This is a genomic window from Sphingomonas oryzagri (assembly GCF_029906645.1).
Classification (GTDB): domain Bacteria; phylum Pseudomonadota; class Alphaproteobacteria; order Sphingomonadales; family Sphingomonadaceae; genus Solisphingomonas; species Solisphingomonas oryzagri.
Window position 1 is genome coordinate 2,468,630 of the sequence record NZ_JARYGZ010000001.1, and the last position, 222,913, is coordinate 2,691,542.

At 67.5% G+C, this 222,913-nt stretch carries 221 protein-coding genes, 3 tRNA genes and 2 pseudogenes (2 of these 226 cut by a window edge); 74 read left to right on the forward strand and 152 right to left on the reverse strand.

Features of this window, described 5'->3' with window-relative positions; all coding sequences use genetic code 11:
* On the forward strand, positions 1-298 hold the 3' portion of the coding sequence (locus tag QGN17_RS11880) for a hypothetical protein (RefSeq protein ID WP_281044695.1). 65 nt of this gene lie to the left of the window's left edge; only the last 298 of its 363 coding nucleotides appear in the window; its start codon lies beyond the left edge, outside the window; the stop codon is at positions 296-298.
* On the opposite strand, the gene tatC is transcribed toward QGN17_RS11880, so the two are convergent.
* From tatC to QGN17_RS11925, 9 genes are all read right to left on the reverse strand, one after another.
* On the reverse strand, positions 295-1,059 hold the full coding sequence (tatC, locus tag QGN17_RS11885; RefSeq protein ID WP_281044696.1) for a twin-arginine translocase subunit TatC: 765 nt from the start codon (positions 1,057-1,059) through the stop codon (positions 295-297). The genes QGN17_RS11880 and tatC overlap by 4 nt on opposite strands.
* Positions 1,060-1,063: 4 nt before the next feature.
* Positions 1,064-1,447, reverse strand: coding sequence for a Sec-independent protein translocase protein TatB (gene tatB / locus QGN17_RS11890; RefSeq protein ID WP_281044697.1), 384 nt, complete (start codon positions 1,445-1,447; stop codon positions 1,064-1,066).
* Between the two features lie 26 nt (positions 1,448-1,473).
* Positions 1,474-1,734 carry a Sec-independent protein translocase subunit TatA gene (locus tag QGN17_RS11895; protein WP_281044698.1) on the reverse strand — a complete coding sequence of 87 codons (261 nt, stop codon included), beginning with the start codon at positions 1,732-1,734 and terminating at the stop codon, positions 1,474-1,476.
* Positions 1,735-1,761: 27 nt separating this feature from the next.
* The gene (gene scpB, locus QGN17_RS11900; protein WP_281044699.1) at positions 1,762-2,334 is read right to left on the reverse strand and encodes an SMC-Scp complex subunit ScpB; all 573 of its coding nucleotides are present in this window, start codon (positions 2,332-2,334) and stop codon (positions 1,762-1,764) included.
* Positions 2,331-3,059, reverse strand: a complete 729-nt coding sequence (locus QGN17_RS11905; RefSeq protein ID WP_281044700.1) for a segregation and condensation protein A — start codon at positions 3,057-3,059, stop codon at positions 2,331-2,333. Before QGN17_RS11905 ends, scpB begins: the two co-directional genes overlap by 4 nt.
* Before the next feature lie 22 nt (positions 3,060-3,081).
* Positions 3,082-4,089 carry a beta-N-acetylhexosaminidase gene (gene nagZ, locus QGN17_RS11910; protein ID WP_281044701.1) on the reverse strand — a complete coding sequence of 336 codons (1,008 nt, stop codon included), beginning with the start codon at positions 4,087-4,089 and terminating at the stop codon, positions 3,082-3,084.
* An 18-nt stretch (positions 4,090-4,107) separates the two neighbouring features.
* A complete protein-coding gene (locus QGN17_RS11915; RefSeq protein WP_281044702.1) occupies positions 4,108-4,878 on the reverse strand; it encodes an SPOR domain-containing protein in 771 nt (256 codons plus the stop codon).
* Positions 4,879-4,883: 5 nt separating this feature from the next.
* Positions 4,884-6,608: an arginine--tRNA ligase gene (gene argS, locus QGN17_RS11920; RefSeq protein ID WP_281044703.1), complete on the reverse strand. Its 1,725-nt coding sequence runs from the start codon at positions 6,606-6,608 to the stop codon at positions 4,884-4,886.
* A gap of 84 nt (positions 6,609-6,692) precedes the next feature.
* Positions 6,693-7,634 (reverse strand): homocysteine S-methyltransferase family protein, encoded by a 942-nt coding sequence (locus QGN17_RS11925; RefSeq protein WP_281044704.1) that lies wholly within the window; start codon positions 7,632-7,634, stop codon positions 6,693-6,695.
* 194 nt (positions 7,635-7,828) lie between these two features.
* Here QGN17_RS11925 and QGN17_RS11930 point away from each other — a divergent pair, with 194 nt between their 5' ends.
* Positions 7,829-8,659, forward strand: coding sequence for a hypothetical protein (locus tag QGN17_RS11930; RefSeq protein WP_281044705.1), 831 nt, complete (start codon positions 7,829-7,831; stop codon positions 8,657-8,659).
* A 64-nt stretch (positions 8,660-8,723) separates the two neighbouring features.
* Here QGN17_RS11930 and QGN17_RS11935 read toward each other — a convergent pair whose 3' ends face one another.
* Entirely contained in the window at positions 8,724-9,890 is a 1,167-nt protein-coding gene (locus QGN17_RS11935) for a deoxyguanosinetriphosphate triphosphohydrolase (protein ID WP_281044706.1), read from the reverse strand.
* Positions 9,887-12,046, reverse strand: coding sequence for an SPOR domain-containing protein (locus QGN17_RS11940; protein WP_281044707.1), 2,160 nt, complete (start codon positions 12,044-12,046; stop codon positions 9,887-9,889). The genes QGN17_RS11935 and QGN17_RS11940 overlap by 4 nt, the downstream gene beginning before the upstream one ends.
* A 183-nt stretch (positions 12,047-12,229) precedes the next feature.
* Between QGN17_RS11940 and QGN17_RS11945 the strand changes: the two genes are divergently transcribed.
* Positions 12,230-12,949, forward strand: a complete 720-nt coding sequence (locus QGN17_RS11945; RefSeq protein ID WP_281044708.1) for a hypothetical protein — start codon at positions 12,230-12,232, stop codon at positions 12,947-12,949.
* Here QGN17_RS11945 and QGN17_RS11950 read toward each other — a convergent pair.
* The 21 genes from QGN17_RS11950 to QGN17_RS12050 all read right to left on the reverse strand — a co-directional run bounded on the left by QGN17_RS11950 (position 12,883) and on the right by QGN17_RS12050 (position 35,648).
* A complete protein-coding gene (locus QGN17_RS11950) occupies positions 12,883-14,100 on the reverse strand; it encodes a GGDEF domain-containing protein (protein WP_281044709.1) in 1,218 nt (405 codons plus the stop codon). The genes QGN17_RS11945 and QGN17_RS11950 overlap by 67 nt on opposite strands.
* 225 nt (positions 14,101-14,325) lie before the next feature.
* The gene (gene ftsZ / locus QGN17_RS11955) at positions 14,326-15,795 is read right to left on the reverse strand and encodes a cell division protein FtsZ (RefSeq protein ID WP_281044710.1); all 1,470 of its coding nucleotides are present in this window, start codon (positions 15,793-15,795) and stop codon (positions 14,326-14,328) included.
* Between the two features lie 119 nt (positions 15,796-15,914).
* Positions 15,915-17,177, reverse strand: coding sequence for a cell division protein FtsA (gene ftsA, locus QGN17_RS11960; RefSeq protein ID WP_281044711.1), 1,263 nt, complete (start codon positions 17,175-17,177; stop codon positions 15,915-15,917).
* Positions 17,178-17,181: 4 nt separating this feature from the next.
* On the reverse strand, positions 17,182-18,132 hold the full coding sequence (locus QGN17_RS11965; RefSeq protein WP_281044712.1) for a cell division protein FtsQ/DivIB: 951 nt from the start codon (positions 18,130-18,132) through the stop codon (positions 17,182-17,184).
* Complete coding sequence (locus QGN17_RS11970) at positions 18,129-19,094, reverse strand: D-alanine--D-alanine ligase (RefSeq protein ID WP_281044713.1); 966 nt, start codon at positions 19,092-19,094, stop codon at positions 18,129-18,131. Before QGN17_RS11970 ends, QGN17_RS11965 begins: the two co-directional genes overlap by 4 nt.
* Entirely contained in the window at positions 19,091-19,585 is a 495-nt protein-coding gene (locus QGN17_RS11975) for a DUF4262 domain-containing protein (RefSeq protein WP_281044714.1), read from the reverse strand. The genes QGN17_RS11970 and QGN17_RS11975 overlap by 4 nt, the downstream gene beginning before the upstream one ends.
* Positions 19,582-20,484 carry a UDP-N-acetylmuramate dehydrogenase gene (gene murB, locus QGN17_RS11980; protein ID WP_281044715.1) on the reverse strand — a complete coding sequence of 301 codons (903 nt, stop codon included), beginning with the start codon at positions 20,482-20,484 and terminating at the stop codon, positions 19,582-19,584. The genes QGN17_RS11975 and murB overlap by 4 nt, the downstream gene beginning before the upstream one ends.
* Positions 20,481-20,684, reverse strand: a complete 204-nt coding sequence (locus QGN17_RS11985; RefSeq protein ID WP_281044716.1) for a hypothetical protein — start codon at positions 20,682-20,684, stop codon at positions 20,481-20,483. The genes murB and QGN17_RS11985 overlap by 4 nt, the downstream gene beginning before the upstream one ends.
* Positions 20,685-20,802: 118 nt before the next feature.
* The gene (gene murC / locus QGN17_RS11990) at positions 20,803-22,230 is read right to left on the reverse strand and encodes a UDP-N-acetylmuramate--L-alanine ligase (RefSeq protein WP_281044717.1); all 1,428 of its coding nucleotides are present in this window, start codon (positions 22,228-22,230) and stop codon (positions 20,803-20,805) included.
* A 52-nt stretch (positions 22,231-22,282) separates the two neighbouring features.
* Positions 22,283-23,416, reverse strand: coding sequence for an undecaprenyldiphospho-muramoylpentapeptide beta-N-acetylglucosaminyltransferase (gene murG / locus QGN17_RS11995; RefSeq protein ID WP_281044718.1), 1,134 nt, complete (start codon positions 23,414-23,416; stop codon positions 22,283-22,285).
* Positions 23,413-24,624, reverse strand: a complete 1,212-nt coding sequence (locus QGN17_RS12000; protein WP_281044719.1) for a peptidoglycan glycosyltransferase FtsW — start codon at positions 24,622-24,624, stop codon at positions 23,413-23,415. The genes murG and QGN17_RS12000 overlap by 4 nt, the downstream gene beginning before the upstream one ends.
* Positions 24,621-25,985: a UDP-N-acetylmuramoyl-L-alanine--D-glutamate ligase gene (gene murD, locus QGN17_RS12005; protein WP_281044720.1), complete on the reverse strand. Its 1,365-nt coding sequence runs from the start codon at positions 25,983-25,985 to the stop codon at positions 24,621-24,623. The genes QGN17_RS12000 and murD overlap by 4 nt, the downstream gene beginning before the upstream one ends.
* A complete protein-coding gene (mraY, locus tag QGN17_RS12010) occupies positions 25,982-27,055 on the reverse strand; it encodes a phospho-N-acetylmuramoyl-pentapeptide-transferase (RefSeq protein ID WP_281044721.1) in 1,074 nt (357 codons plus the stop codon). Before mraY ends, murD begins: the two co-directional genes overlap by 4 nt.
* A complete protein-coding gene (locus QGN17_RS12015; protein WP_281044722.1) occupies positions 27,055-28,428 on the reverse strand; it encodes a UDP-N-acetylmuramoyl-tripeptide--D-alanyl-D-alanine ligase in 1,374 nt (457 codons plus the stop codon). Before QGN17_RS12015 ends, mraY begins: the two co-directional genes overlap by 1 nt.
* Before the next feature lie 127 nt (positions 28,429-28,555).
* Positions 28,556-30,001, reverse strand: coding sequence for a UDP-N-acetylmuramoyl-L-alanyl-D-glutamate--2,6-diaminopimelate ligase (locus QGN17_RS12020; RefSeq protein ID WP_281044723.1), 1,446 nt, complete (start codon positions 29,999-30,001; stop codon positions 28,556-28,558).
* A 10-nt stretch (positions 30,002-30,011) separates the two neighbouring features.
* Positions 30,012-31,682 carry a peptidoglycan D,D-transpeptidase FtsI family protein gene (locus QGN17_RS12025; protein WP_281045210.1) on the reverse strand — a complete coding sequence of 557 codons (1,671 nt, stop codon included), beginning with the start codon at positions 31,680-31,682 and terminating at the stop codon, positions 30,012-30,014.
* A gap of 83 nt (positions 31,683-31,765) precedes the next feature.
* Complete coding sequence (locus QGN17_RS12030; RefSeq protein ID WP_281044724.1) at positions 31,766-32,299, reverse strand: hypothetical protein; 534 nt, start codon at positions 32,297-32,299, stop codon at positions 31,766-31,768.
* The gene (gene rsmH, locus QGN17_RS12035) at positions 32,296-33,267 is read right to left on the reverse strand and encodes a 16S rRNA (cytosine(1402)-N(4))-methyltransferase RsmH (RefSeq protein ID WP_281044725.1); all 972 of its coding nucleotides are present in this window, start codon (positions 33,265-33,267) and stop codon (positions 32,296-32,298) included. The genes QGN17_RS12030 and rsmH overlap by 4 nt, the downstream gene beginning before the upstream one ends.
* Complete coding sequence (locus tag QGN17_RS12040) at positions 33,264-33,770, reverse strand: division/cell wall cluster transcriptional repressor MraZ (protein WP_281044726.1); 507 nt, start codon at positions 33,768-33,770, stop codon at positions 33,264-33,266. The genes rsmH and QGN17_RS12040 overlap by 4 nt, the downstream gene beginning before the upstream one ends.
* A gap of 487 nt (positions 33,771-34,257) precedes the next feature.
* Positions 34,258-34,668 (reverse strand): hypothetical protein, encoded by a 411-nt coding sequence (locus QGN17_RS12045; RefSeq protein WP_281044727.1) that lies wholly within the window; start codon positions 34,666-34,668, stop codon positions 34,258-34,260.
* Positions 34,650-35,648 carry a cysteine synthase A gene (locus QGN17_RS12050; RefSeq protein WP_281044728.1) on the reverse strand — a complete coding sequence of 333 codons (999 nt, stop codon included), beginning with the start codon at positions 35,646-35,648 and terminating at the stop codon, positions 34,650-34,652. Before QGN17_RS12050 ends, QGN17_RS12045 begins: the two co-directional genes overlap by 19 nt.
* 158 nt (positions 35,649-35,806) lie before the next feature.
* Here QGN17_RS12050 and QGN17_RS12055 point away from each other — a divergent pair, with 158 nt between their 5' ends.
* Both QGN17_RS12055 and purL read left to right on the forward strand, forming a co-directional pair.
* Complete coding sequence (locus tag QGN17_RS12055) at positions 35,807-36,217, forward strand: hypothetical protein (protein WP_281044729.1); 411 nt, start codon at positions 35,807-35,809, stop codon at positions 36,215-36,217.
* A 91-nt stretch (positions 36,218-36,308) separates the two neighbouring features.
* Positions 36,309-38,537, forward strand: a complete 2,229-nt coding sequence (gene purL, locus QGN17_RS12060; protein ID WP_281044730.1) for a phosphoribosylformylglycinamidine synthase subunit PurL — start codon at positions 36,309-36,311, stop codon at positions 38,535-38,537.
* A 664-nt stretch (positions 38,538-39,201) separates the two neighbouring features.
* Here the strand turns inward: purL and QGN17_RS12065 are convergent.
* The gene (locus QGN17_RS12065; protein ID WP_281044731.1) at positions 39,202-40,209 is read right to left on the reverse strand and encodes a hemerythrin domain-containing protein; all 1,008 of its coding nucleotides are present in this window, start codon (positions 40,207-40,209) and stop codon (positions 39,202-39,204) included.
* A 125-nt stretch (positions 40,210-40,334) separates the two neighbouring features.
* Here QGN17_RS12065 and QGN17_RS12070 point away from each other — a divergent pair, with 125 nt between their 5' ends.
* The 3 genes from QGN17_RS12070 (at position 40,335) to bfr (ending at position 42,388) form a co-directional block, all read left to right on the forward strand.
* The gene (locus QGN17_RS12070) at positions 40,335-41,573 is read left to right on the forward strand and encodes a DUF418 domain-containing protein (protein ID WP_281044732.1); all 1,239 of its coding nucleotides are present in this window, start codon (positions 40,335-40,337) and stop codon (positions 41,571-41,573) included.
* Positions 41,574-41,633: 60 nt separating this feature from the next.
* The gene (locus QGN17_RS12075; RefSeq protein ID WP_022688425.1) at positions 41,634-41,807 is read left to right on the forward strand and encodes a (2Fe-2S)-binding protein; all 174 of its coding nucleotides are present in this window, start codon (positions 41,634-41,636) and stop codon (positions 41,805-41,807) included.
* A gap of 80 nt (positions 41,808-41,887) precedes the next feature.
* Positions 41,888-42,388, forward strand: a complete 501-nt coding sequence (gene bfr / locus QGN17_RS12080) for a bacterioferritin (RefSeq protein WP_281044733.1) — start codon at positions 41,888-41,890, stop codon at positions 42,386-42,388.
* A 178-nt stretch (positions 42,389-42,566) separates the two neighbouring features.
* Here the strand turns inward: bfr and QGN17_RS12085 are convergent, their stop codons facing one another.
* The 9 genes from QGN17_RS12085 to QGN17_RS12125 form a co-directional block, all read right to left on the reverse strand.
* Positions 42,567-43,001 (reverse strand): Hpt domain-containing protein, encoded by a 435-nt coding sequence (locus QGN17_RS12085; RefSeq protein WP_390902695.1) that lies wholly within the window; start codon positions 42,999-43,001, stop codon positions 42,567-42,569.
* A 72-nt stretch (positions 43,002-43,073) separates the two neighbouring features.
* On the reverse strand, positions 43,074-43,307 hold the full coding sequence (locus QGN17_RS12090; RefSeq protein ID WP_281044735.1) for a sulfurtransferase TusA family protein: 234 nt from the start codon (positions 43,305-43,307) through the stop codon (positions 43,074-43,076).
* The gene (gene der, locus QGN17_RS12095; protein WP_281044736.1) at positions 43,304-44,680 is read right to left on the reverse strand and encodes a ribosome biogenesis GTPase Der; all 1,377 of its coding nucleotides are present in this window, start codon (positions 44,678-44,680) and stop codon (positions 43,304-43,306) included. The genes QGN17_RS12090 and der overlap by 4 nt, the downstream gene beginning before the upstream one ends.
* Positions 44,681-44,755: 75 nt before the next feature.
* The gene (locus tag QGN17_RS12100) at positions 44,756-46,153 is read right to left on the reverse strand and encodes an outer membrane protein assembly factor BamB family protein (RefSeq protein WP_281044737.1); all 1,398 of its coding nucleotides are present in this window, start codon (positions 46,151-46,153) and stop codon (positions 44,756-44,758) included.
* A gap of 53 nt (positions 46,154-46,206) precedes the next feature.
* Positions 46,207-46,905: a tetratricopeptide repeat protein gene (locus QGN17_RS12105; RefSeq protein ID WP_281044738.1), complete on the reverse strand. Its 699-nt coding sequence runs from the start codon at positions 46,903-46,905 to the stop codon at positions 46,207-46,209.
* A 75-nt stretch (positions 46,906-46,980) separates the two neighbouring features.
* Complete coding sequence (gene panB / locus QGN17_RS12110) at positions 46,981-47,838, reverse strand: 3-methyl-2-oxobutanoate hydroxymethyltransferase (protein ID WP_281044739.1); 858 nt, start codon at positions 47,836-47,838, stop codon at positions 46,981-46,983.
* A gap of 11 nt (positions 47,839-47,849) precedes the next feature.
* Positions 47,850-48,467: a hypothetical protein gene (locus tag QGN17_RS12115; RefSeq protein ID WP_281044740.1), complete on the reverse strand. Its 618-nt coding sequence runs from the start codon at positions 48,465-48,467 to the stop codon at positions 47,850-47,852.
* Positions 48,467-48,814, reverse strand: coding sequence for an ArsC family reductase (locus QGN17_RS12120; protein ID WP_281044741.1), 348 nt, complete (start codon positions 48,812-48,814; stop codon positions 48,467-48,469). Before QGN17_RS12120 ends, QGN17_RS12115 begins: the two co-directional genes overlap by 1 nt.
* Entirely contained in the window at positions 48,811-49,746 is a 936-nt protein-coding gene (locus QGN17_RS12125) for a cobalamin-binding protein (RefSeq protein ID WP_281044742.1), read from the reverse strand. The genes QGN17_RS12120 and QGN17_RS12125 overlap by 4 nt, the downstream gene beginning before the upstream one ends.
* Positions 49,747-49,870: 124 nt before the next feature.
* Between QGN17_RS12125 and QGN17_RS12130 the strand changes: the two genes are divergently transcribed.
* On the forward strand, positions 49,871-50,701 hold the full coding sequence (locus tag QGN17_RS12130) for an alpha/beta fold hydrolase (protein ID WP_281044743.1): 831 nt from the start codon (positions 49,871-49,873) through the stop codon (positions 50,699-50,701).
* Between the two features lie 42 nt (positions 50,702-50,743).
* On the opposite strand, the pseudogene QGN17_RS12135 reads toward QGN17_RS12130, so the two are convergent.
* Positions 50,744-50,923: pseudogene (locus tag QGN17_RS12135) on the reverse strand (hypothetical protein); the annotation flags it as partial.
* Positions 50,924-51,042: 119 nt separating this feature from the next.
* Between QGN17_RS12135 and QGN17_RS12140 the strand changes: the two are divergent.
* Together QGN17_RS12140 and QGN17_RS12145 are read left to right on the forward strand one after the other, a co-directional pair.
* Positions 51,043-51,918 (forward strand): nickel/cobalt efflux transporter, encoded by an 876-nt coding sequence (locus QGN17_RS12140; protein ID WP_281044744.1) that lies wholly within the window; start codon positions 51,043-51,045, stop codon positions 51,916-51,918.
* Positions 51,919-51,936: 18 nt separating this feature from the next.
* Positions 51,937-52,203: a metal-sensing transcriptional repressor gene (locus QGN17_RS12145; RefSeq protein WP_281044745.1), complete on the forward strand. Its 267-nt coding sequence runs from the start codon at positions 51,937-51,939 to the stop codon at positions 52,201-52,203.
* 178 nt (positions 52,204-52,381) lie between these two features.
* Here QGN17_RS12145 and QGN17_RS12150 read toward each other — a convergent pair whose 3' ends face one another.
* The 11 genes from QGN17_RS12150 to QGN17_RS12200 form a co-directional block, all read right to left on the reverse strand.
* Positions 52,382-55,663, reverse strand: coding sequence for a type I restriction endonuclease subunit R (locus tag QGN17_RS12150; protein WP_281044746.1), 3,282 nt, complete (start codon positions 55,661-55,663; stop codon positions 52,382-52,384).
* On the reverse strand, positions 55,660-56,082 hold the full coding sequence (locus tag QGN17_RS12155) for a hypothetical protein (RefSeq protein WP_281044747.1): 423 nt from the start codon (positions 56,080-56,082) through the stop codon (positions 55,660-55,662). The genes QGN17_RS12150 and QGN17_RS12155 overlap by 4 nt, the downstream gene beginning before the upstream one ends.
* On the reverse strand, positions 56,079-57,455 hold the full coding sequence (locus QGN17_RS12160) for a restriction endonuclease subunit S (protein ID WP_281044748.1): 1,377 nt from the start codon (positions 57,453-57,455) through the stop codon (positions 56,079-56,081). Before QGN17_RS12160 ends, QGN17_RS12155 begins: the two co-directional genes overlap by 4 nt.
* Positions 57,455-59,029, reverse strand: coding sequence for a class I SAM-dependent DNA methyltransferase (locus QGN17_RS12165; protein WP_281044749.1), 1,575 nt, complete (start codon positions 59,027-59,029; stop codon positions 57,455-57,457). The genes QGN17_RS12160 and QGN17_RS12165 overlap by 1 nt, the downstream gene beginning before the upstream one ends.
* 136 nt (positions 59,030-59,165) lie before the next feature.
* Positions 59,166-59,792: an ankyrin repeat domain-containing protein gene (locus QGN17_RS12170; protein WP_281044750.1), complete on the reverse strand. Its 627-nt coding sequence runs from the start codon at positions 59,790-59,792 to the stop codon at positions 59,166-59,168.
* A gap of 54 nt (positions 59,793-59,846) precedes the next feature.
* Complete coding sequence (locus QGN17_RS12175; RefSeq protein ID WP_281044751.1) at positions 59,847-60,947, reverse strand: tyrosine-type recombinase/integrase; 1,101 nt, start codon at positions 60,945-60,947, stop codon at positions 59,847-59,849.
* Positions 60,948-60,949: 2 nt separating this feature from the next.
* Positions 60,950-61,429 (reverse strand): helix-turn-helix domain-containing protein, encoded by a 480-nt coding sequence (locus QGN17_RS12180; RefSeq protein WP_281044752.1) that lies wholly within the window; start codon positions 61,427-61,429, stop codon positions 60,950-60,952.
* 9 nt (positions 61,430-61,438) lie between these two features.
* The gene (locus QGN17_RS12185) at positions 61,439-61,621 is read right to left on the reverse strand and encodes a helix-turn-helix domain-containing protein (protein WP_281044753.1); all 183 of its coding nucleotides are present in this window, start codon (positions 61,619-61,621) and stop codon (positions 61,439-61,441) included.
* A 100-nt stretch (positions 61,622-61,721) separates the two neighbouring features.
* Positions 61,722-62,435 (reverse strand): hypothetical protein, encoded by a 714-nt coding sequence (locus tag QGN17_RS12190; RefSeq protein WP_281044755.1) that lies wholly within the window; start codon positions 62,433-62,435, stop codon positions 61,722-61,724.
* A 40-nt stretch (positions 62,436-62,475) separates the two neighbouring features.
* Positions 62,476-63,696 carry a tyrosine-type recombinase/integrase gene (locus tag QGN17_RS12195; protein ID WP_281044756.1) on the reverse strand — a complete coding sequence of 407 codons (1,221 nt, stop codon included), beginning with the start codon at positions 63,694-63,696 and terminating at the stop codon, positions 62,476-62,478.
* A gap of 163 nt (positions 63,697-63,859) precedes the next feature.
* Positions 63,860-63,946: transfer RNA gene (locus QGN17_RS12200), tRNA-Leu, on the reverse strand.
* 144 nt (positions 63,947-64,090) lie between these two features.
* On the opposite strand from QGN17_RS12200, the gene QGN17_RS12205 reads away from it, so the two are divergent.
* The 8 genes from QGN17_RS12205 (at position 64,091) to QGN17_RS12240 (ending at position 76,106) form a co-directional block, all read left to right on the forward strand.
* Positions 64,091-65,026: a complex I NDUFA9 subunit family protein gene (locus QGN17_RS12205; RefSeq protein ID WP_281044758.1), complete on the forward strand. Its 936-nt coding sequence runs from the start codon at positions 64,091-64,093 to the stop codon at positions 65,024-65,026.
* A 111-nt stretch (positions 65,027-65,137) separates the two neighbouring features.
* Positions 65,138-65,947, forward strand: coding sequence for an undecaprenyl-diphosphate phosphatase (locus QGN17_RS12210; RefSeq protein ID WP_281044759.1), 810 nt, complete (start codon positions 65,138-65,140; stop codon positions 65,945-65,947).
* Between the two features lie 157 nt (positions 65,948-66,104).
* Positions 66,105-67,565, forward strand: a complete 1,461-nt coding sequence (locus QGN17_RS12215) for an NAD(P)-dependent oxidoreductase (protein WP_281044760.1) — start codon at positions 66,105-66,107, stop codon at positions 67,563-67,565.
* Positions 67,565-72,121: a glutamate synthase large subunit gene (gene gltB, locus QGN17_RS12220; protein WP_390902663.1), complete on the forward strand. Its 4,557-nt coding sequence runs from the start codon at positions 67,565-67,567 to the stop codon at positions 72,119-72,121. Before QGN17_RS12215 ends, gltB begins: the two co-directional genes overlap by 1 nt.
* 7 nt (positions 72,122-72,128) lie before the next feature.
* Entirely contained in the window at positions 72,129-72,797 is a 669-nt protein-coding gene (locus tag QGN17_RS12225; RefSeq protein ID WP_281044761.1) for a fumarylacetoacetate hydrolase family protein, read from the forward strand.
* Between the two features lie 87 nt (positions 72,798-72,884).
* Positions 72,885-73,934 carry an NAD(P)-dependent alcohol dehydrogenase gene (locus tag QGN17_RS12230; protein WP_281044762.1) on the forward strand — a complete coding sequence of 350 codons (1,050 nt, stop codon included), beginning with the start codon at positions 72,885-72,887 and terminating at the stop codon, positions 73,932-73,934.
* A gap of 76 nt (positions 73,935-74,010) precedes the next feature.
* The gene (locus QGN17_RS12235; protein ID WP_022690749.1) at positions 74,011-74,682 is read left to right on the forward strand and encodes a glutathione S-transferase family protein; all 672 of its coding nucleotides are present in this window, start codon (positions 74,011-74,013) and stop codon (positions 74,680-74,682) included.
* Entirely contained in the window at positions 74,679-76,106 is a 1,428-nt protein-coding gene (locus QGN17_RS12240) for a peptide MFS transporter (protein WP_281044764.1), read from the forward strand. The genes QGN17_RS12235 and QGN17_RS12240 overlap by 4 nt, the downstream gene beginning before the upstream one ends.
* On the opposite strand, the gene QGN17_RS12245 is transcribed toward QGN17_RS12240, so the two are convergent.
* Positions 76,088-76,540: a winged helix-turn-helix transcriptional regulator gene (locus tag QGN17_RS12245; RefSeq protein ID WP_281044765.1), complete on the reverse strand. Its 453-nt coding sequence runs from the start codon at positions 76,538-76,540 to the stop codon at positions 76,088-76,090. The two genes, QGN17_RS12240 and QGN17_RS12245, sit on opposite strands and share 19 nt — an antisense overlap.
* 70 nt (positions 76,541-76,610) lie before the next feature.
* Between QGN17_RS12245 and QGN17_RS12250 the strand changes: the two genes are divergently transcribed.
* Positions 76,611-77,411 carry an SDR family NAD(P)-dependent oxidoreductase gene (locus QGN17_RS12250; protein ID WP_281044766.1) on the forward strand — a complete coding sequence of 267 codons (801 nt, stop codon included), beginning with the start codon at positions 76,611-76,613 and terminating at the stop codon, positions 77,409-77,411.
* Between the two features lie 139 nt (positions 77,412-77,550).
* On the opposite strand, the gene ubiG is transcribed toward QGN17_RS12250, so the two are convergent.
* The gene (gene ubiG, locus QGN17_RS12255) at positions 77,551-78,303 is read right to left on the reverse strand and encodes a bifunctional 2-polyprenyl-6-hydroxyphenol methylase/3-demethylubiquinol 3-O-methyltransferase UbiG (RefSeq protein ID WP_281044767.1); all 753 of its coding nucleotides are present in this window, start codon (positions 78,301-78,303) and stop codon (positions 77,551-77,553) included.
* A 69-nt stretch (positions 78,304-78,372) separates the two neighbouring features.
* Between ubiG and QGN17_RS12260 the strand changes: the two genes are divergently transcribed.
* The 3 genes from QGN17_RS12260 to QGN17_RS12270 are packed head-to-tail and all read left to right on the forward strand — an operon-like array spanning position 78,373 to position 81,802.
* Positions 78,373-79,629, forward strand: coding sequence for an aspartate kinase (locus tag QGN17_RS12260; protein ID WP_281044768.1), 1,257 nt, complete (start codon positions 78,373-78,375; stop codon positions 79,627-79,629).
* A gap of 46 nt (positions 79,630-79,675) precedes the next feature.
* Entirely contained in the window at positions 79,676-80,728 is a 1,053-nt protein-coding gene (locus tag QGN17_RS12265; protein WP_281044770.1) for an acyltransferase family protein, read from the forward strand.
* 27 nt (positions 80,729-80,755) lie between these two features.
* Positions 80,756-81,802: an NAD(P)H-dependent flavin oxidoreductase gene (locus QGN17_RS12270; RefSeq protein WP_281044771.1), complete on the forward strand. Its 1,047-nt coding sequence runs from the start codon at positions 80,756-80,758 to the stop codon at positions 81,800-81,802.
* A gap of 116 nt (positions 81,803-81,918) precedes the next feature.
* On the opposite strand, the gene QGN17_RS12275 is transcribed toward QGN17_RS12270, so the two are convergent.
* From QGN17_RS12275 to QGN17_RS12295, 5 genes are all read right to left on the reverse strand, one after another.
* On the reverse strand, positions 81,919-82,578 hold the full coding sequence (locus tag QGN17_RS12275) for a L,D-transpeptidase family protein (protein ID WP_281044772.1): 660 nt from the start codon (positions 82,576-82,578) through the stop codon (positions 81,919-81,921).
* A 168-nt stretch (positions 82,579-82,746) separates the two neighbouring features.
* Positions 82,747-83,535: a 3'(2'),5'-bisphosphate nucleotidase CysQ gene (locus QGN17_RS12280; protein ID WP_281044773.1), complete on the reverse strand. Its 789-nt coding sequence runs from the start codon at positions 83,533-83,535 to the stop codon at positions 82,747-82,749.
* Positions 83,528-84,874 carry a TldD/PmbA family protein gene (locus QGN17_RS12285; RefSeq protein WP_281044774.1) on the reverse strand — a complete coding sequence of 449 codons (1,347 nt, stop codon included), beginning with the start codon at positions 84,872-84,874 and terminating at the stop codon, positions 83,528-83,530. Before QGN17_RS12285 ends, QGN17_RS12280 begins: the two co-directional genes overlap by 8 nt.
* A 32-nt stretch (positions 84,875-84,906) precedes the next feature.
* Positions 84,907-85,830, reverse strand: a complete 924-nt coding sequence (ubiA, locus tag QGN17_RS12290; protein ID WP_281044775.1) for a 4-hydroxybenzoate octaprenyltransferase — start codon at positions 85,828-85,830, stop codon at positions 84,907-84,909.
* A gap of 39 nt (positions 85,831-85,869) precedes the next feature.
* Positions 85,870-86,544, reverse strand: coding sequence for a L,D-transpeptidase family protein (locus QGN17_RS12295; RefSeq protein WP_281044776.1), 675 nt, complete (start codon positions 86,542-86,544; stop codon positions 85,870-85,872).
* 95 nt (positions 86,545-86,639) lie between these two features.
* Here QGN17_RS12295 and QGN17_RS12300 point away from each other — a divergent pair, with 95 nt between their 5' ends.
* The 3 genes from QGN17_RS12300 to QGN17_RS12310 all read left to right on the forward strand — a co-directional run bounded on the left by QGN17_RS12300 (position 86,640) and on the right by QGN17_RS12310 (position 90,560).
* Positions 86,640-87,374 (forward strand): 16S rRNA (uracil(1498)-N(3))-methyltransferase, encoded by a 735-nt coding sequence (locus tag QGN17_RS12300; protein WP_281044777.1) that lies wholly within the window; start codon positions 86,640-86,642, stop codon positions 87,372-87,374.
* A gap of 42 nt (positions 87,375-87,416) precedes the next feature.
* Positions 87,417-88,790 carry a glutamate--cysteine ligase gene (locus QGN17_RS12305; protein WP_281044778.1) on the forward strand — a complete coding sequence of 458 codons (1,374 nt, stop codon included), beginning with the start codon at positions 87,417-87,419 and terminating at the stop codon, positions 88,788-88,790.
* A 228-nt stretch (positions 88,791-89,018) separates the two neighbouring features.
* A complete protein-coding gene (locus QGN17_RS12310; protein ID WP_281044779.1) occupies positions 89,019-90,560 on the forward strand; it encodes a hypothetical protein in 1,542 nt (513 codons plus the stop codon).
* 7 nt (positions 90,561-90,567) lie between these two features.
* Here the strand turns inward: QGN17_RS12310 and QGN17_RS12315 are convergent, their stop codons facing one another.
* Both QGN17_RS12315 and QGN17_RS12320 read right to left on the reverse strand, forming a co-directional pair.
* Entirely contained in the window at positions 90,568-91,890 is a 1,323-nt protein-coding gene (locus QGN17_RS12315; protein WP_281044780.1) for a methyltransferase family protein, read from the reverse strand.
* A 77-nt stretch (positions 91,891-91,967) separates the two neighbouring features.
* Positions 91,968-92,546, reverse strand: coding sequence for a CHAP domain-containing protein (locus tag QGN17_RS12320; protein ID WP_281044781.1), 579 nt, complete (start codon positions 92,544-92,546; stop codon positions 91,968-91,970).
* Positions 92,547-92,771: 225 nt separating this feature from the next.
* Here QGN17_RS12320 and QGN17_RS12325 point away from each other — a divergent pair, with 225 nt between their 5' ends.
* The gene (locus QGN17_RS12325) at positions 92,772-94,091 is read left to right on the forward strand and encodes a lipopolysaccharide biosynthesis protein (protein ID WP_281044782.1); all 1,320 of its coding nucleotides are present in this window, start codon (positions 92,772-92,774) and stop codon (positions 94,089-94,091) included.
* A gap of 36 nt (positions 94,092-94,127) precedes the next feature.
* On the forward strand, positions 94,128-94,541 hold the full coding sequence (locus QGN17_RS12330) for a hypothetical protein (protein ID WP_281044784.1): 414 nt from the start codon (positions 94,128-94,130) through the stop codon (positions 94,539-94,541).
* A gap of 178 nt (positions 94,542-94,719) precedes the next feature.
* Here QGN17_RS12330 and QGN17_RS12335 read toward each other — a convergent pair.
* A tRNA-Gly gene (locus tag QGN17_RS12335) sits at positions 94,720-94,793 on the reverse strand.
* 182 nt (positions 94,794-94,975) lie between these two features.
* Between QGN17_RS12335 and QGN17_RS12340 the strand changes: the two genes are divergently transcribed.
* Positions 94,976-97,303 carry an EAL domain-containing protein gene (locus tag QGN17_RS12340; protein WP_281044785.1) on the forward strand — a complete coding sequence of 776 codons (2,328 nt, stop codon included), beginning with the start codon at positions 94,976-94,978 and terminating at the stop codon, positions 97,301-97,303.
* A 256-nt stretch (positions 97,304-97,559) separates the two neighbouring features.
* On the opposite strand, the gene QGN17_RS12345 is transcribed toward QGN17_RS12340, so the two are convergent.
* From QGN17_RS12345 to QGN17_RS12355, 3 genes are all read right to left on the reverse strand, one after another.
* On the reverse strand, positions 97,560-97,799 hold the full coding sequence (locus QGN17_RS12345) for a hypothetical protein (RefSeq protein ID WP_281044786.1): 240 nt from the start codon (positions 97,797-97,799) through the stop codon (positions 97,560-97,562).
* A 109-nt stretch (positions 97,800-97,908) separates the two neighbouring features.
* The gene (locus QGN17_RS12350; RefSeq protein WP_281044787.1) at positions 97,909-98,961 is read right to left on the reverse strand and encodes a glycosyltransferase family 4 protein; all 1,053 of its coding nucleotides are present in this window, start codon (positions 98,959-98,961) and stop codon (positions 97,909-97,911) included.
* On the reverse strand, positions 98,958-99,893 hold the full coding sequence (locus QGN17_RS12355) for a UDP-2,3-diacylglucosamine diphosphatase (protein ID WP_281044788.1): 936 nt from the start codon (positions 99,891-99,893) through the stop codon (positions 98,958-98,960). The genes QGN17_RS12350 and QGN17_RS12355 overlap by 4 nt, the downstream gene beginning before the upstream one ends.
* Positions 99,894-100,137: 244 nt before the next feature.
* Here QGN17_RS12355 and QGN17_RS12360 point away from each other — a divergent pair, with 244 nt between their 5' ends.
* Together QGN17_RS12360 and QGN17_RS12365 are read left to right on the forward strand one after the other, a co-directional pair.
* Positions 100,138-100,836, forward strand: coding sequence for a class I SAM-dependent methyltransferase (locus tag QGN17_RS12360; RefSeq protein WP_281044790.1), 699 nt, complete (start codon positions 100,138-100,140; stop codon positions 100,834-100,836).
* The gene (locus QGN17_RS12365) at positions 100,833-101,441 is read left to right on the forward strand and encodes a hypothetical protein (protein ID WP_281044791.1); all 609 of its coding nucleotides are present in this window, start codon (positions 100,833-100,835) and stop codon (positions 101,439-101,441) included. Before QGN17_RS12360 ends, QGN17_RS12365 begins: the two co-directional genes overlap by 4 nt.
* A gap of 62 nt (positions 101,442-101,503) precedes the next feature.
* On the opposite strand, the gene QGN17_RS12370 is transcribed toward QGN17_RS12365, so the two are convergent.
* Positions 101,504-103,186 (reverse strand): aminotransferase class III-fold pyridoxal phosphate-dependent enzyme, encoded by a 1,683-nt coding sequence (locus QGN17_RS12370; RefSeq protein WP_281044792.1) that lies wholly within the window; start codon positions 103,184-103,186, stop codon positions 101,504-101,506.
* A 35-nt stretch (positions 103,187-103,221) separates the two neighbouring features.
* On the opposite strand from QGN17_RS12370, the gene asd reads away from it, so the two are divergent.
* Positions 103,222-104,085 (forward strand): archaetidylserine decarboxylase, encoded by an 864-nt coding sequence (gene asd / locus QGN17_RS12375; protein ID WP_281044793.1) that lies wholly within the window; start codon positions 103,222-103,224, stop codon positions 104,083-104,085.
* A gap of 129 nt (positions 104,086-104,214) precedes the next feature.
* On the opposite strand, the gene QGN17_RS12380 is transcribed toward asd, so the two are convergent.
* The 9 genes from QGN17_RS12380 to QGN17_RS12420 all read right to left on the reverse strand — a co-directional run bounded on the left by QGN17_RS12380 (position 104,215) and on the right by QGN17_RS12420 (position 119,623).
* Complete coding sequence (locus tag QGN17_RS12380) at positions 104,215-107,097, reverse strand: response regulator (RefSeq protein ID WP_281044794.1); 2,883 nt, start codon at positions 107,095-107,097, stop codon at positions 104,215-104,217.
* Positions 107,094-107,549 (reverse strand): response regulator, encoded by a 456-nt coding sequence (locus QGN17_RS12385; RefSeq protein WP_281044795.1) that lies wholly within the window; start codon positions 107,547-107,549, stop codon positions 107,094-107,096. Before QGN17_RS12385 ends, QGN17_RS12380 begins: the two co-directional genes overlap by 4 nt.
* A 12-nt stretch (positions 107,550-107,561) precedes the next feature.
* Positions 107,562-109,778, reverse strand: a complete 2,217-nt coding sequence (locus QGN17_RS12390) for an ATP-binding protein (RefSeq protein WP_281044796.1) — start codon at positions 109,776-109,778, stop codon at positions 107,562-107,564.
* A gap of 111 nt (positions 109,779-109,889) precedes the next feature.
* Positions 109,890-111,137 (reverse strand): Xaa-Pro dipeptidase, encoded by a 1,248-nt coding sequence (locus QGN17_RS12395; protein WP_281044797.1) that lies wholly within the window; start codon positions 111,135-111,137, stop codon positions 109,890-109,892.
* 29 nt (positions 111,138-111,166) lie between these two features.
* Positions 111,167-113,767: a TonB-dependent receptor gene (locus tag QGN17_RS12400; protein WP_281044798.1), complete on the reverse strand. Its 2,601-nt coding sequence runs from the start codon at positions 113,765-113,767 to the stop codon at positions 111,167-111,169.
* 107 nt (positions 113,768-113,874) lie between these two features.
* Positions 113,875-115,800: a sulfotransferase gene (locus QGN17_RS12405; protein ID WP_390902696.1), complete on the reverse strand. Its 1,926-nt coding sequence runs from the start codon at positions 115,798-115,800 to the stop codon at positions 113,875-113,877.
* 216 nt (positions 115,801-116,016) lie between these two features.
* Positions 116,017-117,651: a tetratricopeptide repeat-containing sulfotransferase family protein gene (locus tag QGN17_RS12410; protein ID WP_281044799.1), complete on the reverse strand. Its 1,635-nt coding sequence runs from the start codon at positions 117,649-117,651 to the stop codon at positions 116,017-116,019.
* Entirely contained in the window at positions 117,648-118,271 is a 624-nt protein-coding gene (locus tag QGN17_RS12415; RefSeq protein WP_281044800.1) for a TetR/AcrR family transcriptional regulator, read from the reverse strand. The genes QGN17_RS12410 and QGN17_RS12415 overlap by 4 nt, the downstream gene beginning before the upstream one ends.
* Positions 118,235-119,623: a M20/M25/M40 family metallo-hydrolase gene (locus tag QGN17_RS12420; protein WP_281044801.1), complete on the reverse strand. Its 1,389-nt coding sequence runs from the start codon at positions 119,621-119,623 to the stop codon at positions 118,235-118,237. Before QGN17_RS12420 ends, QGN17_RS12415 begins: the two co-directional genes overlap by 37 nt.
* Before the next feature lie 102 nt (positions 119,624-119,725).
* Between QGN17_RS12420 and QGN17_RS12425 the strand changes: the two genes are divergently transcribed.
* Genes QGN17_RS12425 through QGN17_RS12435 form a run of 3 tightly spaced genes read left to right on the forward strand, consistent with a single transcriptional unit; the run spans position 119,726 to position 122,253 of the window.
* The gene (locus QGN17_RS12425) at positions 119,726-120,214 is read left to right on the forward strand and encodes a PDZ domain-containing protein (RefSeq protein WP_281044802.1); all 489 of its coding nucleotides are present in this window, start codon (positions 119,726-119,728) and stop codon (positions 120,212-120,214) included.
* The gene (locus QGN17_RS12430) at positions 120,189-120,875 is read left to right on the forward strand and encodes a winged helix-turn-helix domain-containing protein (protein ID WP_281044803.1); all 687 of its coding nucleotides are present in this window, start codon (positions 120,189-120,191) and stop codon (positions 120,873-120,875) included. The genes QGN17_RS12425 and QGN17_RS12430 overlap by 26 nt, the downstream gene beginning before the upstream one ends.
* A gap of 10 nt (positions 120,876-120,885) precedes the next feature.
* Positions 120,886-122,253 carry a sensor histidine kinase gene (locus tag QGN17_RS12435; protein WP_281044804.1) on the forward strand — a complete coding sequence of 456 codons (1,368 nt, stop codon included), beginning with the start codon at positions 120,886-120,888 and terminating at the stop codon, positions 122,251-122,253.
* Between the two features lie 759 nt (positions 122,254-123,012).
* Here the strand turns inward: QGN17_RS12435 and QGN17_RS12440 are convergent.
* The 7 genes from QGN17_RS12440 to QGN17_RS12470 all read right to left on the reverse strand — a co-directional run bounded on the left by QGN17_RS12440 (position 123,013) and on the right by QGN17_RS12470 (position 132,218).
* Positions 123,013-126,351, reverse strand: a complete 3,339-nt coding sequence (locus QGN17_RS12440; RefSeq protein ID WP_281044805.1) for a glycosyltransferase — start codon at positions 126,349-126,351, stop codon at positions 123,013-123,015.
* 276 nt (positions 126,352-126,627) lie between these two features.
* Positions 126,628-127,356 (reverse strand): 3'(2'),5'-bisphosphate nucleotidase CysQ, encoded by a 729-nt coding sequence (locus QGN17_RS12445; RefSeq protein ID WP_281044806.1) that lies wholly within the window; start codon positions 127,354-127,356, stop codon positions 126,628-126,630.
* 67 nt (positions 127,357-127,423) lie between these two features.
* Positions 127,424-127,903 (reverse strand): SH3 domain-containing protein, encoded by a 480-nt coding sequence (locus tag QGN17_RS12450; protein ID WP_281044807.1) that lies wholly within the window; start codon positions 127,901-127,903, stop codon positions 127,424-127,426.
* A 73-nt stretch (positions 127,904-127,976) separates the two neighbouring features.
* Complete coding sequence (locus tag QGN17_RS12455; RefSeq protein WP_281044808.1) at positions 127,977-128,672, reverse strand: glutamine amidotransferase; 696 nt, start codon at positions 128,670-128,672, stop codon at positions 127,977-127,979.
* A complete protein-coding gene (locus QGN17_RS12460) occupies positions 128,673-130,076 on the reverse strand; it encodes a nitronate monooxygenase (RefSeq protein ID WP_281044809.1) in 1,404 nt (467 codons plus the stop codon).
* Between the two features lie 61 nt (positions 130,077-130,137).
* Positions 130,138-131,283 carry a glycosyltransferase gene (locus QGN17_RS12465; protein WP_281044810.1) on the reverse strand — a complete coding sequence of 382 codons (1,146 nt, stop codon included), beginning with the start codon at positions 131,281-131,283 and terminating at the stop codon, positions 130,138-130,140.
* Between the two features lie 53 nt (positions 131,284-131,336).
* Complete coding sequence (locus tag QGN17_RS12470; RefSeq protein WP_281044811.1) at positions 131,337-132,218, reverse strand: alpha/beta fold hydrolase; 882 nt, start codon at positions 132,216-132,218, stop codon at positions 131,337-131,339.
* A 38-nt stretch (positions 132,219-132,256) separates the two neighbouring features.
* Between QGN17_RS12470 and QGN17_RS12475 the strand changes: the two genes are divergently transcribed.
* From QGN17_RS12475 to QGN17_RS12515, 9 genes are all read left to right on the forward strand, one after another.
* Positions 132,257-133,621: a protein adenylyltransferase SelO family protein gene (locus QGN17_RS12475; protein WP_281044812.1), complete on the forward strand. Its 1,365-nt coding sequence runs from the start codon at positions 132,257-132,259 to the stop codon at positions 133,619-133,621.
* A 54-nt stretch (positions 133,622-133,675) separates the two neighbouring features.
* Positions 133,676-135,079, forward strand: coding sequence for a succinylglutamate-semialdehyde dehydrogenase (gene astD / locus QGN17_RS12480; RefSeq protein WP_281044813.1), 1,404 nt, complete (start codon positions 133,676-133,678; stop codon positions 135,077-135,079).
* A gap of 149 nt (positions 135,080-135,228) precedes the next feature.
* Positions 135,229-136,146 (forward strand): MBL fold metallo-hydrolase, encoded by a 918-nt coding sequence (locus QGN17_RS12485; protein ID WP_281044814.1) that lies wholly within the window; start codon positions 135,229-135,231, stop codon positions 136,144-136,146.
* Between the two features lie 45 nt (positions 136,147-136,191).
* Positions 136,192-136,980, forward strand: a complete 789-nt coding sequence (gene cobA, locus QGN17_RS12490) for a uroporphyrinogen-III C-methyltransferase (RefSeq protein ID WP_281044815.1) — start codon at positions 136,192-136,194, stop codon at positions 136,978-136,980.
* On the forward strand, positions 136,977-137,273 hold the full coding sequence (locus QGN17_RS12495) for a DUF2849 domain-containing protein (protein ID WP_281044816.1): 297 nt from the start codon (positions 136,977-136,979) through the stop codon (positions 137,271-137,273). Before cobA ends, QGN17_RS12495 begins: the two co-directional genes overlap by 4 nt.
* A gap of 1 nt (position 137,274) precedes the next feature.
* Positions 137,275-138,903 (forward strand): nitrite/sulfite reductase, encoded by a 1,629-nt coding sequence (locus QGN17_RS12500; RefSeq protein WP_281044817.1) that lies wholly within the window; start codon positions 137,275-137,277, stop codon positions 138,901-138,903.
* Positions 138,896-139,321, forward strand: a complete 426-nt coding sequence (locus QGN17_RS12505) for a DUF934 domain-containing protein (RefSeq protein ID WP_281044818.1) — start codon at positions 138,896-138,898, stop codon at positions 139,319-139,321. The genes QGN17_RS12500 and QGN17_RS12505 overlap by 8 nt, the downstream gene beginning before the upstream one ends.
* The gene (locus tag QGN17_RS12510) at positions 139,314-140,090 is read left to right on the forward strand and encodes a phosphoadenylyl-sulfate reductase (RefSeq protein ID WP_281044819.1); all 777 of its coding nucleotides are present in this window, start codon (positions 139,314-139,316) and stop codon (positions 140,088-140,090) included. Before QGN17_RS12505 ends, QGN17_RS12510 begins: the two co-directional genes overlap by 8 nt.
* Before the next feature lie 87 nt (positions 140,091-140,177).
* A complete protein-coding gene (locus tag QGN17_RS12515; RefSeq protein WP_281044820.1) occupies positions 140,178-140,543 on the forward strand; it encodes a hypothetical protein in 366 nt (121 codons plus the stop codon).
* A gap of 10 nt (positions 140,544-140,553) precedes the next feature.
* Here QGN17_RS12515 and QGN17_RS12520 read toward each other — a convergent pair whose 3' ends face one another.
* Entirely contained in the window at positions 140,554-142,074 is a 1,521-nt protein-coding gene (locus QGN17_RS12520; protein WP_281044821.1) for a replicative DNA helicase, read from the reverse strand.
* Positions 142,075-142,196: 122 nt separating this feature from the next.
* Between QGN17_RS12520 and QGN17_RS12525 the strand changes: the two genes are divergently transcribed.
* Together QGN17_RS12525 and QGN17_RS12530 are read left to right on the forward strand one after the other, a co-directional pair.
* The gene (locus QGN17_RS12525; protein ID WP_281044822.1) at positions 142,197-142,682 is read left to right on the forward strand and encodes a UPF0262 family protein; all 486 of its coding nucleotides are present in this window, start codon (positions 142,197-142,199) and stop codon (positions 142,680-142,682) included.
* Positions 142,683-142,702: 20 nt separating this feature from the next.
* The gene (locus tag QGN17_RS12530; RefSeq protein WP_281045213.1) at positions 142,703-143,155 is read left to right on the forward strand and encodes a cytidine deaminase; all 453 of its coding nucleotides are present in this window, start codon (positions 142,703-142,705) and stop codon (positions 143,153-143,155) included.
* Positions 143,156-143,183: 28 nt separating this feature from the next.
* Here the strand turns inward: QGN17_RS12530 and ilvD are convergent, their stop codons facing one another.
* The 3 genes from ilvD to QGN17_RS12545 form a co-directional block, all read right to left on the reverse strand.
* Positions 143,184-145,037: a dihydroxy-acid dehydratase gene (ilvD, locus tag QGN17_RS12535; protein WP_281044823.1), complete on the reverse strand. Its 1,854-nt coding sequence runs from the start codon at positions 145,035-145,037 to the stop codon at positions 143,184-143,186.
* Between the two features lie 85 nt (positions 145,038-145,122).
* A complete protein-coding gene (locus QGN17_RS12540; protein WP_281044824.1) occupies positions 145,123-145,416 on the reverse strand; it encodes a putative quinol monooxygenase in 294 nt (97 codons plus the stop codon).
* Positions 145,416-146,183: an enoyl-CoA hydratase gene (locus tag QGN17_RS12545; protein WP_281044825.1), complete on the reverse strand. Its 768-nt coding sequence runs from the start codon at positions 146,181-146,183 to the stop codon at positions 145,416-145,418. The genes QGN17_RS12540 and QGN17_RS12545 overlap by 1 nt, the downstream gene beginning before the upstream one ends.
* Positions 146,184-146,322: 139 nt before the next feature.
* Between QGN17_RS12545 and leuC the strand changes: the two genes are divergently transcribed.
* Both leuC and leuD read left to right on the forward strand, forming a co-directional pair.
* Positions 146,323-147,774: a 3-isopropylmalate dehydratase large subunit gene (gene leuC, locus QGN17_RS12550; RefSeq protein ID WP_281044826.1), complete on the forward strand. Its 1,452-nt coding sequence runs from the start codon at positions 146,323-146,325 to the stop codon at positions 147,772-147,774.
* Positions 147,774-148,373: a 3-isopropylmalate dehydratase small subunit gene (gene leuD, locus QGN17_RS12555; protein ID WP_281044827.1), complete on the forward strand. Its 600-nt coding sequence runs from the start codon at positions 147,774-147,776 to the stop codon at positions 148,371-148,373. Before leuC ends, leuD begins: the two co-directional genes overlap by 1 nt.
* Before the next feature lie 34 nt (positions 148,374-148,407).
* Here the strand turns inward: leuD and QGN17_RS12560 are convergent, their stop codons facing one another.
* The 5 genes from QGN17_RS12560 to pip all read right to left on the reverse strand — a co-directional run bounded on the left by QGN17_RS12560 (position 148,408) and on the right by pip (position 152,864).
* Positions 148,408-149,304 carry an ROK family protein gene (locus QGN17_RS12560; protein ID WP_281044828.1) on the reverse strand — a complete coding sequence of 299 codons (897 nt, stop codon included), beginning with the start codon at positions 149,302-149,304 and terminating at the stop codon, positions 148,408-148,410.
* Entirely contained in the window at positions 149,301-150,329 is a 1,029-nt protein-coding gene (locus QGN17_RS12565) for a LacI family DNA-binding transcriptional regulator (protein ID WP_281044829.1), read from the reverse strand. The genes QGN17_RS12560 and QGN17_RS12565 overlap by 4 nt, the downstream gene beginning before the upstream one ends.
* Positions 150,330-150,364: 35 nt before the next feature.
* Complete coding sequence (locus QGN17_RS12570; protein WP_281044830.1) at positions 150,365-151,402, reverse strand: Gfo/Idh/MocA family oxidoreductase; 1,038 nt, start codon at positions 151,400-151,402, stop codon at positions 150,365-150,367.
* A 31-nt stretch (positions 151,403-151,433) separates the two neighbouring features.
* On the reverse strand, positions 151,434-151,814 hold the full coding sequence (locus QGN17_RS12575; protein ID WP_281044831.1) for a hypothetical protein: 381 nt from the start codon (positions 151,812-151,814) through the stop codon (positions 151,434-151,436).
* A gap of 87 nt (positions 151,815-151,901) precedes the next feature.
* Positions 151,902-152,864, reverse strand: a complete 963-nt coding sequence (gene pip / locus QGN17_RS12580) for a prolyl aminopeptidase (protein ID WP_281044832.1) — start codon at positions 152,862-152,864, stop codon at positions 151,902-151,904.
* Between the two features lie 102 nt (positions 152,865-152,966).
* On the opposite strand from pip, the gene QGN17_RS12585 reads away from it, so the two are divergent.
* Positions 152,967-153,593 (forward strand): glutathione S-transferase family protein, encoded by a 627-nt coding sequence (locus QGN17_RS12585; protein WP_281044833.1) that lies wholly within the window; start codon positions 152,967-152,969, stop codon positions 153,591-153,593.
* A gap of 65 nt (positions 153,594-153,658) precedes the next feature.
* On the opposite strand, the gene QGN17_RS12590 is transcribed toward QGN17_RS12585, so the two are convergent.
* Complete coding sequence (locus QGN17_RS12590) at positions 153,659-154,390, reverse strand: Bax inhibitor-1/YccA family protein (protein ID WP_281044834.1); 732 nt, start codon at positions 154,388-154,390, stop codon at positions 153,659-153,661.
* A gap of 113 nt (positions 154,391-154,503) precedes the next feature.
* Between QGN17_RS12590 and thpR the strand changes: the two genes are divergently transcribed.
* On the forward strand, positions 154,504-155,043 hold the full coding sequence (gene thpR, locus QGN17_RS12595) for an RNA 2',3'-cyclic phosphodiesterase (RefSeq protein WP_313790158.1): 540 nt from the start codon (positions 154,504-154,506) through the stop codon (positions 155,041-155,043).
* Between the two features lie 102 nt (positions 155,044-155,145).
* Here thpR and QGN17_RS12600 read toward each other — a convergent pair whose 3' ends face one another.
* The 23 genes and pseudogenes from QGN17_RS12600 to QGN17_RS12710 all read right to left on the reverse strand — a co-directional run bounded on the left by QGN17_RS12600 (position 155,146) and on the right by QGN17_RS12710 (position 173,019).
* Positions 155,146-156,240, reverse strand: a complete 1,095-nt coding sequence (locus tag QGN17_RS12600) for an OmpA family protein (protein WP_281044835.1) — start codon at positions 156,238-156,240, stop codon at positions 155,146-155,148.
* Between the two features lie 197 nt (positions 156,241-156,437).
* Complete coding sequence (locus QGN17_RS12605) at positions 156,438-156,938, reverse strand: DUF2793 domain-containing protein (protein ID WP_281044836.1); 501 nt, start codon at positions 156,936-156,938, stop codon at positions 156,438-156,440.
* Between the two features lies 1 nt (position 156,939).
* The gene (locus QGN17_RS12610) at positions 156,940-159,135 is read right to left on the reverse strand and encodes a phage tail protein (RefSeq protein WP_281044837.1); all 2,196 of its coding nucleotides are present in this window, start codon (positions 159,133-159,135) and stop codon (positions 156,940-156,942) included.
* A gap of 10 nt (positions 159,136-159,145) precedes the next feature.
* A complete protein-coding gene (locus QGN17_RS12615) occupies positions 159,146-159,535 on the reverse strand; it encodes a peptidoglycan endopeptidase (RefSeq protein ID WP_281044838.1) in 390 nt (129 codons plus the stop codon).
* Positions 159,535-160,350 (reverse strand): DUF2163 domain-containing protein, encoded by an 816-nt coding sequence (locus tag QGN17_RS12620; protein ID WP_281044839.1) that lies wholly within the window; start codon positions 160,348-160,350, stop codon positions 159,535-159,537. Before QGN17_RS12620 ends, QGN17_RS12615 begins: the two co-directional genes overlap by 1 nt.
* Positions 160,347-162,656, reverse strand: a complete 2,310-nt coding sequence (locus QGN17_RS12625; protein WP_281044840.1) for a DUF2460 domain-containing protein — start codon at positions 162,654-162,656, stop codon at positions 160,347-160,349. Before QGN17_RS12625 ends, QGN17_RS12620 begins: the two co-directional genes overlap by 4 nt.
* A 1-nt stretch (position 162,657) precedes the next feature.
* The gene (locus QGN17_RS12630; RefSeq protein ID WP_281044841.1) at positions 162,658-163,242 is read right to left on the reverse strand and encodes a tail tape measure protein; all 585 of its coding nucleotides are present in this window, start codon (positions 163,240-163,242) and stop codon (positions 162,658-162,660) included.
* On the reverse strand, positions 163,235-163,426 hold the full coding sequence (locus QGN17_RS12635) for a phage tail assembly chaperone (RefSeq protein ID WP_281044842.1): 192 nt from the start codon (positions 163,424-163,426) through the stop codon (positions 163,235-163,237). Before QGN17_RS12635 ends, QGN17_RS12630 begins: the two co-directional genes overlap by 8 nt.
* A gap of 107 nt (positions 163,427-163,533) precedes the next feature.
* Positions 163,534-163,848: a gene transfer agent family protein gene (locus QGN17_RS12640; protein WP_281044843.1), complete on the reverse strand. Its 315-nt coding sequence runs from the start codon at positions 163,846-163,848 to the stop codon at positions 163,534-163,536.
* Positions 163,845-164,252, reverse strand: coding sequence for a phage tail protein (locus QGN17_RS12645; protein ID WP_281044844.1), 408 nt, complete (start codon positions 164,250-164,252; stop codon positions 163,845-163,847). Before QGN17_RS12645 ends, QGN17_RS12640 begins: the two co-directional genes overlap by 4 nt.
* Positions 164,253-164,364: 112 nt before the next feature.
* Positions 164,365-164,763 (reverse strand): DUF3168 domain-containing protein, encoded by a 399-nt coding sequence (locus tag QGN17_RS12650; protein ID WP_281044845.1) that lies wholly within the window; start codon positions 164,761-164,763, stop codon positions 164,365-164,367.
* Positions 164,760-164,963 (reverse strand): hypothetical protein, encoded by a 204-nt coding sequence (locus QGN17_RS12655; protein WP_281044846.1) that lies wholly within the window; start codon positions 164,961-164,963, stop codon positions 164,760-164,762. The genes QGN17_RS12650 and QGN17_RS12655 overlap by 4 nt, the downstream gene beginning before the upstream one ends.
* On the reverse strand, positions 164,960-165,286 hold the full coding sequence (locus QGN17_RS12660) for a phage head completion protein (RefSeq protein ID WP_281044847.1): 327 nt from the start codon (positions 165,284-165,286) through the stop codon (positions 164,960-164,962). The genes QGN17_RS12655 and QGN17_RS12660 overlap by 4 nt, the downstream gene beginning before the upstream one ends.
* The gene (locus QGN17_RS12665; RefSeq protein WP_281044848.1) at positions 165,283-165,807 is read right to left on the reverse strand and encodes a head-tail connector protein; all 525 of its coding nucleotides are present in this window, start codon (positions 165,805-165,807) and stop codon (positions 165,283-165,285) included. The genes QGN17_RS12660 and QGN17_RS12665 overlap by 4 nt, the downstream gene beginning before the upstream one ends.
* A complete protein-coding gene (locus QGN17_RS12670; protein WP_281044849.1) occupies positions 165,807-166,067 on the reverse strand; it encodes a phage fiber-tail adaptor protein in 261 nt (86 codons plus the stop codon). Before QGN17_RS12670 ends, QGN17_RS12665 begins: the two co-directional genes overlap by 1 nt.
* Before the next feature lie 85 nt (positions 166,068-166,152).
* A pseudogene (locus QGN17_RS12675) lies at positions 166,153-167,121 on the reverse strand (phage major capsid protein); the annotation flags it as partial.
* Complete coding sequence (locus tag QGN17_RS12680) at positions 167,058-167,288, reverse strand: hypothetical protein (RefSeq protein ID WP_281044850.1); 231 nt, start codon at positions 167,286-167,288, stop codon at positions 167,058-167,060. The gene QGN17_RS12680 and the pseudogene QGN17_RS12675, both read right to left, overlap by 64 nt.
* The gene (locus tag QGN17_RS12685; RefSeq protein ID WP_281044851.1) at positions 167,281-167,694 is read right to left on the reverse strand and encodes an HK97 family phage prohead protease; all 414 of its coding nucleotides are present in this window, start codon (positions 167,692-167,694) and stop codon (positions 167,281-167,283) included. The genes QGN17_RS12680 and QGN17_RS12685 overlap by 8 nt, the downstream gene beginning before the upstream one ends.
* Positions 167,691-168,011: a DUF6127 family protein gene (locus tag QGN17_RS12690; protein ID WP_281044852.1), complete on the reverse strand. Its 321-nt coding sequence runs from the start codon at positions 168,009-168,011 to the stop codon at positions 167,691-167,693. Before QGN17_RS12690 ends, QGN17_RS12685 begins: the two co-directional genes overlap by 4 nt.
* On the reverse strand, positions 168,008-169,132 hold the full coding sequence (locus QGN17_RS12695) for a phage portal protein (protein ID WP_281044853.1): 1,125 nt from the start codon (positions 169,130-169,132) through the stop codon (positions 168,008-168,010). Before QGN17_RS12695 ends, QGN17_RS12690 begins: the two co-directional genes overlap by 4 nt.
* A 152-nt stretch (positions 169,133-169,284) precedes the next feature.
* A complete protein-coding gene (locus QGN17_RS12700) occupies positions 169,285-170,601 on the reverse strand; it encodes a DNA-packaging protein (protein ID WP_281044854.1) in 1,317 nt (438 codons plus the stop codon).
* On the reverse strand, positions 170,591-171,022 hold the full coding sequence (locus QGN17_RS12705; RefSeq protein ID WP_281044855.1) for a hypothetical protein: 432 nt from the start codon (positions 171,020-171,022) through the stop codon (positions 170,591-170,593). Before QGN17_RS12705 ends, QGN17_RS12700 begins: the two co-directional genes overlap by 11 nt.
* Positions 171,023-171,153: 131 nt before the next feature.
* Complete coding sequence (locus QGN17_RS12710) at positions 171,154-173,019, reverse strand: ABC-F family ATP-binding cassette domain-containing protein (RefSeq protein WP_281044856.1); 1,866 nt, start codon at positions 173,017-173,019, stop codon at positions 171,154-171,156.
* Between the two features lie 82 nt (positions 173,020-173,101).
* Here QGN17_RS12710 and QGN17_RS12715 point away from each other — a divergent pair, with 82 nt between their 5' ends.
* On the forward strand, positions 173,102-174,232 hold the full coding sequence (locus QGN17_RS12715) for an alpha/beta fold hydrolase (protein ID WP_281044857.1): 1,131 nt from the start codon (positions 173,102-173,104) through the stop codon (positions 174,230-174,232).
* 138 nt (positions 174,233-174,370) lie between these two features.
* Here the strand turns inward: QGN17_RS12715 and QGN17_RS12720 are convergent, their stop codons facing one another.
* The 3 genes from QGN17_RS12720 to QGN17_RS12730 form a co-directional block, all read right to left on the reverse strand.
* Entirely contained in the window at positions 174,371-174,790 is a 420-nt protein-coding gene (locus QGN17_RS12720; protein ID WP_281044858.1) for a DUF2501 domain-containing protein, read from the reverse strand.
* Between the two features lie 69 nt (positions 174,791-174,859).
* Complete coding sequence (locus tag QGN17_RS12725; protein WP_281044859.1) at positions 174,860-175,351, reverse strand: SRPBCC family protein; 492 nt, start codon at positions 175,349-175,351, stop codon at positions 174,860-174,862.
* 2 nt (positions 175,352-175,353) lie between these two features.
* A complete protein-coding gene (locus QGN17_RS12730) occupies positions 175,354-175,686 on the reverse strand; it encodes an ArsR/SmtB family transcription factor (protein ID WP_281044860.1) in 333 nt (110 codons plus the stop codon).
* Between the two features lie 180 nt (positions 175,687-175,866).
* Between QGN17_RS12730 and QGN17_RS12735 the strand changes: the two genes are divergently transcribed.
* Positions 175,867-176,670, forward strand: a complete 804-nt coding sequence (locus tag QGN17_RS12735) for a ferredoxin--NADP reductase (protein ID WP_022689286.1) — start codon at positions 175,867-175,869, stop codon at positions 176,668-176,670.
* A gap of 98 nt (positions 176,671-176,768) precedes the next feature.
* Here the strand turns inward: QGN17_RS12735 and QGN17_RS12740 are convergent, their stop codons facing one another.
* Entirely contained in the window at positions 176,769-178,226 is a 1,458-nt protein-coding gene (locus tag QGN17_RS12740; RefSeq protein ID WP_390902665.1) for an AMP nucleosidase, read from the reverse strand.
* A gap of 280 nt (positions 178,227-178,506) precedes the next feature.
* Between QGN17_RS12740 and QGN17_RS12745 the strand changes: the two genes are divergently transcribed.
* The gene (locus QGN17_RS12745; RefSeq protein ID WP_281044861.1) at positions 178,507-178,866 is read left to right on the forward strand and encodes a hypothetical protein; all 360 of its coding nucleotides are present in this window, start codon (positions 178,507-178,509) and stop codon (positions 178,864-178,866) included.
* Positions 178,867-179,008: 142 nt separating this feature from the next.
* Here the strand turns inward: QGN17_RS12745 and QGN17_RS12750 are convergent, their stop codons facing one another.
* Positions 179,009-179,395, reverse strand: coding sequence for a DUF6456 domain-containing protein (locus QGN17_RS12750; protein WP_281045216.1), 387 nt, complete (start codon positions 179,393-179,395; stop codon positions 179,009-179,011).
* Between the two features lie 405 nt (positions 179,396-179,800).
* On the opposite strand from QGN17_RS12750, the gene QGN17_RS12755 reads away from it, so the two are divergent.
* The 3 genes from QGN17_RS12755 (at position 179,801) to QGN17_RS12765 (ending at position 181,507) form a co-directional block, all read left to right on the forward strand.
* Entirely contained in the window at positions 179,801-180,367 is a 567-nt protein-coding gene (locus QGN17_RS12755; protein WP_281044862.1) for a helix-turn-helix domain-containing protein, read from the forward strand.
* A 45-nt stretch (positions 180,368-180,412) separates the two neighbouring features.
* Positions 180,413-180,487 (forward strand) — tRNA-Val (locus tag QGN17_RS12760).
* Between the two features lie 180 nt (positions 180,488-180,667).
* Positions 180,668-181,507 (forward strand): hypothetical protein, encoded by an 840-nt coding sequence (locus tag QGN17_RS12765; protein ID WP_281044863.1) that lies wholly within the window; start codon positions 180,668-180,670, stop codon positions 181,505-181,507.
* A gap of 153 nt (positions 181,508-181,660) precedes the next feature.
* Here the strand turns inward: QGN17_RS12765 and QGN17_RS12770 are convergent, their stop codons facing one another.
* From QGN17_RS12770 to QGN17_RS12865, 20 genes are all read right to left on the reverse strand, one after another.
* Positions 181,661-182,566 carry a MarR family transcriptional regulator gene (locus QGN17_RS12770; protein ID WP_281044864.1) on the reverse strand — a complete coding sequence of 302 codons (906 nt, stop codon included), beginning with the start codon at positions 182,564-182,566 and terminating at the stop codon, positions 181,661-181,663.
* A gap of 110 nt (positions 182,567-182,676) precedes the next feature.
* Complete coding sequence (locus tag QGN17_RS12775) at positions 182,677-183,075, reverse strand: flagellar export chaperone FliS (RefSeq protein ID WP_281044865.1); 399 nt, start codon at positions 183,073-183,075, stop codon at positions 182,677-182,679.
* A 43-nt stretch (positions 183,076-183,118) separates the two neighbouring features.
* Positions 183,119-184,849 (reverse strand): flagellar filament capping protein FliD, encoded by a 1,731-nt coding sequence (gene fliD / locus QGN17_RS12780; RefSeq protein WP_281044866.1) that lies wholly within the window; start codon positions 184,847-184,849, stop codon positions 183,119-183,121.
* A 77-nt stretch (positions 184,850-184,926) separates the two neighbouring features.
* Positions 184,927-185,319 (reverse strand): hypothetical protein, encoded by a 393-nt coding sequence (locus QGN17_RS12785; protein WP_281044867.1) that lies wholly within the window; start codon positions 185,317-185,319, stop codon positions 184,927-184,929.
* Positions 185,320-185,379: 60 nt separating this feature from the next.
* The gene (locus QGN17_RS12790) at positions 185,380-186,516 is read right to left on the reverse strand and encodes an EscU/YscU/HrcU family type III secretion system export apparatus switch protein (protein WP_281044868.1); all 1,137 of its coding nucleotides are present in this window, start codon (positions 186,514-186,516) and stop codon (positions 185,380-185,382) included.
* Position 186,517: 1 nt separating this feature from the next.
* Entirely contained in the window at positions 186,518-187,306 is a 789-nt protein-coding gene (gene fliR / locus QGN17_RS12795; RefSeq protein WP_281044869.1) for a flagellar biosynthetic protein FliR, read from the reverse strand.
* Between the two features lie 4 nt (positions 187,307-187,310).
* Positions 187,311-187,592, reverse strand: a complete 282-nt coding sequence (gene fliQ / locus QGN17_RS12800; RefSeq protein WP_022689473.1) for a flagellar biosynthesis protein FliQ — start codon at positions 187,590-187,592, stop codon at positions 187,311-187,313.
* 6 nt (positions 187,593-187,598) lie between these two features.
* Entirely contained in the window at positions 187,599-188,351 is a 753-nt protein-coding gene (gene fliP / locus QGN17_RS12805; RefSeq protein WP_281045217.1) for a flagellar type III secretion system pore protein FliP, read from the reverse strand.
* 145 nt (positions 188,352-188,496) lie between these two features.
* Positions 188,497-188,793, reverse strand: coding sequence for a FliO/MopB family protein (locus QGN17_RS12810; RefSeq protein ID WP_022689475.1), 297 nt, complete (start codon positions 188,791-188,793; stop codon positions 188,497-188,499).
* Positions 188,790-189,107, reverse strand: a complete 318-nt coding sequence (gene fliN, locus QGN17_RS12815) for a flagellar motor switch protein FliN (protein WP_281044870.1) — start codon at positions 189,105-189,107, stop codon at positions 188,790-188,792. Before fliN ends, QGN17_RS12810 begins: the two co-directional genes overlap by 4 nt.
* On the reverse strand, positions 189,100-190,071 hold the full coding sequence (locus QGN17_RS12820) for a flagellar motor switch protein FliM (protein WP_281044871.1): 972 nt from the start codon (positions 190,069-190,071) through the stop codon (positions 189,100-189,102). The genes fliN and QGN17_RS12820 overlap by 8 nt, the downstream gene beginning before the upstream one ends.
* Positions 190,072-190,100: 29 nt before the next feature.
* Complete coding sequence (locus tag QGN17_RS12825; RefSeq protein WP_281044872.1) at positions 190,101-190,676, reverse strand: flagellar basal body-associated FliL family protein; 576 nt, start codon at positions 190,674-190,676, stop codon at positions 190,101-190,103.
* A 15-nt stretch (positions 190,677-190,691) separates the two neighbouring features.
* On the reverse strand, positions 190,692-191,990 hold the full coding sequence (locus QGN17_RS12830; RefSeq protein WP_281044873.1) for a flagellar hook-length control protein FliK: 1,299 nt from the start codon (positions 191,988-191,990) through the stop codon (positions 190,692-190,694).
* A 2-nt stretch (positions 191,991-191,992) separates the two neighbouring features.
* Positions 191,993-192,418: a hypothetical protein gene (locus tag QGN17_RS12835; RefSeq protein WP_281044874.1), complete on the reverse strand. Its 426-nt coding sequence runs from the start codon at positions 192,416-192,418 to the stop codon at positions 191,993-191,995.
* Entirely contained in the window at positions 192,415-193,743 is a 1,329-nt protein-coding gene (locus QGN17_RS12840; RefSeq protein ID WP_281044875.1) for a FliI/YscN family ATPase, read from the reverse strand. The genes QGN17_RS12835 and QGN17_RS12840 overlap by 4 nt, the downstream gene beginning before the upstream one ends.
* Positions 193,740-194,411 carry a FliH/SctL family protein gene (locus QGN17_RS12845; RefSeq protein WP_281044876.1) on the reverse strand — a complete coding sequence of 224 codons (672 nt, stop codon included), beginning with the start codon at positions 194,409-194,411 and terminating at the stop codon, positions 193,740-193,742. Before QGN17_RS12845 ends, QGN17_RS12840 begins: the two co-directional genes overlap by 4 nt.
* Entirely contained in the window at positions 194,404-195,435 is a 1,032-nt protein-coding gene (fliG, locus tag QGN17_RS12850; protein WP_281044877.1) for a flagellar motor switch protein FliG, read from the reverse strand. Before fliG ends, QGN17_RS12845 begins: the two co-directional genes overlap by 8 nt.
* Positions 195,428-197,212, reverse strand: a complete 1,785-nt coding sequence (gene fliF, locus QGN17_RS12855) for a flagellar basal-body MS-ring/collar protein FliF (RefSeq protein ID WP_281044878.1) — start codon at positions 197,210-197,212, stop codon at positions 195,428-195,430. The genes fliG and fliF overlap by 8 nt, the downstream gene beginning before the upstream one ends.
* 1 nt (position 197,213) lies before the next feature.
* A complete protein-coding gene (gene fliE / locus QGN17_RS12860) occupies positions 197,214-197,597 on the reverse strand; it encodes a flagellar hook-basal body complex protein FliE (RefSeq protein ID WP_281044879.1) in 384 nt (127 codons plus the stop codon).
* A gap of 14 nt (positions 197,598-197,611) precedes the next feature.
* A complete protein-coding gene (locus QGN17_RS12865; RefSeq protein ID WP_281044880.1) occupies positions 197,612-198,874 on the reverse strand; it encodes a sigma-54 interaction domain-containing protein in 1,263 nt (420 codons plus the stop codon).
* Positions 198,875-199,172: 298 nt separating this feature from the next.
* Between QGN17_RS12865 and QGN17_RS12870 the strand changes: the two genes are divergently transcribed.
* Together QGN17_RS12870 and QGN17_RS12875 are read left to right on the forward strand one after the other, a co-directional pair.
* Complete coding sequence (locus QGN17_RS12870; protein WP_281044881.1) at positions 199,173-200,216, forward strand: flagellin N-terminal helical domain-containing protein; 1,044 nt, start codon at positions 199,173-199,175, stop codon at positions 200,214-200,216.
* A gap of 107 nt (positions 200,217-200,323) precedes the next feature.
* The gene (locus QGN17_RS12875) at positions 200,324-201,127 is read left to right on the forward strand and encodes a hypothetical protein (RefSeq protein WP_281044882.1); all 804 of its coding nucleotides are present in this window, start codon (positions 200,324-200,326) and stop codon (positions 201,125-201,127) included.
* On the opposite strand, the gene QGN17_RS12880 is transcribed toward QGN17_RS12875, so the two are convergent.
* The 9 genes from QGN17_RS12880 to QGN17_RS12920 all read right to left on the reverse strand — a co-directional run bounded on the left by QGN17_RS12880 (position 201,106) and on the right by QGN17_RS12920 (position 207,867).
* Positions 201,106-201,609, reverse strand: coding sequence for an Mpo1 family 2-hydroxy fatty acid dioxygenase (locus QGN17_RS12880; protein WP_281044883.1), 504 nt, complete (start codon positions 201,607-201,609; stop codon positions 201,106-201,108). The two genes, QGN17_RS12875 and QGN17_RS12880, sit on opposite strands and share 22 nt — an antisense overlap.
* A 99-nt stretch (positions 201,610-201,708) precedes the next feature.
* Positions 201,709-202,413, reverse strand: coding sequence for a sigma-70 family RNA polymerase sigma factor (locus tag QGN17_RS12885; protein WP_281045218.1), 705 nt, complete (start codon positions 202,411-202,413; stop codon positions 201,709-201,711).
* Positions 202,414-202,418: 5 nt separating this feature from the next.
* Positions 202,419-204,542, reverse strand: a complete 2,124-nt coding sequence (gene flhA / locus QGN17_RS12890; protein ID WP_281044884.1) for a flagellar biosynthesis protein FlhA — start codon at positions 204,540-204,542, stop codon at positions 202,419-202,421.
* A 6-nt stretch (positions 204,543-204,548) separates the two neighbouring features.
* Positions 204,549-205,427: a transglycosylase SLT domain-containing protein gene (locus QGN17_RS12895; RefSeq protein WP_281044885.1), complete on the reverse strand. Its 879-nt coding sequence runs from the start codon at positions 205,425-205,427 to the stop codon at positions 204,549-204,551.
* A gap of 10 nt (positions 205,428-205,437) precedes the next feature.
* Positions 205,438-205,761, reverse strand: a complete 324-nt coding sequence (locus QGN17_RS12900; protein WP_281044886.1) for a hypothetical protein — start codon at positions 205,759-205,761, stop codon at positions 205,438-205,440.
* Positions 205,758-206,036 carry a flagellar biosynthesis anti-sigma factor FlgM gene (gene flgM / locus QGN17_RS12905; protein ID WP_022689494.1) on the reverse strand — a complete coding sequence of 93 codons (279 nt, stop codon included), beginning with the start codon at positions 206,034-206,036 and terminating at the stop codon, positions 205,758-205,760. Before flgM ends, QGN17_RS12900 begins: the two co-directional genes overlap by 4 nt.
* Before the next feature lie 12 nt (positions 206,037-206,048).
* Positions 206,049-206,606 (reverse strand): flagellar basal body P-ring formation chaperone FlgA, encoded by a 558-nt coding sequence (gene flgA / locus QGN17_RS12910; RefSeq protein ID WP_281044887.1) that lies wholly within the window; start codon positions 206,604-206,606, stop codon positions 206,049-206,051.
* An 83-nt stretch (positions 206,607-206,689) separates the two neighbouring features.
* Entirely contained in the window at positions 206,690-207,187 is a 498-nt protein-coding gene (locus QGN17_RS12915; protein ID WP_281044888.1) for an OmpA family protein, read from the reverse strand.
* Positions 207,187-207,867, reverse strand: a complete 681-nt coding sequence (locus QGN17_RS12920; protein WP_281044889.1) for a motility protein A — start codon at positions 207,865-207,867, stop codon at positions 207,187-207,189. The genes QGN17_RS12915 and QGN17_RS12920 overlap by 1 nt, the downstream gene beginning before the upstream one ends.
* A 235-nt stretch (positions 207,868-208,102) precedes the next feature.
* Here QGN17_RS12920 and flgB point away from each other — a divergent pair, with 235 nt between their 5' ends.
* From flgB to QGN17_RS13000, 16 genes are all read left to right on the forward strand, one after another.
* Positions 208,103-208,465 (forward strand): flagellar basal body rod protein FlgB, encoded by a 363-nt coding sequence (gene flgB, locus QGN17_RS12925; RefSeq protein WP_281044890.1) that lies wholly within the window; start codon positions 208,103-208,105, stop codon positions 208,463-208,465.
* Positions 208,465-208,869, forward strand: a complete 405-nt coding sequence (flgC, locus tag QGN17_RS12930) for a flagellar basal body rod protein FlgC (RefSeq protein ID WP_281044891.1) — start codon at positions 208,465-208,467, stop codon at positions 208,867-208,869. Before flgB ends, flgC begins: the two co-directional genes overlap by 1 nt.
* A complete protein-coding gene (locus QGN17_RS12935) occupies positions 208,866-209,555 on the forward strand; it encodes a flagellar hook assembly protein FlgD (RefSeq protein WP_281044892.1) in 690 nt (229 codons plus the stop codon). The genes flgC and QGN17_RS12935 overlap by 4 nt, the downstream gene beginning before the upstream one ends.
* Before the next feature lie 27 nt (positions 209,556-209,582).
* Positions 209,583-210,869 (forward strand): flagellar hook protein FlgE, encoded by a 1,287-nt coding sequence (locus QGN17_RS12940; RefSeq protein ID WP_281044893.1) that lies wholly within the window; start codon positions 209,583-209,585, stop codon positions 210,867-210,869.
* A 27-nt stretch (positions 210,870-210,896) separates the two neighbouring features.
* Positions 210,897-211,646, forward strand: coding sequence for a flagellar basal body rod protein FlgF (locus QGN17_RS12945; RefSeq protein ID WP_281044894.1), 750 nt, complete (start codon positions 210,897-210,899; stop codon positions 211,644-211,646).
* Between the two features lie 75 nt (positions 211,647-211,721).
* Positions 211,722-212,510 (forward strand): flagellar basal-body rod protein FlgG, encoded by a 789-nt coding sequence (flgG, locus tag QGN17_RS12950; protein ID WP_281044895.1) that lies wholly within the window; start codon positions 211,722-211,724, stop codon positions 212,508-212,510.
* A 20-nt stretch (positions 212,511-212,530) separates the two neighbouring features.
* Positions 212,531-213,217, forward strand: a complete 687-nt coding sequence (locus tag QGN17_RS12955) for a flagellar basal body L-ring protein FlgH (protein ID WP_281045219.1) — start codon at positions 212,531-212,533, stop codon at positions 213,215-213,217.
* Between the two features lie 11 nt (positions 213,218-213,228).
* Positions 213,229-214,323 (forward strand): flagellar basal body P-ring protein FlgI, encoded by a 1,095-nt coding sequence (locus QGN17_RS12960; RefSeq protein WP_281044896.1) that lies wholly within the window; start codon positions 213,229-213,231, stop codon positions 214,321-214,323.
* Entirely contained in the window at positions 214,320-214,703 is a 384-nt protein-coding gene (locus QGN17_RS12965; protein WP_281044897.1) for a rod-binding protein, read from the forward strand. The genes QGN17_RS12960 and QGN17_RS12965 overlap by 4 nt, the downstream gene beginning before the upstream one ends.
* Positions 214,700-216,043 carry a flagellar hook-associated protein FlgK gene (gene flgK, locus QGN17_RS12970; protein WP_281044898.1) on the forward strand — a complete coding sequence of 448 codons (1,344 nt, stop codon included), beginning with the start codon at positions 214,700-214,702 and terminating at the stop codon, positions 216,041-216,043. The genes QGN17_RS12965 and flgK overlap by 4 nt, the downstream gene beginning before the upstream one ends.
* Before the next feature lie 12 nt (positions 216,044-216,055).
* Positions 216,056-216,916 carry a flagellin gene (locus tag QGN17_RS12975; protein ID WP_281044899.1) on the forward strand — a complete coding sequence of 287 codons (861 nt, stop codon included), beginning with the start codon at positions 216,056-216,058 and terminating at the stop codon, positions 216,914-216,916.
* A 266-nt stretch (positions 216,917-217,182) separates the two neighbouring features.
* Positions 217,183-218,046 carry a flagellar motor stator protein MotA gene (gene motA / locus QGN17_RS12980; protein ID WP_281044900.1) on the forward strand — a complete coding sequence of 288 codons (864 nt, stop codon included), beginning with the start codon at positions 217,183-217,185 and terminating at the stop codon, positions 218,044-218,046.
* A 3-nt stretch (positions 218,047-218,049) separates the two neighbouring features.
* Positions 218,050-219,042, forward strand: a complete 993-nt coding sequence (locus QGN17_RS12985; RefSeq protein WP_281044901.1) for a flagellar motor protein MotB — start codon at positions 218,050-218,052, stop codon at positions 219,040-219,042.
* Between the two features lie 64 nt (positions 219,043-219,106).
* The gene (locus QGN17_RS12990; RefSeq protein ID WP_281044902.1) at positions 219,107-219,670 is read left to right on the forward strand and encodes a hemerythrin domain-containing protein; all 564 of its coding nucleotides are present in this window, start codon (positions 219,107-219,109) and stop codon (positions 219,668-219,670) included.
* Positions 219,671-219,710: 40 nt separating this feature from the next.
* On the forward strand, positions 219,711-220,559 hold the full coding sequence (locus QGN17_RS12995) for a D-amino-acid transaminase (protein ID WP_281044903.1): 849 nt from the start codon (positions 219,711-219,713) through the stop codon (positions 220,557-220,559).
* A 59-nt stretch (positions 220,560-220,618) separates the two neighbouring features.
* Positions 220,619-222,334, forward strand: a complete 1,716-nt coding sequence (locus QGN17_RS13000; protein WP_281044904.1) for a thiamine pyrophosphate-dependent enzyme — start codon at positions 220,619-220,621, stop codon at positions 222,332-222,334.
* Here QGN17_RS13000 and QGN17_RS13005 read toward each other — a convergent pair.
* On the reverse strand, positions 222,331-222,913 hold the final stretch of the coding sequence (locus QGN17_RS13005) for a TCR/Tet family MFS transporter (protein WP_281044905.1). It continues 656 nt past the right edge of the window; the window shows 583 of its 1,239 coding nt (coding positions 657-1,239); the start codon falls outside the window, past its right edge; it ends in the stop codon at positions 222,331-222,333. The genes QGN17_RS13000 and QGN17_RS13005 overlap by 4 nt on opposite strands.

Consider the following 222,913-nt stretch of genomic DNA (forward strand, 5'->3'; position numbering starts at 1 on the left):
CTTTTGGCTCACCACATATGTGATTGCCGGGCGTGACGGCGGCGAGCGGCGCATGACATCGCGCGAGCGGCTGGACGGGAAGGCCGTGCCGATCGAGGGGGACACCGTTGAGGCGGACAGCGTCGCCATGTCCATGCCCGCGCCGGGCGTGCTGGTAATGGGCTTGGGCAAGGACGGCCGGCCCGGATCGGTCCGCACCTACACCGTCGCGCCGGACGGCCGTTCGATGACGGAGAGCGCTGTGAACGTCGGCGACGACGGCAAGCCGTTCGTCCGCACCTTCCGCTGGGTGCGCTAGGCGGTCGCCTCGCGGGCGCGCTTACGCTCGGTGAACCAGATCAGGATCAGCGCCAACTCGAACAGCAGGCAGAGCGGCACCGCAAGCAAGAGCATCGAGATGGCATCCGGCGGGCTCAGCACCGCGGCCACGCCGAAGGAGGCGACGTAGCAATAGCGGCGCCCCTTGCTCAGCTGCAGCCGGGTCACGATGCCCGCCGTCTCCAGCAGCATCAGCAGCACCGGCAGCAGGAAGGCCACGCCGAAGCCGAACAGGAACTTGGTGACGAAGCTCAGATAATTGCCGATCGCGGGCAGCGCCTCCTGCTGCACGCCACCGACGTTGCCGTTGTAGCCGAGCAGGAAATGCAGCGCCAAGGGCATGGCGAGATAATAGGCCATCGCCGCCCCGCCCAGGAACAACACGGGCGTCAGCAGCAGGAAAGGCCTGAGCGCGCGCTTTTCCTTGGCGTAGAGGCCGGGCGCGACGAAACGCCAGATCTGGTTCGCCACGATCGGGAAGCTCAGCATCAGCGCCGAGAAGAAGGCCACCTTCATCTGCGCGAAGAAGGCCTCAAACACGTCGGTGTAGATCAGCTTGCCCTGCCCGGCATGGAGCAATGGCTGCACCAGGAAGGCGAAGATCGGCTTCGCGAAATAGAGGCAGACCAGAAAGCAGGCGCCCAGTGCCAGGAAGCTCCAGATCAGCCGTCTGCGCAGTTCGATCAGGTGATCGAGCAGCGGCGCGCGCGTATCGTCGAGTTCGTCGTCCCCCGCAGCCATCGGATCAGGCCTCGGGCGGCTGGCGGACAGGAGCAGCCGGCTCCAGCGGGGGCTCGACCGGGTGCGGCGCTTCACCGGCCTCCGCCGCCACAGCCGGCCTTGCGGCCGGAGCCGGCAAGGCTTCGGCCGGCGCAGTGGTGCCGGAGATCAGATCGGCATGCTCGCGCATGATCCGCTCGTTCTCCGCCTTCCACTTCTGCTCCATCTCGGCAAGTTCGGCTTCGCGGATCATCTCGTCCATCGCAGAGCGGAAATGGCGCGCCATCGCGCGCCCCTTGCCGACCCATTGGCCCACGACGCGCATGACGCGCGGCAGATCCTTCGGCCCGATGAAGACGATCGCGACCAGCGCGAAGATCAACAGGTGAGTCGGCGCAAAATCGAACATCGATTACCCCCGGCAGGCCCGCCCGTTCAGGGCTGGCTGGGCCGGTCGTCGCGCATCGGCTGCAGATCGTGGTCCTTGTTCGGCTCGATCGGCGGCTGCTGCTGAAGCTGGGCCGCGGGCTTGGCCGGCGCGGGGCGATGATCGTCGTCCTCGTCGGCCATGCCCTTCTTGAAGCTCTTCAGCCCCTTGGCGACATCGCCCATCATCGACGGGAATCGACCGCCGCCAAACAGCACGATCGCGATGATCCCGAGGATGATCCAGTGGATTGGTGATCCGAAACCCATGATGCCTACTCCGAATATCGGGCCTATCTAGTCTTCATCGCCGCCGGTTTCCACCTCGACGTGCATCAGCATGTCATCGACCGGATCGAGCAGGCCGGCGGCGCGCAGATCGTCGATGCCGGGCAGGTCCCGCCGGCTCTGCAAACCGAAGTGCGTGAGAAAGCCCGGCGTCGTGGCGTAGATGAGCGGACGCCCCGGCACTTCGCGCCGGCCGGCGGGGCGCACCCAGCCCGCCTCCATCAGCACGTCGAGCGTGCCTTTGCTGATCTGCACACCGCGGATCGCTTCGATCTCGGCGCGGCTGACCGGCTCGTGATAGGCGATGATGGCAAGCGTCTCGATCGCCGCGCGGCTGAGCTTGCGCGGTTCCTCGCGGGTCCGGCGCAAGATGTGCGCGAGGTCCGGCGCGGTCTGGAAATGCCAGCGCCCCCCGCGCTCGACCGGGTGAATGCCACGATCCGCATAGCTTTCCACCAGCGCGGCAAGACCGGCGGCAACGTCCACGCCCTCGCCCGCCGCCGCCTCGATCTCGGCCCTGGTGAGCGGATTATCGGCGGCGAACAGCACCGCCTCCACCGCGCGTTCGTGGTGAGAGATCACGCCGCCCGCACCCAGAGCGTGTCGAAGGCGCCCTCCTGCCGCAGTTCCAGCCGGCCCTGCTTGGCGAGTTCCAGCATCGCGAGAAAGCTGGACGCGCGCGATGATCGCGCCAGTTGAGGATCGAGCGTGGCGGGCAGGAAGCGCTCCAGCGCCGTCCAGTCCATCGCAGCCCCAAGCATCGCCTCGACCCGCTGCAGCGCCGCCTCCAGCGACATCACCGGGCGGCGCGAGACGACATGCATCACCGGCTTGTTACGCGCGGTGATGGCGCCATAGGCCGCGATCAGGTCGAACAGTTCGGCCTGCCAAGCGGCCTTGCGAATCACCTTGAGGCCTTCCGGGGCGCCGCGCTCGAAGACATCGCGGCCGATCCGGTCGCGCCCCATCAGCCGCGCCCCCGCCTCGCGCATCGCGTCGAGCCGCTGCAGACGCAGTTGCAGGCGCAGCGCCAGTTCTTCAGGGGACGGCTCGACCTCAGGATCGCGCGGCAGCAGCAGCCCGGATTTGAGATAGGCCAGCCAGGCCGCCATCACGAGATAGTCGGCCGCCAGCTCCAGCTTGAGCTGCTTGGCGCTCTCGATGAACTCCAGATACTGCTCGACCAAGGCGAGGATCGACAGCTCACGCAGATCCACCTTCTGCTGGCGGGCGAGCGCGAGCAACAGGTCGAGCGGGCCTTCCCAACCGTCGATGTCGATCGTGAGAGTGTCGTCGCCCGCGTCCATTGGGCGTCAAGCTAGCAAAGCGTCAGGCGAGCGCCAGCAACGAATCGCGCTTGGCGGCCAGTTCCTCGAAACTCTCGTCCGACGCCTGTGTCGCGATCGTCGCCATCGCGCGCTGCAGGCGATCATAGCTCGCTTCGGGGATCGGCCCGAGCGCGCCCGCCACCGCCTCCATCTCGGCCATCTCGCCCGAACAGTGGAGCGCGATGTCCGTGCCCGCCGCCACCGCGCCCGCCGCCCGCGCGCCGAAATCGCCGGACAGAGCGTGCATGCCGAGATCGTCGGACATCAGCAGCCCGTCGAAGCCGATCCGGCTGCGGATGATCTCCTGCACGATGATCGGAGACTGGCTGGCCGGCCGCTCGGCATCCCAGGCGGCATAGACAAGGTGGGCGGTCATCCCCATCGGCGCGTCGTTGAGCTGGCGGAAAGGCTGGATGTCCTCGGCCAATTCGTCGTCGGTCGCCTCGATCACCGGCAGCGCCTTGTGCGTATCGAGATGGGTGCGGCCGTGGCCGGGCATGTGCTTCACCACGCCGACCACCCCACCTTCGCGCAGGCCGTCGATCACCAATCGTCCGAGCGAAGCGACCTGCTTCGGCTCGGTGCCGAGCGCCCGATCACCGATCACCGCATCCGCATCGGGGCGGCGAACGTCGAGCAAGGGCAGGCAATCCACGTTGACGCCCACCTCGCGCAGCATCACCGCGATCGCCTTGGCGTTGACCCGCGCCGCCTCCATCGCGGAGACCGGCGCCTTGTCCCACAACCGGGCAAAGGCCTCGCCCGCCGGCAGCTTGGGCCATTCGGGCGGCGCCATGCGCTGCACCCGGCCGCCTTCCTGGTCGATCAGGATCGGCACGTCATCGCGCCCGATCAGGCTGCGCAGTTCGTCCGTCAGAGCCTTCATCTGCGCGCGGTCGCCGCAGTTGCGCCTGAACAGGATGAAGCCAGCGGGATCGGCCGAGCGGAAGAAGCTCCGCTCGGCATCGGTCAGCGCGAGGCCGGAAAGGCCGAAGAAAGCGGGGATCATATGGTCAGGCGCTAGGCCTCACCGCACGACGGTGCAAGCCTCGCCCGCCACCTTCAGCTTCGAGCAGACCGACGAAGCCTCTCCACCCGCCGCAGCGCGCAGGCGGTAATAGGTCTTGCCGTTGACGTCCGCCTTCACCACCGAATGCTGGAGCGCGCCCAGATAGCCGTAACGACCCGACAACGATTTCCACGCCGCATTGGCTGCCGCCTCGCTGGGCAGCGCGCCGAGCTGGATCGTGCCGCCGGCGACGGGGGCTTCCGCCACCTTGGCGGGCGCGGGCGTCGGAGCCGCCGGCTTGGGCGCCGGGGCCGGAGCGGCCTTGACCGGAGCCGGGATCGTCTTGGCGGTCTCGACCGGCTTGGCCGGGGCAGGCGCCGGAGCGGCGGGTTGCGGGGCCGGCGTGCCCTTGGCGATCGGCGCCTCGGGAACCTTGGAGAGATCGATCTTGGCGTTGGGATCGGCGCCCTCGCTCGCGGCATAGGCGCTGTCGCCCTGGCCCTTGACCTGCATGCCGCCTTCTTCGGCGGGCTTGGTCTTGTACGGGCCGGGCTGCGCAGCGATCGTCGGCGGGCCACCATCGGCGGTCTGGACCGGGCCGGAGACGCGCTGCTTGAGCCAGTAGACGCCGCCGACGACGCAACCGAGGATCGCGAGGGCCGCGATCAGGCCCGCGATCAGGCGACCGGCGGAGACGCCCTCCTCAGCCGTCTCGTCCTCGACCGGCTCCAGCCAGGGTAGCCGATCTTCCTCGGCATTACCCCCCATGCTCCGCCCCGAATCCGACATTTCGCCTACATCTCCTCGGCCGCGGCGACCCCCATGATCGACAGGCCATTTCTTAATATCTGCCCGATCCCTTCGGCGAGGGAAAGCCTCGCCTGTGTCGTATCGGGATCATCCTGCACCAAAAAGCGACGATCGGGCCGGTCGTTGCCCCGATTCCACAGCGCGTGGAAAGCTGCCGCCAGATCATAGAGATAGAAAGCGATGCGGTGCGGCTCGCGCGTGCCCGCCGCCTGCTCGACGATGCGCGGGAACTGAGCGGCAAGCTTCACCAGCCCCCATTCCTCGTCGTCCAGCCGCGAAAGATCGGCGCCGGCTGCCTCCAGCCCCATCTCGCCCTTCGCCTTGCGCTGCACCGAGCGGACGCGGGCGTGGGCGTACTGGACGTAGAAGACCGGATTGTCCTTCGACGCCTCCACCACCTTGGCGAAATCGAAATCCATCTGCGCGTCAGCCTTGCGGGTGAGCATGGTGAAGCGCACCACGTCGCGGCCCACCTCGTTCACCACGTCGGCCAGCGTCACGAACTGGCCCGAGCGCTTGGACATCTTCACCGGCTCGCCGTTGCGCAGCAGCTTGACCATCTGCACCAGCTTCACGTCGAAGCGCTTGCCGCCGGTGAGCGCCTGCACCGCCGCCTGGATGCGCTTGACGGTGCCGGCATGGTCGGCACCCCAGATGTCGATCAGTTCGTCCGCCTCGGCCGCCTTCTGCGCGTGGTAGGCGAGATCGGTGCCGAAATAGGTGAGTCCACCATCGGACTTGCGCACCGGGCGATCCTGATCGTCTCCGAACTCGGTGGCGCGGAACAGGGTCATCTCGGTCGGCTCCCAATCGTCGGGAAGCTCGCCCTTGGGAGGCTCCAGCACGCCCTGATAGAGCAGGCCCTTGGCGGTCAGATCGGCGAAGGCGGCATCCACCTTGCCGGCCTTCTGCACGCCGGCTTCCGACGCGAAGATGTCGTGATGGATGCCGAGCAGGGCGAGGTCCGCCCGGATCATGTCCATCATCGCGGCGACCGCCTTCTCGCGGAACAGGTCGAGCCACTCGCTCTCCGGCGCCGTCGCATACTGCGTGCCGAACTCGGCGGCGAGTGCGGCGCCGACCGGCTTCAGGTAATCCCCCGGATAGAAACCCTCGGGGATCTCGCCGATATCCTCGCCCAGCGCTTCCCGATACCGCAAATGTGCCGAGCGGCCGAGCGTCTGCACCTGCGCGCCGGCGTCGTTGACGTAATATTCGCGCGTCACCGGATGGCCGACGAAGGCGAGCAGGCTGGCGAGCGCATCGCCCACCACCGCACCCCGGCAATGGCCCATGTGCATCGGTCCGGTCGGGTTGGCGGACACATACTCGACGTTGACGCGGTGGCCGTTGCCGGCGGTCGAGCGGCCGTAATCGCCGCCGCTGCCAAGGATTTCGGCCAGCTCGCCGCGCCACACGTCGGGCGCGAGGCGCATGTTGATGAAGCCGGGGCCGGCGATCTCGACGGCGGTGACGCCCGCTACCTGCTCCAGCTTCGGCGCGATCGCCTGTGCCAGCGCGCGCGGATTGGAGCCGGCCGGCTTGGCCAGCACCATCGCGGCGTTGGTGGAGAGATCGCCATGGCTCGGATCGCGCGGCGGTTCGATCGACACGGCGCGTCGCGACAGCCCGGTGGGGATGGTCCCTTCCGTCTCAAGCTGATCGAGAATGCGGCCGATCTCCTCGGCGAAGCGGATGTAGAGCGTCACGGGCGGTCTTTTCTGGTGATGGTCAAGGCCCGCGCCCTTAGCGCGGGGGGGCCGGGGGAGCAAATGCCCGTAGAAGGGAGACGCCTATCGTGGCGCCCGGCGCACATTCCCCGCGATCTGATCGAGGTGGTTGGCCCATGTACCGCAGCAACCGCCGAAGATGTCGATATGGGGATAGCGTTCCGCCAGCGCGCCGATGCGCTGACCGAGATCGACGGGGTCGCCCTCCTCCAGATGTCCGATCGAACATAGTTCGATCTTGTCCTTCGCGCTCGCATTCGGCCTCAGGCTGCGCACGCGCCCGATCCAGTCGCCCGGCTCCAGCGCCGGCTCGAACTCGATCGGGTGCGAGCAGTTGATGCCATAATAGTCCGGTCTCGCTTCGCCCGCCTGCGCATCGACAGCCTCGATCGCATCCCTCAGGCCAGGCCCGGACTTGAGTCGGTGATTGCCGTCGAGCATGAAGGAAACGCCAAGCGGCACCCCGATCCGCGCCGCCGCCCGCGCAACACCCAGCGCCTCGGCTATCGTGTTGAACGTCGCCGCCCAGACGAAATCCACGCCGACACCCGCCAGCACATCGAGCTGGAAGCTGTGATACTCCTCGGCCTCGTCGGCCGTGATCGTCCGGTTGAGCGAATAGGCATCGCCGCGCGGGCCGACCTGCCCGCCGATTAGGATGCCGGGCACCTGCCCCTCATAAGGCCGCGCGACATCTCGAAGGAAGTCGATCGATCGTTCGAGCGCATCGGCGAGTCCATCGCGGGAGTAACCAAGCCTCTCGCCCCAATCCGGGCTGCCCCGATAATCGAGGCCGGAGAGCATCGCGATGAAACCATGCTCGGCGGCCACGTCGAGCACCCGGCCGTACATGGCCTTCAGATCGGACATCGCTGCCGGGTTATCCAGCAGCGGGTACATGGCAAATTCGGGAAGATCATACCCGTGCCGATACTGGATCTCGGTCTCCTGGCCGCCTTCGGTCAGATAGAAGACGCCTTCGCGTTGCGGCGCAAACCCTGCCATGGCCTTCCCGCTTTCATCAGCCCGGTACAATATCATCCGGGTCATCCGGCTGCACCTGATCAGAGGTATTACACGGCCTATACCGGTCAGCGCCTTACCCAGGCCGGGCAACAGCGCCGAATTCTGGTGCCCGCATTGACGCAGCAGGCTTAAACCATAGCATGTTTCCGATCTCTTTTTCGGGAGTGCATGTCGTGGCGTTCGTCTCAACCGGAAAATCGATTCTCATCGGCAGCTTTCTCGTGGCTTTACTGCCGCTCGAGGCCAGCATCGCCGCACAATCGGCGGACGATGCGCCCGCGTCGGAATCCTTCGCCGCGGTGCGGACCTACAGCATCGCGCTGCTCGGGCGCTATCGCGATACCGGCGTGCCGCGCTGGGAAAGCCCGCTCTGCGTCGTCCAGTACGGGCTGGATCCGGCCGGCCAGAAGCGCTTCGTCGATCGGCTGGCGCAGGTCGGCAAGCCGCTGCACGTCGCCGTCGATCGCGGCAAGTGCAAGCCCAACGTCACCATCGTCTACAGTTCCAGCCCGGCCGCCGACGCAGCCGATATCGCCACCCGCAAGGCGGACTATATCCGCGATCACAGACCCGACGGCATCGATCGCTTCCGCGCGGCAACGGATGCGATCGACTGGATCGCGCTCGCGTTGCCGACTACGGCGGAAGGCTATCGCGTCGTGGAAGCCGGCTCCGGCCGCCTGCCCAATTCGCATATCGAGCGGCCGACACGATCGGTGGCGGTGGAGACCTTCATCATCGTCGATGCCGCCAAGGCCCGGTCGATGGCACCCGCCCAGCTGTTCGACTGCCTGACCATGATCACGCTGAGCAGCCCCAGGATTGGTGGAATTCCGGACAATTCCGTGCTGCAGCTCGCGAACGAGCCGCCCGCCAAGGCGCCGCCCGAAATGACGCCGGAGGATCGCGCCTACCTGACCGCGCTCGGATCGATCGCCAAGCAGCCCGATCTATCGCACCAGCGCGAAGCGATCGAGACAAGGATGGCCGGCATATTGGGCTAAGGGCCTGTCTGGAAATGCGCGGAAGCGCGCATTTAGAGGTCGCGCCAGCCCGCTCCGGCGCCGATCAGAACCCCTCCGGCATCTCCACCGGGCCGACCAGCTCGGTGTGCCGCGCGATGGCGTAGCGGTCGGTCATGCCGGCGATGAAGTCGGCGATGTGGCGGGTGCGGGCCGGCTCCTCCTCCGGCAGGCTCGCGCGCCAGTTGGGCGGCAGCCGCTCGGGATCGGCAATGTACGCCGCGATCAGGCGGGTGAGCAGCCCCCGCGCGACCTCCGCCACCTCCAGCTGCGAAGGGCTGTGGTAGAGCGTCGCGTACATGTATTTCTTGAGCGCACGCTCGTCGGCCGCCATCGCGGGCGAGAAGCCGACGAGCTGGCGCCCCGCCCGGCGCACCTCGTCCACCGACGCGACGCCGCTTTCCGCGATGCGGCGGCGGCTCTCCTCGATCACGTCGTTGACCATCGCCCCGATCTGGTCGCGCACCAGTTCGCGGCGCAGGCGATCGGGCCGCGCGCAATCGGGGTGCCGCGCCGTCACAGCCCGCCAGCGCTCGCCCACGAAGGGCACGGCGCACAGCTCATCGAGATCGAGCAGTCCGGCGCGCAGACCGTCGTCGATGTCGTGATTGTCGTACGCGATGTCGTCGGCGATGGCGGCGATCTGCGCCTCCAGCGACGGCCAACTGCCGAGATCGAGCGGGAAATCGGCATCGGCCTCCTGCATCGCCCATGTCGGATGGCGGACCGGGCCGTTATGCTTGGCCAGCCCCTCCAGCATGTCCCAGGTGAGGTTCAGGCCGTCCCACCCCGGATAGGGGCTTTCGAGCTTGGTCAGGATGCGCAGCGTGTGGGCGTTGTGATCGAAGCCGCCTGCCGCCATCGTCGCCGCCTTCAGCGCATCCTCGCCGGCATGGCCGAACGGCGGGTGGCCGATGTCGTGGGCGAGGCACAGCGCCTCGGTGAGATCCTCGTTCAGCCCGAGCGACCGCGCGATCGTGCGGCCGATCTGCGCGACTTCGAGGCTGTGCGTCAGTCGGACGCGGAAGTGGTCGCCGTCGGGTGCGACGAAAACCTGCGTCTTGTGGCGCAGCCGGCGGAAGGCGATGGCGTGGACGATCCGGTCGCGATCGCGCTGGAAGGCATCGCGGGGTCCACGCGTCTCGCCGCCCGGCTCCGGATGACGCCGGCCCCGGTTGGTGGCGGGATCGGCGGCGTAGGGCGCCAGCGTCATTGTCCGGTATCGACCTTGTCGACCTTCTGGCCCTTGCTGCTCTTGAAGGTGAAGCCGGACAGGCCCTTCGCCGCCATCTTGTTGACGAAGGCCTGCGCCTCCTCCTCCGTCTTGAAGGGGCCGACCAGCAGGCGATTGGTGGCACGCAGCGGCGTGGTGGAGGGCGTGTGGCCCTTCATCAGTTCCGGCGCCTTCTTCTTCACGCCGGCCCAGGCCTTGTCCATGTCGTCCTTGTTGGCGCCGCCCGCAACCTGGACGTAGATCCGTTCCGGATTGCCCTTTTCAGACTTGGCCGACTTCGCGGATTTCGACGACTTGCCATCGTCGGCATCGTCGCCCGATTTCGACTTCGCGCCCTTCTTCGTCTTGCTGCCGCTGTCGTCGTCCTTCGACGCGAGCTTGGTGCAAGTCGTCGACGGCTTCTTCTTCGCGCCGGCCTTGCCGCGGCTCTTCGTTTTGGTGGTGGGGGCGCAGTCCTCCGCATCGGCGTCGTCCTGCTTCGCCTTGCTGCTGCTCGCCGATTTGGTTTTGGAAGCGCCGTCATCGGCCGAGGCCACCGCCTTGCAGGTGGTCGCGGCCTTCTTCCTCGCAGCCGTCTTGCCGTGGATGCGGCTCTTCGCGGTGGGAACCGGCACGCAATCGTCGTTGTCGTCAGAGGCGTCGGCGATCCTGGCCTTGTCCTTCGCCGGCACCTTGCCGCGCGCCTTGGTATCGTCGTCGTCCGCGCCCGCGGTCTTCGAGGGCTTCTTCGTGTCGGCGTCGGCGACCTCTGTCTTGCCGTGTACGACCGGGGTGCCGACCGTCTTGACCGGCGCCGGCGCGGTGCGCGCGGGCCTGGCGGGAGCCTTGGCGACGGCATCGTGCGGCAGGTCGTAATGCCCCTGCGCCGCAGGCGTCGGCAGGTCGGCGGCGGCCGGCATCGGCGGACCCGCGACCGTCGCCTTGGCAGCCTCGGCCTGCGCCAGCTGTACCGGCTGGGGCGTCGGCACCGGTGCCGGTGCGGCCGTGGCGGCCGGTGCCGGCCGCGAGGCGGCGGGCGACGCGCTGGCCGTCGTCGCCGCGGCATCCGTCTTGGCCGGCGTCAGCGCGATCCCGGCGAGCGGTGCCCGCACATAGCGCGGCTGACCGAGCGCGAAAATCTGGTCACGATCGTTGATCGACACGCCTTCCGGCCGCTTCGTCACGCGCGACGACGACGGTGTCGCGGCGGCGACCTGCGTCGGCCTGGGCGCGAGCGTGGTGGCCGGCGCGGTCGGCACGGGCGTCGGCTTCGGCTGCTCCGCCTTCGTCGTCGCGGGCGGCGCGAGGTCGCTGCGCGGCGCCGGCGCATAGGTGGCCGGCGCACTCATGCTCGCCACCTGCGTGGGGGTGTAGGGTGTGGACGATGCCGGCATCTCGCCGAAATGCACCGCGCGCGCCTTGTCGGCCGGCGACAGGGTGGCGAGCCGTACGAGGAAGGGCTGCAGCATCGCCGCCTGCTGCGGCAGCATGATGCGGGTGATGTCGTTGGCGCCCTTGGCGTCGCCGTCCATCGCCAGCACGAAGGTCTGCGCGCGCCATCCAGCGATGTCGCGCTTGCGGATCAGCGGATCGAGCGTCGCGATCGCCGCCGCCTTCTGCCCCGATATACCCTGCGACAGAGCGAGCCGGCGCCGGGCGGTATCGTCTTCCGGATGCGCGGCGAGCACGGTGCGGTAATCCGCCTGCGCGCGCGCCTGATCGCCCGTCAGGTCATAAGCGAGGCCACGATCCTCCGCGAGATCGGCATCGGGCACGCCCAGCCGGCTGGCCTGCGCGAACAGGCGCAGCGCATCCTGCGGCTTTTCCAGCTGGACCAGCGCGGAGCCGAGCCCCGCCTTCACCCGCCCATCGTTCGGCGCGATCTCCTGCGCCTTGCCGAAGAAGCCGACCGCCGCATTGGGATCGCCGAGGAGCACCGCATTGTGGCCGGCGGCGGTGAGCGCGGCGAGGTTGTTCGGCTCGGTCGCCAGCGTGCGCAGCGCCTGGGCGAGCAGTTCGGCCGGATCGTCGCTCTGCGGCAGATGCTGGACGACCGCGCCGTCCGGATATTGCGCCAGCGCCGGAGTGGCGGCGGAGAGCAGCAGGATCGGTATCAGCAGCCGGCGGAAAGCGCCGGGCTTGGGCAGGTTCGGCATGGTGCACGGCTTTGGGGGAGGATGGGCGTGCGCGCAAGGGGTGTTGCCCTGCCCCACGCCGGACGGCGGGCCACTCGCGCCGATCGGATGGTAACCCTTCGTTTACCATATTGCGTAACGATGCTTACCAGACAGCCAAGGTGAGACAGGGTCATGAAGGGGAACGGGTACCACAGGCGCAGCATGACGCTGGCAACGGCGTTGCTGCTGGTCTCGTGCACGCATCGCAAGCCGGTCGCGGTGGAAACGCCGCCCGCCGTGGTGCCGGTGCCCAGGCCGGTGCTGGCCGCCAACCTTGCCGCCGTGGTGCCGCCGGCGATGGACGCCGCCGGACGCTACCGCACGATCAACTACGGCATCGATCCGATCCAGACCGAATGGCACGTCCGCGCCGCGCTCAACGTCGCGGCGCTGAGTTGCAGGAGCACGGCCGACAGCGCGCTGATCAACGCCTACAACGCGATGCTGACCAGCCAGAAGGCGGTTCTGGCGGTGGCGAACAAGACGGTCGAAGGCAAATTCCGCGCGGCCGGCGGCGACTGGCAGTCTGCCCACGACGCCTACATGACGCGGCTCTACAATTTCTTCTCGCAGCCCGCCGCCAAGGCGGACTTCTGCGCGGCAGCCGATCGCATCGCTCCGCAGGCGGCGGCACCGAGCGGCGGCTTCCAGGCCTTTGCGGCGCAGGCGCTGCCGGATCTGGAGGCGCCCTTCATCGAAACCTACCGGCAGGTCGATGCCTACAAGCTGGCGCTCGCCCGGTGGGAGGCGGGAGCGAAGACGCAGCTCGCCGCCGCGACGCCGACGTCCGTGGCGGGGCCGGCGCCGAAGCTCGGCTATGCCGACATGCGCGTGCTGCTCGCCTGGCAACCGGCGGACGGCGTGCGGGTCGCGGCCCGCTGAGCGGGCGCCTGATCGACAGCTTCGAACAGCTTGAGCGCGACGCGGTTGCGCCCGCCATGCTTGGCCTCATAGAGCGCGGCATCGGCGCGGCCGATCGCATCGTGCACCGAATAATCCGACACGACGGCCCCCGATACGCCAAAGCTCGCCGTGATGCGCGCATCGATGCCGGCCGCCCTGCCACCCTCGGCCTCCAGCGTGGCGCGGAGCGCTTCGGCGATGCGCAGGCTCTGCGCGGGTGACTGGCCGGGCAGGAACAGCAGGAATTCCTCTCCCCCGAACCGCGCGGCGATCCCTCCTTCGGGCAGACGTCCCCGGATGATCGCACCCAGCGCGCCGATCACGGCATCGCCCGCCATATGGCCGAAGCGGTCGTTCACCGCCTTGAAGCTGTCGATGTCGCAGGTGACGATACTTGTCGGCCGGTCCCGCCAGTCCGGCCGATCGATGATCGCTTCCTCGAAGCCACGGCGATTGAGCAGGCCGGACAGCGGATCGGTCATCGCCATCGTCCGGTACCGGGCAAGCACCGAGAGCGCGACGGCCGCCAGTCCGGCCATGGCGAAGATCACCCCGCACACCGATCCCAGCGCCTGCATCAGATAGGCGTAGCGCGAGGTCTGGAACGCCTCGACCTGCCCCGGCGCGGTGAAGAGCGAGCTGGCGCCGCGCACCACACTTTCGAACGTCACCATCCACGATGCACCCAGCAGCCAGCGATCGAACCGCCTGAGCCCTTTCCATCGCACGGCGAGCAGCGGCATCCCCAGCAGCAGCACGCAGCCGGCATCCGAGGCGAGCAGTTCGGCGTGGAGATCGTCGAAGCCGATGACGGCGATCATGCACAGGGCGATCGACGTGGCGCAGATGGCCAGCCGCCACCACAGCCAGCGGCGACCGACGCCGAAATGCTCCGCCGCCGCCTGCCCGAAGCACAGGAAGGAGATGGCGAACAGGATGTCGGTGACCCACGCGACCGCCGAATCCGAAAGCCCCATCGGCATCACCGGCAGGCCGAAGCCGCCCGCATTGCACAGGAAGGCGATGCCGAAGAACAAGGCGGAACGTTCGCCCCAGCGCGCGGCGATGAGAAAAGTGATGCCGAAGGTGATGTGCATCAACGGCAACTCGAATGCGAAACTGCCGTTCATGCTCGCCTGCGCCTACGCCTCCGTCCACCTGCCGTCGCGGGTTCGACAAAAGTTTTAGGGGGCTGTCCGTAAAGATTTGGCGAACGACGCCGTTCTTCTATGGTCGCGCGGTCGATCGGCGGCTCCAAGTCCTGCGAAACGCCCAACAGAAAGGGCGCCGGACCCTTTCGGATCCGACGCCCCGTCTCCCCCTTCGGAACGCTCAATTCCTGGCGGAACGCTCGATTACTGGTTGTTCTGGCGGTTCAGGAAGCCCGGCAGGTCCAGCGTGTCACGACGCTGGGTGGTGGGCTGCTCCTCCTCGACCTGCGCCTTCTGCGCGCCGCGCGCGATCGAGCTCATCCGCTCGAACAGCGTGCCGCCGCTCTCCTTGGCGCTGGATGTCGCGCGGCTGGTGCGCGGCGCGGGGGCCGGCTCCTCGGCCTGCGAACCGGTGTTCAGGAAACGACGGCCCGGCTCGGGCGCGGCCTCCTGCGGCAGCGGATTCGACGTCACCGGCGGGGTAAAGATGGTGTCGGCGCCGAGGACCAACTCGTCACTGTCGTCCTCCGAAGGGGCCGGCTCGGCGGCCTCTTCGGCGGCCGGAACCGCCGGGGCGGGCGTCGCCGCCTGCGGGGCCACCGGAGCCGCGGCGACCGGCGCGGGCGCCGGGGCCGCCGGCGCCTCGACGCGCGGCTTGCTCGCCGCCGGGAAGCTGAACACCTTGGCCGGCTCCGCCTGGGTGCCGACCTCGTTCTCGATGCCGGTGGCGACCACCGACACGCGGATCTTGCCTTCCAGCCCGTCGTTGAAGGCCGAACCCCAGATGATGTTCGCGTCCGGATCGACCAGCTCGCGGATGTGGTTGGCGGCCTCGTCGACCTCCATCAGGCGCATGTCCTCGCCGCCGGTGATCGAGACGATCACGCCCTTGGCGCCCTTCATGCTCACGCCGTCGAGCAGCGGGTTGGCGATCGCCTTCTCGGCCGCCTCGATCGCGCGATTGTCGCCCGATGCCTCGCCGGTGCCCATCATCGCCTTGCCCATCTCGCCCATCACCGAGCGGACGTCGGCGAAATCGAGGTTGATCAGGCCGGGCATGACCATCAGGTCGGTGATCCCGCGCACACCCTGCTGGAGCACCTCGTCCGCCATCTTGAACGCTTCCTTGAAGGTCGTGTTCGGATTGGCGATCAGGAACAGGTTCTGGTTGGGGATGACGATCAGCGTATCGACGTGCTTCTGCAGCTCCTCGATGCCGCTGTCGGCCGAGCGCATGCGGCGCGCGCCCTCGAAGCTGAACGGCTTGGTGACGACGCCGACGGTCAGGATGCCGCGATCGCGCGCCGCCTTGGCGATGACCGGCGCCGCGCCGGTGCCGGTGCCGCCGCCCATGCCGGCCGCGATGAAGCACATGTGCGCGCCGTCGAGCGCCTTCTCGACCTGCTCGAGCGTTTCCTCAGCCGCCGCGCGACCAATCTCCGGACGCGAGCCGGCGCCGAGGCCCTGCGTGATGCGCAGGCCCAGCTGGATGCGGCGCTCCGCCGGCGAGTGGTTCAGCGCCTGCGCGTCGGTATTGGCGACGAGGAAATCGACGCCCTGCACCTCGGCCGCGATCATGTTGGCGATGGCGTTGCCGCCCGCGCCGCCGACGCCGATCACGCTGATGCGGGGGCGAAGCTCGTCCACCTCAGGCCGCACGAATTCGATGCTCATCCCTCAACTCCTTGTGGCCCCCGGCATGACTGACACTGCCCGTAGGGTGATTCTGCCAAATACGGGACTCGGACGCACGTCTAAAAACCGCTTTTCCACAGGTTTTTGCGGCCAGCCGGTCAATATCCGCTCTTGAATGCGGCGATCAGCCGGTGGACGAAGCCCTGGGGCGACGCGCGAGGCCCATCGGGGCGCCCCGGATCGTGCCCGCGCAGATCGATCGGGTTGGACGCCGCATAGAGCGCGAGGCCCGTCAGCGTCGCGAATGCCGGCCCGCCATGCGCCTCCGGCAGCGCCAGCAGACCGCGCGGGCGGCCGATGCGGACGGCGCGGCCGAGTACGCCCTGGATATAGTCGGCGATGCCCTTCAGCTCGGCGCCACCGCCGGTCAGCACCACCTGTCGCCCGACCGGGCCGGCGAAGCCCAGTTCCTTGAGCGCGGCGGCGATGTCGCCCGACAGGATGTCGAGGCGTTGCCTGATCACGGAGATCAGCTGCGCGCGCGTGATGCGCTGCGGCTCGGTGCCCTCCTCCTGCCCGGCCATCGGCGCGACGTCGATCATGTCGTGATTGTCGCGCGGAGACGTGGTTGCGGAGCCGTAGAAGCACTTGATCCGCTCGGCCTGGGATCGGCGCGTGCCGAAGGCGGAGGCGATGTCGTCGGTGATGTCCTGCCCGCCATAGGGGATGGCAGCGAGGCCGACGAGCATCCCGCCCGCGAACAGCGAGACGTTGGTGACGCCCGCGCCCAGCTCGACCAGCGCGACGCCCAGTTCCCGCTCCTCGTCGGACAGGCAGGCGAGACCCGTCGCGATCGGTGCCGCGACAATCGCCTTCACCGCGAGGTGGGCCGACCGGATCGACAGATCGAGGTTGCGCACCGGCGACGAATCCGCCGCGACGACATGGATGTCGACGCCGAGCTTGTCGGCATGGAGGCCGAGCGGCTTCTTCACGCCGCGCACGTCGTCCAGCGTGTAGAGCGTCGGCTGCGCGTGGAGGACCATGCGCCCTTCCGGGTCGATCGAGTTGCGCCCGGCGTCCAGCAGGTCGTCGATGTCGCTCTGCTCGATGCGGTGGCCGCCGAGTTCCACCTCGACCGAGGCGACGCGGCTGACGAGGCCGCCCGCCGAGAAGCCCGCCCACACCTCCTCGATGTTGACGCCCGCGATGCGCTCGGCCTGCTCCACTGCCTCGCGGATCGCGACCTCGGTGCGCTCCATGTCGGCGATGTAGCCGCGGCGCACGCCCCGGCTCTCGCGCTGGCCGGTGCCCAGCACGTTCAACTCGCCGCTCTCGGTCTTCTCCGCGATCAGCGCGCAGACCTTGGACGAACCGATGTCCAGCGCGGTGATCAGCTTGTCGGAACGCCCCTGCGCCATCGCGTCAGACGGCGTCCTGCCCGGCCGGGGTCGGCGGGGTGGCGGGATTGGCGGCGGGATCGGAAATCTCGTGGCCCGGTTCGGCCGAGACGCGCACGACGAACTTGCCGGGGATGCGCATGTCGAAATGGACGAAGCCCTTGCCGAGCAGGGCGGCCGCCTGGTCCATGCGATCGAACTTGGCGTAGGCGTCGCGCGCCTGCTGATCGCCCTCGGGCAGCGCCAGCGTCTCGCCGGTGTTGAAGCGGATATCCCAGCGGCGATCGCCCACCCAGGTCGCGCCGACGAACATCGCTTTCAGGCGCGGCGCGGCGTTGAGCAGGTCGGTCAGCTCGGATGCCTGCATATTGGCATCCGGCCCGACGACGATCGGCAGATCGGGCATCGCCTGCGGATCGACCGGCTGGAGGATCACGCCGGTCTTGTCGATCAGGTTGAGCTTGCCCTGATACTGCCAGATCGCGGCCGGCTCGCGCTCGACGATATCGACCAGCAAGGTGTCGGGCAGCCGGCGCGAGACGCGCGCATCCTGCACCCAGCCGAACTGCATCAATTTGTCGCGGATCTCACCGAGATCGACCAGCGGCATGGCGGTCGATTTCTGGTCGAGCGCCACCGAATAGACCGGCAGGCGATCCATGTGATGGATGCCCTGGATCTCGACGCGCTTCACCTGGAAGCCCATCAGGCCGACCAGCTCGCCGATCTGGGTGCCGACCATCTGCGGCACCTTGAGCACCAGCAGGCCGACGATCAGCAGCACCACCATGATCGCCGCGAACAGCCGGCGGCCAAGCTTGCGCAGCGCATCGGGCTGCATCGGGATCGTCGCGAGCGCCTTGCCGGTCGCCTTGCGGGCACGCGCGTTCGCCGCCTGCGCGCCGCGCCGCGCGACGGTCGGCCCGCGCTGATAGCGCGGCTGGGTGCCACGGCGGATGCGCGCGCGCTCGGTCATTCGTCTTCGTCCCCCCGGCGTGCCGCCGCTTCCTTGAGCGCTTCCTCGACGAGCCGCTGCACCAGCGCCTCGTAGCTCATGCCGACATGCTTGGCCTGCTCGGGCACGAGGCTCAAGGGGGTCATGCCCGGCTGGGTGTTGACCTCCAGTAGATACAGCCCCTCGACGCCCTTTTCGTCGTCCCAGCGGAAGTCCGATCGCGAGCAGCCCTTGCAGCCGAGCAGCCGGTGCGCTTCCTCCGCCATCGCCAGGCACGCGGCGGCGACATCCTCGGGGATCTCGGCCGGGCAGACATGGGTGGTGATGCCGTCGGTATATTTGTGCTCGTAATCGTAGAAGCCGCTGTCGATCTTCAGTTCGGTGACGGCCAGCGCTTTGCCGTCCGCCCCGCCGATCACGGCGGTGGTCAGCTCGCGGCCGCGGATGAAGGGCTCGGCGAGCAGGCGGTCGAAATGCTTCCACGGCCCCTCGGCATCGCGCGCGATCGGGTTGCCGTAATTGCTCTCGTCGCTGACGATCGCGACGCCGACCGAGCTGCCCTCATTGACGGGCTTCAGCACATAGGGGCGCGGCAGCGGATCGCCGGCGTAGAGCGTCTCGCTCTCTACGACCTTACCCTGCGGCATACGGATGCCGTGGGGGACGAGCGCCTGCTTGGTCAGCTCCTTGTCGATAGCGATCACCGAGGTGGTGAGGCCCGAGTGGGTGTAGGGCAGGCCCATGATGTCGAGCAGGCCCTGGATCGACCCGTCCTCGCCCGGCGTGCCGTGCAGCGCGTTGAACACCACGTCGGGCGCGGCGAGGCTGAGCTTGGTGGCGATGTCGCGCTCCATGTCGATCGCGACGACGCGGTGGCCGAGAGCATCAAGCGCGGCAGCGACGCCCCGGCCCGAGGTGAGCGAAACCTCGCGCTCGGCCGACCAGCCGCCCATGAGGACGGCGACGTGGAGGGGGCGGGTCATGACAGGCCGGTTTCCGTGGCTAGAGGGGGTTGCGACCAGCGCACTATCTCGGAGCAGCCGTCGTCCCAAGGGAACAGGCCATCCTGAGCGCCGGGCCAGACGATCTGGAACGCCGCGTCCATTTCCTCGCCTGCCACATGGCGGCGAAACCACATAGCGGAATTGAAATATTCGCGGGTGATGTTGGCGCGAGGAATCTCAAGCGCCATGCAAACATGCCCCGCGAGCAAGCCGGGAATCTCCAGCCCGTCCTCAAGCCGAAGGCCCTCGCGGCATTTCCGCATAGTCTCGTTGATGATGAACTTCATCATGTCCATCGGCAGTCCGAAAACGATAATTTCCGGCTGATCGATCGTCTCCGGAAAACCGACCGAATATGCGAAGGCTGGCGTGTCCTCATTGGCATCGAAGATGTAGTTGATGTGGCAACCATGCTCGCGCACGTTCGCAATGATTTCGCGCTCGAAATCGGCGGGTTCGGTGCGCGTCACTTCGCCACACCCACGCGCTGAATCTCCCAATCCAGTTCGATGCCGCTCTGCGCCTTCACCCGCGCGCGTACCTCCTCGCCCAGCGCCTCGATGTCTGCCGAGGTGGCGGCGCCGAGGTTGAGCAGGAAGTTGGTATGCTTTTCCGAAACCTGCGCGTCGCCGATCGTGAGGCCCCGGCAGCCCGCCGCATCGACCAGCTGCCAAGCCTTGTGGCCGTCCGGATTCTTGAAGGTCGAGCCGCCGGTCTTGGAACGGAGCGGCTGCGAGGCCTCACGCTCGGCGGCGATGCGGTCCATCTCCGCCCCGATCGCGGCCGGTTCGCCGGGATGACCCCGGAAGGTCGCCGAGACGACGATCGCGCCTTCGGGCAGCTCGGAATGGCGATAGGTGTAGCCGAGATCGGCATTGGCCAGCGTCCGCCGCTCGCCCGACCGCAGCACCACCTCGCACTCGATCAGGATATCCTTCACTTCGCGGCCATAGGCGCCGCCGTTCATTCGCACGAAGCCGCCGACCGCACCGGGGATCGAGCGCAGGAACTCGATGCCGGCAATGCCCGCATCGCGCGCGGTCGAGGAGACGAGGATACCGCTCGCGCCGCCGCCGCAGCGGATCGTGGTCTCGTCCAGCCGTTCGACCTTCGCGAAGGCCTTGCCCAGCCGCACCACCACGCCCGGCACGCCGCCGTCGCGCACGATCAGGTTGGAGCCGAGGCCGAGGCCCATCACCGGCGTCGCCGGATCGAGGCGCGCCAGAAAATCGCTCAGATCGTCGATGTCCGCCGGCTCGAACAGCCACTCGGCCGCCCCGCCCGCCTTGAACCAGACGAGCGGCGCCAGCGGCGCCTGCTCGGTCAGGCGCCCGCGCACGGTCGGCAGAGCGAGCGCCGCCGCGCTCATGCCTTGGGGCTCCACAAGGCGATCCAGCTTTCCCACGCCTTCACGCCGGACATGCCGGCATCGTGCGCCGCCTTCTGGAAGGCGATGCCGTCCTGCCCGGCCTTCATCGCCGTCTGCATCAGGTCGAGCTGGCGCTGCTGGAAGCGCAGCACCTCTTCCTGAAAGGCGATGAAGCCCATGAAGGGGTGGCGTTCGCTCACCGCGCCCTCACCACGAATGCACCGTTCGCACTGAGCCTGTCGAAGTGCGTGCCCCAAGCGGTTGCGCTTGCAGCACGTCCTTCGACTTCGCTCAGGACGAACGGGGCGAGCGCGTTGGTCACTCGGCCGGCTCCGTCACCTTGGCGCGCTCCGCCTCGATGGCAGTCGCAAGCCCGGCGGCCCACTTCGTGATGTCGCCCGCGCCGAGACAGATCACCATGTCCTTGGGCTTGAGCACGCCCGCCAGCTCCTTCGCCAGCGCGTCGGCGCCGGCGATCTCGTTGGCCGAGCGGTGGCCGCGCATCCTGAGGCCCGCGACCAAAGCGGCGGCGTCGACACCCTCGATCGGCTGCTCGCCCGCCGCATAGACGGGGGCGACATACACCATGTCGGCATCGTTGAAGGCGCCCTGGAACTCCTCCATCAGATCGCGCAGGCGGGTGAAGCGGTGCGGCTGTGCCACGGCGACGACACGGCCCTCCGCCCCTTCCCGCGCGGCGGAAAGCACCGCGCGGATCTCGACCGGGTGGTGGCCGTAATCGTCGATGATCGTCGCACCGCCCGTCTCGCCGACCTTGGTGAAGCGCCGCTTGACGCCGCCGAACTTGGCGAAGCCCGTGCGGATCACCTCGTCCTTCACGCCCAGCTCCAGCGCCACGCCGATCGCGGCGAGCGCGTTGGAGACATTGTGGCGGCCGGGCATCGGCAGCTCGATTCCCTCGATCGATCGGCTGGTGCCGTCGCGGTGGCGGATGATCGTCTCGAAGCGGTTGCCGCCGGGGATCGGGGTGACGTTGACGCCGCGCACGTCGGCCTGCGCGCTGAACCCGTAGGTGACGACGCGGCGATCGCGCACGCGCGGGATGATCTTCTGCACCTCGGGATGATCGAGGCAGAGCAAAGCCGCGCCGTAGAAGGGCACGTTCTCGACGAACTCGACGAAGGCGTCCTTCACCGCATCGAACGAGCCATAATGGTCGAGATGCTCGGGATCGATGTTGGTGACGATGGCGTAGGTGCCGTCGAGGCGCAGGAAGCTGCCGTCGCTCTCGTCGGCCTCCACCACCATCCAGTCGCTGGCACCAAGGCGGGCGTTGGAGCCGTAGCTGTTGATGATACCGCCGTTGATCACGGTCGGGTCCACCCCACCGGCATCGAGCAGCGCCGCGACCATCGAGGTGGTGGTGGTCTTGCCGTGGGTGCCCGCCACCGCGACGGTGGACTTCAGGCGCATCAGTTCGGCCAGCATCTCGGCGCGGCGGACGACGGGGATGCGCTCTTCCAGCGCGCGCTCGACCTCGGGGTTGCCGCGCTTGATCGCGGTGGAGGTGACGACCACCGCCGCGTCGCCGAGATTGGCGGCGTCATGCCCGATCATCACCTTGATGCCGCGCTTGCGCAGGCCCTCGATCACATAGCCTTCGACCACGTCCGAACCCTGCACGGTGTAGCCGAGATTGTGCATCACCTCGGCGATGCCCGACATGCCGATGCCGCCGATGCCGATGAAATGGATGGTGCCGATGTCGGTGGCGACCCCTTTCATCGGACGCCTCCGATGAAAGGGGTAGCCTGTCCTGAGCTTGTCGAAGGGCCCTTCACGCGAGTGCTTCCTTGAATGTTGCGGCCGGCCCGACGGGGGCCGGGGTGGGGCCGGCGAGGCTCTCGACCAGATCGGCGAGCGCCTGCGTGGCATGGGGGTAGCCCGCATCGCGGGCGCGGGCGGCAGCGGTGGCGAGAGCGCCGGGCTCCATGGCCATCTTCTGCATCTGCTTGGCGAGCTGCTGCGGAGTGAACTTCGATTGCGGGATCGAGGTGGCGCCGCCGGTCGCCGCCATCTCGCGGGCGTTGGCGGTCTGGTGGTCGTCCATCGCGCTCGGCAACGGCACGAGGATGGCGGGGCGACCGGCGGCGGTCAGCTCGGCGATGGTGGACGCGCCGGAACGGCCGACGAACAGGTGGCTCCAGCCCAGCCGCTCGGGCAGATCGCCGAGATAGGTGGCGAGGTCGGCCGGGATGTCGAGCTCGGCGTAGCGGGCACGGACCTTGTCGATATCCTCCGGACGGCACTGCTGCGTCACCTGCAACCGCTGGCGCAGCGCGATCGGCAGCAGGCCCAACGCATCCGGCACCACGGTCGAGAGGACCGAAGCCCCCTGCGATCCGCCGGTGACGAGCAGGCGGAAGACGCCCTCCTCGGTGAGCGGGGGATAGGGCTGGTCGCGCAGCGCGAGGATCTCGGCGCGGACGGGGTTGCCGACGATCACCGGCTCGACGCTCTTCGGCACGCGATCGACCTGGTGATAGGCGGTCGCCAGCACCTTCACCCAGCGCGCGAGCAGGCGGTTGACGCGACCGAGCACGGCATTCTGTTCGTGCAGCGCCGTCGGCACCTTCTCGCCCAGCGCGGCCAGCAAAGTGGGAAGCGCCGGATAGCCGCCGAACCCGACCACCACCGACGGCTCGAACTGCCGGATCAGCGCCTTGGCCGCCTTGCGCCCCGCCATGATGCCCCGCGAGGCCGTGATCCAGCTGAACAGGCCGCCGCCCAGCCGCCCGGCCGGCAGCACATGCACGTCGACGCCCTTGAAGATGCCCGGGATGCGCGCGCCGCGATCGTCCGTCACCAGCACGACCCTGTGGCCGCGCTTCATCAGTTCCTCGGCCAGCGCGTGGGCCGGGATCATGTGGCCGCCGGTGCCGCCGGCGGCGAGAAGGAAGGTGCGCTTCACCGGGCCTTGTTCCAGGTCACGACATAGGGGGACCGGGTGAGATACGGGTTCCGGCGCGTAAAGGCCAGCAGCAAGCCGAAGCCCATCGAAAGCGCGATCATCGACGATCCGCCGTAGGAGATGAACGGCAGGGTCATGCCCTTTGACGGCGCCAGCTGCACGTTCACCGCCATGTTGATGATCGCCTGCGCGCCGAATTGCGTGGCGAGGCCGGCGGCGGCGAGCAGGATGAACTGGTCCTCCTCGTCGAGCAATTTCACGAACACGCGCACCATGATCGCGGCGTAGAGCGCGGCGATGGCGATGCAGGCGATCAGGCCGAATTCCTCACCGATCACCGAGAAGATATAGTCGGTATGCGGCTCGGGCAGCTTGAACTTCATCGTCCCCGCCCCCGGCCCGGTGCCGAAGAAGCCGCCGTGCAGCAGCGTGCGGCGAGCCGAATCCACCTGATAGGTGTCGCCGGTCTGGAACAGGAAGTTGTCGATGCGCAGATGCGCGACCGGGTAGAAGAGATACGCCAGCACCACCACCGCCACGCCCGATCCGGCGAGGATGGCGAGGCCCTTCATCGGCGCGCCGGAGAGGGTCAGCAGCGCCGTCCACAGCAGCAGGAACATCACCGTCTGGCCGAAGTCCGGCTGCTTCATCAGGCAGGCGGCGATCAGGCCGGTCACGACGAGGCTGATCGGCACCACGGGCAGCGAGCGGTCATGCTGCTTGAGCGAGAACAGCCACGCCATCGCCACCACGTAGAGCGGCTTCAGGAATTCGGAGGGCTGCAGCTGCGCCGCGCCCGTGCCGATCCAGCGCCGTGCGCCGTTGACCTGGTGGCCGAGCACCGGGGTCAGCACCAGCAGCAGGACGAACACCGCCGCACCCACGAGGCAAAGCCGCCGTGCCATCGGTTTCGGGAACATCGAGGTCACGAACATCACCGGGATGCCGATCCCCAGCCACATCACCTGCTTGTAGAAATAATAAAGCGGCGGGAACTGCACCGCACCGTCCGAATAGCGCACGCCTGCGGCCGGCGAGGCGGCGGCGACGGCGATCAGGCCGATACCGATCAGCACCGTCACCAGCGCGAGCAGGACGAGATCGATCTCCCAGAACCAGCGGCCGAGCGCCGAGCGGTCCGCGCGGCCGAGCCGCGGCGGCTTGCCCCGGCGGAAGCGTCCACGGCGCGGAACGGCGTCCATCTTCATGCCTCGCTCCCCAGCATAGACACCGCCGCGCGGAAGGCATCGCCGCGCGCCTCGTAATCCCGGAACTGGTCGTAGGAGGCGCAGGCGGGCGAGAGCAGCACCACCTCGCCCGGCCGCGCGATCTGGGCGGCCTGCTTCACCGCAGCGTTCAGCGTGCCGACGTTGCGCGCATGGATGCCGGATTCGAGCAGGATGCGCTCGAACAGCTCCGCCGCCTCGCCGATCGTCCAGGCGGAGACGACATGGCCATAGAAGGGCTTGCAGGCATCGAGATCGTCGGTCTTGCGCTTGCCGCCGAGGATCCAGTGGATGCGCGGATAGGCGCCGAGCGCTGGCGCGGTGGAGGTGGCGTTGGTCGCCTTGCTGTCGTTGACGTACAGCACGCCGTCGATCTCGGCCACGCGCTGCATCCGGTGCGGGAGACCGGGGTAGGTGAGCAGAGCCTCGTCGATCTTGTCACGAGAGATACCAAGAAGTTCGGTCGCAGCCAGCGCGACCACCGCATTTTGAGCGTTGTGAGGCCCAGCCAAAGAGGGGCCAACCTTGGGTGCGCCGATCGCTTGCGAGACGGCGAGCACCTCGCCTCCTTCGTAGGTAGGGTCGAACTTCCTCTTGGGCTCGCGATCTGCCGAGAGTCGGGCAGCAATCTTAAGCGAGGGGTCGTCATCGATGGCAATTACGGCGGCACCGGAATGCTGCATCGCGAACAGCCGCTCTTTGGATGCCGCATAGGCCTCGAACCCGTCATAGCGATCGAGATGGTCCGGCGTGATGTTGGTCAGCACCGCGACGTCGGCGTCGAGGGTGAAGGTCAGGTCGATCTGGAAGCTCGACAGCTCCAGTACGTAGACGCCGCCTGCCGGCAGCGGCTCCTGCCCGAGGATCGGCAGGCCGATATTGCCGCCGAGCGTCGTCGGCACGCCCGCCGTCTGAAGGATATGGTGGATCAGCGCGGTAGTGGTCGACTTGCCGTTGGTGCCGGTGATCGCGACGACCTTGTGCTCCGGCAGCGACGCGCGCGCCTGCGCGAACAGCTCGATATCGCCGATGACCGGCACGCCCGCCGCCTTGGCGCGAGCCGCGATCGGGTGCGTGTTGAGCGGCACGCCCGGCGAGACGACGATGCCGTCATAGCCGGCGAGATCGATGACCAAGGGGTCGGCGAGTCCCAAGGTAACACTGTCGAGGGATCGGGAGAGGGCTTGCACCTCATCCACGAGCGCCTCCCGCTTCGCCTCATCCAAATCCCACGCGGTCACACTCGCGCCACTTGCGATAAGCGCGCGCGCAGTCGCCAGCCCCGAGCGCGCGAGGCCCAGCACCGCGTAGCGTTTCCCGGCAAAGACGGGGGAGACGATCACCGGAGCTTCAGCGTGGCGAGGCCCGCCAGCGCGAGGATGAAGGCGACGATCCAGAAGCGGATCACCACGGTCGGCTCGGACCAGCCGATCTGTTCGAAATGATGGTGGATCGGCGCCATCTTGAACACGCGCTTGCCGGTGCGCTTGTAGAAGAACACCTGGATGATGACGGAGAGCGCCTCCACCACGAACAGCCCGCCGACGATGCCCAGCACGATCTCGTGATGGCAGGCCACCGCGATGGTGCCGATCGCGCCGCCCAGCGCGAGGCTGCCGGTGTCACCCATGAAGACGGCGGCCGGCGGCGCGTTGAACCACAGGAAGGCGAGGCCCGCCCCGATGATCGCCGCGCAGATGATCGGCAGGTCGGCCGCGCCCGGCACGTGCGGGATACCGAGATAGGTCGCGAACTTCACGTTGCCGACGAGGTAGGAGATCACGAAGAAGGCGAGGCAGGCGATGATCACCGGCATGGTGGCGAGGCCGTCCAGCCCGTCCGTCAGGTTCACCGCATTGCCGAACGCCACGATCGTGAAGGCGGCAAAAGCGATATACCCCCAGCCCAGATCGATCACCGGCCCGTTGTAGAAGGGCACGTAGAGATGCGTGTTGCCGCCCAGGCTGACGAGGATCCAGCTGGCGATGCCGGCGATCATGAACTCGAACAGCAGGCGCACCTTGCCGGAGACACCGGCCGTGGAGCGCTTCTTCACCTTGTCGTAATCGTCGAGGAAGCCGATCGCGCCGAAGCCCAAAGTCACGAACAGCACCGCCCAGGTGTAGCGGTTGGCGAGGTCCATCCACAGCAGCATCGAGACGACGAGGCTGGTCATGATCATCAGCCCGCCCATGGTCGGCGTGCCGCGCTTGGCGAGGTGGCTCTGCGGGCCGTCGGCGCGGATCGGCTGGCCCTTGCCCTGCCGCACGCGTAGCCAGCCGATGAAGCGCGGCCCGATGATCAGGCCGAGGAACAGGGCCGTCAGCGCGGCGGCGCCGGCGCGGAAGGTGATGTAGCGGATCAGGTTGAGGGCGTGGGGGAAGCCCAGATGATCGGCGATCAGATACAGCATTAGGCAAACTCTCCCGCCAGCGCCGAGACGACGCGGGCGAGCCCGATGGCGTTGGACCCTTTGACGAGCACCGCGTCGCCGGGGCGGAGCATCTGCTCCAGCTTCAGGCGGGCGGTCGCGGCGTCGGGCACATGCTCGACGTGGACGCGGCCCGCAAGCGATTCGGCGAGTGGCGTCATGCCCTCGCCGACGAGGATGACCGGATCGGCGCCCGCCGCGATCAGCGGATCGGCGAGCGCCGCGTGATAGGCGGCCGATCCCTCGCCCAGTTCGCGCATTTCGCCCAGCAGAGCGATGCGGCGGCTGGCCTTCTCCTGCCCCAGCTCGCGGATCGTCGCGGCCATCGAGGCGGGGTTGGCGTTGTAGCTCTCGTCGATGATCAAAGCCTCGCCGTCGTGGAGGCGGACGGCGCGACGCGCGCCGCGTCCGGGAAGCCCCGCCATCTCGGCGAGCGCGAGGCCGGCCGCCGCGAGATCGCCACCCGCCGCTTCCACAGCCGCCAGCACGGCCAGCGCGTTGGACACCCAATGCTCACCGGGCAGGCCGATGGTGAAGGTCAGCTGGCCGGTCGGCAGCGTGGCGTTGACCAGCGTGCCGGCGATGCCGCGCACCGCCTCGTTGGCGCGCACGTCCGCGCCCTTGCCGCGCCCGAAGCTGAGAATATTCGCGGCATAGGGCTCGGCGGCGGCGCGCAGGCGCTCGTAATGCGGGCTGTCGAAGGGCACGATCGCGGTGCCGCCCGGCTCGAGGCCGCGGAAGATCTCGCCCTTGGCATCGGCGATCGCTTCCTCGCCGGAGAAGAAGGCGGAGTGAGCAGGCGCGATGGCGGTGACGAGCGCGACGTGGGGGCGGACGAGCCTGGTCAGCGCGTCCAACTCGCCGGCATGGTTCATGCCCATCTCGAACACGCCGAACTTGGTGTCGGCGGGCATCCGTGAGAGGCTGAGCGGCACGCCGACATGGTTGTTGTAGCTCTTGACCGATCGGTGCGCGCGGCCCGGCACTGCGCGATCGAGCGCGGCGTAGAGCGCCTCCTTGGTGCCCGTCTTGCCGACCGATCCGGTGACGCCGATGATCCTGGCGTCCGTGCGAGCGCGCGAGGCGGCGCCGAGCGCGTTCAGCGCGGCAGTCGTATCGGCGACGCGGACGTGCGGGCCTTCGACGGGATCGGAGACGAGCACGCCGGCCGCACCCTGCTTGTAGGCTTGGCTGACGAACTTGTGGCCGTCGGTGCTCTCGCCCTTGAGCGCGACGAACAGATCGCCGGGACCGACCTCGCGCGAATCATAGGCGACGCCCGAGACAGGAAAGTCGGTCGAGGCTTCGCCGCCGGTGGCCGACGCGATGGCGGCGGATGTCCAGAGCGCCTTCATGCGCCCGCTCCTGAGGCCCGTCCTTCGACTTCGCTCAGGACGAACGGGGCGCGTGGGGCATACGCGGATCCCCCCGTTCGTCCTGAGCCTGTCGAAGGACGGGCTGCAGGCGAGGCGGCACACACACTCACGCCGCCACCTCGCGCGCTACGGAAACATCGTCGAACGGCAGCACCAGATCGCCGACGATCTGTCCGGTCTCGTGGCCCTTGCCGGCGACCAGCACGACATCGCCCTCGCCCGCCTCCGCCACGGCGGCGGCGATGGCGGAGCGGCGGTCGCCCACCTCGCGCGCACCGGGTGCTGCGGCCATGATCGCGGAGCGGATCGTCGCCGGATCCTCGGTGCGGGGATTGTCGTCGGTGACGATCGCGACGTCCGCCATGCGCGCGGCGATCGCACCCATCTCCGGCCGCTTGCCAGTGTCACGGTCGCCGCCCGCGCCGAACACGACGATCAGTCGCTCCTTCGCATGAGGTTTCAGCGCCTCGATCGCCGCCTGCAGCCCGTCCGGCGTGTGCGCGTAATCGACGTAGACCGGCGCGCCCTTGGCGGTGATGACGGCGCGCTCCAGCCGCCCGCGCACCGGCTGGAGGCGCGACAGGCCACCCAGCACGTCGGAGAGCGCACCGCCCGTCGCCAGCGCGAAGCCGGCCGCGACCAGCGCGTTGGCCGCCTGATAGGCGCCGATCAGCGGCAGGTTGACCTTGTGAATCTTGCCCTCGGCCTCGATCATCAAGGTCTGGCCGAGCTGGGTCGGCGTGCGCTCGACGAGCTTCAGCGTCTCGCCCTTGGCGCCGACGGTGAGCAAGTTGAGCCCCCGCTCCCGCGCGATGTCCATCACCCGCGCCGAGACGGGATCGTCCGCCCAGATCACCGCGCTGCCGTCGCGATCGACCACCTCGGAGAACAGCCGCAGCTTGGCCTCCAGATAGGCCTCCATCGTGCCGTGATAATCAAGATGGTCGCGGCTGAGGTTGGTGAAGCCTACCACCTTCACCGGCAGCCCCTCGGTACGGAATTGAGCGAGGCCGTGGCTGGAGGCCTCGAAGGCGGCGTGGGTCACGCCCTCGCGGCGCAGGCCCGCCATGTTGGAGAGGAAGGTGACGATATCGGGCGTGGTCAGGCCGGTCGACACCGCCTGCGCCTTGCCCTCGCCGTCGGTCGTGGTGACGCCGAGCGTGCCGATCGAGGCGGCAGAGAAACCCTGCATCCGCCACAGCTGGCGGGTTAGCTCGACCGTCGAGGTCTTGCCGTTGGTGCCGGTGACGGCAATGGTCGTCTCGGGAAACGGCGCGAAGAAGCGCGCCGCGATCCGGGCGAAGGCGCGACGCGGCTCGGCATCGGCGATGTGGACGACGCCCGCCGGCACGCTCGCCTCGGGCCGCGCGACCACCGCGACCGCGCCCGCCTCGACCGCGCCCGCGATATAATCCTCGCCGTTGCGCGCTAGGCCCCGGAAGGCACCGAACACCGTGCCGGGCGCGACCTTGCGATGATCGATCGCGCAGCCGGTCACCGTCGCATCCGCCTTGTCGCCCGCCACTTCGCCGATCAGCGCACCGAGTTTCATGAGCCTTCGATCAATCCTTGTCGTGGGCGGCCGCGGCCGCACCGGTCAATGCTTTCGCCTTGTCGGCATCGGGACGCCAGATCAGCGGCAGCAGGTCGCTCTCATCGACGTCGTGGCGTTCGTCGGGGATGATGCCCAGCAGCGGGCCGATGCGCGAGATCATCCGGCCCATCGCCGGGCCGACCACCCAGGCCGCCGTGGTGAAGCCGTAGGTGTCGGCGGTCGCGTGCGGGCCGTCGAGCGTCATCATCACCATATAATGGGGGTCGTCCATCGGGAAGACGCCGGCGAAGGTCGAGACGTTGAGCTTCTTGTTGTAGCCGCCGTCCATCGCCTTCTCGGCGGTGCCGGTCTTGCCGCCCAGCCGGAAGCCCGGAACATCGGCCTTCTTGCCGGTGCCGCCCGCCGCCGGCATCACGACGAGGCGCAGCAGCTGGCGCATCCGCGCGCTGGTCGCCTCCGAGATCACGCGCCGGCCGGGGTTGAGCGGATGCTCCGGCCCCACCTTGTAGAGCGTCGCCGGACGATAGATGCCGCCGTTGGTCAGCGCGCAATAGGCGATGGCGAGGTTGAGCGGCGTCACCGCGATGCCGTGCCCGTAGGCGACCGTCATCGTCGTGGTGCGGCCCCAGTAGCGCGGCCAGAGCGGCTTGACCTTGCCGGTAAGCTCGATCTCGGGCGGGCGATCGAAGCCCAGCTTGTCGAACATCGCCGTCTCGCGCTGCTGGCCGAGTTCGTCGGCGATACGGGCGGTGACGATGTTGGACGACTTTACGAACATCTCGGGGATATCGAGCCAGCGGCCCGCCGGCTCGTCATCGTGGATCTTGTAGCGTCCGATCTGCAGCGGCGCGGTCGCGTCATACTTCTTCGCCATCGAGGTGATGGTGCCGCTCTCGATCGCGTTGGCGAGCGTGATCGCCTTGAACGTCGAACCCAGCTCGTAGACCGACTGGGTCATGTTGTTCTTCAGATTGCCGATGTCGGTGGCGCCCGGATCGTTCGGGTTGAAGTTGGGCAGCGACACCATCGCCAGCACCTCGCCGGTGCGCACGTCCATCACGATGCCGGACGCGGCGGCGGCGGTGAACTTGTCCTTGGCGGCACCCAGCTCGTCCTCCAGCGCCGCCTGAACGCGCGCGTCGATCGACAGCTGGACGGGCGTGCCGCGCTTGTTCGGATCGAGCAGGCGGTTGTTCAGCACCTTCTCCATGCCGAACACGCCGCGCCCGTCGATATTGGTCCAGCCGAGCACGTGGGCGGCCAGCGTGGTCTGCGGGTAGAGCCGCTCCGGCTCCTGCGCCAGCGCGATGGCCGGCTCGCCGATCGCATTCGCCTGCGCCACCAGTTCGGGCGTGGCGCGACGGCGGAGATAGATGAAGTTCTTCTTGGACCGCAGCATCGCGAAATAGTCCGCGACGCTGCGCTCGGGCATCAGCCGGTTCAGCTTCTGCGCGACCTCCATCGGGTCGTTGACCAGCTTGTTCGGGTGCAGGCCGATCGACCAGGCCATGATCGTGCGGGCAAGCGGCACGCCGTTGCGATCGACGATGTCGCCGCGCGCCGGCAGCAGGCCGTCACCGGCCGGAGTCGGCGCCGATCCGGTGAGGAAGATCGACGAGAAGATCAGCTTGAGCGCGATCACGCCGACCACGCCCAGGAACACCAGCATCACCACCATCAGGCGAAAATGCACAAGCGCCAGCGATTGCTGGCGCTTGTCGGCAAGCCGGACCCGATCGGGGCGCGTTATGGTGGCCGTCGTCACGGCCGGCGGGACTTCCCGCCCCGGTCGAGATAGGCGACCACCTGGTCGCTCGGGATCGTCAGGCTGGCACGCTGCAGGACGGGCCGCTGCGCCGGCGCATCGAGATCGAGCGACACCGAATGAACCAGCCGGGTCGCCGGCGCATCCACCACCTTGCGATAGGCCACAGCCGCCACCGCCGGCGCAGCCTGGAGGCCCGATGCGTCGGGGGCAGCGTCCGCATTCGGGGCGGGCGCGGTGGTGGACAGGGAGGCGAGCTGCATCTCACCCGCCAGATACTGGCGCGCCTTGGGCGCGGTCAACGAGAGGACGTCTGCGTTCCACCGCTCCAGCTGCACCAGTCGGCTCCGCGTATTGAGTTCGGTGGTGAGCGCGCGGATATCCTGCTGCCCGGTGAGCAGGGCATGTTCGGTGTCCGCCACCTTCGCCCGCTCGGCCGCGACCTGCAGCGAGACGAGATAGCAGCCCAGCGCCGCAGCGCCGGCGACGGCCGACCAGCTGACGGTCTTGAAACGGGTGGCGATCGTCATCGACGGGATCCTTGGGCAGGTGGAGCGGCCTCACGGGGCCAGGCGGAAGCGGCGGTGCGGGTGGCGGCGCGGAGCGTCGCCGAGCGCGAACGGGGGTTGCGGCGGGTCTCGGCCTCGCCCGCACGGATGCCACGCGACACGGACTCGAAACTCTGCGGGCGGGCGGCGCCGGCCTGCGGGCGATGGCGCGAACCGGCCGGCGCGGGCTTGCCGCGCGCCGTCAGGAAGCGCTTCACCATGCGATCCTCGAGACTGTGGAAGCTCACCACGGCAAGGCGGCCGCCATCCTTCAGCAGCGCCTCGGCGGCGGCGAGGCCCTCGTCCAGCTCGTCCAGCTCGCGGTTCAGGTGGATCCGGATCGCCTGGAAGGTCCGCGTCGCGGGATCCTTGGGCATACCCGGATGATGGCCGACCGCGCGGCGCACCACCTCGGCCAGCTCGCCAGTGCGGGCGAGCGGACGCGCGGCGACGATGGCGCGGGCGATACGGCGGGCGCGCGGCTCCTCGCCATAATGATGGAGCACGTCGGCGATCACCGATTCGTCGGCGGTGTTGACGAAGTCGGCGGCGCTCTCGCCCTCCTGGCTCATCCGCATGTCGAGCGGGCCGTCGCCCTGGAAGGAGAAGCCGCGCTCGGCCTGATCGAGCTGCATCGAGGAGACGCCGATATCGAGCGTCACGCCGTCGACCTGACCGACGCCGCGCTCGGCCAGGGCCTCGCCCATGCGCGAGAAACGCTCCGCTACCAGTACCAGCCGGCCACCGCTCTCAGCCTCCAGCACACGGCCGGCGGCGATGGCATCGGGATCGCGATCGAAGGCGTAGACCCTCGCGGCACCCGCCGCGAGAATCGCGCGGGTATAGCCGCCGGCGCCGAACGTACCGTCTACATGCGTCTCGCCGGGCTGCACGGCCAGCGCCGCCAGAACCTCGTCGAGCAGGACCGGGATGTGAGGCGCTTCACTCACAGCACGATCCCCCGCTCTTTCAGCAGGAAGGCGAGCGGCTTGCGCACGCGCGACGTCTCGGGGAGGCGCTCCATCGCGATGCGGGGGTTCCAGATCTGGAAGGTCAGGCCGGCGCCGACGAAGAAGGCGAGATCCTCGATCTGACCGAACTCGCGCAGCATGGGGGAGAGGACCATGCGGCCGGCACCGTCGAAGGTGACACGCTCGAGGCCGCCATGCGCGTCCATCGCCAGCTCTTCCAGCTTATCCATGCGTTCGGCGGCGGGAAGCTCCGCGACGCTGGCGGCGAGCTGGATATCGATCTCGGCGGAGGCGACGGCATCGAGCGCCCACAGGCAGTCGCCGCTCTTGTGCTCGCCGATCTTGAGGGCGTTCTCGGGATCGAGGGCGTTGGCGAGGGCGCGCTTTTCGATGAGCGTCCGGAAGCTGGCCGGCACCGACACCCGTCCCTTCGCGTCCACCGCGTTCAGCGCATGGCCTTGAAAGATGTGGCCGATGTCCAACCCGAAAGCCCCGTTTGGCGACACGTCCCTCTGTCGCCGTTCCGCAATCCTGAGACCCTCGCTCCCCGCGGGCCCCCTTGCGGACGGTCACGGACCTAACATGGGTGCCGTTGGGGTTTCAATACCACTGTATGGGGTAAACATGGGTCGGCTGTGTATTTCTTGGGTAGAGTTTGGTCGAAGCGGGAAGTCGATACCGCGCGAATAGGCCACATTTCCCGATTTGTTCTTGGGGATCGCCTGTGGATAACTATGTGTGCGGATGTGGACGCATTCGCCCGGCCGGGGCGGCGGCGGGACCGGTGGAGGCACACTGATGGGGTCGCGAAGGCGCGACTCAGCGGCGTGATCCTCCCCCGCCATGGGGAGGTGGCACGCGGAGCGTGACGGAAGGGGAAGATGGAGGGACGATAGCGGCGACATCACCGCCCGCCTCCTCCGACGGCCAACGGCCGCCACCTCCCCCTGGCGGGGAAGGATCCAGCGCTCAGTGCCCCGCGGGCGCCGCGCTGTTGGACTGGTTGGACAGCACCGGCGCCGGCGGGCTGAGCGTCAGCATCGGCGGATTGCCGGTCATCTGCGGCGGCGGCATCGTCGGGGCGGGCTTCGGCGTATTGGCGCCGGGCGCGACGCCCAGTTCGGCAAGCGGCTCCTTGGGCGGCTCGGGCGGCGCCTGAACGTTGGCGACCACCGCCCCGTTGGCGAGCTTGATCGAATGGTCGTCCTGGCCGAGAAAACTGAAGATCGAGGCAGCGAGCAGGGTCAGCAGGAACACCGCGGCAAGGCCGGTGAGGCCCACGCGCACGCGCTGCATCACCACGTCACGATGTTCGCGCGGCTGATCCTGCGTTTCGACCATACCGCCTTGTAGCGGAGCCGTCACCGAGGCTCCAGCCATGGCGGCACGGCAAGCCCCTTGGCGCGCAGCCACTCCGGATTGGACAGCGTGGACAGATAGCGCATCCCCGAATCGCACAGCATCGTGACGATCGTCCTGCCCGGCCCCATCTGCTTCGCCAGCGCGACAGCGCCCGCCACGTTGATGCCGGACGACAGCCCGACATGCAGCCCCTGAGTCGCGAGCAGCTGGTGGACCCAGTGCAGCCCGTCCTCATCCGAAATGCGGAACTGCGCGTCGATCGGCGCGCCGTCGAGATTGGCGGTGATGCGGCTCTGGCCGATGCCCTCGGCCACCGAATTGCCCTCCGCCGCCAGCTCGCCGCACTGGTAATAGCTGTAGAGCGAGGCGCCATGGGGATCGGTGAGCGCGATCGTCACGGTCTCGTCATGCTCCTTGAGGCCGAGGCCGGTGCCGGCCAGCGTGCCGCCGGTGCCGCACGCGCAGGTGAAGCCGTCGATCCGCCCGCCGGTCTGCGCCCATATCTCCTGCGCGGTGGTGCGGATGTGCGCCATGCGGTTGGCGGTGTTGTCGAACTGGTTGGACCAGAAGCCGCCCTCCGTCTCCTCCGCGATCCGGCGCGAGGTGTGGACGTAGTGGGCGGGGTTCGAATAGGCGGTCGGGGGCACCTCGACCAGCTCGGCGCCCAGCGCGCGCAGCGTGTCCTTCTTCTCCTGGCTCTGCGTCTCGGGAATGACGATGATCGTCTTGTAGCCCTTCGCGTTGGCGACCAGTGCCAGGCCGATGCCGGTATTGCCGGCCGTGCCCTCGACGATCGTGCCGCCGGGTTTCAGCAGGCCCCGCTCCTCGGCATCTTCCACGATATAGAGCGCGGCGCGGTCCTTCACCGATCCGCCGGGGTTCATGAACTCGCACTTGGCGAGAATCTCGCAGCCGGTGGCGTCCGAGGGGGCGGAGAGCCGCACGAGCGGGGTGTTGCCGATGAGCGCGAGCGCGTCGGGCGCGATGCTGGATGTCATGGCCATGGACATAGGCGGCGGCGCAACGAGCCGCAACGCAGCTTTGCTTTGTGTCGCGCAATGCCAATCCCGCAACATGTTGTAACATTAAAAATGCCGCATCGCCGCATATCCGGTCTTGACGTTAACAATTCGGATGCGCGATCAGCGAGCTCGCTATGCGAACCCCCTCCTCCCGTATGCGCGCCTTCACGGCGCTGGCCATCATGCCGCTGCTCTCGCTCGCGGCCTGCAACTCCAAGCCGACCGCGATCCACCCGGATGACGGCGACGACATGAAGACCGCGGTGGCCAACGCCGCGCCGGTCGAGCTGCCGCCGTCGATCAGCGCGACCAAGACCTTCCGCTGCAAGGACAACAGCGTGATCACGCTGGACTTCTACTCGGACGGCAAGAGCGTCGGCGTGCATCCGAAGCCGGATACCCGCGCGACCGTCGCCAAGGCGGACGCCGCCGGCCAGCCGATGAAGACCGCCGACGGCGCCTACACCGTGTCGGGCACGGCGACTGCGGCCTCGGTCGACGTCACCATGCCGGGCAAGGACAAGCAGGCCTGCGACAGCGAGTAATCGCGGCAGCGAACCGAATCACGAGGCCGGCGGGGCACCCCGCCGGCCTTTTTCTTTTGCCCCCCCTCCCCTCTCGCGCTAGGGCGCGCGCATGAGCCAGATCACCGCCGAGATCGTCGCCCAGCACGGGCTTTCCGAGGATGAATACAGCCGCGTCCTGCACGCGCTGGGCCGGGAGCCGAACCTCACGGAACTCGGCATCTTCTCGGTGATGTGGTCGGAGCATTGCTCGTACAAATCCAGCCGCATCCATCTGAAGAAGCTGCCCACCACCGGCCCGCAGGTGATCTGCGGCCCCGGCGAGAATGCCGGCGTGGTCGACATCGGCGACGGGCAGGCCGCCATCTTCAAGATGGAGAGCCACAACCACCCGAGCTACATCGAGCCGTATCAGGGCGCCGCGACCGGCGTCGGCGGCATCCTGCGCGACGTCTTCACGATGGGCGCGCGGCCGATCGCCAACATGAACGCGCTGCGCTTCGGCCGGCCGGACCATCCCAAGATGCGCCACCTGATCGCGGGCGTCGTCCACGGCATCGGCGGCTACGGCAATTGCGTAGGCGTCCCCACCGTCGGCGGCGAGGTCAATTTCCACAAGGCCTATGACGGCAACATCCTCGTCAACGCGATGACGGTGGGCATCGCCGATACCGACAAGATCTTCTATTCGGCGGCGTCCGGCATCGGCAATCCGATCGTCTATGTCGGCTCCAAGACCGGCCGCGACGGCATCCACGGCGCCACGATGGCGTCGGCCGACTTCGACGAGAAGAGCGAGGAGAAGCGCCCGACCGTGCAGGTGGGCGATCCCTTCACCGAGAAGCTGCTGATCGAGGCGTGCCTGGAGCTGATGGCTTCCGACGCGATCGTCGCCATTCAGGACATGGGGGCTGCCGGCCTCACTTCCTCCTCGGTCGAGATGGCCAGCAAGGGCGGCGTCGGCATCGAACTCGACATGAACGCCGTGCCCCAGCGCGAAGAGGGCATGACCCCCTACGAGATGATGCTGAGCGAGAGCCAGGAGCGGATGCTCATGGTGCTGAAGCCCGGCCGCGAGGATTTCGCCGAGGCCATCTTCCGCAAGTGGGAGCTGGATTTCGCGGTGATCGGCCACGTCACCGATACCGGCCACATGATCCTCAAGTGGAATGGCGAGACGGTGTGCGACATCCCGCTCGCCCCGCTCGCCGACGAGGCGCCGCTCTACGACCGGCCGTCGGTCTCCAAGGAGGAATACAAAGCGTGGGCGGGCGTGAAGCCGCTCGGCGACATTCCCGAGTCGACCGACATCGCCGCCGATCTGCTCAAGCTGATGGCCTCGCCGGACCTCGCCTCGCGCCGCTGGATCTGGGAGCAGTATGACCACATGGTCGGCGCCGACACGGTGCAGCGCCCCGGCGGCGACGCGGCGGTGGTGCGCGTCCACGGGACGGACAAGGGCATCGCGATCAGCACCGACTGCACGCCGCGTTATTGCTATGCGGACCCTTATGAGGGCGGCAAGCAGGCGATCGCCGAATGCTACCGCAATTTGTCGGCGGTGGGCGCGACGCCGCTGGCGGTGACCAACTGCCTCAACTTCGCCAACCCGCAGCGCCCCGAGATCATGGCGCAGCTGACCGGCTGCCTCGAAGGCATGGGCGACGCCTGCCGCGCGCTCGACTTCCCGATCGTGAGCGGCAACGTCAGCCTCTACAACGAGAGCAAGGCGACGGGCGGGGGGAGCGCCATCCTGCCGACGCCGGCGATCGGCGGGATCGGGCTGCTGGCGGATTGGTCGAAGAGCGCGACGATCGGCTCAGCCAACGATGGCGACGATCTTTGGCTGATCGGAGATTGGCCTACCCACCTTGGCCAGTCGCTGTGGCTGCGCGAGATTCATGGCTCCGAGGCAGGCTCCCCGCCGCCAGTCGATTTGGCGCTCGAGCGTAAGCACGGTGAAGCAATCCGGAAAGCGATCGACGCCGGTCTTGTTACGGCCGTGCATGACGTATCGGATGGCGGCCTCATGGTGGCCCTCGCGGAGATGGCCTTGGCATCCGATAAGGGGCTAAAATTGGACCGTGACCTGCCACTTTCGCCCGCTGCGATGTTTGGTGAAGATCAGGGCCGGTACGTCGTGGCGACCAACAATTCTGAAGCTCTGCTCAGTTTGCTGGCTGAGAACGATTTACCCCATCATGTCATCGGCGTGGTCAACAGCGATGAGCCGCAACTGATTCAGTGGGAAGGCCGGCACGCAATTACTATCCCGTGGCTCCGCCGCGCGCACGAGGGCTTCTTCCCGACGCTGATGGGCGCCGACGCCGCGCTGGCGTGAGCCGCGTAAGCCCCTCCCTGAAAGGGAGGGGTTGGGGTGGGTCACTTTCCGTATCACGGATGCGCCCGCCTCGGGCGAACCCACCCCCGCCCCCTTCCTTTCAGGGAGGGGGAGAAGAGCGCCGGACGCACCTCGACTCCGAAATCAGGACAGGGGGAAATCACGGCCGGCGCGTCCGCGCCAACGGCACCCGGTGCTGGACGGCTTGGGTAAGCGAGTGCGGGTATGGAAAGCCGCGTCCAGGCTTCGATGGATCGACTGGGCCTTCCGTCGCTGGCACGATGGCATGGCCGTCAGAACGCCGATCCCTTGGTTTACTCATGTGCGAAGCATCGACTTGAACCGGATGACTTCGCGCCGGCCGCCGGGTCGATGCGCGAACGCCCCGCCCCGGTTCCCGCCCCTCGACCCCGGTGCGCAACGGGTTCGAAAGACGCGGCGACTTATATCCTTATTGGTTCGTTTTGTCAAGCGCGAACTCTTCCTCCCTGCGCGAAGCGTGGGGAGGGGGACCATTTGCGCAGCAAATGGTGGAGGGAAAAGCCGGGCGCCTGATACGTCAGGACTTATCGGCTATCGCCGACCCCCTCCACCGCCTTCGGCGTTCAACAGAGACACGTGTCTCTGTTGAACCCTCCCCAAGCAAGCTTGGGGAGGATTTGCCTCACGCCAGCTTGAACCCCTCGCGGTTGGCCGCCGCGGTCAGCGCCTTGTTCTTCGCCTCGTCCAGGCCGGCGTGGATCTTGGGGAAGATCTTGTCCTCCTCCTCGCGGATATGGGCGTTCAGGTCGGCGCGGAAATCGGCGATCTTCTGGGCGAATTCCGGCGCCGCCTTGTCCATGGTGTCGAGCTCGTAGAGATACTGCTTGTGGTATCCCTGCTCGTGGTTGAGCGCATCGGCATCGGCCTTGTCTCCCCATTCCCGCAGCGCCGGGTAGATCACATTCTCTTCGGTGAAGGCGTGCTTGCCGAGCGCGTGCTTGAGCTGGGTGAGCAGCAGGGTGCGCTTGGCGGGCTGCTCGGGCGTCGATCTGGCCAGCTTGTCGAGGATTGCCAGCGCCGCCTTGTGCTCGGCCTTCAAGGCCTCCAGCCAGTCGCCGGCCATCACGCTCGGCGCCTGCACCGCCGCCTTGCGGCCGAGATTGGCGGCGATGCCGACCGCGAGGCCCGCCGCCGCGACGCCCAGAACGGTGCCGGTGCCGACCTTGGACTTGGATGCGGAGGACTTGGACGCGGGCTTGCGCGCCGTCGCCGCCTTGCCGGTCGCGCCCTTGCGCGGGGCGGGCTTGCTCGCGGGCGTCACCGCCTTGCGCAGGCGGGCCGGCGCGGCGCGCACCCTCGCGACGATGCCCTTCGCCGTATCGGGCACATGCGCCGCCTCGATCGCATGATCGGCGGCCGCCTTGATCGCGTGCGCGGTCTCGCTCGCGGCGTGCGCCACGCTCTTCTCGGCGGCAGTGACGCGGGCGGAGACCTTCTCCAGCGTCGTTTTCGGCGCGGCCGGCCTGCGGACGGCGCGTTTCGGCGCGGTCTTGGGGGCCGCCGTCTTGCTCGCGGACTTGACGGACGCCTTGCGGGCACGGGCCGGCGCCTTGCTGCCGTTTGCCTTGATCGGGGTGCCGTTGGCCTTGGCGCCAGTGGCCTTGCTGGGGGTATCGGTGGCGGTTGCCATGGAAAACTCCTTGGAAACGGGGCGGATGATGTTGGCCGACTCAACCGATCGGGCGCCCCTCCTGTTCCCCCGCCCGCTTGACGGCCCCGCTTGACGGCATCGCATGGGCAGGACAGGTCCGGATCGTGACCGACCGCCACGGCAGCATCGACGGCCTCAGGGGCCTTGCCGTGATGGGCATCCTGCTGATGAACATCGCCGGCTTCGCGCTTCCCACCGGCGCCTATTTCAACCCGATGGCCGGCGGCGGCACGGCGCCCGCCGATCTCGCCATCTGGGCGATCAACTTCGTGGCTGTAGACGGGAAGATGCGCGCCCTCTTCTCGATCCTGTTCGGCGCCTCGACGATGATCGTGGTCGAGCGCGCGGAGGCCGCCGGGCTGAGCGGCGCGCGCCTGCATCTGGCGCGGATGGCGACGTTGCTGCTGTTCGGGGCGGCGCACCTCGCTTTGGTCTGGTCGGGCGACATCCTGCTCCATTATGCGCTGGTCGGGATCATCGCGCTGCCGTTCACGCTGCTGAAGCCGAGCCAATTGGTGCGCCTCGCGATCCTGCTGCTGGTCACGCAGCTGGCGATCCAGCTGATCTTCTTCTCGGGCTTCCTGGTGCTGCGCGACGCCGCGATGGCGCCGGGTGCGAGCCAGGCGCAGATCGCAGCGTGGCAGGATTTCGCCAACGGTGTGGGCGTGAGCGACGCCCGCCACCTCTCCGCCGAGATCGCGCGGATGCGGGGATCGTGGGGCGGCATCGCCGCCCATCGCATTGCCGAGCAGTTTCCGTTCATCCCCGTCCTGCTCTGCTTCGACGGGCCGGAGACGCTGGCCTTCATGCTGATCGGCATGGCCGGGCTCAAATCGGGCTTCCTCACGGCCAAATGGGAGCGGCGGCGATATCTCCGCTGGTCGGCGATCGGCTTCGCGATCGGCCTGCCGCCGGTAATCGCCCTGTGCTGGCTCTGCATCCATTCGGGCTTCGAGACGCTGACCACCTTCGCCGCCGCGACGCTGTGCGGCGTGCCGTTCCGCCCGATCCTCGCGCTGTCTCTCGCGGCGCTGGCGCTGGCCTGGCTGACGGTGCGCGATCGCCCCCGCCTGCGCGCGGTCGGGCGGATGGCGTTCAGCAACTATCTCGGCACCAGCCTGCTGATGACGTTCCTTTTCTATGGCTGGGGCGTCGGCTTGTTCGCGCGGATCGAGCGGGTGTGGCTCTATCCGATCGTGTTCGCCGTGTGGGGGCTGATGCTGCTGTGGAGCCCGTGGTGGCTCGCCCGCTTCCGCTACGGGCCGCTCGAATGGGCGTGGCGATCGCTGGCGCGCGGAGGGATGCAGCCGATGCGCCGAACCGAGGCGGCCGCCTCAATCTGATATTGAGATTGGCTTGCAATATCCTTATACCCTGATCCGACTCCACGGGAGAGGGCACGAATGGTCGTCTGCGTCTGCAATGCTCTGCGGGAACGCGAAGTGCGCGAGGCGGCCCGTTCGGGCTGCCGGGATCCGTTGTCGGCCTACGCCTCGCTCGGCTGCCGCCCGCGCTGCGGCCAGTGCGTGCCCTATGCCCGCCAGCTGATCGCCTCTGAGCAGGCGGACGCCGCCTGAGAATGACTTGCGCGAGTCGTTCGCGCTGGGTTTCCAGTCCCGCGAAGAGTAATGGGGCCTTCTGAACCAAGGAGGCTCCGATGAAGGGTGACGCGAAAGTCATCGAACTCTTGAACCTGGCGCTCAAGAACGAGCTGACCGCGATCAACCAATATTGGTTGCACTATCGGATGCTCGACAATTGGGGCGTGCAGAAGCTCGCCGATTACGAGCGTCACGAATCCATCGACGAGATGAAGCATGCCGACTGGCTGGCGGAGCGCATCCTCTTCCTCGGCGGCCTGCCCAACTTCCAGCTGCTCGGCCGCCTGCGCATCGGCGAGAGCGTCGAGGAGATCCTGAAGGGCGACATGGCGCTCGAGGACGAGGCGATCCCGACGCTGCGCGAGGGCATGGCCCATGCCGAGAGCGTGCAGGATTATGTCAGCCGCGATCTGTTCGGCCGCATCCTCCACAGCGAGGAGGAGCATGTCGACTTCCTCGACAAGCAGTTCGATCTGATCAGGCTGATGGGCATCCAGAACTACATCCAGCTGAACTCGAAGGCAGCCGGCGAGGGCGAGAGCAGCGCGGGAGCGTGAGGTCGTTGAGCCCCTCCCTGAAAGGGAGGGGTTTGGGTGGGTTCTGTTCAGCACACCGACGCGCCCGCCTCAGGCGAACCCACCCCCGCCCCCTCCCTTTCAGGGAGGGGAGTGAGAAAACAAAAAGGCCGGCTCCCTTTCGGGGCCGGCCTTTTTCGTTGCCTGGATCTTCCGCCTGTCAGCGCTGGGCCATGCCGAAGCTGCCCGCCGGCTTGCGACCGAAACCGCCCGGCCCCGGACGACGCTCGACGATCGGGTTCACCTCGCGGTCGAACAGGCGGAGCGTCGCGTCGAACAGCGGGCGCAGCTCGACCACCTTCTCGATCAGCTCGTCCGGCGTCTCGCGGGCTTCCACGCAGCGACGCGCGGTCATCTCGATCACCTCGGCCAGCTCGGCGAGCGGCACCGCGCCGAACTGGCGCGATTCGCCCTTCAGCGTGTGCGCCGGCAGCACCAAAGCGGCGGCCGAACGGTCGCGGATCGCCTGTTCGATCTGATCGACGGACTTGACCCCGTCTTCGCGGAAATAGCCGAGAATGCGCACGAAACCGGAGCCCAGTTCCGTACGGACGCGTGCGAACACGCCCCAATCGACCAGTTCGGCGGCTCCCATAGCCACGGCGGCGACCCCTTTCACCCGCAACACTAACGATCGGGCTATGCACCCCATCGGGTAAAAGGAAGGTTACCGCGTCCTAGCGGATAGTCGAAGTCCGGGGCCGATCGGCGTGTTTTCGGGGGTGACGGACCATCCCCGCTCCTCCCCCACCGCGCCGATTTCGCGCGGCGCGACCGGATCGTCGGCCACGGCGAGTATATCGGGCGCCTCCGGCCCGCCCTCGCGAATCGCTCGGGCAACGCGGATGGCGGGCCAGGGGCAGCGCAACCCGCGAAGGTCGAGCAGCAGCGGCTCGCTCACTCGCCCTTCTTGTCCCCGAAAGGATTCTTCGGCGCGCGCAGCGTCAGGCGTACCGGCACCGCGCCGAAGCCCAGTTCCTTGCGGATGCCGTTGATCAGGTAGCGCTGGTAGCTCATCGGCAGCTCGTCCACGCGCGTGCCGAACAGCACGAAGCCGGGCGGCCGCGTCTTGGCCTGGGTGATGAAGCGCAGCTTGATCCGCTTGCCGCCGGGCGCGGGCGGCGGGTTCTTCTCGATCGCCTTCTCGAACCAGCGGTTGAGTTGGCCGGTGGAGACGCGCTTGCTCCACGCATCGCGCGTCTCGAACGCGGCGCCGAGAAGCTGGTCCAGCCCCTTGCCGGTGGCGGCGGAGACGGCGATCAGCGGCACGCCCTTCACCTGCGCCAGCCCCTCCTCCAGCGCGGCCTTCACGCCGTTGAACAGGGCGGACTGGCCTTCCGCCACATCCCATTTGTTCAGCGCGATGACGAGGGCGCGGCCTTCCTGCAGCACATGGTCGGCGATGCGCAGGTCCTGCGCCTCCAGCCCGCGCGTGGCATCGAGCAGCAGCACGACCACCTCGGCGAAATCCACCGCGCGCATCGTGTCGGAGGCGGAGAGCTTCTCCAGCTTGTCCTCCACCTTGGCCTTCTTGCGGAGGCCGGCGGTGTCGATCAGGCGGACCTCGCGGAACCGGCCCTCGGGCGACGGCCACATCCAGTCGACCGCGATCGAATCGCGGGTGATGCCGGCTTCCGGCCCGGTGATCATCCGCTCTTCCTGCAGGAACTGGTTGACCAGGGTGGACTTGCCCGCGTTGGGGCGGCCGACGATGGCGAGCTTCAGGATGCGGTCGGGATCGTCCTCATCCTCTTCCTCCTCCTCGAAATCCTGGCGGTCGATATAGGGGAGCAAAGCGGTGAACAGGTCGCCCATGCCCTCGCCATGTTCGGCGGACAGCGCGATCGGATCGCCGAGGCCCAGCGCGAAGCTCTCCATGATGCCCGGCTCGGCGGCCTTGCCCTCCGCCTTGTTGCAGGCGAGCACGATCGGCGTGTCGGAGCCGCGCAGCCATTGCGCCACCGTCTCGTCGAGCGGGGTCACGCCGGCGCGCGCGTCGATCATGAAGATGGCGGCGTCGGCCTGCGCGACGGCGGCTTCCGTCTGCGCGCGCATCCGGCCCGGCAGGCTCTGCGGGTCGTCGCTCTCGAAGCCGGCGGTGTCGACGATGCGGAAGGGCACGCCGAGCAGATCGGCATCGCCCTCGCGCCGGTCGCGGGTCACGCCGGGGCGATCGTCCACCAGCGCGATGCGCTTGCCGACGAGGCGGTTGAACAGGGTCGATTTGCCGACATTGGGTCGGCCGACGATGGCGACGGTGGGCAGCTTGGCCATGCGGCTCCTTTAGGGCCGATCATGGCCGGAATCATAGCCCTCTCCCGCAACATGCGGGAGAGGGCCTCGCGTATCTTACCGCCAGGCCGACAGGCGGCCGTCGCTCGACAGCAGGTACATCGTGTTGTTCGCCACCACCGGCGGCAGCGTGAACGGGGCCTTGGCGGCCTTCTCGACGCCGATCGGCTTGCCGTCGGTCGCCGAGACGTAGCCGAGGCCACCCAGCGAATTGGTCAGCGCCAGGCGGCCGTTGACCAGCACCGGGCCGCTCCAGAAGATCATGCCGGTCTTCTTCTTTTCCTTCTTCCAGCGCTGCAGCTGGGTGGTCCAGCGGATCTTGCCCGTAGTCCGCTCGATGCAATAGAGCTTGGCGTCGTCGGCGACCACGAACAGCCAGTCACCGGCAAGCGCGGGCGTCGAGATGCCGCCGATATTCACTTCCCACAGCCGCTGGCCGGTGACGAGATCGAGCGCGATCATGCGGCCGCCCGCGCCCACCGCATAGACGCGGCTTTCATCGACGACGGGGCTGGCATCGATGTCGGTGACGTCGCCCACGGTGGTGGACATCGAGGTGCGGGTCAGCGCGTCCTGCCACACGACGCGGCCGTTCTCGTAACGATAGGCGTCGAGATCGCCCGAGGAGAAGCCGGCGATCACCGTGGCGCGCGCGATCGCGGGCGCGCCGGTGCCGAACACGCCCGCCGTTTCCAGCGGGCCGGAGGCAGTCCACTGGGTGCTGCCGTCCGTCTCGTTCAGCGCGAAGATCTGGTTGTCGGCGCTCATCACGTAGACCGAGCCGTTGGCGATCGAGGGCGAGCCGCGCAGCGGGCCACCCGGCGTCACCTGCCAGCCGAGCTTGCCGGTCGCCGCGTCGATCTGCGCCACTTCGCCGAGACCGCTGGTCGCGTAGAGCTTGCCGCCCTCGTAGCTGACGCCGCCGCCGAAGAGGGAGCGGCTGTAATGCTTCTCCTCCTTCATGCCGATGAAGCCCATCACGCCCGCCTGCTTCAACTTGGGGCCGGGCTTGGCCTTGAGCTGGGTTGCCCACAGCTCGCGGCCGGACTGGGCGTCATACGCGTGAACGCGGGCCTGCGCGTCGATGACGAAGAGGTGGCCATCGGCGATCACCGGCGTCGCGGCGAGCCGCTCGTCCTTGCCCGCCTTGCCGAGATTGACGTCCCACACGCGGGTGGGCGTGGCGCCGAGCGCGAGGTTGCCCATCGCCTTCTGCGCGTTGCCGCCGGGCTGCGTCCAGTTCGCGTTGACCTCCGCCGGGGGCAGCGCCACCGGGGTCGCGGCAATCGAGGCGTCGGTGCCCGCGCTGCTTTCCTGCGTCAGCACCGGGATGCGTTCGCCGAGCACCGCCGTCTTGGGGCCTTTGTCGCCATGGCCCTTGAAGACGCTGCAGCCCGTCAGCAGCATCGCCGCCGCGAGCGTGCCCGCGATCGATACCCGACGCCCATAATTCATGCCGTTCCGCCCCATCATACGATTCATCAATCCCGTCCGATCGCCCGTTTCCATCACGAGGCCGGCATGTCCTGAGGCTGAACGGCCTCGTAGCCGAGATCCGCCGCGAGCTGCCCCACGCGCATACGCAGCGAGGCCGGCACGCTCTTGTCCTTGGTCATCGCCACGAACAGTTCGCCCGCCTTCTTCGGCTGGTTGAGCTTCATCCAGGCGAGGCCGGTCATCTCCCCGGCGCTGCCGAACCACGGATTGCCGGTCTGCGCGAGCGGCTTCAGCCGGTCGATGACCTGCTGCGGCGGCAGCGTGTCGAACTGGATCGTGGTGGCGCGCACCAGCGCGACATCGCGCAGCGGCTGCGGCACCGAACCATCCTGCGACAGCTTCAGGAAGGCGTCGGCGCCCTCCTTGTCCTTGCGCTCGCGCACCAGCAGGTCCGCCTGGAGCATACGGGAAAGCGGCGCATAGCCCTCCGCCCCGCTGCCGGCGATCGTCGCGAGCTGCTTCTTCGCATCATCGTCCTTGCCGCCGGAGATCGACGCCATCGCGGCCATGAACGCGTCGCCACGCTCCGCGGCGACCGACGCCTGGTGGGCGCGCCACCAGAGCGTGCCACCGAAGGCGGCGAGCGCCAGCAGCACGATCACGCCGACGATCACGCCATAGCGGCGGGCCAGTTTCGCCGTCTGCTCGCGGCGGACTTCCTCGTCCACTTCGCGGATGAAGGCTTCGTTGTTCACGGGCGTGAGTGCCAATCAAATTCTCCAGCAGGGCGTGCGCGCCCTCAAAATTCGGCGGACCTTAGCGATGAGTCGGGCCGAACGGAACAGCTACTTGGGGGCGTATGTCTCGGCCGCGGTGGGAAAGGCGCGCGAGCGCACCTCGGCGGCATAGCTCTCGGCCGCGGACGCGATGCGGCCGGCGAGATCGTCATAGCGCTTCACGAAACGCGCGGTGCGCTCGAACATGCCCAGCATGTCGTCGATCACCAGCACCTGCCCGTCACATTCCACCGACGCGCCGATGCCGATCGTCGGACAGGTGACCTCCCTGGTGATCTTCGCCGCAATCGGCTCGACCACGCCCTCGATCACCAGCAGGAAGGCACCGGCATCCGAGATCGCCTTCGCGTCGCGAAGGATCTTGGCCTCCTCCTCCGCGCTGCGGCCGCGCGCGCCGTATCCGCCGAGCGCGTTAACCGCCTGCGGGGTGAGGCCGACATGGCCGCATACCGGAATGCCGCGCTGGGCGAGGAAGGCGACGGTCGGCGCCATCGCCTCGCCGCCCTCCAGCTTGACGCCGGCCGCGCCCGTTTCCGCCATGATCCGCGAGGCCGAGGCGAAGGCCTGTTCGGGGCTCTGCTCGTAGCTGCCGAACGGCATGTCGATGATGACGACCGAATGATAGGAGCCGCGCACCACCGCCGCGCCATGCGCGCACATCATGTCGAGCGTGACCTGCAGCGTGGAAGGCAGGCCGTAGATCACCTGCCCCAGACTGTCGCCGACCAGCAGCACGTCGCAATGCGGATCGAGCAGCTGCGCCATGCGCGCGGTGTAGGCGGTGAGCATGACGATCGGCTGGCCGCCCTTGCGCTGGCCGATGGCCGGCACGGTGAGCCGCTTCATCGGCGCCGGCGTCGGGTGCGCGCGGCTCGTCGAGGTGTCGAGCGTGAAGGTGGTGGACATGGGCGGGAGGCCTAGCCTGCGGGCGGCGGGAAGTCGAGGATGGCGGCGGTATAGTCCTCCACCACCAGACTGAACGGCGTGCCGTCGGGCGTCGCCAGCACCGCGCGATGCTCCAGCACGTGGTGTGGGATGGCGAGCGGCGTGGTCCCGTGTGGCGGACCGGGCAGGCGGCTCATCTCCCACCCCGCCGGCAGCGGCGACCAGAGCAGGGTCGCGGCGAGCGTGTGGCGGGAGAAATGCAGCGCCTGCACCGCGCGCCCGAAGGCGACGTCGCTCGTCTCCAGCGCCCTGTTCATGTCGGGGGTGAGCCGGGCGGGCACGTACCAATTGTCCGCTTCCGACAGCACATGATCCCCGCACCGCAGGCGGACGCTGCGATAGGCGACCGGCGTCGCCGCATCGACGCGCAGCGCGGCGCGCACCTCCGCCGTCGCGGGCTTGTCCTGCCCCCGCACGCGCTCGGCCACCACCTTGGCGCCCGGATCGGCGAGCCGGTGATCGGCGCACCAGCGATCGAGCGTCAGCGTCGCGCTGTCGTGGCTGAGCAGATCGGCGTTGAGCGTCTGGACCAGCGCCAGCGCCTCGACCCGCGCGATCGGCGTGTCCGGCCAGGGGAGCGCGACGGGCATCAGGCGAAGGCCGCCTCGTAGCGTTCCGGCTTGAAGCCGACCAGCGTATGCCCGCCGAGATCGAGCACCGGCCGCTTGATCATCGAGGGCTGGGCCAGCATCAGCTCGATCGCCTTTTCGGCGTCGATCCCCTCGCGGTCGGCGTCCGGCAGCTTGCGGAAGGTGGTGCCGGCGCGGTTGAGCACCGTCTCCCAGCCATGCTCGGCCACCCACGTGTCGAGTTCCGGCCGGCCGATGCCGGAGGCCTTGTAGTCGTGGAAATCATAGGCGACGCCATGATCGTCCAGCCACGTCCGCGCCTTCTTCATCGTGTCGCAATTCTTGATGCCGTAGATGGTGACGCTCACGCGAAGCTCTCCTGTTTCACCCGGACCCAGCCGGTGCCCTCGTGCCCGAAATCGACGCCGGGATGGAAGATTTCGGCCAGCATCTCGGTCGATTCGACGAGGCGGGGGCCGGGCCGGTTGAAGAAATATTGCCCGTCGATGGCATAGACCCGCCCCTCGCGCACCGCGCGCAGCCCCTGCCAACGCGGATCGGTGGCGAGCGTGGGCAGTTCGGCGAGCGTCTGCGGGATGCGGAAGCCGCAGGGCATCAGCACGATCAGGTCCGGATCGGCGGCGATCATGTCGTCCCACTCCAGCCACGGCGAATGTTGCCCCGGCACCGCGAGCAGATTCTCACCACCGGCGGCCGCGACTAGCTCGGGCACCCAGTTGCCGGCGACCATCAGCGGATCGAGCCACTCGATCGCCGCCACACGCGGCTTGGCGAGACCGGCGACGCGCGCCGACACCGCCGCGATCCGCGCCTTGAGATCGGCGACCACCGCCTCCGCCTGCGCTTCCGCTCCCAGCGCCTTGCCGACCCGCGCGAAATCGCCCCACACGTCGCCCATGTCATCCGGCGCGAGGCTGACGAGATCGGGCGCGGTGCCGGTCCAGTCGGACAGCGCCTCGTCGAGATCGGACGGGGTGACCGCGCAGACCGCGCAGTGCGTCTGGGTCAGCACCACGTCTGGCCGGAGCGCGCGAAGCAGCGGCGCATTGACCTCGTAGACCGACAGGCCGGACGCGACGATCTGCTGCACGCGCCGCTCGATCTCGATCGAGACGAGGCCCTTCTCCAGCTTGGTCGCGGTGACCGGCGGCAGCGCGGAGACGGCCGGCGGCCAGTCACATTCGTGGCTGCGCCCGACGATCGCGTCCCCGAAGCCGATCGCGCAGGCGATCTCGGTGGCGCTGGGCAGGAGCGAGACGATGCGGGGCCGTTCGGTCATGCCCCGCGCTCTATCCCCGAAGCGGGAGCGGGTGCACGGAGAATCTGCCCGCCGCCCCTTTGACATCGTGGGACAGTCATCGTTCGCGTGATATGTTCCGGCTTCGCAACGAGGGAGTCGCACGATGGGCACGATCACCACGCAGGACGGCACGACCATCTTCTACAAGGATTGGGGGCCGAAGGACGCGCAGCCGCTCGTCTTCCACCACGGCTGGCCGCTGAGCGCGGACGACTGGGACGCGCAGATGATGTTCTTCCTCGGCGAAGGCTATCGCGTGATCGCGCACGACCGGCGCGGCCACGGCCGATCGAGCCAGACCGACACCGGCAACGAGATGGACACCTACGCCGCCGACGTCATCGAGCTGGCACGCGCGCTGGACCTGAAGAATGCCGTCCATATCGGCCATTCGACCGGCGGCGGCGAAGTCGCGCATTATGTCGCGCGGGCCGAGCCGGGCCGTGTCGCCAAGGCGGTGCTGATCGGCGCGGTGCCGCCGATCATGCTCAAGACCGATGCCAATCCGGGCGGGCTCCCGATCGAGGTCTTCGACGGTCTGCGCGCCGCCCTGCTCGCCAATCGCGCGCAATTCTTCCTCGATCTGCCGACCGGCCCCTTCTACGGCTTCAACCGCGAGGGTGCGGAGATCAGCGAAGGCGTGATCCGCAACTGGTGGCGGCAGGGCATGATGGGCGGCGCCAAGGCGCATTACGACTGCATCAAGGCGTTCAGCGAGACCGATTTCACCGAGGATCTGAAAGCGATCGAGGTGCCGGTGCTGGTGATGCACGGCATCGACGACCAGATCGTGCCTTATGCCGATGCCGGCCCGCTTTCCGCCAAGCTGCTGAAGAACGGCACGCTGAAGAGCTACGAAGGCTATCCGCACGGCATGGCGACCACCCATGCCGACGTGATCAACGCCGACCTGCTGGCGTTCATCCGCAGCTGATCGATGGTGCGAGGGGGCGGTGCGTAACCGCCCCCTCGCCCGTCACCCCTTGCAGCGGCGCGCGCTCTGCAGGCCGCGCAGGAAGCCGCGCCGCGCGAGACCGGCATCGACCGCGTCGTTGAGCCGGCGCTGGGCGGGCGCCGCACCCGAAATCTCGCGTACCAGCCCGCGGAACGGGATGATCGCGTTGACGATCGACTTTCCGCCCGCCTCGGCGAGCTTTCGGTCAACGCCGCCTTGCCATCATCGTGGTCGAGCGCGTTTCCGCCGAAAGTGCCACGTGGCGACATATCCCCTCTAGGGGGATAGGAATGTGATCGAATCGATGCTAGCCATGGCTGATGACTTCACTTACCGATCTCCTGCAGCAGAGCGCTGCGCACGCCTGGCTCTTCATCCCGAGCGCCATCCTTCTCGGTGCGCTGCACGGTCTTGAACCCGGCCACTCCAAGACCATGATGGCGGCGTTCATCGTCGCCGTCCGGGGGACGGTGAAGCAGGCGATCCTGCTCGGCCTTGCCGCGACGGTCTCCCATACGGCCGTCGTCTGGATCGTGGCGCTGGGCGGCGTCTATCTCTTCCAGGGATTAAGCCCGGCGAGCGTAGAACCTTATCTGCAATTCGCCTCCGGCCTGCTGATCGTCGGCGTGGCGCTCTGGATGATCTGGCAGACCCGGCGCGAACAGCTCCATGCGCACGATCACGATCACGATCATGACCACGGGCATCACCACGACCACGATCATCCGCATGACCATGACCATGATCACGATCATCAACCCCACCGGCACGACGAGCGGGAGACGCTCGATCACGTCCTCGACGTGACTGACGGCGGCTACCAGGATGCCCATGAGCGCCAGCACGCCGAAGACATCCGCCGCCGCTTCGCCGGCCGCGAGGTAACGACGGGGCAGATCGTGGTGTTCGGCCTGACCGGCGGGCTCATCCCCTGCCCCGGCGCGATCACCGTGCTGCTGCTCTGCCTCCAGCTCAAGCGCATCGCGCTCGGCTCGGTGCTGGTGCTGTGCTTCAGCATCGGCCTCGCCCTCACCATGGTCGCCTCGGGCGTCATCGCCGCGATGAGCGTGAAATATGCGGAAAGGACGTTCTCGGGCTTCGGCTCACTCGTGCGCAAGGCGCCCTATGCCAGTGGCCTCGTCATCCTGTGCGTCGGTCTCTATGTCGCGTTTACGGGCTGGCATACCCTCCCGTGAGGAAAGGACCCCCGCCCGATGAGCCACGCCGCCAACCCCGAGATGCTGAACCGGCTGCGGCGTGCCCATGGGCACCTCGCGAAGATCATCGACATGCTGGCCGAAGGGCGCGAGGGGCTGCTGATCGCCCAGCAGATGCAGGCGGTCGTCTCCGCTCTCGAAAAGACGAAAACGCTGCTCGTCACCGATCATATCGAGCATCATCTCGAGGATCTGATCGGCCCGCTGCCCAGCGAGACACGCGCCGAACTCGCCAAGCTCGGCGAATTCGCCAAATACCTCTGAACGAGAAACGGGATATTCCAAGATCGTCTAGGGACAGCAAAGCCCTAGCGTAAATGGTGCCAGAAGAGGCATCCAATCACCCGCATAATATGTTGATATTATTAGATTATTTATCTTGCGCAAATAAAAAGGCCCCCAGAAAAGCCCCCAATCAAGTTTCCTGGCCCAAATTTTTCAGCTATGCCCAGTCACGAGCAAGCGCCTCGGCCTGCTGAAGCACGCCTAGAACCGCCTCATCTTGCAGGTCGGGCGGATACCCATATTTCCGCAGCAAACGCTTCACTAGCCTCCGTATGTTAGCGCGCGCCGAAGTCCTCTGAGTCCAATCAATGGTGACATTGCTCTTCACCGTCACAACCAACTCATGCGCGATGAGACGCAAAGCCGGTTCGCCCATGGCTTCGCGCGCGCTCTCATTTTCCGCGAGCGCGTCATAGAAGGCGACTTCCTCATCGTTCAGGCCGCTTTCCTCGCCGCGTTGCCGGGCTTCGCGGATTTCCTTTGCGAGCCGAATCAACTCATCCAGCACTTCGGCAGTCGTAAGCGCGTTCGCGTGATAGCGGGCGATGGCCGACTCAAGCCGTTCGGTGAATGCGCGTGACTGGGTGACGTTCGCCTTGCTGCGCGCCTTCACTTCCCCCTTGATAAGTTTGCGCAGCGCTTCGATCGCCAAATTCTTTTGCGGGTTGTCGCGCACTTCGGCGAGGAAGGCGTCGGACAGGATCGAGATGTCAGGGGACTCGATGCCGGCGGCGCGCATGATGTCGATGATGTCGGTAGAGACAACGGCGCGACTGACGATTTGCTGGATCGCCATCTCGCGATCGGCGGCGCTGCGCTTGCCCGATGTCGCCGTACTTTTGGCCAAGGCCGCTCGGATCGCCTGAAAGAAGCCCACCTCATCGCGGATCACGGCTGCGCCCTCGCTGGCCGATGCGAGGGCGAACGCTTTGGAGAGCGCAATGACGGCATCGGGATATCGCCGATGCGCCGCCTTCTTAGCCTCGTCCGTTGTCGCCTCAGCGGCGTCGGCTTGGTGTAGCTCCAATATCCAGTTCATCGAACCGGCCATGATTGCCAGCCGCTTGCCGGAAGTTGCTTCCGATGAGAGCACCGGTCGATAATCAAAGCCACCCGGCTGATCCGGCCGGAACATCGATCGCACAACCTCATACTTCTCCTGCATCACGCGCACGGCTTGCGCTTCGTCGATGCCGGTCTGTTCGCGGTCGCCGCCGGAATATTGCCCCAGCGCAGATTTCAGATTCTGTGCGATGCCGATGTAATCGACCACCAGCCCGGCCGGCTTGTCGCGAAACACGCGATTGACGCGGGCGATGGCCTGCATCAGCCCATGCCCCTTCATCGGTTTGTCGATATACATCGTGTGCATCGATGGGGCATCAAAACCCGTCAGCCACATATCGCGCACAATCACCAGCTTGAGCGAATCGGCTGCGTCTTTCGCCCGCTTCGCAATCAGTTCGCGTCGCGCCTTTGGTCGCTTGCCGATATGCTTCTGCCAAGCCGCCGGATCGGAGGCCGCCCCAGTCATTACGACTTTGACCGCGCCGGATTCGTCATCGTCGCTATGCCATTCGGGGCGCAGTTTCACGATCGCATCATAAAGCGCTACGCAGATGCGGCGGCTCATGCAAACGATCATAGCCTTTCCGTCCAGCGCCTCGATCCTTGCCCCGAAGTGGCGCACCAGATCGTCGGCGACCATCTCCAGCCGCTTGTCGGAACCGACAACGGCTTCGACGCTCGCCCATCGACGCTTCAGTCGTTCCTGTTCGCTGTCCGCTTCCTCTTCCGTAAGGTCGGCAACTTCGGCATCGATCTTGGGCTTTTCGTCTTCGTCCAGTTCGATGCGCGCTAGGCGGCTTTCATAGTAGATCGGCACCGTCGCGCCGTCCTCAACCGCGCGAGCGATGTCATACACGTCGATATAGTCGCCGAAGACGGCACGCGTATTCACGTCCTGCGCTTCAACGGGCGTGCCGGTAAAGCCGATGAACGAAGCGTTCGGCAGCGCATCGCGCATATATTTGGCGAAGCCGTAGGAGACATCGCCCTCCTTCGACACCTTGGCGCGCAAACCATACTGGCTGCGGTGCGCTTCGTCGGCGATCACGATGACGTTGCGGCGGATCGTCAAAGCGTCGATTTCGCCGCCACCTTCCGGCGCGAACTTCTGCAATGTGGTGAAGATCACGCCGCCGGATTGCCGATCGAGCAGGCGACGCAGATCGGCGCGGTCGGCGGCTTGCTGCGGAGTCTGGCGCAACAGGTCGCGCGCCATGCCGAATGTCGCAAAAAGCTGATCGTCCAGATCGTTGCGATCGGTCAGCACCACCAGCGTTGGGTTCGCCATCACGGGATGCTTGACGATCAGCCCGGCATAGAAGGCCATCAACAGGCTCTTGCCCGATCCCTGCGTGTGCCAGATCACGCCAATGCGCTTGTCGCCCGGCGGATGATTTTCAGCGACTGGCAGGCCATAGCCACGCGGATTTTCGCGAACCGATCCCCCTTGCGGTGCCGTCATCGGGAAAGCGCCCGGTCGCGGTTTCGGTGCAAACTTGCCGACTTCGACGCCCGGCAATGCGCGCACCGTCGCTTCGACAGCGCGCAGCGCAGCGTGGAATTGATGATAGCCGGCCATGATCTTGATCGTCGTCTCGCCGGTATCGGCGAACAACGTGAAGTCGCGGATCACCGTCAGGAAGCGCGCTGGATCGAATACGCCTTTCAGCACCGTTTGCAGCTCTGGCGATCCCTTGGGTTCGATATCCTCGCCGTCGATCGTGCGCCAGGGCATGAAGCGCTCGCGGTCGGCGGTCAGCGATCCGACGCGGGCAGCCAGGCCGTCGGAAATCACCAGCGCCGCATTGGTGCGGAACAACGACGGGATTTGCTCGCGGTACGTTTGGAGCTGATTGAATGCGCCATCGAGCGTGGCGTTTTCATCCCCCGGATTTTTCAGCTCGATCACACCCAGAGGCAGGCCGTTGACGAACAGCACCACATCCGGCCGGCGGTTCGCCTTGTTCTCAATCACCGTGAACTGATTGACCGCCAGCCAATCGTTCGCGAGCGGGTCTTCCATATCGATAAGCAGCGCCTGTTCGCCGCCGATGCTGCCATCCGACCGCCGCACCTCGATCGGCACACCCTCGACCAGATAGCGGTGCAGCCGCCGGTTCTCCTCGATCGGCGATGGCGATTCTGCCTGAAGCACTTTGGCGATCACGCTCGCACGTTCATCGGCGGCGAGCGCCGGATTCAGCCGTTCAATAGCAGCGGCCAGTCGGTCGGCCAGCACCACATCGCTATAGCTTGCACGCTCCGGCTCAGAGCCATCGGGGCCGATCAGAAAGCCGTTCGCGGTGGCCCAGCCGCATTCCGCCAGCCATTCGAGTGCTGCTTCCTCGACATGGCTTTCAGCGAATTTCATCCGGCCAGCTCAGCCTTTGTTACGGTCAGAAGGCGATCGGTAATCTGGCCCAGCTCTGCGATGCTCTTCGGCGCGAAGCACACCAGGTCAGCGTTCCCAAGTTGATCCATATGCTGAAGCGCGCTGTGCCGGCCGTAGGACGTTCCGCCATTGGACGCAGGCTTTGTGTGGAGCTGTGCGGCTGGCGAAGGCTTGGGTTTGAGCGCGGCGATCAGCGTCGCGCCAGCCGCCCGCTCAGAGCACCACAAATTCGGCGGCCGGCCATCGTTCTTCTCAAGCATCACCTCAACTTCGGCCCCGTCGCCAGCCGTCACGATGTAGCGGGCGGCTTTGCTGGCTTGATGTCCGCGCGGATGCTCGCGAGCGACAGACTCGAACAATGCGATGGCTGCTTGCTTCAGAATGACGCGATCGATCATGCGGCGGCCGCCACCATAATTTCGGCTTCGCGAATGTGAATGTTGCCGGACATCAGCTTAGGCAGAAGAAGGTCGCGTGTAATAGCTAGCGTTTCGCTCTCTCGCTTATTCTCCTCCACCCTTTGAATCAAGGGGCGACAACTCTCCGAAAATTGAGTCATTACAGCACTGGATGGAAGGGAAATCTCAGTGGCACCGACCAGTTCGGGACGAACTGCTGGATAGGCTCCGCCATCAGCTAAATGGGTCAGACGCTCGATATTGCTCGCCGATGTCGCCGCACACCACGTTGCCTCCCGAAACGCTATTTGTTTCGGCCGCAATACCGCAAAGCCAGTGCTACCCGTTAAGCCATCTGCGCCGACATAGGCAAACGAACCATTGCCGGGACGAACGGTGCCGACAATCGTGTCCCCGGATTTAAGCACCCGCCTCGCCCGACTGGGAGCTTCTTCCCATGTCAGATTGGTTGCTGGCTCGATTGTGCCCCATTTGGTGTTTGATAAATCAACGTAATCAATTGCTTCTGGATGATGCTTGGCTCCCCAGACTTCCGAGTTGAGGTCGGCGATATCTATCAGCGTACCCGACGACCAACCTTCCGGCAGTTCGTTCTCGTCAAACTTGCTAGGAAATAGCGCCCAGATTTCGGACGACAGATACGGAGTGCGCCCTTCGATCTTCGAGAGAGTGGGACCGAAATCAACAAACCAGTCTTTGAAGATCGCCCGCGCCATCGCCTCCAGCGTCTCATTCATCCGCCGGTTCAACTCGATCTTATCGTCAAGCGGCTGAAGCACGCTCACAATTCGATCCTGTTCGGCCCGCGACGGCGCGCACAGATGAAACGCCTTCACTTCAGGGAAATAGATCGTCGGATGAACACTGCCTACGGCGAACATGCGCAGCGCCCGCGTTTCGGAAAGCAGCGCGTATTTCAGAAAATCAGGGTTCAACGCATCGCCGCAAACCCAATTCACGAAATCCTGACTCGTGGCCATCGGGCGACCCATCTTGACGACATAGCCAACAGATGCGGTGCGCGAGAGGCATATCGTGCCGGCCGGGCAAATTCGCGCCGATGAGTTGGCAATTCCAAGATCATTCGTGCGTTCGGCGGTATCGAAAATCTCGCGTCCGTGATTGCCGGTAGCGTCGCGCGTGCCGATCCAAGGCACGTCTCCACCCCAATATTCCGGAACCTTCCTGCTAGGCGTGTGCCCGCTCTCCAGTCGCGCGAGGTCGGTCAACTTCTGCCACGACCAACCGTTCGCCGCGTCGCGCAGCGGCTTTCCCACCGAAATGCAGCGATCACCCGGAATGATTGCAGCGGTGGCGTTTCGTCCTCCCGTCTGCGTGTCAGCGCGTGCCATCAGGACAGCACCAGAGCAAGCTGCCGGCGTATCAGGTCGGAAAGGCGATCCGCCTCCAGAAACTGCGCATCGAGTTGCTTTGTCAGCACCCCTAGTCGCTCTTCGATAGGCAAGTCATCCTCTTCGGATGCAGCCGCGCCGACATAACGGCCGGGAGTAAGGACATGGGCTTGCGATCGCACTTCATCCAGCGTCGCCGATTTGCAGACGCCCGGTACATCAGCATAGCCCGACGCTCCCGCTTCTCCCCGCCATGCGTGGTAGGTATCGGCGATTGTCGCGATGTCTGTGTCGGTCAGCTCGCGTCGCACGCGATCGACCATGACGCCCATCTTTCGGGCATCGATGAAAAGAACTTCGCCGCGCCGATCGCGCCAGCCGCCACCCGGATTCTTATTCCGCGCTAGAAACCACAGGCAAACCGGAATCTGCGTGGAATAGAAGAGCTGCCCCGGAAGTGCGATCATGCAATCGACCACATCCGCTTCGATCATCGCACGGCGGATCGCATCTTCACCGCTCTGCCCGGATGACATCGATCCATTGGCGAGCACCACTCCCGCAACGCCATTGGGTGCAAGATGCGCGTGTATGTGCTGAAGCCAGGCATAGTTGGCGTTGCCAACCGGCGGTGCGCCGAAGGTCCAGCGCGCATCTTCCCTTAAGGCGTCGCCGCCCCAGTCCGACACATTGAACGGGGGATTGGCGAGGATGTAATCGAAACGAAGGTCCTTCAGCTCATCGCGAATGAAGCTGCCTTCGTTGTTCCACCGTATGTCAGAATCGATCCCGCGCACGGCGAGATTCATCTTAGCCAGCCGCCAAGTCGTATAGTTGCTTTCCTGCCCATAGATGGCGATGTCGCCCACCCGGCCACCGTGGCTTTCGACGAACTTTTCCGACTGCACGAACATGCCGCCTGATCCGCAACAAGGATCATAGACGCGGCCCTTGTACGGCTCGATCATCTCGACCAGCACACGCACCACGGATTGCGCGGTGTAGAATTCACCTCCGCGCTTGCCTTCCGCCCCGGCGAAGCCGCCCAGGAAATACTCATAGACGCGGCCCAGCAGATCGCGCGCCTTCCCGTCTGGCTCGCCAACCGCGATGCCCGAAATCAGGTCGATCAGCTCACCCAGCATCACCTTGTCGAGCGCCGGGCGATTGTAATCCTTTGGCAGCACGCCCTTTAGATTGGCGTTGGCGTCTTCGATCGCCTGCATCGCGTCATCGACCAGCTTCCCGATCGTCGGCTGCCGCGCGCTCGCTTGAAGGAAGGACCAACGCGCTTCGGCTGGCACCCAGAAGATATTGTCGGCCAGATATTCATCCGGGTCTTCAGCGGCGAGCGCGTCTTCCTCCAGCAGCTCCGCATGGCGAGCCTCGAACGCGACCGAGATGTGCCGCAGAAAGATCAGGCCCAGCGCGACATGCTTGTAATCGGACGGCTCCAGATTCTTACGGAGCTTATCGGCGGCCAGGAAAAGCTGCGCCTCGAAACCCAGTGTCGCGCCGTTGGACGCCTTCTTCTGTGCCGGCGCAGAATCCTTGCGCGGCCGTCCCCGTGGCATATTTGAACGCTCCCCCGATACTCGCCAGCTGGCTGCAGCGCTTTTTAGTGCTGATCCACAAGATTTGGCAACGCGTTGGCGCGATTGCCCATCAAGAAGCATGCAAAGCGGTCAGCTCGCTTGCCGACATCAAAAATTAAGGTTGCTCGTGGAGTATCCACCGATCAACACACCACTCCACTGGCTTCGCGTCGCTGCCGCCGAGCCGCCGCGCGATTTCCGCGCCGGTCAGCGCGCCGTGCTGCCGCAGGATCGCCAGCAGCACCGGGCGGGGCCGCCCCTTCGCCACCGCCTCGCGATCGAGAAAGCGGAGATAGGCATTCGGATCGGCGCGCTCTTCGGCGGTGGGATCGCCGAGCGATGGCCCCGGAATCTGCTCCCACGCCTCGAACCAATAGTCGAAATCGGCCGTGTCGTAGACGCTTTCCCATCGCTCGCCGCACCCGCGATTGGGATCGACGCCGCGCTCCAGTAGCAGGCGAAGCATGTCCGCATCCTGCGCGAAGATAGGGCCGATCAAGATACTCGTCCCCTCGTCACAAAGCGCGGCCGGGTCGGCACCGAGATCGATCAGCGCCGTGACGATTTCGCACCGACGCTCGCGATTCTCTCCGCTCATCACGCGCGCCATCGCTTCCCCGAGAAACGATTCGCCGCACCGGCCGCACGCGTTCAGGTCAGCGCCCGACGCCACGGCGCGACGAAGCGCGGCGATGTCGGCACGCTCGGCGGCGTCTAGCAGATCGTCGCAGTCGCCCGGCACGATGCCCTCCCGCAGCGGTCTTAACGCCTACGCCTCCCGGTCGCAAAGCGACTGTCAGGCGGGCTGGCGCTCCAATAGCCGTGCAAGAACTGCCCGGACCTTGGGATCGTCGAGCGGGTCGGTCATATCGCCCGCCTCGCCCAGCCCCCGGATCAGTTCCGCCTGCCGGTGGTCGGGCACGGTGCCGTAGCTCGTCAGCGTGGTCAGCACATGGGCATGACCAAGATTCTGCGACCATGCCTTGAACTCTTCCGGCGTCCGGCACGCGCGTTCGCCGAACTGCGCCAGCATGTCGCGGAAGCTGTGCGGGTTGAAATAGGGCAGGCCGGCGGCAGCGAATGCCTCGCGGAAGATGGTTCGGATCGGAGCGGCGGTGCTCCAGCCCCGGCGCGACAGCCCAGCGGCAACGAAGCCGCCCTCGTCGCCCAGCCCGATTTCGGTCGCAGGAAAGAGGGGATCGTCAGCGCTCCAAAATTGGTCGCACTCCAGATAGCCAATCCAGTCCGCGACGATCGCCAGCGCATCGCCGCCGACCGGGAAGAACCAGGTCGTGAAGGTCTTGGCGAACTTGGTGCGAACCTCGCGCCCATCCTGTGTCACCCGCCCCTGCACCAGATCGACATGCTTGAGGCGGAACGACGCCAGCGCGCCATCGCGCGCGCCGGTCAGCAGCGCGAAGGCGATCAGCGCGCGGTTCCGTTTCTCGATCGCCGAGCCGTTGGGAAGGCTGGCGAGCACATGATGCACCTGCGCTGGCGTCGGCACCGCCTTGGGCCGCTTGGCCCGCGCGATGGCCGTCTCTTTCTCAGACAGGTTGAAATAGTCGGCATCGGCATAATGGAGCTGCGATTTGTAGCCGGGCTGGCCGGCGAGCCAGACAAAGAACTCGCGGAGCGCGCGGAGCGTACCGTCGATGGTCGATTTGCTCAGCGGCTTTCCCGTCCGATCGTTCCTCTGCTCGCCCAGCTTGCGCTTGAACGCCACCGCCTGTTCGCGATGGAACCGCTTGAAATCGCGATGGCCGATAGCGTCCTCGAAGCGGCTGATCGCCTTCGCGGCGGCGTCCACCGATGCGATGCCGCATCGCCGCGCCTCCCGCAGATACTGGAAATACTCCCGCTTGATGCGCGTGTTTGCGGCACTGTGTTTCGCCATGCCTAGGCCTCCTTCGCCAAGTCACAATTCAGGGAGGCCGATCCGCACCCCCTTAGTCGTGGCGATGCCTCCGCCATGTGGACCGCGATTCCCGGCATGACGGCGGCCACGCCGCTCAGCCGAGCGCGGCGGTGCATGATCGTCCCGCACGTATCGCACAGCGCCTTGAGATTGCCGCTGGCCGCGTTGATCGGCACGTAATCCACCATCGCCAGCGCCGGCCGGCGCGGCTCACGGCAGCGGAAGCAATACATCGTGCCGGGCAGGCAGGTCCGTTTCCGATGCCCACGCTGGCGTTCAAGAAACGCACGGAGCACCTTGCCGTCGAACAGCATCGGGCGGCGGCGATCGATCGGCGCCAGTCCCTTGGTCAGCCAGGCACGCACGCTGTTCTTGTGAACGCCAAGCGTGCGCGCGACATCCTCGACGCTATAGCTGTGGTGCAGCTTGATCCGGCGTGGATTGATCCGCTTGGCGGCCACCGGCCATGCTCACTTCGCGGCGGTGGCGGGCAGGCTCTCGATCAGCGCGTGGATCGATGCCGTCTTGACCAGCGTGCGCCGGCCGAGCTTCACCGTTTCCAGACGGCCCTCGGCGATCAGCGCATAGATCGAGGTGCGGCCCAGGCTGAGCGCCTTGGCGGCGCCATTGATAGAGGTGACGACAGGTTCCATGATTTTGCTCCCTATGCGCTGGCACATTCCAGCGGACACGGCAGAGCATCGGATTGGATCAGCTTTCGGTCGATCGCAAAGGATCGGAAACGGTCGAGAACTATTCCGTATCTTGGAGTTTGCGCCAGAGTTGACGCGCTCTTTCGTTTATGGCGGTGTCGCCCACATCGATATTTCGAGCCGCGATCCAGTCCTTCATCGCCCTTGCGACATCGGCCTGCGTCTTAGGCTTTAAATCGCCAACATAGAGCAACGTCGCCATCGCAGCCCACATCTCTTCCCAATGCCCAGCTCTGGGCTTCCCGCCTGGGTTTTGCTTTGTAGGCGGCTGTGGTTCGTCGGCGGCGCGCAGCGTTGGTGAAAATTTCCGCGGGGCAGGCTGAGTAAAGGTAAAGCGATGAATCTCCAATTGCCTCCGAAGCCGGATCAACATCTCATCAAACAAGGTTTCCGCAGCCCGAAGAACGCTGTCCGTCCGCTGTATTCTATGACGATTGCCGGTAGCCATGCCTGCGATGCCATCGACCTTCCCCTTTAGGAAAACGGCGTATGTTTCAAAGGCTCCATATATCATCGCGAATGCTTCGACATTTTGCGCAACCGCCGACACTTTATCGATCATGCCATCAATGAGCTTTCCGGAAATCTCCTCCATGGCAGATATTGCGACCTTAACGGTACTTCCTGATTGAAGCAGGTGGCGGGCAGCGTGGGAGGCATATATCGCCTTCAATCGTTGATCGAAGCTAGCCCGACTCAAATCGCTGAGATGATCGATGATAAGGCGGACTTGGGCGCGCGCGTTCTGATCCATTCGCTAACGATTGCTGGCGCACGCGAATGTGTCCAGCCGTTCACGATAGAAATTTGGCGAAGGGAATAACGGCTCCACCATCACGAAGCGTATCAACGTGATCACTCCACCACTGCGCCATCGCGACACGCTCATTCCAATGGGCACCGCGATGATAGGCAGCGCGCACCTGATCATTGTCCTTGTGCGCAAGCGCCCGTTCGATCGCGTCGGGCGACCATTTGCCGGATTCGTTCAGCAACGTGCTGGCCATGGCGCGAAAGCCGTGTGCCGTCATTTCGTCGGCCGCGAAACCCATACGGCGGAGCGCCGCCGTGGCCGTATTCTCCGACATCGACTTCGTTGGCTTTCCCAGCGCGGGGAAAACATAGCGGCCGTTTCCAGTCAGTCCCTGTAATTGCTTCAAGATGGCAATCGACTGGCGGGACAGCGGCACGACATGCTCACGGCGCTTCTTCATGCGGGCGGCGGGGATACGCCAGATCGCCGCCTCGAAATCCACTTCCACCCATTCCGCCTGCCGCAGTTCACCCGGCCGGACGAACACATGGGGCGACAATGCCAAAGCGAAGCGCGTGATGGGCTGGCCGCTGTAATCGTCGATAGCCCGTAGCAATTCACCAGCGCGTTTGGGATCGATGATGGCCGCAAGATGCGTCGGGCGCGGCGCCGCGACGGCGCCTAGCAACAGCGCCGCCGGATCGGCCTTCGCTCGCGCCGTCGCCACCGCATAGCGGAACACCCGGCTCGCAAACGCGCGGGTCCGTTTCGCCGTCTCCAGATTGCCCTTGGCTTCTTGTCGCTTGAGCACGGCCAACAGTTCGTGCGGCTCCACCTGATCGACCGGCCGGTGGCCAAGCGCGGGCATCAGCCAGTCCCGCGACCAACGGAGCTTGTTGATGGTGGCAGGCGAGCGCCCCTCCCGCTCCGCCTTTTCGATATATTCGAGCGCGACATCGCCAAAGGTTGTTCCCGCCGCAACCTTGGCGGCGATCCTCTCGCGACGCTTGGCAGCCGCAGGATCGATTCCACCGCTCGCCGCTTCTCGGGCGAGGTCGCGCGCTTTGCGAGCATCGCCAAGCGACACGTCGGGATAGCGTCCGATCGCCAGCTTCCGCTCCATTCCGTGCATCCGATACTTAAGCCGCCAGAGCTTGCCGCCCGATGGCGTCACCAGCAGGTAAAGGCCGGCGCTGTCCGCCAGCTTGTATTCCTTCTCGCGGGGCTTCGCGCTCCGCACCGCCACGTCCGTCAACGCCATCGCGGGGGCCTTTCATGCCCGAATGAGAAAGGCCCCCAAAAAGGCCCCCACATCGAACCCGCTGCGGGCGAACAGAGGCGAACGCCTGCGGTCAATGCAGGCTTAAATATGGCGTATTTTCGGGGTTTTGTCCACTGTTGGCGGCTGCCCGCGAACAGGGAAATGGTGCCCAGAAGAGGACTCGAACCTCCACGACCTTGCGATCGCCAGCACCTGAAGCTGGTGCGTCTACCAATTCCGCCATCTGGGCACGGGGTAGGCGGCGGCCTCTAGCGGCGGGTGCGGAGGGTTGTCAACGCCCCTCACCCACTCTTTTTTGCGAAGCCTTGTTTTCGCAGGCGCGGGAAGGCAATGCGGCTCGCAGAACGGTTCGCGCAAGAATGAGGGTAATACGATGACTCGGCTGGTGACGGTGTTCGGCGGCGGCGGGTTCCTGGGGCGCTATGTCGCGCAGGCGCTGCTGCAGCGCGGCGCGCGGGTGCGGATCGTCGAGCGCGATCCCAAACGCGCCTTCTTCGTGAAGCCGCTCGGCGGCCTCGGCCAGACGCAGTTCATCGCCGCCGAAGTGACCAAGCGCCAGACGGTCGATCGCGCGGTGCAGGGCAGCGACGTGGTGATCAACCTCGTCGGCCTGCTCGCGGGCAACCTGCAGGGTGTGCATGTCGACGGCGCGCGCAACATCGCGGAGGCCGCCAAGGCGGCAGGCGCCGGCGCGCTCGTCCATGTCTCGGCGATCGGCGCGGATGCCGGCTCGGCGGTGCCCTATGCCCGCACCAAGGGCGAAGGCGAGGCAGCCGTGCGCGAGGCCTTCGCCGGTGCCACGATCATCCGCCCCTCGATCATCTTCGGGTCGGAGGATCATTTCATCAACCGCTTCGCGGGCATGATCCAGTCCGCGCCGGCGGTGCCGATCATGAGCGCGGGCACGAAGTTCCAGCCGGTGTTCGTGGCGGACGTCGCCAAGGCGATCGCGACCGCCGCACTGGGCGACGAAACCTTTGCCGGGCGCACGTTCGAGCTGGGCGGGCCGGAGGTGCTGACCATGGGCGAGCTGATCCGCCGCACCGCCACGATGATCGGCGCGACGCCGACCTTCCTCGAACTGCCGGATTCGCTCTCCGGGCTGATCGCGAGCTTCGGCTTTCTGCCGGGCGCGCCGATCACCAAGGATCAGTGGCGGATGCTGAAGCATGACAATGTCACGACGCCGGGTGCAGAGGGTCTCGCCTCGCTCGGCGTGACGCCGACCCCGCTGGGCGCGGTCGCGCCGTCGTGGCTGGTACGCTACCGCCGGCAGGGCCGTTTCGGCGCCGAGCGCAAGGCGGGCTGATCAACCTTTCCCCTCCCCCACCAGGGGGAGGGGGGGGGCACCGCCCACATTGGCAAGAATTAACCTAGCCGCCCCTTCCCTTGTGCGCCGCGATAGGGAAGACAGGCGCGCATGATGATCCTGCAGCCCATCGTCCTCGGCATCGTCGAGGGCCTCACCGAATTCCTGCCCGTCTCCTCGACCGGCCACCTGATCCTCGCGGGCGCGCTGCTCGGCTATGACGACACCGCCTGGGCGACGTTCGACATCGTCATCCAGCTCGGCGCGATCCTGGCGATCGTGGTGCTCTACTGGCGGACTTTCTGGGCGGTGCTGATGGGCCTGATGGCCAGGCGGCCCGAATCGATCCGCTTCGTGCGCAACATCCTGCTCGCCTTCCTGCCCGCCGCCGTGATCGGTCTCGCGCTCCACAAGAAAATCGAGGCGCTGCTGTCCAAGCCCAAGCTGGTCTGCGTGGCGCTGATCGTCGGCGGCATCGCCATCCTGATCATCGAGCGGCTGGCCAAGCGGCAGACCATATCCGGCGTGGCGGACGTGCCGGCCAAGACCACGCTCGGCATCGGCATCGTCCAGTGCCTCGCGATGATCCCCGGCATCAGCCGATCGGGCGCGACGATCATGGGCGCGTTGTCGCTGGGCGTCGAGCGGCGCACGGCGGCCGAGTTCAGCTTCTTCCTCGCCATCCCGACGATGCTGGGCGCGACCGTGGTCGAGCTCGCCAAGAAACCCGTGCCGTTGGCACCGGGCGTCGTCCATGTCGGCGCAGGCGAGATCGCGATCGGCTTCGTCGTCTCCTTCCTAGTCGCGTTGGTGGTGGTGAAGGCGTTCGTCGGCATCGTGACCAAGCATGGCTTCGGCCCCTTCGCCTGGTATCGCATCGTCGCCGGCGCCGGCGCGCTGGCGTGGCTGATGATGAAATAGGGCCGTATCGGCCATAATGTTTTTGCGAATGGATTGCACGTTTTATTTTTGATCAAAAATCGCGCGGTTAAATGTCAGCATAACTGACGTATCGCCGAATCCTTTCGTGACTCACCTCTGAATCTATGCTTTCGCGTCCTCCCAAGTGGAGGGCACGATGGCTGCTGAGAATCCGATGTTGAAGTTCGTGGGGACGGGGCAGGCCTATCCCGAAAAGCGCGCGCCCGAAGTGCGTGCCGAGGACTTCGCCGAGATCACCAAGGCGTATCTCGCCGCCAAGGCCGAGGAGCAGGCCGGGCGTTGCTCGCAATGCGGCGTGCCGTACTGCTCGACCCACTGCCCGCTCCACAACCATATTCCGGACTGGCTGCGGCTCACCGCCGAGGGGCGCCTGCGCGAAGCCTATGAGCTGTCCGCCGCCACCTCGACCATGCCCGAGATCTGCGGCCGCATCTGCCCGCAGGATCGGCTGTGCGAAGGCAATTGCGTCATCGAATTTTCCGGCCACGGCGCCGTCACCATCGGTTCGATCGAGAAGTTCATTACCGACACCGCCTGGAAGGAAGGCTGGGTCGAACCGATCACGCCTGTGCGCGATCGCTCCGGCCAGTCGGTCGGCATCATCGGCGCGGGGCCGGCGGGGCTGACGGCGGCCGAATATCTGCGCGGCCATGGCTATGAGGTGCATGTCTACGACCGGCACGACCGCGCCGGCGGCCTGCTCGTCTACGGCATCCCCGGCTTCAAGCTGGAGAAGGAAGTCGTCACCCGCCGCTTCGAACGGCTGCGCGACAGCGGCATCCGCTTCCACCTGAGCTTCGAGGTCGGCAAGGACGCCACCCTGGCCGATCTCCGCAAGAAGCATGATGCGCTGCTCATCGCCACCGGCGTCTACAAGGCGCGCGCGATCAAGGCGCCGGGCGTCGGCGCGGGCGGCGTGGTGAAGGCGCTCGACTATCTGATCGCCTCCAATCGCGTCGGCTTCGGCGATGCGGTGCCCGACTTCGAGACCGGAGCGCTCAACGCCAAGGGCAAGAATGTCGTCGTGGTCGGCGGCGGCGACACCGCGATGGATTGCGTGCGCACCGCGATCCGCCAGGGCGCGAAGTCGGTGAAGTGCCTCTACCGCCGCGACCGCGCCAACATGCCCGGCTCGCAGCGCGAGGTGGCGAACGCCGAGGAGGAAGGCGTCGAATTCGTCTGGCTCTCCGCGCCGGATGCCTTCGACGGCGATGCCAAGGTCAGCGGCGTGCGTGCGTCCCGGATGCGGCTCGGTGCCCCGGATGCCTCGGGCCGCCGCGCGCCGGAGGCCGATCCGGGTACCGAATTCCGCCTCGACGCCGATCTCGTCATCCAGGCGCTCGGCTTCGATCCCGAGGACCTGCCGCAGATGTTCGGCGCGCCCGAGCTTTCGGTCACCCGCTGGGGCACGCTGCGCGTCGACCACAAGACGATGCAGACCTCGCTGCCGGGCGTCTTCGCGGCGGGCGACATCGTGCGCGGCGCCAGCCTCGTCGTCTGGGGCGTCCGCGACGGCCGCGATGTGTCCGAGCGGATGCACGCCTGGCTCAAGGACAAAGCGAAGGCCGCGAAACCGGCCGAGACGGTGGCGGCGTGATGGACAACAATTTCGAACAGCGGAGCGAGGCGATGGCCCACTTCCCCACTTCCGAGCATGAGCGCCTCGCCGAGCACGGCATGTACCGCCCCGAATTCGAGGGCGATGCCTGCGGGGTCGGCCTCGTCGCCGCGACCGACGGCCAGCCCTCGCGCCGCGTCGTCTCGGCCGCGATCGATGCGCTGAAGGCGGTGTGGCACCGTGGCGCGGTCGATGCCGACGGCAAGACCGGCGACGGCGCCGGCATCAACGTCGAGCTGCCCGTCCACTTCTTCGACGACGCCATCGAGAATGGCGGCCACAAGCCCGGCCAAGGCCGCCTCGCCGTCGGCATGATCTTCCTGCCGCGCACCGATCTGGGCGCGCAGGAGGCCTGCCGCACAATCGTCGAGAGCGAGATCATCGATTTCGGCTACACGATCTATGGCTGGCGTCAGGTGCCGGTCGACGTCTCGGTGATCGGCGAGAAGGCGCTACAGACGCGCCCCGAGATCGAGCAGATCATGATCCAGGGCCCTGCCCCGGATTCCATGGACGCCGCCGAGTTCGAGAAGAACCTCTACCTCATCCGCCGGCGTATCGAGCGCAAGGTGATCGAGGCGCAGATCAACGGCTTCTACGTCTGTTCGCTGTCGTGCCGGTCGATCATCTACAAGGGGCTGTTCCTCGCGGAAGAGCTGTCGGTCTTCTATCCGGACCTGATGGACGAGCGCTTCGTCAGCCGCTTCGCCATCTTCCACCAGCGTTATTCGACCAACACCTTCCCCCAATGGTGGCTGGCCCAGCCGTTCCGCACGCTGGCGCATAACGGCGAGATCAACACGATCCGCGGCAACAAGAACTGGATGAAGAGCCACGAGATCAAGATGGCGGCGATCGCCTTCGGAGAGCATTCCGAAGACATCAAGCCGCTGATCCCGGCCGGCGCTTCGGACACCGCCGCGCTCGATGCCGTGTACGAGGCGATCGTGCGCGCCGGCCGCGACGCGCCCACCGCCAAGCTGATGCTGGTGCCCGAGGCGTGGCAGAACAGCACCGACATGAAGCCCGAGCATCGGGACATGTACGCTTATTACGCCTCGGTGATGGAGCCGTGGGACGGCCCTGCCGCGCTGGCCATGACGGACGGGCGCTGGGTGGTGGCCGGTGTCGACCGCAACGCGCTGCGCCCGCTCCGCACGACGCTCACCGCCGACAACCTGCTGATCGTCGGTTCGGAGACGGGCATGGTCGTCGTCCCCGAGAGCACGATCGTCGCCAAGGGCCGGATCGGGCCGGGCATGATGCTCGCCGTCGATCTCGACGAGGGCAAGCTGTTCGGCGACATCGAGCTGAAGGACCGGCTCGCCGCCGAGCATCCCTTCGGCGACTATGTGAAGGGCTTCCGCAAGCTCACCGACCTCGACGTGCCGGAGGGCGATCATGTCGCGCGTTTCGACCGGGCCGAGCTGATCCGTCGCCAGGTCGCCGCCGGGCAGACGCTGGAGGACATGGAGCTGATCCTCGCGCCTGCCGTCGAGGACGCCAAGGAGGCGATCGGCTCGATGGGCGACGACACGCCGCTTGCCGTCATCTCGGACAAGCCGCGCGTCATCAGCCAGTTCTTCCGCCAGAACTTCAGCCAGGTGACCAATCCGCCGATCGATAGTCTGCGTGAAACGCGGGTGATGAGCCTGTCGACGCGCTTCGGCAATCTCGGCAACATCCTCGATACCGGCCCCGTCCAGTCGAGCGTGCTGGTCCTCCCCTCGCCGGTCCTCTCCTCGACCGACTGGGCGACGCTCAAGGCCCATTTCGGTGCCTCGGCGGCGGAAATCGATTGCACCTTCGATCCGGAAGCGGGGGCCGACGGCCTGCGCAACGCCATCGCCGAGATCCGCCGCAAGGCCGAGCAGGCGGTGCGCGAGGGCCGCTCGGAGCTGTTCCTCACCGACGAGCATGTCGGGCCGGACAAGTGCGCCATCCAGATGGTGCTCGCCGCCGCCGCCGTTCACACGCACCTCGTCCGCCGGGGCCTGCGCTCCTACGCGTCGATCAACGTGCGCTCGGCCGAGTGCCTCGACACCCATTATTTCGCGGTGCTGATCGGTGTCGGCGCGACGACGGTGAACGCCTATCTGGCCGAAGCCTCGATCGCGGACCGCCAGTCGCGCGGCCTGTTCGGCGAGCGCAACCTCGACGAGTGCATCACGCGCTACCGCAAGGCGATCGACGACGGCCTGCTCAAGATCATGGCGAAGATGGGGATCGCGGTGATCTCCTCCTATCGCGGCGGCTACAATTTCGAGGCGGTCGGCCTCAGCCGCGCGCTCTGCAACGATCTCTTCCCCGGCATGCCCGCGAAGATTTCGGGCGAGGGTTATGCCTCGCTCAAGGTCAACGCGGTCGAGCGGCACGAAAAGGCGTTCGACGCGGCGGTGGCGACGTTGCCGATCGGCGGCTTCTACCGCCAGCGCGCCGGCGGCGAAACGCATGCCTATTCGGCGACGTTGATGCACCTGCTGCAGACGTCCTGCTCGACCGACAGCTATTCGACCTACCTGCAATTCTCGCGCGGGGTGCGCGATCTGCCGCCGGTCTATCTGCGCGATCTGCTGGAGTTCAACTGGGCGCGCGAGGCGATCAGCATCGACGAGGTCGAGGCGATCACCGAGATCCGCAAGCGCTTCGTGACGCCGGGCATGTCGCTCGGCGCGCTCTCCCCGGAGGCGCACGAGACGCTGGCGATCGCGATGAACCGGATCGGCGCCAAGGCCGTCTCCGGCGAGGGCGGCGAGGACAAGTCGCGCTACGTCCCTTATGAGAATGGCGACAACGCCAACTCCGTGATCAAGCAGGTGGCGTCGGGCCGCTTCGGCGTGACGGCGGAGTATCTGGGTTCCGCCGAGGAGCTGGAGATCAAGGTCGCGCAGGGCGCCAAGCCCGGCGAGGGCGGCCAGCTGCCCGGCTTCAAGGTGACCGAATTCATCGCCAAGCTGCGGCACTCGACGCCGGGCGTGACGTTGATCTCGCCGCCACCGCATCACGACATCTATTCGATCGAGGATCTGGCGCAGCTCATCTACGACCTCAAGCAGATCAACCCGCGCGCCCGCGTGTGCGTGAAGCTGGTGTCGTCCGCCGGCATCGGCACGATCGCGGCGGGCGTCGCCAAGGCGCATGCCGACGCGATCCTGATCGCAGGGCATGTCGGTGGCACGGGCGCCTCGCCGCAGACGTCGGTGAAGTATGCCGGCACGCCGTGGGAGATGGGCCTCACCGAAGCCAATCAGGTGCTGACCCTCAACGGCCTGCGCCACAAGGTGAAGCTGCGCACCGACGGCGGCCTCAAGACGGGGCGCGACATCGTGATCGCCGCGATCCTCGGCGCCGAGGAATTCGGCATCGGCACGCTGTCGCTCGTCGCAATGGGCTGCATCATGGTGCGCCAGTGCCATTCGAACACCTGCCCGGTCGGCGTCTGCACGCAGGACGCCAAGCTGCGCGAGAAGTTCGTCGGCACGCCCGAGAAGGTCATCAACCTGATGACGTTCATCGCCGAGGAGGTGCGCGAGATCCTCGCCCGGCTGGGCGTGCGCTCGCTCGACGAGATCATCGGCCGCACCGAGCTGCTCCGCCAGGTCAGCCGCGGCGCCGAGCATCTCGACGACCTCGATCTCAATCCGATCCTCGCCAAGGTGGACGCGCCGGATCACCTGCGCCGCTACAATGTCGAGGGCAATCGCAACGAGGTGCCCGACAGCCTCGACGCGCAGATGATCCGCGATGCGGCCCCCGTCTTCGCGCGGCGGGAGAAGATGCAGCTGACCTATTCGGTGCGCAACACGCACCGCGCGGTCGGCACGCGCTTCTCCGCCGAGATCACCGCCAAGTACGGGATGAGCACGCTCGCCGACGGGCACGTCCATGTCCGCCTGCGTGGGAGCGCCGGCCAGTCGCTCGGCGCCTTCCTGTGCAAGGGCGTGACGCTGGAGGTGTTCGGCGACGCCAACGACTATGTCGGCAAGGGGCTTTCGGGCGGCATCATCGCGGTGCGCCCGACCGTCTCCTCGCCGCTGGAGAGCCGCCGCAACGCGATCATCGGCAACACCGTGCTCTACGGCGCGACCTCCGGCTCGCTGTTCGCGGCGGGACAGGCGGGCGAGCGCTTCGCGGTGCGCAATTCGGGCGCCAACGTCGTGATCGAGGGCTGCGGCGCCAACGGCTGCGAATATATGACCGGCGGCACGGCGGTGATCCTCGGTAATGTCGGCGAGAATTTCGGCGCCGGCATGACGGGCGGCATGGCCTTCATCCTCGACGAGGACGGCCGGTTCGAAGCCCATGCCAACCCGGAAAGCATCCTCTGGCAGCGCTTCGCCTCGGCCCATTGGGAAGGCGTCTGCAAGGCGCTGGTCGAGGAACATGCGCAGCGCACCGACAGCAAGTGGGCGCACACCGTGCTGGCCGACTGGGGTCACTGGCGTGCACGCATCTGGCAGGTCTGCCCGAAGGAGATGGTGACACGGCTGGCGCATCCGCTATCGGACGAGGAGACGGCGGTCGCGGCGGAGTAAGCGTAAGATGGATGTGCCAACCCTCACCCAGCCCAGCATCGAAATTGTCGGGGAGGCGGCACGTTTTCCGGTCCGGCGCATCTTCTGCGTCGGTCGGAACTATGCCGAACATGCGCGCGAGATGGGGCATGATCCGGATGCGGAGCCGCCTTTCTTCTTCACCAAGCCGGCCGATGCGGCGGTGGCGGGCGGCGTGCTGCCCTTCCCGTCGCGCACCGAGGATCTGCATCACGAGGTCGAGCTGGTGGTGGCGCTCGGCAAGGGCGGCGCGAACGTGGACAAGGCCGATGCGCTGGGCCTCGTCTTCGGCAGCGCGGTCGGCCTCGATCTCACCCGCCGGGACATGCAGGCGGTGGCGAAGAAGCTGGCGCGGCCGTGGGACATGGCCAAGGGCTTCGATGCCTCCGCCCCCTTGGCCCCGCTCACGCGCGGGCTGCCGGCGCCCGACGCCGCGATCACGCTGACGATCGACGGCGACCTGCGCCAGCAGGGCCGGCTGACCGACCTGATCTGGCCGATCGACGCGCTGATCGCGGAGCTTTCCACCTATGTGGCGCTGGAGGCGGGCGACCTGATCTTCACCGGCACGCCGTCCGGCGTCGGCCCGATCCATCGCGGCGAGACCGTGATCGGCACGATCGAGGGCCTCCCGTCGATCGAAGTGCGGTTCGAGTAGGATCGGGCAAGGATATGGCAGGATCGCGCTTCGCGCTCCTGCCGCCGGTCCCCAGATGGTGCGGGCAATCAGCACCAAGGGGTTCCCATGCAGACCATCGGCTACGCGGCGCAGTCCGCCACCTCCCCGCTCGGCGGCTTCTCCTTCGAGCGGCGCAAACCCAACCCCAACGACGTCGCGATCGACATCCTCTATTGCGGCGTCTGCCACTCGGATCTCCACCAGGCGCATGACGACTGGGGCGGCAGCATCTACCCGATGGTGCCGGGCCACGAGATCGTCGGCCGCGTCTCGGCGGTGGGCGGCGATGTCGAGCGCTTCGCGGTGGGCGATCTGGTCGCCGTCGGCTGCATCGTCGACAGCTGCCAGCATTGCGACCAGTGCCACGCCGGCGAGGAGCAGCTCTGCCGCGAGGGCGTGACGGTCACCTATAACGGCCGCGAGCGCGCATCCGGCAACCCGACCTATGGCGGCTATTCCCAGCATATCGTCGTACGCCAGGAATTCGTGCTGAGCGTGCCGGAAAACCTCGACGTCGCGCGCGTCGCGCCGTTGCTCTGCGCGGGCATCACCACCTATTCGCCGCTGCGCCACTGGGGCATCGGCCCCGGCAGCCGGGTCGGCGTGATCGGACTCGGTGGTCTCGGCCACATGGCGGTGAAGTTCGCGGTGGCACTCGGCGCGCACGTCACGGTGATGAGCCGCACACCGGACAAGGAGGAGGATGCGCTGGCGCTGGGTGCCGAAGCGCTGCTCGTCTCCACCGACGACGCGCAGATGGCCGAAGCCGCCAACGCCTTCGACCTGATCATCGACACGGTACCGGTGAAGCACGACATCAAGCCCTACATGCCGCTGCTCGATATCGAGGGTACGCTGGTGATCGTCGGCCAGATCGGCGACATGGGCGACTTCAACAGCCTGCCGCTGCTCATGGGCCGCCGCAAGATTTCGGGATCGCCGATCGGCGGGATCGCGGAAACCCAGGAGATGCTCGATTTCGCCGGCCGCATGAACGTGCTGCCCGATTGCGAGACGGTCGCCATGCCGGACATCAACGCCGCGTGGGATCGTCTGGCGAAAGGCGACGTCCGCTACCGCTTCGTCATCGACATGGCGACGCTGACGGCGGAGTGATCACGGGAATCCTCCCCCGCAAGGGGGAGGATTGTTACTTCCCCCGCCGCGCCCGCGCCCCTAAGCAGGGGCGATCATGTGGCAGCTCCTCCAATTCCCGTTGTGCCCCTTTTCCCGCAAGGTCCGGCTGATGCTGGGCGAGAAGGGGGTGGGCTACGAGCTGGTCCGCGAATCGCCGTGGCTGCATCGCGACGAGTTCATCGACCTGAATCCCGCCGGCACCACGCCGGTGATGGTGCAGGGGCAGCTGCGCCTGCGCGACAGCTGGGCGATCTGCGAATATTTCGAGGAGACGATCGACCGCGCGCCGATGATCCCCGGCGATGCCTCGGCCCGCGCCGAGATCCGCCGGCTGGTCGCCTGGTTCGACGAGAAATTCTACCGCGAGGTGGTCGGCCCGCTGATGGAGGAGAGGATGCTGAAGCGCCTCGTCCACCGCGCCTCGCCCGACGCCAAGATCCTGCGCGAGGCGATGAAGAACGCCAACGGCCACCTCGACTATATCGACTGGCTGATCGACCATCGCCGCTGGCTGGGCGGCCCGGTGCTGAGCCTCGCCGACCTTGCCGCCGCCGCGCACCTTTCGGTCGCCGACTATCTCGGCGGCATCGACTGGCGCGGGCACGAGCAGACCAAGCAATGGTATGCCGGCCTGAAGAGCCGACCCTCCTTCCGCCCGATGCTGTCGGAGCGGATGGAGGTGATCACCCCGCCGCCGCATTACGACAAGGTCGATTTCTGGGAATGAGCACGCAGCCCGCCGAAACCCCTACCCTCGATTACCGGTCGGATCGCGCATTCCTCGGCCATCCACGGGGCCTCGGCTACCTCTCCTTCGCGGAAGCGTGGGAGCGCTTCTCCTACTACGGCATGGCCGCCCTGCTCGCGCTCTACGGCTCCAAGCAGCTGTTCCAGCCCGGCCATATCGAGACGATCTGGGGCTTCGCGCCGTTCCGTGAGCTGCTCGAAAGCCTCTACGGCCCGCTCACCCCGCTGACGCTCGGCGGCGCGATCGCGGCGCTCTACGGCAGCCTCGTCTACCTGACGCCGATCGCGGGCGGGTACATCGCCGATCGCTTCATCGGCCGCACGCGCGCGGTGACAACCGGCGCGATCCTGATGGCGGCGGGCCATTTCTTCATGACCTTCGACCAGACCTTCGTGGTGGCGATGGCCTGCCTGCTGATCGGCGTCGGCTTCTTCAAGGGCAATATCGCAGCCCAGGTGGGCGACCTCTACGCGCCCGGCGACCTGCGCCGCGCCGACGCCTTCCAGATCTACATGCTCGGTATCCAGATCGCGGTGATCGCGGCGCCGATCGTGTGCGGCTGGCTGGGGCAGAAGGTGGCGTGGCATTTCGGCTTCGGCGCGGCCGGGGTCGGAATGCTGATCGGCCTGATCGTCTATCTCTCCGGCCGCCGCTGGCTCCCCGCCGAGCCGGCCGCGAAGCAGGGCGGCATCGTCGAGCCGCGGCCGAAGCTGGTGAAGGGCGAGGGCATCCGCATCGTGGTGCTGGCGCTGCTGGTGCCGGTGCTGGCCTTCACCGCCGTCGGCAACCAGCAGCTCTTCGCCGCCTACGAGCTGTGGGGCGACGCGCATTACCAACTCCGCTTCTTCGGCTGGGAGATGCCGGCGACCTTCCTGATCTCGTTCGACGCGATCATCTCGACCATCACCATGGCCGGATCGGTGGTGTTCTGGCGCTGGTGGGGCACGCGCCACACCGAGCCGGACGAGATCACCAAGCTGACCATCGGGTCGATCATCGCGATGCTGGCGCCGCTGGTGCTGGCGCTGGCCTCGCTGCACGAGGCGGCGACCGGCGAGAAGGTGAGCCTCGCCTGGGGCCTCGCCTTCCACATCCTGAACGACGTCGGCTTCGCCAACATCTTCCCGGTCGGCCTCGCCCTCTATTCGCGCGCCAGCCCGAAGGCGATCGGATCGACGATGCTGGCGGTCTACTACCTCAACCTGTTCCTGGCGGGGCTGATCGTCGCCAAGCTGGCGACCCTGCTCGGCACGCTGAGCGGCTTCCAGTTCTGGGGCCTGCACGCGCTGCTGATGGCGGGCGCGAGCGTCGTCCTGCTGATCGTGCGCGGCGTCGCCGGCCGGCTGCTCGCGCCGACCGTCGATCCGGAAGCGGAGGCCGGAATTCAGTCGGTCGGCGCCTGATTGGGCATCACCAGGCGCATCGGGAACGTCCCCAGCGGCCGCCCGGTCGCGCGATCGACCACCTGCGCGTCGATCGGCGCACCGGTTTCGGCATCGGCCAGATGGCTGATCGCACCCTCGCCATGATATTTGCGCCCCCACGCGGCGATGGCGGCGAGGATGGGCAGGAAGTCGCGCCCCTTCTCGGTCAGCACATATTCGTCGCGTGGCGGCCGTTCCGAATAGCGCCGCTTTTCCAATAGCCCGTCCTCGGTGAGCGCGGCCAGCCGGCGCGTCAGGATGTTGGGCGCGATGCCGAGCGACGTGCGGAACTGATCGAAGCGCGTCGCACCATAGCCCGCATCGCGCAGGATCATCATGCTCCACGCATCGCCCACCCGGAGCAGCCCGCGCGCCACGGTGCAGGGTCCGTCGAAATATTTCTCATAGTCCATTGCATTGTGATAGCGACATTCATATCAAAATGCAAGTCACCCGGTGAGTCGGGTGTTTTGGAGACATGACATGAGCATTGCCAAGGGCACCGCCCTCATCACCGGAGCGTCCACCGGCCTCGGCGCCGTCTATGCGGACCGCCTCGCCCGGCGCGGCCACGGCCTCGTCCTCGTCGCCCGCGACGCCGCGCGCATGGAAGCACTGGCCGAGCGGCTGCGAGCCGAGACCGGCGTCGCGATCGAGATCGTTCCCGCAGACCTCACCGCCGAGGCGGACGTCGCCAGGATCGAGGCGCGCCTTGCCGCCGGCGACATCGGCATCCTGATCAACAATGCCGGCATGTCGCTGGACGGCAGCGTTCTGGAGAACGGCCCGGCGGAGATCACCCGCATTGTCACGCTCAACATCGCGACGCCCACCCGCCTCGCCGCCGCCGCCGCCAAGGCGTTCGTGGCGCAGGGCGAGGGCGCGATCGTCAACATCGCGTCGGTGCTGGCGCTGGCGCCCGAGATGTTCGACGGCATCTACAGCGGCACCAAGGCGCACCTGCTCAACCTCAGCCAGGCGATGAGCGCGCAGCTTTCGAACAAGGGCGTCTACACGCAGGCGGTGCTGCCCGGCGCGACCCGCACGGAGATCTGGGAGCGGTCCGGCAAGGACGTCGATTCCTTCCCCGAAGGCTTCGTGATGGAGGCGGGCGATCTGGTCGATGCGGCGCTGCTCGGCTTCGATCGCCGCGAGACGGTGACGATCCCGCCGCTCCCCGACATGGGCCAGTTCGACGCCATGCAGCAGGCGCGCGCCGCGATGGGACCGAACCTGTCGAAGAGCCGGGTGGCGGAGCGCTATCGGGAAGCGGTCGCGGCGTAGTCCTAATCCTCCCCCGCCAGGGGGAGGGGGACCATGCGAAGCATGGTGGAGGGGGCGGGCGGCGATGTCGCCTCGGATGCCCCGCCGTCCTCCCCCTCCGTCGCCTTCGGCGCCACCTCCCCCTGGCGGGGGAGGATTTTTAGGCGCGCACCACCCCCATCAGATAATCCATCCGGACGTCGTTCGAGAGGACGAAGCCCTTCATCGGATCGAGCGACAATCCGCGCGTCTCGATCACCTTCAGCCCGGCCTGCTGGAGCAACGCCTCCAGCTCGCCGGGCTGCAGGAATTTCTGCCAGTCGTGCGTGCCCTTGGGGATCTGCCCGGTCCCCTCGCCCACCGTAATCAGCGCCAGCCGCGAGAGCGCGGTGCGGTTCGGCGTCGAGAGCAGCATCAGCCCGCCGGGCGCCAGCGCCTTCGCCAGCCCCGCGACGAACGCCGCCGGATCGGTGACGTGCTCGACCACTTCCATCGAGCAGACCAGATCGAAGGTCTCGTCCTCTCCGAGCTTCTCGACGCTGCCGTGGCGATAGTCGATCGCCAGCCCCTGCCCCTCGGCATGGAGCGCGGCCGCCGCGATATTCTCGGGCGCCGCATCCAGCCCCGTCGCGGTCGCCCCCATGCGCGCCAGCGGCTCGGTCAGCAGCCCCGCGCCGCAGCCGACATCGAGCGCGCGCCTGCCCGCCAGCGGCCGCCGCTCGGTGCGCCCGGTGCCGAAATGCTGATCCACCATTTCGCGCACGAAACCCAGCCGCACCGGGTTCAGCTTGTGGAGCATGGCGGACGATCCCTTGGGATCCCACCATTCGGCGGCGAGCTTGCCGAAATGCGCTGCTTCCTGCGGATCAATCGTGCCCCCCGCGGGAGCGGGAATGATGGTTGCGTCGGTCATGCCTTGCCCCTAACAGGGCGCCTCTTTCTTTCCCACAGGCAATTCCTGCCGCAACAATCGAGCAGTCTTATGGCCCGTATCGTGATGAAGTTCGGTGGCACGTCGATGGCGGGCATCGAGCGTATTCGCAACGTGGCGCGGCAGGTGAAACGCGAGTGGGCCAAGGGCGAGCAGGTCGCGGTGGTGGTCTCCGCCATGTCGGGCGAGACCGATCGCCTCGTCAATTTCTGCCGCGAGGCCTCGCCGCTCTACGACACCAAGGAATATGATGTCGTCGTCGCGGCGGGCGAGCAGGTGACCAGCGGCCTGCTGGCGATCGCGCTGCAGGCGATCGGGGTTCCGGCGCGCAGCTGGCTCGGCTGGCAGCTGCCGATCCGCACCAGCGACGCGCACGCTTCGGCCCGCATATCGACGATCGACACGGAAGCACTCAACGCCAGCCTCGCCAACGGCGAGGTCGCGGTGATCCCCGGCTTCCAGGGGCAGACCGAGGACGGCCGCGTCACCACGCTCGGCCGCGGCGGTTCGGACACGAGCGCCGTGGCGGTGGCGGCGGCGATGAAGGCCGATCGCTGCGACATCTATACCGACGTCGACGGCGTCTACACGACCGACCCGCGCATCGTGCCCCGCGCGCGCAAGATCCCCAAGATCACCTACGAGGAAATGCTGGAGCTGGCGTCGGTCGGCGCCAAGGTGCTCCAGACCCGCTCGGTGGGCCTCGCCATGAAGGAGAAGGTGCGCGTGCAGGTGCTCTCCTCCTTCGGAGACCCTGACGCCGAGCCCACCCCCGGCACCTTCGTGGTGGGGGAAGACGAAATCGGAGAAGGCCAAGTGGAACAGCAGCTCATCACCGGCATCGCCTATGATCGCAACGAGGCGAAGATCACGCTCGTCGCGGTGCCCGATCGCCCCGGCGCGGTGGCCTCGATCTTCAACCCGCTGGCCGAGGCGAGCATCAACGTCGACATGATCGTGCAGAACGTCGCGCACGGCACCGGCTCCACCGACGTCACCTTCACCGTACCCGGCGCCGAACTGGCCCGCTCGCTCGACGTGCTCGAAAAGGCGCGCGAGACGATCGGCTACGAGAAGCTGGTCCCCGATACGGAGGTCTGCAAGATCTCGGTGGTGGGCGTGGGGATGCGCAGCCACGCGGGCGTCGCGGCGACGATGTTCGAGGCGCTGGCGGCGCGCGGCATCAACATCCAGGCGATCACCACGTCCGAGATCAAGGTCTCGGTGCTGATCCACCAGGACTATACCGAACTCGCGGTGCGCGTGCTGCATACGGCCTACGGGCTGGATGCGGAGGATGCGGCGTAAGGGGAACGCGTGCCGAAAGCGGCAGGACATAGCGCGGGGTGAGAAGGTGGAGGCTCGCCGTTTCCTGGCCCTCGATGGACTTCGTGGGGTAGCGGCGCTTTCCATCCTTCTGTTCCATCGGCGGTGGTGGGTCGCCGGCGGTCACTTTCTCGATCATGCCTGGCTGGCGGTCGATTTCTTTTTCCTGCTGAGCGGCTTCGTTCTCGATCATGCGTATGCGCAACGGCTGCGCGCGGACATGCACCGTGGCCGGTTCCTGCTGCTTCGACTGATCCGGCTGTATCCGATGACATTCGCGGGCGCGGCGATCGGCGTCCTGCTCCCGCTGATCCGCGCGGTCCACAATTCTGTTTTCGATTTTCGCCTTCCTCTCGTGGCGCTGATCAACGCGATGGCCTTGCCGGCGCCGGCCGCGATCTCCGCCGAGCCGTTCGCGATCAACCAGCCGGTCTGGTCCCTGTTTTTCGAGCTGGTCGCGAGCGGCGCGTTCGCAATCGTACTGGCCCGTCTTTCCACCCGCGCGCTCGCCGTGGCCGCCGCCATTGCCGGCGCGATCACGATCATCGTCGTTGCCCATTTTTCGACGCTGGCGGTCGGCAACCACAGGAACGACCTGCCATGGGGACTGGCGAGGGTCGCCACGCCGTTCATCATCGGTATGCTGCTCCACCGATTGCGCGAAGCGGTTCGATGGCTCGCCATCCCGTTCTGGGCGGCGGCGGCGCTTCTCGTTGCGAGCTTCCTGCCCGTATCCGGCGCATGGTGGGATGGCGCCTACAGCTGCATCATGGTCCTGATCGCCTATCCTCTCCTGCTGCTCGGCACGCAGGCGCGGGAACCCGATCCGCAGTGGCTGGGCGTGATCCGCACGGGCGCCTTTCTCTCCTATCCCGTCTATGCGCTCCATTTCCCCATTCTCGCGCTGATCGATCCGATCCAGCGCAGGCTTCCCATGCCGGGGCCGCTCTGGCTGGCGCTGGCCGCCACGATCGTCGTCCTGATCGCGGCGCCTCTCGCGCGCTGGTACGACGCACCGTTCAGGCGGTATCTCCGCACATGGCTCGCCGGAAGATCGGCGATGCAGGACGGCATTGGGTAAGCGAGCATCTTCATCTATGAGGCCGCGATGACCATGACGCACGCCACCGCCGCCTCGATCGGCCACGATCGCCTCGCCCGCCTGATGAAGCGCGGGACAGACTTCCTCGGGAGCGAGGTGGCCATCATGGCCGGCGCGATGTCGTGGGTGAGCGAACGCAACCTGGTTTCGGCCATGTCGAACGCCGGCGGCTTCGGCGTGATCGCCTGCGGGGCGATGTCGCCCGAACTGCTCGATGCCGAGATCGCGGCGACCAAGGCGCTCACCAGCAAGCCGTTCGGCGTCAACCTGATCACCATGCACCCGCAGCTCAACGACCTGATCGACGTCTGCGCGAAGCACGGTGTCGGCCATGTCGTGCTGGCGGGCGGCCTGCCGCCGGGCGGCGCGATCGAGCGGATCAAGGCCTCCGGTGCCAAGGTGATCTGCTTCCCGCCGACGCTCGCCTTCGCCAAGAAGCTGATCCGCTCGGGCGTCGATGCGCTGGTGATCGAGGGGATGGAGGCCGGCGGCCATATCGGCCCGGTCTCGACCAGCGTGCTGGCGCAGGAGATCCTGCCGGCCGTCGCGGCCGAGCTGCCGGTGTTCGTCGCCGGCGGGATCGGGCGTGGCGAAGCGATGGCCGGCTATCTGGAGATGGGCGCGGCCGGCGTACAGCTCGGCACGCGCTTCGTCTGCGCGACCGAATGCATCGCGCACCCGAACTTCAAGAAGGCGTTCATCCGTGCCTCGGCCCGCGACGCGACCGCCTCGGTACAGATCGATCCGCGCCTGCCGGTGATCCCCGTCCGCGCGCTCAAGAACGCGGCCGGCGAGCTGTTCACCGCCAAGCAGCGCGAAGTCGCCCAGGCGCTCGACGAGGGCAAGGTCGAGATGATGGAGGCGCAGCTGCAGATCGAGCATTACTGGGCTGGCGCGCTGCGCCGCGCGGTGATCGACGGCGATGTCGAGCATGGCTCGGTGATGGCCGGTCAGTCTGTGGGCATGGTGACCAAGGAGGAGCCGCTGGCGGATATCCTCAAGAGCCTAGTCGACGAGGGCGCCCACGCGCTGGAGCGCCGCTCGGGCGGCTGAGCAACACAGCCCGGAAATCCGTTCGTGTCGAGCGCAGTCGAGACACGCGCCGTAATCGATACGCCCGCCTCACGTCGCTCGACTCGCTCGGGACGAACGATCGTCTCAAGAACGGTTCAAGGCGCGTTGCTCGCCACCACGGCGGGCGCCTGTTCGCCATCGTCCAGCGTCGGGGCGTTCGGATCGGCGGGCGTCGTGTCCGGCACGACCGGCAGCGCGTCGGCCATCGTCGTGCCACCTTCGGTGATCGCCACCTCGCCGCCCAATGCCGTCTCGTCATAGAGCGCCTTGGCGAAGGCATCGGGCAGGTGCACGCAGCCGTGCGAGCTGCGATAGCCTGGCACGCCGCCGGCATGGAGCGCCACGCCGTCCCAGGTCAGCCGCTGCATGTAAGGCATCGGCGCGGAATTGTAGAGGTTGGAGCGATGCTTCACCTCCTTCTGCAGGATCGGATAGGTGCCGAGCGGCGTGTCGTAGCCGTCCCGCCCGGTCGATACGGTGGTGATGCCGATCAGCGTATCGCCGCGATAGACGAAGGCGACCTGGCGCATCAGATCGACCACCATCTGCACCTTGCCGTCGCCGCCCAGCTCCGGATGCCAGAGATACTGCCCGGCCTTCAGCGCATCGGCATCGGCGACGGTGAGTTCGGTCGCGCTGCCGTCGGTCACAGGATCGATGACGACCTGCGAGGGTTGCGCGATCGCTACGGTGGGCGCGGCGATCGCCAGCAGGGATGAGGCCACAAATAGCAGGGCCGAAGACGAGCGGATCATGAATCCCTTTCCTCCCGACACGACTCCGCCCACGCCGCCGATCACGCGATCAGCGGAGCAATGGATCGGAAATCCTTGATGGAAGGGATAACGACAAACGCGACGATTGGTGCCGCTGAAGCGCCACAATTGTCACGGTTGCGCTTGACGAAAGCCGAAACGGCCGGATCAGCGCGCGCCGACGCGCTCCGCAATGGCGGCGTAAGCGGCGAGGCGCCGGATGGCCGCTTCGTGAATGCCCGGCGGCGTCACCAGCACGCCGAACGCCTCGGCGCTGGCCGTGTTGAAGGCCATCGGCACGCCGAGCGCGTCGGTGACGCTCGCACCCGCCTCGGCCGCGATCAGCACGGCGGCGGCGATATCCCACTCATGACCCCAGCGGAGCGTCGCCACCAGGTCGGCGTCGCCCGCCGCGACCATCGCGATGCGCAGCGCGATCGAATTGGGCTTGGACACGGCGACGAGATCGGCGTCGCGACGCGGCAACTGGTCGGCCGGCACGCGCGCGCCAGTGATCGTATCGCGCGGTGCGACGCGAATGGCCGCGCCGTTGCGCCACGCCCCCTCGCCCGCCTGCGCCGTCCACACCTCGCCCCGTGCCGGGGCATCGAGCACGCCGAGGATCGGGCGCCCGTCCTCGACCAGCGCGACCGAGACCGCCCAGCCGGTCCGCCCGCGCAGATAGTCGCGCGTGCCGTCGATCGGATCGACCACCCACACGCGCCGCGCGCCCAGCCGCGCCTTGTCGTCGGCGGTCTCCTCGGAGAGCCAGCCGGCTTCGGGGTCGATGGCCGCCAGTCGCCCCTTCAGGAAATGATCGACCGCGAGATCGATCTCGCAGACCGGCTCGCCGCCCGCTTTCTCCCAGCGCCGGAAGCCGTCCTTCGCCTTGCCGAGCGCCAGCGCGCCCGCCTCTGCGGCGACCGCCGCGACCGCCTCCAGGCGCGGATCAGGCACCGGCGACCGTCATCCCGTCGATGCGGATGGTGGGAACATCGGTGGCGCGCTCGAAGACCAGATCGCTCGCCGGGGTGAGCGCGCGGAACATGTCGCGCAAGGTGCCGGCGATGGTGATCTCGGCAACGGACGCGCCGATTTCCCCGTCCTCGATCAGAAAACCAGCGGCGCCGCGCGAATAATCGCCGGTCACCGGGTTCACGCCCTGCCCGATCAGCTCTGTGACGTAGAGGCCGCGCTTCACGTCCTTCATCAGCTCGGCCGGCGAGAGCGCGCCCGCTTCCATATAGAAGTTGGAGGTGCCCACCCCAGGCGGCCCGCCGATGCCGCGCTGGGCGTTGCCGGTGGGTTGCAGACCAAGCTGGCGGGCGGACGCGCTGTCGAGCAGCCAGCCAGTCAGCACGCCGTCCGCAACCAGTTCGCGCCGCGCGGTCGGCAGCCCCTCGCCGTCGAACGGCTTGGAGCCGAGACCGCGCACGCGATGCGGGTCGTCGACGATGGTGATGCCCTTGCCGAACACCTCGGTCTCCAGCGCGTCGAGCAGGAAGCTCGTCTTGCGGGCGATCGAGGAGCCGGTGATCGCGCCCGCCAGATGGCCGAGCAGGCTCGATCCCACGCGCGGATCGAAGAGGATCGGCATCGCGCCCGACGAGAGCTTTGCCGGGTTGAGCCGCGCGACGGTGCGTTCGCCGGCACGGCGGCCGATCGCCTCGGCGGCTTCGAGATCCTCAAGGTGGCGGGCCGATCGGTGCGCGTAATCGCGCTGCATGTTGGCGCCCTCGCCGGCGATCACGCTGGCCGAGCAGCCGTGGCCGCTGGTCGCGTAGCCGCCCGCGAAGCCGTGGCTGGTCGCGAGCGCGATGATCGTGCGGCCGTGGCTGGCCGACGCGCCCTCGCTGTTGGTGACGCCCGCGACGGCGCGCGAGGCGTTCTCCGCCTCCAGCGCGCGCGCCCTCAGCGCCTCGGGGGAGACGGTGGCGCCGTCATCGCCATCGACCGACGGGGCATCGCCGCGCAGCAGCCGATCCTCCGGCGCGAGGCCGGCATAGGCATCCTCCGGCGCCTCCTTGGCCATCGCGACGGCGCGGTCCACCAGCGTAGCGAGCGCGTCCTTCGACAGATCCGACGAGGAGACGCTGGCCGATCGGCGGCCGACGAAGAGCCTGAGGCCGATCGTCTCGCCCTCCGATCGCTCGACATCCTCCAGCGCGCCGAGCCGCACCGAGACCGAGGTCGACTCGTTGCAGACATAGAGCGTGTCGGCGGCATCGGCCCCGGCCCGCTTCGCGAGCGCGACGAGATCGTGGACGCGGGTCTGGGCTTCGGCGACGGTCAGCATGGATCGCACTTAGGAAGCCCGCCCACCGCCGTCTAGCCCGCGCTGCCCACCGCGAGCGCCGCCATCGCCATCAGCAGGCCTGCAGTGCGGTTGGACCGGAAGCGGTGAAGTGCGCCGTGCGGCTCGGCCGGATCGAGGGTCCACACCTGCCAGCCGAGGTGCAGCGCCATCGGCAGCAGCGCCAGCACCGCAAGCGGATCGGGCCGCCGGAGCCAGTAGGCGACGCCCCACAGCAGCAGCGCGCCGACATAGCAGGCGGCTACGCCGGGCCGCACATGCCGCCCCATCGCGCGCGCCGAGGACTTCACGCCGGCCAGCACGTCATCCTCGATATCCTGCAGCGCGTAGATCGTATCGTAGCCGACCACCCACAGGATCGATCCGGCATAAAGCAGCAACCCGGCCGGTGCGACATGCCCCGCTACCGCCGCCCAGCCGACCAGCGCCGCCCACGAGAAAACGATGCCCAGCCACGCCTGCGGCCACCAGGTGATCCGCTTCATGAAAGGATAGCAGGCGACGGGCGCGAGGCTCGCCATGCTGATCCAGCGCGCCGGCCAGTTGAGCGCGACCAGCACCGCGAAGCCGATCAGGCAGAGCGCGATCAGGAACGCCCAGGCGCCCTTGAGGCTCACCCGCCCGCTCGCCAGCGGACGATCCCGCGTGCGCGCCACGCGGGCATCGAGGTCGCGATCGACGATGTCGTTATAGACGCAGCCCGCCCCGCGCATCGCGACCGCGCCGATGCCGAACAAAGCGATCAGCCGCACCGCATCGAGGCCCGGCGCACCCGCCAGCAGGATCGCCCAGCAGCCCGGCCAGAACAGCAGCCAGCCGCCGATCGGCCGGTCGAAGCGGGCGAGCAAAGCATAAGGCCGCGCGCTGGCGGGCAGCAGCCGCAGCAGGCCGCGTGTCTCGGTATCGGGAACCGCCGTGTCGGAAGGGATCGCCGTCATGCCCCGCCCCTACCGCGAACGGCGGCGCGTGACTACGGCTCAGCCGGCGGCCTTGATCGCCTCGCCCACGTCGAGCGTCTCGCCCTTCGTCACGATCACCGTGTCGCCCAGCTTCGCCTGCCCGAAGGCGAGCTTCGCGAACTCCACCGGAACCGCGACGCAGCCGTGGGTCGCGCCATCGCGGCGCATGTGCGATCCGTGGATGGTGACCCCATCGTTGGTCAGCCGCATCATATAGGGCATCGGCGCGTCGTAGAGGTTGGAGACGTGCGTCGCATCCTTCTGCGAGATGGCGAACACGCCGAGCGGGGTCGGGTGGTCGTCCGCCCCGTACATGATCGCCGCAGCCCCTATCTCGTAACCGTCGCGAAACACCGACATCACGCCCGCCGCCAGATCGACGGTGATGACGATGCGGCCGGTCTTGGGCGCGCCGTCCTCGTTCCACACATAGTCGCCGATCTTCATCGGCTCGGGCACGTCGAGCACGCGCTTCACGGCATAGCCGGCGTCGGCCCTGATCGGCGACTGCGCGGCGACCTTCACCGGCTTAGCCACGGGCTTCGGCGCAGAATGCACCGCCGCCGGCTGCGCATCGGCCACGCCACCGCCGATGTCCGCGATGCGCACGACGGCGGGCGCCAGCGCGGCGACACCGACCGCGATCGCCAGCCCGACCTTGTGGCGCATGATGAAGGAGGTAAGGCGCTGCATGAGGCCGGTCTATGCCATGGCGGGATTAACGGAAAGCGAGCGCCCCCGCGCATCGCCCCATCGCGGGACGACACAGGACGCGCTAAGGACGGGCCATGACCGCCACCCCCGCCTGGCCGCCCGAAAGCGCCCCGCGCCTGTTCGTCGACCACCCCCTCTCCGAAGGCGCCGAGGTCGTGCTCGATTCCACGCAGGCCAATTACCTGCTCAACGTGATGCGGCTGAAGGCGGGCGAAGCGGTGCGCTGCTTCGACGACCAAACGGGGGAGTGGGCGGCCGAACTCTGCTCGGCCGGCAAACGCGACGCGCGGCTGCGCATGGTGACGCACATGACGCCACGCGAGCCGGTGCCGGACCTCTGGCTGGTCGCCGCCCCGATCAAACGCCAGCGGATCGACTGGATGGCCGAGAAGGCCTGCGAGCTCGGTGTCGATCGCCTCGTGCCGGTGCTGACGCGGCGCGCGGTGGTGGACAAGCTCAACCTCGATCGCCTGCGCGCGCACACGATCGAGGCGGCCGAACAATGCGGCCGCACCGCGCTCCCCGCGCTCGAAGAACCGGCGAAGCTGGACAAGGTGCTCAGGGACTGGCCCGCCGACCGCACGCTCTATTTCGCCGACGAGACCGGCGGCGAGCCGTTCCGCCCCACCCCTGGCCCCGCCGCGATCCTCATCGGCCCCGAAGGCGGCTTCGATCCCGCCGAACGCGAGGCGATCCGCGCGCTCCCCCAGGCGCGCGGCATCTCGCTCGGCCCCCGCATCCTGCGCGCCGAGACGGCGGCGCTGGCGGCGGCGGCGGTGTGGATGAGCCACGCCGGGGACTGGCGCTGATTCCCGCTTTCCATACCGATCGGTAACCGCTAGGGCGCGGCGATGTCGACCCGCACCGCCTCCACCGCCGCCGATCCGGTCATCGAATCGCGCGACGATCTGCTCGCCGTCTTCCAGAAGGGCGAGAAGCCCAAGGAAAACTGGCGCATCGGCACCGAGCACGAGAAGTTCGTGTTCTGGAAGGATACGAAGCGCGCGCCCTCCTACGAGGAGCCGGGCGGCATCCACGCGCTGATGATCGGCCTCACCAAGTTCGGCTGGACGCCGATCATCGAGGGCGAGAACGTGATCGGCCTCACCGGCAAGGACGGCGGCATCAGTCTCGAACCCGCCGGCCAGTTCGAGCTGTCAGGCGCCCCGCTCGACAACCTGCACGAGACCTGCGCCGAGACCGGCCGCCATCTCGCCCAGGTGAAGGAGATCGGCGACAAGCTCGGCATCGGTTTCCTCGGCCTCGGTTTCTGGCCGGACAAGACGCGCGCCGAGCTGCCGATCATGCCCAAGGGCCGCTACAAGATCATGCTGGACCATATGCCGCGCGTCGGCACGCTGGGCCTCGACATGATGCTGCGCACCTGCACCATCCAGACCAACCTGGACTATTCCAGCGAGGCGGACATGGTGAAGAAGTTCCGCGTCTCGCTGGCCCTCCAGCCGCTCGCGACGGCGCTGTTCGCCAACTCGCCGTTCAAGGAAGGCAAGCCCAACGGCTACCTCTCCTACCGCTCGCACATCTGGACCGACACCGATCCGAAGCGCACGGGAATGCTGCCCTTCGTGTTCGAGGACGGCTTCGGCTACGAGCGCTATGCCGACTACATGCTTGATGTGCCGATGTATTTCGCCTTCCGCGAGGGCGGCTATGTCGATGCGGCGGGGCTTTCCTTCCGCGATTTCCTGAGGGGTGAACTGTCCGTCCTGCCCGGCGAAAAGCCGACCAAGGCCGACTGGAACGACCACCTCTCCACCGCCTTCCCCGAGGTGCGGCTGAAGTCCTTCCTCGAGATGCGCGGTGCCGACGGCGGCCCGTGGAACAAGATCTGCGCGCTGCCCGCCTTCTGGGTCGGCCTGCTCTACGACGATCAGGCGCTCGATGCGGCGTGGGATCTGGTGAAGCACTGGACGGTCGAGGACCATCACCGCATCCGCGAGCAGGTGCCGACGCTGGCGCTCGACACCAAGGGTCCGCGCGGCCGGTCTTTCCGCGAACTCGGCAAGCTGGTGCTGGAGATCGCGCACAAGGGCCTTGCCGCCCGCCAGCGCTTCAACGCGTCCGGCGACGATGAAACCGGCTTCCTTCAACCGCTCCACGAGATCGTGGCGAGCGGCAAGGTGCCGGCGCAGGACCTGCTCGATCGCTACAACGGCGCGTGGGGCGGCGATATTTCGCGGGTGTATGACGAGATGGCGTACTGACGCGCCGTCCTCACATTCGCTGACACGGGCACGCACCCAATGCCGCATCCGGCAATTCGCACCCGGCAGCGAAAAGTCCGCTCATGATTGTCGATCGAAGAGGTTTCGGTCGGTTCTGATTTCATCTTTACGACCGCCATTATCCGTATAGCGCACCTTAATCTTACCATTTGGCAATGAAGGTTATTGCCGATTGCCGCGCCCCACATCGCCCGGCACAGGGTCGACATGCACGCGCGCACGTCCGACAAACCATCGAAACATCGGGAAATCGGGCAAAGCTGGGCGCTGGTCGCCATAGCCGCCGCCGCTGGTCTGGCCTGGGTGATCCGATACGCCCTGAGATATGGGCTAGACATCGCGAACCCGCCGGCCTGGGCGCAGTGGTTCGATCAGGGATGGTACGTCACTTCGGCACGGGCCTTGTCCCACGCTGACCTGTCGGCGTCGCAGCACTGGTATCCGCTCGCTTATCCGATCGTGGCGGCCCCGTTCGCCCGGATCCTGCCGAACGAACCCTTCTTCCTTCCCAACCTCGCGCTCTTCATCGCCACCGCGCTGATTTTCGTGAAGGTGATGCGCAGGCTGGGCATGAACGCCCTCACCGCGACCATCCTGCTGCTGCTTGGCGACATGGCGATCCGCAAGATCGCCGGCCTTTGGACCGTTCCCTGGACGACGAGTCTCTCCGCTCCCCTGATCTGGGGCCTGATCGAACAGGTTCTGTCGATCGTCGACACTCCGCCGGACCGCGCCCCACCGACAATGCGGACCATGCTGCTGCTGGGCGCCACGGCGGCGGCGCTGCCTATCGCCAGACCTACGGATGGCCTGCTGGCGGTGCTGGCCGTCACCTTCGCCGCGATCATGCTGCTTCGCCAGCACAGGCTGAGGATCGGCGGCCTCGGCTGGGTCTGCGCAGGCGGCCTCGCCCTGTGCATACCTTATGGGCTGCTCTACCTCGCAATCTACGGCCCTCATCTGACCGACTATATGCGCGACGCGGCGCAGCAGGGTTTCGCGTTCAGTGACCTGCCCTGGAAAACCTACGTGATCGTGGTCTCGGCCGCACCCTGGTTTCCCGACAGCCCCTCGCTGGTGGAGGCCATGCCGTGGATCCTTCCGGGGTGCGCCGGACTGGCGATCACCCTGATCCATGGGAAACCTCAGGCGCGCACTGCACTGTCTCTGATCGCGCTGCTCGCCATTCCCTATTGCGCGACGTTCATCGCCTATACCGATCTTCAGCCGCCGGGCCTCTGGTCGTTCGGCAATGCACATTATTTCAAGTGGCTGTTTCCGCTTTTCGCGGTGGGATGCTGGCTGTGGCTTCGGGAGTTCCGATCCTGGCGCGGCGCCGGGCGCGCCATCGTGATGTTTGCCCTCTTCCTGCTGCCGACATGCCTGCGGCCGATCCCCACGCCGGTCGCCGACAATGTTCCCGCGCGAATGCTGATGTTCAGGGGCGCGACCAATCGCCCTTGGCAGAGCGCCTATTTCTCACCCGCGACGATCACTGACGACCAAGGCAGCATGGCCAACGTCAACCGGTTCCACCAGGTGCCCGACGATCATGGCGAGCGCGCGATCGCGGTCTGGCGCCTGTTCGCGGGCCGCGCCGTGCGCAACGATCCGAACGAGGCGGCCGCCTATCGAAACGACGAACTGCCCTATGCCCGTTACGCGACGCGCCTGTCCTTCGGCGTGCCGTGCTGGGGACGATTCCGTCCCGAATGTCGCCTGCCGGGGCCGTCCACCGCCGCCCATTGAGCGGCGGTTACTCCGCCGGCGCCACCACCGCCGCGCCGGCCGGCGCCTTGGCCAGCCGCGCAACCTTCACGAACCACCTGGTGATCGCGCCATGCTCGGCCATCCAGCCGGCGTAGGCGGCATAGGCCGGGTCCTCGCGCAGCAGGTGGCGCTCCTCCGTCCGCGCTCGCCAGTAATAGACGCCGCTGATCAGGCCGAGGATAACCGTGTTGCGCGCCGCGTCGCCCCACCAGCCGGTGGTCGTCAGCATCGGCAGCGAGGCCATCCACCAATAGAGGTTCTTGGACAGATAGGCCGGGTGCTTGGTGAACCGGTACGGCCCGTTGGTCAGCACCCCGCGATAGGTGAGGTTGGAAAAGCGGATGCCGAACGCCACCGTCGCCCAGGCGTAGCAGCCGGTCAGCCCCATCAGCGCGAAAGCCCAGAGCGGCAGCAGCAGCGGATGATCGGAGAAGGCGGCCTCCCAGCCCAGTTGCCCCTGCCCGTAATCGAGCGGCCCGCCGCCGTTCATCAGGATGAAGGGCGGGTAGCAGATCAAGGCCGCCACCCAGCCCTGCATGAATGGATTGCCCGAACGGATATGCGCGTCGAGCGGCCGGAAGGTCAGGATGTAGCCAACCGTGCCGATGCTGACGTCCACCAGGAACATCAGCGCCACCGTCGCCTCGGCGAGCTTCATGGGATCTTCCCACATCTGTTCGGGATAGATGTGGACGGCCGCGCTCCAGTTGCCGGGCAGCGTCGAGAACATGAAGGCGGTGAAGAAGCCCTTGATCGCCCAGCTGCGCGCATGTTCGGCAAGCCTGGGCTTCAGCGCGGGATCGAAATCGCGCCCGAAGGTCATCAGCCAGTGGCCGAACGCCCAGGCGCCGTCCTGCCGGTCGATCAGCCGGCGATCGAGCCAGATCACATAGGGGATGGAGAACACCGCCAGCGGAACCAGCACGCCGGACAGCACCTGCATCGCATAGAGATAGCCGCCGTCCCAATACCAGCGGCCCAGCGCATAGAAGCAGGCGATCAGCCCCCAGGTCGCCCACAGGCCGGCGAGCTTGACGAGACCGGTGTCGAAAGCGTCGCGCCAGCTTCGCGGCTCACCCGTCCAGTCGATGCCGGTTGTGGGATTGCGATGGACGCGATCGACCAGCAGCGACCAGCCGATCATCGGCAGCGCGCACGCGGCAAGTCCGGCGAGCGGCACCCACGGCGCGTCGAAATGCCAGACACGAACGGCAAGATAGAAGAGGGCGAGGCCGGCAAGCCCCACGATGCCGACGGCCGACGACACCGCCGATCGCGGGCATTTCGGTGAGGCGTTGCTGTCGTCCATGGCGATCACTGTCCCTGTTCAGGACAGGCTGCCTAGCCGATCAGCCGTAAGCAAGCGGTGAAGAAGAAAAGAGAAAGTCAGCCAACCAGAGCGGCGAGCGGCGACTTGGCGCGCGCGGCCTTGGCGTCGGCGGCGGCCTTGACGATCGCATCGGCGGACGAACCGGCATCGGCGGTGACCGAAGCCCCCTTCGCGGCCTTGCCGTTGTAGATGAAGCCGTAGACCGGGTAGCTGCTGGTGCCGAGGCCGCCGAGGCTCTTGAACCAGACGCGCACCTTGCTCCAGTCATTCTTGGCCGACACGTCCATCACCTCGACGTCGTTCTCGACCTTGCCGGGGGTCGACCAGTTGGCGTGGGTCACCTTGATGACGCGATCCGAGACGACCTGGCTGACGGTGGCGACATGGCCCGAGCGCATCGAACCGATCGACTTGAAGACGAGCACCGCGCCCTCCTTCGGGGTTTCGCCACGGCTATACTTGCCGACCGCCTGGTTCCACCACGAGGCGGCGGCGCCGAAGAGCTGGATGCCGGAGAACATTCGGGCGAACGGGGCGCACTGCCAGAAGGAACCCGCCGCATCCGCGGGCGACGCGACGACCGAAGCCATCGCCAGCGCCACGGAACACAGCGCGATCTTGGTGCGTTTGAACATGCTTACAGGCCCCGAATCCCTTTTGCCGATCCGGGTCTACCGGCCATCTTCTGTTAAGGAAGTTTACGGCCGTGCGGTTCACGACGGGCCGATGCGGCGCTGCGGCGAACCGTTAACGCCCCCGTTCGTCGCACGACCAACCGACGCCGAACCTTGCCAGCGGGTTAAAAAGCGCCGACAGGATCGCCACATATTCCGGCGCGTGGGCGAGACCGACAGCGAATCATGAAGCACTGGTTCAAGGATGGCGTGTTCCGCGCGGTGCTGCGCAACGCCGGCTATCTGGGATCGACCAAGCTGCTCGGCGCCGGCCTCGGCCTGATCGCGCTGATCGCCGCCGGCCACGCACTCGATCCGGTGACGTTCGGCATCTTGATGCTGGTCCATGCCTATGCGCTGGGCGCGGGTGCGATCACCAAGTTTCAGAGCTGGCAGCTGATCGTGCGCTATGGCGCCCCCGCTTTGACGCGCGGCGACACGGCGACCGCGAAGGATGCGATCCGCCTGGCCTTCGGGCTGGATCTTTCGAGCGGGCTGGTGGGCATGGCGGCAGCGATGGTCGCCCTCCCCTTCCTGGCGCCCGATTTCGGTATAGACCGCGACCATCTCGCCCTCGCCATGCTCTATTGCACGCTCGTCCCCACCATGTCGGCGGCGACGCCGACCGGCGTGATGCGCCTGCTCGACCGGTTCGACATCCTCGCCAAGCAGCAGATGGCGACGCCGCTGCTGCGCGCCGGCGGCGCCGCGCTGGCCTGGGCGGGCGGGTTCGGCTTTCCCGGCTTCGTGGTGGCCTGGTACGTGGCGGACATCTGCGGCGATCTGATCCTGTGGTGGCTGACCGTCGGCGAGCTGCGCCGGCGCGACATGCTCGACGGGCTGCGCCCCGGCCTGCTCGGCACCGCGCGCCGTCTGCCGGATGCGTGGAGCTTCGTGTGGACGACCAACATCTCCACTTCGCTCTCGGCCTGCTGGGGCCCGATCAGCAATCTGATCGTCGGCGGCATCCTCGGCCCCGTCGCCGCCGGCCTCTACAAGATCGCCACCACCCTGCTCGATTCCGCCGGCAAGCCCGCCGACCTGCTGACCAAGGGCTTCTATCCCGAGATCATGCGGCTCGATCCGTCGAGCAAGCATCCGTGGAAGCTGGCGCTGCGCACCGGCGCGATCGCGGGCGGGATCGGGCTGCTCGTCGTCCTGCTGATCTTCTTCGGCGGCAAGCCTTTCGTCGGGCTGTTCGGCAAGAAGTACCTCGCCGCCTACGGCCTGCTCAGCCTGATGATGTTCGCGCTGATGATCTCGATGGCGACATTCCCGCTGCAGTCGCTGCTCTACATGGTCGGACGCCAGCGCGCGGCGCTGGCGGCGGAAATCGCGGCGACGGCGCTTTATCTGGGCGCGCTGGCCGCCGCCTGCCACCTGTTCGGCCTGAACGGTGCGGGCGGCGCCTACGTGCTCGGCAATGCGGCGCTGGCGCTGTTCATGCTGCTCCCGGTATGGAGCAGCTATCATGGCCGCGCGCGCTACGCGCCGGCGCCTGCCTGACATCAAACTGTAACGATGGGGCACGAGGAGCGACGGATGACCAGGATCGTGATCGCCACCGGCTGCGCCGCCCTCGCCCTCCTCGGCACGTTGCCTGCGACGGCGCGGCACAATGATGCACCCCATAGTGCGAAGCAGTGCATCAGCCGGCACGGCATCCGCGACGAAACGGCGGAGACCGACAGCCTGCTGATCCTTCATGTTGGCGGCAGCAAGGCGTATCGCAATTACCTCCCCGCCCCGTGCGACGGGCTGGGCCATGTCAACAACGTGTCGAAGCTGCGCTTCAAGTCGGCCGACCCGGACAGGCTCTGCCAGGGCGACACGCTCGAACTGCTCGATCATGACGGCGCGTTCGGGGTCGGCGGCGATCCGGTGACGACGCGCTGCACGCTCGGCCGCTTCGAGGCGATCAGCGAGATGTCGCTCAGCGAGAATTTGCGTCGCTGAACGACGCTTTTACCATCTTCGGCTCGATGGCAGCGCGATAACACCGACAATATCGCGCGATCTAGGTTAATCGATCAGCGGCGCGACTGCGGTTATCGAGGCGTTCCCAAAGATTTTTATCACTAAATATTTGAAGATGTCGCCGAATAGCATCGGCGAATACGCAAATATCGGGAAGTGGAGCGGGTAGCGGGGATCGAACCCGCATCACAAGCTTGGAAGGCTAGTGCTCTACCATTGAGCTATACCCGCGCTGCTGCCCCCATGCCTTGTCATGCCGGGCGGGTCAATCATCCTCTTCACATCGCGCACCGCCATGGCGAGACCGCTGGGGCACGGTCCGCCATCTTCGACCAAAGGCTAAATTTTGCCCGCGAAGGGCCGGCGTTTGCCATTTGATAAGGTGATTGTGTGAGGTTGACGCCTGAAAAACCATGCGTCTGCCTCTGCCTCTGGGCCGATCTCCGGGCCATCGCCTGAATCTGCGGATTCTGGCAGCGGCGATCTGTATCGCCTTGCTGTGCGGCGTCATCAACATATTGGGACCGCTGGAATTATTCGCCAGCATCACCCGCGCCAAGCTGCGCAGCCACCCGCCAAGCGGGCAGGTCGCGATTGTCGCGATCGACGATCAGAGCATCAATGCCTACGGCGCGAGTCCCTGGCCGCGCCAGCGTTACGCCGAACTGATTCGGCGCCTCGATGCCGCCGGTGCTCGGCGGATCGGGATCGACACGCTCGCCTGGGGTGACGACAGCCCGGCGGGCGACGCGAAGTTCGAGGAAGCGCTCGGCAAGGCGAAGGGCAAGGTCGTGCTCCCCGTGCGGATCAGCACCGACAATATGACGGGCCGAAATGGCGTGGAGCTTCCTCCCGCGCGGTTGATGCGCCTCGCGGACATCGCCTGCACCAACCTGATCCTGCACTGGGACGGGATGGTGTATGATTCGCCCTATTCGGTCGACATGGCCGGACATGCCGTGCCTTCGATGGCAAGCGCGGTAGCCGGCCGCACCGGTGCTGCAGGCCAGGGCTTCCCGATCGATTATGGCGTCGATCTGCATGCGCTGCCGACGGTCAGCGCCGCCGACATTCTCAATGATCGCTGGAACGCTGCCCGCTTCGCCGGAAAGGATGTGCTGATCGGTGAGACGGTCAACACGCTACGCTACGGGGCGCCGGGCTTTGGCCAGCTGCCGATGGTCTACGTCCATGCCGCGGCGATCGAGAGCCTGCGCGAAGGGCCGCCGGTCGATGCCGGATGGTTCCTGCCCGTCTTGCTCGCCGCGGCCTTGGCGGCCATCTATCTGTTCGTCCGCCAGCGCATCATCGCGCGCGTGGTGCTTGGCACAGCCATCCTGCTGTTCCTCGTCGGCCCGCTCGGCGCCGACCGCGCCCAGATCTACTTCCAGATCATGCCGGCTCTGGCGTTGCTCGCCGCGGCGTCCCTGACGCGTCTGTGGTTCAACATCCGCCAGTCGTTGCGCGACAAGGGCCTCGTCAACGCCGTATCCGGCCAGCCCAACCTGAACGCGCTGCGCGAAAGCGCACCTCGCCTCGTGCCGACGGTGGTCGTCGCGCGGATCCTCAACTATGCCGAGGTCACCACCTCGCTGCCCGCCGATTGCGAGAAGGAACTCGCCGAGCAGATCGTCAACCGCCTGACCGTCGGCGCCGGCGGCGACACCATCTATCAGGCGGACGACGGCCTGTTCATCTGGCTGGCCGACACTGCGAACGACGAGCTGGTCGGCGAACAGTTGATGGCGCTGCACGGCCTCTTCCGCAGCCCCGTCGTGGTGGCGGGACGCCTGATCGACCTGTCCGTCACCTTCGGTCTCGATACCGACACGAGCCGGTCGCTGGTGCAGCGCGTATCGAGCGCGGTGGTCGCCGCCGATCGCGCCGCGGCCGAGGGCCGCCGCTGGATGACCTACGATCCGGCCGAGCTCGAGGATGCCGAATGGAAGATGTCGCTGCTCGCCCGGCTCGACCAGGCGGTGGAGCGCGACGAGATCTGGGTCGCCTACCAGCCCAAGATCGAGATGGCGAGCGGTCGCATCATCGGCGCCGAGGCGCTGGCGCGGTGGAGCCATCCCGAAAAGGGCGAGGTGCCGCCGAGCCAGTTCATCCCCGCCGCCGAACGCTCGGGCCGCATCGAGAATCTAACCGCGCACATCCTCGATAGCGCGGTGGGCGCGACCGCCTCGATCCACCGTGCCGGCCACACGGATTTCAGCATCGCGGTGAACCTGTCGGCCCGGCTGCTGGACTCGCCCGCTTTGCTCGCAATGGTCTCCAGCACGCTCGCCCGTCACAAGCTGGCGCCACATCACCTGATCCTCGAGATCACCGAGACCACCGCGATGGCCAGCCAGGACGGTATCGTCGAAACGCTGGAGGCCCTGAGCGCTTCAGGCGTGCGGCTGTCGATCGACGATTACGGCACGGGCTTCTCGACCCTCGACTATCTGAAGCGGATCCCCGCCGACGAGATCAAGATCGACCGCAGCTTCGTGTCGATGCTGGAGAAGTCGCAGAGCGACCGAATCATGGTGCACTCCACCATCCAGCTCGCCCACTCGCTTGGTCGCAAAACCGTGGCCGAAGGTGTCGAGAATGGCGTGGTTCTGAACGAACTGCGGCTGATGCAGTGCGACTACGTTCAGGGTTACTACACTGGAAAGCCAATGAAATTGCCTGCGCTGATGGAACAGTTACCGCAGCGGGAAAGCGAAAAGGAACCTGTGACCATCGTCTAATGGTTACCAGCTTGTTAACCACAGCCGGTAATGATAAAACGCCCGTGATCGGACGGTTTTTGCCGATCGCCGTACAACGGGGGTTTTATGACCAAGGCTTCGCAGACGAAGTTCGACATCTGGGAATGGCTCTACGGCAAGCCCGTGCTGGCCTAAGCTCGTCGAGCATGGAGATACAAAAGCCCCGCTTCGGCGGGGCTTTTTCTTTTGGGGCACGGAAGAAGAGCGGAGACCGCAGCCTCTTTGCCGGCCGGATTCAGTGCCGGTTGGAGTCCACCGCGCCGAAAACCGCCACGCCGATCAGGAAGGTCATGCCGACCGCCACGATGGCGAGCAGCGGAGAGCCCAAAGTCACCGCGACTCCACGACCGATCAGCATCAGGACGGCAAGCACCACGATCGCCGGCGCGATCTGCCGGACATGACCTCTTCCCGCCGCCCCGGCACGAGCAGCCGGACGACGCAGACCGATCTCACCATTGCCAAACGGAACCATGACGGGCCTCCAGCGGCGCATCTTCATCGCACCGCACGCGATATAGGATCGCGCGTCCTGTCGGATAAGGCGGATAGTTTCGATCTGAGTGTTCGATAATCTCGGTCGATCAGGCCGCCGTCGCGAACACGCGCATCGGGGCCAGCCCCTCGAGAAACTGGGCGGTGCAGCGTTCCCAGCTATAGCGGCGCCCCTCGGTGGCGCAGGCCACGCGATCCGCCGTCATGGCGAGCCGGATCGCGGCGGTCAGATCCTCGTCCAGCGCGCCGATCCGTGCGCTGCCGCCGAACATGCCCTGCCCCGCCGCTCCGATGATGTCGATCGGCCCGCGCACCGGGAAGGCCGCGACCGGCACGCCGCTCGCCAACGCCTCGATCATGACGAGGCCGAACGTGTCGGTGAGGCTCGGGAAGACGAACAGATCAGCGGCGGCGTAGGCGGCGGCCAGCCGCTCGCCATGCAGCGCGCCGGTGAAGATCGCCTCCGGAAACCGCTTCTCCAGCAAGGCTCGTGCAGGGCCATCGCCGACGACGATTTTGGTGCCCGGCACGTCCGCCGTCAGGAACGCCTCGATATTCTTCTCGACAGCGACGCGGCCGACCGACAGCAGGATCGGCCCTTCGACGCGCGACAGGGCCGGCAGCGGCGCGACATCCGGCCCGAACAGGGTGAGATCGACGCCGCGCGACCAGCGATGGGTGTGCGGCAGGCCGCGCTCGGCCAGTTCGTCGGCCAAGGTCTCGGTCGCCGCGAAGATACGCGCGGCGGGGCCGTGGAAGCGGCGCACGATCGGCCAGAACCAGTCCGCCGGCAGGCGCGAGCGCATCGCGACGTAATCGGGAAAGCGCGTGTGGAACGAGGTGGTGAAGGGACGGCGCTTGTCCAGGCACCAGCGCCGCGCCGCCCAGCCGAGCGGGCCTTCGGTGGCGATGTGGATGGCATCGGCCCGGCTCTCCGCCAGCCGCGCCGCGACCGCGCGAGCGCTGCCCAGCGCGAGGCGGATCTCGGGATAGCTCGGGCACGGCACGGTACGGAACTGGTCGGGCGTGACCGCATCGACCACATGGCCCTGCGCCCGCAACTGCTCGACGGTGGTCATCAGCGTGCGGACCACGCCGTTGACCTGCGGCGCCCAGGCGTCGCTGACCAGAGCGATCCTCATGCCGGCACCGCCGCCGCCTTGGCCGCCTTGCGCTCGGCCTTTTCGGCCTGCTCGGCAGCGACCTTCGCCGCCCAGTCGATGATCTCCATCCGGCCGTCGAAATGCTCGACCAGCGCGGTGCAGCTCTCCACCCAGTCGCCGTCATTGTAATAGGTGATGTCGCCGAACTGCTTGATCTCGGCCGAGTGGATATGCCCGCAGACGACACCATCGACTCCGCGATCAGCGGCGGCATGGGCCACCACCTCTTCATACTTGCCGATGAACTGGACGGCGTTCTTGACCCGCTTCTTCAGGTGCGCGGCGAGCGACCAGTAAGGCAGGCCGAACATCTTGCGGACCGCGTTGACGATCGAGTTCGACTTGAGCAGCAGCACGTAGGCGCTGTCGCCCAGGAAGGCGAGCCACTTGGCGTACATCACGATGCTGTCGAACTGGTCGCCGTGGAGGACCAGCAGGCGGCGCCCGTCGGCGGTGACGTGGATGTCCTCGTTGACCAGTTCGATGCCGCCGAAATCGAGGCCGGTATAGTCGCGGAACGCCTCGTCATGATTGCCCGGCACATAGACGACGCGGGTGCCACGCTTCACGCGCTTCAGGATGCAGCGGATCACGTCGTTGTGCCGCGCCGGCCAGTACCAGCCCTTGCGCAGCTGCCAGCCATCGACGATGTCGCCGACCAGATAGAGCGTCTCGCAATCGGTGGACTTCAGGAAATCGAGCAGCAGCTCGGCATTGCATCCGGGCGTGCCGAGATGCGTGTCCGAAATGAAGATCGTCCGGAACTGCAGGCGCTTGCGCGGCGTCTCGGGCTTGTCGTTCTCGTGGATCCAGTCGGGCAGCTTGCGATCACGGCTGCGGGCGGGCACGCGGTCGTGGCGCGGCTTCGCGGGGTGACGGGCCTCTACGGGCATATCGGGCAAGGTCGCCATAGCGGGGCCTCCGGGTAAATCGCTCGACCGGCGGCGGCATCCGCCGTCGAATGCCTCTATGGAGACGGTTCAAGTCAAAGCCGTGTCCGATGTTTTACGGTTTGTTGACTATCCACAGCTGCGACCAACACTCCACAGTGTCGCGGAACTGAAACCGGATCTGCGCAAAAGGATCGCCGATCCTACGCTTTTCTGTCGCACATCGCGCGCATAGGCGATTGTCACGAGTGAGGAGGTTCGGTTCATGGCGCTGCAGATGCAAACGGAACAGGTCGCCAACGCCTACGGGCGCTGGGCGCCGGTCTATGACCTGGTATTCGGCCCGGTTTTCCGCCAGGGCCGCCGCGCCGCGATCGACGTCGCCGAGCAGATCGGCGGGCGAATCCTGGAGGTCGGGGTCGGCACCGGCATCTCGCTGCCCGGCTACGACAAGGCCAACCGCATCACCGGCGTCGATATCTCGGAGCCGATGCTCGACAAGGCCCGCGAGCGGGTCCGTGCGCTGCGCCTCGATCATATCGAGCAGATCGCGGTGATGGACGCCGAGAATATGGATTTCGCCGACGACAGCTTCGACGTGGTGGTGGCGCAATACGTCATCACCTCGGTGCCGAACCCGGAAAAGGCGCTGGACGAATTCGCCCGCGTCGTGCGCCCCGGCGGCGAGATCGTGATCACCACGCGCGTCGGTGCCGAAAAGGGCCTGCGCGGATCGATCGAGAAGACGCTGATGCCGGTGACCAGCCGGCTCGGCTTCCGCACCGAATTCGCCTTCTCCCGCTATACCGACTGGGCGCGGACCGTGCCCGGCATCGAACTGGTCGAGCGCCGCGCGCTGCCGCCGCTCGGCCACTTCTCGCTGGTGCGCTTCCGCAAGCTCCCGGCGGCCAACGATCTGACCCGCGCGCGCATGCCCGCGCCCGCCAAAGAGGTGGTTCAATGACGAGCTTCCGCGCGCATCTTCACGAACAGCGCTGGGACGACCATCGCTATTACCATCACAGCCTGGTCAACCAGAGCCTGCACTTCATCAGCGCCTGCACGTTCCTGACGGCGTACATGCTGATGTTCAAGGATCCGGCGCTGGCCAGCCTGCTCGGCTGGACGATCGCGATGACGACCCGCCAGTGCGGCCACTTCTTCTTCGAGCCGAAGGGCTATGACGTCGCGAACCAGGCGACGCACGAATATAAGGAAGAGGTGAAGGTCGGCTACAACCTGTTCCGCAAGGTCGTCTTCATGGCGATCTGGGCGGTGATCCCGGTCGCCTTGTGGTTCAACCCGACGATGTTCGGCCTGTTCGATGCCGCCACCGGCAAGGTCGAGTGGCTCCGCCATCTCGGCTATCTCTGGCTCGGCCTCGGCGCCGGCGGCCTCGCCTTCCGCGTGATCCAGCTCTGCTTCACGCGCGGCGTGCAGACCGGCCTGGTGTGGGGCACCAAGATCGTCACCGATCCGTTCAACGACTTCTGGCTCTACCGCAAGGCGCCCGGCCGCCTGCTGCGTGGCGAGCGCTTCGATCACTGGGCGACGGCGGAAGCCAACTGATCGCCCTGGCGCACGATCGGCCCTCTTCCGCCGACGCGGGAGGGGGCCGTTTCATATCCCCCTCAGGCTGCCCTGCCCCGCCATGCCGCGACCATCTCCTTCAGGATGCCGCGGCGGATGCGCTTGTCGGTGACGGCCGGATCGCTCCACCACCAGCCGTCCGCCTCCATCCTGCGCGCGGCGCGGACGAAGCGGTCGACCACCTCGGCGAAATCGGCGTCGCTGTAGTTGAGGCTGAAGATCAACCGCCCCGTCCCCACCCAGCTGAGCGCGAGCCCCTCGGCGCGGAGATAATATTGCAGCATCCAGTTGTAGCGGCTCGGCTTCGTGTAGCGCACCGTCCAGATCGTCGAGATGTTCGACACCGCGACCGGCAGCCCGGCCTCCGCCAGCTTGGCGTTCATCAGCGCGGCGCGCGCGTTCCAGCGATCGTCCAGCCCGTCGTAGAGCGCTGCGCCCTCCTCGGTATCGAGGAAGCGCAGGAAGGCGTTCATGGCGCCCATCACATAGGGGTGCGAGTTGAACGTGCCGCGCGCGAAGCAGATGTCGACGGGCTTGTCGTCGCGGTAGCGCTTCATGAGATCATGCCGACCGCACAGCACCCCGACCGGCAGGCCACCGCCCAGCGTCTTGCCGTAGGTAATCATGTCGGGCTTCACACCGAAATATTCGGCGGCACCGCCCCGCGCGAGGCGGAAGCCGACGAAGACCTCATCGAAGATCAGCACGATGCCCGCCTTGCGGCACACCTCGGCGAGCTCGCGCAGCCAGGCACCGTAGGCGTCCCTGTCGAACCCAGCCTTGCGGCTGCTATCGACCAGCGTGTTGTCGCCCGGCGCGCCGCTGTTGGGGTGCAGGCCCTGCAGCGGATTGACCAGCACGCAGGCGATGTTCTTCCGCGTCGCCAGCACCTTGAGCGTCTTCTCGCTCATGTCGGCGAGCGTGTAGGTGTAATCGGCGGGCGTCGGGTTGCCGACGCCCGGCTGCACGTCGCCCCACCAGCCGTGATAGGATCCGCAGAAACGGACGGCGTGGGTCCGCTTCGTATGATAGCGGGCGAGCCGCACCGCCTGCATCACCGCCTCGGTGCCGGACATATGGAAGCTCAGTTCGTCGAGGCCGGAGATCGCCCTCAGTCGCTCCACATTGTCGGCGACGACGGGGTGGAAGGCGCCGAGCACCGGCCCGAGATCGGCCACCTGCTCCGCCCCTTGCGCGATCATCCGCTTGTAGGCGTCGAAGCCCAGCAGGTTGACGCCGTAGGAGCCGGCGAGATCGTAGAGCCGGTTGCCGTCGAGGTCGGTGATCGTCACCCCGTCCGAGCTTTCGAGGAAGCTGCCGGCGGACAGGTTCTCGCGCACCATGCGGCTGAACTGGAAGGGCACGCGATAGGCGCCGGTGAATTGCAGGTCGGACAGGCCCTGCGCCGCCTCCCTGGTCAGCGCCGCCGTCTTCGCGAACCGTTCCCGGTACAACGCGGAGAGCGCTGCAAAGCCGGCCTGCCGCTGGCGGGCGATCTCCTCCGGCGGATTGTCGGCGCGGAAGAAGCGCTGCTCGTCATAGCTCCACGCCGGAATGAAGCCGGCCACCCGGCGCGACATCCGCGCATGGCCGGCGAGCGAGCGATGCTTGGCGCGCGACAGGGTGAGCCGGGCATGGCCCTTGGTGGCGCCGAGCGCTACGGCGAGCGCGCCGGCGGCGGTGAGCAGGATCGGCGTGGCGGCGATGGGGAGAGCGGCTTCCATGATAACAGCACAGTCACGGAAATGGTGACGCGATCATGACAAGACGGTCTTTGCTGGCCCGGATCGGCGCGCAGGAGGATCTGAACTTCCTGCTGACCAACCGCATCCCGCGCGGATTGGCGACGCGCTTTATGGGCTGGCTCTCGCCGATCGAGCAGCCGCTGGTCCGCGCCGTGTCGCTGAAACTGTGGCGGACCTTCTGCGATGTCGATCTGTCCGACGCCGCCGACAGCCGTTTTCGCAGCCTCCATCACGCCTTCACCCGCGCGCTCAAGCCCGGATCGCGCCCGGCCGATCCCGATCCCGATATCCTCGCCAGTCCCTCGGACGCGATCGTCGGCGCCTGCGGCCGTGTCGAGGATGGCAGACTCTATCAGGCCAAGGGCATGCCCTACGCCATCGAGGAGTTGCTCGGCGATGCGGCGTTAGGCGCGCCGTTTCGCGACGGCACCTTCGTCACGCTCAGGCTGACGGCGGCGATGTACCACCGCTTCCACGCACCCTACGACCTCACCGTCGAGCAGATGCGCTACATCTCCGGCGATACCTGGAATGTGAACCCGGTCGCGCTCAGGAAGGTCGAGCGGCTGTTCTGCCGCAACGAGCGCGCGCCGATCCTGACGCGGCTGGATCGCGGCGACCATCCCCTGCTGATCGTGCCGGTGGCGGCGATCCTCGTCGCGTCGATGCGCTTCACCTTCGTTCATGTCGGCCCGCACATCCGGACCGGCGGATCGCGTGCCATCCCCTGCACGGCGCACATCGACAAGGGCGAGGAAATGGGCTGGTTCGAGCATGGCTCGACCATCATCCTGTTCGCGCCGAAAGGCTTCGATCTGCTGGTCGAAACAGGCCAGGAAGTCCGCGCCGGACAGGCGCTGATGCGCCTGCCGGTCTAAATCCTCCCTACGCGTAGCGTGGGGAGGGGGACCATACGAAGCATGGTGGAGGAGGCATGCGCCGCGCATCTTCCCCTCCACCACCCTGCGGGTGGTCCCCCTCCCCATCTTCGATGGGGAGGATGAGGGTCAGCCGTCCAGCATCTCTCGCACCTTCGCCGCCAGATCGTCGAAGGCGAAGGGCTTGGGCAGCAGCTGCACGCCCGCGTCGAGCCGGCCGTGGTGGACGATCGCGTCGCGGGCATAGCCGGTGGTGAACAGCACTCGCAGGTCCGGGCAACTCACACGCGCCTGCACCGCGAGGTCCGATCCGGTCATCCCGCCGGGCAGCACCACGTCGGTGAACAGCAGGTCGATCTTGCCGCAGCGCCCCTGTAGCACCGCCAGCGCCTCGCGCGCATCGCCCGCCTCCAGCACGTCGTAGCCGAGTTCGCGCAGGCTCTCGACCGAATTGGCGCGCACGCCCTCGTCATCCTCGCAGACGAGGATCGTCTCGTCGCCACCGCGCCGGGCGTCGGCCGGCTCCACCGTCTCGGCCGCCGCCGTGCGCGAGATGAGCAGACGCGGCAGGTAGATGCGCACCTCGGTGCCCTCGCCCTCCACCGACGCGATGTGGACATGGCCGCCCGATTGCTTGACGAAACCATAGACCATCGAGAGGCCGAGACCGGTGCCCTTGCCCACCTCCTTGGTGGTGAAGAACGGCTCGAACACGCGCGCCACCACCTCGGGCGCCATGCCCTCGCCGGTATCCGACACGGCGATCACCACATGGTCGCCCGCCGGCACCTCGCTCTGCCCGCGGATCGGTTCGGCGAGCGACAGGTTGCGGATCGCCAGCGTCAGCGTGCCGCCCGACGGCATCGCATCGCGCGCGTTCACCGAAAGATTGAGCAGCGCGCTTTCGAGCTGGTTGTCGTCCACCTCGATCAGCCAGTCCTCGTCGGCCGGCTCGGTGCGCACCGTCACCATCTCGCCCAGCGTGCGATGAAGCAGATCGCTCATTCCCGCGACGAGCGCATTGGGCGAGACGGGCTTGGGTGCCAGCGGCTGGCGGCGCGCAAAGGCGAGCAGGCGCTGGGTCAGCGTCGCCGCGCGCTCGGCGCCTGCGAAGGCGTTGTCGGCGGAGCGGCGCAGGCGCGGCGGATCGTCGGGCAGGTGCCGGCGCAGCATGTCCAGATTGCCCATCACGATCTGGAGCAGGTTGTTGAAATCGTGCGCGACGCTGCCGGTCAGCTGGCCGAGCGTCTCCATCTTCTGGGACTGGCGCAGCCCCTCCTCCGCCTCCACCAGCGCCTCGGCCTGCTCGACCTGCGCAGTGATGTCGCGGGCGACGCAATAGATGCGGCCGTCTTCCGGCACGGCACGCCAGCTCAGCGCGCGATAATCGCCGGCGCGGGTGCGGAAGCGGTTCTCGAAATGGGTGGTCACGATGCCCTCGCCGAGCTGCGCGACCTCATTGCGGGTCTTGGCGCGATCCTCGGGATGCTCCAGCCATTCGGACGTGCGGCCGATCACCTCGTCCGCCTCCCAGCCGAGCACCCGCGTCCACGCCGGATTGATGCTGAGCCACACGCCGTCGGCATCGGCAACGCCAAGCAGATCGTCCGACACCTGCCAGATCCGGTCGCGCTCGGCGGTGCGCACCGCGACCTGCTCCTCCAGCGTCTGATTGAGCCGCTGGGCGGACTGGAACAGCCGCGCATTCTCGATGCCCACCGCCGCCTGCGCGGCGAGGCCGGAAATCAGCCGCTCGGTGCGCTGGGCGAAACGGCCGGGCGCGGCATGGCCGAAGAACAGCGCGCCGACCACTTCGCCGGATCGCAGCACCACCGGCACGGCGAGATAGGATCGCACCGGCAGATGCCCCTCAGGCATCCCCGTGTGCGGCGCGTTCTGGCCGTAGCGCGGATCGGCGAGCACGTCGTCCAGCCGGATCACGCCCTCGCCGCCGAAGGTCGGCGCGAACAGCGGCGTCTTGCGCACCATCGGGAAATTCTCGAACGCCGTCCGCTCCGCGCCGGACAGCGAATAGAGCATGTAATTCTCGCCGCTCTGATCGACCATGTTGTAGAAGAAGGCGCCGAATTCGGCCCCGGTCAGCTCGACGCCGGCATCCACGACGGTCTGCACCAGCCGCTCCAGATCGAGTTCGGCCGCGATCTCGCGCGAGACCTGATTCAGGATCTCCAGCGCATGGCTCTCCGCCCGCAGCGCTGCCTCGGACGCTGCGACGGCGGCGTAGGCGCGCTTGCGATCGGTGATGTCCATCACCGTACCGACGAAGCGCACCGCCTTGCCGTCGTCGAACTGGCCGCGCCCCTTGGCGACGATCCAGCGCTCGATTCCGTCTTCAAGCCCGATGGTGCGATATTCGATGTCGTAACCACCGGTGCCGCCGGGCTTCAGCGCGACCCGCACGGCGGCATCCGCCATCGCGCGATCGTCGGGATGAATACCGGCCAGGAAGGCGCCCTCGTAGCTCACGGGTGCGCCAGGCGGCAGGCCGAACAGCGCGCGACACTGGTCGTCCCACTGGAGGACATCATGCACCGGATCGTAGTCCCAGGTGCCGACCTGCGAGGCGATGGTAGCGAGCCGCAGCGTCTCTTCGGCGGCGCGACGTTCGATGCGCAGCCGCCGTTCCTCCAGCGCGCGTTCGACGACGGCGGGCAGGCGCTCCAGCCGCAGCTTGGTCACGTAATCGGTGGCACCGTTCCTCAGCGCCTCGACCGCGACATCCTCGCCCAGTGTACCGGAAACGAAAATGAACGGCACGCTCGGCGCGCGGCCATGAGCCAGTTCCAGCGCCTGCTCGCCGTCGAAGCCCGGCAGCTTGTGATCGGCAAGGATCAGGTCGTAACCCTGCTGGAGCGCGGTGACGAAGTCGGCACGCGTCCACACGCGATCGATCGCCGCTTCCACCCCCTCGGCGGCGAGGAATTCGCGCACCAGTTCGGCATCGTGGGCGTCGTCTTCCAGATGCAGGATGCGGATCGGCGCTGCGTTCACGGGCGGGGCGCGCTCCCGCGGGGCGGCGGCTCGTTGAGCACCGCCCAGAACATGCCGAGATCGCGGATCGCCTCGAAGAACTGCTCGAAGCCCACCGGCTTCACCACGAAGGCATTCACCCCCAGCGAGTAGCTGCGCACCAGATCGCGCTCCTCGCGGGACGAGGTGAGCATCACCACCGGCGTGCCCTTCAGGTGCGCGTCCGCCTTGATCTGTTCGAGCACCTGCAGCCCGTCGACCTTGGGCAGCTTGAGATCGAGCAGCACCACCGCCGGATCACCCGTCGAACGATTCTCGTAGGCGCCGCGCGCGAAGAGATAATCCAGCGCCTCCGCCCCGTCGCGCACCACGATCACCGCGTTGGCGAGCTGGCACTGCTCCAGCGCGGCGAGCGTCAGCTCGACATCCTTGGGGCTGTCCTCGACAAGGAGGATCGGTTTCAGATCGGCCATTTCCCGCCCCTACTATGCCGCCGGCAGGGCGAAGAAGAAGGTCGCCCCCCTGTCCGGCTCGCCTTCCGCCCAGACGCGCCCGCCATGGCGCTCGACGATGCGCTTCACGTTGGCGAGGCCGATGCCGGTCCCCTCGAACTCCTCCTCGCGGTGGAGCCGCTGGAACACGCCGAACAGCTTGTCGACATAGGCCATGTCGAAGCCCGCGCCATTGTCCCGCACCCAGGTGATCACGTCGCCTTCTTTCACCTCCGCACCGACCTCTATCACGGCCGGCTCCCGTTCGCGCGAGAATTTCAGAGCGTTTTCCAGCAGGTTCTGCACGACGAGCCGCACCATCACCGGATCGGCGCGCACCGCCATGAGATCGCCGACGTGCCATTCGATGCGGTGGCGCTCGCCCTCGACCGTCAGGTTGGTCTGCGCCTCGCGGATCATCGCGCCGACATCGATCGACACCGGCGTGATCGTCGATCGGCCCATCTGCGAATAGCTCAGCAGATCGTCGACCAGCCGGCCGGCCGAGATCGCGCTTTCGATGATCGTCTCGATATAGCGGTCGCCGCGTTCGGACAGGCGCTCGCCCTCGAACTTCTTGAGCAATTGCGCATAGCCGACGATGTGGCGGAACGGCGCGCGCAAATCGTGGCTGACCGAGTAGCTGAACGCCTCCAGCTCCTTGTTGATCGCCGCCAGCCGTTCGGACAGCGCCGCCATCTCCTCGGCGCGGCGCAGCACGATGTCGACGATCGCGACGCGCAGTTCCGCCGAAGCGTCCAGCTCCGCCTCCTGCCACGGCCGCGCATGGAGCTGGACGGTCTCCTGCCAGATCTCGAAGGACTTGCGCGGGTGGAGGCGCAGGCCGTCCGGCCCCAGCTCGGCACGCTTGGCAGGGTCCCCGCCCCACGACACGGTGCGGACCAGCTCGGGCCGGAACCAGATCAGGTAGCTGTCATGGACCTGGCTGATCGACATGGCGATCACGCCCGATCCCAAATCCTTCATCCGCTCGCCCCCGGTCCATTCGGCGGCGAGGCTGTCGGTGACAAACACGTCCTCGCGGTCCTGTCCGGAGAGCCATTCGACCAGCGCCAGAATATCCGTCTCTGCCGGCGTCTCGCCCAGCCGGGTGCAGCGCCCGCCCGCCACCACCGCCGCGCCGTCCGCGCCGGTCAGCGCCATCAGGTCATTGGGATGGCTGAGCAGCCCGTCGATGAAATGATCCTCGGCCGCCATGTGCGCGAGCAGCCGGATATGGACGCCGCGCAGCGCATCGCGCCGCATCGCGAGCGCGGAAGCCTCGTGCGCGGCGATCTGCATCGAGACGACCTGCCCGATGAACTCGCACGCCGCGCGAACGTGATAGGGCACGCGCACCGGATCGAGATGATGGCAGGAGATCAGGCCCCAAAGCCGATCGCCCGACAGCAAGGAGATCGACATGGAGGCCATCGTCTCCATGTTGCGCATATATTCGAGATGGACCGGCGAGACGCTGCGCAGCACCGAGTAGGTCAGGTCCACGTCGCCGCCGTCCGGCCCGATCGGCGCAGGCTCGTAATCGGCGTCCGCGATCAGGCGCAGGCGGTTGATCCTGTAAAGCTCGCGCGCCTGCGCGGGGATGTCGGAAGCCGGCCAGCGCAGATCGAGATAGACGGGCAGCCGCCCGCCATTGTCCTCGGCGATCACGGCGCCGTTCCATTCGGCATCGAAGCGGTAGATCAGCGCACGATCGAGACCCGTGATCCGCCGCACCTCCCGCGCCGCGAGTTCGGCGAGCGCCTGGACGCCCTCCGTCCGCTGCACGGCGTCGAGGAAGGCGCGGACGTCGGGATAGACCTCGTCGAAGCTGCCCGGCTCGTCGCCCAGCGCGCGCTCCAGCTCGACGATGATGTCGTTGCCCGATCGGTGCGCGACGAAGTGGAAGGCACCGGCGGCGGTGCGCAGAAAGCAGAGATGCTCCGGCCCACGCCCCGCGACGAGCCGGCTGTCGAGGGCAGCGATCGTCTTGCGCGCCTCTTCCGGCAGGAGGTCGGCAAGATCGCGACCGATCGGATCGCCCTCGACCAGCCCTTCGGCCAGCGCACCGATCGCCGCCTTGCGCACCACACCCGCGCCGTCGATCACGAACAGCGCGCCATGCGGCTGGATGCTGCCGGGTACATGGATCGGCTCGCGTTCACACGCGGCCAGATCGAGGTCGGTAATGGCGGCCGGCGCTTCGGTCATAAATCTGAACTGTCCCCGCCGCGTCGTGTCAGCATCTAGCCCAACCCGCCAGCTGCGACATTGATCCGAAGCAACTTATCCTAATCCTCCCCCGCCAGGGGAAGGATGCGGTCACGGCACCTTCATCACCTCGCCGCCTTTGATCACGCCTCGCACCTGTTCCAGCAGCCGGATGTCCTTCAGCGGATCGCCCGCCACCGCGATCATGTCGCCATAATGGCCGGGGCTGAGCGCGCCGACATCCTTCGATCGGCGCAGCAGATCGGCGGAGACGGTGGTCGCCGCCTGGATCGCCTGCATCGGCGTCATCCCGTAGCGGACCATATAGGCGAACTGCCGCGCGCCGAGGCCGAAGGGGTAGACGCCCGCATCGGTGCCGAAACTCAATTTCACACCCGCTCTCACCGCCTTGGCGAAGCCTTCGCGCTGCTCGTCGGTGGTGGCGCGGTTCTTGGCGAGATATTCGGCGGGCCAGCCCTGCTTCGTACCCTCCTCCTCGATCCAGTCGCCGTCGTAGATGTCCATGTCGAGCCAGACGCCGGCCTTCTTCGCCATGGCGATGCCCTCGTCGTCGATCAGCGAGGCATGTTCGATCGATCGCACCCCCGCGCGGATCGCCGCCTTGATCCCCTCCGCACCATGGGCATGGGCGATGCAATAGCTGCCGTGGAGCTTCGCCTCGTCGCAGGCGGCCTGCATCTCCTCGGGCGTCAACTCCAGCGCGCCCGGCTCGGATCCGATCGCCAGCACCGCGCCGGTGGCGATCAGCTTGATGAAGTCGGCGCCGTGCTGGAACAGGAAGTCCACCTTCGTCCGCGCCTCGTCGGCGTTGCGGACATAGCCGTACTGCATGTCGGCGGGCAGCACGACGTCGGGCGCGGCCCCCGTCACCGCGCCGCCGCCGCCCGGAATGGTGATGTAGGCGCCCGCCACCAGCATACGCGGCCCCGGCACTTCGCCCTGCTCGATCGCATCGCGCAGCGCCACATCGGTGAGGCCGCGATAGACGCCGACGTCGCGCACGCTGGTGAAGCCCGCGCGCAGCATCGTGCGCGCGGTCTCCGCCCCCTTCAGCGCCACCTCCTGCGGGGTGTGCTTGAGCGCCTCGATCGGATCGCCCTCGGTGAAACCGTCCGATATGTGGGTGTGGCAGTCAATCAGGCCGGGCAGCACGGTATAGCCCGACCAGTCGACCACCGTGCCGCCCGCCGGCGCGCCCTTCCATGGGCCGACCGCCGTCACCCGCCCGTCGGTGACGGTGATCGCCTGGTCGACGAGCACGCGCCCCTGCTCGGGATCGATCAGATGCCCGGCATGGACGACGACGGTGGCCGCCTGCGCCGCCTGCCCCAGCAGCAAGCCGGCGCAGGTGAGCGCGAGGCGCCCGATCAGAACTTGTAACCCAGGCGCGCGCCGACCGTGCGCGGCGGCTGGATCACGTAATAGTTGGTGTAGGAGCAGGAACCGCACTCCTGGAAGGTGGAGATATCCGCCTTCACGTCGAACAGGTTGGTGACGAACAGCTCCGCCGACATCTTCTTCCACTCAAGCCCGGTGGCGAGATCGACCAGGGTGAAATCCCTGAGCGTCGGCACCGGATCGTCCACCGCGCCGAGACGCAGCGCCGAGCTTGCCTTGCTCTGGAAGGTGATCGCGCCCTGGATATGCGCCTTCATGTCGTCGCCCACCGCGAATTCGTAGCGGCCGACGGTGTTGAGCTTGTATTTCGGCGCGACCGGCAGGCGGGTGCCCTTGGGCGCGACGATGCTGTTGCCATCCTCAGCGCAGGTATAGGTCGGGTCGTCGACCGCGCAGAGGTTCGACCGCAGCTTGCCATCGGTATAGGCGGCCGTCGTCGTAAAGGTCAGGCCCGGCGTCGGCACCAGGGTGAAATCGGTCTCGATGCCCTTGATCCGCGCGTTCGGGCCGTTGTGGATTTCGGTGAAGCTGTTCTGGCCGAGGAAGCTGTACTGGAAATGCTTCCAGTCCTGCCAGAAGAAGGCCGCGTTCCAGCGCACGGTATGGTCCGCCCAGCTTGTCTTGAAGCCGACTTCGTAGTTGGTCAGGAAATCCGGCTGATAGGGCTGCAGATCGGCACGGCGATTGATGCCGCCTGGGCGGAAGCCGCGCGACCAGGTGGCGTAGACCATCTTGTCCGGCGCGAATTTCCAGGTGAGGTTCAGGCGGTGGATGAAGCCGTCATCCTTGGTCCGCTTGGGGCTGATCGAGCCGTCCGAATTGTAGACGCCGAGGTTGGTGCAGGGGCCAAGGCCCTGCGCAGCAGGCGCGAAGTCCCGGTTCACCGCGATCTGGTTGCCCTCCGCGTCACGTACGATGACGGTGCCGCCATCGGTGGTGAAGCAACCGGGCACGCCGGTCCGCGAGCTGCCGGCGGCATTGGTCGCGGCACCGCCGCCGATCGTGTAATTCGGGTTCAGGCCGAAGCCGAAGAAGCCGATCAGCGAGTTGTCGTACTTGTAGTAACGCAGGCCGCCGGTCAGCGTCAGGCTGTGGGTGATGTCGTATGCGGCCTCGCCGAACACCGCATAATCCTTGTCGATGCGGTTCTGGTCGGTGAGCCACAGCGTGCCGGGGTGGCCGTTGACCGAAAGGTCGTCGGCGAGGCCGGTCACCTGATAATCCTGAATGATGTGATGTTCCTGGCGCTGGTAGAACAGGCCGCCCGTGATGCGCAGCGGATTGCTCTGCGGGGACGAGATGCGCAGTTCCTGGCTGACCTTGTTGAAGCTGTCCTTGCCGACGATCCGCTGGATCGGATTGATCGTGTTTCCGGCATTGTCCTGAAAATAGAAATAGTTGGCGAGGCCACCCTGCGCCGCATAGAGATCATGATCATATTGCGTGGCGTAATCGGTATAGTCGCTCGACGAGTTGATCTTCCGCCACAGATAGGCGCCCGTATAGGTCAGATCCCAGTTGCCGATCTTGCCCTCGATGGTGAGCGCACCCTGCACGTAGCGATCGTGGTTATATTCGGGCAGGAAGTGCTGCACCGACAGGCCCGGCAGGTTCGGATCGTAGCCGAACGAGCCGTGGTTCTTCTGGTCCTGCCCGAAGACGGTCGCCGTCGCGGTCCAGTTGTCGTTGAGGTCGACCTTCAACGCGCCGCGGCCGCCGAAGACGTCCACGTCGTTGTAGTTCTTCTTCACGAAATCCTTGTTGTTGATCGTGATGCCGGGATCGTAGCCGGCCGGCACGCCCTGGTCCTGCCCGCCCGGCGCGACGCCGCCCGTATAGCCGGGGCTGGCATCGTCTTTCTGGCCGATGAAGGTCCGCGTGCCGGGAATGTTGTCGATATAGCCGGCGTCATGCTCGTAGAAGCCGACGATGCGCACCGCCATGCGATCGTTGATCGGGGCGTTGACGAAACCCTCGACCTTGCCGCCCTGGCTGCCATGCGCGACGGTGTTCCCCTCGACGTCGATCGCGCCGTAGAATTTGGAGGTGTCGGGCTTGTTGGTGATCAGGCGGATGGTGCCCGATTCCGACGACGCGCCGTACAGCGTGCCCTGCGGCCCCGACAGCGCCTCGATACGCGCCATGTCGTAGATATGGACGTCCAGCGTGCCGCCGATCGTGGTGATCGGCTGCTCGTCCAGATAGGTGCCGACCGACGGCAGCGAGCCGGAATGGTTGCCGTCGCCGCCCGAGGCGACGCCGCGGATATAGACGGTGGTGACGCCCGGCTGGCTGGTCTGGAAGGTGACGCTGGGCAGCGACTTGGTGTAATCGTTGAAATTGGCGATGTTGAGCTGGTCGAGCTTCTCGGCGGTGATCGCCTGGATGCTGATCGGCACCTTCTGGATATTCTCGGAGCGCTTCTGCGCGGTCACGATGATCTCGCCATTCTCCGGCGGCAGGGGTGCCGCGGCAGGCGTCGGCGCGGTCTGCGCGGCAACCGGCGCCGACAGCGCCGCCAGAGCGGTGGACGCAAGAAGCAAAGCCGGAACCGGCTTACGAATAAACATTGCGGGTGCCCCTTTTTATATATTTGTCAAACGCTGTTACTCGAACGAAACAGTGTCAAGCGCCCCTTCGGCTCCTCATTATATTGCGCTGCCGCATGGCAAATTTGTCACGCAGCCGGCACGTTCGGATAGGTGTCGAGCACCGGGCCGAGCGCTTCCCTGAGCGGCCCGAGCCAGCGATCGAAGCGCTTCCACTGCTCCATGCCCTCGCGAAAGATCGGCTGGCGCACCTGCTCGGACGAGGCGGTGCGCACCGCGCGCTGCGTCTCGTGGAAGCGCAGGCACGCATCCTCGAACGGCAGGCCGAGGGCGGCGAGCAGGGCACGCGTCTCGCCCTCCTGATCCTCGACCATCCGCTCGTAGAAGACGCGGTGCGCAGCACCGGGCGCCACGCGATCGAGATGCGCCATCCAGCGCACGTAATCGCGATAATAATGGCCGATGTCGGCGAGATCGTAGGTAAAAGACTGCCCGCGCGCGAAATGCTGTTTGAAGTTGGACAGGCAGCAGCCGAGCGGGTGGCGTCGGGCATCGACGATCTTCGCATTGGGCAGGATCAGCTTGATGAAGCCGGTATGCGCCCAGTTATTCGGCATCTTGTCGATGAAGAAGGGGCGTGCCGTCTTGCGCTGGATCCGCGTGCGATCGAGATAGGCCTCGCCCAGCGCGCGCACCGACGCGCGATCGAGACCGCCGACCTTGGCGGGGCCGACCTCCATCACCAAAGCGGCGATGTCGGGCAGTTCGCTGGTCCCCTCCACTTGGCTGTGGCTGGCGAGGATCTGCTCGATCAGCGTCGATCCCGATCGCGGCAGGGAGACCACGAAGATCGGATCGGCGGCGGGGCAGCCCCAGCCCTCGCGCGCGGCGAAGAAGTCCGGCGTGTAGATCGCCTCGGCGCGGGCGACCGCGCGGGTCAGTTCGGCGGCGTCATAGTCGATCGCCGCGCGCCGGCCGCGATTGCCCCCAACATAATGGGCGAACGAGGCCTCGGCATCGCCGGCATCCTCCTCCGCCTTGCCGAGCGCGAATTCGAGGTGGAATCGATCCTCTCCGTCGAGGTCGGGCGTCTCCAGCGCCGCCCGCATCGCCGCACGATCCTCGTCCGAAAAGCGATAGGTCTTGAGGTTGGCGAGGCTCCACCACGCCTCGCCCAGTTCCGGCCGCATCGCGATGGCGCGGCGATAGGCGGCAATGCTCTCCTCCTGCTCGCCCAGCGTCTTGAGCATGTGGCCGAGGCTCATCCACACCTTGGGCTGATGGGGATAGCCGGCGAGCACGCGCCGGTAGATCGCGATCGCCTGCGCGAAATCGCCGGTGCCGCTGAGTATCGCGGCCTTGAGGTTGAGGTAGGAGGGATTGCCCGGATCGGCGGCCAGCAACGGATCGATCGCGGCGAGCGCATCCTCGCCCCGCCCCTGACGGTGGAGCACCAGCGCATGGTTGTGCCGCGCCGCGACGAAGCCCGGTGCCAGCTCGATCGCGCGCTCCAGCAGGTTTCCGGCGTCGCGATAGCGGCCGAGCCGGCCGGCGATCTCGGCGAGCATCCGGATCGCGGCGACGTCGGTGGGGCGCTGCTTCAGCCGGTCGCGCAGGATCGGCTCGGCGATGTCGAGGCGGTTGTCGGACAGCGCCAGCGCCGCCTGCATCAGCGCCGGATCGCTGGTCGAGGCGCGCACGCCCGCGAGATAGGCGTGATCGGCGCCCGCCTCGTCTCCGCCCAGCCGCAGCACGTCGGCGAGCGCCGTCCAGCCCTCCGCCATGTCGGGCTTGAGCTCGGTCGCGCGGCGCAGCGCGGTGGTGGCGGCGGGCGCATCGCCCGCGAGATAATGCGTGAGGCCCAATTCGAGCGCGGTCGCGGCGGATCGCGGCTGGTCGGCGAACAGCCCGGCCAGCGTCACGCGCGCGCCATCGAGATCGCCGGAGAGCCGCTGCGCCCGTCCCTTGACCAGCAGCGCCTGCGGCATGTTCGGCACCGCGCGCAGGATTTCGTCGGCCTGCATCAGCGCGAGATCGGGCCGGCTCGCGGCCATGCGCTCGGCATGGGCCAAGGCCTCGCCGATCGATCCCGTCGCGTGAGAAGCGCTGCTCGCCACAAACCCCCTTCGGCAACGCGCTGGCGCATCGCCGGGCACGAATGAACATCCCGCGACGGGGCTGTGTCAACGGCCATGTTGCAGCGCGATGACGATTATCGGACGATCGTGCAACAAGACGACAGGGACGCGCGACGAACCGTTGCGTCCGCCCTATCCGGCGAGATCGGCGGGCACATCCGGATAGGCATCGACGACCGAGCCGAGCGCCGCGCGCATCGGCCCGAGCCATGGATCGAACCGCCGCCAGCGATCGATCGCATCGGCCGTGATCGGCCGGCGCACCTGCTCGGCACTCGGCGTGCGGACGGCGCGGGAATTCTGCCAGAAGGCGAGGCACGCCGGCTCGAACCGCAAGCTCAGCCGGGCGAGCAGCGCGCGCACCTCGGCCTCCGGATCCGCCACCAGCCGCTCGTAGAGCAGGCGGTGGACATGGCCCGGCGTCACCCGGTCCACATCGGCCATCGCGCCCACATAATCGCGGTAGAAACGGCCGAGATCGGCGAGATCGTAGCTGAACGCCTGGCCCACCGCGAAATTCTGGGTGAAGCAGGACCAGCCGCAGGCCAGCGGGTGACGGCGCACATCGACGATCCGAGCATTGGGCAGGATCAGCCGGATCAGCCCGACATGCATCCAGTTGTTGGGCATCTTGTCGACGAAGAACGGCCTTCCCAGGCGCCGCTGCTCGCGCGTGCGATCGAGATAGGCCTCGCCCAGCAGACGACGATCCGCCGGCAGGAGATCGGCGAGCATCTCGGGATAGCAAGCGGGATCGCGGCCTGCGAGACTGGCGGCGATCGCCATCAGATCGGGCAGTTCGCCCAATCCCTCGACTTCGGAATGGCTGGCGAGGATCTGTTCGACCAGCGTCGATCCCGATCGCGGCAGGCCGACGACGAAGATCGGATCGGGGGCGAGGCACCCCCCTTCTCCGCGCGCCGCGATCAGCGCGGGCGTGAACACCGCCGCCTCCCGCGCGCATTGCGCCTGCGTGGCGGCCGCATCGTAGGGCGTCTGAGCGCGGCGGATGCGGTTCGCCTCGGCATAAGCGGCGAAGGCGCCGGCATCCTCGCCCGCATCGGCCAGCGCCTTGCCGAGCGCGAAGTGCAGGTGCGCGCGATCGGTGGGATCGGCCGCCGTCTCCAGCGCGGCGCCCATCGCGGCGATGTCCTGCGCGGAGAAACGCTGCGTCTTGAGGTTGGCGAGGCTCCACCACGCCACGCCGAGATCCGGCCGGGCGACGAGCGCGGAGCGATAGGCTGCGACCGCGCCCTCGATCCGGCCAAGATGCGTCCGCACGTTGCCGAGCGCGATCCACCCCGCGGCCTCGCCCGGATGCCGCGCCAGCATCGCGGAGAGCGCCTCGTCCGCAGTTGTGAGAGCCCCGCTTTCGATCAGCGCGCCGGCCCTGAGCAGCACCAGCGCCGGCTCGTCCGGATGCCCGGCGAGCAGGGGCGCAAGCTGCTCCAGCGCCTCGTCGAGATGCCGCCGGCGCACCAGCAGGCGGACGAGCGCCTCCCGCGCGGCGCCGAAATCGGGCGCCAGATCGATCGCGCGGCCCAGCATCCGGAGCGCGTCCTCGCGCCGCCCCGCGCCGGCCAGCAGTTCGGCCATGAGATGGAGCGCCGCGACATCGGTCGGCCGTTCGCGCAATCGCTCGCGCAACGCCTGCTCGGCCTGCGCCGGCCGCCGGTCGAGCCATGCCGTCGCCGCCATGGCCAGCAGGGCATCGTCACCGTCGGCCAGTCGCCGGATCGCCGCCGCCGAGCCGACCCAGCCGGTCATGCCAGCAAGGCGTCGATCCAGCGCCGCGCCAGCGCCGCCGCCTCTTCCGCCGAGAAGACGCTTCGGTCGAGGCAAAGCTCCAGCCACAGCCCGTCGACCAGTGCGGTGATCGCCACCGCCTCCAGCCGGTGATCGCCTTTGCCGCCGCAATCGGCGAGCAGCCGCTCCATCGCCGCGCGGAAGCCGCCATAGCTCTCGGCATGGGCGGCGGAGACCAGCGGCATCGACTTGGTGAGGCCGAGCAGCCCCAGCCAGGTGCCCAGCAGTTCCTCGTCCATCACCGGCGGCAGGAAGTTGCCGATCACATAGGCTTCGAGGCGCGCGCGGGGGTCGTCCCCCGCCGCCTCCACCGCCGCCGCCAGCGCCTCGCCGACGCGTTCGGACACCTGGCGGTAGGTGGCCGCGATGAGCGGCTCGACACCCTCGAAATGGTGCGTGACGAGGCCCGGCGACACGCCGGCCTCGCCCGCGATGGTGCGCACCGATACGCCGCCCGCACCATGTTTGGCGAGCGACCGGGCGGTGGCGTCGATCAGCGCCTGCCGCCGCTCGGCCGGCGCGCGCCGGTAGCTGGGGCGCAGCATCAGTCGGCGGCCAGCGTCGTCAGCAGGCTGTGCCATTGGCGCAGCGCGCCGGGGATCGCATCGACCGGCGAGCGTTCGTTCAGGCCGTGGGCGAAATCGTCCGACGGCTTCATGAACGCGCCCGACACGCCATAGCTCGGGATGCCGACCGCGCGGAAATAGAGGCTGTCGCTGGCGCCCGCCGACATGCTCGGCACGATCTCGACACCCGGCCGGTTGGCCTCGACGGCCTTCTTGACCGCCGCCATGATCCGGGGGCTGAGCGGCGAGGCATCGCTGGAAGTCGGGTTGCCGAGCGTGGTGAACTTGGCGTCGGGATCGTCGACCACCTTCTTCAGCGTGGCCTCGATCTCGGGAATCTTCACGCCGGGGAAGATGCGGCAGTTGACCGACACGGCGGCGCGCTGCGGCAGCGCGTTCAGCGCATGGCCGCCCGACAGCATCGTCGCGACGCAGGTGGTGCGCACCTGGCCGACGAACTCGGGATCGGCGGACAGCTCGTCGGCGGCCTCGCTATCCTTGGGGTTGGCGGCGAAGCGCTGCATCGCCTGGCCCAGCGAGCCGGGCGTCCGCTTCGCCATCGCGGAGAGATAGGCGACGGTCAGCTCGTTCGCCTGGGGCGGGAACTGGTAGGCGGCGATCCGGTCGATCGCCTTCGCGACGCGGTAGATCGGGTTGTCGGCCACCTTGCCCGGCCGGCTGGAATGGCCGCCGGCGCTGGTGAAGGCGATCTCGAAATCGGCATAGGTCTTCTCGCCCGCCTGCAGCCCGTAGAGCAGGGGCTTGCCGCTCTCGTCCAGCGTGCCGCCGCCGCCGTCGCCGTTGAGCACGATGTCGGCGCCCTTCAGTTTCTTCGCCAGCGCCTGCGCGGTGTGCATGTCGGTCTCCTCGTCGCCGGACAGCGCGAGGATGATGGTGCGTTTCGGCCTGAGGCCCTGCTGCTTCATGGTGGTGAGCGCGGTGATCACCACCGACACGTCGAACTTGTCGTCGATCGCGCCGCGGCCATAGGTGTAACCGTTCTCGACCACGGCCTTGAACGGACTGCGCGTCCAGTCCTTCGGATCGGCGGCCACCACGTCCATATGATCCGAGATGACGATCGGCTTGAGCGACGGGTCGCTACCCTTCCACGTCGCCTCCAGCGTGCCGGTCTCGCCGATCGGGGTGAACACGACGTCGGAGGGGGCGAACCCGCCCTTCACCAGCACGCCCTTCAGATAGGCGGCATAGGCCGGCACCTGATGATGGCCCTCGACCGTCTGAAACCCGATCGACGCCTTCAACAGATCCAGCGCGCGGCCCGCCTCGTCCGGCTGGGGGGCGGCCGCCGCGGCACTGCCCGAGATCGCCGCCATCGCCGCCAGGGCCATCCCGAAACGCACCATATACCCCCTGAATTTTCGCCGGTTTCCGCCAACCGTATCGCCGCGCGACCGCCAGTCAACCGAGCGGCGCGGCGTGCATGAACAAAAGGTCATGTCATCCCCATGGCAGGGCAAGTGGTCGCGCCCGAAAAGACCGGCATGGCAGCGTATCGTCACGCCATGGATCAGCGCGGGGGAAACTGGCTTGCGATCGGCATAGGTGCCGTCGTGGCGGCGCTGCTGCTCATCCTCGTTCTGGCCGAGCGCGGCACCTTCCGCCTGCGCGACGGCGCCGTCGCGTCCGCCCTGCCCGGCATCACCCTCGACAACAGCGTCGATCACATGCCCGTCGTCACCAGCGTCCGCTCCGACGGCGAGGCCGAGCGTGTCGGCATCCGCGCCGGCGACGAGATCGAGGCGGTGGACGGCTACCGTGTCCGCGACGTGGCCGGATTGCGCTCCGCCCTGCTCTCCGATCGCGAGGACAAGCTCGCCCTTCATATCAGGCGGGGAGATACGCTATGGACGGTCGCTCTCGATCGCAGCGAACCTGCGATCGGCAACGCGGTGGCGGTGGAAAACAGGAATGGCCCAGAAAATCCTGCTGATTGAAGACGACCGGCAGACGGCGACCTACATCGTCAAGGGACTCGGCGAGGAAGGCATGACGGTCGATCATGCCGACAACGGCCGCGACGGCCTCTTCCACGCGACCGACGGCGGCTATGATGCGATCATCCTCGATCGGATGCTGCCGGGCATGGACGGCATGGCGGTGCTCGGCGCGCTGCGGGCGGGCGGCATCCATACGCCGGTGCTGATGCTTTCGGCACTCGGCGCGGTGGACGATCGCGTGGCCGGCCTCACCGCCGGATCGGACGACTATCTCACCAAGCCCTTCGCCTTCGCCGAGCTGCTGGCCCGGCTGAAGCTGATGCTCCGGCGCGGCGGATCGGGCACGCAGGCGGTGACCAAGCTCGCCTGCGGCGATCTCGACATGGATCTGCTCAGCCGCAAGGTGAAGCGGGGGGCACGCGCCATCGATCTCCAGCCACGCGAGTTCCGCCTGCTCGAATACCTCCTGCGCCACAAGGAGCAGGTGGTCACCCGCACCATGCTGCTGGAAGGCGTGTGGGACTATCATTTCGATCCCGGCACCAACGTGATCGACGTCCACGTCAGCCGCCTGCGCCGCAAGATCGACGATGGCGAAGAGGTGCCGTTGATCCACACCGTGCGCGGCGCCGGTTATCGCCTCGGGCTGGAGGGCTGAGGCGCGCGCGATGCGCATCCCCGCCTTCCTGCGATCCTCCACCACGCGCTTCTTCGCGTTGGTGTTCGTGTTGCAGCTCATCTCGAGCACGGCGCTGCTGCTCTACGTCCGGCACATCATCGCCGACGAGCTGGAGCGCACGTCGCGCACGCTCGTCACCGAACTGCATGACGATCTGGTGGCGGACTACAAGCAGGAGGGGCTGCCGGGCCTGCGCACCCTGATCTCCGAACGGCTGACCGGCATCCGCGCGCGCGACGCCGCCGTGCTGCTCGACGATCCCAACGGCAACCAGCTCGCCGGCAACATCGCCGACTGGCCGCCGCCCATCCCGTTCGACTCCGGCTGGCAGGTCGCGACACTCTATCGGATGGGCCGCGACAAGCCCGAGCCGATGGGCCTGATCGCCTCCAAGCTGCCCGACGGCACCCACCTGCTCGTCGGCCATGTCATCGAGGGCGATCTGCGCGTCCGGCGGCTGACCGGCGAGGCGATGGCCGCCGCTTTGCTGCTGGCGGTGCCGCTGGCCTTGCTCGGCGCGATCGTGGCGACGCGGGTAATCACCGGCCGGGTCGAGCGCATCGCGGAGACGGCGCGGCGCGTCGGCATGGGCGACCTGTCGCTGCGCGTGCCGCACGAGGCCGGGATGCGCGACGCGTTCAGCGATCTCGCCGCCTCGATCAACCTCATGCTGGGCCGGATCGAGGCGCTGGTCGGCGAGCTGCGCGTGGTGACGGACAGCCTCGCCCACGACCTGCGCTCCCCCCTCACCCGCCTCAGCGCGACGATCGAGCGGGCGATGCGCGAGACGGACGACGAGGCGGCGCTCGGCGCGCTGGAACGGGTCGGGTTCGAGGCGGAGACGTTGCTCGGCATGCTCTCCACCGCGCTCCAGATCAGCCGCGCCGAGGCCGGCATCGGGCGCGACCGCTTCGTCGATACCGACCTCGGCCAGATGATCGAGGATCTGGCCGAGGTCTACGGCCCGCTCGCCGAGGAACGCGGCTTCACCCTCTCGGCCGAAGGGGGGGGCCGCGCCGTGGTGCATCGCGAGCTGGTCGGCCAGGCGCTCGCCAACCTCGTCGACAACGCGATGAAATACGGGCGGCCGGACGGGACGATCCGGCTCTCGGTGCATCGTGCGGACGATCTGGTGACGCTGGCGGTGGACGATGACGGCCCCGGCATCGCCGAGGATCGCCGCGCCGAGGCGCTGCGCCGCTTCGGCCGCCTCGACCCCGCCCGCAGCGCCGGCGGCGCCGGGCTGGGCCTCGCGCTGGCGGCAGCGGTGGCACGCCTCCACGGCGGCGCGATCACGCTGGGCGACAATGCGCCGGGGCTGTCGGTACGGCTCGAGCTGCCGGTGGCGGGGGATTAGCAGCGGAGACTGCTGACGTCATCGCAAGGTGCAGAACGCGGCTATTGGCCCCGGATCGTCATCGCGAGCCGCGAAGCGGCGTGGCGATCCACTGCGACGGGTAGATTGCTTCGCTACGTTCGCAATGACGGGAAGTGGTGGTTAGCTGCCATCAGAATTTTTGCAGGGCCGACTTCGACGAGGCCGGTTTAGTAATTTCGGCGGCTTACCAGCGTAGTGATACAACGCACGCGCGACATGGCCAAGCCGGAGGATACGTCCTCTCGCGGCCATTGCGCGCCCCACTCGAATAGCTTGATCTTTCGGATAGTCGGACGGAATTTCAACTATATAGCCGATATATCCAAAATTCCGGCGTCGATCATGTGGCGAGAGCACTAGGCCACCTTGCAGGCAACGGCGCTTACGCAACCACAGACGATCCTTTCGGCCAGCGAGAATAAACTTTGGCATCGGCTGTCGATATGCCCCATCCTCCAATGTCCGCAAGTGGGGCGGTAGCTACCACACCGTCGCCCCTGCGCAGGCAGGGGCCTATCTCCCCACCGTTCTACACGACCGACAGCTCGGGTGATGGCCTCTTGCCTGCGCAGGAGCGACGCGTGCCGGCGCGATAGCCCCCTTCCAATGTAGGATTTCGTCTGACACGCTGGCGGGACTCGGGCCTCACCCGACCCCGCTCTGTCTCATCGTCGAAACCGCCTCACACGTGCAGCTTTTGTCGCTTTTCGCGAAATTTCCGCCCGATCCAGCCCGTTTTCACTCCGCCGCCGCTTCCACGCGGCCGGTGCGCTGGAGCTTGCCCCAGCCCACCCACGGGCCGGACAAAGCCGCCGACACCGCGCGCAGCACCACCGAATACATCAGCTGCCGGTAAACGAAGCGCTGCGCCAGCAGCAGGAACGCCGGGAAACGCTGGCGGCGCGGCTCCAGCCGGTACGCGATCCAGCCGCACAGCAGATCGATGAAGGTGAACGCCACCCAGTAGATCCCCATGCGGATCACGTCGGTGTGGGTCTGCGCCCAGCCATGCTGGTGGACGCGGATGATCGTGCCGATGATGCTGATCACCAGCGCGAGATCGATGATCGGCGAGATCACCGCGAAGGCGATCTGGAACAGCCAGGCCTGCGGGATACCCACGAAGGCCAGACCGGCGGGCTTGCGCTCACGGAGGATCGCGCCGTGCTTCCACAGGCATTGCAGCGTGCCGAACGCCCAGCGGAAGCGCTGCTTGGAGAGCGCACGGAAGGTCTCGGGCGCCTCGGTCCACGCCACCGCCTCGACATCGTAGGCGACATCCCAGCCGGCGCGCTGGATGGCGATGGTGAGATCCTGGTCCTCGGCCAAAGTATCGACCGGATAGCCGCCCACCGCATCGAGCGCCGCGCGCCGCCACGCGCCGACCGCACCCGGCACCACGGTGATCGCATCGAAGCGGGTGAGCGCGCGCCGCTCGAGATTCTGCGCGGTCACATATTCCACGCTCTGCCAGCGGGTGACGAGGTTGACCCGGTTGCCGACCTTGGCGTTGCCCGCCACAGCACCGGTCCGCTCGTCGATGAACCAGCGGGCGAGCTTGGCGATCGTGCCCTTCTCGAACTGGGTGTCGGCATCGAGCGCGACGATCACCTCGGCGTCGGACAGTTCGAGGCCGCGGTTGAGCGCCACCGCCTTGCCGCCATTCTCCAGCGTCAGCAGCCGCACGCGCGGCTCGTCGGCGAAGGCGGTGCGAACGATGTCACTGGTGCCGTCGGTCGATCCGTCGTCGATGACGATCACCTCGACCGTCACCTCCTCGCTCGCCAGCACGCGACGGATCGATCCTTCGATCACCGTCGCCTCGTTGAAGGCGGGGATCAGGACGGAGACGAAGCGTTCCGGATCGATCGCGGGCGGCGGTTCCTTGCGATCCTCGCGCGCCGACATCGTCGCCAGCGCCGCCATCAGCAACGCGCGCATGATGCCGAGCGTGATCGCCACGAAGAACAGCCACTTGAGCAGGCCGAGCAGGCCGGCGAGGAAGAGGAACATGCCGACGTCGGCGCGTACCTCCATCAGGTCGCGGCCCGCGATCGGCGGCATCACCTGATCGCGGGTGAGGCCGATCAGCTGCGAGACGGTGACGAACTTGTAGCCGTGCGCCTTCAGCGTCTCGATCACCTGCGGCAAGGCCTCCAGCGTCTGCTGCCGGTTGCCGCCGGCATCGTGCATCAGGATGATGTTACCGGAGAATTTGTCGTTGCTGGCCGCCACGCCCTTGAACGTGTTGCGCAGGATCGTGTCGACGCCCGGCTCCTGCCAGTCCTCCGAATCGACGTGGAGACCGACATTGACGTAGCCGTCGTCCTGCGCGCGCAGCGCCGGCAGCAGTTCGTCGTCGGTGGTCGGCTCGGCGTCGCCGAAATAGGGCAGGCGCAGCAGCCGGGTGCCGCGCCCGGTATAGGCCTCGATCAGCCGCTGGGTGGCGTTGAGCTCGATCGAGGTGCCGCGCTTCTGCAGCAGCGCCATGTTGGGATGGGTGTAGCTGTGGTTGCCGATCTCATGCCCTTCCGCGATCTCGCGGTTGAGCAGCCCCGGATGGGCGACGGCATTTTCGCCGATCACGAAGAAGGTCGCCGGCACGCCTTCGCGCTTCAGGATGTCGAGCACGCGCGGCGTCCAGTAGCCGTCCGGCCCGTCGTCGAAGGTCAGCGCCAGATAGCCCGGCTTGTAGCCCGTTTTGGTCACCACATAGGGTGTCGGGAGGCTCTTGTACGTTTCGTTGCGGATCAGGCCGCGGTGGTCGGTCTCGATCGTACGCGTGCCGGTGGTCGGCGTGTCGGTGATCCGCAGCACCTCGCCATTGCCCTCGACATCGACGTCGCCGACCGAGCGAAGCGTCGAAAGATCGGGCGGAAACTTGCTGTCCTGAAACGCCTTGAGCGCATCCCATATGCCCGGATCCTCATAGCCCAGGCGCCACAGCGCGACGGCGGACACGCCCACCGCGTCGGCCGCCTTCAACTGGTTCCAGCCGCTCGCCGCATCGAGCATCCAGACGGTGCGCGGATTGCCGTTGTCGTCGGTATAATCGTAAGTGGAGTTGCCGCTGACTGGATCGAAGCGGATCTGCGCGTCGCTGTCGTGCGCGTTGAGCCACGCTTCCTCGACCGAGGCATTGTCGGCAGCGCCCGACTTCGGCCAGTCATAGGCATAGTTGCCGATCGCGATGATCGTCTTGGCCGGGCCGATCTGCGCGGTGGCCGCGCGCATCTGCTGGACGAACCAGGCCTGGCTGGCGATCGGGCCGGGGCCGCTCGAATTTTCGTGCTCGTCATAGTCCATGACGAACAGGCGATCGGCGAAGTGGGCGTAGGCCTTGAGGTTCCAGGCGTTGTCGCCGACCGGAACCGTCAGCGTGACGAGCATGTTGCGCGGGCCGAACCGCTGCTTGGCCTCGGCGATCAGGCGCAGATAGTCGCGCTGCGAGGTGTCGGGCACCTCCTCGAAATCGAAGACCATGCCGTCGGCATGTTTGGCGGTGAGCGTCGCATCCAGCTTGTCGAGGAAGGCCTTGCGCGCCTTGGGGTCGCGCAGCAGCGCGGCGGTGCCGGCGCTGTCCCACTGCCCGTTCTGCGCGTTCTGGATCATCGGCAGGATCTTCGGCCGGCTGCTGCCCATGCGCAGCACCGCATCCAGCACGCGATCCCTGGTGACGACGAAATCGTGGTTCTTTCCGGTGACGAAGATCAGGTCGGGCACCAGCCAGTCGATCTGGCCGATATGACGGACCAGCGACGCTTTCGACGCATCATCCCACGGTACGTAGAAGCCGATCACCTGCTGGTGGACGCTCTCGGCCGCCTTGGTGCTGCCCGGCAACCAGCCGCCCAGGGTGCGCTTGAGCACGCGGCCGACATGCGCGATCTGCGCGGGAATGGGGCGCGGCTGCGGATGCTCGATCCCGATGTCGAGCGCATTGGGCGTCGGCACATCGACGATCGTGAAGGCGAACACACACGCCGCCGCGACCAGCGCGACGAGCAGCGCGGCGAGAGTGCGAATCGACCAGCGCTTCCGCCGGCCGCTGGGATCGTAGAAAACCGGCGCCTTCATGGTGTCCCGATAAAACCTGACCGATGGATGCGAAAGCGCATCGCGCTTTGCGTCTACCGTGAATCAGGCTTGTTTCAATGTCGAGACCTTGCCGCAAGGCAAAGTCCGGCAAGTGCTTCTGGAAAACGAAAACGGCGCCCGGCCGGGAGTGGGTAGCCGAGCGCCGTTCCGTCATGCATCGGCGTGACAGGGTCCAGGCCCGCCGACACACTCCGTCTAGCCCGTACCGGCCCACCGACCGGTGGCGGTGGAATGAACGATCGGTAATAAAGGATTTCACGCCGCGCGGGCGAGCGCATCGCGTAGCCTCGTGGTCCATTCCGGCCGGCTCACCAGCAGATCGGGCATGTAGCTTTCGGGGCGGTTGTAGACGAGCGGCTGGCCGTCCAGCCGGGTCGCGTCCAGCCCGGCGGCGAGCGCGATCGCCACGGGCGCGGCCGAATCCCATTCATGCTGCCCACCGTCGTGGAGATAGGCGACTGCCTCGCCGCGCAGCACTGCCATCGTCTTGGCACCGGCCGACCCCATCGGCTTCGTCGGAATATCGAGGTGCCGGCAGGTCCGCGTCGCGACCTCGGGCGGGCGGGAGCGGCTCACCAGCACGCCCGGCGCGCCGTGCAGCGCGGCGAGGCTCGCCGTGTCCGATCGCCAGAGCGTGCTGCGCGCCGGCTCCGCCACGGCACCCACGGACGGAACGCCATCGATCGCGAGCGCGACATGCACCGCCCAGTCGTCGCGCCCCTCCGCATATTCGCGCGTGCCGTCGAGCGGATCGATGATCCAAACCCGGCTCTTGCCGAGGCGCGAACGATCGTCGGCACTCTCTTCGGAGAGAAGGCCGTCGTCGGGCCGTTGATGTCGGATCGCACGCACGAGGAAGGCGTTGGCAGTCTGGTCCCCCGCCTCGCCCAGCGCCTTGCCTTCGAGAAGGTTGGAGCGCCTCAGGTCGAGGAGCAGACGGCCTGCAAAATCGGCCAGCGCCGCGGCAAGCTCGATGTCGTTCACGCCCGAAAGGTGAGCCTGCGAGGGATGGAAATCAAGCCATCGCCGGGATCGGGCGCCGAGATCAGGGCTATTCGATCGTTTCGTCCGGATCGACACCCCACAGCTTCGCCTCCTCGACGAAGCCGCTCCGCCCGCCGACGTCGATGCGGCACCAGCCGTCCTTGCAGTGCGAAAGCCGCCCGATCACCCCCGGCTCCGCCCGCCAGCTGACCTTGCTGTTCGCGTCCGCCGTTTCGTGAAGCTCGGCGACGCCATCCTTCACCATTCCGGTGCGCTGGTCCGACAGGAGACTGGTGATCATCCAGCCCGACTCGCCATCGGGATCGCGAACCTTGCGCCAGCCGGGATAGACCTCGATCACCTGCACCGGCAGGCCCTGCCGCTGGTACAGCCAGCTCGCCGGATAATTGCGGCCCGGCCCCGACCGCATCCGCGCCTGCCCGGCGCCGAGCGAGGCCCAATAAGGCGTCTTGCGCTGCTGCGGGGCCGATGCCTGAAGCGATCCGGCGAGGAGGATGCCTACCCATGCCATCGATAGGATCTTCATCGCCCTGTCCTTCTTCACGCTGCGCCCCTTGCCGACGCTCTAGGCCAGGTGCGGCGGCGCGGACAAGAAGAGATCAGGCGAGCCGGGCGAGCCAGTCGCGCAGCATCCGCTGCCCCGCCCGTTCGGCATCGCGACCGAGCTTGGCGTGGTCGGCGCGAATGGCCGCCTCGCTGGTGCCGGCGCCGGTCACGTAATCGGCGTCCTCCGCCAGCCAGCGATCGATGCCGTCGTCGAAAGACCCCATTTCAGGGTGGCATTGCAGGGCGAGCACCGTGTCGGCGATCGCGAAGGCCTGCGGGAAATGTTCGGTCTCCGCGAGCAGGGTCGCACCTTCGGGCACCGTAAAGCCGTCGCCATGCCAATGCAGGATGGGCACGCCCGCCAGCGCGGCCAGCGGCGAGGCACGGCCCGCATCGGTGAGGCTGACGGGCGCGAAGCCGACCTCGCGCACCGGGCCGGGCTTCACCTCGGCACCGAGTGCTGCGGCGATCAGTTGCGCGCCAAGGCAGACGCCGATCGTCGGCCTGTCCGCCACGATCCGCATCGCGATCTTCGCCAGTTCGGCGTCGATCCACGGATAGGCGTCGCGTTCGTACACGCCCATCGGCCCGCCGAGCAGAACCAGCAGATCCGGTTCCAGGAAGTCGATGGCCGTGAAACCGGGGTCGCCCGCATAGACATGATCGATCGCATAGCCGCGATCGAGGAGCGGCGACGCGAAGGCCGCCAGCCCCTCATGCTCGACATGGTGGACGACGAGCGCGCGCACTCAGTCCCCGGTCAGGATGCGATCGACGAGCTGCTTCACCGTCGGCACGAAGCCGTTGGAATAGAAGGGATCCTGCTTGAAGCGATAGGCAGCGTGGCCGGCGAACATCAGGTTCTGCTCGGTATCGCCGCCATGCGCGATCTCCTGCAGCGTCTTCTGGATGCAGAAGCTGCGCGGATCGGCGAGGCGGCCGGTCGAATTGGTCTCGTTGTCCGCCCAGGACGAGAAACCGCACTGGCTGAGGCAGCCCATGCAGTCCGCCTGATCCTTGCGGATGATCTTGGTTTCCTCGGGCGTCTCGAACACCAGGGTGTTGTCCGGCGTCTTGAGCGCCATGGTGTAGCCCAACCCATACCATTCGCGGGCGCGCAGCAAGTCGTTGCGGGTGACCCAGAAGCTCTTGCCCTTCACGCCGACATCGAGCTGGAACTGGTGATCCCCTGCCGCCTCGCCGGAGAAGGCGATCTGGCGATCGGAGCGAGCTTCCAGATTGCGCAGGAACGGATTGCGCACCGCCGACGAATAGAAGCCGGTCGGCGAGAAGCGGTGGAGCAGCACGTCGCCCTCGTCGAGCGTCATCAGGCGCTGTTTCCAGCCGTCCGGAATCGGGCTTTCCTGCGTCAGCAGCGGGCGCGTGCCGAACTGGAAAGCGATCTTGCCGAGTTCCGGATTGTCGATCCAATTCTCCCACTCGCGCAGGAACCAGACATTGCCGGCCATCACGATCGGCACGTCATCCGAAATGCCGCCCTCGCGCATCGTCTCGCGCAGCGCCTTGACGCGGGGATAGGGATCCTCCGGCGCCAGCGGGTCTTCCGCGTTGGACAGGCCGTTATGGCCGCCCGCCTTCCACGGATCCTCGTAGACCACCGCCGACAGCCAGTCCGCCGCCTTGTGATAGGCGCGCTTCCACAGCGCGCGGAAGGCGCGGCCGGAGCTGACGATCGGCAGGTAGGACACCTGATGCTCGGCCGCGATCTCGGAGAGCTTGTAGGGCATACCGGCACCGCAGGTGACGCCGGACACGAGACCCTTGGTCTTTTCCAGCACGCCCTGCAGCACGCGCTGCGCGCCGCCCATCTCCCACAGCACGTTGATGTTGATCGCGCCCTTGCCGGACGCCATCTCATACGCGCGCTTCACCTGCTCCACGGCGCCGTCAATGGCGTACTGGATCAATTCCTCGTGGCGTTCCCGCCGCGTCAGCGCGCGGTAGATCTGCGGGATGATCTTGCCCTCGGCATCGTAGCTGTCGGCGTTGACCGCCGAGACCGTGCCGATGCCACCAGCCGCCGCCCAGGCACCGGAAGACATGTGGTTCGTCGCCGAGACACCCTTGCCACCTTCTACGAGCGGCCACACTTCGCGGCCGCCATACAGGATCGGCTGCAGACCTTTGAACAAACTTTCCTCCACACAGGAGCGATGGACCCGCGCGCGTCTTAGCAGGATGCTTCGGGCAGCGCTAATCCTGCGTGATGAACGCGCCGGGACGCCCGATCGCCGCACCGTAGAGCGCCGCATAGGCCGCGATCATGGCCTTTTCATCATAGCGTTCCCATGCAACCGCGCGGTTGGCGGAGCCGAGCCGGTGGCGGATGTCGCGGTTGGCCAGCAGCCGGCCGAGCGCATCGGCGAAGCCCGCCTCGTCGTCGGCGGGAACGATGTATCGCCGGTTTTCGGCCGCGACCATGTTGCGGATGTCGCCCACGTCGGTGGACACCACGGGCAGCCCCGCCGCCATCGCCTCGATCAGCGAGATCGGGAATTGTTCGCTGTCCGACGACAGCGCGAAGATGTCGAAATGCCCCACGTAACGCGCCGGATCGTTAAGGAAGCCGGGCAACAGCAGCCGGTCGGCGATACCCTCCGCCTGCCCGGCGGACAGGATCGCGTCGCGCTCCGGCCCTTCGCCGACGATCACCAGCCGCCCCGACGCGCCCGAGCGCGCGAAGGCGCGGACGAGGCGGGGCAGGTTCTTGACCGCGCGCAGCCCCGCCATCGTGCCGACCACGACGTCGCCCGGCGCGCGCTGGAAACCGGGGATCGCCCCCGGTTCGGGCGGGCCGAAGCGGGTCAGCGGGATACCGTTGGCGATGCGGCGGACGTGGCTGGCGGGCTGATGCCAGACCTTCCGCGCGATCTTCTCCAGCCGCTCGGACGGCACCACCAACCTGTAGGCGGCGCCGAGCATCGCCCGGCGGAACAGCACGCGCGCCGTCTTCTGCCGCACCAGTTCGTCGGCGTTGAAGCCGTCCTCGTGATGGATCAGCGGCGGCAGCTTCATCGCCCCGGCATAGAGGCGCCGGGCGGCGACCCCGTCCATGGCGCCCCAATTGTAGCTCAGCACCAGATCGAAACCCGCCATGTAGCGGGCGAAATGCCAGTAGCGGCGGGGGCCGGGCCGGCCGATCAGCGACGGCGCCGCCTCGCCCGGAAATTCCGCGCGGACGCCCGGATCGATCGCCTCGCGCGCGCCCAGCGCATCGGGCACCGCGCTCAGCACGACATGTTCGGCCGCATCGCCGAAGGCGTTCATCAGGCGCACGGCGCGCGCCTCCTTGCCGCCGAGCGCGAAGGTCGAGTGGAGATGAAGGACGCGGAGCGGCATGACGAAGCCCCGTTCTAGCAGAAAGCGGTGAACAGGAAGTGGATGCCGCCCGCTCAGCGTCCCGCTCTGACCCGTCCCAGCAGTCGGTCGATCGCAGCCGCCGATTCCGGCTCCTCCAGCGAAGGCGCGTGGCCGACGTCGGGCACCACCGTCAGTTCGAGGCTGGTCAGCCGGCTCGCCATCTCGTCCGCGCAGGCCTGGGTGAGCAGATCGCTGCGGGCGCCCCGCAGCAGCGCGATCGGGCGACCGCGCAGCGCGGAGAAGGCCGGCCACAGGTCCGGCGCCGGCGCGTCGGCGGGCGCCTCGCGGATCGGCTCGCCGATGCGCATGTCGTAATCGAGCACGACCCGCCCCGCCGATGTCAGCCGGCAACGCCGCTTGGCGACCTCCAGCCAATCCTCGATGGCATAGCGCGGAAACACGTCGCGCTCGCCCTCGGCGATGCCGCGCGCGGCGTGCAGCCAGGTCGGCCAGCTCGCGCTCTTGCCGACATAGCCCTTGATCCGGGCCAGCCCGTCGCTCGCGATCACCGGCCCGATGTCGTTGAGCAGCACGCCGGCCAACCGCTCGGGCGTGGTCAGCGCCATCGCCATCGCGATCAGCCCCCCGAGCGACGTGCCCAGGATAACCGCCCGCTGGATGCCCAGCGCCACGTAGAGCGCGCCGATGTCGAGCACGTAGGTAGGCGGCGAATAGCTCGCCGAATCGGGCGATTGCGGGCTTTCACCGCGACCACGCAGATCGACGCAGATCACCCGCCATTCGGGCGACAGTCGCTCGGCCACCCCCTCGAAATCGCGCGCGTTGCGGGTCAGGCCCGGGATGCAGATGATCGGCGGCTGCCCGTCGGCCCCGCCCGGATAATCCCGGTAATGCAGCTTGAGGCCGTCGGTCGTCAGCCACCAGCCATCTTCGTAGCGCTGCTTCGATGCCAATGCTTGTCTCCCGGCGGTAGCGCGCCCCATATCGCGGCATGGACTTCTCCCCGCAAGCGCGCATCCTGTCTCTCGGCGACACCTTCTACGATCGCGTGGCTCCTGCCGACTTCCCGCAGGCGATCCTGCGCTTCCGCAACGACCGCGCAGCGGCCGAGGTCGGGCTGGAGGGGCTGAGCGACGCCGAGTGGATCGACCGCTTCGCCCGTTTCCGGCCCTTCGAGGGGTCGCTGCCCCAGCCGCTCGCGCTGCGCTATCACGGCCACCAGTTCCGCCACTACAATCCGGACATCGGCGACGGGCGCGGCTTCACCTTCGCGCAGATGCGCGATGCCGATGGCCGACTGATGGATTTCGGCACCAAGGGTTCCGGCCAGACGCCGTGGAGCCGCTTCGGCGACGGCCGCCTCACCCTCAAGGGCGGCGTGCGCGAGGTGCTGGCGACCGAGATGCTCGAGGCGCTGGGTGTAAACACCTCGCGCAGCTTCTCGCTGATCGAGACGGGCGAAAGCCTGCATCGCGGCGACGAAGCGTCCCCCACCCGCTCGTCGGTGCTGGTGCGCCTCTCCCACGGCCATATCCGCATCGGCAGCTTCCAGCGGCTCGCCACGCTGCAGGACGATGCCGGGCTGGAGGCGCTGACCCGCTATGCGCTCGCCGAGCTCTATGGTGAGGAGCCGGGCGCCGATCCCGCCATTCAGCTCTATGCCCGCGTCGTCGATCGCACCGCGCGGCTGGCCGCATCCTATATGGTCGCGGGCTTCGTCCACGGCGTACTCAACAGCGACAATATCAACGTGACGGGCGAGAGCTTCGATTACGGCCCCTGGCGCTGGACGCCTTATTGGGACGGGACCTTCACCGCCGCCTATTTCGACCAGAACGGTCTCTACGCCTTCGGGCGGCAGGCGCAGGCGATCCATTGGGATGTCGCGCAACTCGCCATCGCCTTGTCGCGCATCGCCGAGGTGGACGCACTCGCCGCCCAGCTGGATCGCTTCCCGGCCATCTACGAGGCGGCGCTGGTCGCCGGTCTTCTCCGCCGGCTCGGCGTCGAGCCGCAGGGCGAGGCGGAGGATGTCGCGCTCGCCGACACGATGGTTCGCGCGCTCCAGCAATGCACCGTGACGATCGACCGCTTCTTCTTCGACTGGCGTGGCGGCACGCGGCGCAACGCGCTCCCCGCCTACGATCACCCCGTCTTCCAGCCCTTCGTCGAGGCGATCGCTGGATACCAGCCCGCCGCGACCACCGATCACCCATACTGGTCGGACGCCGAACCCTGTTCGATGCACATCGAGGAGGTCGAGGCGATCTGGGCGCCGATCGCCGAGCGTGACGACTGGAGCGCGTTCACCGACAAAGTCGCCGCGATCCGGCGCATGGGAGCCGCTCTGGCTTGACCCCGCCGCGCAAACCTTGTTGGTGAGCCACCTTAGGGCCAAGCACGGGCGATCATGTTGATTTCGACGGAGCCGGCCACCGGCGCGGTGATCTGGGAAGGCCCCGAGGGGGACGTCGAAGCGGAGGTCGCGGCTGCGCGCGCCTCCTGGGCGGAATGGGCCGCCCGCCCGCTCACCGTCCGCATCGAGGCGCTGCGCCGCGTGGTCAACACGATCCGCGCCCGCTCCGAACAGTTCGCCGACCTGCTCGCGCGCGAGACCGGCAAGCCCCTGTGGGAGGCCCGCACCGAGATCGAGGCCGTGATCGGCAAGGTCGACATCTCGGTCAGCGCCTATTCGGAGCGCACCTCCTCGCGCAGGCTCGAAGGTCAGATGACCAACCGCACGGCGCTGCGCCACAAGCCGCACGGCGTGCTGGCGGTGCTCGGCCCGTACAATTTTCCTGCGCACCTACCCAACGGGCACATCGTCCCCGCGCTGATCGCGGGCAATGCGGTGGTGTTCAAGCCGTCCGAAAAGACGCCGGCGACGGGCGCCATGCTGGTCGACTGTTTCCATGCCGGCGGCGTGCCGGCGGGCGCGCTGCGGCTGCTCGTCGGCGGGGCGGAGACGGGCAAGGCGCTCAGCCGTCATCCCGGCGTGGACGGCGTGCTGTTCACCGGCTCGGCCCGCGTCGGCCTCGCGCTGCACCGACAGTTCGCCGAGACGCCCAACAAGATCCTCGCGCTCGAAATGGGCGGCAACAATCCGCTGGTGGTGTGGGACACCCCGACCCTCCACGCCGCCGCGATCATCGCCGTGCAGTCCGCCTTCACCACCGCCGGCCAGCGCTGCACCGCCGCGCGACGCCTGATCGTGCAGGACGAGCTGCACGAGCCGCTGCTCGACGAAATCTCGCGCCTGATCGGCCGCCTCGTCATCGGCGAGCCGCACAGCAGCCCCGCCCCCTTCATGGGGCCGGTGATCGACAACGAGACCGCCGAGCACCTGCAGGAGCAGTGGCTCGATCTCATCATGCAGGGCGGCCGCGCGATCACCCACCTGCAGCGCCCCGTCCCCGGCCGTCCCTTCCTGACGCCGGGGCTGATCGACGTGACCGGCATCGACAAGCGCGCCGACGAGGAATTGTTCGGCCCGATCCTGCAGGTAATCCGCGTGCCCGATTTCGACGCCGCGATCGCCGAGGCCAATGCGACGCGCTTCGGCCTCTCCGCCTCGCTGATCACCGAGAAGCCCGCGCTGTACGAGCGTTTCTGGTCGAGCGTGCGGGCTGGCGTGATCAACTGGAACCGGCCGACCAACGGCGCGCCCTCCAACGCCCCCTTCGGTGGTATCGGCCTGTCCGGCAACCATCGCCCGGCCGCCTATTACGCGGCCGACTACTGCGCCTATCCGGTCGTCTCCGGAGAGGCGGAGCAGGCGCGTGCATCGATCGGGGTCGGGCTACGCGACGCCTGATCCGCCTTGCCGCCGGCGCCCTGCTGCTGCTCGCCACCTGCGCGAAGCCGAGCTTCTATCACGGCCCGAAGAGCGACCATTTCAACGGCCGCCGCTTTTTCAACCCCGATGGCGAGCAGGGCACCGGCGGCGACGAGAACAAGTCGTTGGTGCAGCTCATCCAGAGCAAGGTGGTGGAGCGGCATCGCATCTGGCCGGAGTCCGTACCGGTGACGCCCAGCGTGCCGCCGCGCCGGGTGGCGGGCGACGCGATGCTGGTGACGTGGGTCGGCCACGCCACGGTGCTGATCCAGACGCAGGGCCTCAATATCCTGACCGATCCGGTGTGGGCGGATCGCGATTCGCCGGTGAAAGGGGTTGGGCCGCTGCGCGTGCGGGCGCCCGGCATCCATTATGCCGACCTGCCGCCGATCGACCTCGTGCTGATCAGCCACGATCATTACGACCATCTCGACGAGCATTTCCTGCGTCATCTCTGGGCTCGGGACCATCCGCTGATCGTCACCGGCCTCGGCAACGACATACGGCTCGCCGGCTGGGGTATCCAGTCGGTCGCGCGGGACTGGGGCGGGCGCGTCTCCGTTCGCCCCGGCATCGACGTGATCTTCGACCGTGCCCACCACTGGAGCGCCCGCTCGACCGACGACAAGAACATGACGTTGTGGACCGGCTTCACGATCACCCTGCCCGGCGGCAACATCTATTATGCGGGCGACACCGGCCCCGGCGACATGCGGTGGGCGGCGGAAGCGGCGCGGCACGGTCCGGTGCGCTTCGCCATCCTGCCGATCGGCGCGATCCACACCGACGGCAAGCCGAGCGGCAACCATATCGCCCCGGCGCAGGCGGTCTCCGCGTTCGAGACGCTCCACGCCGGCACCGCGCTCGGCGTCCATTGGGGCACCTTCGAGCTGACCGACGAACCGATCGACCTGCCGCCGCAATTGCTGGCTCAATCATTGGCGCAGGAGCATATCGCGCCAGATCGTTTCCGCGTGCTCGAAGCCGGCGGGCAATGGTCGATCCCGCCGCTCGCCCCAAGCTCTTCTAGCCCCGCCCCAAGATAGGTTCGGTTGCGATGCGGGACGGGTGCGCCCATCTCCGCTGCCATCATGGCAAGCTTGCTCGATCCCTCCGCGCGCGGGCGCGTCATCCTGGTCGGCGCCGGGCCGGGCGATCCCGGCCTGCTGACCGTGAAGGCGGTCGAGGCACTGCGCTCCGCCGACGTGGTGGTACATGACGGTCTGATCGATCCCGCCGTGCTCGATCACGCGCCGGCCCATGCCCACCGCATCTCTGTCGCCAAGAAGCGCGCACGACACACGCTGCCGCAGGAGGCGATCAACGCGCTGATCATCGCGCACGTCCGCGCCGGATCGATCGTCGTGCGCCTCAAGGGCGGCGACCCGTTCGTATTCGGGCGCGGCGGCGAGGAGGTCGAGGCGGTGCGCGCGGCGGGCTTGCCGGTCGAGGTGATCCCCGGCGTCTCGGCGGCGCTGGGCGGCGCGGCCGAGGCGATGCTGCCGCTCACTCATCGCGACTGGTCGAGCGCGGTCAGCTTCGTCGCCGGCCAGTGCAAGGGCCTCTCCGAGCAGGATTGGTCCGGCCTCGCCGGCAAGGGGCGCACGCTCGTCATCTACATGGGCGTCGCCAATGCCGGCGCGATCGCCGACAAGCTGATGGCGGACGGCGTCGATCCCGGCCTGCCGGTCGCGGTGATCGAGAAGGCGACTTTGCCCGGCCACCGTGCGATTCGCACTTTGCTGGCGGATCTCGGTGACATGGTGGTGCGCGAGAATGTCGAAAGCCCGGCGATCATCGTCGCGGGCGAGGTGGTGCTGCTGTCCGATGCCGAGAACCGGCTGGAAGCACTCGCGAAACAGGCGGAGCAACTTGCGTGAAGATCGCGACGGGTAACGATCTGGCGACCGGCGACGTCGTCTGGTGGGATGGCGAGGGCTGGACCCGCCATGTCGAGGATGCCGCCGAGGTGGGCGACCACGGCGCCGGCCTGATCGCGCGCGAGGAAGCCGCGCGCCGCGTCAACGGCCCCTATATCATCGATGCCGAGGCGACGCCTCACGGCCCCCGCCCCGCCCACATCAAGGACCGCATTCGCGCGCGGGGCCCCACGGTGCGCCCCGATCTCAACCGTGCGCCCATCGATCCCGCGACCGGCAGCTGGGTGATCTGACATGTATAAATACGACCAGTACGACCAGTCGATCGTCGATGCCCGCGTCGAGGAATTCCGCGATCAGGTCGCGCGCCGCATGTCGGGCGAGTTGAGCGAGGACCAGTTCAAGCCGCTGCGGCTGATGAACGGCCTCTACCTCCAGCTCCACGCCTACATGCTGCGCGTGGCGGTTCCCTACGGCACGCTGGACAGCCGCCAGATGCACATGCTCGCCCACATCGCGCGCAAGTATGACAAGGGCTACGGCCACTTCACCACGCGCCAGAACATCCAGTACAACTGGATCGAGCTGAAGGATGCGGGCGACATCCTCGCCGATCTCGCGACGGTCGAGATGCACGCCATCCAGACCAGCGGCAACTGCATCCGCAACACCACGTCGGACCAATATGCCGGCGCCGCGGCGGACGAGGTGGCGGACCCGCGCCCCTGGGCCGAGCTGCTGCGCCAGTGGAGCACCTTCCACCCGGAGTTCACCTACCTGCCGCGCAAGTTCAAGGTCGCGATCATCGCGTCCGACGAGGACCGCGCGGCGATGCGGCTGCACGATATCGGCCTCCAGCTGACGCAGAACGAGGCGGGCGAGACCGGCTTCAAGGTCTTTGTCGGCGGCGGCATGGGCCGCACCCCGATGGTGGCGCCGCTGATCCGCGACTTCCTGCCGGCGGCGGATTATCTCAGCTATCTCGAGGCCTGCCTGCGCGTCTACAATCGCTACGGCCGGCGCGACAACATCTACAAGGCGCGGATCAAGATCCTCGTCCACGAAATCGGCGCCGACGAATATCGCCGCCAGGTCGAGGAGGAGTTCCTCCACGTCAAGACGCTCGGCATCGACCCGCCGGCGGAAGAGTTCGATCGGATCAACGCCTTCTTCGCCCCGCCCGCGTGGGAGCAGGGCCTGTCGGACGAGCTCGATCTCTCCGATCCCGACTTCAAATTGTGGGTCGACCAGAACGTCTTCGCCCACAAGGCACCCGGCTATGCGATCGCGACGATCAGCCTCAAGCCGATCGGCGGCATCCCCGGCGATGCCTCGGCCGACCAGATCGACCTGATGGCCGACCTCGCCGAAACCTACAGCTTCGACGAGCTGCGCGTGACGCACAGCCAGAACATCGTACTGCCGCATGTCCGCAAGGCCGATCTCTACACGATTTGGCAGAAGCTGGACGCCGCCGGCCTCGCCACCGCGAACCTCGACCTGATCAGCGACATGATCGCCTGCCCGGGCCTCGATTACTGCTCGCTGGCGAACGCCCGCTCGATCCCGGTCGCGCAGAAGATCTCCGAGCGCTTCGCCGACCGCGAGCAGGATCTGGGCGAGTTGAAGCTCAAGATCAGCGGCTGCATCAACGCCTGCGGCCACCACCATGCCGGCCACATCGGCATCCTCGGCGTCGACCGGAAGGGTACCGAGAATTACCAGCTGCTGCTCGGCGGATCGGGCGCGGAGGATGCCAGCCTCGGCCGCATCACCGGCCCCGGCTTCGACGAGGACGGCATCGTCGATGCGATCGAGCGCACGCTGGACCGCTACGTCGCCACGCGCGAGCCGGGCGAGCGCTTCCTCGACACCTATCGCCGCGTCGGCTTCGAGACCTTCAAGGAGGCGATCTATGGTTGAGGGCCTCCGCTACCGCGACGATGTCGCGCACGAGGAACCGGCCGTCACGCTCGACGCCTTCCTCGATCAGTCCAACGCCACCGCCGTGCGGCTGGAATCGGACGAGGATGCGCGCAAGCTGCTGCCCTTCCTCGATCGCCTTGCCTTGATCGAGGTGGCATTCCCGGCGTTCCGCGACGGGCGCGGGTACAGCGCGGGCCGCATCCTGCGCGAGGCCGGCTACACCGGCGAACTGCGGGCGGCCGGCGACGTGCTGGTCGATCAGATCCTGCCGATGCGCCGTTGCGGCTTCGATGCCTTCGCGCCCGACAAGCCACTCGATCCGGCCGCGGTGGAGCGCGCGCTGGGCCGTTATTCCAACGTCTATCAGAAAGCCGCCGACGGGAGGGCGCCGGCATGGAAACTCCGCCATGGCTAGTGCACCCGTTCGTAAGGTCGACATGATCGACACCACCCCGCTCTTCACCCAGGCCGACGTGGACGCGCTCAACGCGCGCTTCGCGGGCGTGCCGACGCAGGAGATGCTGCGCGAACTGCTGACCGGGGAACTCGCCGGCCGCCTCGCCGCCGTCTCCTCCTTCGGTGCCGAATCCGCCGTGCTGCTGCACATGATCGCCGAGATCGATCGAGACGTGCCGGTGGTCTTCACCAACACGCAGAAGATGTTCGGCGAGACGCTCGCCTATCGCGACGAGCTTTCCGAGCGGCTGGGCTTCACCGATCTGCGCGTCTATCGCCCCGATCCGCGCATTCTCGCCCAGAAGGATGCGACCGGCCTGCGCTGGTCCTACGATCCGGACGGTTGCTGCGAGATCCGCAAGGTCGAGCCGCTGCAGCGCGCTCTGGCGCCCTTCGATGCGTGGATTTCGGGCCGCAAGGGCTTCCAGGCCTCGACCCGCACGGCGATCCCGCTGTTCGAGCTGGATACCAAGCATCCGGGCGGCGCCAAACTGAAGCTCAACCCGCTCGCCGGCTGGTCGAAGGACGATCTCAACGCCTATTTCGAGGCGCACAAGCTGCCCCGGCATCCGCTGGAAGCGCAAGGCTACCTCTCGATCGGCTGCTCGCCCTGCACCAGCGTCGTGCAGCCCGGCGAAGATCCGCGCGCGGGCCGCTGGCGCGGCTGGGACAAGGTGGAATGCGGCATCCACACACCGGCGGATGGGGCGGATCAGCCGAGCTTCTGAGACCTATTCCCCGCCCTTTCAGGGAGGGGAGAAGAGGTAACGACCGCATCAACCGAATCTTTAGGCCTCGGGCGTAGAAAAAACGCCATGAGCATCGGAAGCCTTCTCTCGAGCCTGACCGGCACCAGCCACGCGGCCTTCTCGACGCAATCCGCAACGAGCACGGCCTCCGAGGAGTTGCAGAAACTCTTCGCCAAGCTGCACATGGATGCGATCGCCTCGACGACGACGTCCACTTCGACCAGCAGCACCACGACCGGCACCAGCTCGGCCAGCACCGCGTCCTCGGGTGGCGCGGTGACGGACATCGTCCATGGCCTCCGCCACATCCTCGACGGCGGTATCGCAGTGGCCAAGGAAGCCCGTACCGCCGCCAAGACGGCCGCCAGCGCCTATGTGCATGGCGGCGGCATCGGCGCGCTCGCCACGCAGGTGGTCGACAAGCTGGGCTGAGCGGCCCGGCCTATTCGTAATCGGGCACCACGTAGTTCGAATCCGCCAGATCCGAGAAGCGCGTGATCTTGGCATCGAACTTCACCGGGATCGTGCCCGTGGAGCCGTGACGGGATTTGGCGACCACCACTTCCGCGACGCCGTGAACGCGGCTCATCTTCATCTGCCAATCCTCGAAGGCGGCGACGTCCGCCGCGCTGTCCCCCGATTCCAGCGAGGCCTCCTTGGGCTTCTGGAAGTGGACGTAATATTCCTCGCGATAGACGAACAGCACGAGATCGGCGTCCTGCTCGATCGAACCCGATTCGCGAAGGTCGGAGAGGATCGGCCGCTTGTTCTCGCGCGCTTCGACCTGACGCGACAGCTGCGAAAGCGCGATCACGGGCACGTGCAGTTCCTTGGCGAGTTGCTTCAGGCCGCGTGAAATCTCCGAGATTTCCTGCACGCGATTGGCCTCGCCGCCCTTGCCGCCACCGGAGAGCAGCTGGAGATAATCGACGATGATCAGGTCGATCCCGCGCTGGCGCTTCAAACGCCGTGCGCGGGTGCGCAGCGCAGCAATGGTGAGGCCCGGCGTGTCGTCGATATAGAGAGGCAGCTGCTCCAGCTCGGCGGCCGCGCGGGCGAGGTTACGGAAATCCTGCTGGCTGATCTTGCCCATGCGCAGCGATTCGCCGCTGATTCCGGAGCTTTCCGCGAGGATACGGGTCGCCAGCTGGTCGGCCGACATTTCGAGGCTGAAGAAGGCGCAGCCGGCACCGAGGCGCTTGTTCTCCGGCACATCGTCGCCCCGCTCGCGCATCATCCTCTGCGCAGCGTTGAAGGCGATGTTGGTGGCGAGCGAGGTCTTGCCCATGCCGGGACGCCCGGCGAGGATGATGAGATCGGAGCGGTGCAGGCCGCCCATCTTGGCGTTGAGACTGTCGAGACCCGTCGTGATGCCCGAGACATGGCCGCCCGAATTGAGCGCGCGCTCGGCATTCTTCACCGCCTCGGTGGCGGCCTGGAGGAAGGACTTGGTCGATCCCTGTTCGCCGCCCTCTTCGGCCACCTTGTAAAGCGCGACCTCGGCCTGCTCGATCTGCGTCTTGGGATCGACCTCATCGGAGGTGTCCATCGCGCTTTCGACCATGCCGCGCCCGACGCCGACCAACGCCCGCAGGAGCGCGAGATCGTAGATCTGCGTCGCGAAGTCCCGCGCGCCGATCAGGGCCGCGCCGGAGCCAGTGAGCTGCGCCAGATAGGCCGGGCCACCCAGCTCCTTCATCGCCTCGTCGCTGTCGAACAGCGGGCGCAGCGTGACGGGATTGGCGATCATGTTGCGATCGACCAGCCGCAGGATCTGCGTGTAGATCCGGCCGTGCAGGGGCTCGAAGAAATGTTCCTCGCGCAGCTTGATCTGCACGTCCTCGCACAGGCGATTGTCGATCATCATGGCGCCCAGCAGCGCGGCCTCCGCCTCGATGTTCTGGGGAAGCGCAGGGGTGTCGGACGCCGGCATTGCGGGCGACGAAGGGACCGGTTGAAGCATGGGGCCATTGTCACCCTTTCCGGACTCCGGCTCAAGACGGGCACGGATAAACTTTGGTGGAGGGTGCTGTGGATAAGACCGCTCTCGCCAAGCGACGCGCGACCGGATAGGTGCGGTCCACCATGGCCGCCGACCCGCGCATCATCGATGTCTCGCTCGACGAGCGCACCGTGCTCAAGCGCAACGCCGATATCGAGCAGGAGCGCAAGGTCGCGCTGTTCGACCTGTTGCACGAGAACCATTTCAAGCCGCTGCGCGCGACGACCGACAGCTATGAAGGCCCCTACAAGGTCGGGTTGCGTGTCGAGGAAGGGCGGCTGGCGATCGACATCAATCGCGCCGACGATACGCATATCGAGACGATCGGCCTCGGCATGATGCGCTTCCGCCGGGCGATCAAAGACTATTTCGCAATCTGCGACAGCTATTATCAGGCGGTGCGCCAGCATTCCCCCCAGCAGATCGAGACCATCGACATGGCTAGGCGGGGCGTCCACAACGAAGCGGCCGAACTGCTGCAGGAGCGGCTGGACGGCAAGATCGAGCTCGATTTCGACACCGCGCGGCGCCTGTTCACCCTCATCTGCGTGCTGCACATTCGGGGATAACAAGCGTGGCTGAAGTACCGATGGAAGACGCCGCCGTCGGCGTGCTGGTGGAAGCGGCGCGCGAGGCGGCACGGCACGCGCACGCGCCCTATTCAAAGTTCGCAGTGGGCGCGGCGCTGCTGATGACCGACGGCAGCGTCGTCACCGGCACCAATTTCGAGAATGCCAGCTATGGCCTGTCACTCTGCGCGGAGACGGTGGCGCTGGCGACCGCCAATGCGCAGGGCCGATTTCGCGACGTGGTGGCAGTGGCGGTAATCGGCGGGATGATGGGGCCGGACGGGCTGCCGACCGGCGCCGACGTGGTCGGCCCATGCGGGCGCTGCCGGCAGGTGATGAACGAGGCGGCGCAGATGGCGGGGCGCGATCTGCCGGTCTTCTGCTCGTCAGGCGACGGGCGCAAGATCGAGCGGCATATGCTGTCGGCGCTGCTCCCGCACGCCTTCGGACCAAAGGATCTGGGGCTGGCGTAACGCAATCCTCCCCCGCCAGGGGGAGGATTTAGCCCCGCTCGACCTGGCTCACGTCGCGCACCGCGCCCTTGGCCGCATTGGTCGTCATCGCCGCATAGGCGCGCAGCGCCGGTGACACCTCGCGCTTGCGCCCGAACGGCTTCCACGCCTTGGCGCCCTTGGCCTCCATTTGCGCGTGGCGTTCGGCGATTACCGCATCATCCAGATCGAGCCTGATCACGCGATTGGGGATGTCGATCAGGATCGGATCGCCCGTCTCGACCAACGCGATCAACCCGCCTTCGGCCGCTTCCGGCGAGACGTGGCCGATGGAAAGCCCCGACGTGCCACCCGAGAAGCGCCCGTCGGTGATCAGCGCGCAGGCCTTCCCGAGCCCCTTCGATTTCAGATAGCTGGTCGGGTAGAGCATCTCCTGCATCCCCGGCCCGCCTTTCGGCCCCTCGTAGCGGATGACGACGACGTCGCCCTCCTTCACCTCGCCGCCGAGAATGCCGACCACCGAGGCGTCCTGGCTCTCGTAGACGCGCGCGGTGCCGCGGAACGTGAGGATGCTCTCATCCACGCCCGCAGTCTTCACGATGCACCCCTCGGGCGCAAGGTTCCCGAACAGCACGGCAAGGCCGCCATCCTTCGAGAAGGCATGTTCGATGTCGCGGATCACGCCGCCCGCGCGATCGGTATCCAAATCCTCCCAGCGCGCCGACTGGCTGAACGCCGTCTGCGTCGGCACGCCGCCCGGCGCGGCGCGGTAGAAGTTGCGGACGTCCTCGCTGTTGGTGCGGCCGATGTCCCAGCGATCGAGCGCATGGCCGAGCGTCGGCGCGTGGACGGTCGGCTGCGAGGCGTCGATCAGCCCGCCGCGCTCCAGCTCGCCGAGGATCGCCATGATCCCGCCGGCGCGGTGGACGTCCTCCATATGCACGTCGCTCTTGGCCGGCGCGACCTTGCTCAGGCACGGCACGCGGCGGCTCAGCCGGTCGATGTCGGCCATGGTGAAGTCCACCCCGCCCTCCTGCGCGGCGGCGAGCAGGTGGAGCACCGTGTTCGTCGATCCACCCATCGCGATGTCGAGGCTCATCGCATTCTCGAACGCGGCGAAGGTGGCGATGCCGCGCGGCGTGGCCGTCGCGTCGTCCTGCTCGTACCAGCGCTTCGTGATATCGACGATCAGATGCCCCGCCTCGCGGAACAGCTTCTCGCGATCGGCATGGGTGGCGAGTGTCGATCCGTTGCCGGGCAGCGAGAGGCCTAGCGCCTCGGTGAGGCAGTTCATCGAGTTCGCGGTGAACATGCCCGAGCAGGATCCGCAGGTCGGGCAGGCCGATCGCTCGATCGTCTTCACTTCCTCGTCGGTGTAGCTGTCGTCGGCGGCGGCGACCATCGCATCGACCAGATCGAGCGCGACCTCCTTGCCCTTCACCACGACCTTGCCCGCCTCCATCGGGCCGCCCGACACGAACACCGTCGGGATGTTGAGCCGCATCGCCGCCATCAGCATGCCCGGCGTGATCTTGTCGCAGTTGGAAATGCACACCATCGCATCGGCGCAATGCGCGTTGACCATATATTCGACGCTGTCCGCGATCAGCTCGCGGCTGGGCAGCGAATAGAGCATGCCGCCATGGCCCATGGCGATACCGTCATCCACCGCGATGGTGTTGAATTCCTTGGCGACGCCGCCCGCCGCCTCGATCTCGCGCGCGACGAGCTGGCCGAGATCCTTCAGGTGGACGTGGCCCGGCACGAACTGGGTGAAGCTGTTCGCCACCGCGATGATCGGCTTGCCGAAATCGCTGTCCTTCATTCCCGTCGCGCGCCACAGGCCGCGAGCGCCGGCCATATTGCGGCCATGGGTGGTGGTACGGGAACGGTAAGCGGGCATGGTGGAACCTCGTGAATGAGGCGCCCCCATAGCCCCGCCTCCGCGCAATAGAAAGCGAGATTATTGCACTTTCAGTGAAACGAAATTACGCGACCTCGATTTCGTTCAGCACGCTCACCTCCGGCGGCGCGGCGAGCAGGTCGGCCACTGCGGCCCGGAACGCCTTATAGTGCGCGGCTTCCCGATGCGCGTCGATCGCCGCATGATCCACGTAGAGTTCGTCGATGACGATCCGGCCGGCCGCCGCATCATGCCATGCGTCGTAGCGCAGATTGCCGGTCTCGGCGCGGCTGCCGGCGACGACCGCCGCCACCGCCTGCCGCAGCGCGGTCTCGCTGCCCGGCTTTGGTGTGAGAAAGGCGACGATCTTCAGCGGCATCAGGCAACTCCTTCGCGACGGAAAACCGGCGCGCGCTTTTCGAAGAAGGCGGTGAAGGCCTCTTTCGCCTCGGCGGACTGCATCGTCTCCTGAAAGAGCCGCGCTTCCTCCGCCATACGCGCCTCCAGCGCGGCGGGATCCCCCTTCATCAACCGCCGGGTATAGGCCAGCGCCTGCGGCGGCTTGGCCGCGAGCGCGGCGGCCTTCACGCGGGCATGATCGAGCAGATTGTCACCCGGCACGATCGCGCTGACCAGACCGGCCTTGTCGGCGCCTTCGGCATCCATCGGATCGCCCAGCAGCAGCATCTGCGCCGCCTTGGCATAGCCCATCACCGCCGGCGCGAGCAGGCTGGAGCCGGCTTCCGGACAGATGCCGAGATTGACGAAGGGCATGATGAATCGCGCATCCGGCGCCGCATAGACGAGGTCGCAGTGGAACAGCATCGTCGTGCCGACGCCGACGGCTAGCCCCTGCACCGCCGCGACGATCGGCTTGTCGAAGCGGGCGATCGCCTGGATGAACTCGAACGCCGCGGCACCGCCCTCCGGCCCGGCGAGGAAATCCTTGAGGTCGTTGCCTGCACAGAAGGCGTCGCCCTTGCCCGCGATCAGCACCGCATCGACATCCGCACGCGTCGAGGCTTCGGCCAGCGCGGCGGTGAGCGTGCGATACATGACGGCGGTCAGCGCGTTCTTCTTGTCCGCACGATCGAGGTGCAGCTCGATCACCCCACCCGTCTCGATCACCTCCACGCCGTCGCTCATCACTCTCTCCTTTACGTATACGTCAAGCATAGCGCCGTCGGTGGTGCTTGGAAACCTGCGCACGAAAATTCCGCCTTTCACGATGCCAAGGACATAAAAGGCGACAAGCCGCGTCGCCCGCGCTAGAGGCTCCGCCACTATGGCAACCGAGTCCTCCCCCCGCACCCTGTACGAAAAGATATGGGACGCACACGTCGTCCAGCAGCGCGACGACGGCACCGCGCTTCTCTATATCGACCGTCACCTCGTCCACGAGGTGACCAGCCCGCAGGCGTTCGACGGCCTTCGCGCCAACGATCGCAAGGTGCGGCGCCCCGATCTCACGCTCGCTGTGGCGGACCACAATATCCAGACGACCGCGCGCGTCGATGCGGCGGGCAAGCGCCTGCCTGTCGAGGATCCGCAGTCGGCGCAGCAGCTTGCCGCGCTGGTGAAGAACACGCGCGCGTTCGGCGTCGAATATATCGAGGATCTGGCGCCCGAGCAGGGCATCGTCCACGTCGTCGGGCCGGAGCAGGGCTTCACTTTGCCCGGAACCACCGTGGTGTGCGGCGACAGCCATACCGCCAGCCATGGCGCGCTCGGTGCGCTGGCCTTCGGCATCGGAACGTCGGAGGTCGAGCATGTGCTCGCCACGCAGACCTTGCTGCTCAAGCGCTCGAAGTCGCTGGAGGTACGCGTCGATGGTCCTCTGGGTCCGGGCGTGACGCCGAAGGACGTGGCGCTCGCCATCGTCGCGGCGCTGGGGGCCGGCGGCGGCGCGGGCTACGTCGCCGAATATACCGGCTCCGTCTTCCGCGAGATGTCGATCGAGGGACGGCTGACCGTCTGCAACATGTCGATCGAGGCGGGTGCGCGCGCCGGTCTGGTCGCGCCCGACGACGCTACCTTCGCCTACCTGAAGGACAAGCCGCGCGCACCGAAGGGCGCCGACTGGGACAAGGCAGTCGCCTGGTGGCGCAGCCTCGCCACCGATGCCGGCGCGGTCTACGACAAGGTGGTCACGATCGACGCCGCGACGATCGTACCATTGGTCACCTGGGGCACCAGCCCGGACGACAGCGTGCCGATCACCGGCACCGTGCCTGATCCGGCCAGCTTCACCGATCCGTCGCGCCGCGCGGCGGCCGAGAAGAGCCTCGCCTACATGGGCCTCACGCCGGGCCAGCGGATGCAGGACGTCACGGTGGATCGCATCTTCATCGGCAGCTGCACCAACAGCCGTATCGAGGATCTGCGCGCCGCCGCCGCGATCGCCAAGGGGCGCCACATCGCCGGCACCATCAAGCAGGCGCTGGTCGTCCCCGGCTCGGGCCTCGTGAAACGCCAGGCCGAGGCCGAGGGCCTCGACCGCATCTTCATCGAGGCTGGCTTCGAGTGGCGCGAGCCGGGCTGCTCGATGTGCCTCGCCATGAACCCGGACAAGGTACCGGCCGGCGAACGCTGCGCCTCCACCTCCAACCGCAACTTCGTCGGCCGCCAGGGGCCGGGCGCGCGCACCCATCTGCTCTCGCCCGCCATGGCCGCCGCCGCCGCCGTCACCGGCAAGCTGACCGACGTAAGAGACATTGGCGTGAGGGAGATCGCCTGATGCGCGCCATCGGCACCATCGAGGGCAAGGCCTATCCGCTCGGCCGCGCCAATATCGACACCGACATCATCATCCCCGCCCACTGGCTCAAGACGATCACGCGCGAGGGCCTCGGCAAGGGCGCTTTCGAGACGATCCGCGCAGAGCCGGGCAACGTGTTCGACGACGAACGCTTCGCCGGTGCGCCCATCCTGATCGCGGGCGAGAATTACGGCTGCGGTTCCTCCCGCGAGCACGCCGCATGGGCGATGGCCGATCTCGGCATCCGTGCGGTGATCGCGCCGAGCTTCTCGGACATCCACTCGGGCAACGCGTTCAAGAACGGCATCCTGACGGTGGTGCTTCCGCAGGAGCAGATCGATCGCCTGCTGGAAGTGGCGCAGGAGCTGCCGATCAGCATCGATCTTGAGAACCAGACGGTGACGACGCCCTATCAGGATCGCTTCCGTTTCGAGATCGATCCGTTCCGCAAGGATTGCCTGCTGAAAGGCCTCGACGAGATCGGCATCACGCTGGAACTGGACGACGCCATCGCCGCGCACGAGATGAAGGCGCACGTGGATACGCCGTGGGTGGAAGGGGCTGCCAAAGCGGCGTGAGCGCCAAAATCCTCTCCCGCCAGGGGGAGGATTTCTAGGCCAACGCTTCCATTCCCAGCGCGATCGATCCCAGCGGGCCGGCCTGATCGCTCAGCGCGGGCGACGTGACGAACGTGTCGATCTCATCCGCAATCCGCTCGCCCTGCGCGTAACCGGCCAGGCTCTCCACCAGGCGGGCGCGCAGCATCGGCAGGATTTGCGGCTGGTGGTTCGCGACACTGCCGCCGATCAGGATGCGCTGCGGCAGCGCGGTCAGCACGAGGTTGTGGCACAGCCCGGCCAGCGCGTGCGCCACCAGCGGCCAGACCGGGTCATCGCCGCCGATCGTCTCGCCCCGCCGCCCGGTGCGTTTCTCCACCGCGAAGCCGGAGGCCAGCCCCTCGACGCAATCGCCGTGGTAGATGCAGGCGCCCGCCCAGTCATCGCCGGCCACGCGGCCGACCCGCAAATGCCCCGCCTCGACATGGCCAAGGCCGCGCGCCGGCTTGCCCGAGGAAACGACGCCCACGCCGACGCCCGTTCCGACAGTGATATAGCAGAAACTCTCCAGCCCCTGCGCGCCGCCCCAGCGCCCTTCGGCGAGCGCCGCGCCGGAAACGTCGGTATCGAAGGCGGTCGGCACCTCGTAGCGCCCGCGCAGCCGGCGGGCGACATCGACGTGGCTCCAGCCGGGCTTGGGGGTGCTGGTGATCGATCCCCAGGTCGGCGAGGCGGGATCGACGTCGATCGGACCGAAGCTGCCGAGGCCGAGCGCATCAAACCCGTGGTCGCATCTCCACCCGTCGAGCACCGCCTCGATCGCCGGCAGCGTCTCCTCCGGCGTCGTCGTCGGCACGCGCGCCTCGTCGATCACCCGATCCGGGCCGCTAGCCAGCACGCAGACGATCTTGGTGCCACCGAGCTCGATGCCGGCAATCAGCGGGGCGTTCACGCAGGCACCGGGCCGGTCGATCCGCGGATCACGAGCTGGAAGGGCAACATCTGGTGGGGCACCGTCTCTTCATGGTCGATCAGCGAGAGCAGGGCACTGGTCGCCTCGCGCGCCATGTCGCGGATCGGCTGATGGATGGTGGTGAGGCGCGGCCAGACCACCGAGGCGATGTTGCTGTCGTCGAAACCGACCACCGAGAGCTGATCGGGCACGGACACGCCCGCCTCATAGGCGGCGTTGATCACGCCAGCCGCCATGTCGTCGTTGCTCGCGAAGATCGCGGTCGGGCGATCGGGGAGCGCGAGCAGCGCCCTGCCCGCCTCATAGCCCGAAACGAAGGTATAGGCGCCCTGCACCTCCAGCGCCGGGTCTGCCGCGAGGCCGTGTGCCGCGAGACCGGCGTGATACCCTTCGAGTCGCGCACCCGCCGATGCGTGGCTGGGATCACCGCGAACCACCCCGATCCGGGTATGGCCAAGGCCGACGAGGTGATCGACCACCGCGCGCGCCGCCTCGCGATCGTCCATGGCGACATCGGGCGCGTGACTGCCGCCGCTGGTCGGCGCGATGCGGGCATAGGGCAGTCCGCACGCCTCCAGCTCGGCCACCGTCGCGGGATCGTCGCAGAGCGGCGGCGCCAGCACCATGCCATCGAGACCGGAGGCCCGCGCGATCGCCTGCATCTTGCCCGACGCGGCGGAGGCATCGTCGAACGGCAGCACCAGCAGACGATAACGCTCGCCGTGCAGGCGCTCCAACGCGCCCCTCTGTAGATCGACGACATAGTTGGGGCTGGGATTTTCGTAGGCGAGGCCGATCAGGAACGATCGCCGCCCGGCCAGGCTGCGTGCCGCGACATTGGGATGATAATCCAGATCCGCCGCGGCCTTGAGCACGCGGTCGCGGGTCAACGGGCGGACGTTGGGTTCATCGTTGAACACGCGCGAGACGGTCTTGATCGAGACGCCCGCCGCATCGGCGACGTCGGTGATCGTGGAATGGCGTGTCGCTTGTCGTCTGGCCAATTGCGCGTCCCCGTTTCGGCTCTCCCGCGTGGCAATTAGCCTTGTCCAGCGTTATCAGGCAAGCGGCGAGGCGGGACCGGTTGCCCACGATGCGCCGCCTCGATCAGCGCGACGATGTTGCGGGCGTCGACCGGATCGACCGGGATCGGCCCCTCGCCCCGGATCGCGCGGGCGAGACGGCGATAGAAACCCGCCGCATCGCCCGCCGGAACCGGGCGCGGCGTGCGCTCCCCATCCTTGGTGGCACGGAAGGCGGCGATGTCGGGCAGGCGGGTCAACGGTTCGCCGGCGCGCAGCGCGGCTTCCCAGGGATCGATGCCCTCGGTCCACCAGCTGCCGCCGGTGCCGTGCAACGCCAGATGCGGGCGCGTCGCGGCGACCAGCGAGGATGCGGAGACGATCGCGCGCATCGTCCCGTAATGCAGCGCGATCTCGAAATAATCGTCGGCTCGGGCGTCGCCGCGCTGGATGGCGACATCGGCGGCCATCGCATCGGGCCAGCCTAACAGCCCGATCGCCTGGTCGATCAGGTGCGGCCCGAGATCCCAGAGCAGCCCGCTCCCCGGCCCCGCCTCGTTGCGCCATACGGCGGGCGCGGTCGGGCGGAAGCGATCCCAGCGTGCCTCATAGAGCGCCGGCGTGCCGAGTTCGCCGGCGCCAAGCAGTGCCTGCGCCGCCAGATAGTCACCGTCCCAGCGACGGTTGTGGTAGACGCTGAGCAGACGGTCCGCCCCGGCCGCGATGTCGATCAGACGATCGCAGGTGGCGACATCGGGCGCCATCGGCTTGTCGATCACGACATGCTTGCCCGCACGCAGCGCCGCCTCGGCATGATCGGCGTGATGCGCGTTCGGCGTCACCACCACCACCAGATCGACACCGGGATGGGCGAGCAGCGCATCGATATCCGGCACGACCGCCGGCGCGTCGCGACGTTCGGCGGCCTCCGCCCGCGAGGTCATCACCGCGCGGATGCGATAGTCCGAAAGGGCTTCGAGGATCGGCGCATGGAGGACCGCGCCGGCAAGGCCGTAGCCCGCCAGCCCGACCCCGATCGGGGAGGATGTCGTCATCAGCCCAGTTGGGCGCGCGCGTGGGGCATCGTCAAGGCCGCCCGGCCTTCGGGGGAACCGGCTCGAACCAGCCGAGCCGGCAGCGCGGATAGGCGTTGATGCCGACACCACGGACCGCCTGCTGATCGAAAATGCGCACGGTATCGCCCTGGCACAATTGCCCGCCGGACGGCTCCGTCTCGAGGCTGCTGAACGTGTTGAGGCGCTCCACGCCAGGGCAGACGCTGTCCAGCCGGTTGCGATAGGTCCGGTTGCCGACGTGGAAGATGATCGTGTCGCTGCCTTCCGCGCTGGTGCCCTGCATCTGCTGGGGATCGATGCAGGCCACCGCGCCGGGCGGGCGCGCCGCGGGAGCGGCCAGCGCGACGGACGATCCGGCGAAGGCGACGAGGACGGCGGCAACGATCTTCATGAGCGGACTCCTCACGCAGACAACGCTCGGCACGGCAGCGAGGATGCGCCGCTTCGGTCCCGTTGTCGATTTATCGGGGGCTGCGCCTCAGCCCATCCGATCGGCATGTGCGTCGGTCTCGCGCAGCAGACGATCGAGGATACCCGGCTCACTATAGGCGTGGCCGGCGTCGGGGATCAGGTGGAAATCCGCTTCCGGCCAGGCGCGGTGCAGATCCCAGGCGCTGCGCACCGGAGTAGCCGCGTCGTAGCGGCCCTGCACGATCACGCCGGGGATCGACTTCAGCCGCCCCGCGTCACGCAGCAACTGCCCCTCCTCCATCCATCCCTTGTGCGTGAAATAGTGGTTCTCGATGCGTGCGAAGGCCAGCGCGAAGCGATCCTCGCCGAAGCCGCCGGTCATCGCCGGATCGGACAGCAGGGTGATCGTGCCGCCCTCCCATTCGCTCCACGCCCGCGCGCAGGCCGCCTGCTCGGCGGGATCGCTGCCGGTCAGGCGGCGGCGATAGGCGGCGACCAGATCGCCCCGCTCGGCCTCCGGAATCGGCGCGAGGAACTTCTCCCACTTGTCGGGGAACAGCCAGGCGGCGCCGCCCTGATAATACCAGTCCACCTCCGCCTGCCGCAGCAGGAAGATGCCACGCAGGATCAGGCCGGAAACGTGTTCCGGATGGGTCTCGGCATAAGCGAGCGCCAGCGTGGAACCCCAGCTTCCGCCGAACACCAGCCACCGATCGTGCCCGCACATGGCGCGCAGCCGCTCGATGTCGGCGACAAGGTGCCAGGTCGTATTGGCATCCAGATTGGCATGGGGCCGCGACCGTCCGCAGCCGCGCTGGTCGAACAGCAGTACGTCGTAGCGGGCCGGATCGAACAGCCGGCGATGCGCCGGGCTGCATCCGCCCCCCGGCCCGCCGTGGAGAAAGACGGCGGGGATGCCGCCCCGCTTGCCGCAGCGCTCCCAATAGATCTGGTGACCGTCGCCGACATCCAGAAGGCCGGACTCGAAGGGTTCGATGGCGGGATAAGGCGTGCGCAGCGGTTCGGTCATGCGCGCGACCTTCGCAGAGGCCCCGCGCTTCGCCAAGCCCCGCTTGTGGCGACTCCACCGCCAGGCCTAGCATCGCGCCGGAGCCGGAGGGAGGATCAGGCCATGAGCGAAGAACTCGTCTTCTACACCAACCCGATGTCGCGCGCCCGGCTGGTGCGCTGGATGCTGGAGGAGGTCGGCCAGCCCTATCGCACCGAAATCCTCGAATATGGCACGACGATGAAGGGGCCGGACTATCTGGCGATCAATCCGATGGGAAAGGTGCCGGCGATCACCCACAACGGCAAGGTCGTCACCGAATGCGCGGCGATCTGCGCCTATCTGGCCGACGCCTTCCCGCAAGCCGGCCTCGCACCTCCGCCCACCGAGCGGGCGGACTATTATCGCTGGCTGTTCTTCGCGGCAGGCCCGCTAGACGCGGCGATCGTCGACAAGGCACTCGGCCGCTCGATCCCGCCCGAGCGGGCCGCGATGGTCGGCTATTCGGGCCTGGACGCGGTGGTGGGTGCGATCGCCGACGCTCTGGAGGGCAAGGCCTTCATCGCCGCCGATCATTTCACGGCGGCCGATTGCTATGTCGGCGCCTGCCTGTCCTTCCACATGCGCTTTGCCACGATCGAGCGGAAGCCGGTCTTCACCGCCTATGTCGAGCGACTTGAGGCACGTCCCGCCTATCTGCGCTCGATCGAGATCGACGGGGCGATGCCGCCGCCCAAGGTTGCCGCCTGAGCGGATACGAAAAAGCCCGGCGGATCGCTCCGCCGGGCCTTCCGTTGTCGTCGATCCCGTCCGGATCAGTTGCGCTGGTTGCCCATGAAGCGCAGCAGGAACAGGAACATGTTGATGAAGTCGAGGTACAGGGTCAGCGCGCCCATCACCGCCGACTTGCCGTAGAACTCCGTACCACGCACCGCGAAGTAGTTGCTCTTGATCCGCTGCGTGTCGAAGGCGGTAAGGCCCGCGAACAGCAGCACGCCGACGCCCGAGATGATCAGTTCCATGCCCGTGCTCTTCACGAACATGTTGATCACCATCGCCGCGATCAGGCCGAACACCGCCATCATCATGAAGGCGCCGAACGGGGCGAGATCGCGCTTCGTGGTGTAGCCGTAGAGGCTGAGGCTACCGAAGCCGACCGCTGCCGCGAAGAAGGCCTGCGCCACCGACGAGCCGGTATAGACGAGCAGGATACTCGACAGCGACACGCCCATCAGCACCGCATACGACCAGAACAGCGTCTTGATCGTGCCTTCGGAGAAGCGGTTCACGCCGAAGCTCATCGCCAGCACGACACCCAGCGGCGCCAGCATCAGGATCAGCCGCGCCGCCGGATTGGCGAGCAGCGACAGGCCGAAGGTCGTGTTCACGAACAGCATCGCGACGATGCCGGTGAGCAGCACGCCCGACGCCATATAGTTGTAGACGGACAGCATGTAGGACCGCAGACCCGCATCGAAGGCCGCGTCGCGCGCGCCTGTCGCGGCGCGGGGCACCGCGGTCATCCGGGGGTCAGACCAGTTAGCCATCGGAAGAAACTCTCCTTATCGTCGGCGAAATCCGCCGACCCAGACAATATCGGGCGTTCGCCTTATGGTTTCAAGCGAAACCGGTCGGCCCGATTTGTAACGAAAGATTGCTGATGGCCCTGCATCGCCTGTTCGTCGCGCTTCGTCCACCCGCCGCGACGCGCATCTTCCTTGCCGGACTGATGGGAGGCGTGCCCGGCGCCCGTTGGCAGGACGACGCGCAACTGCACTGCACCTTGCGCTTCATCGGCGCGGTGGATCGTCACCTGGCGGAAGACGTCGCCGCAGCCCTCGGCCGCGTCCGGGGCGAACCGCTGGCGCTCGGCCTTGGCCCGGCCGGCACGTTCGATCGCAAGGGCCGGGTCGATACGTTGTGGGTCGGCGTCCAGCCACGCGAGGCGGTGGCAGCGCTGCATGGCCGGGTGGATGCGGCGCTGCGTCTGGCCGGCATCGCGGCCGACGACCGGGCGTTCGTGCCGCACATCACGATCGCCCGCTTTCCCCGCAGCGAGTCGCCGGGGCCGGAGGTCGCATCGGCCGTGACTGTGCCGGCGGGACATCATTTCGAGGTGAGTCACTTCGAGCTGTTCGAAAGCCAGCTTGGATCAGAGGGCGCCAGCTACGAGACGGTCGCCCGCTATTCGCTCGCCTGAAAGCCTCCCGATCCCTCCTCACGCGCGCAAAGAAAAAGGGAGCCGGCATGATGCCGACTCCCTTCGTCTCCAAAGCCTCCGAAGAGGCCCCGGTGGAGTGCCTTACTGGCCCGAACCCGGACCGAAGGTGATCTCCACGCGGCGGTTCTGCGGCTCGCGCACACCGTCGGCGGTCTGCACCAGGAGGTGCGTTTCGCCGAAGGCCTGGGTCTGCATGGCCGTGTCCGGCACACCCTTGCCCGAGAGATAGGACTTCACCGCGTCGGCGCGACGCTGCGAGAGGCCCATGTTGTACTTCGGCGTACCCGACGTGTCGGTGTAGCCCGCGAGCATCACCGAAGCCGAACCGGTCTGCGTGTAGGCCGCAGCAGCGTTGTCGAGGATCGACGCGGCTTCCGGCGTGATGTCCGACTTGTTCCAGTCGAAGAACACGATGAACGGACCCGGGTTCTGCACCACCGGCGGCGGCGGCGGAGGCGGCGGCGGCGGGGGCGGCGGGGGCGGCGGGGGCGGCGGGGGCGGCGGGGCCGCCGGCTCGCCGAAGTTGAAGATCAGGCTGCCCAGGATCGAGTGCGACCGGAACTTGCCCTTATAGTCGGCGGCCGTTCCGAGATCCGGATCGAGGCCGACCATCTTCACGTTGCGAACGTTGAAGAAGCGATACTTCAGGCCGACGTCGATGTTGTCGGTGAGCGGCGCACGAACGCCGGCGATCGCCTGCCACGCGAAGCGGGTGTCGCTGTCGTCGAGGAAGGTCGGCGTATCGCTGTAATCGCGCCAGTTGTCGGCCTTCACGCGGGCCACACCGGCACCGCCGCCGACGTAACCGCTGATGCCCGACTCGTCGCCGAAGTCGAGCAGCGCGTTGACCATGAAGCTGAGCGCGCTGGTGCTGCCCTTCGGGCCGTTATAGGTCGTGACGGAGGTCGCGAAATCATCGACCTTCGAGCGCTTGTAACCCGCTTCGCCTTCGATCCGGACCGGACCGAAATCGTAGCCCACGATGCCGTCGACATCGTAGCCATAATGCTGGTTAACCTTGAGCGCGTCGGACGCACCATTGATGCTGTAGTGCGAATCCTCGACGAGCATCGCGCCGCCTTCAACGCCTACGTACCAGGCACCGTCCTTCGCATGGGCGGCAGCGCCGGCCAATGCGGTGGAGGCGAGCGCCATAACTACGGCGAGCTTCCGCATAATAATCCCCTTTCAATCAATTCCCGTCTGGGAACGGATAAAAGCCTAACCAAAGAGGAATATCCGCGCAAGCGCGCATATTCCCACACTGTTGCCAGATTGCCACAACCCCGCTGTCGCCTGTTGTGTTTCCTCCCCGGCAAGCGGCTGCTCAACACTCGATAATCCATTCGGTTTCGCCGTGCCGCAAAAAAATTTCAACTCGCGATGAGACCGTGGCTCCTCAGTGCCGCCAGAATTGCGGATATTGCAGCGCGCGCCTCGGAATCCTGCGAGGTTCCGCCGGTCGGATCGGCGATCGCGGACTGTTGCGCGCCCACCACGGCGACCCCATCGACGAGCAACCGTCGCGCCCGGATCTCGCCAACCATCCATGCGTCGCCATCGAAATGCGCAACCAGGGTGTCGGCGAGCGACCAGACCGCCATTCCGGGGCGCGGCGAGACGAAGCGCCAGCCGCCATCGCTCCAGGCAGCCAGCGCCAACGCCTGCCCCGCCCACGCCCCGACGGGGGATTCGCCGACGATCCAGCATTGGCCGGGCGCGGGCGCGGGCGGCGGACTGTCCACCAGCAGGCTTTCGACCGCCGGCTGGAGGAGCGCGTCGATCCGCACCAGCGCCTCGTTGTGGAACAATTCCTTCTGCGCCTGCCCGGATGCGATGAAGGGCAGAGCGAGGCGCGCGGTAGCGTCGGTCATGTCAGGCTCCCGATGTCATGGTGAGGGTGGCGGGCGGCAGCGAGGCGGCCGTCGTGCCGATCTGCGCGATCGTGATGGTCAGCGGCCCCGCGCCGCCCAGCGCATCGAGATCGGCGGGCGCGATCGTCGCGACCGGTTCCGCGACCGTGAGCAATCGATCCACGCCCCCCGGCCGCGACAGGAGGATCTGGTAGCGCTCGGTCTCTTCCGCGAGCGGCACGTCGGTGTCGTCCAGCCAGTCCCAGCCCGCGCGACTGCGGCGGGTCCAGCCGACCGATACGGAACCGTCGGGCATCGCCGTGCCGAGGAGGGCCACCGGTGCCGGGGGCCGCATGGCACGGGCCTGGAATGTGAGGTCGGCCTCCGCAGGCGCGCTGTCCCCCACCCCGTTCGCCGACACCCGCACCGACCGGCCGATTGCGGACAGCGGCAACGGCCAGGCCAGCAGCGCATCCGGATCGACCAGCACGAAGCGATCGCCGATCGCATGGCCGCCGATCGCCCATTCGCTGCCACGGCGACCACGGAGCAAGCCCGCGAGGCGGAACAGGCGCGGCCCGATCTGCTCGGCGGAAGCGAACTGGATCAGCTCGTCGCCCAGCAAAGCGAGGTTCGTGGCCGCCGAAAGGCTGGTGGCGTCGCTGCTCGCCAATGCCATCGCATCGTTCAGCAGCAGGATATCGACGCTGTTCGCATCGTCCCTCACGGCACTGCTTCCGGAGACCAAAACGGTCACTGCCTGCCCGATGATCGCCGGAGCGGCCGTGCCGCCGATCGCCTGCCAGCTCGCGCCGTCGTCGAGGCTCAGCGTCAGCGCCGCCTTGCGCCATCCCGCCTGCTCGCCGGCCGCCGCGACCAGCAACGTCGGCGCGGTCGCCGGATCATCGCCGAGGGACGGCAGATCGAGCAGCGCGAGCGTCGTCGGCCCATGCGGCAGGTCGGGCTGAGAAAGGCCCGAACCGCTGCTCGCCGGGGGTGCGTCGCCCGTCGCCGGCGGCAACCGTTGGACGGTCAGCGTCAGCACCATGTCCTCGAAGGCGCGCTCGGTCACCCGCCAGCGCCCGTTCTGGCCCGGCACGGCGACGATCGCACCGGCGGCGATGTCGAGATGCCGCAAGGGCAGCGCCAGCCGCGCCGTCGTCCGCCCCGCCCACTCGCGCGCCAGCCGCGCCTCGACGATGCTCTGCGCGCTCGATGCGTCGACGGCGGCGGGCAGATCGATCGCGCCCGCCCGGCGCGCGGAGACATCCCGCCGCGCGCTCTGCGAGCCGATCTGATAGTCGAGCGCGGGATCGTAATAACCGATCGACAGCGCCTCGTTCAGCGTGCCCGCCGCCTGTCGCTCGATCACGACCCTGGGCACCGGCTTGGCGCCCGATGCGAACGCCCCCATCTCGGTGACGGGTAGATCGAGCGGGGCGGCCGTCTCGTCGACCAGGTGCAGGCCGTCGGCGCCATCGGCGAAGGCCACCGGCAGCGCCGATCCCAACCCCTCGATCGCGCCGCGCAGGCTGTCGCCCGACGCCGCATAGCCGCCGAGCAGGGGGCCGCCCGCCCCGCTCACTTCGCTTTCGGACAGGATGGCCGCGATGGTGGTCAGCGAGACCGCGCCGTCGTCGGCCTCCACCTCGAAGCTGAGCGAGGGGATGCGGTTACCGTAATCGGCCAGCTGCAGATCCTCGAACACCGCATAGGCCAACCCGCGATGCGCCGGCGTCGCGTCGATCCCCTCGGCCGCCGCGATCAGCGGGTCGATCGCCTGCCCGTCTTCGCCGGTGTGGAGGCGGAAGGCGCCCACGTCGGTCTTCCAGTCCTTGGCCGCGCCGCGCAGCAGCGCGCCGTCCGCCCAGATGCGGTGGATCGTCCGCACCGGCCTCGCGGACAGCACGACCGCGAAGGAGGCCGAATAGCTGTAGGTGGTGGTCGCAGGCTTGCCCTTGCCGCCGGACTTGTGCGTGCTCTCGCGCAGGTCGGTAGCCCAGATCACCGATCCCGACGCGCGCATCGTGCCGAACAGCCGCGGCAGATCGGCTCCGTAGGAGGAGCCCTGCACGGCGAGACTGTCGAGGCGCGGCCCCTTGGCGCCCTTGGGCGTGAAGATGGCGCGATCGATCTGGTTGCCGATTACCGCGCCGATGGCGGCACCGATCGGGCCGCCGACGACGGTGCCGACGGCGGTGAGGACGAGAGTGGCCATGATCTTCCCTTCAGGCGACGCGCCAGCGGCCGAGCGTCGGCCAAGGTGGCGGCCCAGGCACCTCGACGACCCGGCGCAGGCCCGCATCGGCATGGATGAAACCGCGATCGGTGAGAATCGCGAGATGGAGTTGATGGGGACCGGGCAGCAGAAGCAGCAGATCGGCGGGGCGGGCCGCGCCCTCCACCGGGACGAACCCCGCCGCCTCGATCCCGGCCGCTACCCGCGCCGGATCGCCGCCGCGCAGGGCGTAGCCGGTCGGCACACGATCCCGACCGTAGGCGACCGCCGCCAGCCCGATGCAATCCAGTCCATTGGCTGGAAAGCGCCCGTGCAACCGGAACCGCGCACCCACGCAGGCCCGCGCGGCGGCGATCACAGTCGCCTCGTCCGGCGCCATCAGTCGGTGCCGTAGCGGGTCAGCAGGTCGACCCCCGGCAGATAGGGTTCGCCGCGAAAATTGGCGGCATTGGCGAACCGTATCCGGCAGGTATCGAGCAGGCGGTCGCACCCCTCCAGCAGCTCGACCCGCGCGCCCTCGGCGATCGCGAAGGCCGGGGGATCGCGCAGCGTCACCGTCGCGCCGGTCGAGGAGAGGATTGCCGCCGACAGGCCCGCATTGTCGCCGTCGAGCCAGCGAAGCCGGCCATAGCCGTACGCGTTGGACGAGGGTTCGGCGACATCGAGCGTCAGCACCTCGTCCGCCACCGCCGTCACCATCGCGAGACGGATATGGGCCGCCAGATCGACGCGGCAGCGCCGGTCGCCGAGCTGCGCGCGGCAATCGGGCGAGGTGCGCTCGACCACCGGCCGTTCCAGCAGGGCGGTCGGTCCGCGCAGCTCGGCGGTGAAGGCCGCATCGCTGATCGAGACGTCGCCGATCTCGCCCCGCGCGATGACCAGCGGATCGGCGGGGTCGATCCAGTCGACCGCGCACAGGGTGAGAGCGGCGCCGTCCCAGCGCCCTGCGGTGAGGTCGTCGGCTGTGATCGCATCGTGGGTCAGCGCACCCTCGACATCCAGCGTATCGACGTCGAACCCGTCCGACTGGCGGATCGCGGACGGCACCATGCCGGGGCTGGAGCGGTAGACCACGCCGCCGATCGTCAGGTCGCGATCGTGCGCGGTGAAGCCGATGCTCACCCCGTCCGCGCGATCGAGCCGCCAGCACAGCGCCATCGTGGTCAGCGCGCCGTCGAGCCAGGCGACGCTCATGGCTCGCGCACCTCGATCAGCGGAACGCTCGGCGCCTCGCCGGCAAGGAAGGTGGCGCGGCTGACCTCCAGCCTGTCCTCGGCGAAACGGACGGGCACGTCGAATTGGAAGCCGGCCGTCACCTCGGCACCGGCGGAAGGCGCGGTGACGAAGGAGACGATGCCGCCGTCGAGCAACGACCATCCTTCGGCGGCCTCGACCCCGCCTACCGCGACGCGCACGCTGCCCGTCACCGGCCGGGTGATCCGACGCACCTGCGCCTCCTCGCCGTCGCCGTAGCGTTTGACCAGCGGGAAGCTCGTCGTCGTGCCGTCGCCGATGCCGATCGACACGTCGGTCGCCTGGAAATCGAACGGATCGCGGAACCGAAAGGCCCGCGCCGCCCCGCGCCGCGCGCGGAAGAAGGCGAGCAGGCCGGCGATGTCGTCCTCGGATCGCACGCCCGGTCCGGCATCGAAGCTCAGCCGCGCGTCCGCCCAGTCGGCATTGCGCTGCTCGACCCCGGCCGCCGAGGTCACGATCGCGGTCGAGAAAGCCGGCGTCACGCTCGCCTGCGCGCCCAGCGTCAGCGGGAAATCCACATCGTCGAAGGCCTGCACGTCCCCCTCCCCCAGTTCGAATATCGTGAAGCCGTCGCGCGCCACCTGCGGCAGCGCCCAGAGAAAGACGCGGGCGACGCCCCGCGCCCGCGCCACCGTCGCAGCCGCCTCGATGCGCGGCCAGAAGACCGGCGCGTCGATGGCGTTCAGCACGAAGCCCGAGAAATAATCCTGCCGCTCCGGCGGATAGCCCAGCCGTTCGGTGGCGAAGGCGGCTCCGCGCGCACTCGCGCCGGTGTCGCCGGCCTGCACCCAGTCATAATCCTCGAGCTGGAGGCGATCGAAAGCCGGGCTGGCCCAGCCGACCGGCATGTTGGCACGCATCGCCTCTGGCATCCGGGGATCGAACACGGTCGGCAGATAGGTGAGCAACGACAGCTCGGCGTCGGGCGCCACCGCCTTCACCGCCGCGCCCAGCGCCGCCGTCGAGGTCGAGAGCAAGGCGCCGGCCGCATCGAGTACCGCCGTCTGCGTCGCGTCGAGCGGGCCGATCAGGCTGGTCACGTAATCGGCATCCGGGCCGAGCGCGGCGCGGGCGGCATCGTCGTGGAGGCAGATCGTGCCGTCGGCGCGGGTCCACCACCACGGCTCGCCGATCTGGAAGCGCACCGGCCCCGCCTCTGCCGCGAGCGTCGCGAACGCCGTCGCGACGGTGCGAAGGTAGGACATGGCCGGCGAACAAGCGGGAGACAGCAGGGTCGAAGGCGGATCCCACCCGGTGAGCGCGGGCGAGCCATCAGCCGCGCGCTGCTTCCAGTCTTGCCACGCATGCTGATCGAGCAGTTCGTAAGAAAGCGCGAGGATCACCTCGAACCCCAGCCCCGCCGCCCGCGCCAGGAAATCGCGGTGCCACGCCTCGGCCGCGACGTTCAGCGTTCCGCCCGCGAGACTGACGAGATGCCCCGCACCCGCCACCGCCTCCAGCCGGAAATAGTGGCTCATGCCGACATAATGATCGATCGCGCCGCGATAGCCGAGCGCGAGGATCTGGCGCAGCACCCGCGCCGGCGTCTGGTTGTAGGCGTCGTCGTAACCGGTGGCGATCATCAGCCCGTGCGGCGGCACCAGCCCGTCGCCGATCGCCAGCGTCGATCCGGCGCCATCGCTCACCATGCCGGTCAGTTCGACCCAGGCCTCGGCCGGAGCCGCGAGATCGCCCGCGACGCCGGTATAGGCTGGCGGCACCAGCGACAGGAACAGCCGGTCAACGTCTCCCGCCCATACCGGATCGGCATCGGCGGGGAGCGCGAAGCCCCCCGTCATAGCCCCGAAATCGAGCGTGACCGTCGCGTCTTCGGGCGACCCTTGCGCATAGTTCCACAGGCGCACGTACCAGCTCCGCGTCGCGCCCGAGGCATCGCGCCCCTCGATGGTCAACGTCGGGCCGTTGATCGCATCGAGCGGCATCAGCCCCGACGAGCGCCAGCGGAATGTGAGCGTGCACTGCCGGAAATCGCGCACCGTCTCGTAGCGGTTGAGCGGATGGTCGATGCGGTCCTCCGCCTCCCAGATCAGTCCGGCGAGATCGTCGCTCCCGTAGAACACCGCATCGACGCGGAGCGCATCGGGGGCGGTGGTCGTCACCGCCGCCATCATCGGGCGCGGGAAATTGACCGTCCAGAAGCGCGAATCGAAACGCTTGATCCACCCGCCCGCCTGTTTCCGCGCACGGTCGGCATCGGCGTCACTCGTCAGCCACCAGCCCATCTCAGCGATCCGCCTGAGCGAGCGCGCGGGAGACGGCGCGCGCCACCTGCCGGCTCGAACTCGCGAGCGCGCGTGGTTCGGTGCCGGTCGGCGCGTTGATGCTGATCGCGACACGCACGTCGCGCGCCGGGGCGGACGAGGCCGGGGCGATGCTGCCGGCCGAGGTGGGCACGAACAGCTCCGGCCCCTGCTCGCCGACCATATAGGGCCTGCCCGGCGAGACCGGCCCGCCGGTCGCGCGACCGGGCGAGCCGAGCAGCGAGGTCAGCAGGCTGGTACCGATCGACATCAGCCCGTCGCCCGATCCACCCGAGCCTCCGCCGCCGAGCAGAGCCGCGATTCCACCCTTCACCGCCTGCGCGGCGATCTCGGACAACACCGACAGCGCGGTGCGCTCCAGATCGGCGAAGCTTAGCTTGCCCGAACGCACCGCCCGCGCGAGGCCGTTCTCGATCAGGGTTGCCGCACGATCCGCACCGGTGCCAAGCGAGGTCTGGAGCGAGGCCTGCATCGATGCGGTGTCCGCCGCGAAGGCCTGCGTGTCGGCGCGCACGCCGATCATCAGCGTCTCTACCGTTTCATCCATCTGGGAATTGCTCCTTGAGCGCCGCGATCGTCACGGCGTCGGGGGGTGCGTCGCCCTGCGCCTGTGGCCCGGAGAGCGCGGACAGCACCGCTTCCAGCTCGGCCGGGGTGGCACGCCAGAACTCGTCCGGCCGCCACCCGGCGAGCGCGCCCGCGATGCCGGCGAGGCGGACCGCCCTCTCCACAAACGATCCGTTCGCACTGAGCGAAGTCGAAGTGCGGGACACAGGTGTGTCGCTCGCAGCCCGTCCTTCGACTTCGCTCAGGACGAACGGGGGAGAGGAAGGGGTGATCACAGCCCTTTCACGATCTGGCCGAGCAGGGTTCGCAGCACCGGCGTCAGCACGGCGATGCCAGCCTCGACCACCTGCTCGCCGAAGCTCTCGCTGGTGAGCGTGTCGGGCTTGCCGACGAGGCAGTGGAAGATCAGCGTGATGGTATCGGCCAGCGTCAGCTTGCCGACGGCCGCCTGCTCGACCAGCGCGAAGAGCGGGCCGACCTCCTGCTCGGCGGCGACGAGCGCCTGGAAGCTGGGGCGGACGGTCAGTGTCCGGTCGCCGATGGCGAGCGCGGTTTCGCCCCGCGCGGGGTTGGCGGGCGCACTCACGCCGACACCACCGGGCCGGAGGATTCGAGCGCCACGGTGTAGGCCCGCTCGCCGTTGAAATCGCCCGAATAATCGAGCTTCGTCAGCAGGAAGCGGCCCCGCATCGTCTCGCCGCTCTCGAAGCTCAGCTGATAATCGTCGAGCGTGCCGGCGAGCGCGTTGGCCTTCAGGCGCCCCTCCGCCGCCGATCCGGTGAACACGCCGCTGCCCGCCACCGAGACGCTGCGCGTGCCGGCGCCGGAAAGCAGCTCGCGCCACCCGCCACTATCCTTGTTGGTGATCGTCACCTGCTCGCCGGCGATCGAGAGCTGCGTGGTGCGGAGGCCGGCGACGGTGGCGTAGACGGGCATGGCGGTGCCGTCGCCGATCTTGAGCAGGAAGGCGCTGCCGCTTTCTGCGGGCATAGGTGGTCTCCTCTGTCTGAAGCCCCTCCCTGAAAGGGAGGGGTTTGGGGTGGGTTGCTCACCGGACAGCGGCGTGCCCGCCTCAGGCGAACCCACCTCCGCCCCCTCCCTTTCAGGGAGGGGGGATTTCCAGCGTGCGGACGCGGTAATCGAGGCGGCCCGCCCACGGCCCGTCGGGGTCGCGGACGATGCGGCCGCGCAGGAAGGCAAGACTGGCGATGCGGTGGCCTTCGAGATCGCGCGGCATCGCCTCGATCACATCCTCGGCCTCGGCCATCAGCGCGTGGAGGCGCGCGGGCGAGAGGCCGTCGTCCCAGATCGCGATCGACAGGCGGTGCTCGCGCCCCCGGCCGGTCTTGTGGCTCCAGTCGGTGGTCGATCCGTCGGAGATCGCGACATAGGGGCAGACGGCATCGGCGGGCGGGCCGTCATGGATGCCGGTCACCGCCAGCCCCGACGCGCGGAGCGTCGCGACCAGCGCGCGCTGGAGCGCTTGCGCCGCGGTGCTCATCGCACCAGCCCGGCGAAGTCGCGCAGCCGCGCGTCGGTGAGCGAGCGGGCCGAGAGGTCGCGCCCGGTCAGCGCGATGCCCCGCTCATCGAGCGACACGCGCACATCGGCGGGAACCTCGGCGGCGATCGCGGCGGCGACCCGCGCCTCGGCGCCGGCCAGAGCGGCGGCGACGGCGGCGGAAAGGCGGATGTCGGTCATCGATCCTCCTCCAGTGTCAGCATGATGCGGTCGGGCGTCGCGGGAGCGGCCTCGCCCGCGCGGACGGTGAGCAGCAGCAGACGCCATTGCAGACGGTCGCCGGGCGCGGCATCGACGCCCGCGCGCAGCACCGCCCGCCAGCGTGGCGTGGCGGAGGGCCGGTCGCCCGCCCCCCAACTCGCGGCCGCGATCGGCTCCAGCGCAGCCCAGGTGGCGGCCACGACCTCCCACTCGCCGCTCGCCCCGCCGAGATCATCGCGGTCGGCCGAGCGCCGCAGGATCGAGACGCGCTGGGTCAGCGCGCCGGCCAGCTCGCCGCTCATGCCAGCCGCATCCGGCGATACGGGCGCCACAAGGCCGTGACGGCAGCGGGCGGCCCGGCATCGTCCACCGCGTCGCGATGGGCGTAAAGATGCGCGACGAGGCGGATCACCCCCTGCCGCAGCGGTTCGGCCAGCGACGGCCAGTCGGCGGCGATACCGGCGGTGTAGCCGACCTGCAGGCGGCTGGCGGCGATCGGCCCGGTCAGCCGCACCCAGCCGTCGCCCGCCGCATCGATGTCGATCGCATAGGCTTCGACCGGCAACACGCTCGCGACGCCCAGCGGATCGAGCGAGGCGACCGAGGCGATCGCGCTCACCGGCGTGGCGGGGAGCCGCTGCCATTCGGGGCTGCACGCGGCCACCATGTCGGTCCGCGCGGCGGAGAGCAAAGTCAGGCCGGTGAAGCGCTCGCACAGCCCGATCGCGGCGCCGGCCAGCGTCGCCAGCAGCGCGTCCTCGTCCGTGCCGTCGATCCGGAGATAGGCCTTGGCGTCGGCCACCGCCTGCGCGGGCGCGCCCATCACGCCGCCTCCAGATCGAGGCTGCGCGCGAGCGTCCGGTCGTCGGCCAGCGTCACGCGGTTGGTGAGGCGGTAGGCGACGCCCCGCGCACCGCCCGAGATCCGCACCGCGACGATGCCGGGCGCGGCCTCGCGCGGCTCGATGGTCAGCCCCTCGGGGCGGCAGGTCCAGGCGCTCTCCTCGATCGGCACGCCGAGCAGCCGCGCGCGCGGCCACTCCACGGCATAATCGAGCGTGGCGTCCACGCACTTGGTCAGCATGGCGGCGATCTCCGGCAAAGACGGGAAAGAAAAAGGCCCGCGCGAACGGCGTCGCGCGGGCCAGGCAGTCTCGGTGGAAAGGAGATCAGGACGCCGAGAATTTGATCAGCTTGATCGCCTCCGAATTCGCCACCGTGCCGCCGATCCGGCGCGTCGCGTAGAAGTGGACGAAGGGCTTATGGCTGAACGGATCGCGCAGGATCGCCGTCTCGCCGCGCTCGGCGATCAGGTAGCCAGCGTTGAAGTTGCCGAACGCGATCGGGGTGGTGCCGCTGCCGATGTCGGGCATGTCCTCGGCCTCCACCACCGGATAGCCGAGCAGCGTGTCGGGCTGGCCCGCGACGAGCCCCGGCGACCAGAGGAACTGGCCTTCCGCGGTTTTCATCTTGCGGATGGTGGCGAGCGTCGCGGCGTTCATCACGAACACCGCCCCCTGCCGGTAGGGCGCGCGCAGCGACTGGACGAGATCGACCAGCAGGTCCTCCGGCTCGCTCGCCGGGAAGGCGCCGTCGACGCCGGTGGCGAGATACTGGAGCGTGCCGAACGGGCGCGTGCCGTCCTCCGCATCGCTCTTCGGCGACTGGAGGAAGCCCTTGGGTTTGTTGACGCCGTCGCCGTTGACGAACGCCGCCCCCTCGGCGCGGGCGAACTCGGTGGCGATTTCGCCGGCCAGCCAGGCTTCGAGGTCGAACGCCGCGTCGTCGAGCATCGCCTGCGTGGCGGCCGGGTTGGCGAACAGGTCGCCCATCGGCGGCGCCACCTCGTTGAACACGGGCGTACCCGTCTCGGCCCGCACGGCATTCTCCGCCGCCCAGCCCGAGGTCGTGCCGCCGGACGTCACCAGCTTGCGATAGCCCGCCGAGCCGACGGTCACGACATTGGCGATGCCACGGATCGGCGAGATCGACTTGAGCGTCGCGGCGATGGTCGCGTCGATCTCCTGCGGCACGGCATAGCCGCCGGAGCTGTCGGCGCTGCCGTCGATGGCCTTCACCTCGATGCCGGCGGCGTTGCCGTGGCGAGATAGCGATCGACGAACTGCTTGGTCTCGGGCGCGGCGGCGCCGGAGAGCGGCGCGCGGGCGGCGGCGATGGTGCCGGCGTCGAGCTTGGCCTTCAGGTCGGCCATGCCGGCGCGCAGTTCGGCGATGTCGTCGGCGCCGGCGAAGCTGGCTTCGAGCGGATCATTCTTGGTCTCGTACATCATGTTCTCCTCAGACATATTTGTCCTCCTCATGGACGGCATGAACCCGCGCGCCGGGCTGCATCGGGAAGGTCACCAGCGAGACCTCGACCAGATCGAGATCGGTGAGCGTGCGACCATGGTGGCGCGCCTCCTTGGCGCGCACCCGGTATCCGAAGCTCAGGCCGCCCACCGCCCCGTCGCGGAGCAGGGCGGCCGCCTCGTTCCCCGCATCGGGAGTGAGCCGCCCGATCACGCGCAGCCCGCGCTGATCCTCGGCGATGCTCTCGATGCGGCCGATCAGGCGTTCGGGGCGGTGCTGCCAGAGCAGGGGCACGCTCCGCCCGGATGCGACGGCGCGGGCGAAGGCCCCCTTGCGGATCAGATCCCCGCCGCGATCGATCGTGTCGAACAAGGCGGCGTAACCGGCGAAGCGCAGGCTCATTGCCGCACCAGCGGCACGAGGCCGAGCTTCACCGCCATGCCGAGCATGACGAGCGCCAGCACGATCCGCACCACCCACGCCACCACGGCGTCGCGCGCGGTGCGCTTGGCGTCGCGCCAGGCGGAGAGCAGCTCGCGCAGCTCGTCGAGATCGGCGCGCGCAGAGGGATCGGCGAGGCCGAGCCGCTCCAACGCCCGCGCCGCCCCCGCCTCGCTCGCCTCCTCGGCGAGCGCGCGCAGCGTCAGCAGGTCGGCGCCCTCGCTCCGCCCCTGCTCGACCAAGCGCGCGAGCAAAGCGGTTTCGGTCTCGGCGATCATGGCGCCACCCCCCTTGGCGCGAAGCCCAGCATCTGGCGCTTCTCGTCGTCGCTCAGGAAATCGGCGTCGGCGAGCTGCGCCCAGAGCGCCGCGCGGTCGCCGGCCAAAGCCGGGATCGAGTCGAGGTCGATCGCCAGCCTAAGGTCCGGCCACCACGCCCCGAGCGCATCGGCCAGCGCCGCGACGATCTTGTTGGCGAGCGGCAGGATGGTCAGCCGCCACAGCGCGCGGTTGGCCTCCGAATAATTGGCGTAGGTGTTGTCGCCGGGAAGGCCGAGCAGCATCGGCGGCACCCCGAAGGCGAGCGCGATCTCCCGCGCGGCGGCGGCCTTCAGGTTGATGAAGTCCATGTCGACGGGCGTCAGGCTCAGCGCCTGCCATTTCAGGCCACCCTCCAGCAGCATGGGGCGCCCGGCATTGCCGGAGCCTGCGAAACTCGCCTCCATCTCGGCGCGCAACCGGTCGAGCTGGTCCGCCGTAAGCGTCGCGCCCGGCTCCCCCGGCTCGTATACCAGCGCGCCCGAGGGCCGCGCGGCATTGTCGAGCAGCGCCTTGTTCCAGCGCGTCGCGGCATTGTGGATCGCCACCGGCCCGGATGCCGCGCCGAGACTCCCCAGCCCGTAATGATCGTCGAGCGGGTGGGTGGCGCGCACATGAACCAGACCCGGCCGCCCGTCCGCCGTGCGCACCGGCACGCGCAATGTCTGCCCGGCTGCGCGGTAGACATAGGCGGCGGGCCAGCCGCTTGCATCCGGCTCCACGCTCACCCGCTCGGGGCGGAGCGGGAAGAGCATCGCCGGCACTCCGTCCGCATCGCCGACGATCTGCACATAGGCGTTGCCATGCAGGAGCAGGTGCGTCGCGATCGTCTCGACGAGGCTGCCCGACAGCAGCGCCGCCGCCGGATGGTCGTCCGGCGTCACATCGATGGTGATGCTCCCCGCTCCTTCCGCCACGATCCGCACCGCGCGCTGCGCGACGGCGTTGGCGAGATAGGCGGCGCGCACCTGCGCCTCGTAGCCCGACGGCCAGTCGCCATGCGGCGCTGGTACCGAACCGAAGGCGCGCGTCAGCGCCGGCCGCGCGGATGCCCGCGCGGGCCTGAAATTGAACAAGCGCATGATTTTCCTTTCTCTGTTCCTCCCCATGCAATGGGGAGGGGGACCGCCGAAGGCGGTGGAGGGGAATGCGGAGCGGCGGCGAATGCCCCTCCACCACCGCCTTCGGCGGCGGTCCCCCTCCCCGCGCTCTGCGCAAGGAGGATCTTATCGAGTCACACCACCCGCACCGCCGGCTGCCCGCGCCGCTCCAGCAGCAGGGCGGTCAGCGCCCAGACCAAAGCATCGGCGCGATCGGGCGAGCGACCTGGCCCTTCGTAGCGACCGTCCAGCGCGAAGCCGGCGAGTTCGTCCTCCAGCGCCGGGAAGGCGCCGATGTGCCGGACCTGCCCGCGCTCGTAGAGCACCGACACCGGCTCGGCCCGCGCCGCCTTGCCGCGCGAGGCGTGAACCAGCCGCACCGGCAGGCCGGCGTCACCGGCGCGCAGCACGCTTTCCACCATCGCGCCGCCATTGTTCGCCTCGGCGATCACCCGGTCCGCTCCGTGCCGCCGCGCCGCCGACACGACCGCCGCCGCCCAGCCCTCGGGCGCGAGGCCCTGCACGCTGGCATCCTCGATCACATAGCCGATGCCATCGCGACCCAGCGCCGCGACGACGATCCCGCACGCATCCGATCCCGCCCCGGCGCCCGCCGGCGGATCGACTCCCAGGACGACGCGCGCCATTTCCGGCGCCTCACGCACCCGGCATCGCTCGATCAGCGCGCGGGGCCAGATCGCCCCCTCGATCTCCTCGATCAGCTCGCCGTCCAGCTCCTGCCGGCCGAGCCGGGTGCCCGCGTAATCGGCGGTCACGGCGGCAATAAAGCCGGGCGGGAGATGCTGCCGGTTGTCGCGCGTCCGTCCACCCGTCACCACCACATCATCGCGACCGATCAGCCCGCGCAACAGAGGGACCGGGCGCGGCGTCGTCGTGGCCATCACGCGCGGCAGACTTCCAAGGCGCAGGCCCAGCATCAGATTGTCCCACGTCTCCTGCCCGTTCGCCCATTTGGCGATCTCGTCACACCAGGCGTGGCTATGCTGCGGCCCACGCAGCGCCTCCGGCTCACTCGCCGAAAAGAGCCGCGCCTCGGCGCCGTTCGGCCAGCGCAATCGCCCCAGCGACGGTTCCCAGCGCGGACGCCATCCCGCAGGCGCGATGCCGAGCAACCCGCTCTCGCCCTCGATCATCACGCGGCGCACATCGGCGGTCGTCGCCCCGACCAGCGCGATCCGGGCCTGCGGATCGGCCTCGGCGATACCGCGCACCCACTCCGCGCCGGCGCGCGTCTTGCCGAAACCGCGCCCCGCCATCACCAGCCAGATCCGCCAGTCGCCGGGCGGCGGCAATTGCGAGGGTCGCGCCCAGAAACGCCAGTCCGCCAGCATGGCGATCGCATCTTCTTCGGCGAGAACGCCGATCAGCGCGGCCCGGTCCGCATCGTCCAGCGCGGCGACGGCGGCGGCGTCCGGGGCCTCAGCCTTCATCGCCTGCTCTCCGGTTCATCTCGGCGAGCTTGGCGGCGAGGCGCTCGCGGGCGCTTTCGGCGCCGGACGCCGCCGGCCCGAGGACACGTTCACGGTGCGCGTTGTAGAGCAGCATCTGGATGCGCTCCGAAAATTCCAGCTTCGTTTCCGTCACGCCGTTGGCGAAGGCCTTCACCACCTTGACGCCATTGATCGCGCGATCGAGCATCGCCGCTTCGAGCCGGCCATAGCCCTCGCGCAACGCCTCGTCCCAGGCCCGCGCGAAGTCCGCATCCTTGCGACGCTGGCGATAGGCCGCGCCACGCGGCAGCCGCGCGACCCGTTCCGACGCCGCGACATTGCTGCTCAGCGCCAGATGTTCGAGGAACGCGATCCCGCGTTCCCGGCTCCAGCGCGTCTTCGGCTTGCCCTTGCTGGCCATCACCCCCTCCAGACACGCCGAGGGCCGGAAACGGTGTCGCCACCGCCCGGCCCTTCGACGCAATTTCTCAGCGTGCTCACCTTGTGCCAGATGAGCGCCGCGATGTCAATAGAAAAGTGCGTATATGGTTATTAGGCGGACGCCTCCAGCGCCTCGCTGGCTTCCATCCATTCCGCCTCGACGGCCTCCTGCAGCTTCTCGACGTCGCCGCGCCGCTTCATCAGCTGGCCCATCGTCATCAGCTTGAGCGAGGCCGGCGGAGAACCCGCCAGCGCGAGGTCGATGTCGGCCAGTGCCTTGGCCAGCCGCTGGATCTCGGCCTCGGCCTCCTTCACCTTCTTGCGGATGGCGGCCGTCGCCTCGCGCCGCTCGGCCGCCGCCTTGCGATCCTCCTTCTTGGAGCCGGAGGGCGAATCGGCCTTGGACGCATCGCCGCCGCCCGAGACGATCAGCTTGGCATAATCCTCGATCGTGCCGTCGAACTCGGTCGCGGTGCCGTTGTCGACCAGGAACAGCCGGTCGGCCACCATCTCCAGCATGTGCCGGTCGTGGCTCACCACCACCACCGCGCCGCGATAATCGGCCAGCGCCTGCACCAGCGCCTCGCGCGTATCGACGTCGAGGTGGTTGGTCGGCTCGTCGAGGATCAGCAGATGGGGCGCCGCGTGGGTGACCAGCGCCAGCGCCAGCCGTGCGCGCTCGCCGCCCGAAAGCTTGCCGGTCTTGGTGACCGCCTTGTCGCCGGAGAAGCCGAAGCGCCCGAGATGGTTGCGCACCGCGCCCGGCGTCGCGCCCTTCATCATCCGGCCCATATGGTCGACCGGCGTATCGTCCGGATCCAGCTCCTCGACCTGATACTGGGTGAAGTAGCCGACCGACATCTTGGAGGCGGTGTTCATCGCCCCCTCCATCGTCGTCAGCTCGCCGGCGATCAGCTTGGCCAGCGTCGACTTGCCGTTGCCGTTGCGGCCGAGCAGCGCGATGCGATCATCGGGATCGAGCCGCAGCCCGACATTGCGCAGGATCGGCTTGCCCGGCTCGTAGCCGACCGCCGCCTTGTCCAGCGTCAGCAGCGGCGGGCGCAGCCCCTCCGGATTGGGGAAGCCGAAGCTGAGCGACGGATCCTCCGCCACCGCCGCGATCGGCTGCATCCGGGCCAGCGCCTTGACGCGGCTCTGCGCCTGCTTGGCCTTGGAAGCCTTGGCCTTCCAGCGATCGACGAAGGCCTGCAGCTTCTCGCGCTCGGCCAACTGCTTCTCGCGCGCGGCGCTCTGCTGGGCGAGCCGTTCGGCCCGCTGCCGCTCGAAGCTGTCGTAACCGCCGACGTAGAGCGTGGTCTGCCCGCGATCCAAATGGAGGATATGGTCCGCCACATTGTTGAGCAGATCGCGCTCGTGGGAGATCAGCAGGATCGTGCCGCGATAGGCGCGCAGGAATCCCTCCAGCCACATCACCGCCTCGAGATCGAGGTGGTTGCTCGGCTCGTCGAGCAGCAGGATATCAGGGTTGGTGAACAACAGGCTCGCCAGCGCCACGCGCATCCGCCAGCCGCCCGAGAAGCTCTCCATCGGCCGCGCCTGCGCCGCATCGTCGAAGCCGAGCCCCTTGAGGATCACGCCCGCCCGCGCCGGGGCGGTGTAGGCGTCGATCTGGTCCAGCCGCTCGTAGATGTGGCCAAGGCGGTCGGGATCGGTCTCGGTCTCCGCCTCGGTCAGCAACGAGGCCCGCTCGGTATCCGCCTCCAGCACGGTGTCGAACGCCGACACGGGGCCGCCCGGCGCATCCTGCCGCAGATAGCCGAACTTCGCACCCTTCGGCATGTCGATCGCGCCGGTGTCGGACTCCAGCATCCCGGCGATCGCCTTCATCAGCGTCGACTTGCCGGCGCCGTTGCGGCCGATGAAGCCGACACGCGCCCTCGGCGGAATGGCCGCGCTGGCATTCTCGATGATCGCCCGGCCGCCGAGCCGGATCGTGATGTCGCGATAGGAAAGCATGAGCGCGCGCCTAGCAGCATCCGGCGCGGGTTGCATCCGTTCCTGCGAAGTGATTTACTGACATAATACAGTGGAGAGGATCATGGCCCACCACCGCATCATCGCCGCGCTCGCCGCGATCGGCCTGGCGCTGCCCGCCGCCGCGCAGACGATCGAGCCGATCGCGCCCGCTCCGGAGCAGGACAGCTACTCGCCCGGCCGCGCCCTCGTCGCCGATTTCGACAAGATCGTCAGCCCGAACGGCGTGCAGGAGAGCTTCATCGCGACGCTCGGCGGGGCGCGCCAATATGTCAGCGTGCGGGGCGCCGATCGACGCAACCCGATCCTGCTCTACATCCATGGCGGCCCGGCCTCGGTCGAGCTGCCGATCTCCTGGTCGTTCCAGCGGCCGTGGGAGGACGCGTTCACCGTGGTGCAGTGGGACCAGCGCGCCGCCGGCAAGTCCTTCACGCTCAACGATCCGGAGGCGATGCGCCCCACCCTCACGCCGGATCGCTATCGGGACGACGCGATCGAGCTGATCGAACTGCTCAGGAAGCGCTATGGCAAACGCAGGATCTTCGTGCTGGGCCACAGCTGGGGTTCGGCGGTGGGGCTGGCGGTGGCGGCGAAGCGGCCGGACCTGCTCTACGCCTATGTCGGCATGGGCCAGCTCATCGACTTCCAGCAGAACGAGACGCAGAGCTACGCGCAGGTGCTGGCGCAGGCAAAGACCGACCACAACGATCAGGCGGTGAAGGAGCTGGAGGGCATCGCCCCCTACCCCGCGCCCGACCATCTCGATCTCGCCAAGACCGGGATCGAGCGCAAATGGTCGGTCTATTATGGTGGCCTCGGCTACAACCGGCGCGACAGCGATTATTACATCCACATCGGCCGCCTCTCGCCCGAATATGGCTTGGCCGACCGCAAGGCGTGGGACGCCAGCAGCGACTTCACGATGAGCACGATGTGGCCGAAGCTGGCGACGCTCTCGTTCGAGAACCTAAGGACGCTGAACGTGCCGGTGATCCTGTTCCTCGGCCGCCACGACACCACCACGCCGCCGCAGATCGCCGCCGACTGGCTGGCGCGGCTGAAGGCACCGTCGAAGCGGATCGTCTGGTTCGAACGCTCCGCCCACCTGCCGATGATCGAGGAGCCGGGCCACGCCTTCGAGGCGCTGCTCCACGACGTCCGGCCGCTGGCGGGCAAGGATCTGCCGCCATCCTGAACATCCTCCCCATCGCAGATGGGGAGGGGGACCATCCGCAGGATGGTGGAGGGGAAAATGCGCAGCGCCTGCCCCTCCACCACCGGCCTGCTGCCGGCGGCCCCCTCCCCACGCTTCGCGCAGGGAGGATGAACGAGCCTACCGCCCGATGAAGCCCTGCGCGTGATCCAGCACCATGTCGCAGACCTTGCCCTTCACCTTGTCCTTCACGCCATCGAGCGAGAAGGTGCCCTGTTTGGTGACGAGCTTGCCGTCCTGCCCGGCGGCATAGCCTTTCGATCCGAGCACGCCCGGCTTGCCGGTCAGCTTGCCGAGGATCGAGCGGGCGTCGCCACCGCCGAGATACTTGCGCTTCACGCAATAGCCGAGCAGCCCGGCCGCATTGCCCGCGCCGATCTGCGAGACCCCGCCGCCCAGCAGCCCGGCACCGCCACCAAGGCCACCCAGTCCGCCACCGCCGCTCTTGCCACCGCCGAGCAAGCCTTCCAGCTGCGCATCGGCCGGCGCCGCGACCGCAAGGCCCGCCGCCAGCATCAGCATCGTGATCCGTATCCGCATGTCCGCCTCTCCACCGTTCGGCCGATGGAATCATGACCGGGCGCGCCATGCAAGCCGGATCGCGAGGGGCTAGGCGCCGTCCGCCAGAAAGGCGTCGAGCTGCTCGAAGCTGCCGGACCAGCCGCCCGTCATCGATTCCATCATCGCGGCGAAGGCGGCCTCTTCCTCCGCCGTCGCCTCCAGCGGCACCCAGGTCAGGGTGAGGCGGGTGGCATCGCCCTCCTCCTCGAACCGCACATTGGTCAGCAGGCGCAGCGGCCACGGCCCGCCGAAAGGCGACGCGGTGAATTCGCCGGCCTCGTCGGCGAAGCCATGCTCCCACACCAATGTCTCCGGCGCCACGACCTCGCGATAGACGAAGCGCGCCCACATCACGCCACCGTCCGCCGACTCCATCCGGGCATGAAGGCCGCCGCCGGGCCGCAGATCGAAGCTCAGAACGGTTGTGGTCACGCCCTTCGGCCCGAACCAGCGCGCCAGTTGCTCGGGCCGGGTCCACGCTTCCCACACCCGGTCGCGGGGCGCGGCGAAGCGGCGGGTGATTCGAAATTCGGGGGCCATGATCATTCTCCCTCTCGCTTGATGTCCTCGGCGAGCATCGCGTCGAGCCGGTCGAAACTGTCCGACCAGAGCGTGGCGATGCCCGCGATCCAGTCGGCCGGTTCCTTGAGCGCGCCGGCCTTGAGCCGCCGCGGGCGGGCCTGCGCGGCCTGCCCCGCCTCGATCAGCCCGGCCGCCTCCAGCACCTTCAAATGGCGGGAAATCGCCGGCTGGCTGATCGCGAAGGGCCGCCCAAGTTCGGCCACCGTCGCCTCGCCCAGCGCGAGCCGCGCCAGGATCGCGCGGCGTGTCGGATCGGCCAGCGCGTTCAGTTTCCGGCTCAACACATCTTCCATATTCATCTCATTATATAACTTTATCGTTATATACAAGATGGAGTTTGTGCCCCGATAGCGAACAACACTGGCTTTCCGGGCGAAGCGCTGTCATTACGCTGCGGTGCACCCATGCTTGTTGCGAGTTATCCGCAATAGCGACAGATCGAGGCCCGCCCGCCTCTCAACGGAGAAGTATCAGTGAGTGATCGCCACGCCCTTGAACCGACCGGTGCGCTCAGCGTCGAGACGGTGACGCGCGTCCATCACTGGAACGAGCATCTGTTCAGCTTCTCGATCACGCGTCCGGCGAGCTTCCGCTTCCGCTCGGGCGAGTTCGTGATGCTGGGCCTGCCCGACGGCCAGCGCCCGCTGCTGCGCGCCTACTCGATCGCCAGCCCGTCCTATGACGAGACGCTGGAATTCCTGTCGATCAAGGTGCCGGACGGCCCGCTGACTTCGCGCCTGCAGGGCATCAAGGAAGGCGACGCCGTGTTCCTCGGCCGCAAGCCGACCGGCACGCTCGTCACCGACGCGCTGCTGCCCGGCCGCCGCCTGTTCCTGCTCGCCACCGGCACCGGCCTCGCACCGTTCATGTCGCTGATCCGCGATCCGGACCTGTACGAGCAGTTCTCGCAGATCGTGGTGGTCCACTCGGTGCGCCGGGTGAGCGACCTCGCCTATCGCGACGTGCTGGAAGGCCAGCTGGCCGGCGATCCGCTGGTGCAGGACCAGGCGCTGCTTCAGCTTCACTACGTGCCGACCGTGACGCGCGAGCCGTTCCACACCACCGCGCGCATCGGGACCCTGTTCGAGGACGGCACGCTGTTCAAGGCGCCGGTGACCGGCCCGCTGCAGCTCGATCCCACGCAGGACCGCATCATGCTGTGCGGCTCCATGGCGATGATCAAGGAGCAGGCGGCGATGCTCGACTCGCTCGGCTTCAAGGAAGGCTCGAACGCCGCACCGGGCGACTATGTGATCGAGCGCGCGTTCGTCGGCTGATCACCCTCCCGTCATTGCGAGGAGCGAAGCGACGAAGCAATCCATAGGCACCGCGCTTGCGGCCATGGATTGCTTCGCTTCGCTCGCAATGACGACGCTTACCGGAACGGCGGCTCGTCGAAGCTGCGCAGCTTGCGCGAGTGGAGCTTGCCGCCCTCCGCGCGCAGCAGCTCGATCGTCTCCAGCCCGATCCTGAGATGCTGCGAGATCGCGCGTTCGTAGAAGCGGTTGGCCTGCCCCGGCAGCTTGATCTCGCCATGGATCGGCTTGTCGGACACGCACAGCAACGTCCCGTAGGGCACGCGGAAGCGATAGCCCTGCGCGGCGATGGTGGCGCTCTCCATATCGATGGCGACCGCGCGCGACTGGTTGAAGCGCAACGCGGACAGCGAATAGCGCAGTTCCCAGTTGCGATCGTCGGTGGTCACCACCGTGCCGGTGCGCAGCCGCCGCTTCAGCTCGTCGCCGGTCTCGCCCGACACCTTCTCGGCCGCGTGGAACAGCGCCTGCTGCACCTCGGCGATCGGCGGGATCGGAATCTCGACCGGCAGCACGTCGTCCAGCACATGATCGTCGCGCAGATAGGCGTGGGCCAGCACATAGTCGCCGATCGTCTGGCTGGGGCGCAGGCCACCGCAATGGCCGATCATCAGCCACGCCTGCGGGCGAAGCACCGCGAGATGATCGCAGATCGTCTTGGCGTTGGACGGGCCGACGCCGATGTTGACCAGCGTCACCCCCGCCCCGTTCGGGCCGATCAGGTGGTAGGCCGGCATCTGCACCTTGCGCCACGGCGCCTCGGCAATGGCGCGCTCGGCATCCGGCGTCTCGCGCGTGATCAGCACCCCGCCAGCCACCGACAAAGCCTCGTACGGGCTGTCCGGCCGGCGCAGCTCGGCGAGCGCCCAGGCGACGAACTCATCGACGTAGCGGATATAGTTGGTGAACAGGATGTAGGGGCGGAAATCCTCGGCCGGCGTGCCGCTGTAATGCTTCAGGCGCGCGAGGCTGAAATCGACGCGTGGCCCCTCGAACAGCGAGAGCGGGCGGGTCGGATCATGCTCGAAGGCGAACAGGCCGTCGGCGATCTCGTCGCCGATGTCGTGCAGGCGGACGGCGGGGAAGAAGCGCGCCAGTTCGCTCGCCTGCACGCCGTCGATGCTCAGCTCCTCGCTGCCGTCGAGCACGTATGGATACGGGATCTCCTGCTCGGAGAGGCCGACCGACAGCCGCACCTTGTAGTCGCGCACCAGCAGGCGCAGCTGCTCCTCCAGATACTGGCGGAACATGCGCGGGCGCGTAATCGAGGTGGCATAGCTGCCGGACTGGTTGAGGCGGGCGAAGGCGCGGGTGAAGCGCGGGATCGGGCCGGTCGCCTCGTAATCGACGCGCAGCTCCGGATAGGCGAACTGGCCGCGCCCCCGGCTGACCCCCTCGGGCAGCTTGCCGTCGGCCATGAAGGCCGCGATCGCATGGCGCAGATTGGTGACCGAGGTCTCGTGGCGCTCGATCAGCTCGTCCAGAATGGCAGGAATGTCTTCGATACGGGTGGTCAAGTGGAAGGTCTCCTTCTCTTGTTCTTGTTGGCGGGCGGTCGTTCACGCCGCCGCTCCGCAGGCCGGGACTACCGGGCCGTCACCTTACCTAGCGCGGAAATGTGGCAATGGGGAGACTGCAGGCTCGATGAATGATGGCCGCCCCGAAACGTCATCGCGAGGCGCCAAGCGCCGTGGCGATCCACCCTCACCATCTGGATTTTTTACGAGGCTCGCAATGGCGGGGCGTGGTGGGAAGCGGTCGTTGCGAGTTTCGACCGTTTCGTCCTAGGCTGATCAGATGAAAAATCTCGCCATTATTGGCTTTTGCGCCGCTGCGATGTTCGCCAAGAGCCTATTGGCCGAAACAGCGGGAATTATCCCAAACAAGTCGGATTTGATTTCTGCTATGAATAGAAGGGCAGAAGAAAATCTCGATGATTATATTAAAAATTCATCCGATTACGTGACAGGCCACATCCATCCTGTGAAGAGCTTGAGCGAAGTCCTCTGTGTCGAAAGTGCGCAACCGGCGGGCGCTGACTGTCATTTTTTGGCGATATATGGCTCAAGCAAAACTTATCACATCGCGACACTTATTCAGGATAGTGAGGGCTGGCATATTCTGCGCGATCAATCGGTCAGCGTATCAACCCGGTGACAGCGGCCGATCATGGGGCGATAGCCGCCTCGTCGCCCCTGCGAGGCAGGGGCCTATCTCCTCACCGATCCGCCAGAACGACAGCCCAGGTGATGGGCTCCTGCCTGCGCAGGAGCGACGGGTGATGAGGCAATACCGGACCTCACCCCAGCCCATAGAAATCCGCCAGCCGATCCAGCGCCAGCGTCAGCACCACCCGCCCCGCCCGTGCCGGCCAGCCGAGTGCGCGCTCAGCCGCTTCCATACCCTCGCCGGCGCAGACGATGCGCCACAGCACGTCTTTCAGCCCCGGCCCCACGGCGCCCAGCGCCGCGTCCGTCCGCCGCTTCGCCGCGATCTGGGCGAGGGTCGGGTCGAGACCGTCACCGGTCGAACGCGCGCCCGCATCCCAGCGCATCGTCACGCGCGGGCCAAGGCCCGCCACCGTCCAGTCGCTACGCAGCCGCTCGCCCGCCTCATACTGCCGCGCATCGACCAGCCCGCGCGCCTTCAGCCAGCCGAGCGGCGATTCGGCGAGGTTGACCGTCACGCTGCGCGTCGGCCGGGCGCCCGCCCTTTGCCCTTGCGCACGCGGCTCGCCATCGTCCGGCCGCGACCGCTCAGCAAGCAGGCGCTTCGCCGAGTCGACCTGTCGGCGGAACCACGCCCGCCCCGCATCGCTCGCCGCGAGCGAGTCGCGCTCGACCGCCAGCAGATCCCGCCGCTCCAGATCGGCGACCAGCGCGTCGGTCGCGACCAGCGGCCCGGCCGCCCAACCGCCCGCGCGGCGGCGGAATCGGCGCCCTTCGCACAATGCCTCCAGCACGCGCCGGCCCTGCAGACTCACTCCGGTGCCCATGCGATTCGTTCCCTTTATGTTCGCTATGGCCCCGCATTGCCACAAAGGATATGCTGTAGGAAAGAGAATAACCCTTGCGGTTATGGGAGGCCCACTGTGATCACGCGTATCCGCGACGTCCGCAAAGCGAAGGGGCTGACGCTCGCCGAAGTGGCGGAGCGCTGCGTGCCCGCGACCACGGCGCAGACCATCGGGCGGCTGGAGACGGGCACCCGCACCGTCTCGGTCGGCTGGCTAAACCGCATCGCGAAGGCGCTGGGCGTCGAGGCGGCGGACCTCGTGCAGCTGCCCGATACGGTGGACCTGCCGGTCGCGGCGATCCTGAGCGCCAACGGCGCGGTCGCGCCGCGCCAGCCCTCGCTCGCGACCCCGCCCCGGCCCGAGGCGGGCGCGCTCGCGCTGATCGTCGAGGCCGGCGTCGGCGATTATCGCGCCGGCGATACGGTGTGGCTGGATCGGCTGGCGCCAGAAGCATTCGGCCAGGCGCTCAACCGCGACGTGCTGCTGCCCAGGCCCGCCGGCCGCTTCCTGTTCGGCCGGATGATCGGGCGCGAGCCGGGCAAGCTGCAGATCCTGCCGCTCTCCAACGGCGGCCGCCAGCAGGTGATCGCCGATCCCGCCTGGCTCGGCCTCGCGGTGCAGCTGGTGCGGCCGCTGGGCTGAACGCTTGCGGCGCGGCGCGCAAGCGGGCATAGGCCCGCACGCAGTGGGCGGTTAGCTCAGCGGTAGAGCGGCTCGTTTACACCGAGCGGGTCGGGAGTTCGATCCTCTCACCGCCCACCATGCTTCCTTCCGACAATTGCCCCGACGCATGTCGGCCGAGGCGCGCGCCGATGACTGACGCCCGCGACAGGCGGAGGCAAGAGCCTTCCGTCGCGGACATCCGCCGGCGGAGCTTGTCATCGGCGCGCTCGTCACGAATGATATGAGAATATTCGTACGATAGCGAAGGATGTCGCCAATATGTTGGGTCTGCTGCTCGGCTTGCTGGTATCGTCCGGCGCCGTCCCTTCGTCGCCGTGCACTCCCATTCCCCGCGTGGAGACCCTGTTCGCCGTTTCCGGCACCCGGTGGATCGTGGCGGGCGAATTGCATGGCACGAACGAAATGCCGAAGGCCTTCGGCGATCTGGTTTGTGCCGCGGCACGCGGGAAGCGCGGGATCATCGTCGCCCTGGAACATCCGGTCGATGAGCAGCGCCTGCTCGACGATTATTTGTCTTCAAACGGCGACGCAGCGGCCAAAGACCATCTCTTGTCCTTTCCGATTTGGCATTGGGCGATGCAGGACGGCAGGACGAGCCAGGCTTATCTCGCCCTCCTCGAACGCCTTCGGCTGATGAAGAAACAGGGCATGATCCGCGGCGTGGTTGCCGTGCAGCCCAGCGGAAAACCACTTTCACCCGCCGACTACGAGGCCGAGATGGCTCGAACGATACGAGACGCGAGCACATCGGCGGATGAGCTGGTCGTCGTTTTGATAGGAAGCACCCATGCGCGCACCACCGCTTTCACGACGCGAGATGGAACGACCTATATGCCGATGGCGGGACTGCTACCGAAGGACGAGACCATCACGCTCGATATGAGCGGGATGGGTGGATCAGCCTGGAACTGCACGATGCCCAAGGACGCGAACGGCACATCGGGCATCGCTTGCGCCGCGCATCCCGTCGCTCCGCCCCGTAAGGCCTATCCTCGCGGCATCGCTCTGGCACGCGACGACGATGCCGCTTTTTCGGGCTATTTCAATCTCGGAACATCTCTCACCGCGTCCCTTCCAGCGGCGACCAACGACCAGTAGGCCGGCCGGCGCGAGGTGCGGAAACACCCGTAACCGGATCGCACCGAACGGTCCTGAAACGGCGACAAGCGCCCAGGCAGATCGCCCATCTTAGATCCACGATCAGAAACAAGACCATGGGTCCGGAGGGGCGGGGTCCGGCACGACGGCGACCTACCCGACCGGCACCACCACCGCCTTCGCCGAGGCCAGATAGGCATCCATCCCCGCGGTCGCCTGCTCGCTCAGCCCGATGAACACGCGCCGCCCGTCGCGCGGATCGGGCTTGCGCACGAGGATCGCCTGCTCGGTCATCTGGGTGATCCAGCGCAGCGCCGTCGTCGCCGGCACGGCCGCCGCGATGCACAGGCTGGAGACCGCGACCATCCGCCCCTCCAGCCGGGCGGCGGTGAGATCGAGCAGGATGTCCCACGCGGGGTCCGCAAACAGTTCCGGCATGAAATGCTGGCCGCGCAGCCGGCGCAGGCGGATGAAGGCGCGGACCAGCGGGCCGTCGCTGGACGAAATCGGGCGCGGCTCGGCGGCGATCCGCTCGGCCTCGTCGGCGGACATGCTGGCGAGCATCCGCGCGATCCGCCCGACCTCCTCGCTCAGTTCGGCAAGACGACGCTTGCTCGCGGCTCCGCCTTCCTCGACCCAGGGCGAAGGCGGCTCGGTCAATTCGGCGATGGCGGTATCCAGCTCCTCCGGCCGGGGATCGATGAGGATGCGCGTGCCGGTGCCGGTCACCCGCGCGGTCACCACGTCGATCAGGTCGGGCGGCACGATCAGGATGGCGAACAGCCGTCCCGCCGCCTCGCCCATCGCATCGAGCCGGGCGAGCAGCAGGTCCAGCGCCGCGCCATCGTCCCGCGCGATGTCGAGGATCACGCCCGCCGTCGCCACCTGCCGATCGATCCGGGCGAGCGCGTCGGCCAGCGGCGCGTTGGCCACGATCCGCCCTCCGCCTTGCGTCACCCGCTCCGCCAGCGCCAGCCGGCGCCCAGCATCGTCGCCGAACAGCAGCACGGCCGGCGACAACAGGCGATGATAGGGAATGTCGGCGGGGAGCGCGTTCATCGAGACCTCCGTTCCATTTCTGTTCCAGTATTGCACCGGAACGGATGGAGGTCATCTCCAAAATGAATCCGAAACGGAGGTACTCAGCCTCCGGTTCGGAGAAAGCCGGATCAGCCGATCTGCGCCCAGGCTTCGGAAATCTGGGCGATCATCGTACGCGCCTCGCGGATCGGCTCGGCATCCCCCGCGTCGGAACCCGCCGCGATCAGGCGGCGCGCCTCGCGGTAGATGGCGGACAGGCCGGCCGCGATCTCGCCGCCCTGGCGACGATCGAGGCTGCCCTCCAGCCCGAGCAGGATGGTGTTGGCGCGGGCGCGCCGCACGATCACCTGCGAGCGGTTCAGCGTGCCGTTCGCACCCAGGCCGACGATCAGCGTATCGAGGCTCTTGAGCAGTTCTTCGAACAGCACCGCGACCAATTGGTGCGGCGACGAGGCCTCCACGCGCGCGCCGATATCGACATTGGCATAGCTCTTCTTGGCGCTGGCATATCCGGCACTCGCGTACATGTGCGTGCAGTCCTGTCCCTAGAAATTTTGAAGGAATGGGCGATCAGTTGTTACTGTTGGAGTTCGTCCAGAGATCGACCTGCTGGGTCAGATAGGCCGAGGTGGATTTGTAGCCGCTGACCAGCGTGTTCATCTGGGTGAACTTGGCCACGAGCTGATCGTGATAGACCTGCACCTGGGCATTGGCCTTGGTCAGCTGATCGGCGAGCGACGTCTGCTGCGTGGTGAGGCTGGCGGAGAGTGTGGCGAGCAGGCCGACCGGCTGACCGCTCGCCGTGGCGCTCATGCTGTTGACGAGCGCGCTCAGCGCACCGCCGAGTCCCTGGTTGATCGTGATCGTCGCGCTGCCCGGCGCGCCGGACAGGATCTGCAAGGTCAGGCCAGCGGCCCCCTGCGCGCTGGTTCCGGTCAGGTTCCAGCTGGAAGCCGTCATCGCGCTGCCGCCGATCGATCCGGTCGCATTGCCGCCACCGGTCGCCGGCGTGATGCCCGTGACCTGGAAGACACCCGAAGCCGCCGAGCCGGCAGTGTTGGTAATCAGCACCTTGCTGCTGCTGCTCGACTGCGAGGTGACGAACATCGCCTCGACGTCGTCCGGATAGTTGGTCAGCATCGTGTTCAGCGTCGTGCTGTTCACCGAGAGCGTGCCGTCCTGCGCCGTCGATACGCCCAGCTCCGCCAGCGTGCGGATCGTTCCGCTCGCATTGAGGGGCGTCGTCGTCAGCTGCGACAATTGGGTCTTGAGCTGGCGGATCGCCGAATTGCCCTGCAGCGCGCCGGCGCTGGCGCTGCTCGTCGCGGCGGCGGTGTCCGTGTTGATCTCTGTCAGCAGCTGGTTGTAGGCGCTGACGAAATCGTTGACCGCCTCGGTGATCGCATCGTTGGGGCGCGTGGACGTCAGGTTGACGGTGCCGACCTTGCTGAGCGTCATCGACACGCCGGGAACGATGTCGTTGAACGTGTTCGAGCTGCGCGAAACGGTCACGCCATCGACCGTGACGCTGGCGTCCTGCGCGGCCTGGGTCTGGGTCAGGCCGCTGGCCGAAGTACCGTCATAGGAAAGCGCCGACAGAGAGGTGCCCTCGCTGCCCGTATCGGACGAGGCGATCGTGAAGTTGTTGGCGGCCCCCGTCGCGCCTTTCAGCACCAACGTCGCGGTGCCATCCGACCCCGTGACCACGCTCGCCGTGACGCCGGCCTTCTGGGCGTTGATCGACTGCGCGATGCCCGCCAGCGTATTGTTGCTGCTGTCGACGTTGATGGTCACCGGCGAGCCGCTGCCCACCGTGATCGTCAGCGTGCCGCTGTCGAACGCCTGGGACGCGCTATAGCCACTCGACTTCAGGGACTGCGCGGCGGCGAGCGCGTTGACGGTGATCGACTGGTTGAGCGCACCGACCGGCGTTCCCGCCACCGCCGCGACCGACATCACGCTGGTGTCCGAAGAGACCGGCTGCGTCTGCAGCGTGCCGCCCTGGATCAGCGTGTTGAGCGAGGTGGAAAAGGTGTTGAGATCGCTGGTCAGCGTCGCGACCGCGCTGATCTGCGCCGTGTTCGCCGCCTGCTTGGTGGTGATCGGCGTTTCCAGCGAGGATTGCTGAGCCGCGGTCAGCTGCGTCACCAGCGTGCCGGTATCGATGCTGGCGCCATTGGCGTTCAGGCTCGACAGGATGCTCGCGCCGATCGAGGCGCTGCTCGATGACGACGACGACGTACTCGTCGTCGCGGTGGTCGCTGCCGTGCTGGTGCTGCTGGTTGCGCTCGTCGTGGTCATGGTCGTGTCCTCAGCTTCAAGGACGACCGTATCGGCGAAATCTTTATAGGCCGTTCACACCCGTTTACCAATTTTCCTCAGCCCAGGATCTGCTGGATCGCGGCCGCGTGGAAGTGCGCCTGCGCGCCGAGCGCGGCGTCGCGGCGGGAGCGGATGAGCGCGGCGATCGCACCGGCGGAGACCGGCGCCTCCTCAGCTTCAACCAATGTCTCATCGGCCTCGCTCTCGAAACCGTGCAGCTCCTCGATCGTATCGAGCGCGGCACGGATGCGGGCGCGACTGTCCTCGAGGATACGCTCGTCGCGCTCCTCATCGTCGATCGGCAGTGGCTCGCCATTGGCGGCCCGCAGGGCATCGAGCCAGCGCAGCCGTTTCGTACGGCCCTCGATCGTGCGACGGGCATTGGCACCGGCGGCGACGGCAATCGCCACCGCATCCGTCCGTGCCACTGCCGTAATCGCCTCGATCATCTTCGGCCGCTCCGGGTTCTCCGGAATGGGTAACGGCCGGTCCGACGGAAACTTTAGGGGCTAAGCCTCAGGCCGCCCATTTTCGTCGAAGCGCGCCTCGCCCGGCACATCGATCTCGGGCTGGCTGCGGCCTTCGGCCATCGCGCGATCGATGTTGAAGACGAAGGCGAGCACCGTCGCCACCGCCACGTAAAGGTCCTCGCGGATCACCTGCCCTGCGCGCGTGGTGAAGTAGATGGCGCGGGCCAGCTGCGGGTAGCGCAGCATCGGCACGTCGAATTCCTCGGCCAGCGCGCGGATCGCATCCGCCGTCGCCCCGCGCCCGCGCGCCACGACCACCGGCGCGGCATCCTGTCCCGGCCGGTAGCGCAAGGCGACCGCGAAGTGGGTCGGGTTGGTGAGCACGACGCTCGCGTCCGCCATCTGCGCGCGGGCCGATCGCCGCGCCGTCTCCATCTGGCGCCGGCGGACCGCACCCTTGAGTTCGGGCGAGCCTTCGGTCTGCTTATATTCCTCCTTCACCTCCTGCTTGGTCATGCGTAGGCGGGAGAGGCGGCGGAAGATCTGCACCGGCACGTCGACCCCGGCGATCAGCACCAGCCCCATCGCCATCACGATCACCGCGAACACGAAGGTATGGCCGACGTCGGCCATGTTGGAGACGATGTCGTTGCGGCCCATCGTCGTGATCATCGGCAGGCGGGATTTGAGCAGCCACCAGCCGATCGCCCCCATCACCGCGATCTTGGCGATCGCCTTGACCAGCTCGACCAGCCCCTGCGTGCCGAAGATGCGGCCGAGGCCGGCCAGCGGATTGATCCGGTCCGCCTTGAAGGCGATCGCGCCCCAGCGGAAACCGAAGCTGCCGAGCAAGGCCGGCGCCCCGACCGCCGCCGCGATCGTCGCGAGAAACAGCAGGCCGAGCGGCAGCGCCAGGCCGGCGAGGCGCGCCTCCACCGCCTGCCCCGGCTGGAAGGTATCGATCGCATCGCGGCCGAAGCTCAGCGATCCGCGCAGCAGCTCGGACAGCGCCTGCACCAGCAGCGGGCCGCCCAGCGCCAGCCAGCCCGCACCGACGATCATCACCAGCGCGCTGCCCAGTTCCTTGGACTGGAGAACATCGCCTTTCTCGGCAGATTCGCGCAGCCTCTTGGCTGTCGGGGCTTCTGTTTTCTCGCCGCTGTCACCTTCCGCCATCTCAGCCTGCCTTCGCGGTGGCGAGCACGCGCGCGAGGTCAAGTCCGCGTTCGATCGCGGTGGCGATACCGTCGCCGATCGCGGGCGCGGCGATTGCCAGCAGGACGACGCCGGCGAGGATCGTCGCCGGCAAGCCGACCGAGAAGAGATTGAGCGCCGGCGCCGATCGCGCCAGCATCGCCATCACCACCTGTACGAGAATGAGCGCGAAGCCGACCGGCAGCGCGATCGCCATGCCGGCAGCGAACATGTCGCCGCCGAACATCACGACATCGCGCATCTGCCCCTGCCCAAGCCATGCCTGGCCGGGGGGCAGCGAATGATAGGAATCGACGATGATCGTCGCGAGTGCGAGGTGGCCGTTCATCGCGAGGAACAGGAAGGTGCCGAGGATCGAGAGGAACTGGCCGAGCGCCGGCGAGGAGGCGCCCGATTGCGGATCGACCATGTTGGCGAAACCGATGCCCATGGCGTTGCCGATCACCTCGCCCGCCATCATCGCCGCCGAATAACCCAGCTGCACCGCGAAACCCAGCGCGAGGCCGGCGATCACCTCTCCCGCCACCATCATGAAACCCATGACGGTGACGAGGCCGGCGGCGGGCAGTTCGAACGGCACCTGCTGTATGGCGGGGATGCCGACCGCGAGGCTGATGATGAGACGGACCTGTACGGGTATGTTCTGCGCACCGAAGACGGGGGCTGCAAGGAAGGCCGCCCCCGGCCGGATCATCGCGATGAGGAACACCCAGAGCTGCGCTTCGAGTCCGGCGAGACCGGTCGGCAGCATCGCGCTATCTCAACAGATCGGGGATGCGGTGGAACATGTCCCGCGTGAAGTCGGCGAGCAACGTCAGGATCGCGCCGCCGAACAGGGCGATGCAGATCGCGACGATGATCAGCTTGGGTACGAAGGCCAGGGTCTGCTCGTTGATCGACGTCGCCGCCTGGATCATGCCGAGCACGAGGCCCGCCACCAGCGCCGGGATCAGGATCGGCGCGCAGGCGAGCGCCAGTACCCACAGCGCCTGCTGCGCGACGCCGATGAAATAGTCGGTGCCAACGAGAGGTTCCATCCGCCGCTACCCGAAACTCTGGGCGAGGCTGCCCATGGTCAGCGCCCAGCCGTCGACGAGGACGAACAACAGCAGCTTGAACGGCATCGAGATGATCGTCGGCGACAGCATCATCATGCCGAGCGACATGAGCGTCGTCGCCACGACGAGATCGATGACGAGGAACGGCAGGAAGATCAGGAAGCCGATCTGGAACGCCGTCTTCAGCTCGGATGTCACGTAGGCCGGCAGCAGGATCGAGAAGGGGATCGATTCCGCGTTCGGGAATTTCGGCGCATGGGCGATGTTGGAGAACAGCTCGATATCGGTCTTGCGGACCTGCCGGACCATGAAGACGTGGATCGCATCGCCGCCGCGCTTGATCCCCTCCTCCAAGGGGATCTGGCCCTGCCCATAGGGCGTGATCGCAGTCTGGTTCACCTGATCGATCACCGGCCGCATGATGAACAGCGTCAGGAACAGGGACAGGCCGACCAGCACCTGGTTGGGCGGCGTCTGCTGAAGGCCCAGCGCCTGCCGCAGGATCGACAGCACGATGATGATGCGGGTGAAGCTCGTCATCATGAGCAGCAGCGACGGCAGCACCGTCAGCAGGCTCATCAGCACGAGGATCTGGAGCGACAGCGACAGCGGCTTGCCATCGCCCGACACCTGGCCCAGCGCCTTGTTCAGCGCCGAGGCCTGCACGGCGCCGGGGGTGGACGGGTTTACGGGGCCGGTGCCGGGAGCGACCGCCTGCGCGAAGGCCGGGTGGGCCATGAGGAGGGCGACGAGCAGCGCCCCCAACACGCCAAGGGCCACCCACAACACCGTTCGGCCTGAGCGCAGTCGAAGGCCACGCGCCGACGGTGGCTGCACTTCGACTTCGCTCAGTGCGAACGGGCGTTGGGCAAGCAGCACGGGGCTACGCGTCCCCATCGTCGATATATTGCGCGAAGCCGTCGATCGGCGCCTCGCCCAGCACATCCATCCGCCCGCGCGAGACGCCGACGAGGATGCGCTTGCCCTCGAACTCCACCACCGCGATCCGCCCGCCGGTCATGCCGACCGGCACGGCATCAACGATGCGGACGAGGCGATCCTTCTGGCCCAGCGTCGACATGCCCGGCTGCATCTTGCGCAACAGCCACAAGGTGCCGACCGCCATGCCGGCGACCAGCGCCAGCATCACGACGACGTTGAGCAGATAGGTCCAGGTCATGCCCGGCGTTCGAGCCCCGCGAGGCGCGCCTCGGCAGCGATCACGTCGACCACGCGGATGCCGAAGCGGCCGTTGACCGTCACCACCTCGCCCTTCGCCACCAGCGTGCCGTTGACGAGGATGTCGAGCAGTTCGTTGGCCTGCCGATCCAGCTCCACCACCGATCCCTCGTTGAGATCGAGCAGTTCGGAGAGCTTGAGCGAGGTCGAGCCGACCTCCACCGAAAGGCGCAGCGGGATGTCCGCCAGCAGCCGGAAATTGCGGCCGGCCGGGCTTTCTGGATCGTCGATGCCCGGAAAGGGCGCGTCACTCATGTCGTTGTATCCCCTTGGCCGCCGCCTTGTCCGCCGTCCCGATCGTCTCGACCTGGAACGCCGCCCGCCCTTCCTGCTCGCCGATCGTCCCTTCCGCAAGCCGTCTGTTGCCAACGATGAGCGGAACGCGCGGCGAAAGGGTGATCGGGATGACATCGCCGACCTTCAACGCCATCAATTCCTGAACGGACAGGGTCGGCCGCGCGATCACCGAGCGGACGGGGAGGGACACGTTTTCCAGCGCGCGCGCCATACGGAAACGGAACTCGCTGTCGATCGGCCCGGCCTCGGCGTGGATCTTCGCATGAAGCTGCGCCTCGTGCGCGCGCATGGCGGAAAGCGGGAAGACGAGATCGATGCTCGTGGCGCCCGGCCCGCCTCCGCTGATCGAGAAACGCTGCACCACCACGGATTCGTCGCCGCGCACCAGGCTCGCATAGCCGCTGTTGGTCTCGCGCGAGGCGAGGCTCGGCTCCAGCGGCACGATCTCCTGCCAGATTTCCACCACAGCGCCAGTGATCGCATCGGTGAGACGGGACAGCAGCCGCTCCTCTGCGGGCGTGAACTCGCGCTTGCGGGACTGGGCGAAGGATGCGCCCGCACCGGTCCCGCCGTAGAAGGCATCGACCAGCCGCGTCACATATTCGGGCGCGACCGCGATCAACATGCCACCCTTCATCGGGCGCAGGCGATAGAGGCTGAGGCTGGTGAATTCGGGCAGCGCATCGCGCCACGTCTCGAAACGCGAGGTGAGCGAGGCTTCCGCCTCCACCTTGGGCTTCACCCGGACAAAGGGTTCCAGCACGTCGCGCAACCGGCGCGCAAGGCGCTCGCCGATGCGATCCAGCCCCGCCAGCCGCGCGCCGGGGCGCAGCGCCTCGCTGCCGAGCGCGAAGGGCACCGGCTCGCGGCTGCCCGTGCCTCTCGGCTGTCCGTTATCGCCGCTTTCCGGCTCCTTTGCCACGCTCGCCCCTCATTCCAACCGTCACCATCTTACTGGATGATGAAGTTGGTGAAATAGACATCATCGATGCCGCCGTAACCCGTCTTCTGCACGAGCACCTTGTTCATCGAATCGCGCAGCTTGGCCTGCAGCGCGATCTTGCCCTCGGGCGTACCGAGCGCGAAGGCGTCCTGATTGGCCAGCGTCTCGAGTACCGCCGAACGGATCGGCATCTCGTTGTCCTTGAAATTGTCGAGGACCTTGCTGTCGTAGAATGTCGAGACGCCGAGCGAGATCTGCGCGATGCCATCGGTGTCGCGCAGGTTCGAGGTGAAGGGCTGCTCCATCGTGTAATAGGAGGCCTTGTAGAGACGCGGATCGGGCTGGAAGCTGCCGACCGGCTTGAACGCCACGGTCGGATCCTCGCTCTGGCCGGCGCGCAGCACCAGCTTGGGCGCATCCGGATCGACCTTCGGCCCAGCGTGGGCGCCGCCCAGCCCCATGCCCGCCGCGACCATGCCGCCGGCGACGCCGCCGCCAACCAGCACCAGGGCACCGACGGCCATGATAATCAGCTTCATCTTGCCGCCCTTCTTCTTGGGCGCGGGCGCTGCGTCGTCACTCATCGTTCAAATCCCGTATCAGGCGTACATGCCGCCGGTCGGCGCGGCGCTGGCGGTGGATTCCTCCACATCGGCCGTCGCGACCGGCTGGCTTTCGGCAGTCTGGTTAATGGCAAATGGTTGAGAACGCGTTTGCGATTGGCGGCCGGAATTGCCTTCGTCGCCGCTCTGCGACGAAAAGCTACCCTCCCCGCGCGGATCGTGCCGATGATCCGACTGGTTGCCGCCGCTGTTCGACTGACGCGGATCGGCCGAGACATCGACATGAGCGCTGGCGATATGGATGCCCTGCGCGCGCGCCTCGGCGATCAGCTGGGGCTTCGCATCGGCGAGCGCGGTGCGGCTCGATTCGCTGCTGGCGGTGAGCGTGACGGCGGCACCTTCGAGGCCCCGCGCGATCTCCACCTGCACGGCGCCGAGATGGGTCGGCGCCGCCTGAAACCTGAGCGTCGAGGAAGTATCGCCGGTCGCCGCGATGTCGCGGGCGAGGCCGTCGAGCCAGGCGCCCTGCTTCGCCATGTCGAGCGCGCGATCCGCACCGCCCGAGGCGAGCTGCTGGCCGGCGCTCGGCTGCGCCACGGTGGCGCTGTCCGGCGTGGCCTGGGCCTGCGGATCGGCGGAGGCCGATACCGTCGCCGAGGCATCGATCGCCGCCGCCTTGTCGGCCACGGCATCGGCGCGGGCATTCTTCTTGGAGGGCGCGGCCGACTTGGCGTCCGCCGGCTGCGCGGCCGCCGGCACGATGCGGGCGGCGAGCAACGATGCGGTGGCCGGCAGCGGCTCCGCGGTCTGCGCGGCGGCGGTCTGCGCGCCGGGTGTTTCAAGCGCACCGGCAGGCGGCGTCGAGTCCGCAACAGCCTGACCCGTCGCCGATGCCGCCTGCTTCAGCGCATCGAGCACGGGAGCGAGGCCGGCGGCATCGACCGCCGTCTCGCTGGTGTCGATGTTCGATGCCTCGGCATCGTTCGTCCTGGCTGCAGATTTGGTCGAAGATCCGGCGACGGCGCGCGAGGGTCTGTCTTTGTCGCCGGATTTCTTTGCGTCCGCCGACGTGTCGTCCCGCGCATGCGAAGACGACGCGGCGTGCTGTGCCGAGGCGACGACCGGGGCCGAATCGTCCCGCTTGTCGTCCCTGTCGTCCTTATCCTTGTCCTTCGAGGTCGCCTGCCGGCTCTTCGCCTCGACCGGGCTGGTCGCGTTGCGCGCCGCGTCGGTGAAGGTCGAGCTGAAGGCAAACCCCTTGTCGGAAGCGTGCTGCGCCGCCGGAGTCGCGTCCGTCGCCGGAGCAGTCGGGGCAGCGAAGGAGATACCGGCCATCATCATGCCTCACCTACGAAACGCGGGGTCTTCGTGCGCGCATTGGCGCTGGCCCGCTTCTCGGCGAGCGCATCCTCATCATGCTGGGCGCGATCGACCAGGCGCTCGGCGCTCTCCTGACGGATGCGCGCGGCGATGCGCTCGGCCGCCTTGCTGTCCACCACCGTGCGCGCACTGGCGATCGCATCGGCGAGGCCGAAGCGCGCGAGATCGAGCCGGTGCGCCAGCTCGCCGCGTGCGGCCAGCGTCTCGGCGGAGGTGGCGCCCACGCCGCTGGTGAGCTGAAGCCGGAGATCGAGCACGCGCGCGGCGCTCTGCTCCAGCGATCCCAGCTGCGCCTCGGCGGCGGCGGCGGCAGCGGCGGCCTGCATATGCTCGACGCGGCGGACCCGCGCGATGCGCTCGCGGCGTTTGACGACGTTGCTCATGCCCCGAACCTCTCGATCAGTTCAGCCGAGGCGAGCGGCAGTTCGAAGCGCTCCTTGGGCTTCTGTTTCAGGAAGCTCAGGATTTCCTGGCGGCGGGCGATCGCCTCGTCGATCGTGGCGTCGGAGCCGGCCTTGTAGGCGCCCATCAGGATGAGATCGCGATTCTCCTCATAGACCGACCAGAGCCGGCGGAAGGACGAGGCGGCCGATCCATGTTCGTCGTCGACGATGTCGGCCATTACGCGGCTCAGCGAGCGGCCCACGTCGATCGCGGGAAACACGCCCTGCTCGGACAGCGAGCGCGACAGGATGATGTGGCCGTCCACGATCGCGCGTGCGGTATCGACGATCGGATCGTCGCCGTCGTCGCCATCGGCCAGCACGGTGTAGAGCGCGGTGATCGATCCGCCCGAATGGGCGTCGGCACCGGCACGCTCGATTAGGCGCGGGATCATGCCGAGCGCGGAGGGCGGATAGCCCTTCATCGTCGGCGGCTCGCCGAGCGACAGGCCGAGTTCGCGCTGGGCATGGGCGCAGCGGGTCAGCGAATCGATCAGCAGCAGCACGCGCTTGCCCTGCGCGCGGAAATATTCGGCGATGGCGGTGGCGCGCATCGCGGCGCGGATGCGCAGCACCGGCGGGTGATCGGCGGGGACCGCCACCACCACGCTCTTCTCGCGCACGCCCGGCACCAGCTTGGTGGCGAGGAAGTCCGCGACTTCGCGCGAGCGTTCGCCGATCAGGCCGACGACGATCACGTCGGCATCCGCGCCCTGGATCATCTGGCCCATCAGCACCGACTTGCCGACGCCCGACCCGGCGCAGATCGCGATGCGCTGGCCGACGCCGGCGGTGAGCAGCGCGTTGATCGCGCGCACGCCCATGTCGAAGCATTCGGTGACGCGCGCGCGGTCGAGCGGGTTGGCGGGCTTGCCGGCGAGCGGCCAGGTGGCCGACGCGCCGACCGGGCCGAGCCCGTCGAGCGGATGGCCGGTGGCATCGACGACGCGGCCGAGCAATTCGTAGCCGACCTCGGCGACGCCGCCCTTGGCATCGGGCTCGACGCGGCCGCCGTTGGAATGGGGCGCTTCGCCGTCGAGCGCCATCATCAGCGAGCGCTCGCCCTTGAAGCCGACGATCTCGGCGCGGGTGGCGTGGCCGTCGGCATCGATCACGCGCACCGAGGCGCCGACCGGCAGCGACAGGCCGGTCGCTTCCAGCATCTGGCCGTCATACGCGACCAGTTTGCCGATCCGGCGCGGGCCGGCATCGGGGATGTTCAGGCTGTTGAGGAGGTCCGCGGCGCGGTCTTCGAGCAGGCTCATCGTGCGGCGGCGATCCGGTCGAGCGCGGCGCGCAGGCGCTCGAGGCGCAGGCCGGGGCCATCCTCGATCGCGCCGCCGGCGGTTTCCAGACGCAGCTCGCCGGGCTGGAGCATCGCATCGGCCTCGGCATGAACGGGCAGCTCGGCGCCGTCGAGGCGGGCGAGATCGTCCGGGTTGAGCTTGAGCACGGCCGGCCTGGTCTCGTCGCCGATCAGGGCGGCGGCCGCCTGCGCGCGGTCCATCAGCGTCTCGCGGCAGACCTCGACCTCGCCGACCACCTGATGCAGCAGGCGCTCGACCGTGGCGGCGATCATCACGCCGAGACCCAACGTCGGCTCGGCCTTGAGCACATCGAGGTTGGAGGCGAGCACGCGCAGCGCCACCTTCTCGTCATTCGCCTCGCGGCGGCCCGCTTCGATGCCGGCGGCGAAACCCTGCGCCATCGCCTCGGCGCGGATCGCCTCGATGTCGATCTGAGGCTCCAGCTCCGGCTCGAACAGCGCCTCCGGCACTTCGATGTCGTTCTCGGCCGGCGTCTCGAACGCCTCGCGCAATGCCGTGCCCCACGCCACAAACGGTGCGGGGCCAGAGGCATTCGGCTTGGTCCACACCGAGCAGCGCTCGGCATTGTCGAACGCCGACGGCATCTTCGCGAACGCCTTAGACATAATCTTCGCCCTTGCCCCCCAGGCTGATCGTGCCGGCTTCCGCCAGCTTGCGCGCGATGGCCAGCACCGCCTTCTGCGCTTCCTGCACCTCGGCGAGACGCATCGGACCACGCTCGGCCATCTCGTCCTGAATGGACTGGGCGGCGCGGCTCGACATGCAGCCGAACATCTTGTTGCGCAGGTTCGGATCGCAACCCTTGAGCGCGACGATGAGGATGTCGTTCTCGACGCCGCGGAGCAGCGCGCCGAGATCCTTCTCGGACAGTGCGTTGAGGTTGTCGAACACGAACATCTCGTCCTCGATGACACGGGCGAGATTCTTGTCGAGCTTCGCGAGCTGGCGGATGACGCGCTGCTCGGTGGTGGTGCGGGTCGAATTGATGATCCGCGCCGCCTCGTTGGCACCGCCGCGCTTGGGCGCAGCACCCGACGAACCGGCCTTGTTGACCTGGCGGAGCAGCAGACGCTCGAGATCGTCGAGCGCCTCCGACGAAACCTCGCCCAGCGTCGCGACGCGGTAGACCACGTCGGCCTGCACGTCCTCGTCGAGCAGCTGGAGCACATCGGCGGCGACCCCCGGCTCCAGATGCGCGAGCACGATCGCGGCGATCTGCGGATGCTCGCTCTCGACCAGAGCGGCGATCGTCTTGGCGTCCATCCACTTCAGCGAATCGAGCGACGAGGAGCGCGTCGGCGGCGTAATACGGGCGAGCATGTTCTCGGCCCGCTCGGTGCCCAGCGCGCGCTCCATCATGGTACGGATCTGGCCGTCGGCAGCGAAGCCGATGGTGGTGCGCTCGCGGGCACGGCCCACGAACGTGTCGAGTACGTCGTCGACCTCGTCCTCGGACACGTCGGCGACCTCGAACATCGCGGTGCCGAGCTGCTGCACCTCGTCCGGATCGAGCCGGCTGAGCACCTGCGCGGCCTCGTCCTCGGCCAGCAGCATCAGCAGGATCGCGGCGGCGCTGGAGCCGGAGGGGCCGGACATCGCGGCGGGGTTGGCGGGGGCGAGCTCAGGCATTGGCGGCTTCGGCCTTCGGCATGTCGGCACGGATCAGGTCACGGACGACCAGGGCGGCGCGATCGGGATCCTGACGGACGAAGCTGCGGATCAGCTCGGCGCGGGCGGCGTAGCCGGGGGCGGCCTCGATCATGTCGAGCGTGATCGGCTGGTTGCCGGCCACGGCGGCCTCGGCCTGCTGGTGGCTGATCTGGGCGGCGATCTCGCGACCGACGGCAGCGCGCTCCTTGGACTTGTTGGCGATCTTCTGGTCGGCGACGACGGCACGGCGCTTGAGCAGCGGGCGGCCGATGCCGAACACCAGGATCGCGGCGACGGCGAGCGCGGTCAGGTTGCGGCCCACCATCGGCAGCCAGCTCGCCTCGTACCACTTCGGCCCGGCCAGCGCGGCATCGGGGGCGAACTGCTGCTGCGAGACCGAGACGATGTCGCCACGCTGCTGATCGAAGCCCACCGCCCCCTTCACGAGATCCTGGATCTGCTGGACCTGCTTGGGATCGAGCGGCTTGCCACCGGCCGGCTGGCGCAGCGCCACGGCGATGGTCAGGCGACGCACGGTGCCCACCGGGTTCTTGGTGACCGAGACCTGATGGCCGAGCTGGTAGCTGCGGTTGTAGCTCTCGTTGGTCTTGCTCTGCGCGGCGGCGGACGCCTGGCCGGGCTGGGTGCCGGGGGCCTGCGGACCACCGGGCGCGGCCTGACCGGCCGGCGGAACCGGCTTGCCGTTCGGCGTGGCGGCAGGCTTGGCCGGCGCCGGGGCAGTGTTCGAGATCGCGCCGGGAATACCCTGCGCATTCTGGTCGTCGCCGCCCTGCGGATCGTTGGTCCAGCTACCCTGCTCGGTCGCGACCATCGCGCCATCCTTGGGGAAGGTTTCGGTGGTGGACGCGGTGTCGGTGAAGTCGAGGTCGGCATGGACTTCGGCGGTGTAGTTGCCGTCGCCGAGGATCGGGGTGAGCAGCGCCGACAGCGACTGGCGGGTGCGATCCTCGACCTTCTGCTGCAGCGCGACCTGCTTGTCGGTGGCATCCTGATTGTCGCCGTTCTGCGCCGACAGAAGGTGGCCCGCCTGATCGACCACCGAGACGTCGTCCGGCGAGAGGCCGGCAACCGAGGAGGCGACGAGATGGACGATCGCCTGCACCTGGCTGTCCGACAGGGTGCGGCCCTGGCGCAGCGTGAGCATCACCGAGGCCTGCGCCTTGGTGTCGTCGCGCAGGAACACGCTCGGCTGGTCGCCGGCGATGTGGACCTTGGCGGCCTGCACCGCGTCGATCGCCTCGATGGTGCGGGCGAGGTCCAGCTCCTGCGCCTGCTGGAGGCGCGCGCCCTCGACCGCGCGGCTGGCGCCCATCGGCAGCGAGGAGATCAGGCTGTCGCCGTCGGGCGCCGCCTTGGGCAGGCCCTGCTGGGCGAGCAGCATCTTCGCCTTGTAATAGCTGTCCTCCGGCACGGTCAGCGCGCCGGTCGAATTGTCGATCGTGTACTTGATGCCCGCGGTGTCGAGCGACTGCACGACCGAAGCCTTGTCGGCATCGTCGAGGCCGGTGAACAGGTTGCGCTGCGGGCCGGTGTGGAGCACCGCCCAGGCGAGCGCGGCCGCGACGAGCACGCCGAGCATGCCCAGCATCGGCAGCGCCTTGGCGACCGCCGGCTGACGCAGGAACCCGCTCGCCTTGCCGAACGCTTCCGACTTGGCGAGACCGGCGAGCGGCCCCGGCAGGCTGGCGCCGGTGGAGGGGACGAGGGCGTTGGGGGTGGCAGCGATCTCGCTCATATTACACCGACATGCTCATGATGTCCTTGTAGGCGGACAGGAGTTTGTTGCGGACCTGCAGGGTAGCCTGGAAGCCGACGGAAGCCTTTTCGCGGGCCATCATCACCGATGCGATGTCGGTGGTTTCGCCCCGCTCATAGGCGACGGAGAGATCCTCAGCCTTCGACTGGGCGGCGTTGACCTGGTTCAGCACGCCCTTCAGCGTCGCGCCGAAATCGGTGCCGCCAATGCCCTGGGCGCTCGCCTGCGTGCCCGTGGTCGGCGCCGTATTGGCGAGATCGGTGATCGACTGCGGGCCGGACGCGGCCGCCTTCTGCAGCGCCGAATTCTGCTGGAGAATCTGGTTCCTCAGCGCCATCAGGTTGGAAGCGTTGATCGTGGTCATCGTCCCCTACTCCCTCAAGCGGCCTTGAGCCCGCGCATCTCGGCGAGCCGGTAGCGCAGGGTCCGTTCGGAAATGCCGAGCTTGGCGGCGGCGAGCAGGCGCTTGCCGCCGGTCTCCTCGAGTGCGACGCGGATCGCTTCGATCTCGGAGGCGCGGGCGACGTCGGCGAGGTTACCGGCAACCGGGGCGATCGAGGCGACCACCGCAAGCTGGGGCACGGCGCGGGCCATCACCTCGATGGCGAGGTCGTCGGCCTCGATGCGATCGCCCATGCGCAGCAGCAGGGCACGCTGGATCACGTTGTCGAGCTCGCGGACATTGCCCGGCCAGTCGTGCGCCATCAGGCGGTCGAGCGCGTTGGCGGTCGGCCAGGCGACGCTTTCGCCCTCGCGGGTGTGGCGCAGGATCAGCGCGGCGGTGATCGCGCGAATGTCGAGGCGGCGGGACGAGAGCGGCTTCAGTGCCATCGGCATGACGTTGAGCCGCCAGTAGAGATCGGCGCGGAAGCGGCCTTCCTGCACCTCGATCGCCAGCTCGCGGTTGGCGGCGGCGATGATGCGGACGTCGACCTTCACCGGCTGGGTGGCGCCGACGGGCAAAACCTCGCGCTCCTGCACGGCGCGGAGCAGCTTCGCCTGCAGCGCGATCGGCATCTCGGCGATCTCGTCGAGGAAGAGCGTGCCACCATCGGCGGCTCGGAACAGGCCCTCGGACGCGCCGGCGGCACCGGTGAAGGCGCCCTTGGCGTGGCCGAACAGGATCGCTTCCAGCATGGTATCGGGCAGCGCGGCGCAGTTGACGGCCACGAAGGGCTTGTCGGCGCGCGGGCTGGACGCGTGGATGAAGCGGGCGATGCCTTCCTTGCCGGTGCCGGTCTCGCCGAGCACCAGCACGGTGGCGTCGGAACCGGCAACCTTCTCGGCGAGCTTCAGGTAGATCGCGCTCTCAGGCTCGCCCACCGCCGGACGGGCGGCGGGGCGGACCAGCTCGGCGAGCAGCGCCAGGCCGAATGCCATGTCCTCGAAACCGAAGCGGATGCGCGCCGGCATCCCCTTCGACGAAAGGATAAGGGCCGGGGCGACATTTTCGCCGGTCTCGATCAGGATATCGCGGACGGTGGCGCGCGAAATCTCTTCGGCGGCCAGAATTCTTACCTCGTCGCGGGCCGGGGCAGCCGCCACGTCGACAGGGCGCACGGCGATGCCGACACCGGCCAACCAAGCGGAAATCGCCGGATTTTGCTGGGCTGCACGAGCACTGATCCCGATCACGTTCATAAAAGCTCCCCGCCGGCCACCGCCGACACAGGCAATTTCGCTGATCGTGGCAAACAAATGGTTAACGCGCGCAGGCACGCTCGTACGTGAGGCACGCGCGCGCCCGGCGGAATCCCGCCCGCACGACACGGGAGGGCGCGCGTGGGCGTGTTTGGTGAGCGCTGATGGTTAACGGCGCGGTGACAAAAAAGTTGGCCGGGCAGCGCTAAAGGTCCCCGAAGCCATGTCGTTACCCGGAACGTAGCCGAGAGGTCATCGAGACCCCACCGGCTCCATGAGCGGGAAAAGGAATTTCGACATGACTGTTATCGCATCCAACTCTGCCGCCCTGCGTGCCCAGAACGGCTCGCGCCTGGCCAATGACGCCCTCAACACGGCGATGGCTCGCCTGTCCTCGGGCAACCGCATCAACTCGGCTGCCGACGACGCCGCCGGCCTCGCGATCTCGAACTCGATGACGTCGCAGATCAACGGCATGAACCAGGCGATCTCGAATGCCAACAACGGCATCTCGCTGGCGCAGACCGCCGACGGCGCGCTGAGCGAAGTCACCAACAACCTGCAGCGCATCCGCGAGCTGGCGGTCCAGTCCGCTTCGGGCACCTACAGCGACGACGACCGCGCCAACATGCAGACCGAGGTCACCGAGCTGCAGAAGCAGATCGCCGACGCCATGAAGACCCAGTTCAACGGCGTGAACCTGTTCTCGACTTCGGACCAGGCCATCAACATTCAGACCGGCGCCGATGCGACCGATCAGGTGGCGCTGAAGATCACCGGTCTCGACATGTCGGCCGTCACCGGTACGGTGGCGACGGGTACCGCCGCCGCCGGCCTCGGCACGGCTCTGGCCGCCGGCGACAGCCGTATCGGCACGGACCACGTGATCACCGCCGAGGACGTGGCTTATGGCGCCCAGTTCACCGGTTCCGGTTCCTCGCCGGCCGCCGTCGACAGCAGCGCGATCGGCTCCACGGTGACGCTGAAGGCGGGCGACCAGATGTACGAAGCGGCGACGACCGCCGGCACCGTCACGGGTGGTGTCGACATCTCGACCGCCGCCGGCGCCACGGCCGCGCTCGACACGCTCGATCAGGCGATCGCCTCCGTCAACACCACCCGCGCTTCGCTGGGTGCTGGTGAGAGCCGCCTGAACTCGGTCGTGAACAGCCTGACCAACAACGTCACCAACCTGACCGACGCCAAGTCGCGCATCTCCGACGCCGACTTCTCGGTCGAGACCACCAACCTCGCGAAGGCGCAGATCCTGAACCAGGCCGCCACCGCGATGCTCGCCCAGGCGAACCAGTCGCAGCAGGGCGTGCTCAAGCTCCTCCAGTAACGGAAGTTCTCTTCCCTTACTGAAGGCTATGGCCTCCGGCGCAACAGCTCCCCCGCGCCGGAGGCCATTTCGCGTCTTTTCGTGAGCGCTCCGACAGGACAGCTTCCATGAGCGACAACAAGCCCTCCCTCCCCGACTTTCCCGGCGACGAAGCCGACGAAGAGCTGGTGTTCGACGATTTCGAGATGGCGGAGGCTGCCGAGGCCGCCCCGGTCGAGATGGTCGCGCCGGCCGAAGTCGTCTCCGCGCCGGTGCTGGAAGTCACCGGGCAGCCCGCGCCGCGCCGCACGCCGCGCCGGGGCCGCAAGGCCGCAGAGGAGGCGTCGCCCGCCGAGCCCGTCGCCGTCGAGACGCCCGCCCTTATCGAATCTGCCGAAGCCCCGGAACCGGTGGCCACGGCGGAGGAGCCGGCCGGCGAGACATCCGCGCCTTTCCCGCCGCGGGAAACGGTGCCGGCCGGCTCCAACTCCAACAAACTGCTGCTGGCGATCGTCTGCCTGGCGCTGTTCACCAGCCTGATCTCGCTGGGCGGCCTGATCGCGGTCAGCCGTACACTGGCCAAGGCCGGCGTCGCCCGCGAGGAAGCCATCGCCGAGCGCGACGCGCTTCGCCGCGTGCCCCAGCTTGTCCAGCATCTCGACGACGCGTCGGCCAGGCTCGATGCCGCCGCGAACAAGCTGGCGGCCGCCGCGCCCAACGGACCGCCGGCATCGATCGCCGACGTGCAGCACCAGCTCGATATGTTCCGTCTCGCGCTCGATCAGCGTCAGCCGGCCGGCGTCGACGCGCTCAACAGCCTGACGCGCGCCGGCTTCTCGGAACTGGCAACCCGTCTGGATCGCATCCAAGCGCGTGCGGGCGGCGCACCTGTCCGCCCGGCGAATACCAATCAGGACGACGCGGGGAACTGAGGGCGGTCGATCGCGTCCCGAACCTCGAGCCGCACGCCGATCAGGAAGCCGATCTCGGCGACGACGAACAGCGGGCCGACGATCAGGCCGCGAATATCGTCGAGGAAGGCGGGTTTGCGGCCTTCGTAATAGTGGCCGAGGAACTGGATCGCCCAGCCGACCGCGAAGGCGCCGATGCCGACCGAGAGATAGGCGCCGCTCCCTAACCGAGCGACGACGAGGCCCGCCCAGGCGCCGAGCGCCAGCAGCACCGCCATGACGAGGCCGAAGCGCAGGTCCAGCCGCAGGTAGAAGATCGCCGACAGCGCGGAGAACAGGATCGCCGGCGTCATCGCCATGCCCCCGATCGTGACGATCGGGCGCGAGGCGAGCACCTCCACGGCGAACACGATCAGCGGGATGCCGATCATGTGGGTGAGGACGTTGCGATGATCGCGGTGATAGGCCGCGTAGCTAGCCAGGTGGCGGATGAGCGGCGTCATGATCGTCCTCCCACGAAGGGAACGATTCATACGCCGCCTCTATCGCGCCGACAAATGTCGGCCGGGCCGTAGGGTCAGCGCGGAATTATCGGCGAAGGATTATTCGCGAAAGTCGGCGAGCTTGCCGCGCAACTTGTCGAGCGCCGACTTCTTGATCTGGCAGACGCGCGCGGCGCCGATGTCCAGCACCTGCCCGATCTCCTCGAGGTTCAGTTCCTCGACGAAATAGAGCTGGAGGACCATCGCCTCGCGCTCGGGCAGCTGGGCGATATGTTCGGCCAGCGCCTCGCCCAGACGACCGCGATCGAGCTGCTCGTCGGCACCCTCCTCCAGATCGGCGAACCACATCGACTGGTCCGAATAAACCTCGTCGAGCGATTCGTGGCGCACGCTCTCGGCGGCGTCGGCCATCTCGCGAAAGCTGGTTGCGTCGAGGCCCATCGCCTGCGCCATCTCCGCTTCGGAGGCGGCGCGGCCCAGCTTGCCCTCGATCTCGGCGCGGACCTTGGCGATCTCCTTGCGCTTGGCCATGCCCGAGCGCGCTTGGCTCGCATGGCGGCGCAGGTGGTCGATCATTGCGCCGCGCACGCGCATCCCCGCATAGGTGGAGAAAGCGTGGCCGCGATCCTCGTAGCCGTTGGCCGCTTCGACCAGTGCGACCATGCCGATCTGCACCAGATCCTCGATGTCGATCGCGTTCGAGACGCGGCCGTGGACATGCCAGGCGATCTTGCGGACCAGCGGCATATGCCCCTGGACGAGCGAAGCCTGCGTCTGGCGCTGCGGCTTGCGGGCGTAGGTCATCATGTTCATCGCGCCATCTCCGGCTCACGATGGGTCACCTGGGGCGGCTGCCCGCCGACCACGGCGACCACCTCGACGGGCTTGCCGTCGGGAATTTCGAGGAAGGACAGCACCGGTGCATCGGAGAGATGCGGCCGAAGCAGCCGGGCGAGCGCACGGCGCGCGATCGGCGAGGTGACGATGGCGAAGCGCCTGGCCTCGCCGACCATCGGGGCGACCGCCTCGACCACCGCCTGCACGATGCGACCGGCGAGCGCCGGCTCGATCGGATGGGCTGAGTTCGGGCCGGAACGCACCGCCTGGGTGAGCAGGCTCTCCAGACCGGCGTCGAGCGTGACGACGGGCAGCGGCATCCGAACCGGCACAAGAGTCTGCACGATCAGCGCACCGACGCGGCGGCGGACCTGCTCGACCAGCTGGACCGGATCGCTCTCCTCGCGGGCGGCGTCCGCCATGGCTTCGGCGATGCGGCGGAAATCCTTGAGCGGCACACCCTCGGCGAGCAGCGAGCGGCAGAGATTGGCGATCTGCGAGAGGCTGAGCGGCGCGGGCGTGATGCCGGCGACCAGCTGCGGCGCCTTTTCCTTCAGCTCGTCGAGCAGCTTCTGCGCCTCGTCCATGCCGAACAGGTCGGTCGCGTGCTGCATGATCAGGTGGTTGAGATGGGTCGCGAGCACGGTCGAGGGATCGACCACGGTATAGCCCGCGATCACCGCCTCGCCGCGCTTGTCCGGGCTGATCCACACCGCGTCGAGACCGAAGGTCGGATCCTTGGCGGGGCGGCCCTGCACGGTCGCGGCGAGATCGCCCGAGTCGAGCGCGAGCAGATCGTTGGGATGGCACTCGTCCTCGCCCACCACGACACCACCGACGGTGATGCGATAGGCGTTGGGCGCGAGGTTCATGTCGTCGCGCACGCGCACCAGCGGGATCACGAAGCCGAGTTCCTTGGAGAGCTGGCGGCGGATGCCGGTGATGCGGGCCATCAGCGGGGCGCCCTTGCGCTCGTCGACGAGGCTGACGAGGCCGTAGCCGACCTCGAGGCCGAGCGGCGCGTCATTGGAGACCTCGTTCCAGCCGATCGAGGCCGGGTTGGCGGGGGCGGCGGCGGGCGCCTTGGCGGCGACTTCTGCTTCGGCCTTCTTGAGCTGATCGGCGTTGCGCAGCTTCCAGACGGCGAAGCCCGCGAGTGCGGCGGCCGGCAGGAAGATGACGTGCGGCATGCCCGGCAGCACGCCGAGGATGGTGAGGATGCCGGCGACCGGCGTCCACGCCTTGGCCGAACCAAACTGCTGGGTGATCTGCCCGCCGAGATCGAGCGGCGAGTTCACGCGCGTCACGATCGAGGCCGCCGCGATCGACAGCAGCAGCGCCGGGATCTGCGCGACCAGCGCGTCGCCGATGGCGAGCTGCACGTAATTCTTGGCCGCGTCGCCCACCGCCATCTTGTGGCTAACGACGCCCAGGATCAGGCCGCCGAGGATATTGACGACCAGCACGAGCACGCCGGCGACGGCATCGCCCTTCACGAACTTCGACGAACCGTCCATCGAACCGTAGAAATCGGCTTCGGTGGCGACTTCCTGCCGGCGCTTCTTGGCCTCGTCCGGGGTGAGCAGGCCGGCATTGAGATCGGCATCGATAGCCATCTGCTTGCCGGGCATTGCGTCCAGGGTGAAGCGTGCCGAGACTTCCGACACGCGGCCGGCGCCCTTGGTGATCACCACCAGGTTGATGATCATGATGATCGCGAAGACGAAGATGCCGACCGCGTAGTTGCCGCCGATCAGGAAGCTGCCGAACGCCTCGATAACATGGCCGGCGGCCGCCTCGCCCTCATGCCCGTGCACCAGCACGACGCGCGTAGAGGCGACGTTGAGCGACAGGCGCAGCAGGGTGGCGAACAGCAGCACCGTCGGGAAGGCGGAGAAATCGAGCGGCTTGGCGGCGTTCAGCGCCACCATCAGCACCGCGAGGCTGATGACGATGTTGGTGATGAAGCCGATATCCAGCATGATCGCCGGCATCGGCACGACCATCAGCGCGACGAGCATGAGGGCGGCGATCGGCAGGATCGCGCCCTTCGATGCGTCCATCCACACGCGCTTGTTGAGGGCAACGGTCGCCATCTGTCGTCAGACTCCGAGGGAAGCGAGCATGAGGTAAGCCAGCCGCGCGGTCTGCGGGCTGGGGGCCATGACGGTCGCCGCATTGAGCTGGCTCGCGTCGGCGGTGGTCACATTGGTGCCGTCCGTCGTGCCGTTGAGCGCCGCGAGCTGCATACGCGCGATGTCGGCGGCGGTGTCGGTCGGCTGAGCGGCGGAGGCCATCTGCGTCGAGGTCGATCCGGCATCCGGCGTCGACTGTTCGAAGCGCGCGGCGAAACGCTGGTAGACCTGCTCCAGCGAGCGGGCGTTGCCGGATTTGTCCCAGAACACCCACTTGTTGGCCCGCGCCGCCGCCGGCATCACCGAGGCGGCGGGCGTGTCCGGGTTGGAGTCCAGCGCCTTCAGGAAGCGCGCTGCGCCGGCCGGGCCGAGGAAGTGCGCCATGTAGAGGTCGGTCGGCGTCGTGGTGCGGCCGAGCTTCGCCTGCAGGTAATCCTGATTGTCGGAGGCATATTCGCCCGCCATCGCCGCCGATGTCTCGGGCGACTGGCGCAGCGCCATGATCTCCTGCCGGGTGGCGGCATCGGAGACGAAATAATGGCCGTTCGAGCCGCGCGTGATCGCGTTCGCCGCCCAGTTCAGGCCATGCTCGGCGCCATGCTGCTTCATGGTGGCGAGCCAGGTCTGCTCGGTGAACTGGTAGAGGCCGGACGCGCTCGAGGTGGAGGCCTTGGCGTTCGGGTTCAGCCCGCTTTCGACGCGCGCCTGATGATAGAGATAGTGGAAGTCGACGCCGGTCGAGGCCGAGGCGGCGGCGATCGCGTTCTGCACGCGGCCACCGGTCGCGGACACGCCGTTCAGCGCCGCTCCCGTCTCGCCATTGCCCCGGATGATCGTCAGCGTCACGGGCTTGTCCTCAGTAGGCCATCCGGCCGGTGCGGCCGTAGGTCTGGGTCGCCTTGCCCTTGCCGGTCGCCGCCGCGAGGCGGCCGAGGCGGCGCGAGGTCATGTCGGCGAGGACGTTGACGCGGACGCGCGCGGCCTCGGTCAGCGCCATCGCTTCTTGGGCGAGCGCCTTCGTGTCGTTGCCGACGAAGCGCGGCTTGAGCGCGTTGATGCGCAGCAGCGCATCCTCGACGGCGGCGGTGGAGCGGGCGATACCCTCCACGTCGTCGCCGTCGAGCGCTGCGATCAGCGCCTTCTGCTCGGCGATCAGGGCTTCGAGGGCGGCAGTGCTCACGAGGAAGCTCCCAGATCAGAACGGATCATCGCGGTGGCGATCGCCTGCGGATCGGCCTTGTAGGTGCCGGCCTTGATCGCGGCCTTGAGCGCGGAAACGCGATCGGTCTCGATCGGCGCGCCCTCGGCCGCCATCTGCGCGACGGTGTTGGAGATCGAGGCGCGCTCTTCGGTGGTGCCGGTCCGGGCGAGCTTGTGCGCGCCTTCGCCCCGCTGGGCCGAGCTGGTGCCGATCCCCGAGATCGTGCTGCCGGCGCCGGTGATGGAGTTGATCATCTCAGCAGCCCCTCAGAACGACGACACGCGGACGCGGCCGGAATCCTCGACCTGCCCGATGACGATCTGGCCCTTGCTCTCGGGCTTCACGCGGATGCGGCCGCCGAGGCGCCCGTCTTCCTGCGCGATCGCGGCGGTCGAGACCGAGAAGCTGCCGTCGCCGGCGATCAGCTCGATGGGATCGCCACGCTTGATCAGCGGCGGCGTCATCGGCTGGGCGGGCTGATAGGTGGCGGGCGAAGCGTTACCGACGGCCGTCTGGTTGGCGACCGCCATCTGGCTGGGCGACTTCATCAGCGGCACGCGGATGCGCCAGCCGAGCGATTCGCAGCGCAGCGCGACGGCGCCGAGCGCGGGCGGATCGATGGTCACGGGCTGGGGGCACGGCTGCAGCTTCAGCCGGCGATCGATATGCGTCACCGGCCCGCCGGGCGTGCCGATGTCCGCGTCCAGAGCGCCGACGACGCGGCCTTCCAGCTTGGCAAGATCTTCGAACCCCGCCGCGTCGGTGGACGCCATTGCCGGCGTCCCCGCCATCAGCAGGATCAGGGCGAACCCCGTGCGTGTCATGAGCGATGCTCCCGTCATGGGCGCTCATAAGCAACGGATGTGCCAAAGATTTGGTTAACGCCTATTCACTCTAAAATTAAAGTTCAGCCGCCTTTGGTCGTAATCGTGACCCGCACGTGCTGCCCGGCCTGCCTGCTGGCAGGCCCGGTGCCGTCGATCGCGAGATCGACCTGCTTCGCGTCCAGCCCGCCTTCCGAGACGGCGCGCGCGATCGCGGCGGCCCGCGCCGCCGCCAGTTCCCACGCATCGAAGCGGCGTGCGGCGGCGTCGGTGCCGATGCTCTCGACATGGACGATGCCGCCCTGCCCCGCCGCATCGTGGCCGATCGCGCGGAAGTGCGCGCGGGCATTCGGCAGCAGGATCGCCTCACCCGGCTCGAACAGGCTGGTCGCGGTCTCGTCGAAGGTTTTCGGAGCCGATGAGCCGAACGCCGCCCGGATGCCGGCATTGAGCGCGGCCGGATCGCCTCGATGCGCCTGGAGCAACAGCAGGAAGCCGAGCAGCACCAGGCACAGGTCCGCGAAGCTCATCGCCCAGCGCGAGCCTCCGGCGGAGCCTGTGGTGAGCGCCGGCAGCCGCATCAGGCGGCGCGCAGCCGCGCCTCGATCCGCGCGACGCGGGTTTCGAGCGGGCCGCCCTGCTCCTCGCGGGCGATCACGACGAGGCGTTCCAGCGCCTCGCGCTGCCACAGCAATTCGGCGCGCGACAGGCGCTCCAGCCGAGCCGCGATCGGGCCTGCGATGCAATTGGCGACGATCACGCCATAGAGCGTGGTAAGCAAAGCGAGCGCCATGCCCGGCCCGATCTTGGCGGGATCGTCCATCGCGGAGAACATGCGGATCAGGCCCATGACGGTGCCGATCATGCCCATCGCGGGCGCGGCGTCGGCGGCCGAGCGCCAGACCGCGTGGACGGCGGCGTGGCGCTCGGCGCGCGCCGACAGATCGGCCTCGCCCCACGCCATGAATTGCTGAGGATCGGGCGCATCGGCAAGCCGTGCGGCCGCGCGCGACAGGAAGCGTTCGACCACCGGCGCGCGCTCGGCGGCACCGATACCCGATCGTGCGGTCCGTTCGGCGATACGGTTGACAGCGACGCGAGCGGCCTGCGCCTCGGCATCGGCACGGGTGCGCACCAGCGGCGCCAGCGAGGCCAGCGCGCGACCGAGATCCGAGCCGGTCGAGCGGACGGCGGCCACCACCGCCGATCCGCCGAAGACCAGCGCGATCGCCACCGGATCGAGAAAAATCGCGCCGTCCACGACCAAAAAACCCCCGCTACAGGCCGGCCGGCAAAGCGACCGGCAAAAAATTGCCGCCCACCGGCAAGGGCTTGCCGCCCATCGCCGTTGTTCCCCGAAACCCTGACCTTTCGCCTCTCGGCCGCGAGTTGGCACGCTCGTTGCTAGAACGGCTGCGCACCCACCGGGGCCGACCCCTTCGAAACCAAGGACGGCAGCGGCGGGCAAAACTTTAGAGGCCAGACGGACGATTTTTATGGGTAGCGACGACGCTCTCTTCGGCATTCACGGCACGGCGCTGCAGATCCGTTCGCAGCGCATGTCGATGCTGGCCTCCAACATCGCCAATGCGGCGACGCCGGGCTTCAAGGCCCGCGATATCGACTTCAACAAGGCGCTCGACGCCGCCACCAGCCAGCAGGCCGGCTCCGTCGACGACGCAGTGGAAAGCAATGTCGGCTATCGCGTGCCGGTCGAAAGCTCACTGAACGGCAACACCGTCGAGCTGCCGGTCGAGCAGACCCAGTTCGCGGAGAATGCGGTCCAGTACAAGACCACGCTCCAGTTTCTGCAGGGCCGTGTCGACACGGTGATGCAGGCACTCAAGGGAGATCAGTGATGAGCACCCCCATGTCGGTGTTCGACATCGCCGGACGCGCGATGTCGGCGCAGATCGTGCGGCTGAACACCGTCGCCTCCAACATGGCCAACGCCGGCACCGTCTCCGGTTCCGAAGCGACCGCCTATCGCGCGCTGAAACCGGTTTTCCAGCAGGTTTCGGACGCTCCGGGCGTCTCGACCGTGAAAGTGACGCAGGTCGTCCAGTCCAACACCCAGCCGACCAAGCGCCACGACCCCGACAACCCGCTGGCCGACAAGGACGGCAACGTCTGGGACGCGGGCGTCGATAGCGCCGCCGAGCTGGTCGATATGATCGAGACCCAGCGCCAGTACCAGAACAACGTCCAGGTCATGCAGACCGCCAAGCAGCTCACCCTCGACACTCTGAGGATCGAAAAATGACCACCACCACCGACACCTCGAACTCCTACCTCAGCAGCCTGTACGGCACGTCCTCGTCCTCTTCTTCGTCCAGCACGGCGACGACGGGCAGCGACACGATCGACCAGGCCGGCTTCCTCAAGCTGCTCACCGCGCAGATGACGATGCAGGATCCGACCGCGCCGATGGATTCCAACACCATGGTGCAGCAGATGAGCCAGATGTCGGAGGTGCAGGGCATCACCGAGATGAACACCTCGCTGCAGTCGCTCGCCTCCGAGATGGAAGGCAACCGCATCGGCGACGCCGCCAGCTGGATCGGCAAGGCCGCCCTGCTCTCCTCCTCCACCGCGCAGCCGCTCACCAACGGCGGTTACGCCGGCGAGATCACGCTGCCGTCGGCCGCCAGCAACATGAACGTCAGCCTCGTCGATAGCACCGGCAAGACGGTCTACACCCAGACGCTCACCAACCAGGCGGCCGGCACGGTCGATTTCGCGTGGGACGGCAAGCTGTCCGACGGCACGCAGGCGAGCGGCCCGCTAACCGTGAAGGTTTCGGCGAGCGGCACCTCGGGCACGATCAACCCGACCGTATCGACCTGGGCCACGATCACCGGCGTCAACTCGCCGGCCGGCGGCAGCTCTGCACAGCTCACCACCACGCTGGGCACGGTCGCGCCCACCGACGTCCTCAGCCTGTCCTGATCCCCTTTTCCGCAGGAGCCCTGACCCATGACCAGCTTCTACACCTCGCTCTCCGGCCTCAACGCCGCCCAGACCGACCTCAACGTCACCTCGAACAACATCGCCAACGTGGGCACCAACGGCTTCAAGTCGTCGAGCGCGCAATTCTCGGACGTGATCTCCTCCTCGCTGTTCCAGGCGGGTGACTCGGTGATCGGCCAGGGCACGCGCACCAAGAGCATCACCCAGTCCTTCACCCAGGGTTCCGAGCAGACCACCGGCCAGAGCCTCGACCTGATGATCTCGGGCCAGGGCTTCTTCGTGACGCAGGCGCAGGGTACCGGCGGGCAGGTCAACTTCACCCGCACCGGCAGCTTCAATCTCGACGCGACGACCGACAACGTGGTCGATTCGAACGGCAATGCGCTGCAGGTGCTGCCGGTCGACCAGCTCGGCAACATCACCGCGACGGGCGCCGCTGCGATGAAGACGCTGCACGTTCCGCCGACCAACGGCACCGCGAAGGCGACCACCGAGGTCGACCTCTCGATGACCTTCCCGAGCGACTCCGCCACGCTGAGCGATGCGAGCTTCAACAAGAACGATGCGAGCACCTATAACGGCACCAGCTCGACCACGGTCTATGACTCGGCCGGCAACGCCATCCCGGCGACGGTCTATTACGTCCACACCCAGGCGACCACGACCAACGACGACGGCACGGTTTCCGGAACGTCGCAGTGGGTGGCGCACACCTATATCGGCGATCAGGAAGTCTTCCCGTCGGGCAGCACCACCCCGCCGACGCTGACCTTCGACGCCAGCGGCACGCTGACCTCGCCGACCGGCGCGGTCACCTACGGTGCGGTCACGCCGACCGGCGCGTCCGCCCCGATGGCCGTCAGCTTCAACTACGGCACCGCCACGCAGGAGGGCAGCTTCGCCCTGCAGACCGTCACGGGCAGCCAGAACGGCAACACGATCGGCCAGCTTTCCGACCTCACCGTCGGCGCCGATGGTGTCGTCACCGCCACCTATTCGGACGGTTCGTCGCAGAAGCTGGGCGCGGTCGCGCTCGCCAACTTCACCAATCCGGACGGGCTGAAGCAGATGGGCAGCACCAACTGGCAGGCGACCGGAACGAGCGGCGCGGCGCAGATCGGCGCGGCCGGCGGCAACAGCACGATCGCGCAGGGCGAGCTGGAGATGTCGAACGTCGATCTCTCCGCGCAGCTCGTCAACCTGATCTCGGCGCAGCGCAACTTCCAGGCGAACGCCAAGGCGATCGATACCGACAAGCAGATGGTCGATTCGATCATCCAGGTCATCAACTGATAGCGGCGCGCTGAAGGAAGTCGGACGATGGACCAGCTGATCTACACCTCGCTGTCCGCGATGCGGGCGCTGATGCAGAAGCAGGCGATCACGGCGAACAACCTCGCCAACGTCAACACGACCGGCTTCCGCGGCGACATGACCAATGCGCAGGCGGTGTACCTCCCATCCAACGGAGGCATCTCCGCCCGCGCACAGGCCGCCGACAGCAAGGACTCCTCCGACATGGACGCCGGCGCCAACGTCGCCACCGGCCGCGATCTCGACATCGCGATGGACGGCGACGCGCTGCTCGGCGTCCAGGCCACCGACGGTACCGAGGCCTATACCCGCCGCGGCGACCTCCAGGTGGCGGACAGCGGCCTGCTCACCACCGGCGACGGTCTGCCGGTGATGGGCGACAGTGGCCCGATCACGCTGCCGCCCGCGGACAGCGTGCGCATCGACAAGACCGGCGTGGTCTGGATCGTGCCGCAGGGCGGCGATCCCAACCAGCCGCAGCAGATGGGCCATCTGAAGCTCGTCTCCGCCAAGGGATCGCAGGTCGAGAAGGGTGACGACGGCCTGTTCCACGTCGCCAATGGCGGCGCGCTGCCCTCCGATCCCAATGCCCGCATCACCTCGGGCACGCTGGAGGGATCGAACGTCTCGGTCACCAGGACGCTGACCGACATGATCGATGCCAGCCGCGCCTGGGAAACCCAGGTGAAGATGCTGGCCGGCGCCAAGGAGATGGACACCTCCACCGCGCAGCTGATGGACATGAACGGCCAGTAACCCTTCAAGGGTTCAAAACTGGCACGTTTGTTGCTTCGATAGACCCGATACCGCTTCACACAGGGATCCGATCCGATGACCACCGCCGCCCTCCATGTCGCCCGCACCGGCCTCGACGCTCAGCAGGAGCGGATGCAGGTCATCGCGAACAACATCGCGAACGTGAACACCACGGGTTTCAAGCGCGACCGCGCTAACTTCGAGACGCTGGCCTACCAGTATATCACCGCGCCGGGCGCCACCTCGGCGGGCGACGACAAATATACGCAGGGCACCGCGCTCGGCGGCGGCGTGAAGCTCGCCGGCACCTCGCGCTCGGACGTGCAGGGTTCGATCAACCAGACCGGCAACGCGCTCGACGTCGCTATCCAGGGGGCGGGCTTCTTCCAGATCCAGCAGCCGGACGGCACCACCGCCTATACCCGCGACGGCAACTTCTCGGTTTCGGCCGAGGGGCAGATCGTGACGCAGGACGGCCGCCCGCTGGTTCCCAACATCCAGATCCCCGACGGCGCCACCAACATCACGATCGGCGCCGACGGCACGGTCTCCGCGACCACCGCCGGTTCCACCGCCTCCACCCAGCTTGGCAAGATCCAGCTGGCCAGCTTCGTCAACCCGACGGGCCTGCAGTCGGTCGGCAACAACATGCTGATCCAGACCGACGCATCCGGTGATCCGCAGCAGGGCGATGCCGGCACCGATGGCCGCGGCACGATCGAGCAGGGCGCGCTGGAAGCCTCCAACGTTAACGTCGTGGAAGAGCTGGTCGACATGATCGAGACCCAGCGCGCCTACGAGGTCAACTCGAAGATGATCAAGGCAACGGACGAGATGCTCCAGTTCGCCAACCAGAACATGTGATCGGACGGAAGATCCACACGATGATCCGCACCTTCGCCCTTTCCGCCAGCCTGCTCGGTCTCGCCGCGACGCTCGCCGTCGCGACGCCCGCCGATGCGCGCAAGAAGAAGCAGGACAATCAGGTCACCGATTTCACGGCGACCATGCCTGCCGCTCCCGTCGCCCCGCCGGCGGACGGCGCGATCTTCCACGCTTCCTATGGCTATGCGGCGCTGACCTCCGGCGCGCGCGCCGCGATGGTCGGCGATCTCGTCACGATCCAGCTGGTCGAGGCGACGCAGGCGCAGAAGAGCAATTCGGCCGACACTACGCGCACGAGCAATATCGGCCTCACCCCGCCGACCACCGGCCCGCTGTCCTTCTTCTCGTCGACCGACGCGTCGATGGGCGGATCGGGCACGTTCAAGGGCAAGGGCGACGCCGCCCAGTCCAACGCGCTGACCGGCAACATCACGGTCACCATCGCGCAGGTGCTGCCCAACAACGTCTATCTGATCCGCGGCGAGAAGCACCTGACGCTGAACCGCGGCGACGAGGTGATCCAGATCGCCGGCCTGATCCGCGCGGCGGACATCGACTCGACCAACACCGTGCTCTCCACCCGCGTGGCGAACGCGCAGATCAACTACACCGGCAAGGGCGAGATCGCGCGTGCCAGCACACAGGGCTGGCTCGGTCGCTTCTTCTCGCGCGTCAGCCCCTTCTGAGGACCTGAGACGTGAAGCGCCTTCTCCTCCTCGCCCTGGCTGCCTTCGGGCTTGCCGCCGCCCCCGCGCACGCCGACCGGATCAAGGATCTCGGCCAGTGGCAGGGTCTGCGCACCAACCAGCTGACCGGCTACGGCATCGTCGTCGGCCTCTCGGGCACGGGCGACGACAGCCTCGAATACACCACCTATGCGATGAAGGGCGTCGCGTCGCGCTTCGGTCTGCAGATCCCGCCGGGCATCGTTCCGGCGAACAAGAATGCGGCGGCCGTGATGATCACCGCCGATCTGCCCGCCTTCGCCAAGCCCGGCCAGGTGCTCGACATCACGGTCTCGGCGCTGGGCAAGGCCAAGAGTCTGCGCGGCGGCACGCTGATCATGGCGCCGATGTACGGTGCCGACGGCCAGGTCTATGCGATGGCGCAGGGCAACCTCGCGGTCGGCGGCCTCGGCGTGTCGGCGGCGGACGGATCGAACGTCGTCGTCAACGTGCCGACGGCGGGCCGCATCCCGAACGGGGCCACGGTCGAAAAATCGGTCGACGCCGGCTTCGCCACATCGCCGACGATCAACTTCAACCTCGGCGAGGCGGATCTGACCACCGTCCAGCGCGTCGCCGCCGCGATCAATCGGGTGATGGGCCCCGGCCACGCCGAGGCGATCGACGCGACCACCGTCGCCATCCAGGCGCCTCCCGGTGCCGAGAGCCGCACCGCGCTGATGGCCCGGCTGGAGGACCTCGATGTCGATCCGGCCGACGCCGCCGCGCGCGTGGTCGTTAATGCCCGGACCGGAACGGTCGTTATCAACGGTGCGGTCCGCATCGCGCCGGCCGCCGTCAGCCACGGAAAGCTCACGGTGAAGGTCGACGAAAAGCCGCAGGTCTCTCAGCCAGCCCCCTTCTCGCAGGGGCAGACCGCGGTCGTGCCGAACAGCGCGATCGGGGTGGAGGAGAAGAATTCTCCGATGTTCCTCACCGGCGGCTCCAGCCTGTCGGACATCGTGAAGGCTGTGAACGCCATCGGTGCGTCCCCCGCCGACCTCGTCGCCATCCTCGAAGCGCTGAAGCAAGCCGGCGCCATGAAAGCGGACTTGATCATCCTATGATCCAGGCAATCCCAACCCTCGCCAGCGCCACGCAGCCTTCCAAGGCCGACGCGGACAAGGCCAAGCTGAAGACGGCTGCGCAGCAGTTCGAAGCGGTCTTCCTGCGCCAGATGATCGGCACGATGCGCCAGGCCAGCCTCGGCGACGGCATGTTCGACAGCGAGGCGACCCAGCAGTTTCAGGACATGGCGGACAGCAAGACCGCCGATGCCATGTCGCAGAAGGGCGTGCTGCACCTCGCCGACCTGCTGGAGAAGCAGCTCGGCGCCACCGTCGCCAAGCAGGCCGGCGCGACGACGACGGCTGCCGCCGCCGCCACCGCCAAGCCCGACGTCACCAGCCTCGCCACCGCGAAGGTGGCCACCGGAGCCCCGTCATGAGCGACCTTCTCGGCATCGGCGCATCGGGCGTCCGCTCGTACCAGACCGCCTTGTCCGCGATCGGCCAGAACGTGTCGAACGCGGATACGCCCGGCTATACGCGCCGCACCGTCACGCTGACCGAGAATTACGCCGCCAATGGCGGGTTGACCTCCACCGACACGACGCAGTTCAACGGCGTCTCGACGGCGTCGGTGAACCGCGCCTGGAACGACTATCAGGCGCAGGCGTCGCGATCGGCGGCGGGTGAGGCCGGTAGCGCCGACGCCATCTACACCTGGCTGTCCAACGCCGAGACCTCGCTGAACGATACCGCCAACGGCGTCGGCCAGAGCGCGACGGCCTTCTTCTCGGCCGGCACGGCGCTGGCCGGCGATCCCAACAGCACCGCCAACCAGCAGAGCTTCCTGTCGACGCTCAGCCAGACAGCGACCGCGTTCAACACCACCGCCAGCTCGCTCGCCAGCGTGTCGAGCGGGATAGCGACCGATGCGACGACGACCGTCCAGAGCATCAACTCGACGCTCGACCAGATCGACAAGATCAACCTGCAGCTGAAGTCATCGCAGACCGGCTCGTCGCAGGCCGCCGATCTCGCCGACCAGCGCGACAGCCTGCTCGACAGCCTGTCGAGCAATATCGGCATCAACGTCTCGCTGGACGACAAGGGCGCCGCGACGGTGACGCTGGCCAATACCAGCCAGCAGCTCACCGCCTCGGTCGGCACCGCCGGCACGCGCTTCGCCGTCACCTCGGGCGCCAACGGCGCGCTGGCGTTGCAGGCGATCCAGAACGGCGCCTCGACGTCGGTCACCAACCCCGGCGGCAAGCTCGGCGGACTGGTCCAGAGCGCGTCCACCGTCGCCGATCGCCGCACCCAGCTCGACAAGATGGCGTCGGACTTCACCGCCGCCGTCAACGCCTGGCAGGCGCAGGGCCAGACGTCGTCCGGCGCGACCGGCGGCGCGCTGCTCTCCGGCACCACCGCCGCGACGATCAAGATCACCACCAGCGATACCAGTACCATCGCGTCCGCGTCGTCGAGCGCGTCGAACGGCAATCTGCTCACCCTCTCCAGCCTGCAGGGGTCGACCGGCCTCGAGCAGACATGGAGCAGCATGGTGACGGTGCAGGGCCAGGCGGTCGCGTCCGCCAAGTCGGCCGACACGGCGGCGACCTCCGTCGCATCGTCGACGATGGACGCGCGCAACGCGACCAGCGGCGTCGACCTCAACACCGAGGCGGCCGAGCTGATCCGTTACCAGCAGGCCTATAGCGGCGCGGCCAAGGTCATCCAGACCGCGCAGACCACCATGCAATCCATCCTCGACCTGTTCTGAGGCTAGGGACCGATGCTCAACACCAGCTACTCGCTCACGTCGCAGATCCAGAACCAGCAGGCGCTGGAGAACCAGATCTCGGACCTCAACTACGACATCTCGTCGCAGGTGAAGGTGCACGTCGCCTCGGACGATCCGGCGGCGGCGGCTCAGATCGCGCAGATCGGCCGCCAGCAGTCGGCCAACGCCGTCTATACGAGCAACGTCACCAACGCGAAGGCGACCACCTCGCTGGTCGATACGAGCCTGTCGAGCATCCAGACCTCGGTGCAGCGCGCCAAGGAACTGATGCTGAGCGCGTCGAACGGCACGATGTCGGCGGACGACCGCACCGCCGCGATCACCGAGCTGCAGGGCATCCAGCAGAGCCTGCAGACGGCATCGCAGGCCACCGACGCATCGGGCAACCCGCTCTACGCCAAGGGTTCGCCCACCCAGATCCCGATCGGCGACGGCGTCACCATCGCGGCGGGCGAAAGCTATGACGACGTGTTCGGATCGGTTTCGCTCAGCAACGGCGGCACCCAGAGCCTCGACACCATCCTGAGCAACGCGATCTCGTCCTTGCAGGGCGACAGCAGCGGCACGCTGGACCAGACCGCGGTCAACAGCGCGATGGACGCGCTCGACGACGCCTCCACCCACATTTCCAGCGCCCAGTCCGATCTCGGCGTGCGCGAGACGCGGCTCAACAATGCGACCGACGACCTCGCCAACAGCGCGACCAACCTCACCACGTCGCGCTCGGCGCTGGAAGATACGGACGTCACCGAAGCCTATACCCAGATGCAGCAGAAGATGACGATCCTCAACGCCGCGCAATCGATGCTGGCGCAGATCAGCAAGACATCGCTGTTCGACAAGCTGAGCTGATCTTCATTCTCCCCCGCCAGGGGGAGGTGGCGTCCGTAGGGCGTCGGAGGAGCAGCTAGCGATGCTGCCTCTACAGTTCCGCCGTCCTCCCCTCCGTCACGCTACGCGTGCCACCTGCCCCTGGCAGGGGAGGATTTCGACACAATTAGACCATCCGCCATGTGAAAAATCACGGTTACGACGCCGCTAACTTCACCTTTCGTTTGCACCTTGCGGAGTAGGACGAAGGCTACCGCCCAGGCGTCTCAACAGGGGTTCAGCAGGAAATGTTCGCAGCGATCGGCCTCGTGGTCCTTCTCGTCATGGTGTTCGGCGGTTTCGCCTTCACCGGCGGCGACCTGCACCCCGTGCTCGAATCGATCCCGCACGAGATGATCATCATCGGCGGCGCCGCCGTCGGCGCGATCGTCGCGGGCAATTCGATGAAGGAGCTAAAGCAGTTCGGCGGCGGCCTCGGCAAGATCTTCAAGGGGCCGAAATACAAGAAGCAGGATTTCCTCGACACCATCTTCCTCACCTCGTCGCTGATGAAGATGCTGCGCACCGACGGCCCGGTGGCGGTCGAACCGCATATCGAGGATCCCAAGTCCTCGACGGTGTTCGTCAACTATCCCAAGCTGCTCAAGGATTCGACGCTGGTCCACCTGATCTGCGACACGCTGCGCCTGGTCGTGGTGTCGTCGGGCACGCTCGATCCGCACGCGGTCGAGGAGGTGATGGACAACAGCCTCAAGACCCACCACCACGATGACATCCGCCCCGCCGACATGCTGCAGTCGCTAGCCGACGCGCTCCCCGCGCTCGGCATCGTCGCGGCCGTGCTCGGCGTGGTGAAGACGATGGGCTCGATCGACAAGCCGCCGGCCATCCTCGGCGCGATGATCGGCTCGGCGCTGGTCGGCACCTTCATGGGCGTGCTGCTCGCCTACGGCATCGTCGCGCCGTTCGGCAACCGCTGCCGCCAGGTGATCGAGAGCGACGCCGCCATCTATCATGTGGTCAAGCAGATCATCATCGCCTCGCTCCACGGCCATCCGCTGCCGCTGGTGATCGAGGCGGCGCGTTCCTCCATCAGCCACGCGAACCAGCCGGCCTTCGCCGACGTGTTCGACGGCATGAGGGGCCGCTAAGCCATGGCCAGCGCCGCCAAGCGCGGCCGGAACGAACCGGTCGAGCCGCCCAAGATCGTTATCGTCAAGAAGATCACTGGCGAAGGCCATGGCGGCCATCACGGCGGCGCGTGGAAGGTCGCCTATGCCGACTTCGTGACGGCGATGATGGCCTTCTTCCTGCTGCTGTGGATTCTCGGCGCCACCACCGAGAAGCAGCGCAAGGGCATCGCCGACTATTTCTCGCCCACGCTCGTCGAGATGCGGGAGAAGTCGGCCGGCTCGAACGGGCCGTTCGGCGGCGATTCGATCATCTCGAAGGACAATTACGCGCACCGCGCCTCGCAGACCGGCTCCAAGTCGATCACGATCCCCAAGGACGCATCGGGCGGCCAGAAGGAAGGCGCGGCCGCGATCCGCACACGCGACCGGGTACGCTTCAACATGCTGAAGCAGAAGCTCCAGCAGCAGATGAAGGCCAACAAGGCGACCAACGGCCTCGACCAGCATGTCCGTTTCTCCGAGACGCCAGAGGGCCTGCGCATCGACATCGTCGACGGCGCCGACTTCTCGATGTTCGCGCTCGGATCGGATCAGCTCGTGTCGCGCGCTCAGAATCTGATCCAAGAGGTCTCGCAGACCATCGCGACCGTGCCCAACGGCGTGATCGTGCGCGGCCATACCGACGGCCTGCCCTATGCGGCCGGGCGCACGGTGAACAACTGGACGCTCTCCTCCGCGCGCGCCGAGGCGACGCGCAAGGCGCTGGCCGGTGGCGGCGTCGCCAATGATCGCTTCCTGCGCATCGAGGGCGTGGCCGATCGCGAACCCTATCTGGGCGCGACCGATGCCTACGACCCGCGCAACCGCCGCATGTCGATCACGCTCGCCTGGACCGATGGCGGCGCGGACGAGAGCGACGTGAAGGCGATGCAGGCGCAGATCGGCGGAGCGGCCGGCGGCGGCACGAACGACGCCCGCCCCGAGGACCAGCCGCGCGGCTTCATCGGCCACTGAGCCGTAACGATCGGAACGGGGAGCGAGGCTTCCCGTTGAATCCCGCGACCGAGGGAGACCGATCATGTCAAAATACACGCCGCGCAATGAGCAGGGCGATCACCGCATCCTCAAGGACGATCCGCAGGCGATCGCGCTTCTGAAGGACGAGCATCACAAGTTCCGCGAACTGTTCGACAAGGCCGAAGACGCGGAAGGCGAAGCGCTCGTGAAGATCGCCCGCGAGCTGACACTGCGTCTCGCCATCCACATGACGATCGAGGAGGAACTGCTCTATCCGGCCGTCAAGGATCTCGGCGAGGAGGAAAAGGGCGAGGTGGACGAGGGCATCGTCGAACACGGTTCGGGCAAGGTGCTGTGCGCGGAAATCGAACAGCTCGACGGCACCGAGGAACTGTTCAAGTCCAAGGTCCACGTGCTCGGCGAGGAGACCGTCCACCATATCGACGAGGAGGATGAGGAACTGTTCGAGACCGCCAAGCAGGCGGCCAGGGACGGCAAGGTCGATCTCGACGAACTCGGCCGCAAGATGCGCGCGCGACAGGCGGAACTCTACCGGCAAGTCGAGGAGACGGGCGAGATGGGCGTCACCCATGAGGCCGAGGTCGAGGAAGTGCCGAGCGTCTAGCCTCTCGCCAAGCCGTCGCCGCTTCGGCATAGGCGGCGGCATGGCACGCATCGCATATGTCAACGGCAGCTTCGTTCCGCTCGACGAGGCGAAGGTCTCGATCCTCGATCGCGGATTTCTCTTCGCGGACGGCATCTACGAGGTGACGGCTGTGCTGGACGGGAAGCTGATCGACACGCCGCGCCACATGGCCCGGCTCGAACGCTCCGCCCGCGAGATCGGGATGAGGCTGGCCGAGACGCCCGATCGGATCGAGGCGATCGAGCAGGAACTGATCGCGCGCAACGACCTGACCGAAGGCGTCGTCTATCTGCAGGCGACACGGGGCATGGAGGATCGCGACTTCCTCCCCTCCCCCGATCTCGCGCCCACACTGGTGATGTTCACGCAGGCCAAGGCGCTGGTCGACAGCCCCGTGGCCCGCACCGGTATCGCCGTCGCCACCGTGCCGGACATCCGCTGGGGCCGCCGCGACATCAAGAGCGTGATGCTGCTCGCGCAGGTGCTCGCCAAGCAGGAGGCGCAGCGCAAGGGGGCCGCCGATGCGTGGCTGGTCACCGAGGACGGTCTGGTGACGGAGGGGGCGTCCTCCACCGCCTGGATCGTCACGCAGGACGGCACGCTCGTCACCCGCTCCAAGTCGCACATCACCCTGCCCGGCTGCACCGGCGACGCGCTCGCCGATCTGATCGCCGAAATGGGGCTGACGATCGATTTCCGTCCCTTCTCGGTCGAGGAAGCGCTGGCCGCGAAGGAGGCGTTCAACAGCGCCGCCGGATCGCTGATCCTGCCTATCGTCTCGATCGACGGCCACCCGGTCGGCACCGGCACGCCCGGCCCGGTCACCACGCGCCTGCGAGACCTCTATATCGAACACGCGCGCCGCTGAGGCGGAACGGCAGGCCAGCCCGAGGGTTTCGGTTGCGAAACCTTCCAAGGAGCCTGCTCATGTCCCGCACTGTCGCCGAAATCATCGTCGAGACGCTGGAGCAGGCGGGCGTCAAGCGCTGCTACGGCGTGCCGGGCGACACCCTGAATCACGTCACCGATGCGATCCGCGACAGTTCGATCCGCTGGGTGCATGTCCGGCACGAGGAAGCGGGCGGCTTCGCGGCCGGCGCCGACGCGATGCTCACCGACGAACTCGCCGCCTGCGCGGGATCGTGCGGACCGGGCAGCCTGCACTTCATCAACGGCCTCGCCGAAAGCCACCGCAACCGCGCGCCGGTGGTGCTGATCGCCAGCCAGATCGTGCGCGATGAGCTCGGCTTCGATTTCCCGCAGGAGATCGACTTCAAGGCGGTCTATGCCTCGGTGAGCGTCTTCTGCGAGGAGATCCGCACGCCGGCGCAGGCCCGCCGCAAGACGGCGATGGCGGCGCAGGCGGCTTTGGCGAAACGCGGCGTCGCGGTGCTGATCGTGCCCGCCGACGTCTCGGCCTCGACGGCCCCCGCCGAACCGGCCTTCGCCGTGCACCGCGCACAGCCGGTCACCATCCCCTCGGACACCGAGCTGGACCGCATCGCCACCGCGCTCAATCGCGGCGGCAAGATCGCCATCTACGGCGGCTCGGGCTGCCAGAAGGCTCATGACCCGGTGATCGCGCTGGCCGAGCGGCTGGGCGCGCCCGTCGCCCACACATCGCGCGCCAAGGATTTCCTCGAACCCGCCAACCCGTTCGACGTCGGCATGACCGGCATCTTCGGGATCGAGAGCGGCTATCACGCGCTCAAGGAATGCAACACGCTGCTGCTGCTCGGCTGCGATTTCGCGTGGCGGCAATTCTATCCCGACAATGCCACGATCATCCAGATCGATGCCGATGGCACCCATCTCGGCCGCCGGCATCCGATCGACATCGGCGCGGTCGGCGACATCGCGCCGACGCTCGACGCGCTACTGCCCCGCATCCGCGCACGGGACGAGCGCGCTTTCCTCGACGAGTGCCTGGAACATCGCAGGAAAGCGCTGGCGCGGCTGGAGAAGCGCTCCGTCACCGGCAAGGGCGGCGCGATCCATCCGCAATATCTGACCGAGACGATCTCGCGCCTCGCCGCCCCCGATGCGATCTATACGGCGGATGGCGGCTCGCCGATGGTCTGGTGCCTGCGCCACGTCGCGGCGACCGGCGCCAATCGAACGGTGATCTCGCTCACCCACGGCACGATGGCCAACGCCATGCCGCAGGCGCTGGGCGCCAAGGCCGCCTACCCCGACCGGCAGGTGATCGCGCTGTCCGGCGACGGCGGCATCTCGATGCTGATCGGCGATCTGCTGACCGCCGTGCAGGAGAAACTGCCGATCAAGGTCTGCGTGTTCGACAACAGCTCGCTGGGCTTCGTCGAGCTGGAACAGAAGGTGGAAGGCCTGATCGAGACCTATACCGATCTCCACAACCCCGATTTCGCACGCGTGGCCGAGGCGATGGGCCTCTGGGGCCGCCGCGTCGAACAGGGTGACGATGTCGAGGCGGCGGTGCGGGACTGGCTCGCGGCGCCCGGCCCGGCCCTACTGGACGTCGTGGTCGACAAGAACGAACTGGTCATGCCGCCGAAGATCGAGGCGAGCCAGGTGTTCGGCATGTCGCTCTACGGCGCGAAGGCGGTGCTGGGAGGCAGGGCCAAGGACGTGTTCGGCCTGATCAAGGAGAATCTGCTGAACTAGGCAGGTTCTGGCGCCGTCTGAGGCTCCGCGCGGGGTGTGGCGGCGATGATCGCCATCGCCGTCAGCCCCGTCATCACCGAGACGACGAAGGCCGCGCCCGGAAAGTAGAAGGGCGCGTGCGGGCCGGTGAACCAGGCGAGCGGCTGCGCCAGCATGAATGGCGCCAGGATCGCGCCCAGCGCGCCGACGCTGGCGTTGAGGCCCTGCAGCTCGCCCTGCTGGTCGGCCGCGACCCGCTTCGACATCATCGCCATCAATGAGGGCTGGACGAGGCTCTGGAAGGCGCTCACCGCCAGTAGGCAGAAGACGATCGCGGTCGATCGGGTCAGCGCGTAGCCGGCGAAGGCCAGACAGGCCGCGGTCAGACCGATCATCACCGCGCGCCGCTCGCCGAAGCGCTTCACGATGCGGCCGACCAGCAGCATCTGCACCGTCGCCATGCCGAGGCCGGAGACGGCGAGCGAAAGCCCGATCACCCCGCTCGACCAGCCGAAGCTCGCGATCGCGTAATAGGCCCAGGTCACCGGATAGACCATCACCGCCAGCTGCCAGAAGAAATAGGCCGCGACGAGCGGCAGC

Excerpts from the sequence above, each read along its gene's own strand:
- QGN17_RS12270 (WP_281044771.1), top strand. The coding sequence starts at position 80,756 with ATGACCATGACGCACGCCACCGCCGCCTCGATCGGCCACGATCGCCTC.
- panB (WP_281044739.1), bottom strand. The coding sequence starts at position 47,838 with ATGTCCACCACCTTCACGCTCGACACCTCGACGAGCCGCGCGCACCCG.
- QGN17_RS12430 (WP_281044803.1), top strand. The coding sequence starts at position 120,189 with ATGGCCCAGAAAATCCTGCTGATTGAAGACGACCGGCAGACGGCGACC.
- QGN17_RS11925 (WP_281044704.1), bottom strand. The coding sequence starts at position 7,634 with ATGGCAGGGTTTGCGCCGCAACGCGAAGGCGTCTTCTATCTGACCGAA.
- QGN17_RS12765 (WP_281044863.1), top strand. The coding sequence starts at position 180,668 with ATGTTGGGTCTGCTGCTCGGCTTGCTGGTATCGTCCGGCGCCGTCCCT.
- QGN17_RS12620 (WP_281044839.1), bottom strand. The coding sequence starts at position 160,350 with ATGAGCGTCGCCTGGCTCGACGGCGCGCTGACCACGATGGCGCTGTGC.
- astD (WP_281044813.1), top strand. The coding sequence starts at position 133,676 with ATGTTGATTTCGACGGAGCCGGCCACCGGCGCGGTGATCTGGGAAGGC.
- QGN17_RS12330 (WP_281044784.1), top strand. The coding sequence starts at position 94,128 with ATGACCAGGATCGTGATCGCCACCGGCTGCGCCGCCCTCGCCCTCCTC.
- QGN17_RS12285 (WP_281044774.1), bottom strand. The coding sequence starts at position 84,874 with ATGCTGACCGTCGCCGAAGCCCAGACCCGCGTCCACGATCTCGTCGCG.
- QGN17_RS12615 (WP_281044838.1), bottom strand. The coding sequence starts at position 159,535 with ATGGCGCCGGACGAGGCGACTGTGATCGCCGCCGCGCGGGCCTGCGTG.
- QGN17_RS12190 (WP_281044755.1), bottom strand. The coding sequence starts at position 62,435 with ATGGATCAGAACGCGCGCGCCCAAGTCCGCCTTATCATCGATCATCTC.
- QGN17_RS12875 (WP_281044882.1), top strand. The coding sequence starts at position 200,324 with ATGAGCGACAACAAGCCCTCCCTCCCCGACTTTCCCGGCGACGAAGCC.
- QGN17_RS12000 (WP_281044719.1), bottom strand. The coding sequence starts at position 24,624 with ATGAAGATGGACGCCGTTCCGCGCCGTGGACGCTTCCGCCGGGGCAAG.
- der (WP_281044736.1), bottom strand. The coding sequence starts at position 44,680 with ATGGCCAAGCTGCCCACCGTCGCCATCGTCGGCCGACCCAATGTCGGC.
- QGN17_RS12310 (WP_281044779.1), top strand. The coding sequence starts at position 89,019 with ATGCACGCGCGCACGTCCGACAAACCATCGAAACATCGGGAAATCGGG.
- mraY (WP_281044721.1), bottom strand. The coding sequence starts at position 27,055 with ATGCTGTATCTGATCGCCGATCATCTGGGCTTCCCCCACGCCCTCAAC.
- QGN17_RS12775 (WP_281044865.1), bottom strand. The coding sequence starts at position 183,075 with ATGTACGCGAGTGCCGGATATGCCAGCGCCAAGAAGAGCTATGCCAAT.
- QGN17_RS12065 (WP_281044731.1), bottom strand. The coding sequence starts at position 40,209 with ATGGCAACCGCCACCGATACCCCCAGCAAGGCCACTGGCGCCAAGGCC.
- nagZ (WP_281044701.1), bottom strand. The coding sequence starts at position 4,089 with ATGATCCCCGCTTTCTTCGGCCTTTCCGGCCTCGCGCTGACCGATGCC.
- murB (WP_281044715.1), bottom strand. The coding sequence starts at position 20,484 with ATGAGCGCGGCGGCGCTCGCTCTGCCGACCGTGCGCGGGCGCCTGACC.
- QGN17_RS12390 (WP_281044796.1), bottom strand. The coding sequence starts at position 109,778 with ATGACCGAAGCGCCGGCCGCCATTACCGACCTCGATCTGGCCGCGTGT.
- murC (WP_281044717.1), bottom strand. The coding sequence starts at position 22,230 with ATGAAAGGGGTCGCCACCGACATCGGCACCATCCATTTCATCGGCATC.
- QGN17_RS12660 (WP_281044847.1), bottom strand. The coding sequence starts at position 165,286 with ATGAGCGGCGAGCTGGCCGGCGCGCTGACCCAGCGCGTCTCGATCCTG.
- QGN17_RS12785 (WP_281044867.1), bottom strand. The coding sequence starts at position 185,319 with ATGATCGAGGCGATTACGGCAGTGGCACGGACGGATGCGGTGGCGATT.
- QGN17_RS12685 (WP_281044851.1), bottom strand. The coding sequence starts at position 167,694 with ATGAGCCTGCGCTTCGCCGGTTACGCCGCCTTGTTCGACACGATCGAT.
- flgK (WP_281044898.1), top strand. The coding sequence starts at position 214,700 with ATGAGCGACCTTCTCGGCATCGGCGCATCGGGCGTCCGCTCGTACCAG.
- QGN17_RS12225 (WP_281044761.1), top strand. The coding sequence starts at position 72,129 with ATGGATGTGCCAACCCTCACCCAGCCCAGCATCGAAATTGTCGGGGAG.
- QGN17_RS12050 (WP_281044728.1), bottom strand. The coding sequence starts at position 35,648 with ATGACATCCAGCATCGCGCCCGACGCGCTCGCGCTCATCGGCAACACC.
- QGN17_RS12370 (WP_281044792.1), bottom strand. The coding sequence starts at position 103,186 with ATGGAAGCCGCTCTCCCCATCGCCGCCACGCCGATCCTGCTCACCGCC.
- QGN17_RS12650 (WP_281044845.1), bottom strand. The coding sequence starts at position 164,763 with ATGAGCACCGCGGCGCAAGCGCTCCAGCGCGCGCTGGTCGCGACGCTC.
- ftsZ (WP_281044710.1), bottom strand. The coding sequence starts at position 15,795 with ATGAGCATCGAATTCGTGCGGCCTGAGGTGGACGAGCTTCGCCCCCGC.
- QGN17_RS12100 (WP_281044737.1), bottom strand. The coding sequence starts at position 46,153 with ATGAATTATGGGCGTCGGGTATCGATCGCGGGCACGCTCGCGGCGGCG.
- QGN17_RS12360 (WP_281044790.1), top strand. The coding sequence starts at position 100,138 with ATGGCGCTGCAGATGCAAACGGAACAGGTCGCCAACGCCTACGGGCGC.
- QGN17_RS12245 (WP_281044765.1), bottom strand. The coding sequence starts at position 76,540 with ATGGACTATGAGAAATATTTCGACGGACCCTGCACCGTGGCGCGCGGG.
- thpR (WP_313790158.1), top strand. The coding sequence starts at position 154,504 with ATGGCCCTGCATCGCCTGTTCGTCGCGCTTCGTCCACCCGCCGCGACG.
- QGN17_RS12600 (WP_281044835.1), bottom strand. The coding sequence starts at position 156,240 with ATGCGGAAGCTCGCCGTAGTTATGGCGCTCGCCTCCACCGCATTGGCC.
- QGN17_RS12420 (WP_281044801.1), bottom strand. The coding sequence starts at position 119,623 with ATGGTGCGTTTCGGGATGGCCCTGGCGGCGATGGCGGCGATCTCGGGC.
- asd (WP_281044793.1), top strand. The coding sequence starts at position 103,222 with ATGACAAGACGGTCTTTGCTGGCCCGGATCGGCGCGCAGGAGGATCTG.
- QGN17_RS12695 (WP_281044853.1), bottom strand. The coding sequence starts at position 169,132 with ATGCGCTTGTTCAATTTCAGGCCCGCGCGGGCATCCGCGCGGCCGGCG.
- QGN17_RS12915 (WP_281044888.1), bottom strand. The coding sequence starts at position 207,187 with ATGCGGCTGCCGGCGCTCACCACAGGCTCCGCCGGAGGCTCGCGCTGG.
- QGN17_RS12130 (WP_281044743.1), top strand. The coding sequence starts at position 49,871 with ATGGGCACGATCACCACGCAGGACGGCACGACCATCTTCTACAAGGAT.
- gltB (WP_390902663.1), top strand. The coding sequence starts at position 67,565 with ATGGACAACAATTTCGAACAGCGGAGCGAGGCGATGGCCCACTTCCCC.
- QGN17_RS12155 (WP_281044747.1), bottom strand. The coding sequence starts at position 56,082 with ATGATCGATCGCGTCATTCTGAAGCAAGCAGCCATCGCATTGTTCGAG.
- bfr (WP_281044733.1), top strand. The coding sequence starts at position 41,888 with ATGAAGGGTGACGCGAAAGTCATCGAACTCTTGAACCTGGCGCTCAAG.
- QGN17_RS12525 (WP_281044822.1), top strand. The coding sequence starts at position 142,197 with ATGGCCGCCGACCCGCGCATCATCGATGTCTCGCTCGACGAGCGCACC.
- QGN17_RS12165 (WP_281044749.1), bottom strand. The coding sequence starts at position 59,029 with ATGCCACGGGGACGGCCGCGCAAGGATTCTGCGCCGGCACAGAAGAAG.
- QGN17_RS12935 (WP_281044892.1), top strand. The coding sequence starts at position 208,866 with ATGACCACCACCACCGACACCTCGAACTCCTACCTCAGCAGCCTGTAC.
- purL (WP_281044730.1), top strand. The coding sequence starts at position 36,309 with ATGAGCCAGATCACCGCCGAGATCGTCGCCCAGCACGGGCTTTCCGAG.
- QGN17_RS12150 (WP_281044746.1), bottom strand. The coding sequence starts at position 55,663 with ATGAAATTCGCTGAAAGCCATGTCGAGGAAGCAGCACTCGAATGGCTG.
- QGN17_RS12345 (WP_281044786.1), bottom strand. The coding sequence starts at position 97,799 with ATGGTTCCGTTTGGCAATGGTGAGATCGGTCTGCGTCGTCCGGCTGCT.
- QGN17_RS12745 (WP_281044861.1), top strand. The coding sequence starts at position 178,507 with ATGAAAAATCTCGCCATTATTGGCTTTTGCGCCGCTGCGATGTTCGCC.
- QGN17_RS12655 (WP_281044846.1), bottom strand. The coding sequence starts at position 164,963 with ATGACCGACATCCGCCTTTCCGCCGCCGTCGCCGCCGCTCTGGCCGGC.
- QGN17_RS12125 (WP_281044742.1), bottom strand. The coding sequence starts at position 49,746 with ATGACCGAACGGCCCCGCATCGTCTCGCTCCTGCCCAGCGCCACCGAG.
- motA (WP_281044900.1), top strand. The coding sequence starts at position 217,183 with ATGTTCGCAGCGATCGGCCTCGTGGTCCTTCTCGTCATGGTGTTCGGC.
- QGN17_RS12705 (WP_281044855.1), bottom strand. The coding sequence starts at position 171,022 with ATGGCCAGCAAGGGCAAGCCGAAGACGCGCTGGAGCCGGGAACGCGGG.
- QGN17_RS12115 (WP_281044740.1), bottom strand. The coding sequence starts at position 48,467 with ATGCCCGTCGCGCTCCCCTGGCCGGACACGCCGATCGCGCGGGTCGAG.
- QGN17_RS12400 (WP_281044798.1), bottom strand. The coding sequence starts at position 113,767 with ATGTTTATTCGTAAGCCGGTTCCGGCTTTGCTTCTTGCGTCCACCGCT.
- QGN17_RS12140 (WP_281044744.1), top strand. The coding sequence starts at position 51,043 with ATGACTTCACTTACCGATCTCCTGCAGCAGAGCGCTGCGCACGCCTGG.
- QGN17_RS12665 (WP_281044848.1), bottom strand. The coding sequence starts at position 165,807 with ATGGGCGCGCCCGCGCAGGCGGTGGCCGACGCCAAGGCCTATCTCCGG.
- QGN17_RS12605 (WP_281044836.1), bottom strand. The coding sequence starts at position 156,938 with ATGACCGACGCTACCGCGCGCCTCGCTCTGCCCTTCATCGCATCCGGG.
- tatC (WP_281044696.1), bottom strand. The coding sequence starts at position 1,059 with ATGGCTGCGGGGGACGACGAACTCGACGATACGCGCGCGCCGCTGCTC.
- QGN17_RS12515 (WP_281044820.1), top strand. The coding sequence starts at position 140,178 with ATGAGCATCGGAAGCCTTCTCTCGAGCCTGACCGGCACCAGCCACGCG.
- QGN17_RS12210 (WP_281044759.1), top strand. The coding sequence starts at position 65,138 with ATGATGATCCTGCAGCCCATCGTCCTCGGCATCGTCGAGGGCCTCACC.
- QGN17_RS12770 (WP_281044864.1), bottom strand. The coding sequence starts at position 182,566 with ATGAACGCGCTCCCCGCCGACATTCCCTATCATCGCCTGTTGTCGCCG.
- QGN17_RS12945 (WP_281044894.1), top strand. The coding sequence starts at position 210,897 with ATGGACCAGCTGATCTACACCTCGCTGTCCGCGATGCGGGCGCTGATG.
- QGN17_RS12730 (WP_281044860.1), bottom strand. The coding sequence starts at position 175,686 with ATGGAAGATGTGTTGAGCCGGAAACTGAACGCGCTGGCCGATCCGACA.
- QGN17_RS12075 (WP_022688425.1), top strand. The coding sequence starts at position 41,634 with ATGGTCGTCTGCGTCTGCAATGCTCTGCGGGAACGCGAAGTGCGCGAG.
- QGN17_RS12825 (WP_281044872.1), bottom strand. The coding sequence starts at position 190,676 with ATGAGTGACGACGCAGCGCCCGCGCCCAAGAAGAAGGGCGGCAAGATG.
- ubiG (WP_281044767.1), bottom strand. The coding sequence starts at position 78,303 with ATGACCGACGCAACCATCATTCCCGCTCCCGCGGGGGGCACGATTGAT.
- ilvD (WP_281044823.1), bottom strand. The coding sequence starts at position 145,037 with ATGCCCGCTTACCGTTCCCGTACCACCACCCATGGCCGCAATATGGCC.
- QGN17_RS12440 (WP_281044805.1), bottom strand. The coding sequence starts at position 126,351 with ATGAAGGCGCCGGTTTTCTACGATCCCAGCGGCCGGCGGAAGCGCTGG.
- QGN17_RS11945 (WP_281044708.1), top strand. The coding sequence starts at position 12,230 with ATGACGCTGGCAACGGCGTTGCTGCTGGTCTCGTGCACGCATCGCAAG.
- QGN17_RS11935 (WP_281044706.1), bottom strand. The coding sequence starts at position 9,890 with ATGACGCTGGCGCCCTACGCCGCCGATCCCGCCACCAACCGGGGCCGG.
- QGN17_RS12450 (WP_281044807.1), bottom strand. The coding sequence starts at position 127,903 with ATGAAGATCCTATCGATGGCATGGGTAGGCATCCTCCTCGCCGGATCG.
- QGN17_RS11895 (WP_281044698.1), bottom strand. The coding sequence starts at position 1,734 with ATGGGTTTCGGATCACCAATCCACTGGATCATCCTCGGGATCATCGCG.
- QGN17_RS12965 (WP_281044897.1), top strand. The coding sequence starts at position 214,320 with ATGATCCAGGCAATCCCAACCCTCGCCAGCGCCACGCAGCCTTCCAAG.
- QGN17_RS12625 (WP_281044840.1), bottom strand. The coding sequence starts at position 162,656 with ATGGGCTGGTGGCTGACGAGTGACGCCGATGCCGACCGTGCGCGGAAA.
- QGN17_RS12995 (WP_281044903.1), top strand. The coding sequence starts at position 219,711 with ATGGCACGCATCGCATATGTCAACGGCAGCTTCGTTCCGCTCGACGAG.
- QGN17_RS12215 (WP_281044760.1), top strand. The coding sequence starts at position 66,105 with ATGGCTGCTGAGAATCCGATGTTGAAGTTCGTGGGGACGGGGCAGGCC.
- QGN17_RS12205 (WP_281044758.1), top strand. The coding sequence starts at position 64,091 with ATGACTCGGCTGGTGACGGTGTTCGGCGGCGGCGGGTTCCTGGGGCGC.
- QGN17_RS12500 (WP_281044817.1), top strand. The coding sequence starts at position 137,275 with ATGTATAAATACGACCAGTACGACCAGTCGATCGTCGATGCCCGCGTC.
- QGN17_RS12810 (WP_022689475.1), bottom strand. The coding sequence starts at position 188,793 with ATGACCTGGACCTATCTGCTCAACGTCGTCGTGATGCTGGCGCTGGTC.
- fliE (WP_281044879.1), bottom strand. The coding sequence starts at position 197,597 with ATGACCACGATCAACGCTTCCAACCTGATGGCGCTGAGGAACCAGATT.
- QGN17_RS12275 (WP_281044772.1), bottom strand. The coding sequence starts at position 82,578 with ATGATCCGCTCGTCTTCGGCCCTGCTATTTGTGGCCTCATCCCTGCTG.
- QGN17_RS12475 (WP_281044812.1), top strand. The coding sequence starts at position 132,257 with ATGGACTTCTCCCCGCAAGCGCGCATCCTGTCTCTCGGCGACACCTTC.
- QGN17_RS12305 (WP_281044778.1), top strand. The coding sequence starts at position 87,417 with ATGTCGACCCGCACCGCCTCCACCGCCGCCGATCCGGTCATCGAATCG.
- QGN17_RS12710 (WP_281044856.1), bottom strand. The coding sequence starts at position 173,019 with ATGCTTTCCTATCGCGACATCACGATCCGGCTCGGCGGCCGGGCGATC.
- QGN17_RS12690 (WP_281044852.1), bottom strand. The coding sequence starts at position 168,011 with ATGATCGCCGAGACCGAAACCGCTTTGCTCGCGCGCTTGGTCGAGCAG.
- flgM (WP_022689494.1), bottom strand. The coding sequence starts at position 206,036 with ATGATCAACTCCATCACCGGCGCCGGCAGCACGATCTCGGGGATCGGC.
- QGN17_RS12715 (WP_281044857.1), top strand. The coding sequence starts at position 173,102 with ATGGCCCACCACCGCATCATCGCCGCGCTCGCCGCGATCGGCCTGGCG.
- QGN17_RS13000 (WP_281044904.1), top strand. The coding sequence starts at position 220,619 with ATGTCCCGCACTGTCGCCGAAATCATCGTCGAGACGCTGGAGCAGGCG.
- QGN17_RS12505 (WP_281044818.1), top strand. The coding sequence starts at position 138,896 with ATGGTTGAGGGCCTCCGCTACCGCGACGATGTCGCGCACGAGGAACCG.
- QGN17_RS12025 (WP_281045210.1), bottom strand. The coding sequence starts at position 31,682 with ATGGTGGTGATGCTGGTGTTCCTGGGCGTGGTCGGCGTGATCGCGCTC.
- QGN17_RS12520 (WP_281044821.1), bottom strand. The coding sequence starts at position 142,074 with ATGCTTCAACCGGTCCCTTCGTCGCCCGCAATGCCGGCGTCCGACACC.
- QGN17_RS12830 (WP_281044873.1), bottom strand. The coding sequence starts at position 191,990 with ATGGCCGGTATCTCCTTCGCTGCCCCGACTGCTCCGGCGACGGACGCG.
- QGN17_RS12045 (WP_281044727.1), bottom strand. The coding sequence starts at position 34,668 with ATGGCTGGAGCCTCGGTGACGGCTCCGCTACAAGGCGGTATGGTCGAA.
- fliN (WP_281044870.1), bottom strand. The coding sequence starts at position 189,107 with ATGAGTGACGCGCCCTTTCCGGGCATCGACGATCCAGAAAGCCCGGCC.
- fliR (WP_281044869.1), bottom strand. The coding sequence starts at position 187,306 with ATGCTGCCGACCGGTCTCGCCGGACTCGAAGCGCAGCTCTGGGTGTTC.
- QGN17_RS12610 (WP_281044837.1), bottom strand. The coding sequence starts at position 159,135 with ATGGCCACTCTCGTCCTCACCGCCGTCGGCACCGTCGTCGGCGGCCCG.
- fliF (WP_281044878.1), bottom strand. The coding sequence starts at position 197,212 with ATGAGCGAGATCGCTGCCACCCCCAACGCCCTCGTCCCCTCCACCGGC.
- fliG (WP_281044877.1), bottom strand. The coding sequence starts at position 195,435 with ATGCCTGAGCTCGCCCCCGCCAACCCCGCCGCGATGTCCGGCCCCTCC.
- QGN17_RS12410 (WP_281044799.1), bottom strand. The coding sequence starts at position 117,651 with ATGACCGGCTGGGTCGGCTCGGCGGCGGCGATCCGGCGACTGGCCGAC.
- QGN17_RS12955 (WP_281045219.1), top strand. The coding sequence starts at position 212,531 with ATGATCCGCACCTTCGCCCTTTCCGCCAGCCTGCTCGGTCTCGCCGCG.
- QGN17_RS11915 (WP_281044702.1), bottom strand. The coding sequence starts at position 4,878 with ATGTCGGATTCGGGGCGGAGCATGGGGGGTAATGCCGAGGAAGATCGG.
- QGN17_RS12315 (WP_281044780.1), bottom strand. The coding sequence starts at position 91,890 with ATGGACGACAGCAACGCCTCACCGAAATGCCCGCGATCGGCGGTGTCG.
- QGN17_RS12300 (WP_281044777.1), top strand. The coding sequence starts at position 86,640 with ATGACCGCCACCCCCGCCTGGCCGCCCGAAAGCGCCCCGCGCCTGTTC.
- QGN17_RS12085 (WP_390902695.1), bottom strand. The coding sequence starts at position 43,001 with ATGGGAGCCGCCGAACTGGTCGATTGGGGCGTGTTCGCACGCGTCCGT.
- QGN17_RS11950 (WP_281044709.1), bottom strand. The coding sequence starts at position 14,100 with ATGAACGGCAGTTTCGCATTCGAGTTGCCGTTGATGCACATCACCTTC.
- fliP (WP_281045217.1), bottom strand. The coding sequence starts at position 188,351 with ATGGCCCACCCGGCCTTCGCGCAGGCGGTCGCTCCCGGCACCGGCCCC.
- QGN17_RS12590 (WP_281044834.1), bottom strand. The coding sequence starts at position 154,390 with ATGGCTAACTGGTCTGACCCCCGGATGACCGCGGTGCCCCGCGCCGCG.
- QGN17_RS12185 (WP_281044753.1), bottom strand. The coding sequence starts at position 61,621 with ATGGAACCTGTCGTCACCTCTATCAATGGCGCCGCCAAGGCGCTCAGC.
- leuC (WP_281044826.1), top strand. The coding sequence starts at position 146,323 with ATGGCAACCGAGTCCTCCCCCCGCACCCTGTACGAAAAGATATGGGAC.
- QGN17_RS12415 (WP_281044800.1), bottom strand. The coding sequence starts at position 118,271 with ATGGCACAGCCTGCTGACGACGCTGGCCGCCGACTGATGCTGCGCCCC.
- QGN17_RS12325 (WP_281044782.1), top strand. The coding sequence starts at position 92,772 with ATGAAGCACTGGTTCAAGGATGGCGTGTTCCGCGCGGTGCTGCGCAAC.
- QGN17_RS12985 (WP_281044901.1), top strand. The coding sequence starts at position 218,050 with ATGGCCAGCGCCGCCAAGCGCGGCCGGAACGAACCGGTCGAGCCGCCC.
- QGN17_RS12405 (WP_390902696.1), bottom strand. The coding sequence starts at position 115,800 with ATGGCCGCGAGCCGGCCCGATCTCGCGCTGATGCAGGCCGACGAAATC.
- QGN17_RS12425 (WP_281044802.1), top strand. The coding sequence starts at position 119,726 with ATGGCAGGGCAAGTGGTCGCGCCCGAAAAGACCGGCATGGCAGCGTAT.
- QGN17_RS12530 (WP_281045213.1), top strand. The coding sequence starts at position 142,703 with ATGGAAGACGCCGCCGTCGGCGTGCTGGTGGAAGCGGCGCGCGAGGCG.
- QGN17_RS11940 (WP_281044707.1), bottom strand. The coding sequence starts at position 12,046 with ATGCCGAACCTGCCCAAGCCCGGCGCTTTCCGCCGGCTGCTGATACCG.
- flgB (WP_281044890.1), top strand. The coding sequence starts at position 208,103 with ATGGGTAGCGACGACGCTCTCTTCGGCATTCACGGCACGGCGCTGCAG.
- QGN17_RS12230 (WP_281044762.1), top strand. The coding sequence starts at position 72,885 with ATGCAGACCATCGGCTACGCGGCGCAGTCCGCCACCTCCCCGCTCGGC.
- QGN17_RS12720 (WP_281044858.1), bottom strand. The coding sequence starts at position 174,790 with ATGCGGATACGGATCACGATGCTGATGCTGGCGGCGGGCCTTGCGGTC.
- QGN17_RS11965 (WP_281044712.1), bottom strand. The coding sequence starts at position 18,132 with ATGACCGAGCGCGCGCGCATCCGCCGTGGCACCCAGCCGCGCTATCAG.
- QGN17_RS11970 (WP_281044713.1), bottom strand. The coding sequence starts at position 19,094 with ATGACCCGCCCCCTCCACGTCGCCGTCCTCATGGGCGGCTGGTCGGCC.
- QGN17_RS12235 (WP_022690749.1), top strand. The coding sequence starts at position 74,011 with ATGTGGCAGCTCCTCCAATTCCCGTTGTGCCCCTTTTCCCGCAAGGTC.
- QGN17_RS12015 (WP_281044722.1), bottom strand. The coding sequence starts at position 28,428 with ATGAAGGCGCTCTGGACATCCGCCGCCATCGCGTCGGCCACCGGCGGC.
- QGN17_RS11905 (WP_281044700.1), bottom strand. The coding sequence starts at position 3,059 with ATGGACGCGGGCGACGACACTCTCACGATCGACATCGACGGTTGGGAA.
- leuD (WP_281044827.1), top strand. The coding sequence starts at position 147,774 with ATGCGCGCCATCGGCACCATCGAGGGCAAGGCCTATCCGCTCGGCCGC.
- QGN17_RS12990 (WP_281044902.1), top strand. The coding sequence starts at position 219,107 with ATGTCAAAATACACGCCGCGCAATGAGCAGGGCGATCACCGCATCCTC.
- QGN17_RS12545 (WP_281044825.1), bottom strand. The coding sequence starts at position 146,183 with ATGAGCGACGGCGTGGAGGTGATCGAGACGGGTGGGGTGATCGAGCTG.
- tatB (WP_281044697.1), bottom strand. The coding sequence starts at position 1,447 with ATGTTCGATTTTGCGCCGACTCACCTGTTGATCTTCGCGCTGGTCGCG.
- flgC (WP_281044891.1), top strand. The coding sequence starts at position 208,465 with ATGAGCACCCCCATGTCGGTGTTCGACATCGCCGGACGCGCGATGTCG.
- QGN17_RS12540 (WP_281044824.1), bottom strand. The coding sequence starts at position 145,416 with ATGCCGCTGAAGATCGTCGCCTTTCTCACACCAAAGCCGGGCAGCGAG.
- QGN17_RS12355 (WP_281044788.1), bottom strand. The coding sequence starts at position 99,893 with ATGGCGACCTTGCCCGATATGCCCGTAGAGGCCCGTCACCCCGCGAAG.
- QGN17_RS12510 (WP_281044819.1), top strand. The coding sequence starts at position 139,314 with ATGGCTAGTGCACCCGTTCGTAAGGTCGACATGATCGACACCACCCCG.
- QGN17_RS12340 (WP_281044785.1), top strand. The coding sequence starts at position 94,976 with ATGCGTCTGCCTCTGCCTCTGGGCCGATCTCCGGGCCATCGCCTGAAT.
- QGN17_RS12670 (WP_281044849.1), bottom strand. The coding sequence starts at position 166,067 with ATGCTGACCAAGTGCGTGGACGCCACGCTCGATTATGCCGTGGAGTGG.
- QGN17_RS12160 (WP_281044748.1), bottom strand. The coding sequence starts at position 57,455 with ATGGCACGCGCTGACACGCAGACGGGAGGACGAAACGCCACCGCTGCA.
- QGN17_RS12835 (WP_281044874.1), bottom strand. The coding sequence starts at position 192,418 with ATGAGCAACGTCGTCAAACGCCGCGAGCGCATCGCGCGGGTCCGCCGC.
- cobA (WP_281044815.1), top strand. The coding sequence starts at position 136,192 with ATGGCAAGCTTGCTCGATCCCTCCGCGCGCGGGCGCGTCATCCTGGTC.
- QGN17_RS12870 (WP_281044881.1), top strand. The coding sequence starts at position 199,173 with ATGACTGTTATCGCATCCAACTCTGCCGCCCTGCGTGCCCAGAACGGC.
- QGN17_RS12350 (WP_281044787.1), bottom strand. The coding sequence starts at position 98,961 with ATGAGGATCGCTCTGGTCAGCGACGCCTGGGCGCCGCAGGTCAACGGC.
- QGN17_RS12845 (WP_281044876.1), bottom strand. The coding sequence starts at position 194,411 with ATGTCTAAGGCGTTCGCGAAGATGCCGTCGGCGTTCGACAATGCCGAG.
- QGN17_RS12725 (WP_281044859.1), bottom strand. The coding sequence starts at position 175,351 with ATGGCCCCCGAATTTCGAATCACCCGCCGCTTCGCCGCGCCCCGCGAC.
- QGN17_RS12175 (WP_281044751.1), bottom strand. The coding sequence starts at position 60,947 with ATGGCGAAACACAGTGCCGCAAACACGCGCATCAAGCGGGAGTATTTC.
- flgG (WP_281044895.1), top strand. The coding sequence starts at position 211,722 with ATGACCACCGCCGCCCTCCATGTCGCCCGCACCGGCCTCGACGCTCAG.
- QGN17_RS12840 (WP_281044875.1), bottom strand. The coding sequence starts at position 193,743 with ATGAGCCTGCTCGAAGACCGCGCCGCGGACCTCCTCAACAGCCTGAAC.
- QGN17_RS12195 (WP_281044756.1), bottom strand. The coding sequence starts at position 63,696 with ATGGCGTTGACGGACGTGGCGGTGCGGAGCGCGAAGCCCCGCGAGAAG.
- ubiA (WP_281044775.1), bottom strand. The coding sequence starts at position 85,830 with ATGACGGCGATCCCTTCCGACACGGCGGTTCCCGATACCGAGACACGC.
- QGN17_RS12885 (WP_281045218.1), bottom strand. The coding sequence starts at position 202,413 with ATGACCTACGCCCGCAAGCCGCAGCGCCAGACGCAGGCTTCGCTCGTC.
- QGN17_RS12940 (WP_281044893.1), top strand. The coding sequence starts at position 209,583 with ATGACCAGCTTCTACACCTCGCTCTCCGGCCTCAACGCCGCCCAGACC.
- QGN17_RS12880 (WP_281044883.1), bottom strand. The coding sequence starts at position 201,609 with ATGACGCCGCTCATCCGCCACCTGGCTAGCTACGCGGCCTATCACCGC.
- QGN17_RS12790 (WP_281044868.1), bottom strand. The coding sequence starts at position 186,516 with ATGGCGGAAGGTGACAGCGGCGAGAAAACAGAAGCCCCGACAGCCAAG.
- fliD (WP_281044866.1), bottom strand. The coding sequence starts at position 184,849 with ATGACCACGACGAGCGCAACCAGCAGCACCAGCACGGCAGCGACCACC.
- QGN17_RS12865 (WP_281044880.1), bottom strand. The coding sequence starts at position 198,874 with ATGAACGTGATCGGGATCAGTGCTCGTGCAGCCCAGCAAAATCCGGCG.
- QGN17_RS12975 (WP_281044899.1), top strand. The coding sequence starts at position 216,056 with ATGCTCAACACCAGCTACTCGCTCACGTCGCAGATCCAGAACCAGCAG.
- QGN17_RS12365 (WP_281044791.1), top strand. The coding sequence starts at position 100,833 with ATGACGAGCTTCCGCGCGCATCTTCACGAACAGCGCTGGGACGACCAT.
- fliQ (WP_022689473.1), bottom strand. The coding sequence starts at position 187,592 with ATGGAACCTCTCGTTGGCACCGACTATTTCATCGGCGTCGCGCAGCAG.
- QGN17_RS12645 (WP_281044844.1), bottom strand. The coding sequence starts at position 164,252 with ATGCCCGCAGAAAGCGGCAGCGCCTTCCTGCTCAAGATCGGCGACGGC.
- pip (WP_281044832.1), bottom strand. The coding sequence starts at position 152,864 with ATGACCGAACCGCTGCGCACGCCTTATCCCGCCATCGAACCCTTCGAG.
- QGN17_RS12585 (WP_281044833.1), top strand. The coding sequence starts at position 152,967 with ATGAGCGAAGAACTCGTCTTCTACACCAACCCGATGTCGCGCGCCCGG.
- QGN17_RS12145 (WP_281044745.1), top strand. The coding sequence starts at position 51,937 with ATGAGCCACGCCGCCAACCCCGAGATGCTGAACCGGCTGCGGCGTGCC.
- QGN17_RS12700 (WP_281044854.1), bottom strand. The coding sequence starts at position 170,601 with ATGAAGGCTGAGGCCCCGGACGCCGCCGCCGTCGCCGCGCTGGACGAT.
- QGN17_RS12680 (WP_281044850.1), bottom strand. The coding sequence starts at position 167,288 with ATGTCTGAGGAGAACATGATGTACGAGACCAAGAATGATCCGCTCGAA.
- QGN17_RS12030 (WP_281044724.1), bottom strand. The coding sequence starts at position 32,299 with ATGACGATCGCCACCCGTTTCAAGACCGTCAGCTGGTCGGCCGTCGCC.
- QGN17_RS12465 (WP_281044810.1), bottom strand. The coding sequence starts at position 131,283 with ATGCCGCTCCGCGTCCTTCATCTCCACTCGACCTTCGCGCTCGGCGGC.
- QGN17_RS12570 (WP_281044830.1), bottom strand. The coding sequence starts at position 151,402 with ATGACGACATCCTCCCCGATCGGGGTCGGGCTGGCGGGCTACGGCCTT.
- QGN17_RS12260 (WP_281044768.1), top strand. The coding sequence starts at position 78,373 with ATGGCCCGTATCGTGATGAAGTTCGGTGGCACGTCGATGGCGGGCATC.
- QGN17_RS12575 (WP_281044831.1), bottom strand. The coding sequence starts at position 151,814 with ATGAAGATCGTTGCCGCCGTCCTCGTCGCCTTCGCCGGATCGTCCGTC.
- QGN17_RS12020 (WP_281044723.1), bottom strand. The coding sequence starts at position 30,001 with ATGAAACTCGGTGCGCTGATCGGCGAAGTGGCGGGCGACAAGGCGGAT.
- QGN17_RS12250 (WP_281044766.1), top strand. The coding sequence starts at position 76,611 with ATGAGCATTGCCAAGGGCACCGCCCTCATCACCGGAGCGTCCACCGGC.
- QGN17_RS12630 (WP_281044841.1), bottom strand. The coding sequence starts at position 163,242 with ATGGATGAAACGGTAGAGACGCTGATGATCGGCGTGCGCGCCGACACG.
- QGN17_RS12385 (WP_281044795.1), bottom strand. The coding sequence starts at position 107,549 with ATGGCCGATCTGAAACCGATCCTCCTTGTCGAGGACAGCCCCAAGGAT.
- QGN17_RS12240 (WP_281044764.1), top strand. The coding sequence starts at position 74,679 with ATGAGCACGCAGCCCGCCGAAACCCCTACCCTCGATTACCGGTCGGAT.
- QGN17_RS12295 (WP_281044776.1), bottom strand. The coding sequence starts at position 86,544 with ATGCAGCGCCTTACCTCCTTCATCATGCGCCACAAGGTCGGGCTGGCG.
- flgA (WP_281044887.1), bottom strand. The coding sequence starts at position 206,606 with ATGACACGCACGGGGTTCGCCCTGATCCTGCTGATGGCGGGGACGCCG.
- ftsA (WP_281044711.1), bottom strand. The coding sequence starts at position 17,177 with ATGGCGCAGGGGCGTTCCGACAAGCTGATCACCGCGCTGGACATCGGT.
- QGN17_RS12320 (WP_281044781.1), bottom strand. The coding sequence starts at position 92,546 with ATGTTCAAACGCACCAAGATCGCGCTGTGTTCCGTGGCGCTGGCGATG.
- QGN17_RS12435 (WP_281044804.1), top strand. The coding sequence starts at position 120,886 with ATGCGCATCCCCGCCTTCCTGCGATCCTCCACCACGCGCTTCTTCGCG.
- QGN17_RS12055 (WP_281044729.1), top strand. The coding sequence starts at position 35,807 with ATGCGAACCCCCTCCTCCCGTATGCGCGCCTTCACGGCGCTGGCCATC.
- flhA (WP_281044884.1), bottom strand. The coding sequence starts at position 204,542 with ATGGCGACCGTTGCCCTCAACAAGCGCGTGTGGATGGACGCATCGAAG.